The following is a 228,357-nucleotide window of genomic DNA, read 5'->3' as shown; positions in this document are numbered from 1 at the left end:
GTCGGCATCGTCGACGAGGTCGGCGACGCGGTCACCACGGTCAAGCCAGGCCAGTTCGTCGTCGGCTCGTTCTTCGCGTCGGACAACACTTGCGAGATCTGTCAGGCCGGCTACCAGACGTCGTGCGTCAACCGCGAGGTGCTCGGCACCACGGGTCGGGCTCAGGCACAGCGGATGCGAGTGCCGCTGGCCGACGGCACGCTCGTGGCCACGCCTGACGTTCCATCCGAAGATCTGGTGCCCAGCTTCCTGGCTGCCTCCGACGTGCTCGGTACCGGGTGGTTCGGTGCGGTCGCGGCCGCTGCCGGTCCGGGTAAGACGGTGGCGGTCGTCGGCGACGGTGCGGTCGGCCTGATGGCGGTGCTTGCCGCTAAACAACTTGGTGCAGAACGGATCATCGCGATGAGCCGGCACGAGCCGAGGCAGCGGCTCGCGGTGGAATTCGGGGCCACCGACATCGTCACAGAGCGTGGCGAAGAGGGTGTGGCCAAGGTCAAGGAGTTGACCAATGGACTGGGCGCGCATTCTGTCGTGGAAGCAGTCGGTACTCCACAGTCGATGGCGCAGGCGATGGGCACGGCCCGGCCTGGCGGTCATATCGGCTACGTCGGTGTGCTGCACGACGTCGAGATCAACGGCGACGACCTCTTCATGTCTCACGTCCACCTCCACGGTGGCCCAGCCCCGGTACGCCGCTTCCTCCCCGAGCTGATCGACCTGATCTGGAATCGAAAGATCAATCCAGGCAAGGTCTTTGACCTCGAACTACCCATTGACCAGGCAGCCGAGGGCTACCGGGCGATGGACGAACGTGAAGCCATCAAGGTGCTGCTGCGGCCTTGAGCCCCGCGCACCCAACTCATAGCAAGGAGTCTCGAGAATGAACACGACCACGCGACGCGACGTGATCCGCCGGTTCGGCGCCGGTGCCGCTTTGCTCGGTGTAATCACCGCTTCGGGCTGCGCTCCGTCCGACCGCAATGCCACCTCGGCGCCGTCGGCAACCCGGGCGACGCCGAGCCTGGCCGCGGGGGACCGGTCCAACGGTGCCGACAACTTCTATACGAGCGACCGCGTGGACGTTCAGAAGGTGTCTTTCAAGAACCAGTACGGCATGAAGGTGGCGGGAAACCTCTTCGTCCCGAAGGATCTGAACCGCAACGCGAAGAATGCAGCGATGGTCGTCGGACATCCGATGGGGGCCGTCAAAGAGCAGAGCGCGAACCTGTATGCCACCAAGTTGGCCGAGCGGGGGTTCGTGACGATGTCCCTTGATATGTCGTTCTGGGGCGAGAGCGATGGTCAGCCGCGCAACGCCGTGTCACCGGACATCTATGCCGAAGACTTCAGCGCCGCAGTCGATTTCCTGCGTACCCAGTCATTTGTCGATAGAGAGCGGATCGGTGCACTCGGAATCTGCGGCAGCGGCAGCTTCGTGGTCAGTGCCGCAAAGATCGATCCGCGTATCAAGGCCGTCGCCACCGTCAACATGTACGACATGGGCGCCGCCAACCGTGACGGGCTGCGACACTCGCAGACCGTCGAACAGCGCAAGCAAGCGATCGCAGCGGCCGCCGAGCAGCGCGACGTGGAATTTGCAGGCGGGGCAACGCAATACACGAGCGGCACCGTGCACGAACTGACACCCGAGTCGACACCGGTTGAACGCGAGTTCTACGACTTCTACCGCACCTCTCGCGGTGCGTACACCCCACCGGGCACGACGGATCAGTTCACCACGCACCCGACGCTCACCAGCAATGTGAAGTTCATGAACTTCTATCCGTTCGAAGACATCGAGACGATCTCGCCGCGGCCGATGCTCTTCATCGCAGGCGAGAACGCGCATTCCAGGGAGTTCAGCGAAGAGGCCTACCGCCGCGCCGGTCAGCCCAAGGAATTGGTGATCATCGCCGGCGCCGGTCACGTGGATCTGTACGACCGGGTCAATCTGATCCCGTTCGACAAGCTGACGACGTTCTTCAAGACCAGTCTGAGGTGACCTTCGCCGTCAACTCAGGTACTGGTCGTCGGTGACGTGCTCGAGCCAGTCGACGGGCTTGCCGTCGACGCTGTCCTGAATCGCGATGTGGGTCATCGTGTTTGAGTCGGTGGCGCCGTGCCAGTGTTTGACCCCGGGTGGTGTCCAGATCACGTCACCGGGTTTGATCGCCTGCTTCTCGCCGCCCCACTGCTGGATCCAGCCGGCCCCCGTTGTCACGATGAGCGTCTGTCCGGCGGGGTGGGTGTGCCAGGCGGTGCGAGCGCACGGCGTGAAGGTCACTTCTGCTGAGCTGAAGGTCCGCACGGCGTTTGGACCGAACAGCGGCTTGACGCTGACATCGCCCGTGAAGGTGTCGGCGGGTCCCGCAGTGGCGGGCCGTGATTCGTGGGACGAGATTTCCATGGTGTCGTCGGATTGCACGGTCATCCTTTCCAGCAGTCTCGATTGGAATCGGTTGTTCCCTGTCAGCGTGCGGTGTAACCGCCGTCGACGGGCAGCGCGACGCCGACGACAAAGCTGGCGCCGGCGCTACAGAGCCAGAGGACGGCGGCGGCAACCTCACTGGCTTCGCCGAGGCGGTTGATCGGCTGGTTGGCGATGGCTTCGGCTGGGTCCAGTTCCCCATTGTCGATCATCTCGGTGACCATCGGGGTCGCGATGGTGCCAGGGCATACCGCGTTGATCCGGATGCCGCGTGGCGCGTACTCCAGCGCCGCGCTGCTGGTCAGACCGAGTACGCCGTGCTTGGACGCGTGATAAGCCGCGCGACCGGGAAGGCCGACAAGCCCGCCGAGGGAGGAACAGTTGACGATTGCGCCGCTGCCTTGCACACGCATCTGTGCCAATTCGTGTTTCATACAGGCCCATACGCCACGAAGGTTGATGGCGTTGACTCGGTCGAACACCTCGGCTGCCTCGTCAGCGGCATCGCATGGCGGCACCTGAATTCCGGCGTTGTTGAACGCCATGTCGATTCGGCCGAACGTCTCGACGGCGGCGTGCACCGCACCGGCGACACTCGCCTCGTCGCGAACATCGCACTCGACAGCGAGCACTTCGTGCCCAGCCTCACTCAACGTGTCGGCGGCGGCTTTCAACGTCACGGGGTCGATATCGGCCATCACGACCGCTGCGCCGGCTTCGGCGAACGCTTGAGCGGTGGCCAGACCCATACCGGAGCCCGCGCCGGTGACCAAGGCCGCCTGACCGCTGAAGTCGTAGGAAGGGTTTGAAGTCATGCCATCGACGTAAGCCGCTTTCCTCCGGATGAGGGAGTCCCTACCGAAACGTGTACCGACAGTGCATCCCGCTAACGTCCTGCCAGCAACAGCAATGCCCAGGCGGCAATGGTCTGGGCGTCGGTGATCGCACCGTCGCGGATCATGCCCTCCAGCTGCGTTCGGGAGAACCACTCGCTGTGCATGTCCTGCTCTTCGTGCTCACGGTCGTGGTCACCTTCGGTCAAGCCGGTCGCGAGGAAGACCCGGCCGCGCTGGCTGCTCATCCCTGGCGCGACGTCGAGCACGCCGAGGAACTCCATCGACGTGGCCCGAAGCCCGGTCTCCTCGCGCAGCTCGCGGTAGGCCAGCTCGATCGGATCCGATTCCTCGTGGCCGGGCGCGGTGCCCTGGGGAAACTCCCATCGCCGCATGCCAAGCGGATACCGAAACTGCTCGACCAGGTGAAAACGGTCGCCGTCTTGGGGGATCACCAGTGCATAGGTCGGTTTTTCGATCACCGAATAGATGCCGGTCGTACCGTCGGGCCGCCGGATCTCGTCTTCGCGAAGCGTCAGCCAGTTGTTCCGGTACACCTCACGCGAGCCCACTCGATGGATCTGGTTCACGCGCTCAGTATCGCCGAGCGCCGAATGGGTAACCTCACCTCGTGCTCTTGGCCTCGCTGGACCCTTCTGCTGTCGCCGGCGGCGCCGATGTCGGCGACGCCGTGCGCATTGACGGCGCCACACTCAGCCGCAGCGATCTCGTCGGCGCCGCAACGTCGGTGGCTGAGCGGGTGGCCAATGCCGATCGCGTGGCCGTGCTGGCGACTCCGACAGCCGCGACGGTGTTGGCCGTCGCAGGCTGCCTCATCGCGGGTGTGCCCGTCATCCCGGTGCCCGCGGACGTCGGCGCGGTCGAACGTCGGCACATCCTCTCCGACTCCGGCGCACAGGCCTGGCTCGGCGAGAAGCCCGACGAGACCGACGGTCTGCCGCACATCCCGGTGCGCGTGCACGCGCGGTCGTGGCATCGCTACCCGGAGCCGCATCCGGACGCGACCGCGTTGATCATCTACACGTCGGGCACCACCGGTCCGCCCAAGGGCGTGGTGGTGAGCAGGCGCGCGGTCGCCGCCGACATCGACATGCTCGCCGAGGCGTGGCAGTGGACGCCGGATGACACGCTCGTGCATGGGCTGCCGCTGTACCACGTGCACGGCCTGGTACTCGGGTTGCTCGGATCGCTGCGGATCGGAAATCGCTTCGTGCACACGGGAAAACCATCGCCTTCGGCGTATGCGGCGGCGGGCGGTTCGATGTACTTCGGGGTGCCGACGGTATGGACGCGCGTCGTCGGCGATGAATCTGCCGCGCGCGCTCTGTCGTCGGCGCGACTGCTGGTGTCGGGCAGCGCGCCGCTTCCGGTGCCGGTCTTCGACAAGCTGGCCGGGCTGACCGGGCATCAGCCGGTGGAACGCTACGGTTCAACCGAGTCGCTGATCACGCTGTCCACCCGCGCCGACGGTGAGCGCAGGCCCGGTTCGGTGGGACTGCCGCTGGTCGGCGTGCAGACGCGGTTGGTGGACGATGACGGCGCCACCCTGGCACACGACGGCGAAAGCATTGGGCGACTACAGATTCAGAGCCCGACGTTATTCGATGGTTACCTCAACCGGCCGGACGCCACCGCCGAGGCGTTCGACGGTGACTGGTACCGCACCGGCGACGTCGCGGTGATCGATGACGCCGGCATGCACCGCATCGTCGGCCGCGAATCCGTCGACCTGATAAAGACCGGCGGCTTCCGCGTCGGTGCAGGCGAGATCGAAACCGTGTTGCTCGGCCACCCCGGCGTTTCCGAGGCGGCCGTCATCGGCGCACCCGACGACGATCTCGGCCAGCGCATCGTCGCGTTCGTCGTCGGCGACGCCGACCCGCAAGTCCTGACCGACTTTGTGGCCGAACAACTTTCGGTCCACAAGCGACCACGGGAGGTGCGGCGGGTGGAGAGTCTGCCGCGCAATGCGATGGGCAAGGTGCTGAAGAAGGAGTTGACCGGGTGGCCCGAAGACGAACGCGAGTGAGGATCGCAGCGAGGAACGAGCGAGGACCGGAGCGAGCGAGAGTCGAGAAATGAGTCTGACGTTCGACGAGATCTGCATCGACGCCCATGACGCCAACGCGCTGGGCGCGTGGTGGTCGGAGGTGCTGGGTTGGGAGCATCACGTCGACAAGGACGGCGATGTGGTTCTCGAGGCCCCGCCCGGCGCCGGACCGAACTGGCTGTTCATCGCGGTGCCCGACGACAAGGTGGTCAAGAATCGCATTCACCTCGACTTTCGACCCGACGATCAGCAGGCCGAGGTCGACCGCGTGATCGGTTTGGGCGCCAAGCATGTCGACATCGGTCAAGGCGAGCAGACGTGGGTGGTGCTCGCCGACCCGGAGGGCAACGAGTTCTGCATCCTCGCGGCCAAAGATTGATGGCGCCAGAACTACCGCTACCGCCGCTACTACCGCGAGTGTGCGCGTCTGCACGCCGACACGCCGCATTTCGCGTGCATGCTGCGCACGCTCGTCGGTTGTTGAGCGCGACAGCGTTGCTCATCAGCGGCTGCGCCACAGTCGTCTCCCTCGAGCCCGTGTCCACCACCGAACCGACCCCTGCTCCGGTACCGCTGACCATCGGTCCCGCGGCCACCGACACCTACGGCGGATGGATTCCCGACGGCCAGACTCTGAGCCCATTCGACCTGTCGAATCCGGCGGTGGCGCAACTCGACCCGGCTCTGCTCAAGGCGGTTCAGGACGCAGCGAACGCCGCCAAGCAGCAGGGCATCGACCTACGAATCAATTCGGGTTGGCGCTCGGTCGGCTTCCAACAGCGACTGTTCGACGACGCCGTGCGTAGCTACGGCAGCGTCGACATCGCAAGACAGTTCGTCGCATCGCCTGAAGTGTCGAAACATGTTGTGGGTCAAGCGGTTGACATCGCTCCCGTCGACGCCGACAAATGGCTGATCCGCTATGGCGCCCAGTTCGGCCTGTGCCAGATCTACGCCAACGAACTGTGGCACTTCGAGCTTGCGGTCGACCCGCAGGGCAACTGTCCGCCGTTGCGGCCCAACGCGGCAGGTTAAGCCCTAGCGGGAAATGCCTTGCGAGACAGCATGACTATCGCCAGGCCGACACCGATCAGCGCTGCACCGGCCCATGGCAACGACGACAGCCCGGCTACTTGCAGCAGACCCGCGCCGATGGCCGACCCGCCTGCGATACCCGCGTTGGCCGTCGCATTCACCCAGGCGCCCGCCAACTCCGGCGACACCGCGTGCGTGCGCACCGCACACGCCTGGTAGATCGAGGGCAACCCACCGAACGCACCGTTCCAGACGGCCGTCGCGACGATCACCGCGACCAGAGACGGCCATGTGCCGCCGAGGACGACGACGGCGCCGATCACTATCGTCAGCACGATCACGGCGGCTCGCCTGGGGCTGCGGTCGAGATGTCTGCCTACCCACCACAGCGAGATCAGCCCACATGCACCGCACGCCAACAGAATTGGGCCGACGAACGCAGGACTGACGCCGCTGGACAGCAACAGCACGCTGACGAAGGTGTACACCGTGAACTGCCCGAGGAACGAGAACATATTGGACACGGAGACCGCCGTGAGTGCGCGGCGACCCGCCCGGATGGAACCACCAGAGCCCGGCTCGTGAGTCACGCTCGGCAGCAATCTAGTCACGAGCACGAACGTCACGATCGATAGCGCAGCCAACAGGCCGAAGGACACCCGCCAACCCGCCGCGGTACCGACCGATGTCGTCAACGGCACGCCCAGCACCATGCCCGCCGACGCGCCGCCGCCCGCCAACGCGAGTGCGCGGCCGACGTGTCCGCGCGAAACCAATCGCGGTGCGTATCCGATCATCAACGAGAAGAACAGCGCGTGGGTCATGCCGCCGACCGCGCGCCCGACTGCGACAACGGTGAATTCCGGCGCGACGGCGACGAGCGCGTTGCTCAGCGCGTAGCCGAGTACCGTCGTCAGCAGCAGTGGCTTGCGGCCGAACCGGGAGGTGGCCAGGGTCAACGGCACCGCGAGCGTCGCGACCATCACCGCGTACAGGCTCACCAGCAGGCCCGTGACGGAATCGGACACCCTGAAACTGGCGCCGACGTCGGGTAACAGGCCCACCATCGATACCTCGGTCGTCACTGCCAGGAACGACGCCAATGCGAGCGACAGCAGCCCGGGCAGGCTGTCGCGAAGGCCACGTGCCGGAACGCGCTCGACTGCCAGGGTCATGTTCCCGAATATACTCGGCGTCCGAGCATATTCAAGTGGGATACTACCGGCGATGGCACACGAGCAGCGGCAAGCCGCACATGCGCGCTGGTTGAGCGCCGCTCAACTCATCGGGGTGGTGCGGTCCGAGCCGGGCATCACACGAGCTGCTGCTGCGCAGCGCCTCGGCATTGGGAGCGGCGGTGCCACCGAGTTGCTTGCGCGGATGCGGCAAGCTCGACTGCTCGACGAAAGTCCCGCCCCCGCGCGGGGCCGCGGCAGACCTACGACGGTGCTGGGCCCGCATGCCGATGGTCCGCTGGTCCTCGCGGTCGATCTGCGCGCCGCCGATTGGCGGCTGGCTGTTGCGGGTCTTGACGGCGTGCCACAGGTCGTCGGCCAGGCCGGCTATGTGAGCGGGAATTCTGACGACGTGCTCACGCCTATCGCAAGGGAGATCGCGGCGTTCTACCGGCGGAAGTCAAAGCGGCTGAGAGCAATAGCGGTGTCGGCCGCAGGCCCCATCAGCGGAGCCAGGCTGGGTCAGTTCACCCCGCGAGGCTGGAATGACGTCGACGTTTCGGTGCTGACCAAAAAGATCCCCGAGCGCGCCGGCATCCACCTGCTCCTGGGTAACGACGCCACGCTGGCGGGATTGGCCGAAGCCCGCACTGGCGCAGCCCGTTCGGCCGCGACCACGCTGTATTTGATGGTCGCCGAAGGTATCGGCGGCACGCTGGTGGTCAATGGCGAGCCGCTCACCGGCCTTCACGGCGCAGCGGGTGAATACGGCCACGTGCCGTTCGGAGATCACGCGCTCGTCTGTCCGTGCGGCGCCCGCGGCTGCTGGGATCTCACCGTCGACGGGCGCGCCCTTGCCAGGTACCTCGGCGATGCGCCACCCGATGATGCGGTCGTGTACGTACATGACGTGGTCGGCCGGCCCACTCGAGACAAGAAGACCCAGAAGGCTTTTGAAGCCGTCGCGGCATCACTGGGCGCGGGTATCGGTGCGTTCGTCAATGTGCACGACCCTGAGGTCGTCACCCTGGGTGGCGTTGCGGCGATGCTGCGAGCGGCCGCGCCGCAAGCCTTCGATGACGCGTACCGCGACGGACTGATGGCCTTCCGCAAGAGCTCTCCGCCGCCGGTGCGCGATGCGGAGCACGGCGAGGACGGTCCCCTTCACGGTGCCGTCGCCCTCGCGTTGGATCGCATCACCACGCCGGTAGGGTTAGCGGAATGGTTTGAGCGGCAACGCGATTAACCGCGGACTACGTTTTCGATCAGGTCCGCGGCGCGCACCCGGCCCGGTGAACCCTTCAACCGCTTGGCCGCCGCAGCCAGGCGCGCCGCCAATTGCCGATCGCCGCTGAGTCGGTCAATCGTGTCATGTAGCTCGCCATCGGTGAACTCGTACGTGGAAAGCCGTACGCCGTAACCGCATTCGTCGATTCGCTGTGCATTGTCGTATTGATCCCAGAACAGCGGCAGCACAATCGTCGGGACCCCGAACGTGAACGCCTCGCCGACAGTGTTGTTGCCGCCGTGGGTGATCATCACGTCACACTGCGGCACGATCGCGGTCTGTGGGACGAATTGCTCACCCCACATCCGGTCGCCGAGCCTGAGCTGGTCATGCAGCGGGCCCATCGAGACGATCACCCGGTGCGGCGTCCGGTCGAGCGAATCGATCACCCGTTGCATCAACGGCACATCCATGCAGCCGAGGCTGCCCAGCGACAGGTAAACGAGCTTGCCGTCATTGCCTACCTTTTCGGATACGTCGAAGGCGCCATCGGAGTTGCGGGTCGAGGTGTCGATGCGGTGCCACGTGGATCCCAGCGGGCGTGACCGCTGATAATCGAGTTCGGCCGGATACATGTAGAGGTTGAGATACGGTGACTGGTACTGGAATTCGCCGTCGGGCAACGGTGGTGCGCCGCACTGCTGATGAAACGCCGACGCCCGTTCGACAAGCGGATCGGTCAGCCTGCGGTACTCGACCCGGAATTCGTCCCACCCGCTGCGGTCGCGTGAGGAGTAGCCGGAGAACACCGGCGGGATGTCGGGGTCGGTGATCTCGAGCGGGTTGGCCGATACCACACGAATCCACGGGCAGCCGGCCAACGACACCGACGGGAAACTGGCCACGCAGTCGTGCACGATCGCATTCGGCCTCAGTTCGGCCCAGATCTCGGTGAGTCTGTCGTGTGAATACTCGGCGCCGTCGACGAATTCGGCCCAGATGGGCGCCGTGACGGTCTCCAGTTGTTCGATCGTCGGCCTGCGAAACTGCGGTGACGTCTCGCGAACGAACTCCGCCCACCCTCCGCCGACAATCTCCGAGCCCTCCGGCAGCGGGGGAGCCATCCGCATCAGCCGCTCTTCGAAGCCACGCTTGCTGAGCTCACCGTCGAATGACTCCTCTACGACGAAGACCGTCCGGATGCCCCGCTCCCGCAGGTGATTTCCGAGAGCGACGAGGTTGTTCGTCGGCCCCCACGCGCCGGGTTCCGGAAACAATGCGACCGTCGGCTGGTTCATGATCGCAACTTACGCCGTCATCGCACGCTCGGCGCGCGACGAACGTGCGCAAAATGCACGCAAATTGCGGCGTGTCGTTGTGCAGACACGCACGCTCGCGGTAGTTAGCGGGAGTTCGGGTGGTTAGTTCTGGTGCAGGGCTTCGTTGAGCGTGATGCCGGTACCGTCGCGCCTGACGACCTCGACCGCACCGGACAGCGAATTGCGCCGGAACAGCAGATTGCTGGCGCCGGACAGCTCGCGGGCCTTGACGGTCTCACCGTCGCCGGTGATCACCTTGGTCCCGGCGGTCACATAAAGCCCGGCCTCGACGACGCAGTCGTCGCCCAGCGATATGCCCAGCCCGGCGTTGGCGCCGAGCAGGCAGCGCTTGCCGACCGAGATGACCTCGGTGCCGCCGCCGGACAGCGTGCCCATGATCGACGCGCCGCCGCCGACGTCGGAGCCGTCGCCCACGACCACGCCCCCCGAAATACGGCCCTCGACCATCGAGCTGCCCAGCGTGCCGGCGTTGAAGTTGACGAAGCCCTCATGCATGACCGTCGTGCCGGACGCCAGGTGCGCACCCAGTCGCACGCGGTCGGCGTCGGCGATCCGCACGCCGGCGGGCACCACGTAATCGACCATTCGCGGGAACTTGTCGATGCCGTAGACGGTGACCGGTCCCCGACGACGCAGGCGCGCCCGCACCACTTCGAAGCCCGCCACCGCACACGGGCCGTAGTTGGTCCATACGACGTTGGTGAGCACGCCGAAGAAACCGTCGGCGTTCAGCCCGTGTGGTGCGACCAGCCGATGCGAAAGCAGATGCAACCGCAGGTAGGCGTCATACGCGTCGGTGGCCTTGTCGTCCAGCGACGCGATCGTGGTGCGCACCGCGACCGTCTCGACGTCACGGTCGTCGTCGCGGCCGGTCAACTCCGCCAGCTCGGGCGGCACTTCGGCGACTGACAGTCGCACGGTGCCCGTGGGGCCGTCGCCGCCGAGTTCGGGCGAAGGGAACCAGGTGTCGAGGACGGATCCGTCGGCGGCGATGGTCGCCAGGCCGACGCCTGCTGCAGATGTCACGGTCCAAAACCGTACTCGACTAACCTCAAGCGGTGTGGGCCTGGACTTACGCGGCGATCCGATCGCCCTGACCGCGGCGCTGGTCGACATTCCCAGCGAATCGCGGCAGGAACGGCGCATCGCCGACGAGATCGAGGCCGCGCTGCGCGAGCAAACCGAGAACTTCGAGGTCATCCGCAACGGTGACGCCGTGCTGGCCCGCACGAACCTGGGGTTGCCGTCGCGGGTGCTGCTCGCCGGCCACACCGACACCGTGCCTGCCGCGGACAACCTGCCAAGCAGGCTTGCCGGCGGCGAGCTGCACGGCTGCGGCACCTCGGACATGAAGTCCGGCGACGCGGTGTTCCTTCACCTGGCCGCGACCGTCGCCGACCCCGCACACGACATCACGCTGGTGATGTACGACTGCGAGGAGATCGAGTCGGCCGCCAACGGTCTCGGTCGTATCGAACGTGAGCTGCCCGACTGGCTGCACGCCGACGTCGCGATTCTCGGCGAGCCGTCGGGCGGCTTCATCGAAGCCGGCTGCCAGGGCACGCTGCGGGTGGTCGTCCGCGCCGCGGGCACCCGGGCCCATTCCGCGCGATCCTGGTTGGGCGACAACGCGATTCACAAACTCGGCGACGTGTTGGCCCGCTTGAAGGCCTATCAGGCCCGCGACGTCGACATCGACGGGTGCGTCTACCGCGAGGGGCTGTCAGCGGTGCGGATCGACGGCGGCATCGCAGGCAACGTCATCCCCGACGCGGCATCGGTGACCGTGAACTTCCGCTTCGCCCCCGACCGCAGCGTCGAGCAGGCGCTGCGGCACGTTCACGAAGTTCTCGACGGGCTCGATGTGGAGATCGAAATGACCGACTCCGCCGCAGGCGCACTTCCCGGGCTGACGAAACCCGCGGCCGCCGCACTCGTCGACGCGGCAGGCGGCCAGGTGCGCGCCAAGTACGGCTGGACCGACGTCGCACGCTTTGCAGCGCTTGGCATTCCGGCAGTCAACTACGGACCGGGCGATCCCAACCTTGCGCACCGCGCCGACGAGCGCGTCGAGGTGGCCGCGATCACCGCGGCCACCGACATGTTGCGCAGATACTTAACCGCTTGACGGGGTGGCTACCCTGGATCACATGCGGTGAGACCCGGACTTCGTTCCCAGTCGTCTATCCACGAGAGCTCTCTCGCATGTCTATTACCTGTTCGAATCTGTCATTTTCGTGGCCCGATGAAACGCCGCTGTTCACCGACCTGTCGTTCACCATCGGCGACGGCCGCACCGGGCTCGTCGCACCCAACGGCGCGGGAAAGAGCACGCTGCTCAAGCTGATTGCCGGCGAATACCGCCCCACCGCAGGCACGATCACCGTCGACGGTGCCATCGGATACCTGCCACAGACGCTGCCGTTCGTCGCGGACCGAAGCGTGGCCGACGTGCTCGGTGTGGCCGAGATCCTGGATGCGCTAGAGGCGTTGGAGGCGGGCGACGCCGGCGACGATGTCTTCGCCACCATTGGCGACGAGTGGGACATCGAAGAGCGCACGCGAGCCCAACTCGATCGTCTTGGCTTGGGCCACATCGGCTTTGACCGCCGGCTCGGGTCGCTGTCCGGGGGTGAGGTGGTTTCTCTTGGTCTGGCCGCACAGTTGCTCAACCGGCCAGAGGTGTTGCTGCTCGACGAGCCGACCAACAACCTTGACGTCGATGCGCGTCACCGACTCTACGACGCGCTCGACGACTACGCGGGCGCTCTGCTGCTCGTCAGCCACGACCGTGTGCTGCTCGACCGGATGGACCGCATCGCCGAGCTGTATCGCGGTGAAATGTTGTTCTACGGAGGCAATTTCACCTCCTACCGGCAGACCGTCGCTGAGACGCAACAGGCCGCCGAGGCCAACCTGCGCAACGCCGAGCAGCAACTGAAACGCGAAAAGCGTCAACGGCAGGAGGCCCGCGAGCGCGCAGCCCGCCGATCGAGCACCGCGGCCCGAAACATCAAGGACGCCGGCCTGCCGAAGATCGTCGCGGGAGCGATGAAGCGCAGCGCCCAGGAGTCGGCCGGTCGCTCCGATGACGTACACGAGAAACGGGTGAACCAGGCGCGGGCACAGCTCGACGACGCCGAGCGCGCTCTTCGCGACGACGACACCATCGTGCTCGATCTGCCGGGAACCAATGTGCCGGCGGGGCGCACCGTGTTTCGCGCGGAGGGGATTCGCCTCTGCCGTGGCGACCGAAAGCTGTTCGCCGACAACGGCATCGAGCTGAGCATCCGCGGCCCCGAACGCATCGCCTTGACGGGCGCCAACGGCGCGGGCAAGTCGACGCTACTGCGCGTCATCAGCGGCGACGTCCAGCCGGACGCGGGTACGGTGCAGCGCGCCGACGGCCGGGTCGCGTACCTCTCGCAGCGGCTGGATCTGCTCGACCCGAATGACACCGTCGCGCAGAGTCTGGCCGCGTACGCGCCAAGCCTGACCCACACCCGCCGCATGCATCTGCTGGCTCAGTTCCTGTTCACCGGCAGTCGAATTCATTTGCCGGTCGCGGCGCTGTCGGGCGGTGAACGGCTGCGTGCCACGTTGGCCTGCGTGCTGTATGCCGAGCCGGCGCCGCAGTTACTGCTGCTCGACGAGCCGACGAACAACCTGGACCTCGCCAGCGTCGCCCAGCTCGAGGCTGCGCTCAACGCCTATGAAGGTGCATTCCTTGTCGTCAGTCACGACGAACGGTTTCTCGCCGACATCGGAATCGAGCGTCGGCTCCGGCTCTCGGAGGGCCGGTTGGAGCCGATTTAGCGGACCGGCAGCTACCGCGGGCACGGTAAATTTGTGGTCATGCCGATCCCACCCGACCAGAGCCCCTACGGGTCGCAGACGGTGATGGGTCCTGGCTGGCCGAACGTCGACGAGGACATGCTGGCCGCCGCGGCCGCAAAGTTCGAGGCGCTGGCCGCCAAGATCACCGGCTCGATCGTGCCCCAGCAGCAGAGCCAGCTGATGAAGCTGTCCGACGTCTGGGAGGGCGCAGGATCGCTGGCCGCCACGGGTGAGGCCACGACGATCATCGGCGGCCACGAGGCCAACGCCGCTCACGCCGCAGCCGTCGCGGGCAAGCTGCGCGCCATGGAAGCCACCGTCGTCAAGGCGAAGATGTTGGCCAACGCGATCGCCCAAGAAGTCCAGCACGAATGCGAGGCGCTCTCGGCGATGCCCTTCAGCAACACTCAGGAGCTGGTGCAGGGCCGCATCAAGATGGGGCTGTCGCAGAACATCGCCAACATGACCGCCCACACGACCGAACTGGCCAACACGCTCGGCGTGCCCCCGAGCATTCCTCTCGCCGGCGTCGCTCCGTCCGTGCCTGGGGAAAAGCAAGCCAAGGACACCACTGAAGAGGCCGCGAAACAAGCCGGTGGCGGGTCCCAGCAGGCGATGCAGATGATGAGCCAGATGGGATCGATGGCGACTCAGCTCCCGATGCAACTCGGGCAGGCGGTCATGGCCGTGCCTCAGCAGATGGGCCAGCAGTTGCAACAGTTGGCGCAGCCGCTGCAACAGTTGACCTCGATGTTCGGCTCCGGCGGTAAGGCCGATTCGCTTGGCGCCGCGGGCATGCCGTTCTCCTCGTTCTCCAACCATCCGCTGGCAGGTGGCTCCGGTGCGGGCGGCGGGTCGGGCCTGACGAAGGCGGCGTCGCTGCCCGGTGCAGGCGGAAGTCCGCTGCAGACGCCGCAGATGGCCAATCTCGTCGGCACCAAGTCGGTGAGCACAGCACCGCAGGAGGGCGCGGCAGCGGGAACCACTGCCACCGGCGGCGTCGCCCCGGCGGCCGCCGGTGTCGGTATGGGCGGTATGGGCGGCATGGGCATGATGGGCCATCGCGGCGAAAGTGGCGGCACCGCAGCAAGTTTGGCGATGCCCCCGCCGCTCGAATACGACCTTGCCGAGGACGATGTCGACGATGATTGGTGAGGTAAATGACTGACCCGCTCCGAAAACCAGACGGCCTGAGTTGGGATCCGGCGGCGGTTGAGCTGCCCGACATCCCGATGATCCCCGCCGGGCAGGACGCGCTGAGCGCGACGATCTCGGCCGTGCTTCCGACACTGGCCGCCCCGCTGGCGGCGAATGTCGCGACGCTGCAGGCCAAAGAGGGCATGTTCGCCGGCAAGCTCGGCGTCGCGCAGGCGGCGTACCAAGGTTCCGACGACGCGGGCTCGCAATCCGTCGGCCAGGTGGTCGGCATGCTCGGGCAACTCGGCCAGCAAGCCGGCCAGATGGGACAGATGGCCGGCGCGCCCGGGCAGATGCTCGGCGGTCAGACCGGCATGTTCGGGCAGCTGATGCAGCAGGCCATGCAGGGTGCGAAAGCCGGTGGCGGCGGCGCTTTCGGAGGCTCGTTCGGCGGTCAGGAGGGCGGCGGGGCCGGCGGTGTAGCCGGCGGTGCGGCCCCGCCGACCCCGGCGGGTGCGGGCGGGCCAACGCCGACGCGCGACGATGCCGTCGACGCCAAAGACGACCGACCAACCCAGCACGAGCCTCAGCGCGAGGAACGCGAACCGTTGCACCGCGCCGAGACCAACGACCACGCCGCGGCCGGACCCTCAGAACACGGCCCGGCGCCGGTGAAGTCGCCCGAGCACCAAACTCACCGTGAGGATCTCGGCCGCAACCTCTAGCAGCGATCGGCCTGCGCTGCCGCCCCGGCGGCGGCGCGCTTCATCCCTATCGAGTCCAGGCGGGCTGATATCTCGTTGAGCGCCGCCGCGTCGCGTGCAGTCACCGCTCTGGCATAGTCGAGCGCCAAACCGCCTAGCACACAGTCGATTTCGCCGGTGATCCGTGCGATGGCGTCGGCCGCGCGCAGGTCGCCGAGCCGCGCGGCGTCGAAGTGGGCCCGCAGTGCGATCGCCCATTGGCCGCCGCGCTCGGCCGCTTTGGCAGCGTCGCGCGCGGCCGCGACCGCCCCGTGCTCGTCGCGTCGGGCGAACAACGTCCACGCCCGCGCCAACGCCAGCTCCGGCGCGAACAACATCGACTTCAAGCCATGTCGAGACTCGGCCCGCGACAAGATCTTTCCCGCCTCGACGGTCTCGCCGAGCTGACCGAGCGCCTGCGCCAACAACATCCACGCAAGCGGGCCCCACGAATACCCCGTCGGCGCCAAGGCAGCAGCGGCCTCCCGCAGCAGCGACACCGCCGACTCCAGTTCGCCCTTGGCGATCAGCACGTCGGCCACCAACACCTCACCGATCGCGCGGCCCGGCTGCTGCATCTGCGCGAAGTCGGTGAGCTGCTGGCTCAGTGCCTGCGCACGATCCAGTTCCCCGGCCATCACCAACGCCGTCGTCTGCCCGAACCCGCTGGTGAACCGCAGCAGACCCGGATGTCCGGCGGCGATCGCGCGCTCGGCCAGCGCGTCGACCTCACCGAAGCGGCCCATCCGCGCCGAGCTCAAAGCCGCTGCGGCCGCCGCCCATCCGACTGCGGTGTCGTCGGCGGCAGGCGAGGCCAGCACCTCGTCGGCGATCTGCTTGGCGCGGCTGGGACTGCCCGCGTTCATCGCGAACGTCGCCGACAGCGCGTCGAGAGTCGTCTGCGCCTCCGGCGTCGACACCCGGCCCCGGGTGGTCTGCAGAAATGCGGTCGCCCGCTCCGGTTCGCTCAGCATCCAGAACTGATTGGCCGCGCGGGGCAGCGCCCACGCCATCAGCTCGGTCTCCGACAGCGTCGCCGGGTCCACGTCGGCCAGCACGGCATCGGCGTCCATGCCGTTGCCCTGCCAGGCCAGCGCATAGGCCAACGTCAGCCGAACCGACAACTCCGGAGACCGGGCGACCGCTTCGCGGCCCAGGTGCTCGCTGAGCTCGAGGTCACCGAGCCGCAGCGCGTCCTCGGCCGCAGCGGCCAGGTCAGCGACCGGCTGCGGGCTGTCGCTGTCGAGCGCAAGCATCGCGAACCGCAGCCGATCAACGACACCTCTCGATGGCGTCAGCGCGTTCACCACCTCGGTGCGCACGCGACGCAGCTCGGGTCCGCCCATCGCATCGCGAACCGCGTCGACGAACAGCGGATGCGCCGGCCGCACGACTTCTCCCTCGATGACGATCGCGCCCGCCGCCTCCGCGGCGTCGAGATCGCCTGCAAGCGCCGAGATGTCCGCGACCGCCAGTGGGTCGGCGACGGCCAGATACTCCAGTACCCGGTGGGCCGGCTCCGGCAGCGCCGCGACGAATTGTTCGACAAGCGTGGCCTGTCTGCTGTCGTCGTGTCCGGGGGGCTCGATGTCTACCCTCGCGAGCAGGTCATCACGCCACAAGGCCGAGACCTCGTCAGCGACAGCACCATTCGGAGCGACGGTGACGATCAGCTTCACCGCGCCACTGACCGCCAACTGGTAGACGAGCGCGGCGGACAGCTTGTCCAGCAGATGCGCATCGTCGACGATCAGCAGCCTGCCGTCACTCAGCGACTGCCGTGCCGCCGACAGCACGGCCGCCGTCTTGCCCGTGTCGGGCACGTCGATCAGGTGGTTGAACGCGGCGAACGGGACAGCGGGCGCCGTGCCGATGATCCAGTCGATGCGGTCGAATTGCGACGCCGACCGGTCTGCCGCCGCGCGGGCCAACCACGTCTTGCCGACACCGGCGGAACCGATGAGCACCACGCCGGCCTGCTCACGAAGACCCGTCTCGATCGATTCCAGTGCCGGTTCGGTCGGCGTGGTCACCCACTCAACAGGCACCGCCGGAGACTATCGCTAGCGTTGTCCGCGTGTCCCAAGAACCCGATCGTCAATGGGCGGTCTGTGTGTACTGCGCGTCCGGTCCGACGCATCCCGACCTGTTGGCCTTGGCCGCCGAGGTAGGAGAAGCGGTCGCCGATCGCGGCTGGACGTTGGTGTCCGGCGGCGGCAACGTCTCGGCCATGGGTGCGCTGGCGAGCGCGGCGCGCGCCCGCGGCGGCCGAACCGTCGGCGTCATCCCGAAGGCGCTGGTCCACCGGGAGGTGGCCGACACCGAGGCCGACGAACTCGTCGTCACCGACACCATGCGTGAACGCAAGCAGATCATGGAGGACCGCGCCGACGCGTTCATCGCGCTGCCCGGCGGCATCGGCACCCTCGAGGAATTCTTCGAGGCCTGGACAGCGGGCTATTTGGGTATGCATGACAAGCCGGTGGTCATGCTCGATCCGATCGGGCATTACGACGGGCTGCTGGCCTGGCTGCACGGGCTGGTCGACAGCGGTTATGTCGCCGAAGGTGCGCTGGATCGGCTGGTTGTGGTGAACGACGTGGGCGCTGCGATGGCGGCGTGCGCGCCGACCCGGTGACAACGGTCACTAGGGTGTGCGACAACAAAACAGTGGAGGGGACGTATCGCCCATGAGCGACCAGAAGTCGGGGACTCGCAGCAGCGTCGGGCTGCTCGACATCGCCAGCCAAGTGCCGGGTCTGTTGATGGACCTACCGACCATCTTGAGCGGTGTGGTCACCGGCTTCGGGGCCCGCCCCACCGCCAAGACCTCGATCGGCCGAGTGTTCCAGGAACGTGCCGCCCGCTACGGCGACAAGGTGTTTCTGCGGTTCGAGGACCGCGACATCACCTACCGGGAGGCCAACGAGACGGCCAACCGATACGCCGCGGTGCTGGCCGCCCGCGGTGTCGGCCACGGCGACGTCGTCGGCATCATGCTGCGCAACTCGCCCGAACCTGTACTTCTGATGCTTGCCGCGGTCAAGTGCGGCGCGATCTCCGGCATGCTGAATTACCACCAGCGCGGTGACGTCCTCAAGCACAGCCTGGGGCTGCTGTCGGCCAAAGTGATCGTCGCCGACCCCGAATTCGCCGACCCGATTCACGAATGTGGCGCCGACACCGAAGGTCTCGTGACACTCGACGAGTTCGACCGTCTCGCCGAAACGGCGCCGACCGGGAACCCGGCCACGGCATCGGCCGTCCTCGCCAAGGACAAGGCGTTCTACATCTTCACGTCGGGCACCACCGGCATGCCGAAAGCCAGTGTGATGACCCACTATCGGTGGCTGCGCGCGCTCGCGGGTTTCGGTGGCCTGGGAATGCGGTTGAACAGCAACGACACCCTGTACTGCTGTCTGCCGCTCTACCACAACAACGCGCTGACGGTCGCGCTGTCGGCAGTCCTCAACGGCGGATCGACGCTGGCGCTGGGTAAGTCGTTCTCGGCGTCGAAGTTCTGGGACGACATCATCCGCTACAAGGCGACCGCGTTCGTCTACATCGGTGAGATCTGCGCCTATCTGCTCAACCAGCCGGAGAAGGACACCGACCGCAAGCACAAGGTTCGGGTCATCGCGGGAAACGGTCTGCGCCCGGCGATTTGGGACGAGTTCACCAACCGGTTCGGAATCGACCGGGTGTGTGAGTTCTACGCCGCCAGTGAGGGCAACACGGCGTTCGTCAACGTGCTCAACGTCGACAAGACCACAGGCATCTGCCCGACGCCGGTGGCGTTCGTCGAATACGACTCGGAGACAGGCGATCCGGTGCGCGACGACAAAGGCCGCGTCAAGAAGGTCCGCAATGGCGAACCCGGTCTGCTGCTGTCGAAGGTCAGCAGCTTCCAGCCGTTCGACGGCTACACCGACAAGGACGAGTCCGAGAAGAAGCTGGTGCGCAACGCCTTCAAGGAGGGCGATGTGTGGTTCAACACCGGCGATCTGATGCGCTCGCAGGGCTTCGGGCATGCGGCGTTCACCGACCGGCTCGGCGACACGTTCCGGTGGAAGGGGGAGAACGTCGCCACCACCGAGGTGGAGGCTGCGATCTCCACCGACCCGCAGGTCGAGGAGGCGACGGTGTTCGGCGTCGAGGTCGAGGGCGCAGGCGGGAAAGCGGGCATGGCGGCAATCCAGCTCAAGGAGGGCGAGGAGTTCGACGGCAAGGCGCTGGCGAAGGCGGCCTACGAGCGGCTGCCCGGCTATGCGGTGCCGTTGTTCGTCCGCGTCGTCAAGGAACTGGCGCACACGTCGACGTTCAAGAGCCAGAAGGTCGACCTCCGCAAGGAGGGATACGGCGGCAACACCGGCGAGGGCGACGAAGAGGCCGACAAGATCGAGGATCCGATCTACGTGCTGGCAGGCCGCGACGAGGGTTACGTCGAGTTCTACGACGAATACCCCAAAGAGGTCGCCGACGGAAAGAAGCCCAAGAACTAGCGATTTCGGTGCGCTAATCCACGCTGAGCGACGGTGAGCGCGCCGAAATCACAGGCCCGTAGCCTGGAAGGCGTGTTGTCGACGTTCCTGGGCCGTCCGGTGGCAGGCGATCGCGCCTTGATCATGGCGATCGTCAACCGCACCCCGGACTCGTTCTACGACCGCGGCGCCACGTTCACCGACGAGGCGGCCAAGGCTGCGGCGCACCGGGTGATCGAAGAAGGCGCCGACGTCGTCGATGTGGGCGGCGTCAAGGCAGGGCCAGGCGGGCCCGTCGAGATCGACGAGGAGATCGCCCGCGTCGTGCCGTTCATAGAGTGGCTGCGCGACACCTTCCCCAACCAGCTGATCAGCGTCGACACCTGGCGCTCCGAGGTGGCAAAGCAGGCCTGCGCGGCAGGTGCTGACCTGATCAACGACACTTGGGGCGGCCACGACCAGGCGCTGCCGGAGGTCGCAGCGGAGTTCAACGCCGGCCTGGTGTGCTCGCACACCGGCGGTGCGACGCCACGCACCCGGCCGTTCCGCGTCAACTACGGCATCACCGAACGCGGCGTCGTCGACGACGTGATCGCGGAGGTGACCGCTGCCGCCGAGCGCGCGGTGGCCGCCGGGGTGGCCAAAGACGCCGTGCTAATCGACCCGACCCACGATTTCGGCAAGAACACTTATCACGGTCTTAGTTTGTTGCGCCAGGTGAAAGAGCTTGTAAAAACTGGATGGCCGGTCCTGATGGCGCTGAGCAACAAGGATTTCGTCGGGGAAACTCTGGGTGTGGGTCTGACCGAACGCCTGGAGGGCACCCTGGCCGCGACCGCGCTGGCCGCGGCGGACGGGGCTGCCATGTTCCGCGTGCACGAAGTCGGTCCCACACGGCGCGTACTGGAAATGGTCGCGTCGATTCAGGGCGTGCGTCCGCCCACGCGCACGGTTAGGGGACTGGCATGACACTCACACCAGAACTGCCGGGAACGGATGTCGTCACCGGCAGATGGTTGACCGACCACAGTTGGAACCGGCCGTCGTGGACCATCGACGAACTGGTGGCCGCCAAGCGCGGACGCACCATCTCGGTGGTGCTGCCCGCCCTCAACGAGGAAGACACCGTCGGCAGCGTCGTCGAGACCATCACCCCGCTGCTGGGCGGGCTGGTCGACGAGCTGATAGTGCTCGATTCCGGCTCCACCGACGACACCGAGATCAGGGCCGTCGCGGCCGGTGCGCGGGTGGTCAGCCGCGAGGTCGCGCTGCCCGAAGTCGAGCCGCAGCCCGGCAAGGGTGAGGTGCTGTGGCGGTCGCTGGCCGCTACCACCGGCGACATCATCGTGTTCGTCGACTCCGATCTGATCGACCCCGACCCGATGTTCGTGCCCAAGCTGCTCGGCCCGCTGCTGACCACGGACGGCGTTCATCTGGTCAAGGGTTTCTACCGCAGGCCGCTGAAGGTGAGCGGCAGCGAGGACGCCAACGGCGGCGGCCGGGTCACCGAGCTTGTCGCGCGCCCGCTGCTGGCGTCGCTTCGGCCGGAGTTGAGCTGCCTGCTGCAGCCCCTTGGCGGTGAATACGCGGGCACTCGCGAGCTGCTGACGTCGGTGCCGTTCGCCCCTGGCTACGGCGTGGAGATCGGGCTGTTGATCGACACCTACGACCGCCTCGGCCTGGACGCGATCGCGCAGGTCAACTTGGGCGTACGTACCCATCGCAACCGGCCGCTGACCGAACTCGCGTCGATGAGTCGCCAGGTCATCGCCACCCTGCTGTCGCGCTGCGGCGTGCCGGACTCAGGCGTCGCGCTGACGCAGTTCTTCGCCGACGGCGACGACTACACGCCGCGGACTTCGTCGGTATCGCTGGCCGACCGCCCGCCGATGATCACGCTGCGCCCACGCGGCTAATTGACCTGACCGCCTCGGCGGCGGAGGATCAGCGTTTATGTGGGGGAAGCACAGGCGGTAGCGACGTGACGGTCGACGTCGAGTACGCCCGTCGGGGGGACATCTGCATCGCCTACCAGGCGATCGGTGATGGTCCCGTCGACATCATCTTTGGTGCGGGTCTGGTGTCGCACCTGGATCTCATGTGGGCCGATCCGTATGCGACCGACTTCCTTCGCCGGTTGTCGTCTATGGGGCGCCTGCTGCTTTTCGACAAGCCCGGCACCGGCCTTTCCGATCCGGTGGCGGGCGTTCCGACGGTGCAACAGCGCGCGGACGACTTTCTCGCGGTGCTCGATGCCGCCGATTCCAAGCGCGCTGTGGTCATCGGGAATTCAGAGGCAGCCACACCGGCGATGCTGCTCGCCGCGACGCACCCTGAGCGTGTCGAGGCGCTGATTTCGATGTGTGGTGTGCCTCGGGTCGTGCCGGGAAAGGATTACCTCCCAGGCAGTGAGGCCCGATTTGATCGGCTGTGGGCGAATATGCGCCATTGCAGCGAACATTGGGGCGACGGTGCTTTTTTCCACACGCTGTCCCCGTATGCGCGAGAGAGCGCCGTGTATCGCAGGTTGGCCCCGAATGTGGAGCGTGCCTGCGCGAGCCCCGGCATGGCGCGGGTGATCATCAATTCGTATTGGGACTACGACGTCACGGGCGCAACCGACGCCGTCGACGTGCCGACGCTGGTGATCCACCGAACCGACGACATCATGCCAATCGAGGGCGCGCGGTGGGCCGCTGATGCGATCGCCGGCGCGAAGATGCTTGAACTGCCGGGGGACGAGCACATGTGCTTCTTCAACGGCGACGACATCCTCGCCGGTATCGAAGAGTTCATCGGCGGCAGGGCACCCCGCGGGCCCATCTCACGCAAGCTCGTCACCGTGCTCTACACCGATATCGTGGGCTCAACCGCGCGGGCGGTGGCCATGGGTGACGAGACGTGGTCGACGCTTTTGGGCGTGCACCATGGCGCGGTGCGGGATGCAGTCGAACGTCACGACGGCACGCTCATCAAGACGATGGGCGACGGCGTACTCGCCACCTTCGATCGGCCGACACTCGCGGTCCGGTGCGCGCTGACGATCTCGCGGCATGCCAGCGATGAAGGTGTCGAAGTGCGGGCCGGCGTGCACGCGGGCGAATGCGAGGTCACCAACGATGACATCAGCGGCGTCGCCGCCCACATCGGGTCTCGCATCATGGCACTGGCCGGCCCGGGCGAGGTCTTGGTGTCTGCGACCGTGCGGGACCTGGTGTTCGGCTCGGGCGTCGAATTCGAAGAGCGCGGCGAGCACGAATTGAAGGGCGTGCCCGGCAGATGGGCGGTGCATTCCGTGGTCGCCGACCGCCGCGAGGATCAGCGGCCTGCCGCCCAGGCCACCCCCGAGCAGGCGGCGCTGACCCCGTCGCCGGTCGCGACGATGAAGCCGGCGGATCGGGCGTTGGTCCAGGTGGCGAACCGGGCGCCCAAGCTGAGTCGGCTCACGCTGCGCACGCTCAGCCGCCGTCCCCGCTCGAAACCGGCCTGATCCGGCGACCGGTTTGTCAGGCCCGTCGGGCAGTATCGATACGTGACCTTGGTTCTGCTGTATCTGGTTGTGCTGATCCTGGTGGCTGTCGTGCTGTTCGGCCTCGGCAGCGTGTTGTTCGGTCGTGGCGAGCCGTTGCCGCCGCTGCCCGCCGCCACCACCGCCACCGTGCTGCCCGCGTCGGGTGTCACCGGTTCCGACGTCGATGCCGTCAAGTTCACCCAGACCCTGCGCGGCTACAAAACCAGCGAGGTCGACTGGGTACTCGACCGGCTCGGCCAGGAACTCGACCTGCTGCGGGGTCAGCTCGCCGCGGTGCGTGCGGCCAACGGCCTCGACGATGAAACAGAGGATGCCGATGAACGCGCCGAGGGGCCGGCGCATGCGCTACCCAACGGCGAGGAAGACTCGTGACCGTTGTCGAAGACGGCCGCACCCGCTGCGGTTGGATCGACCAAAGTCGTTTGGCCCCAGACGATTTCGTCCTATATCGCGACTACCATGACACCGAGTGGGGGCAGCCGCTGCGGGATTCTGCGGCCCTGTTCGAGCGGATCAGTCTCGAAGCCTTCCAGAGTGGCCTGTCGTGGCTGATCATCTTGCGCAAGCGGGAGAACTTCCGTCGCGCGTTCCACGAGTTCGACGCCGAGCGCGTCGCCCGCTACACGAAGCGCGACATCGACCGGTTGATGGCCGATGCCGGCATCGTGCGCAACCGCGCGAAGATCGAAGCCACCATCGCCAACGCGCGCGCGGTAGCCGACCTCTCCGACGGCGGAGTGGATCTCGGCGAATTGCTGTGGTCGTTCGCACCACCGGCTCGGCCAAGACCGGCCGACCTTTCCGCCGTGCCCGCTGTGACACCGGAATCCACCGCGATGGCCAAGGAATTGAAGCGCCGCGGCTTCCGATTCGTCGGACCGACGACGGCCTACGCGTTGATGCAAGCCACCGGAATGGTCGACGACCACACCGTCGATTGCTGGGTTCCGGCCATCAAAGCCGCATCGTAATGACGGTCTTAGCCGGGTCTTTGCACACCGATCGCTGCCGATAGGGAACAATGGGAGAAGATCTGGACGCCCGACGACGGGCCGGCTCATGTGGAGGGAGCACTCGATGGCGGCGATGAAGCCCCGGACCGGAGACGGTCCACTGGAAGCAACCAAGGAGGGGCGCGGCATCGTGATGCGGGTACCACTGGAAGGCGGCGGGCGACTCGTCGTCGAACTGACCCCTGACGAAGCGGCCGCCCTCGGCGACGAACTCAAGGGCGTCACCAGCTCCTAAGAAGACACCTTCCGGTAGATCTCCAACGTCTGTTCGGCGATATGCGCCCAGGAGAATTCCTGGATACAGCGCTGCCGTCCAGCCTGGCCATACTGGCGGGCCCTCTCCGGGTCGGCCACCAGCGAGTTGACCGCCTCGGCCAGCCGCCGCTCGAAAGATGTCGGGTCACTCGCCTCGTAGTGCACCAGCAGACCGGTCTGACGATCGGCGACCACCTCCGGGATGCCGCCAACATCAGAGGCCACCACCGCCGTCGCGCAGGCCATTGCCTCCAGGTTCACGATGCCCAACGGTTCGTACACCGACGGACACACGAAAACCGTTGCTGCTGAGAGTATTTCGCGAATCTTGCCGATCGGCAACATTTCCCGGACCCAGAACACGCCGCTGCGGACGCGCGCCAGCTCCTGCACCGCGGTCGTCACCTCGGCCGCGATCTCAGGGGTGTCCGGCGCGCCCGCGCACAACACCAACTGAATCTCGGGTGCGAAGTGATGGACGGCCGCGATCAGATGCGCGACCCCCTTCTGCCGGGTGATCCGCCCGACGAACGCCACGATCGGACGGGTGCGGTCGACGCCCAGCTCCCGCAGCACCGAGTCGTCGGCCTCCGATTCGGCGGGGTACCAGACATCGGTGTCGATCCCGTTGCGCACCACGTGGACCCGGTTGGGGTCGAGCGCCGGATACGTGTGCAGCACGTCGTCACGCATGCCCGAACTGACCGCGATCACGGCGTCGGCGGCTTCGACCGCGGTCTTCTCCACCCACGACGACACCCGGTAGCCGCCGCCAAGCTGTTCGGCCTTCCACGGCCGCATCGGTTCAAGCGAATGCGCGGTCAGCACGTGCGGGATGCCGTGCAACAGGGCGGCCAGGTGTCCGGCCAGCCCGGTGTACCACGTGTGCGAATGCACGACAGTGGCGTTCGACGCGCCGTTGACCATGTTGAGGTCGGCCGACAGTGTCGACAGCGCAGCGTTCGCGCCCTTGAGAGCAGGGTCGGGTTGCGCGACGACGACCCCGGGCCGGGGCGCGCCCATGCAGTGCACGTCGACCTCACACAGGTGGCGCAATTGCGCGACGAGTTCGGTGACGTGCACCCCCGCACCGCCGTAGACCTCGGGCGGATACTCCCGAGTCATCATCGCCACCCGCATAGTCACGACCGTAATAGCTGTCGGAGGTTTATTCGACCGCCAAAACGCCAAATACCTTGACTGCCAGAACGGATGACTGCCAGAACCGATCAATAGCACGCAATGGCTGGCAGCCGCGTGCACCTGCGGATAGGTTTGAATCATGAGGGAGTTGCCACACGTCCTTGGCATCGTCCTGGCAGGCGGCGAAGGCAAGCGGCTGTACCCGTTGACGGCCGATCGGGCCAAGCCGGCGGTTCCCTTCGGCGGCGCGTACCGGCTGATCGATTTTGTGCTGTCGAATCTTGTGAACGCGCGGTACCTGCGGATCTGCGTGCTGACCCAGTACAAGTCGCATTCGCTGGACCGCCACATCTCGCAGAACTGGCGGCTGTCAGGGCTTGCCGGCGAATACATCACCCCGGTGCCAGCGCAGCAGCGGCTCGGCCCGCGGTGGTACACCGGCTCGGCCGACGCGATCTATCAGTCGCTGAACCTGATCTACGACGAGGATCCCGACTACATCATCATTTTCGGTGCGGACCACGTGTACCGGATGGATCCCGAGCAGATGCTCCAGTTCCACATCGAGAGCGGCGCGGGAGCGACGGTGGCCGGAATCCGGGTGCCGCGCGCCGAGGCAAGCGCGTTCGGCTGCATCGACAGCGACGAGTCCGGTCGCATCCGCGGATTCATCGAGAAGCCTGCCGACCCCCCTGGCACACCCGACGAGCCCGAGCAGACGTTCGTCTCGATGGGCAACTACATCTTCACCACCAAGGTGCTCATCGACGCCATCCGGGCCGATGCCGACGACGACGACTCCGACCACGACATGGGCGGCGACATCATCCCGCGTCTGGTCAGCGACGGCATGGCCGCGGTGTACGACTTCAACAACAACGAAGTGCCCGGAGCCACCGAACGCGACCACGGCTACTGGCGCGACGTCGGCACGCTCGACGCGTTCTACGACGCCCACATGGACCTGGTGTCCGTGCATCCGGTGTTCAACCTCTACAACAAGCGCTGGCCCATCCGCGGCGAGTCCGAGAACCTGGCGCCCGCAAAATTCGTCAACGGCGGCTCGGCGCAGGAGTCGGTCGTCGGCGCCGGCAGCATCATTTCGGCTGCGTCCGTACGCAATTCGGTCCTGTCGTCCAACGTGGTCGTCGACGACGGCGCGATCGTCGAGGGCAGCGTGATCATGCCGGGCACCCGCATCGGTCGGGGCGCAGTGGTGCGCCACGCGATCCTCGACAAGAACGTCGTGGTGGGCCCGGGTGAGATGGTCGGCGTCGATCTGGAGAAGGACCGCGAGCGATTTGCGATCAGCGCCGGGGGAGTGGTCGCGGTCGGTAAGGGCGTCTGGATCTAGCCCGCGTTTCGGCTCCTCGGCGCGGCCGAGCGCGGTGGCCGACCACGCATGTGGTCGCGGACGCGACTCATGATGTCGCCGAGGGTGTCCACATCCTGCTCGGTAAGTGAGCCGTAGAGGAGGTCACGTACGACCTCGATGTGGCCGGGTAAGACCTTGGCGACGCGCGCTCGGCCCGCCTTGGTGATGGCGACGACGGTGGAGCGCTTGTCGCGGGTGCTGACTTCGCGCGCGATGAGCCCCGCTTTTTCGAGTATCCCGGCCTGATGGGTCAGCCCGCTGCGGCTGTACACCACACCGTCGGCCAGTTCAGTCATCGTGAGCGGCCGGTCGGCGTCGACCAATTTGGCCAGTACCTCGAACTGCACGTAACTGAGCCCGCCCTCGGCCTGCAACTGCTCTTGAACGGCATACTGCAACAAGCTCGCCGCCTCGGTCAGGGCGAAGTAGGTGCGCATCTGGGCAGGCTTGAGGCCGTCAGCCATGTCGTCATCCTAATGCTTCAATATCGAAGCGTCTGGAACCGTTGCGGCATAGCCAATCTCAATTGGTGAACTGCGCGACGAGCGCTTGCAGACGCTGCGAGTCATGGTCAGCGCGTAGTCGGCCGGTCCGGCCGAGGGTGACCAGGCCATGCAGCGCGGCCCAGAACACTTCGGTGAGGGTGTCGGCGTCTTGTGTATCGGCGACGAGCGCGACCGCTTTGTGCAACTCGGCGAAGGCTGCGGACAGCTCGGGCGGTGTCGCGTCGGCGGCGAAGCGCAAGCTGGTCGCGCGGGTGAACATCGCGTCGTAGACGGCGGGGTTGTCGCGGGCGAAGTCGAGATACGCGCGCGCAATCCGGCTCAGCGCGCCGTCGGCCGACCCGCCGCCCGCACCCCGAATCGCCTCGGCGAGCTCGCCGAAACCCTCGATGGCGATGGCGTCGGCGATTTGGTCCATGCCTTGAAAGTGCTTGTACAGGACGGGCTGGCTGTACTCGATTTCGGTGGACAGCCGGCGGGTGGTGACGGCGTCCCACCCCTCAGCCTCGGCCAATGTGCGCGCCGTTGTGATGATCAGCTGCCGGCGAGCTTCGCGTTCCCGGACCCGGCGGTCCTCAATGGCCATGCCGCACGATAGCACCGCTAGGGGTGCTAGCGCTGCTATTGACGCGCCGACGAAACAGGGTTAGCGTTGCTAGCGCTAGCGCTGCTAGCACTTATCAGAGGAGATCCGGAATGGACATAGAGCTCATCACCCGGGCCGGCGCACTGATCGCGGTGCTCGCAACCGCAGTCGTGTACGGCACCGACGTCTTCTGCGCAGCCGTGCTGCGACCGGCCTTGGCGTCGATCGACGACAACGCCCTGGTCGCCGTCATGGGCAGCGTGCATCGATACGGCGACCGGCGCATGCCGGTTCCGGGCGTGCTCGGGGTCATCGCCGCCGCGACGAGCGTGGTGGCGGCCGCCGTCACCGCGCATTGGGCACAGACGATCGTGGCGGGCGCCGCCGTGGTCGCGTTGTTGGTCTGGCTTGTGCTCTACACACGTGTGAGCGCACCGATCAATCGTCAACTGACACAGGCTGCCGGCACCGGCATGGTGTTGCCGAACGGGCGTGCGCTGCAGGCGAAGTGGGACCGCGTCATCGACGCTCGCGCGGTGTTGCAAGGCCTCGCAGTGACTGCTCTTTGCCTGGTGCTCGTGATATGACAGGGGGAGAACAGCATCCGGTGTTTCAGCTCAGGACCTACACCCTGCGGTCACCGGAAGCTCTGCACCAGTACGCAACCGTTCACTGGGCCCGACACCTGGAAACGTTCATGGCATTCGGCGTCACCACCGTTGGGGTGTGGACCGAGCGCAGCGCCGCCGCACATCGACTCGTCGCGCTCATCCGTTTTCCATCGGGCGCCGACACTGAGCAGCTGACCCGGCGCATCATGACCAGCCCGGAGTTCGCCGCCGACATGGCCGGCTTCGACGTCGACGAAATCACCGACGTAGAAGCGGAACTGCTTGACCCGACAGCGTTTTCACCGATTCATTAGCGAAACCCCAGGAGTGCTCGACATGACCACCACCATCATCGGCTACGCGCTCGCCGGACTGATCGCTGCGGCCATCATCTTCATCGGCGCACGATTTCTCGTCGCACCGCGCGTTGCCGCAGCCGGCTACGGTGTTCTTCCAGATCTGCATGAGCCCGCCGCAGGCGCGTACTTGAGTGTCAAGGGTGTCCGCGACATTGCGTCGGGGCTGTTCGTCATCATCCTGATGGCTGCGGGCGCCACCCATCTGGTCGGCTTGGTGATACTGGCCGCCACCATCATCCCGCTCGCAGACGCGGCGATCGTGCTACGCAACGGCGGCTCCAAAGCCATCGCATGGGGAGTCCACGGCGTCACCGCCGCCGTCATGCTCATCACCGCTGCGCTACTGCTCACCTGACGCGACGGCACCTCCATCGCCGCACTGTGACGACCGTCACGCGCATTCGGGGATTGCTTCGACTTCGAAGCAAGTTGATGCAATCAGAAGTTGCTTCGACATCGAAGCAGTCGAACGAAGGAGGAAATCATGAAGGCGCTGCGATACCACCGTTACGGCGGCAGTGAGGTTCTGCAGTACGAGGAGGCCCCGCGTCCGGTGCCAGGCCCGCGAGAGGCGTTGGTGCAGGTGGCGGCCACCTCGTTCAACCCGGTCGATGCCGGCATCCGCGGCGGTTACCTGTCCGAGGTGTATCAGATCAGCTTCCCGCACATCCCCGGCGTGGACGTCGCGGGCACGATCGCCGAACTCGGTGAGGAAGTTCAGGGGTGGAACGTCGGCGACGCGGTCGTCGCGTTTCTGCCGCTGGATGCCGATGGCGCCGCCGCCGAGTATGCGGTCGTGCCTGCCGAGTTGCTGGCCGCCGCACCGCAGTCGGTGAATCTGGCCGACGCCGCCGCATTGCCGGTGGCCGCCTTGACGGCGTGGCAGGCCCTCTTCGAGATCGCGGGTTTGACGGCGGGACAGACGATTCTGATCAACGGTGCGTCAGGTGCGGTCGGCGGCTACGCGATTCAGTTGGCCAAGAGCGCCGGGGCCGTCGTGACCGCGACTGCCAAAGCGCGTGACGCCGAGCGTCTGCGCACATTGGGCGTCGACCGCATCGTCGACTACATCGACTACACGCACTCGCCGATCGATGTCGACGGTGCACCGTTCGACGTGGTGCTCAACCTGGTCAGCACCACCGACGAACAGACCGAAGCCCTCATCGGCGCGGTCGCCGACGGCGGTTTCCACGTGGGCACCATGGTCTTCGGGCCGCAGAACCCCGGCCGGGGCGTCCGCACGCAGCGGATCTTCGTCCGCAGCGACGCAGCGCAACTCGCGGAGTTGGTCAGCCGAGTCGACGCAGGCCAACTGCGAGTTGAGGTCGCCGACCGCCGCCCGCTCGAGCAGGCCGCAACAGTGCACGCCGACTCCGACGCCGGCCGCCTGCACGGCAAGACGATCCTGTTGCCTGCCGAGCACTAATCCAACACAGCCAAACTGAAACGACTCAGCCGTTGCGGGTCGGCGTCGATGTCGATCTCGGTGATCTTGTCGCCGCCGACTCCAAAGCGCAGCACCAATGCCAGCCTCCCGTCGGGGGCCACCACGATGCCGACGGCGCCATCCACCAAAGCGGGCTCGGCGAACCGGGCGTTGGCTGAGAAAGCGCGGGCGTTGGTGGCCACGGCATGCGCGCCGCGGATTGTCGTCGCGGTGCCCGCTGCGGCGGCGTCGACGCGCAGCTCGACGTCGGCGTCGAGCACGTTCAGCAGCGCATCGAAATCACCCTCGCGTGCTGCGGCCAGAAACGCGTCGACGAGTTCCCGTTGGCGTACCAAATCTGTTGCAGGATCGGGAGTTTTACCGCGAACTCGACGCCTGGCCCGCGCCGCGAGCTGGGCAGCGGTGTTCTCGGTGCGGCCGACGATCGGTGCTATCTCGGCGTATGGCAGGTCGAACATGTCGTGCAGCACGAAGGCCAACCGTTCGGCGGGACTCAGTGTCTGCAGGATGACAAGCAGCGCCACGCCGATGGAATCGGCAAGCACCGCTTCGGCTTCCGGGTCGACGCCCTCGCCGGCGATCGCGGCGGCATCGTCCAGCGGCTCCTGCGGGTGCGCGCTGCGGGCCCGCAGCATGTCCAGGCAGATTCGCGCGACGACGGTCGTCAACCAGCCGCGCATGTTGCGCACGTCGCTGATGTCGGCGCCCTGCATTCGCAGCCACGCCTCCTGCACCGCGTCCTCGGCCTCACCCACCGATCCCAGCATGCGGTAGGCGACCGCGCGCAGATGTGCTCGGTGGTCCTCGAATGACTCGGCGGGCACGGCTCACCTCCTATGTCATATTCCGCCCGTTTGGTCCGTCATGGTTATGACGGATGAGCGCCGATCGGCATGACACGGAGACTGACATGAAGACGCTGAGGGCGGTTTTCGCGCTGCACGGCCTGATCACGCTGGCCGGTGCGGTCGTATTGACGGCTTTCCCGCAAGCCATCCCGTCAATGGTGGGCATCACGCTCGCGAGACCCGATTATCTGCTTGTCTATCTGGTCGCCGCGGCAGAACTGGCCGTGGCGGTGCTGTCATTCGGAGCCATCCGCGTCACCGACTCGGCTGCGCTGGGATTGATCCTGACGACGCTCGTCGTGCTGCATGCGACGAGCGGTGTCCTCAACGTCGTCTACATGGCACTGACGCAACCGACCGCCACGATGATCTCGAACACTGTGTTGCGGTTCGCGGTCGTTGTCGTGTTGCTGGTCGTGTGGCGGGCGGCCCGTCGTCACCAGACGCCGGGCACCAGTCGGTAATGCACCTTGTGCGTGTACTCGTCGTACCCGTCGAGTTCCTGGCGCAGTGCCTTCTCCTCGTCGAGAATTCGGGTGGCGAGTACAGCCAGCCCCAGAATAACGAACAGCAATCCCCAATACGATCCAAGAGCCAACGGCACGCCGATCATCAGCACCACGTTTCCGAAGTACATCGGGTGGCGGACAACGGAGTACACACCCGTGGACACCACCTTCTGCCCGGACTCGACAGTGATGTTCGCGGCAGCGTAGCCGTTTTGGATCGTCGTGATCATCGCGATCGAAAGCCCCACCCCGACCAGCACATCGCCGACCACCGAGACGGCCGCGGGCACCGTTGACCAGCCGAAGCGGTAGTCCAATGCGCTCACCACGATCATCGCTGCCATCGAGACGAACGCGAACGTGATGATGACTTTCTGCAACGGCCGACTCTCCGCGGCGGGCCCTGCCTGCATACGTCGTTGCAGCGCAGCGGGATTCGTGGTCGCCAGGTACACACTCGGGATCATCGTGGCGAGCGCGAACACCACGATGAACGTCCAGCCTCGCCAGTAGTCGAACGTCCCGGCCGGAAGGAACACCAACAGCAGGAAGACGGCGAAGCCGACGACGGACGTCAACACTGCTCGAACGGCTGTCTTCATGACTCTCCCTCACCAGACACCGGGGACCAGCCGCGAATGCACCTTCTCGGTGTATTCGCGGTAGCCGGTCAGCCCTTCTGTCAACGCCTTCTCCTCGTCGACGATGCGGGCGGTGAACAGTATTGCGCTGAAGGGGACGACGACGAGGCCCCAATACGAGCCGAGTGCGAGAGGGAGGCCGATGAACATGAGGAGAGCACCGAAGTACATCGGATGTCGCACAAGGCCGTACAGCCCTGTGGACACCACCGTCTGCTCCGCGTCGACGGTGATGTTCGTAGCGGCGTAGTCGTTTTGAGTGATCACCACCAGCGCGATGCCAAGTCCGGTCCACGTCATCAGGTTCCCAACGACCACCCATGTGGTGGGCACGTGCGACCAGCCGAACCGATGGTCGAACGCCGAGACGACTAGTAGCGCAAAGAACGCCAGCGCGATGCCGGTGATGACGACCTTCTGCACCGGCCTGGTTTCGTGCTGAGGTCCGGCGTTCATCCGCCTGCGAAGCACGGCGGGGTTCGTCAGTCCGACATACACCATGTAGAGCACCGAGAGCCCGACGAAGATGCCGAAGAAGATCCACGCCTGCCAGTAGTCGAATGTGCCTGCGGGCCAGAACAATGCCACGGCCATCAGCGCCAGGGACAGAACGGATGACATCGTTGCTTGGAGTGCGGTTTTCATGATCCTTCCCTGTCGAGAGCGTTACACCGCATCGCGGATGCGATAGAGCCAGCAGGCGAGGACCGTCAGCGCCGCGGCACCGACGACCATCACCGTCAGTGCGCCTGCGGGAAGGTCCGTCGGCATCGTGGTCCGTCCCACCGGCGACAGGTCGATCAACCAGCGGGGCAGTCTCAGCAGCGCGCCGAGGTACAGCGATGTGACGACGAATGTGACTGCGAGCCAACCGATCCAGGTATGGCGCACTGCGACGGCCAAGGCCGCCACGCCCGCGATCACCGCCATCGCCGGCAGGTGAGCGAGACCGGTCAACGTCAACTTCGCGATGGTTGCGGGCTCGCCGAGCGTCAGGCCCGCCCCGAGCCCGTTGCCAAGACCCGCGAAGAACATCAACACCGCGGAGCCGACGAGCGCGGCCGCGACAGCGGTCAGCAACCAGCGCCACCTCGACACCGCGCCGGCCAACACGGCCTCGCCAAGGCCCGATTGTTCGTCGTTGTACACCCGCAGCACAGCGCTTACGACATACGCGCTGGCGGCGGCTGCGAGGAACTGCGTCATCGTCATGTAGACGCCGTCGGTGCCCTGGGCAGTCAGCACCCTGGCGAGCAGCGGGTTGTCCTTCGCCGCGTCCAGCAGCGACTTGGTCATGGAGCCAAAGGCCAAGCCGCCCAGGAACAGTCCGACGGTCCAGCCGATGATCTGGCCGCGCTGCAGCGTCATGTGCAGGGCGAACACGCCGGAGATCGGCCGCGCGTCCGGCTTCTCGCCGGTTGACGGGATCACCCCGGCGTCGTACTGCCTGCTGCCTTCCAGCCAGGCGGCCAGCGCCATCAGTGCGATCGTCAGCGCGACAAGCATCGTGAACGGCCACCAGCGCAAGTCGACGAACGCGCGCATCTGCTGGGCCCATGCGATGGGGGAGAACCAGCTCAGCGCGGACCCGGAGTTGTCGATGACGTCACCGATGCCGCGCACCAACGCCGCCACGGCAAGCACCGCCATCGCCGCACCGGTCGCAGTCCGCGCCTGGCGCCACAGTTGCGCCGTGACCGCGGCCACCGCACCGAAAACCATGGCCACCCCGGTGATGCCGAGGCACATTGCGGCAGTGTCTGCGAACGCGAAGCCCGTCGATGCCATCGCCACCGTCATGGTCACTGCGAGGACGGCGTGCACCCCTGCGACGAGGATCAACGCGGCCCAGGTTCGCGCGTAGCGTCCGACCACCGACGACGAAACCAGTTCCGCGATGCCGTTTTCTTCCTCGGCGCGGGTGTGCCGGATGACGGTGGTGATGGCGAGGATCGACGCCGCGATGATCAGCGTCAGCATCAGCTCGTTGGCCATCATCGCGCCGAGGTCGGTCTCGTTTCCGCCAAACATCGGTCCGCCCAACATCATTCCGGCGGGTGTCTTGAGCAGGTTCACCCGCGCGAGCCGCTGCGGCTCCTCGGGGTAGGCGAGCTTCACCGCGTTCGGCGCATACACCATCATCAGCGTCAGCGCCGCCACCCATACCGACAGCCGAACCCGGTCGCGCCGCAACGCGAGTCGCAGCAGGCTCGCTGCTCCGGTGAGCGACGACCCCTGCCGCGCCGCTTCGTGCCGGCCCGCACGGGTCGCGACAGTCGTGGTGGTCATCGGTTCACCCCCTGATACTCGCGCAGAAACAGGTCCTCCAGCGACGCCGGTGCCACCGTCAGCTCGGCGATGCCGAGATCGGTGAGGTGCTCCATGACGAAGTCGAGCTCATTGCGGTCAACGGAGAACCGGACGTGCGCGTCCTCGACTGCGAAGTCGTGCACATACGGAAGGTCTTGCAGCACACCGGCATCGCCGCGGGTGCGCACGGTGATCGTGGTGCGCATCAGGTGTCGCAGGTCGTCGAGCGTACCGGATTTCACCGCACGGCCCGCGCGGATGATCGTGACGTTGTCGCAGAGCTTCTCCACCTCGGCAAGGATGTGGCTGGACAGCAGCACGGCAGCGCCCTGCTTCGTGACCTCCTCCACGCAGGTCTGAAATGCCTTCTCCATCAACGGATCCAGGCCAGAAGTGGGCTCGTCGAGGATGTAGAGCTCGGCGTTGGTCGAGAACGCGGCGATGATCGCCACCTTCTGCCGGTTGCCCTTCGAGTAGGTGCGGGCCTTCTTGTGTGGGTCGAGCTCGAACCGCTCGATCAACTCGTCGCGGCGCCTGGTGTCGACGCCGTTACCGCGCAGGTGGACAAGGAAGTCGATGGCCTGAAGTCCGGTCAGGTTGGGCCACAACGTGACATCGCCCGGCACGTAAGCGATTCGCCGGTGCAGTCCCACCGCGTCCCGCCAGGGGTCGCCGCCGAGCAGTCGGACGGTGCCGCTGTCTGCGCGCAGCAGGCCCAGCAGCACCCGGATCGTGGTGGACTTGCCCGCACCGTTCGGGCCGAGGAATCCGGTGATGTCACCCGGCGCGACGGTCAGGTCGAGACCGTCGAGCGCCTTGGTGCGGCCGAACGACTTGGACAGGTCCCGGATTTCGACAGCGAGCTGCGACCGCGAAGTGTCAGCTCGTTGCAGAGATGCCGCCGTCATTGTGCTCTCCTTCATTGGATGTGAACGGAATACCTTTTTCACGCGCCTCGAGGAATGCGTCGTACATGGTTGAGTCCGTCATCAGGCCCTCGGTGTAGAGCTCGAGGGCGGGCAGGATCATCTCCTCGCCGTAATCGCGAAGGACGGCGCGCAGATCGGTTGGGGTTGGGTGCATTTGGATGTAGAGAAAGAATCCGCCGCCACCGGTCAGGCCGAGAAACTTGGCGCGGGCACTCGGATCGCGGCTGGGCTTGAGCAGGCCGGTTCGCACGCCCTCTTCGAGATACTCCTCGCCGTTGTCGATCATCCTCTGCCACAGCATCTTTGCCAGGTCGCTGCCCGACTGCATGCTGCGCACCAGGTAGGCCATCATCGGCGCGTACGACTCCATCTCGGCCATCTGCCGAAACCAGTCGGCCGGATCTCTGGTCTGCATCGACGCGGACTTGCCGGTGCGGATCTCCTCGGCGATGTAGTCGTCGCAGGCCTTGCGCAGGCCGTCTTTGGAGCCGAAGTGATGAATCACCAGCGCGGCGGACACACCAGCGGACTCGGCGATGCTGCGAAGCCCGACGTTGAAGCCGTGCTCACCCCACTGTTCGATCGCGGCGTCGCGGATCCGGGCGACGGCCGTGCGATCGTCTGACGCTGAACGCATGTTTAGTACGCTAAACACGCGTTCAGTGCACAGTCAAGGATCTACCCCGTCAGAAATCCGTAAAGATCGCGATTCGGGGTGCGGAAGAAAATTCAGTCACGCGCGGCGGCCAGCAGGCCGTCGCCAAGCGGGATGAGCACCGGCGTCAGCCGCTCATTCTCAGCGATCAGTCGCGCCGCCTCGCGCACAGCGCTGACCTCCGCATCCTTGGCGTTCGCGTCGCCGGCACGCCCGCCCAGTGCCGCGCGATGCACCACAATCGCGCCGCCGGGCCGCAGCAGTCGCACGCCCTCTTCGACGAACTGCGGCTGGTCGACCGGATCGCCGTCGATGAACACCAGGTCGTAGGACTCGTCGGCCAGCCGGGTCAGGACCTCCTGAGCGCGGCCCACGATCAACCGTGTCCGCGACGGGCCGACGCCCGCCTCGGTGAAGGCCTGCTTGGCCAGCCGCTGATGCTCGGGTTCGACGTCGATGGTGGTCAGCACGCCGTCTTCACGCATGCCTGAGAGCAACCACAGCCCGCTGACGCCCGCGCCCGTGCCCACTTCGACCACTGCCTTGGCGCCGGTCAGCTTCGCCAGCACGCAGAGCAGCGCACCGACCGCGGGGGTGACTGCGCCTGCGCCGATGTCCACGGCCCGCTCACGGGCGGCGGCGACGATCGCGTCCTCGGAGATCGAGCCCTCGGCGTGGCTGACGATCGACTCGGGCCGGCTCTGCGGTCCGCCCCCGATGACGTCGTCGATGCCGGCCATGCCCGCAGCGTAGAGCGAACCCAGGTGGGCCGCAGCCGCGACACGCCCGTCCCGATCGCCAGAATCACAGCCTGCGCGAACCCGTTTGTGCTGGTCGGAAAACGGGTAACGAATGTTCTCAGGAAAAGTTCAGTTTGCTCATATGCCAAGCACACCCCAGTCGGAGAGCGTATCTCGCATGGAACACGGCGGACGCTGGCGTTATGGGAATAAGCACGTGGACAAACGCGTTTCCGCCGACGTCGAGCCGTCGATGATCAGTGACGGCTGTGACAGCGATGATCGGCTCGCGCGAAGAGCCGAAACAACGGAGGATCCGACGACCACCACCAAGCTGGCCCCAGTCACGATGGCCCATCTCGAGCAGTACACCGACGGAAACTGGGTAGAGCCGTCCGACGAGTTGACCGGGACCGCGGTATTCGACGCCACCGGCGACGCGACCACGATGCCGTCCTGGGACGAGCTGGTCCGTCAGCACGCCGACCGGGTGTACCGGCTGGCATATCGGCTGTCGGGTAATCAGCACGACGCCGAGGATCTGACGCAGGAGACGTTCATCCGCGTCTTCCGGTCGGTGCAGAACTATCAGCCGGGCACCTTCGAGGGCTGGCTGCACCGCATCACCACGAACCTGTTCCTGGACATGGTCCGCCGCCGCGGCCGCATCCGGATGGAGGCGCTGCCCGAGGACTATGACCGGGTGCCTGCCGACGAGCCGAACCCCGAGCAGATCTACCACGATTCGCGGCTGGGCCCCGACCTGCAGGCCGCACTGGACTCGCTGCCGCCGGAGTTTCGCGCCGCCGTGGTCCTGTGCGACATCGAAGGCCTGTCCTACGAGGAAATCGGTGCCACGCTGGGCGTCAAGCTCGGCACTGTGCGCAGCCGAATCCACCGCGGACGCCAGGCGCTGCGCGACTACCTGGCCAGCCACTCGGACGACACGGCGAAATCGGCCTGAGGTTCGCGGGTGTGGCCCACAGGCTGCCGCGCTACATTCAAGTCAGGACCGTCGTCTGCGACGTGAACAAGAATGAGAGGAGCTGGGTGATGGTGGACCCGGGACATGTGTTCCGCCGTGCGTTCTCCTGGCTGCCCGCTCAGTTCGCCTCGCAGAGCGATGCGCCGGTCGGGCCCCGGCAATTCGGCTCCACCGAGCACCTGTCGATCGAGGCGGTCGCGGCGTTCGTCGACGGTGAACTGCGGATGACCGCGCACCTGCGCGCCGCACATCACCTGTCGTTGTGCCAGGAGTGCGCGGCCGAGGTCGAGGCTCAGCGTCAGGCCCGCGCCGCCTTGCGGGACTCCGGCTCCATCGCCATCCCGACATCTCTGCTGGGCATGTTGTCCCAGATCCCGCACGCTCCACCCGCACCGCCCGACGAAGCGGATCAGCCTCAGTTTGCTGACGGCACACCGCGGTATCGGCGCAGGCGCCGGTAGGGTGAATGCGAAATGACGCGCGCCGGGCGCCCACTTTTCGGGCGGGCGCTCCCATAACGAGGGTGATGAACGGGTGACCAATCTGGACCAGTCCGGGCGTGAGCGCCTAGAGCCGCGCCCTGTGTCGCGTCCACCTGTCGATCCTGCGGCGCGTCGCGCGTTCGGCAGGCCCGAGGGCGTCGACGGGTCGTTCGTGGGTCTGGACCGCTATCGCAACCAAGCCGAGTACACGCCGAAGGACAAAAAGCCCGACCCGGTGCTGGCCGAGGCGTTCGGCAGGCCCTACGCGGGTGGCGATTCGCTGCAGCGGCACCCTGCCGACGCCGGCGCGCTTGAGGCTGAACGCGACGGCGCCGGTCCTGACGACGCCGACGACCCTTGGCGCAATCCCGGGGCCGCGGCGGCCCTCGGCACTCCTGCGCTGCCGCAGACCGCGCCTGCAACGTCATATGCCGCGACGGGCAAGCTCGGCGTGCGCGATGTGCTGTTCGGCGGCCGGGTCTCCTACGTTGCGCTGGCGGTCCTGGCGATCCTGGCGCTGGTGGTCGGCATCGGCGGCGGCTGGGTGGGTCGCAAGACGGCTGAAGTCGTCGAGGCATTCACCACGTCGAAGGTCACGCTGGAAACCAGCAACAACGACGCGCCTCCGCCCGGACAGTTCGCGAAAGTGGCTGCCGCGATTGCTGATTCGGTGGTGACGGTCGAAGCCGTCAGCGATTCCGAGGGCTCACAGGGCTCGGGCGTCGTGGTCGACGGCCGCGGCTACATCGTCACCAACAACCACGTCATCTCCGAGGCTGCGGCCAACCCGAGCCAGTACAAGATCTCGGTGGTGTTCAACGACGGCAAGGAAGTACCCGCCAATCTCGTTGGCCGCGACCCGAAGACAGATCTGGCCGTGCTGAAGGTCGACAACGTCGACAACCTGTCGGTGGCCAAGCTCGGCGACTCCGAGAAGCTGGTCGTCGGCGATGAGGTGATTGCCGCCGGCGCACCGCTGGGTCTGCGCAGCACGGTCACCCACGGGATCATCAGCGCGCTGCACCGTCCGGTGCCGCTGTCCGGTGACGGCTCGGACACCGACACCGTGATCGACGGCGTGCAGACCGACGCATCGATCAACCACGGCAACTCCGGTGGCCCGCTGATCAACATGAACGCCGAAGTGATCGGTATCAACACCGCAGGAAAGTCGTTGTCCGACAGCGCAAGCGGCCTCGGCTTCGCGATCCCGGTCAACGAGGTCAAAAAGACCATCGACGCGCTGATCAAGGACGGCAAGATCGCCCACCCGACGCTGGGCCTGACCGCCCGCTCGGTGAGCAACGACATCGCGTCGGGCGCGCAGGTGGCCAACGTGAAGGCGGGCGGGCCCGCCGAGAAGGGCGGCATCCTCGAGAACGATGTCGTCGTCAAGGTCGGCAACCGCACGGTCGCAGATGCCGACGAATTCGTTGTTGCGGTGCGTCAGTTGACAATTGGTCAAGAGTCGCCGATCGAGGTGGTCCGCGACGGCCGTCACGTGACGCTGATGGTCACCCCGGGCGCTGACACTCCAACGACATAATGTTCGCGAACGTGGGCTGGGGCGAGATGCTGGTCCTGGTGATCGCCGGCCTGGTGATCCTCGGGCCAGAACGGCTGCCCGGCGCCATCCGATGGACCTCGGGTGCGCTGCGCCAGGCGCGCGACTACATCAGCGGCGCCACCAGTCAACTGCGCGACGACCTCGGCCCGGAATTCGAGGATCTGCGCGAGCCGCTGAGCGAGCTCAACAAGTTGCGTGGCATGACGCCGAGGGCCGCGCTGACGAAACACCTTCTCGACGGCGATGATTCGATCTTCACCGGAAAATTCGACAAGCCTGCGACCAGCGCGGAAAAGCCGGTGTCGGCGCCTGCGCCCGTCGCGCAGCCGGAGCCGCCGGCGTCGACGCCGTTCGACACCGACGCGACGTGAGCGCCTAGCGGCCCGCGGGGTCCAGGCCCAGCGACATGCCCGCCAGCCCACGCTTACGCGAGGACAGCGCGTCGGCGATCTTGCGCAGCTCCTTGCCCGCGGCCGAATCCGGGGCCGACAACACCAGCGGCACACCGTCATCGCCTGCCGCGACCAGTGCAGGGTCTAGGGGCACCTGGCCGAGCAACGGCACATCCGCGCCGACCGAACGCGACAGCGATTCGGCGACCTGCTTGCCGCCGCCTTCACCGAAGATCTGCATCGTGGTTCCGTCGGGCATCAGCAGCCCCGACATGTTCTCCACCACGCCGGCGATGCGCTGCTTGGTCTGCAGCGCGATCGCGCCGGCCCGCTCGGCGACCTCGGCGGCGGCCAGTTGCGGCGTCGTCACCACCAGAATGTCGGCGCCGGGGATCAGCTGCGCGACCGAGATCGCGATGTCGCCGGTGCCCGGCGGCAGGTCCAGCAGCAGTACGTCGAGATCACCCCAGTACACGTCGGCCAGGAATTGCTGTAGGGCGCGGTGCAGCATCGGCCCGCGCCACACCACGGGGGTGTTGCCCTGGGTGAACATCGCGATCGAGATGACCCGCACGTCGTGCGCGACCGGCGGCAGGATCATCGACTCCACCTGGGTGGGCCGGTCGGTGGTGCCCATCATCCGCGGCACCGAGTGGCCGTAGATATCGGCGTCGAGCACGCCGACGGACAACCCGCGCGCGGCCATCGCGGCAGCCAGATTGACCGTGACGCTCGACTTGCCGACGCCGCCCTTACCGGACGCGACGGCGTACACGCGGGTCAGTGAACCGGGTTGGGCGAACGGGATGACCGGTTCGCGGGCGTCGCCGCGCAGTTGCTTGCGAAGCTCGGTGCGCTGCTCGTCGTTCATCACATCGAGGCTGACCTTGACGGCGCCGGTGCCCGGCACGTCCGCCACAGCCAGGGTGACGCGCTCGGAGATCTCGGCCTTCTTCGGACAGGCCGAGGTGGTCAGGTACACCTCGACGTGTACGCCACCATCGGCCTCGACGGTGACGGCCTTGACCATGCCGAGTTCGGTGATCGGGCGCCGCAGCTCGGGGTCGATCACCTTGGCCAGCGCGGCGCGGATCGCCGATTCCAGGTCAGTGGGAGTTTGAGACATCGGCATCGAGTCTAGGCCGACCCCACGGTCCTCCTTAACCAGCAGGTCCCGGCGCAGGCCCCAGCGCCGGTGGCAGCACCGCCGGCTGCTCAGCCGGCGCGGTCTCGGTCGCGGGCTGCTCGGGTGCCATCGCAGGCACGGCCGGCTGCGGGGCCTGCGGCATCAGCATCTGCGCATCACCAGGCACCGCGGCCGCGCTCGGGGCGGGCGCGGTCGGGGTGATACAGAACACCGCGCACCCGGCAGGCCGCGACGGCGGTTCCTGGACGGTCTGCTGCGGTTGCATCCACGGCGGCAGCCACGGCGGTGGCGCCGACTGCTCGGGCTCCGGTTGCTGTGCGACGACCAGCGGCGCGGGTCCCGGCAGCGGGCCAGGCAGGGGCCCGAGGGCGAGCTGGCTGGCGAGGTCACCGCGACCCATCATCGGAATCAAGGCCAACGGGTCGTTGGCCGGCAGCCCGAGAGCATTCTCCGGCAGGCCGGGGCCGAGGCCTTGGTAGTTGTCCAAGTGGGCGTCGCCAAGCGGCGGCACCGGCCCGGTGATCGGCGGCAGGTCAACCGGCACCACGCCGGTTGCGTATGCCGCTGCCCAGCCCAGCACATTGCGGGCGTAGGCGATCGAATTGTTGTAGCGCAGGATCGCGGCCATCACTTGGCTCGGATCACGCAGATTCAACCCGCCGCTGCAAAGATAGCGAGCCGCCGCCAGCGAAGCGTCGTACACGTTTTGCACGTCGGCCTTGCCGTCGCCGTCGCCGTCACTGGCGTAGCGGGACCAGGTGCCGGGCAGGAACTGCATCGGGCCCATCGCCCTCGCATATGTCACTCGGTCTGCGGCGCGGCTCTGCACGATGACCTCGTTGCCGGGCAGCGTGCCATCGAGTGACGGCCCGTAGATCGGCCGCACCGACGTGCCTTGCGAATCGGTGGCGCCGCCGTTGGCGTGCAGCGATTCGATGCGACCGATGCCCGCCAAAAGGTTCCAACTCACACCGCAGGTTGGATACGCGGCAGCCATCATCCGCTCGGCGTTGCGGTACGCGGACAACACGATGGCCGGAATGCGAAGCGACCCAGGCGAATTCACCACTGCCGACGGCGGGGGAGCCGACACCGTCGACGCGGCGATGTGGAACGCGGTAGGCGTCTTGGTGACTGCTACCACCGAAGCCCCGGAGCGGTTGCCTGACGACTGAACCGAAGCCAGCGGCGTCACGGCTGCGTCGCGCACCGGTGTCGGCGCCGACGCACCGACGGCGCCGGCGAGGATGAACGGGGTGATGATGGCAACGCCGAAGACAGGCTTGCGTACGGCTCGCCCTGCTCCGCGCTGCGCTGCCTCGAGGGCGGCTCGTCCCCCTATGTGCACTCAACCGTCCTTGGTGTGCGGTGAATGGTGAACCAAGTCACCATAGGTGATTCTCGATTCGAGCGTTGTAGCAATGGCTTAAGCCGGTTAGCTCGGTCTTTTGGTGCGCCGCTCCGAACCGTCGGGCTTGGTCGTCGCCTCCCCGTCCGTCGGCGGTTGCTTCGGCTGCAGTGCAACCAGCAGTTCGCGCAATTCCTCGAGTTCGCGCCTCAGGTAGTCGCGGGTGGCGACCTCACCGACGGCCAGCCGCAGAGCTGCCAGCTCACGGGCCAGATACTCGGTGTCGGCTTTGGTCCGTTCGGCGCGGCGGCGGTCCTCTTCCAACGCAACCCGGTCGCGGTTTTCCTGGCGGTTCTGGGCCAGCAGGATCAGCGGCGCCGCGTAGGCGGCCTGGGTGGAGAACGCCAGGTTGAGCAGGATGAACGGATACGGATCCCACCGCAGCTTGACCGCGAACAGGTTCAGCGAGATCCAGACGATCACCACGATGGACTGCCACAGCAGGAAGCGGCCGGTGCCGAGGAAGCGCGCGATCGATTCGCTGAATCGCCCCACCGCCTCCGCATCGACGTTCAGCGAGAAGCGGCTACGCGACGTGCGCGGGGTGTCCAGCCGCTGGCGCGCCGACAAGTCGCTCATGGGAGCTCCCTTTCGGCGCCGGACAGCTCGGGTTCTTCGCGTTCACGCCAATCGTCGGGCAGCAGGTGGTCGAGGACGTCGTCGACGGACACCGCGCCCAGCAGGTGGTTCTCCTCGTCGACAACCGGGCCGCAGACCAGGTTGTACGCAGCGAAATAGCGGGTCACCGCCGCGAGCGGGTCCTGAGGGCTCAGGCTCGGCAGATCTTTGTCGAGGATGCCGCTGACCAGCTCGGCCGGCGGCTCGCGAAGCAGCCGCTGCAGGTGCACGCAACCCAGGTAGTGCCCGGTCGGGGTGGCCGTTGGCGCGCGGGTCACGAAGACCAGTGAAGCGACCGCTGGGGTGAGGTCGGGGTCGCGAACCCTGGCGAGCGCTTCGGCGACGGTGTTGTCGGGCGCGAGCACCACCGGTTCCGACGTCATCAAGCCGCCCGCCGTGTCCGGCGAGTGGCTCAGCAGCCGCCGCACGTCCTCGGAATCCTCGGGATCCATCCGCCTCAGGAACTGCTCGGCGTCTGCCGGCGTCATCGTGCCGAGCAGGTCGGCCGCGTCGTCGGGATCCATCGCTTCGAGCACGTCGGCCGCCCGCTCGGTCTCCAACCGCCGCAGCACCTCGGCCTGCTCGTCCTCGGGCAGCTCCTGCAGCACGTCGGCGAGCCGCTCGTCGTCCAGCGCCCTGACCACCTCGAGGCGCCGCTTCTCCGGCAGTTCGCGAATCGCTTCGGCGACCTCGATCGGCCGCTGGCCCGCGAATAGTTCGAGCAGTTGGCCGACGCCCTGGTCGGGCATCGCCAACCCGGACGGTGTCAGCCCCTGCACCCGATTCCAGTCGGCAATCGCGACATTGGAGCGTCGGCCGAGCCGACGTTGCGGCCGCACGGCGACCCTGGTGACGACCCAATCCCTGGTGCGGGTCTGTTCGATGCCGAGGTCGACCACGACGACGTCGATTCCGGCCAGCTCCGGCAGGTCGGGATCATCGACGCGGACACGGGTTTCGATCACTTCGCCGAGCACCAACACCTCGTTGGGCCGCTGCGAGAAGCGACGAAGCGAGACGTTGCCCGTCGCCAGTGTGACTGCGCTCGGCTCGATGGCGGTGACCCGCAGAATCGGAACGAAAATCCTTCGGCGGGTGAGCAATTCGACGACGAGGCCGAGCACGCGCGGCTGGTGGCGGGCCACACCGATGCTGATCACCACATCGCGGACACGGCCGATGGACTCGCCGTCGGGGCCCAGCACCACCATCCCCGCGAGCCGGGCCGCATAGACCCTGTTCACCGCTGCCATGTCTGTAGAGAGTAGAGAGTAGGGCTGTGGAAAATGCTTATCGGCCCCGTCGAACCTGCCTCTCGGTTCCTGGCAGCAACCCCAAGATGATCGAGAAGGCAAAGAATCTGCCGGCCGATGAGGTGTTCCTCGACCTCGAGGACGCCGTCGCACCCGACGCCAAGGCCGAGGCGCGCACGCAGGTCGCGCTCGCGCTCGCCGAACCGGGATGGGCGGGCCAACTGCGCGGGGTGCGGGTCAACGACTGGACGACGCCATGGACGTACGCCGACGTGATCGAGGTGGTTTCGACTGTCGCTTCTGCAAAGGACGCCGCGCTCGACATTGTCGTGCTGCCCAAGGTGACTGACGTCTCGCACATCCACGCGCTCGACCTGCTGCTGAGCCAGCTCGAGACCACGCACGGACTCCCGGTGGGCCGCATCGGAATTGAGGCGCAGATCGAAAACGCCAAGGGGCTGACCAACATTGACGCGATCGCGGCCGCGCCGAGAATGCAGGCGCTGGTCCTCGGGCCCGCGGATATGGCGGCAAGCCTCAACATGCGCACCCTGGAGGTGGGTGAGCAGCCGGAGGGTTACGACGTCGGCGACGCGCATCACCATGTGTTGATGCGAATCCTGGTCGCCGCCCGCACGCACGGGGTTCTCGCCATCGACGGGCCATATCTGAAAGTGCGTGACGTTGACGGTTTCCGGCGGGTGGCAGGACGGTCGGCCGCGCTGGGGTATGACGGCAAGTGGGTGTTGCATCCCGATCAGATCGAGGCTGGCAACGAGGTTTTCAGCCCGCGACAGTCCGATTACGACCACGCCGAGCTGATTCTCGAGGCCTACGAGTGGCATACGTCGCGGGCAGGCGGCGCGCGTGGCGCGGTGATGCTCGGCGACGAGATGATCGACGAGGCCAGCCGCAAAATGGCGTTGGTGATCGCGGCGAAGGGCCGGGCCGCGGGCATGGAGCGCACGACCGAGCCGTTCTCCCCGCCCAGTTAGCTCAGGGCGCCCACTGCCAGCCGCTGGCGTAGATGCTGATCGACAGCAGCAGGTAGACCACCCACCCGGCGACCGCGAGGCCGCCGATGATCGTGCCGACCAGCGCGAGCGCATAGCCATCCTGGCCGGTGCGCCTGGTCTCGCGCATGCCGATGATGCCGAGGACCAGACCCGCTATCGACGGCAGGCCGCAACACACCAGCCCCAGCAGCGACGTGACAAGCGCCGCGATCGCTTTGCCGTTCGTGCCAGGGGGTTTCATGGGCCGGTACGGGTCGTAGCCCGGGTAGCCGGTCGCGCCCGGATACGGCGGCGGATAGACCGGAGGCGGCAATCCGGCGTCGGCCGGATAGTCGACAGGCGGCTGCTCGGGCTGGCTCTCGGTCATCGTCAGCTGTTGAACGCCAAAACCATGAAGATGAAGCCGACGATCAGTGAAACCGCGCCGATGGCAATGCCCGCCACCGCCAAACCGTGCCCCTGTTCTCGAGACTGCTTGATCTGATTCATCGCAACGATGCCGAGGACGATCCCGGCGATCGAACCGAGCCAGCACACAAAGCCGACGAACGATGCGATGAGCGAGGCGATCGCCATCGTGTTCGTCTTCTGCGGGGGTGGTCCGTAGATCGAGTAATCGGGTGCCGGATAGCCGGTCGGCGGTGGGCCGTAGCCCGTCGGCGGCGGCGGATAGCCGGGCGTCGGCGCCCCATACGGCGGCGTGCCGTACTGAGGTGTCCCGTACTGAGGGGTCCCGTATTGCGGCGGCGGCGGATACGACGGCACGCCGTAGCCGGGCGCACCGGGGTACGGCGGGGGAGGGTAGCCCGGCTGGGCAGCGCCAGGCGCGGGATAGTCCGTCGGCGCCGAATAGTCGGGCGGCGGAAAGTTGGGGTAGCCCGGCTGTTGGGGATAGCTGGGCGCGTCGTACACCGGCGGAGGGGTGTAGGCCGGAGGCGGGGTGTAGCCGGGCTGCTGGATCTGTTGCGTCGCGTCGGACTGCGCGGAGCTGGCAGGGTTGTCCGCGGACTGCTCGATCGGGGGCGCCTCATAACCCCCGGACGCCGGCTCCGACGCCCCGTCGTTGGAGTCCGATGATGGCGTTTGGCCTGCGTCGTCGCCCGGATTTGTCATGCTGATCAACCTAGCGCACGTGCCGGGCACCATTGCGGGCGTCGCAGCGTTGGTCCGAGTGAGAGCAGCGACGAAACTCAGGTGCGCACAAAGGAGATGGAAGAGCGATGACCAGCCCGTTTCAGCCAGGACAGACCCCGGGCGTGACGCCGGGCACCGCGACTCCTGGACGCGGTGGTCCGGCCGCGCTGCCCACCCCGCCGAAGGGCTGGCCGATCGGCTCGTACCCGACGTATGCCGAGGCGCAGCGCGCCGTCGACTACCTGTCCGACCAAGAGTTCCCGGTGCAGCAGGTGACCATCGTCGGCGTCGACCTGATGCAGGTGGAACGGGTCACCGGCAGGTTGACCTGGCCCAAGGTGCTGGCCGGTGGGGTGGTGACGGGCGCGTGGCTTGGCCTGTTCATCGGCCTGATCCTCGGCTTTTTCAGCCCCAGTCCGTGGGGCGCGCTGATCACCGGTTTGGTGGCCGGGGTGTTCTTCGGCTTGATCACGTCGGCGATCCCGTATGCGATGGCGCGCGGCACAAGAGATTTCAGCTCGACCATGCAGCTGGTCGCGGGCCGCTACGACGTTCTGTGTGATCCACAGAGCGCAGAAAAGGGCCGGGATCTACTGGCGCGCTTGACGATCTAGCGCCTCCAGCCGCGAGCGTGCGTGTCCGCCCGCAGACACGCCGGAATTAGCTGGCAGTTTGCGCACCTCCCCAGCTTGCGCGTGGGCCCGCCGCAATTGCGTAACGGTGCGCGACGCGCGCGCCGAAAGTGTTGCGAATCACGCCTAACTGGCAATACGGTTTGCCCGCGGGAGAGTCCCGTCGGAGCCGCCCCGGCGGCGACATTTAGACGCAGGCGGGAGTTCAGTGGTGGGCCCACGGCGGCTAGGTGCTGCGGCATTGGCCGCGTTGACGACTGCGTCAGTGGTCTCCGCGTGCGGATCCGGCGGCGGGGGAATCGTCATCGACTACTACACCCCGGCTAACGAGATGGCCACGTTCACCGCAGTCGCCAAGCGGTGTAACGAGGAACTCGGCGGCCGCTTCAGAATCCAACAGGTCAGCTTGCCGAAGGGCGCCGACGATCAGCGCCTGCAGTTGGCTCGGCGCCTCAATGGAAACGACAAGACGCTCGACGTGATGGCGCTCGACGTGGTGTGGACCGCCGAGTTCGCCGAGGCTGGTTGGGCTTTGCCGCTTTCGGAAGACCCGGCAGGAAAGGCGGAATCGGACGCCAAGAGCAACACGCTGCCGGGTCCGCTGGAAACCGCCACTTGGCAGAACAAACTGTATGCCGCCCCGATTACGACCAACACCCAATTGCTTTGGTACCGGGCCGATTTGATGGACAAGCCGCCCGAGACCTGGGACGGCATGGTCGACGAGGCCACGCGCCTGCACGACGCAGGCAAGCCCAGCTGGATCGCGGTACAGGCCAAGCAGTACGAGGGTTTGGTCGTGTGGTTCAACACCTTGCTGGAAAGCGCTGGCGGTCAAGTGCTTTCCGACGACGGCAAGACCGTCACGCTGACCGATACCCCTGAGCACCGCGCCGCGACGGTCAAGGCGCTGCAGATCATGAAGGCCGTTGCCACCGCACCGGGTGCCGACCCGTCGATCACGCAGACCGACGAGGGCACCGCGCGACTCGCTCTCGAGCAGGGCAAAGCCGCGCTCGAGGTGAACTGGCCGTTCGTGTTGCCTTCGATGCTCGAGAACGCCGTCAAGGGCGGGGTGAGCTTCCTGCCGCTGGACAAGAAGCCCGATCTGGCGGGCAGCATCAACGACGCAGGCACGTTCTCGCCCACCGACGAGCAGTTCAAATCCGCCTATGACGCGAGCAAGGAAGTCTTCGGGTTCGCGAACTATCCGGGTGTGAAGGCGGGGGAGCCGGCCAAAGTGACGCTGGGCGGGCTGAACCTGGCGGTCGCCAAGACCACTCAGCACCGCGCGGAGGCCTTCGAGGCGATCCGGTGCCTGCGTAACGTCGAGAATCAGCGGTACACCTCCGTCGAGGGCGGCCTGCCTGCCGTGCGGACCTCGCTGTACGACGATCCGACGTTCCAGGCGAAGTACCCGCAGTACGCGATCATCAAAGAACAGTTGACCAACGCCGCCGTACGGCCCGCGACGCCCGTTTATCAAGCGGTGTCGACGCGCATCTCGGTCACGCTTGCGCCGATCACCAACATCGATCCCGACCGCACCGCCGACGAGCTCACGGTCCAGGTGCAAAAGGCCATCGACGGTAAGGGGCTGATCCCATGACCGCGGTTGCAGAGCCAGCCGCATCAACCACGCCAACCGGTGGCACCGACGACACGAAATCGGAGCGGCGCCTGGCGTATCTGTTGATCGCGCCCGCGGTGCTGTTGATGCTTGCGGTCACCGCCTACCCGATCGGTTACGCGGTGTGGCTGAGCCTGCAGCGCTACAACCTCGCGACACCGGACGACACGTCGTTCGTCGGCTTGCAGAACTACATCACCGTGCTGTCCGACCGGTATTGGTGGACGGCGTTTGTGGTGACGCTGGCGATCACGGTGGTATCGGTGGCCATCGAGTTCGTGCTCGGCATGGCGCTGGCGCTCGTCATGCATCGCACGATCTTCGGTAAGGGCGTGGTGCGCACCGCGATTCTGATCCCGTACGGGATCGTCACCGTCGCCGCTTCGTACAGCTGGTATTACGCGTGGACGCCGGGCACCGGCTATCTGGCCAACCTGCTGCCAGAAGGCAGCGCGCCGCTGACCGAACAGCTGCCGTCGCTTGCGATCGTGGTGCTGGCCGAGGTGTGGAAGACGACGCCGTTCATGGCGCTGTTGCTGCTCGCCGGATTGGCCCTGGTGCCACAGGATCTGCTGAACGCGGCCCAGGTCGACGGGGCGGGCGCGTGGAAGCGGTTGGTCAAAGTGATTCTGCCGCTGATCAAACCGGCGATTCTGGTGGCGCTGCTGTTCCGCACGCTGGATGCGTTCCGGATCTTCGACAACATCTATGTGCTGACCGGCGGCGCAAACCAGACGGGCTCGGTGTCGATCCTTGGCTACGACAACCTATTCAAGGCGTTCAACCTCGGACTGGGCTCGGCGATCAGCGTGTTGATCTTCCTGTCGGTGGCGATCATCGCGTTCATCTACATCAAGCTCTTCGGTGCTTCGGCGCCCGGGTCCGATGAGGAGAGGCGCTGATGACGCGCGAAAAGGTCGGCGCGGGACGGGCAACGGGTTGGACCGTCGTCAACATTCTCGTCGTCTTGTACGCGCTGTTTCCGGTGCTGTGGATCCTGAGCCTGTCATTGAAGCCGACGTCGAGCGTCAAGGACGGCAAGCTGATCCCCTCGCAGATCACCTTCGACAACTACAAGGGGATTTTCCACGGCGACATCTTCACCTCGGCACTGATCAATTCGATCGGCATCGGGTTGATCACCACCGTGATTGCGGTGGTGTTCGGCGGCATGGCGGCCTATGCCGTTGCGCGACTGGCGTTTCCGGGCAAGCGGCTGCTGATCGGCGTTGCGCTGCTGATCGCGATGTTCCCGCAGATCTCGCTGGTGACGCCGATCTTCAACATGTGGCGCACCATCGGGCTGTTCAACACCTGGCCGGGCCTGATCATCCCCTACATCACGTTCGCGCTGCCGCTGGCGATCTACACGCTGTCGGCCTTCTTCCGGGAGATCCCTTGGGATTTGGAGAAGGCGGCGAAGATGGACGGCGCCACACCGGCCCAGGCGTTCCGCAGGGTGATCGCCCCGCTGGCCGCGCCGGGCATCGTCACCGCCGCGATTCTGGTGTTCATCTTCGCGTGGAACGACCTGCTGCTGGCGTTGTCGTTGACGGCCACTCAGCGTGCCATCACGGCTCCGGTGGCGATCGCCAACTTCACCGGCAGTTCGCAATTCGAGGAACCGACGGGCTCCATCGCAGCGGGCGCGATGGTCATCACCATCCCGATCATTGTCTTTGTTCTAATCTTCCAACGACGGATCGTCGCCGGCCTGACGTCCGGTGCGGTGAAGGGATAGTTGCATGGCCGAAATCGTGTTGGACAGGGTGACCAAGAGTTACCCGAACGGCGCTACGGCCGTGAAGGATCTGTCGCTGACGATCGCCGACGGCGAGTTCATCATTCTGGTCGGACCGTCGGGCTGCGGAAAGTCAACGACGCTGAACATGATCGCCGGCCTCGAGGAGATCTCGTCAGGCGAGTTGCGTATCGGCGGAGAGCGGGTGAATGAGAAGGCACCCAAGGACCGCGACATCGCAATGGTGTTCCAGTCGTACGCGCTGTACCCGCACATGACCGTCCGGCAGAACATTGCGTTTCCGCTGACGTTGGCCAAGGTGAAGAAGGACGAGATCGCGCAGAAGGTCGAGGACACCGCGAAAATCCTTGGCCTGACCGAGCTTTTGGATCGCAAACCGGGACAGCTCTCGGGTGGTCAGCGGCAGCGAGTAGCCATGGGCCGTGCGATCGTGCGTGATCCCAAGGCCTTCCTGATGGACGAGCCGCTGTCCAACCTCGACGCCAAGTTGCGCGTCCAGATGCGATCGGAGATCGCGCGGCTGCAGACCCGGTTGCGCACCACGACCGTCTACGTCACCCACGATCAGACCGAGGCGATGACGCTGGGCGACCGGGTGGTGGTACTGCTGGGCGGCGTGGCCCAGCAGATCGGCACACCCGACGAGCTGTACAGCAGGCCGGCCAACCTGTTCGTCGCCGGGTTCATCGGGTCTCCCGCGATGAACTTCTTCCCCGCCACGCTGACCGACGTCGGCGTGCGCCTGCCGATGGGCGAGATCACGTTGACCCAAGAGGTCCACGACATGCTCGACAAGCACCCGAAACCCAACAACGTGATCGTCGGGATCCGGCCCGAACACCTCGAGGACGCCAGCCTGATCGACACCTATCAGCGGATCAGGGCGCTGGTCTTCGAGGTGAAGGTCGACGTGGTGGAATCGCTCGGCGCCGAGAAGTACGTGCACTTCAACTTGGAGGGGGCGAGCGCGCAGTCGGCCCAGCTGGCCGCGGCAGCCGAATCCGAAGGCGGTGAAAACGAGTTCGTCGCACGGGTTTCCACCGAGTCGAAGGTGACGCCTGGCCAGACCATGGAGCTGGCGTTCGACACCACCAAGATCGCGATCTTCGACGCCGACTCCGGAGTGAATCTGACTATCGAGCCCGCCGGTTCGCAGGCCCAGCCTGAAGCGCCGACCTCCGAGCCGCTCAGCGACCCGCCGCCGCCTGCCGAGTGATCGACGTCCTGGCGAAGGTCCGCTCGCATCTTGGCGAGCACTTCACCCGGGCCGGGATCATCGCCGAACCCGACGAAGCCAGCGTGACGTTTCTCGGCACTGAGCGCATTGACCTGTTGCGGTTCGGTCCCGACAGCGATGGCGTCAGTCACTATGTGTCGCTTGGATGTTCGCGCAACCCGATGTTCGACCCGACGGAGATGGTGACAGACGCGCTGCACGGTCCGCGGGCCGAGGTCGTTGTCGCATTGCGGGGCCCGTCACCCGCGGGCCTTACGCGCTCGGTGGCCATCGTGGCTGCCGCGCCCGCCGTCGAAGGCCTGGTTCTCGAGCCCGACGCGCTGATCGACCTCGAGACCCCGCTGTGGGAGTCGGCGCCTTTCACAGCATTCCTGTTGGACCGCAGCGACATTGACGACGTCCCGCTGACCGATCCGCTGCCGCCGGTCAAGCTGCTGTCTGCCACACCGATCACGGCCACCGAGGCCGCCTGGGTGCGGCTCAAGGGCGCCGACGCGATGCGAGAGGCGTGGGTGCAGGACGGCGTCGACGTGCTGGACCCGTCGCGCCCTGCGGCACAGCCGAATTAGAGCCAGTGGTTGCGGCGGAAGGTCCGGTACAGCAGTGAGCAGACGACCACCATGGTGAGAAGCACGGTCGGATAGCCCCAGACCCAGTGCAATTCGGGCATGTGGTCGAAGTTCATCCCGTAGATGCCTGCCAGCGCTGTCGGAATCGCCGCGATGGCCACCCACGCCGAGATCTTGCGCATGTCGACGTTCTGCTGCATCGCGACCTTGCCAAGCGCGGCCTGCACCAGCGAACTCAACATGTCGTCGTAGCTGGCGATCCGGTCGGAGGCCTGGATGTTGTGGTCGAGGACGTCGCGCAGGTAGCGGCGGACCTCGATCGAGATCAGGTCGTTGTGGTCGGTGCCCATGCGCTGCAGGGCGAGCGTCAACGGCGAGACAGCCCTGCGCAATTCGACCACCTCGCGCTTGAGCAGATAGATGCACTCGATGTTGGTCTGCTTTCCCGGCGAGAAGATGTCCTCTTCCATCGCATCGATGTCGGTTTCGATCGAATCGGTGATGTCGAGGTATTTGTCGACGACGTGGTCGGCGATCGCGTGCATGATCGCGTACGGCCCCAGCTTGAGAATCGCGGGTGAGGCGTCGAGCCGCCTTCGCACATCGGCCAGCCCACCGTGGTCGCCGTGGCGGACGGTGACCACGAAGTCGGGTCCGACGAAGATCATGATCTCGCCGGTCTCGACGATCTCGCGGGCGTTGATCATCGATTCGTGCTCGACGTACTTCACGGTCTTGAGCACCAGGAACAGCGTCTTGTCGTAGCGCTCCAACTTGGGCCGCTGGTGGGCGTGCACCGCGTCCTCGACGGCCAGCTCGTGCAGGCAGAACACGTCGGCGACGGCCTGCATCTGGTGTTCGTCGGGTTCGTGCAGGCCGATCCAGACGAACGCGTCCTTGCCTTCGCGTTCGAGCTCATGGACTTTGTTCAGCGCGGCGGCGTGGGTGTACTTGCCCGGCGCGCGCTGACCGTCGACATAGATGCCGCAGTCGACCATGGCCCGCGCCACCGGCACATGAATCGACTTCACATCCGGGTGGGTGTGCTTGGGTCGTGCCACCGGCCGTAGAGAGGGCGGTAGTCCGCGGAACGACGGCATCTCAAACTCCCCTCGTCGCGCAGGTCTGACCAGCGGATCAATGCTACGCGTCGCGATACACCCAGACACCAGCTGCGCAAGCCCGTGCGCTAGTTTCGTCCCGGACAGACCCTCGCCCGCGGTGCGGGCAATCGGACTTCGCCTAAGGAGCATCTGACGTGAGCACAACTCCCCTCAAGGTCGCCGTCACCGGTGCCGCAGGCCAGATCGGCTACAGCCTGTTGTTCCGCCTGGCCAGCGGATCGCTGCTCGGCCCCGACCGGCCGATCGAACTGCGGCTGCTGGAGATCGAGCCGGCGCTCAAGGCGCTCGAGGGTGTCGTGATGGAACTCGACGACTGCGCGTTCCCGCTGCTCGCGGGTGTGGAGATCGGCTCGGACGCCAACAAGATCTTCGACGGCACGAACCTGGCCCTGCTGGTCGGCGCCCGGCCGCGTGGCCCGGGCATGGAGCGCGGTGACCTGCTGGAGGCCAACGGCGCGATCTTCACTGCCCAGGGCAAGGCGCTCAACGAGGTCGCCGCCGAGGACATCCGGATCGGTGTCACCGGCAACCCGGCCAACACCAACGCGCTGATCGCGATGAGCAACGCGCCCGACATCCCCAAGGAGCGGTTCTCCGCGCTGACTCGCCTCGACCACAACCGGGCGATCTCGCAGCTGGCCAAGAAGACCGGGGCGGCCGTCACCGACATCAAGAAGGTGACGATCTGGGGCAACCACTCGGCCACCCAGTACCCCGACATCTTCCACGCGGAGGTCAGCGGCAAGAACGCCGCCGAGGTCGTCAACGACCAGGCCTGGATCGAGAACGACTTCATTCCGACCGTCGCCAAGCGCGGCGCGGCGATCATCGACGCCCGCGGCGCCTCCTCTGCCGCATCGGCTGCGTCGGCAACCACCGACGCCGCCCGTGACTGGCTGCTGGGCAGCGCCGAGGGCGACTGGGTGTCGATGGCGGTGCTCTCCGACGGCAGCTACGGCGTGCCCGAGGGACTGATCTCGTCGTTCCCGGTCACGACGAAGGACGGCAACTGGTCGATCGTCCAGGGCCTGGAGATCGACGAGTTCTCCCGTGCCCGCATCGACAAGTCGACCGCGGAACTCGACGACGAACGCAAGGCGGTCACCGAGCTCGGGCTGATTTGAGCCGAATATTCGCAAAATTCACAACCCCGTCGGCGGCCTCGTTAATTCGGGCAAGTAGCCTGACGCGGTGACTGAAACGGTGCCGCACGAAGTCCAAACCCCGCAGGTTGTCGTCACCGATGAGGAGATCTTCGAGGCTCACGTAGGCGGCAAGCTGTCGGCCGAGCTGAAGGCGCCGCTGGACACGCAGCGCGCCCTGTCGATCGCCTACACGCCCGGTGTGGCGCAGGTCAGCCGGGCGATCGCCGCCGACCGCACGCTGGCCGCCCGCTACACGTGGGCCAACAGGCTGGTGGCCGTGGTCAGCGACGGCACCGCGGTGCTCGGCCTCGGCGACATCGGGCCCGCGGCCGCGCTGCCGGTGATGGAAGGCAAGTGCGCGCTGTTCAAGGCGTTCGGCGAACTGGACTCGATCCCGATCGTGTTGGACACCAAGGATCCCGACGAGATCGTTGAAACCCTGGTGCGGCTGCGGCCGACGTTCGGGGCGGTCAATCTCGAGGACATCTCGGCGCCACGCTGCTTCGAGATCGAGCGTCGCCTGATCGAGGCGCTCGACTGCCCGGTGATGCACGACGACCAGCACGGCACCGCGATCGTCGTGCTCGCGGCGCTGATGGGCGCCACGAAGGTGCTGGACCGGGACATGGCTTCGCTTCGCGTGGTGATCTCCGGCGTCGGCGCCGCGGGCGTCGCATGCGCGAATATCCTTCTGGCAGCAGGTGTTTCGGATATCACCGTGGTCGACACCCGCGGCATCCTGCATTCCGGCCGTGACGGCTTGACTCCGGTGAAGGCCGAGTTGGCGGGGCGCACCAACCCCGACGGCCTGACCGGCGGCATGGCCGACGCGCTCAAGGGTGCCGACATGTTCCTCGGTGTCTCCGGCGGTGTGGTGCCAGAGGAGTTGGTCGCGACAATGGCCCCCGATGGCATCGTGATGGCGCTGTCGAATCCCGACCCGGAGATCCATCCCGATGTGGCCGCGAAGTACGCCTCGGTGGTGGCGACCGGGCGCAGTGACTTCCCGAACCAGATCAACAATGTGCTGGCGTTCCCTGGCATCTTCCGCGGTGCGCTGGATGCGGGCGCCCGGCGGATCACCGAGCGGATGAAAGTGGCTGCCGCAGAAGCGATCTTCGCGGTCGCCTGCGACGACCTCGCCGCGGACCGGATCGTGCCAAGCCCGCTCGATCCTCGGGTCGCTCCGGAGGTCGCAGCGGCGGTGGCCGCGGCCGCTGAGCTCTGACGGGCCCTATGCGCCGGTTCGCGGTCGCGCTCCTCGCGCTGATCCTCGTCGGATGTGGGGCGCCTGCCGGGCCGCCGTCGATCACAGTGGGCGCCAGGTCCGAGCCGGAATCGCAGTTGGTGGCGCACTTGTATGCCGCCGCGCTGCGGTTCTATGGCAGCCCGGCGCATGTGAAATCGGTGTCGGATCCGGTGGGGGAGTTGGATTCCGGCGACGTTCGGGTGACACCGGGCTTCACCGGCCAACTGCTGGCCAGATTCGACCCCGACGCCACCGCGCGAGCAGACGCGCAGGTGTACCGCGCGCTGCTGTCTGCGTTGCCGGAAGGTGTTGCGGCGGGCGACTATACAACCTCGGCTGAGGACAAGCCCGCAGTAGCGGTTACCGAGCAGACGGCAGGCGCGTGGGGTGGACGCGACGTCACCGCGGCGGTCAGCAATTGCGCCAAGATCGTCGCCGGCGCCTTGCCTGGCACGGCCACACCGGCGAAGGTCGGCCCGTGCTCGTTGCCGCGGCCACGCGAATTCAAGGACAGCACAACCCTTTTCGCCGCACTGAAAGCCGGGCAGATCAACGCGGCGTGGACGACGACCGCCACGCCGAACATCCCGGCCGAGTTGGTCGTGCTGTCCGACAAGACCGCACTGATCCGCGCCGAGAACCTGGTCCCGCTGTACCGCCGCAACGAGTTGAACGAGCAGCAGGTGCTTGCGCTCAACGAGGTGGCAGGCGTGCTCGACAGCGGCTCACTTGTCGACATGCGCAGGCAGGTCGCCGAGGGTAAGGAACCCGGGCAGGTGGCCGACGCATGGCTCGACGCGCACCCACTCGGCCGCTGACTACGCCGAGCGTGCGTGTCTGCACGTCGACACGCCGCAATCTGCGTACATTCCAAGCACTCTCGCGGCCGTAGAGCGCGACGATCGCGCTACTTGTCGGCGCCCTTACCGACGTGCGAAATCGCTCTGGTGGCCCGCGAATTGTTGGTGATGACGTCCGGCGGCGGGGTGGTCTGCTGCGGCGTGCCGGCTTCGGCCGCTGTCACCTTGGCGCACGCGACGTCATACTGCGACGGCGCCCCAGCATTTTCATATGCCTGATTGCCTTTGCCGCCATTGGTGCTGTTGACGCCGGGTTCGTTGAACACCGAACCGGGCGACGTCGCCGCATTACCCGGAGTGCTGGTGGCTCCCGGTGCGCCGCATTCGGCGTTGGGGGGACCGGCGTGTGCAGGTGCCGCGCCCATGACAGCGGCGGCGACCATGCAGCTTGCGCATATCAGTTTGTGCTTCATGTCTGCGTTCCTCTCGGGTTGTCAGATCCGGGTGCGTGCTGGCACGCCCCGTGGTTGACCCCCTCACATCACTCACGATCGCGAGGAACGGGTGGTTCAGTGCGCTTCGGGCACCATCCGCGACATCACCGTCGAGAACAGCCGCTGATAACCCGAGCCGGTGACGCGGACGATCAGGTCGAGCGCCGTGGCATCGGGGCCGACGAGCACGCGGGCTTTGTTCTTACGGACGCCGTCGAGGATGATCCGCGCTGCCTTCTCGGGAGTGGTGTTGGCGAGCTTCTTGTCGAAGGTGTTGGTCAGCTTTTCCTTATCGACGCCGTCGACGGCGGTCATGTTGCGCACGATGTTGGTCTTGATGCCGCCGGGGTGCACGGTCGTCACCTTCACCGGATGCCCGGCCAACGCCATCTCCTGGCGCAGTGCCTCGGTGAAGCCGCGGACGGCGAACTTCGCCGCGTTGTAGGCGGCCTGTCCGGGCACCGCGAACAACCCGAAGATGCTGGAGACGTTGATGACGTGGCCGTCGCCGGACTCGATCAGGTGCGGCAGGAATACCTTGGTGCCGTTGACGACGCCCCAGAAGTCGACGTCCATCACCTTCTCGATGTCCTTGAATTCGGTGACCTCGATGTCGCCTGCGAACGCGATGCCCGCGTTGTTGTAGATCTGGTTGACCTTGCCGAAGTGCTCCTTGACCGCGTCGGCGTACAACTCGAATGCCCCGCGCTCGGTGACGTCGAGCCGGTCGGCCTTCACCGCCGCGCCAATGGCCTTCAGTCGCTCTTCGGTCTCTGCCAGACCTTCGGTGTTGACGTCGCTGATCGCCAGGCTGGCGCCTGAACGCGCCAGCTCGACGGCCAGCGCCTGCCCAATACCCGACCCGGCGCCGGTCACCACCGCGACCTTTCCGGCGAAGCCCTGCATAACCAACTCCCTCGCGTCAGACGACTCGGGTCGAGGCTAGTCGGTACCGGCGGTCCCGCTTACAGCGGCCCTATGCCGGTTTCATCGCCGTGATGACGTGCGTGCCCATGCCCGGGCCCCACCACATCCGCCAGCCCAGATTGCGACGACGAACGTCGGTCCAGCCGAGTGCGCGCAGTTGGCTGGCGTAGTGGTTGGTGTAGAAGATGTCGACAAGCGCCAGCTTGCCGCGGGGACGCAACACCCGCGCCGCTTCACTGACGGCCTTCGCGCGCGCGTCTGCGTCCGGAATGTTGTGCACCACAAGGCTGCTGACGATGACGTCGAAGCTGTCGTCGTCGAACGGCAGGTCGGTGATGTCGGCGGTCCGCACCTCGACACGATCCGCGACGCCCTCGATCTCGGCGTTGCGCAGCGTATTCTGCTCGGCGTTGTGCGTCTGGTCGGCGCGCCAGATGTCGACGCCGATTGCCCGGCCGTTCGGTAGCAGCTTGGCCGCGGCGAGCAGCACCGCGCCACGTCCGCAGCCCATGTCGAGGAGGGTTTCGTCGCCGCGCAGGCGCAGGTCCTTCAGGATGTCGGCCCACGCCTCGAATTTGCCGACGCGGGTGGTGCGGATGAACAGCGCCGCGGTCGCGATGATGGACGCACCCGTGCCACCGGTCACCGCCGCCGCGAGCGGTTTACCCCGCCGCACACATCTGGCAGCCGACGCGAGCAGGGCGGCGCTGGTCGCCGCGGTGATGCCGGCGACTGCGGGTGCCGGTATGGCGCGGTAGTCCCCGTCGTACCCGTAGTCGGCCTCGTGCTGGCGAACGTCTACAGCAGTCATTCGTCCAAGGTAGATCGCCGCTACCGGCTATGGGGCGCTACGTCTTTCGCTGTCAACGGGCTGTGAATGAGCGACGGCCGGAAGCAGTCCTTCGGGACTGACTTCCGGCCGTCGGCGAGGGTTTGTCTCAGTTTCCGGGATCGGCCTCGCCGGCGGTTTGCACGACCGGCGCCACCGGTGCAGAGCCGCCGAGCTTGCCGGCCACGAAGTCGGCCGCCTGATCGGCCATGCCGTTTGACTTGTACGAGCTGTGTGCGGAGCGATCCAGGCCACCGGGAAAGCAGACCGGGTCGCCAGTGGCGCACAGCTGAATCGTCTTGCCGGCGTACAGGTCACCGATGGTTATCGGCGGTGCGTTGCGATCGGCCAGGCCAAGGAACCAGGGGTCCGGAGTGCCGAACAGGACCACAGCCGAGACGTGGGAGGCGACGGATGCGGGCATTGGTCCGGAGATGCCTGCCGGCAGTGTGTATCCAGCGGGCACAACACTGGATGTGGTGTAACCGGCGACAGCGGCGCCCTGCGAGTAACCGCCGAGCACGATCTTTGTCGATGGGCATTGTGCGGCGATCGACTGAATCTTGTTGACAGAGTCGGCAATTCCGGTGACGGCCTGCCCGAAATCCAGCGAAGCCGGATAGTCGACCCCGTACACCTCGACCGTCTTACCCGGCAACCGGGCTTGCAACGCGTCGACGAATGCTTGTCCGGTGGCACCGACGCCGGGCGCCTCGAAAGTGCCGCGGGCGAACACGACCTCGACGGCGGCGCACGCGTCGTCAGCGGCGTTGGCCGTTGTGGCGGGGCCTGCGAACAGCCCGGCGACGACAGCAACCAGCGTGAGTGCCGCGAAAGTGGCCGTTTGCGTCATCTTGGCGGAGCGAGCCAGTAGCGGTGTCGTCATGAGCGGTCCCGTCCTTCGGTCGGTCTGCCATCGCTTCTATGCAGAGGTGGCAACTGCCTGCTACAAGCGGGATCCGCTACCTGCGATTCCAGAAATGTCAAGTGATCTATCTCACGGGCGAAAAGCTCGTCGGCGGGGATGGTCGACGGTCCCCGCAGCGTTTGCTCGCCGACTAGGCGCTCAAAAATGCGTTCAGGGTCGTGAACCACCGAGGTCCACGACCCTGAACGCAAAAACGACCGGCTACTCGGCGAACGCCTCGTCGATGATCTCCTGCTGCTCGACGGCGTGCACCTTCGACGAGCCCGACGACGGCGCCGACATCGCGCGACGCGAAATCCGCTTGATGCCAGACAGCCTGTCCGAGCACACCTCAGGAAGCGTGAGCCCGAACGTCGGCCAGGCACCCTGGTTCGCAGGCTCCTCCTGCACCCAGAAGTACTGCTCGATGTTCGGATACCGGTCCAGCGTCTCGGACAGCCGCCGCCGGGGCAACGGAGCAAGCTGCTCGATACGGACGATCGCGACGTCGTCGCGGTTGTCCTTGTTCTTCCGCGCGACGAGCTCGTAGTAGATCTTGCCGCTGGTCAGCAGCATCCGCTTGACCTTGTTGCGGTCTCCGATGCCCTCGTCGTAGGTGGGCTCCTCGATGACCGACCGGAACTTGCCCTCGGTGAAGTCCTTGAGATCGCTGACCGCAGCCTTGTTGCGCAGCATGGACTTTGGCGTTGCCACGATCAGCGGCCGGTGAATTCCGTCCAGGCCGTGGCGGCGCAGCAGATGGAAGTAGTTCGCGGGTGTCGACGGCATCGCGATCGTCATCGAGCCCTCTGCCCACAGCAGCAGGAACCGCTCGATGCGCGCCGACGTGTGGTCAGGTCCCTGGCCCTCGTGGCCGTGCGGCAGCAGCAGCACCACGTCGGACAGCTGGCCCCATTTGGCCTCGCCGGACGAAATGAACTCGTCGATGATCGACTGCGCGCCGTTGACGAAGTCGCCGAACTGCGCCTCCCACAACACAAGTGCGTCGGGATTGCCGACCGAGTAGCCGTACTCGAAGCCGACCGCTGCGAACTCCGACAGCGCCGAGTCGTAGACCATGAACTTGCCGCCGGTCGGCGTGCCGTCGGTGTTGGTCGTCAGCAACTGCAGCGGGGTGAACTCCCGACCGGTTTTGCGGTCGATGATCACCGAATGCCGTTGCGTGAACGTGCCACGACGGGTGTCCTGGCCGGACAGCCGAATCGTCTTGCCCTCGGCCAGGAATGAGCCGAGCGCAAGAAGCTCGGCGAACGCCCAGTCGACCTTGCCCTCGTACGCCATCTCCCTGCGCTTCTCCAGGACGGGCATGACGCGCGGATGCACGTTGAAATCGTCGGGGAACGCCAAGTGCGCGTCACCGATGCGGGCGAGCAGAGACTTGTCCACCGCGGTGGTCATGCCTGCGGGCACCATCTGATCGGACTCCACCGAGGAACTCGGCGCGATCGGATGCTTCTCGAGGTCGCGCACCTCGTTGAACACCCGCTCCAGCTGGCCCTGGTAGTCGCGCAGGGCGTCCTCGGCCTCTTTCATCGAGATGTCGCCACGGCCGATCAGCGCTTCGGTGTAGGTCTTGCGCGAGCCGCGCTTGGTGTCGATGACGTCGTACATGTACGGCTGTGTCATCGACGGGTCGTCGCCCTCGTTGTGCCCGCGGCGGCGGTAGCACAGCATGTCGATGACGACGTCCTTCTTGAACTTCTGGCGGAAGTCCACGGCAAGCCGCGCCACCCACACACACGCCTCGGGGTCGTCGCCGTTGACGTGGAAGATCGGCGCGCCGATCATTTTCGCGACGTCGGTGCAGTACTCCGAGGACCGCGAGTCGTTCGGCGATGTGGTGAAGCCGATCTGGTTGTTGACGATGATGTGGATCGTGCCGCCGGTGCGGTAACCGCGCAGCAGCGCCAGGTTCAGCGTCTCGGCCACCACGCCCTGGCCCGCGAATGCAGCGTCGCCGTGCAGCATCATCGGCACGACGGAGAAGCCGTCCGGCGCGTCGCCCTTGTCCAGCAGGTCCTGCTTCGCGCGAACCAGGCCCTCCAGCACGGGGTCGACGGCCTCCAGATGCGACGGGTTGGCGACCAGCGACACCTGAATGTCGTTGTCGCCGAACATCTGAATGTAATTGCCGGTTGCGCCAAGGTGGTACTTCACGTCGCCGGAACCGTGCGCCTGCGACGGGTTGAGGTTGCCCTCGAACTCGGAGAAGATCTGCGAGTAGGGCTTGCCGACGATGTTGGCCAGCACATTGAGCCTGCCGCGGTGTGGCATACCGATGACGACCTCGTCGAGCGCATGCTCGGCCGCCCTGTCGATGGCCGCATCCATCATCGGGATGACGGTCTCCGCGCCTTCGAGCGAGAATCGTTTCTGCCCAACGTATTTGGTCTGCAGGAACGTCTCGAACGCCTCTGCTGCGTTCAGCTTCGACAGTATGTACTTCTGCTGCGCGACGGTCGGCTTGTCGTGCTTGACCTCGATCCGCTCCTGCAGCCACTTCTGCTGCTCGGGCTCGAGAATGTGGGTGTACTCGACGCCAACATGCCGGCAATACGCGTCGCGCAACAGCCCGAGCACGTCGCGCAGCTTCTTGTATTCCTTGCCCGCGAATCCGTCGACCTTGAACTCGCGGTCCAGATCCCACAGCGTCAGGCCGTGCGTGGCCACGTCGAGGTCCGGGTGACTGCGGAACCGGCTCTTGTCCAGGCGCAGCGGGTCGATGTCGGCCATCAGGTGGCCGCGGTTGCGGTAGGCCGCGATCAACTCGATGACACGGGCGTTCTTGTCGACGATCGAGTCGGGGTTGTCCGTGCGCCAGCGCACCGGCTCATACGGGATGCCGAGCTCACGGAAGATATCGTCGAAAAAGTCGTCGGACAGCAGTAATTCGTGAATGGTCCGCAGGAAGTCGCCCGACTCCGCGCCCTGAATGATCCGGTGGTCGTAGGTCGATGTGAACGTGACCAGTTTGCCGACGCCGAGTTCGGCGATGCGTTCCTCGCTGGCGCCCTGGAACTCCGCCGGGTACTCCATCGCGCCGACGCCGATGATCGCGCCCTGGCCGCGCATCAGCCGCGGCACCGAGTGCACGGTGCCGATGGTGCCCGGGTTGGTCAGCGAGATCGTGACGCCGGAAAAGTCCTCGGCGGTCAGCTTGCCGTCGCGGGCACGCCGGACGATGTCCTCATAGCCTGCGATGAACTGGCCGAATTGCATTGTCTCGCAACCCTTTATGGCCGCGACGACGAGTTGCCGAGCACCGTCTTTGCCCTGCAGGTCGATCGCGAGGCCGAGGTTGACGTGCTCGGGGGTGACCGAATTCGGCTTGCCGTCCACCTCGGCGAAGTGGCGGTTCATGTTCGGGAACTTCTTGACCGCCTGCACCAAGGCGTAGCCGATCAGGTGCGTGAACGAGATCTTGCCGCCGCGGGTTCGCTTGAGGTGGTTGTTGATGACGATCCGGTTGTCGATCAGCAGCTTGGCCGGGATGGCCCGCACGCTCGTCGCGGTCGGCACCTCGAGCGATGCTGACATGTTCTTCACGACCGCGGCCGCGGCACCGCGCAGCACCTGCGATTCGGAGCCCTCGGCAGGCGTGATGGGCGGGGCTGCCGGTTTGGCCGCAGGCTTCGGCGGTTCCGGCGCCTTCGCGGGCGCGGCGGCGACGCCGTTGCCCGCGTCGGCCTTCGGGGCAGGCGCGGGGGCGGGCGCCGGTTCCGGCGGTGCGACGGGCGCTTGCGCGGGTTGCCCGTTGCCGATGGTGGGATGCGTCTCCGTGGTTGGTTCTGGCGAGTAGTCGACTAGGAATTCATGCCAACTCGGGTCTACCGACGAGGGATCCTCGCGAAATTTGCGATACATCTCCTCGACCAACCACTCGTTCTGTCCGAATGGTGATGGTGAGTTCACGGCAGCTACTCGCCTCGATTCCTTCGCCTCAGGCAAGCGGTTCAACGCTCGCCACCCATATTCCTGCGGACCACGAGGGTTACCCGTGATTCCGCCGCCTAAAGGCTAACGCTTGTGCCGTCGGCCAAACCACGCGAACGGCAGTTATCGTCATCGCTCGCTTGGGCCGGGCAGCACGTGCAGCGATGAAGGCCACCGCGCCGGCGGGTTGCCGAACGCCCTGCGTGCGTTGGCGACGATCTTCTTGCCCATCAGTCGGTTTCCGACGCCGCCGACGACCGCGCCAATGCCTACTGGCAGCAACTTGCCGAATGCGATCGCGCCGCGCTTGAGTGTGTAGCGCTTCACGAAATAGCGCAGTAGCCGCGAATTCAGTTGGGACACCGCCGGCAGTGGCAATGTCGCCGCGCCGTCGGCCACCCAGGCGCCGCTCGTGCGGCCGGGACCGAGTAGCTCGGCGACCGCATGCTTGCTCTCTTCGCCGACCAGCACCGCCAGCACCAGTGCACGCCTGCGGTCGCGGTGGTCGGCGGGGATGCCGTACACCTCGGCCAGCGCCAGCGCGTAGACCGCGGTGGCCTCCAAGAACACCACGGTCTCACCGGCCACGGCCGACAGCGCGGCCAGCGTGCCGATGCCGGGAAATGCCGCCGCGGAGCCCACCGCCGCCCCGCTGGCCATCACGGCCGCGAGGTAGTGCTTCTCCAGCTTCTTGACGATGTCGGCGGGCAGCGCATCCGGACTGCCCTGGCGCATCCGGTCCACATAGGCCTTGATCGCAGGGCCCTGAACGCGGCTCCCGCGCTCGATGATCTGCGACAACACCTTGGCGGCGGCGCCGGGATTCTCATCCGTTGTTGCCGGCAGCTGACTCTTCGCGTTCGACCGAGCACTCATGTGGCTCCCCTTTGTCGACCCGGTTCGACCTGTCCGAACCTTCAGGCTAACGCTTGCTCAACGAACGGTAACGGCGCCGAGTGCCGCAAGGCGGCCAGGCATTGTCACACGCCAGGAAGCGCCAGAACCCCCGCCGCCGCGACGTGCGCGGGGCGGGGGCTCTTCGGGGTATTTACACGCGCGGGCCCGCGGTGCCGCCAGGTGTCGTGCCGGTGCCGGTGCCAGTGCCGACGCGACGGTCGACGTCGTTGCGGCGCTTCAGCCCAAGCAGGCCGAGGAGGCCCAACAGCCCTGCAAGACCCCACAGCCCGGTGTCGTCGCTGTCATCGCTGTTCATGTCATCGGCCGCAAGCGTCGTCACAGTGACGGCGGGCGCGGTCGGCAGCTCAGGCGCCGGTGTGGCGTTCGCCACTCCTGCGCCGGCGACGGACACCGCACCGGCAGCGATGAGCGCAGCGAGAAGATTTCGCATGGTTGAACTCCTTGATGATTGGGAGCGAATGCTCCAGAGACGCGAGCCAGGTGCTGTAGCTCGCACAACGGCGGCAATGAGAGGGTCCCCCCTGCCGCGAGCACAGATACCCCGGCGGGATTCAGCCAAACCACATTGCTTTGCTCGCGCTTCGAAACCGCTCCCCGGGGGCCCCTGGGAACAATTTACTGAGAAGCGGCGCTAACCATTCCCATGGCAGCATCAATCGACATGGACGTGGCCCCGGTCGAAACGACGCCAAGCCGCGCCAAGATGATCACAGTCCTTGGCGCCCTCGTCGCGCTGGGCCCGCTGACCATCGACATGTACCTGCCTGCGCTGCCCAAGATCGCTGACGACCTTTCGGTGTCTTCATCGGTCGCCCAACTCACGCTCACCGGCACGCTCGCCGGACTGGCGCTGGGCCAGCTGATCGTCGGCCCGCTGTCCGACTCGCTGGGCCGCCGCAGGCCGATGATGGCCGGCATCGTGCTGCACATGCTGGCATCGGTGGTGTGCCTGTTCGCGCCCAACATCGCCGTGCTCGGGCTGGCGCGCGGGCTGCAGGGCATGGGTGCCGCGGCCGCGATGGTCGTCGCGATCGCCGTGGTCGGTGACCTGTACGCCGAATCCGTGGCCGCCACTGTGATGTCGCGGCTGATGCTCGTGCTGGGCGTCGCGCCGGTGATCGCCCCCTCCCTGGGCGCGGCGGTGCTGTTGACGGCCTCATGGCACTGGGTGTTCGCCGCGCTGGTCGTGTTGGCGGGTGGTCTGCTGCTGCTCGCGGCGCTGGCGCTGCCGGAAACTCTGCCCGCCTCACATCGTCGGCCTCTGAACGTACGCAGCATCGGCGACACCTACGTCGAACTGCTGCGCGACGCCCGTTTCGTCATCCTCGTGCTCGTGGCCGCGCTTGGCATGTCGGGGCTGTTCGCGTACATCGCGGGCGCGTCGTTCGTGCTGCAGGGCCACTACGGCCTCGGCCAGCAGGCCTTCGCGCTGGTGTTCGGTGCCGGAGCGGTCGCGCTGATCGGCGCCACGCAGTTCAACGTGGTGCTGCTGCGGCGGTTCGCCCCGCAGACGATCGTGCTGTGGGCGTTGTCGGCGGCCGTCACGGCCGGGGTTGTCTTCGTCGGCGTGTCCTCCGCACACATCGGCGGTCTCCCGGGGTTCGTGGTGCCGGTGTGGTTCATCCTCGCCGCGATGGGTCTGGTCATTCCGAACGCGCCGGCCGTCGCGTTGTCCCGGCATCCCGACGCGGCAGGCACGGCGGCGGCATTGCTGGGTGCCGCGCAGTTCGGGCTCGGTGCCGCGGTGGCACCGCTGGTCGGCGTGCTCGGCAACAACGAGATCGCGTTAGCCTTGGTGATGACGGCCGGCATGGTGATCGCATTGCTGGCCCTCTTGGCGGTCGGCGTGCCGGCCACCGAAACCAAGGACGACGTCACCGGCGACGCCGTCGCCGAACCAGCCTGACGTTCGTCGCTGGCCGACCCCGGACTTGTCCGGGGGATATCCAGGTCCGTACCGTCGGCTGAATCGTTGCTTTTGTGGTCGACCCGAGATGTTCCAAACGCTAACTAACCGGCAGGATGGCCGCGCTCGAGGGGGAGTGCGGCTACGAGTCGACGCCGGAAATCCCTGGAACGCCCTGTGGGCCATGCTCGTCGGCTTCTTCATGATTCTGGTCGACGCGACCATCGTCGCGGTCGCCAACCCGTCGATCATGGACAAGCTCGGCGCCAGCTACGACTCCGTCATCTGGGTGACCAGTGCCTACCTGCTGGCCTACGCCGTGCCGTTGCTGGTGGCCGGCCGCCTCGGCGACCGGTTCGGGCCGAAGAACCTCTACCTGCTGGGTCTGACGGTGTTCACCGCCGCGTCGCTGTGGTGCGGGCTGGCAGGCAGCATCGAAATGCTGGTCGCGGCCCGCGTGGTGCAGGGCATCGGCGCCGCGCTGCTCACCCCGCAGACGCTGTCGACCATCACCCGGATCTTCCCGGCCGAGCGCCGCGGCGTGGCGATGAGCGTGTGGGGCGCGACGGCGGGGGTAGCGACGCTGGTGGGCCCGCTGGCCGGCGGCGTACTGGTCGACCGGCTCGGCTGGCAGTGGATCTTCTTCGTCAACGTGCCCATCGGCGTCATCGGCCTGGCGCTGGCCGTGTGGCTGATCCCGGTGCTGCCGACGTCGACGCACAAATTCGATCTGCTCGGTGTGCTGCTGTCCGGCATCGGCATGTTCATGATCGTGTTCGCACTGCAGGAAGGCCAGTCGCATCACTGGGCGCCGTGGATCTGGGGCACCATCGCGGGCGGCATCGGGTTCATGGCCGCATTCTTGATCTGGCAGTACGTCAACACCAGCGAACCGCTGATCCCGCTGAGCATCTTCCGCGACCGCGATTTCTCGTTGTCCAACGTCGGGGTCGCCACCATCGGCTTCGTCGTCACGGCGACGTTCTTGCCGCTGATGTTCTATGCCCAAGCGGTGTGCGGACTTTCGCCGACGCGCTCAGCGTTGCTGACGGCGCCGATGGCGATCTCCACCGGAGTGCTTGCGCCGTTCGTCGGCAAGATCGTCGACCGCTCGCACCCACGGCCGGTGATCGGCTTCGGCTTCTCGGTGCTGGCGATCGCGATGACCTGGTTGTCCGTCGAGATGACGCCGAGCACGCCGATCTGGCGGCTGGTATTGCCGATCACCGCGATGGGCGTCGGTTCGGCATTCATCTGGGCTCCGCTGGCGGCCACCGCAACTCGCAACCTGCCTCCGAAACTGGCGGGAGCCGGTTCCGGCGTCTACAACACCACGCGGCAGGTTGGCTCGGTGTTGGGCAGCGCGGGGATGGCCGCGTTCATGACGTCGCGGATCAGTGCCGAGATGCCGCCCATGCCTGCGCAGGCGACGCAGGGCGAAGGTGGGGTGACGCAGCTGCCCGCCTGGCTGCACGATCCGTTCGCGGCAGCGATGTCGCAATCGATGTTGCTGCCCGCGTTCTTCGCGTTGTTCGGCGTCGTCGCAGCGATTTTCCTGCTCGGGTTCGGCACCGCTGATCTCGATGAGGACGAAGACGATCTGGACGACGACCACCACGCGGGCCTGGCGGTCGACTACGGCGGCGACGAGACGTTCGTCGATGACGACGAGTACCTCGAGTACGAAATCCGTTGGGACGACGATCCCGAACCGGTGATCCAAGCCGAGCCCGTCGTACCCGCTGACGACAGCGTCACCGCGCCGATGCCGACGCGTGTCGACCACCCACTGCCCGCCCCCGCCGACGCCTGGCACTCCGCCCCGGTCGAGTCGTGGCGGCATGTGCCGGCCGATGACGAGCCCCCCGAACCCGAATCGTGGCGCGGCATCTTCGACCAGCTCTTGGCTGACGACGTTCCGCCCGCCAAGCCCCAATCCGAACCGATCGGCTTCGCGCACAACGGCTTTCACGTCGACGAGGAGCGATTTCAGCCGCTGGTCCCGCCCGCTCCGCGGCCGCGTCCATCACGCCATGAGCGGTCATCGCGCCACTACCTGCCCGAGAGCCAACCGCAGAAGCGGCCGTTCTGGTTCGAGTCCAACGGCAGACACTCCCGCGACGATCCCGACGACGCGCCGCGCTACGGCAGGCACTCGACTCCTGGCCACGACTAGCCGAAAAGCACTGCGGGGTTGAGATATCCGGTCGGATCGAACGCGGCCTTGACTGCGCGCATCGCCGCGATATCGGCTTGCGTGCGTGACATCGACACATAGTCGCGCTTGCGGGTGCCGACGCCGTGTTCGGAGCTGACGTTGCCGCCGCTGCGGGCGATCAACTCCATCATCTCGGAATACATCGCCCGCTCCGCCTCGCCTGCCGGAAACCGCAGCACGTTGAGGTGCAGATTGCCCTCGCCGATGTGACCGAAGAGCACGGGGATCGCCTCGGCCGCATGTTTGGCGATCAAGCCGGCGGATGCCGTGGCAAAATCCGCGATCGCCGAGAGTGGAAGGGACACATCGAATTTCAGCGGCGGCCCGTACACGCCGAGCACCTCGGCCACCGATTCGCGGATCTGCCACAGCCTCTGCTGCGCGCCGACGTCGACACCGACGGCGGGCTCGTCGGACATCCGCGCATCGTCGAGGGCATCGGCCAGTTGCTCGGTTTGGTCTGTGTCGCCTGCCAATTCGATGAGCAGCTGCCATGCCCCGTCGACGGGCGCGGCAACCCCGACATGCTCGGCGGTCAATGCGCTGGCGCGGGCGTCGATCAACTCCAGTGCCGCGATGCCGTCCATGTCGCGGAACACGCGCCCGGTTTCGACCAGCGCGTCGAGATCGTCGAATCCACAGATCGCGGTGACCCGTTGCTTCGGAGTCGGGTGCAGCCGCAAGTCGAGCGAGGTGATGACGCCGAGAGTGCCCTCGGCGCCGACGAACAGCGACGCCAAGTCGTAGCCGGTGTTGTCGCTGCGCACCTGAGAATGCCGGTGCACCAGCGACCCATCGGGCAGCGCCACGTCCAGGCCGATGACCTGCTCGCCCATGTTGCCGTAGCGGACCGTGCGCAGTCCGCCGGCATTCGTCGACGCCATTCCGCCGACCGTCGCGGAATCGCGCGCGGCCAGATCGACCCCGAACACCAGACCGGCGGCGGACGCGGCGCGCTGCACCTCGGCCAGCGTCGCGCCCGCGCCCGCGCGAATGCGCCGCTCGACGACGTCGACGTCACCGACCTCGCGCAGCCGTTCGGTCGACAGCAGCACGTCGTCATGCTCGGGCACCGTGCCGGCAACCAACGACGTCCGTCCGCCCTGCACCGTGACATATGCGCCGGCGTCGCGGCAGGCCCGCAGTACCGCGGCGACCTCGTCGGCCGAACCCGGTCGCACCAGCGCGCCTGCCTTCCCGCGATAGCGCCCGGTGTGGTCGACGCTGCGGCCGTCCAGCACATCGGGATCGGTGATGACGTGCGCGGTGCCCACGATCCCGGCCAGCGTTTCGATCAGCGTCATTCCGTCGGTGTATCACACGAAGCGAGCGACAAGAACGCCCCCAACTCCACCAAGCGGTCCGGCGTGGCAGGCAGGTAGTCGGTCAGCAGCGCCGACCGCACGATGATCGCGGTGTATTTCGCCCTGCTGACGGCGACGTTGAGCCGATTCCTGTTGAACAGGAACGAAACTCCGCGCGGTGCATCATCTGCAGACGACGCCGCCATGGAGACGAACACCACCGGAGCCTGCCTGCCCTGGAATTTGTCGACGGTGCCGACCTCGACCTTGTCGAGTCCGGCGGCGTCCAGCCTGCGCCGCAACGTGACCACCTGCGCGTTGTACGGCGTCACCACCAGGACGTGCTCCTGCGCCAACGGCGTTTCGCCGTTTTCGTCCGTCCACGTCCTGCCGAGCAGGTCGCAGATGTCCGCGACGATCGCGTCGGCCTCTTCGGGGCTGTCGGTGGAGTTGCCGTTGTGCTGCACGGTGAGCACCCGGACGCCGGGGGCGACGCCGTCGAGGCTGCGCGCGGCGCTCACGTGCTCATGTGAACGCAACCGGCCGTCATAGGAGAGCCGGGAAACCGGTTCGCAAACGGCGGGATGCATCCGATACGAATAGTCGAGGAAATAGCCGCGCTCTGGGGGCAGCGTGTGATGGCCGTCCACCAGCCAGCCCAGCGCGGATTCGTTCACCGGTTCGGGATGTGTGCCCTGGCTGACCTGTGGCAGCTGCTGCGGATCACCAAGCAGCATCAGGTTTCTGGCCGACGGTGCGACTGCGATGGTGTTGGCCAGGCTGTACTGACCGGCCTCCTCGACGACGAGCAGATCGAGGGCTTGACGCGGAATCTTGTTGGCATTGGCGAAATCCCAGGCCGTCCCGCCCACCACGCAGCCGTCATGGCCTTCGATGAAACCCGCGAACTCCGGACTGGTCAGGTCGGTCCAGCCCGCGTTGACGGTGTTGAGTTTCTTGCCGATCCGCTCGCCGTCGACGCCCGCCTTGAGCACATCGCAGAACAGGTTCTCGACCACCGCATGCGCCTGGGCGACGACGCCTATCCGCCATTGATGTCGGTTCACCAGGCGCGCGATCACCTGCGCGGAGGTGAACGTCTTGCCGGTGCCCGGCGGTCCGTGCACCGCGAGATACGACGAGTCGAGATCCAGCAACGCGGTCGTGATGTCGTCGGCGATGGCCCCGGTGCGGGGGAGTGCCGCACCGCTGAGCGTTCGCGGATTGCGCCGCAGCAGAACGTCTGTCACCGCGTCGACGGGCAGATTGGGAAGTCCGGCGGCGACGAGCGCGGCGGTCTCGGCGATGGAGTCCTGCAACGGTTTGGTGTTGATGGGCGGACCCGGCGTCAGCGCGAACGGCAACTGCTCGAAGACGTCGCCGTCCTTCGGCTGTTTCTCGACGACAACGGCCTCGGTGGGGGCTTCGGGGTTGTCGCACCCGACCACCGTCACCGACCCGAACCCGCGCCGGTCGGGATCGTCGGTGAGGCCCACGGGCGCGGGTGGGTCATAGAGCGCGTACATCTCTTTGCACAGTTCGCCGTTCGCGATGCCGCCGATCAGGCGGACATGGCGCTGGGGCTTGCGCGCTTTCGGCGGTTGGTGCCAGTCGGTGACGATCTCGACGCGCTCGGCAATGAAGACGTCGCTGTTGTCCGCCCACTCGTCAACCGGATTGTTCACCCGGTCGAAGTGGGCCCACCAGTACGGCTTGTCCTCACGCTTGTGGAATCCCCGCGCGGCGGCGACCATCGCCACGGCCTGCTGTTCGGCGGTGCGTTCCTCGACGCCGTCGCCTGCGAACTTGAGCAGTCTGCGGTCGATGTCGTCGGCGAGTTCGATTGCGCCGCCGTCGCTTACGGGTTGCGGACCACGAGGCGGTACACCGGACTCGATGGCGCGGGCCATCATCCAGTCGCGCAACCGCCGCGTCGACCGGCAGTCGTAGACGTTGTAGTCCTCGATCTCCTTGAGTACCGACGCCGCCTCGTCGGGCCGCCCTTCGTCGCGCAGCGCGCAGTAGCGCGCGTACTGCGTGATGGAGTCGGCTGCGGTGGTCACCTCACCGTCGCGAAGCTCGTTGCCCATGTAGAGCGGCTCGAGCGACTTGATGCTGTAGTTCTCGGTGCCCACGCGAATGCTCTTGCGCACCAACGGATACAGGTCGACGAGCACGCCGTTGCGCAGCAGGTCGTCGACATCGTTCTCGCCGACACCGTAGCGGCCTGCCAACCGCAGCAGGGTGCTTTTCTCGTAGGCCGCGTAGTGATAGATGTGCATGCCGGGATAGCGCCGCAGCCGCTTGCGCACCATCGCGAGGAAATCTTGCAGCGCCTGGCGCTCACTGGCCCGATCGTGTGCCCAGAACGGGTGGAACTCGTCGGTGACAGTGAGAACGCCCCATAGGTATTCGAGCCCCCACTCCCGGCCGTCGACGGTCCACAGCGGGTCGCCTTCGAAGTCGAAGAACAGGTCGCCCTTGTCCGCGTCGGGCAGCACCATCAGCGGTTGGGCGTCGACGACCTCGTACGGTGGCTTGCCGTCGACACGGTCGGCGACCTGTAGTCGGGCTTGGGCCGCGAGCGTCTTGACCGTGCGGGCAGGCAGCTCCTCGACCGCGCCGGTGTGCTCAGCCAGCTGGTGCAGGGTGGTGATACCTGCGTCGATCAGCCGGGCGCGTTGGGTTACCCGCATACCCGCGACCAGCAAGAGGTCGTCGGTGGCGCGCACCTGGATCTCGCATTCCGGGCAGCGGAAGCACGCCCGCACGTCGTCGTCAGTCCAGGCGACTGCCTTGCCGCCGGCCATGTGGTCGTCGAGCAGGCGCTGCAGTTCGGTGCGGCGAGGCAGATACACCGGCAGCAGCTCGTCGACGCGGTAGCTCGCGACGGCGCCGTCGCCGAGCACGAGTTCCACTTCGTCGGCGACGGGTACACCGCCCGCGGCGAGGGTGTCCGCGTAGGCGGCCAGCTGAAGCAGCGCCTCGACCTTGACGGAGCGGGCCAGTTTGGTGTCGCGCAGCCGGTAGCGGGCGCCAGCCTCAGAGTGCGACAAGACGAGGAAATCGGCGAAGCCGACGAACCGGCCGTCGAACATGGCGGCCTGATAGATGACGGGGGCGCGGCGCTCGACGGCGCGCATTGTCTGCTCCGCCGCGGCGGTCAGCCCGTCGACGGTGTAGTTGGGCCTGCCGATGACCGCGACGGTTTCGTCAGCATCCTCGCGCAGTTCGTCGAGGTGACGCTGCTCGTGCTCGCCGCCGAGTTTGGCTGTCCGCGCGAGCAGTTCATCCTCTTTGGCGACCGCAGGTCCCCAGCCGAGTTGCGCATCGAACGAACGCAGCAGCGCGTACTCGCAACGCGCTGCTGCGGCGAGATCGGATGCGCTGTAGATGACGCGATCGCCGGAGACGAACACGCTGTCAGCCTATGTGAGCCAACCGACACCTCACGTCAGGCGCGAACGTGGGTTACCCGCACGCTTCAGGGTTCCGCAGCGTGACACAAGCCCACACTCGTCGATCCCCAGTCGTGCCGCCGTCCACAGATAGACCAGTGAGCTGGCTGCGAGCGCCGATTGTGTGGGTCTGCGTCGCAACCGTGACGGCATGAATGACGAAGTGATGCCGTTCGTCGGCACCGAAGCATTGGCGGCAGGCAGGGTGACCCGGCGAACGTTGGTGAGCCGCCACGACATGGTCTACCGCAACGTGTATTTGGCGAAGGGCATGGAACTCACACCTGCCAGACGAGCGGTCGCTGCGTGGCTGTGGTCCGAGCGTAACGCCACGATTGCAGGAATGTCCGCCGCGGCACTGCACGGTTCGCAGTGGATAGCTTCTGACCTACCTGCCGAGTTGATCCGTCGTGACACCTGCGGCGTCGACGGCATCATCATTCACCGCAACCGGCTCCGCGATGACGAGACGTGCGTCGTGCGCGGAATGCCGGTCACTACGCCGGCGCGAACTGCATTCGACCTCGGCCGGCGCGATCGACTCGAAACCGCGATCATCCGGATCGACGCACTGGCGAACGCGACTGGGCTGAAGCCCGAAGATGTTGTGCTTGTCGCCCAAAGCCATCGCGGGGCCCGCGGCATGCTTCAACTGCGGCGTGCCTTGGATTTGATGGACGCCGGCGCAGAGTCACCGCAAGAGACCCGGACGCGCCTGCTGTTGATCGCCGCCGGGTTTCCGAAGCCCCACACGCAGATCGTCGTTCTCGACGAATTCGGCGAATTCGTTGGCCGCGTCGACATGGGATGGGAGGAGTGGAAGGTCGGCGTCGAATATGACGGTCCTCAACATTGGGATGACCCCGACCAGCATGCTCGCGATATCGACCGACTGGCCCGACTCGCCGCCCAGGGCTGGCTGATCATCCGGTTGAGCCGCGATCACTTGCGCTACCGGTCGCATGTTTTCCTGGCTCGCGTGCGTGACGCCGCCCGCGCGGCGGGTTGGCCCCGCTGGCAGGAAATCCGACTCGACGCGCGCATCTCTTGGCTCGATCCAGCCGGCCGAGTGTGGGCTTGATGCACGCATCCCGCAGGAAAAGCGTGCGGGTAACCCACGTTCGCGCCAGGGATCAGCCAGTGTTGCCGATCAACTCGACGCCGTTGCCGTTCCACCGGAACTTCACCACGCTCTCGAGCCCCTCGATGCCGCCGGAGTACTTCAGCGCGATCGTGTCGCCGGTGGTGGCCGAGTTCTCGATGGCGTTGAACCCATAAGTGTCGGGGACGCCGGTCGGGATGAACTTGCCGAGGTGGAACAGCACAGCGCGGGTGTTCGGGTGGTCTGCGTTGGTGTTGGCCTTGACGATCACCGCCGACAATTGCGCGCATTCGTTGTAGTTGCCTGCCAGCGGCTCGGGACTCCAGCCCTGGTTGCTGCGCGGGTCGCGGGGCAACTCCGAGACCGCCTTGGCGATCTCGGGCGCGGTGAGGTTGATCGCGCACGGATCGGCCGCCGCAGTCGCCGAAGGTGCGACGACGGGCGGCGGCGGGGGTAACGCCGGGGCAGGCGCAGCAGTCGCCGGTGTCGCCGTCGAGACGGTCGGCTCCGGCGTCTTGGACACCGTCGAGTCGCCCGATCCGCAGCCGGCAACGGCGACCGTCACCGCCGCGACGAGGACGGCCCATTTCACAACAGGGCACCCTAACGCCAATGCGACCAACCGGCAGACAGGCGCGCGGCGGGGAATCGGGCTCCCAACCACTAGACTTCCTGCGAGATGACGTCCTCTGAACCGGATCCGACCAGCGCTGATCTGACATTCGCCGACCTGCAGATTCACCCCTCGGTGCTGCAGGCCATCAGCGACGTCGGATACGAGTCGCCGTCGGCCATCCAAGCCGCGACCATTCCCGCGATGATGGCGGGCTCCGACGTCGTCGGCCTGGCCCAGACCGGCACCGGCAAGACCGCCGCGTTCGCCATCCCGATCCTGTCGAAGATCGACCCGACGAGTAAGACCACCCAGGCGCTTGTCCTCGCCCCGACCCGCGAGCTTGCGCTGCAGGTGGCCGAGGCGTTCAGCCGGTACGGCGCGCACCTTCATGTCAACGTTCTGCCGGTGTACGGCGGCTCCTCCTACGGCCCGCAACTGGCCGGCCTCAAGCGAGGCGCCCAGGTGGTCGTCGGCACGCCGGGGCGGGTGATCGACCATCTGGAAAAGGGCACCCTCGACGTCAGCCACCTCGACTACATGGTGCTCGACGAGGCCGACGAGATGCTCCAGATGGGGTTCGCCGAAGACGTCGAGCGCATTCTGGCGGACACCCCGGAGTACAAGCAGGTCGCGCTGTTCTCGGCGACCATGCCGCCCGCGATCCGCAAGATCACCAACAAATACCTGCACGATCCGGTCGAGGTGACGGTCAAGTCGAAAACGCAGACCGCCGAGAACATTTCGCAGCGCTACATCCAGGTGGCAGGCCCGCGCAAGATGGATGCGCTGACGCGACTGCTCGAGGTCGAGCCCTTCGAGGCGATGATCGTTTTCGTCCGCACCAAGCAGGCCACCGAGGAGGTCGCCGAGAAGCTTCGGGCCCGCGGGTTCTCCGCCGCCGCCATCAACGGCGACATCCCGCAGGCGGTCCGCGAGCGAACGATCAACTCGCTGAAGAACGGCTCGATCGACATCCTGATCGCCACCGACGTCGCGGCCCGTGGCCTTGACGTCGAACGCATCTCGCACGTGCTGAACTACGACATCCCCCACGATCCCGAGTCCTACGTGCACCGGATCGGACGCACCGGCCGGGCCGGGCGCTCGGGCACCGCCCTGTTGTTCGTCACGCCCCGCGAACGTCACCTGCTCAACTCGATCGAGCGGGTCACCAGGCAGAAGCTGGTCGAATCCCAGTTGCCCTCGGTCGACGACGTCAACGCTCAGCGGGTGGAGAAGTTCCGCGATTCGATCACCAAGGCGCTCAGCGCGCCGGGAATCGACCTGTTCCGCAAGCTGATCGAGGGCTACGAGCGCGACAACGACGTGCCGATGGCCGACATCGCCGCCGCGCTGGCGTTGCAGAGCCGCGACGGCGAAGAGTTCCTGATGACCGAACCGCCGCCGGAGAAACGGCGCGAACGGCCCGAGCGACCGCGCGATGACGGCCCGCGCAAGCCGCGCGAGCGGCGCAGCGACCTTGCCACCTACCGCATCTCGGTTGGCAAGCGGCACAAGGTGATGCCGGGCGCGATCGTCGGCGCGATCGCCAACGAGGGCGGGTTGCACCGCAGCGACTTCGGTCACATCACGATCCGGCCCGACCATTCGCTGGTCGAATTGCCCGCGAAGTTGTCCAAGGAGACGCTGAAAGCCCTTGAAAAAACCCGTATTCAGGGCAACCTGATCAATCTCCAGCCGGATCGCGCACCGAAGCGGCCACCAGGTAAGTCGAAGCGGAAGCACGAATGACATCGCCGAAAGGCGTGAAAGACCCAGTCGCGCAAGGCGGCCTGGAATCGGTAAGCAAGGCCGAGCGCGTAGCGTCGCTGACAGGCGTCCGCGCAATCGCGGCGCTGCTGGTGATGGGCACGCATGCGGCATACACCACCGGGAAGTACACGCACGGCTACATCGGGCTGGTGTATTCGCGGATGGAGATCGGCGTACCGATCTTCTTTGTGCTGTCGGGGTTTTTGTTGTTCGCGCCGTGGGTCAAGGCCGTCGCCACCGATGGTGCGTCTCCTTCGGTGCGCCGCTATGCGTGGCATCGGGTGCGTCGCATCATGCCGGCATACGTCGTCACGGTGCTGGTGGCCTTCGCGATCTACCACTGGCGCACCGCGGGCCCGAACCCCGGCCACAACATGATCGGGTTGTTGCGCAACTTGACGCTGACTCAGATCTACACCGACAACTATCTGTATTCGTATCTGCACCAAGGACTTACGCAGATGTGGAGTCTGGCGGTCGAGGTCGCGTTCTATGTGGTGCTGCCACTGTTGGCGTACCTGTTGTTGGTGGTGTTGTGCCGGCGTCGTTGGCGGCCGCTGCTGTTGCTCACCGGTCTCGCGGGGCTTGCGTTGATCACACCTGCGTGGCTGATCCTGGTGCACACCACTGACTTTCTGCCCGACGGTGCGCGGCTGTGGTTGCCGACGTATCTCGTGTGGTTCATCGGCGGCATGATGCTGGCGGTGCTGCAGCCGATGGGGGTGCGCGCGTACGCGTTTGCGTGCGTGCCGCTTGCGGTTGTGTGTTATCTCATCGCCTCGACGCCGATTGCGGGCGAACCCACCACGTCACCGCATGAGCTGCGTGAGGCCCTGATCAAGGCGGCGTTCTACGCGGTGATCGCCACGTTGGCTGTCGCCCCGCTGGCGCTGCACGACCGCGGCCTGTACGCGAAGTTCCTCGCCACCCGCCCGATGGTCTTTCTCGGCGAGATTTCCTACGAGATCTTCCTGATCCATCTGGTGACCATGGAATTGGTGATGGTGGAGATCCTGCGCTGGCACATCTACACCGGCAACGTCGCAATCCTGTTCCTGACGACGTTCGTGGTGACGGTGCCGGTGGCGTGGCTGCTGCACAGGTTCACGCGCGTACGCGCCGACTAGCGCGGCGCAAAGCGCGTATCAGCCGCCGGGGGTTTGAAGCCGACGCCATCGGGCATCCCGGGACCCAACCAACAGAACACGGATCGCCGGTTTGGTGACCCACGAAAAAGGACACATGGCCACTCCGGGATCGCAGGGCACACCCTCCGTCACGCCAGCAGCACGCCGCGTCGTCACGCAGCGCGCCCACCGTGGCAGACGCGACTCCGAACGCGATCGCCGCATTCGATGAGCGGCACCGACCAACGCCACCTCGGAGGTTCCGACAGCCCGATCGAGGATGAACTCGAACACGCCTTCACCAGGATGGTCGACGAGGGCACGCAACGGCTGCACCGCAGCTGGCGCGAAGTTCTGGTCACCGGATTCTTCGGTGGCACGGAGGTTGCGATGGGCGTACTCGCATACCTTTCCGTGCTGGCAGCCACGGACAACACATTGCTTGCGGGGCTGGCGTTTTCGATCGGCTTCCTCGCCCTGCTGTTGGGCCGCAGCGAGTTGTTCACCGAGGGCTTCCTGGTCCCTGTGACCACGGTGGCCGCCAAAAGGGCCAGCTTCGCCCAACTGCTCAAGCTGTGGGGCGGCACGCTGGCTGCCAACCTCGCGGGCGGCTGGCTGATCATGTGGCTGATCATCACCGCGTTCCCGAAACTGCACGACCAGACGGTCGAGTCGGCGACCCACTACGCCACCGCACCGATGTCCGCAGAGACGTTGGCGCTAGCCGTGCTCGGAGGCATGGCGATCACACTGATGACGCGCATGCAGCACGGCACCGATTCGGTAGTTGGCAAAATTGCGGCGGCCGTCGCCGGCGCGTTCCTGCTCGCCGGACTGCAGATGTTTCACTCGATTCTGGACTCGCTGTTGATCTTCGGAGCGATGTTCACCGGCCACGCACCGTTCGGCTATCTCGACTGGCTCACCTGGTTCGGTTACACGGTGGTCGGCAACATGGTCGGGGGGCTTGGCTTGGTAACACTGTTGCGCCTGCTCCGAAGCAAAGACCGACTGGAGGAAGAGCGAGACGACGCGGAGTCAGCGGAATGACTTGCGGCCCAAGCTTTCACTGACCGAGGGCTACGGCAATACACGGACAGCCGCCCACTCGCGCGAGTTAGGGTAACCTTTCCTAATAAAACGCTAGGAAGGGCTACTCATGTCGGACACGCCGTCGCGTGGATTCCAGGGCGCGGTGCTGAAGCTGCTGCGTGCCGGTGATTACCGGCTGACCGTGACCGGCCGTCGCGAGATCACACCGCATTACCTGCGCCTGAGCTTCGACGCCGGCGGCTTGCTGACCGACCGGCCGCTGCATCCGACGATGTGGATCCGGATGTGGTTCACCGACGGTGACAAGCAGCATCAGCGCGGCTACACGCTGGTCGACCCGGATCCGGCGACCGACACCGTCGACATCGAGTTCGCGCTGCACGACGGCGTGGCCTCGCGGTGGGCTCGAAACGCGCAACCCGGCGACACCATCGAGGTGACGGTGCTCGGCAGCAACTTCACGCTGCCCGAGCCCGCGCCCAAGGGCTACGTCATCGTCGGCGACACCGCCTCGCTGCCCGCCATCAACTCGTTGCTGACCGCGATCGGCAACGCCCCGGCGAAGGTGCTTCTCGAAGCAGGCCACGACGATGACAAGCAACTGCCGGTGGCGCGCAGCACGGACGTGGTGTGGGTTGACCGCAAGAACGGCGGTGAAGCGCTCACGCAGGCAGTCAGCTCATCGGCGTTCGACGCGGCCGACCACTTCGGCTGGGTCGCATGCGATAACCGAACCACCCGCGCGGTCGCCAAGGTCTTCCGCGAGGACTACAACATCCCCCGGAAATCCATCAAGGCACAAGCATATTGGGTCGCATGACGCATCGATCACTTGGCGAGCGGCTAGTCTGACCCTCTCGGACCCAAGCAGCGTGGTTCGAGCGGAGAGGACATCCATGCCCAACTCGTCAGCGGACACCGTCCGGCGTGACATCCTTCCCATCCCCGACATCGCGCACGTCGGACTCACCACGTACGACGCCAAGGACCCGGACACCAGCTATCCGCCTATCAAGGATGTGCGGCCGCCGAAGACGGCCCCGAACGTGCTCGTCGTCCTCATCGACGATGTGGGCTTCGGCGCGAGCGGCGCCTTCGGCGGTCCGTGTGAGACGCCGAATTTCGAACGGCTCGCCTCCGGCGGCTTGAAGTACACCCGGTTGCACACCACCGCGCTGTGCTCGCCGACGCGGCAGGCCCTGCTGACCGGCCGCAACCACCATTCGGTCGGCATGGGCAACATCACCGAGACCGCGACTGCGGCACCGGGATACACCTCGGTGCTGCCGAACACCAAGGCGCCATTGGCGTTGACGCTCAAGCTCAACGGCTATTCGACCGCTCAATTCGGCAAGTGCCACGAGGTACCTGTCTGGCAGACCAGCCCGGCGGGGCCGTTCACGGCATGGCCTACTGGCGGAGGCGGATTCGAGTACTTCTACGGCTTCATCGGCGGTGAGAACAACCAGTGGGACCCCGCCCTCTACGAGGGGACCACGCCCATCGAGCCCCCGAAGACGCCTGCCGAGGGCTATCACCTCACCGAGGACCTGGCGGACAAGGCGATCAGCTGGGTGCGCCAGCAGAAGGCGCTGCTGCCCGACAAACCGTTCTTCATGTACTTCGCACCGGGTGCCACCCACGCGCCGCACCATGTGCCGAAGGAGTGGATCGACAAGTACAAGGGAAAGTTCGCCCACGGCTGGGACCGGCAGCGCGAGATCACCTTCGAACGGCAGAAGGAGCTGGGCGTCATCGGCCCCGACGCGGTACTGACGCCGCGCCACGCGGAGATCCCGGCGTGGGACGAAATGGATCCTGCGCTCAAGCCCGCGCTGGAGCGCCAAATGGAGGTGTACGCCGCATTTTTGGAGCACACTGACTATCACGTCGGCCGGTTGCTCGACGCGCTCGAACCGGTAATGGACGACACGCTGGTCTACGTGATCATCGGCGACAACGGTGCTTCCGCAGAAGGCACGCTGCAGGGTGCGTTCAACGAGATGGCCAACTTCAACGGGATGGCCGACCTCGAGACGCCCGAGTTCCTGGCCTCCAAGCTCGACGAGTTCGGCAGTGAGACGTCCTACGGCCACTACGCGGTGGGTTGGGCGTGGGCGATGGACACGCCCTATCAGTGGACCAAGCAGGTGGCGTCGCACTGGGGCGGCACCCGCAACGGCACAATCGTGCACTGGCCCAAGGGAATCGACGACAAGGGCGGCATACGCAACCAGTTCACCCACGTCATCGACCTGGCGCCCACTGTGTTGGAGGCAGCCGGAATACCGGAGCCGACCATCGTCAACGGCGTCATGCAGAGCCCGTACGAGGGCACCAGCCTGCTGTACAGCTTCAACGACGCCGACGCCCCTGAGCGACACGAGACCCAGTACTTCGAGATGTTCTGCAACCGGGGCATCTACCACAAGGGCTGGAGCGCGGTGACCAAGCACCGCACACCGTGGGAGATGGGTGGGGCGGCCATGCCCGCCTTCGACGACGACGTCTGGGAACTCTACGACGGCAACACCGACTGGACGCAGTCCAGGGATCTTTCCAAGGAGAATCCCGACAAACTGCATGAGCTGCAACGGCTTTGGCTGATCGAGGCGGTCAAGTACAACGTGTTACCGCTCGATGACCGACAGATCGAACGCATCAACCCGACGTCGGCAGGCAGGCCGACACTGATCAAGGGCAATTCCCAGCTTCTCTTCGCCGGCATGGGGCGCTTGTCGGAGAACAGTGTTGTCGACATCAAGAACAAGTCCTTCGCGGTCACCTCCGAAGTGGAGGTTCCGCCAGAGGGCGTACAGGGCGTGATCATCGCCCAAGGTGGCCGATTCGGCGGGTGGAGCCTCTACGCCAAAGACGGTCGGGCCAAGTTCCACTACAACGTGTTGGGCATCAAGTCATTCGATATCGAAGCCGCAGAGCCCGTTCCGACCGGAACGACCCAAGTGCGCATGGAGTTCGCCTACGACGGCGGAGGCATGGGCAAGGGCGGTGACGTCACTCTGTACTACGACGGCAAGGAAGTCGGCAAGGGTCGCGTCGATCAAACCCAGGGATTCATCTTCTCCGCCGACGAAACCACCGACGTCGGCAACGAGACCGGCACCACCGTCAGTCCGGACTACACCGCCCACACCAGCAGATTCACCGGCAAGATCGGATGGGTGCGAATCGATCTCAGCGATGACGCCAAGGCCGCCGAGCACTACATCGAGCCGGACGAGCGCTTCCGCATCGCGATGGCGCGCCAGTAAACATCAGCCCGTCCGCTCGGGTTGGTTCGGCACCACCATCGGCACGACGAACTCCTCGAGCATCGCGCGCTCGTCGGCCTCATCGTGCCCGGGAAACAGGAACAGCGACGTCATCACCCGCACCAACCAGCGGGCCCGGTGCGCCACCACTTCGGGGTCGTCGGGTGCCAGCGAGATCACGAAGGCCTCCGTCAACGCCCTGATCACCTCGGACTGCTCGGCCATCTCCGCGCCGATCGGCCGTTGAGTGGTGGCGAACCACGATGCGAGCGCTGGGCTTTCGCGGACGTTGCGCATCGAGGCCATCATGCCCTCGATCAACCGCTCCCGCGGGTCCGCCAACGAGTTGATCTGTTCGGTCATCTCGCGATACAGCCGGTAGGCCTCGCGGTGTACATATGCGGTGTAGAGCGCTTCACGGTTCTCGAAGTACCGGTACAGGGTGGCGCGCGAGCATCCTGCGGCCGAAGCGATTTCGTGCATGCCGACGGTCGCGGCTTCTTGTTGTGCGAACAGCTCGCCCGCAGCGTCGAGGATTCGGTCGGCGGCCACCTCGGTGCGCTGCGCCGCGAGCCAGTCACCGGCCATCAGGAGCTCACCCGGAACGGCACCGACAGCGGGCGACGCACGTAACTGCCGCCGGCCCAGACGATTCCGGACTCGTCGACCTCGAAATCGGGGCAGCGCGCCAACAGCTCCGTCAGCGCGACTCGCGACTGCATGCGGGCCGCTGCGGCGCCGAGACAGAAGTGCGCGCCGTGGCTGAACGTCATGATGTTGCGCGGTCGCCGCCGCACGTCGAGTTCGGCTGCGTCGTCGCCGAATTCACGCTCGTCGCGGTTGGCCGACCCGTAGAGCAGCAGCACCTTGCGGTCGGCGGGGATCGTGGTGTCGCCGACAGTGACGTCGCGGGTGGTGGTGCGGGCCAGACCTTGAACCGGCGACGTCAGCCGCAGAAACTCGTCAATGGCGTCGGGGATCAGCTCCGGCTCAGCCACCAGCAGCTGCTGCTGGTCGGGTCGTTGGTGAAGCAATTGCACTGTGCCGCCGAGCATTCCGGTCGTGGTGTCGTTTCCGCCGGTGACCATCGTGAACGTGAACGCCAGGATCGACAGCACACCCGCGATGTCGCCGTCGGCCCCGATACCGGCGGCCACCAGATGCGACACGGTGTCGTCCTCGGGCTCAACGCGGCGCCGCTCGATCAACGCGGTGAAGTACGCCATCATCTCGCCGAGCGCGTCGCCGAGCCCGCCCAGCGCTCCGGCGACACCACCGGAGGTGGTGTTGGCGGCGACGATCGCCTCGGTCCAACCGTCGAACTGGTTGCGATCCTCCTCAGGAACCCCGAGATAGTGCGCGACCACCATCGAGGGCAGCGGCTTGAACAACTCGGCGACGATGTCGCCGCCGCCGTTGGCGCGTAGCCGTTCGATGCGTTCGACGACGAATTCACGAACCTTCGGTTCGACGGCCTCGACCTGCCGCGGGGTGAAACCGCGGGCCACCAGCTTGCGGAACTCGGTGTGGACCGGTGGGTCCTGCATCACGAACGGCGGATTGTCCTGCAGGCCGATCAGTTCGAGTTCGCCGTAATTGATCGTCAGGCCCTGCGCCGACGAGAAGGTCTCGTTGTCGCGTGCCGCCTCCCAAACGTCGGCATGCCGCGAGAGCACCCAGTAGTCGTGGTCGGGCTGGTCAGGGGGCACGACGTGGTGGACAGGGTCGTAATCGCGCAGGGCGTGGTACATCGGCCACGGGTTGGGCCAGGTATCGGCGTCAGCGAGCTCAAACCGGACGGGCGAGCCGTGAGACAGAGTGGCTGTCATGTCTCATTGGTACGACACGCACCCAGATCGTGTCAATAGCCGCGGTCAGATTGCCGCGCCAGGGTTGAGGATGCCGTCGGGATCGAGCGCCCGCTTGATCCGCTGGTTGAGCTCCATCGCCTCCGGCCCGAGCTGGCCCGCCAGCCATGGCCGCTTCAGCCGGCCGACGCCGTGTTCGCCGGTTATCGTCCCGCCCAGCCCGACCGCGAGATCCATGATCTCGCCGAACGCCTTCTGGGCCCGTTCGGCCATCGCCGTATCGGCGGGGTCGTAGACGATCAGCGGATGGGTGTTGCCGTCGCCGGCATGCGCGATCACCGAGATCATCAAGTCGTGGTTCGCGGCGATCTTGGCCACGCCGCCGACCAGGTCGGCCAGTGCGGGCAGCGGGACGCCGACGTCCTCGAGCAGCAGCGAGCCCTTGGCCTCGACCGCGGGGATCGCGAAGCGGCGGGCGGCGACGAACGCCTCACCCTCTTCCGGGTCGGACGTCGAAAACACCTCCTTCGCACCATGTTCGGTGAACACCGTTGCCATGAACTCGGCGTCCTCGACGCCGGACGGCCCGCGGTCGTCGGTGGCCGCCACCATCATCGCCGCCGCAGACCGGTCCAACCCCATGCGCAGTTTGTCCTCGACCGCGTTGATCGCCGCGGCATCCATGAACTCCAGCATCGAGGGCCGGATCTTGCCGGTGATCGACACGACAGCACCGGCCGCCGCTTCCACCGAGTCGAAGGTCGCTACGACAGTGGACGCCACCTGCTGTGGCGGCAGCAGCCGCAGTGTCACCTCGGTGATGATCCCAAGCGTGCCCTCGCTGCCGACGAACAGCTTGGTCAGCGACAGCCCCGCGACATCCTTCAGCCGTGGGCCGCCGAGGCGCACCGCGGTCCCGTCGGCCAGCACGACCTGAAGACCCAGCACGTAGTCGGTGGTGACTCCGTATTTCACGCAGCACAGCCCGCCCGCGTTGGTCGCGATGTTGCCGCCGATGCTGCAGATCTCGAACGACGACGGATCCGGCGGATACCACAGCCCGTAGGAGGCGACCGTCTTCTTCACCTCGGCGTTCAACAGCCCGGGCTGTGCGACGGCCGTGCGCGTCACGGGATCGACGGTGATGTCGCGCATCTTCTCGGTGCTCAGCACGATGCCGCCGGTCAGCGCCGTGGCGCCGCCGGAAAGCCCGGTGCCCATGCCACGGGGAACGACGGCGATCCGGTTCCGTGACGCCCAGCGCATCACGGTCTGGACTTCTTCGGTTCGTCGCGGCCGCACCACGGCAAGGGCCGTGCCTGCACTTGGGTCAAGGGCACGGTCCTGGCGGTAGGACGCCAGGATGTCGGGGTCGGTGACGACGACACCGTCGGGCAGTTCGGCGATCAGACTCGCCAGTGCCTCACTCATAAGTCGATGCTACGAGCCGCTTGGGCCGTCCCAGTCGGGGAACACCATTCTGATGAGCTCTTCCCGGGTCGCCGCCCCCGTCTTGGTCATCGCCCGGTAGACGTGGCCTTCCACGGTGCGCGCCGAAACACAGAGCCGCTCGGCAACCTCGCGCGTCGAATAGCCGTATCGGAGCAGACTGACGATCTCGCGCTCACGCCCGGTGAGCGGCAACGGTTCGCTGACCTCGCGCAGCGTCGGTGTGCTGACGCCGCATCGCTTCGCCAGCGACTCTGCACGCGACGAACACCGCAGTGCCGACCCCCTGAGATCGCCCTCGCGGAACGCCAGACATGCGTGGGCGGCCGCGTCGACGGCAGCGACGAGATCGCCCATGTTCTCGAATTCCTTTGACAACGCCTCCAATTCGGTCCCATCGACGGGGCAGAGCGCGGCCGCGAAGCGGGCCACCAGCGGCGCTCGCGGCCCCTCCACGATCGAGGCGAGCTCGTTCAGTCGCGACACGGCGGAGTGATCCCCGAACTGCGCGGCGGTCTGCAGACACAGCAACTCGGCGGCGAACTGTTCCTTGGCCGCGGCGGTTTCGGCAGCCGACAACATCGTGGCGATCGCTTCGGTGACCGCACCTTGCCCGGCCGCCAGCCATCCGCGGGCCAGGCTGCGCTCGTAGTCCAGGCCGCGGAATGGGCGACGCGTCTTCTCGAGCGACGCCAGCACCGCGGCGGCCTCATCTGTCGAACCCCGCATCGCAAGCGCGATCGCATAAGGGATGTGATAGCGGTAGCCCCAGCCCATTTCGTTGCCCGATGCGGACAACGCGGGCGCCGCGGTGCCCAACAATGCGCACGCCTCCTCGAGCCTGCCCGCGAAAAGCGCGGCCCGACCCGCGATCGCCGTGCCGACCAGCTGCATCGCCCCTGGCATCTCGGCGCCCTGCTCGCGCACACGCTGCGCCTCTGCGAGGCCGTCGTCGATTTCGCCTGCCAACAGCAAGGCGCTGACATGCGCGTCGGCGATGTTGAAGCGCATCTGCGGCGAGTCGAAGAAGCGGGACGCGATGGCGTATCCGGTGTTCGCCGCGGCTACTGCCTCGCCCGTCCGTCCGGCGTCTGCGAGTATCACTGCGAGCGCCCATGCCGTCTCGGTCCCCGCGACGGCCGGCAGCTCCTCCAGCACAAGGCTTTTCGCGGTCTTCAACGCTTCCTGCGGCTGATCCAGCGCAAACCAGTACACAGTGAGGAAGGCGTCGATCCACATCCGGGGCGAAGTGCCTTGTGCCGCTTCGTCGATGATGTCTTTCGCGCGTTCGGCATCGCCCGAAGCCCACAGCATGTTGAGCGCGCGCATGTAGGCGAGCCGGCCGCGGTCGTCGTCGTTCAGCTCCAAGCCGGCGAGCTCGGCCAGCACGGCCTCAGCCTCCTCGCCGGCGGGGAACCATGACAACGCATGTGCGCGAAGGAAATACGCGCGCGGTGAGCCGCCAGCGCGGATCGCTGCCTTGGCGAGTCGATCGGCTAGCCGGAGATCGCCTGCCCATACCGCGCCACCTGCCGCCTTGAGCAACAGATCGGCGTCGGGCGGCAGGTCGGAGTCGAGGATCAGCGAGGCCCGGCGCACCACGGTGCCCATCTCGTCGCTGCCAGGCGACGATGCGAGTTCGGCCGCGACCTGTCCGCGAAGTCGTCGCAGCCTGGTTTCCGGGGATCGAGATCGGCGCACCTCGCCGTAGAGCGGATGCGCCAGTCTGACTTCGAGTTCGCTGTCGAGTTCGTCGACGGTGATCAGCTCGCGAACCTGGGCTTCTTCGATGGCGTCAGGATCGGCGATCCGTCGCAGCGTCTTCATCTCGAGCGGCTCTCCGACCGCCAGCGCGTCGGCCACCTCGCCGACCGGTTGCGACAGGCCGCTGAACCGGGATTCGATCAGTTCGATCAATCCCCGCGGCATGGTCGGTTCACCGATCCACTGCCAAAAGCCGTTCTGCTGCTGGATTCGGCCGTCTGCGATTTCCTGCTCGACGATGTTGCGCAGATACAACGCGTTCCCGCGCGTGAGCTTCCACAGCCGCTTGGCCGCGTCGGGATCCACCGGCCCGTCCAACGCCGCCGTCAACAGCGCGCCGACGTCGTCGGCAGAAAGTGGTTGCAGGTCCAGCCGGTCGAACTGGCCGCCGCGCCATATCTCGTATATCTCGGTCGGGACGCGTTCGCCTTCGCGCACCGTGAGCACGACCTTGGCGGCCTCGCGCTGCACGATCTGATGCACCACGAATGTCGACAGTTCGTCGAGCAGATGCACGTCATCGACGCCGAGCACAACCGTGGTACCGGGCGGCGCTGCCGTCACCGAGTCGATAACGCCACGCACGAGCTGCAGGCGATCGCTGCTCGCCGACCCTGTCCACGGTGCGAACGCGCCGAGCGGAAGCTTGCGCGCCGACATCGTGCCGACCGCCCACCGCGCTTCGAAGCCCTGTTTGGCGACCGACGCCAGGGCTTCGCGCACGATCCGGCTCTTTCCGACGCCCGCGGGCCCGCTGACCAGGATTCCGGCCAAGCCTGGCTCGGTAATCGCGGCGACGATCGTTTGCATCTCTTCTGAGCGACCGATCAAGGGCCACGTCACACGCACAGAAAGTAGCCTAAAACGCCGAAACGGCTCGTCAGGGCAAACCCGCCCGATCCAACTCGCGCAACGCGGGCAAAAAGACCGCAACCAGGCCCAGCACCAGCATCGGCAGCGACAGCGCAAGGAACGTCGCATGCAGTCCGGCGGCGTCGGCGAGCGGTCCGGCCACGACCAGGCCCAGTGGTCCCGCGGCGTACGCCAACGACCCCATGACGCCGACGACACGGCCGCGCAGATGTTGGGGCGCGCGCGTCTGCATCACGTAGTTGTAGATCGGAGCGATCGGCCCGTAGACCAACCCCACGACCGCGCACAGCACCAGAATCAGCGGAAGCGGCGGCAGGAACGCGATGATCGTCATCGCCACGCCTAGGGTCAGCACCGCGGTCAGCATCACGGTCCGCTTCCGCGAATACTTCGACAGCACCGCATATCCGAGCGCGCCGATCAGGCCGCCAACACTCAACGCCATCAGCACCCACCCCAGTTGGGCCGGTTCGTTGCGGTCGGTGAAGTACTTCGGAAAGAGCACCGACTCCATCGGCATATACAGACCGGTGGCCGTCAGGTCGATGATCGCCAGCGTGCGCAGTACCTTGTTGTGCCACACGAACTTCAGGCCCTCGACGATGCCGGCCCAGACGCCTTGGGGCAGCGCAGCGCGGTCGGGTACGCCCGCGCCCTCCAACCGCAGCACCGAAATCGCGACGATCGAGAACCCGAATGCCGCTGCGGTCACCCACATGGTGTTGACGCCGCCCAGCGTCGCGATCAGCAGGCCGCCGATGCCAGGCCCGACGATGTAGGCCAGGTTGAAAATGGCCTCGTACACGCTGTTGGCGCGGTCGAGCGTCCAACCGGCGCGCGTGGCCGCCTCCGGCAGCATGGTCTCGCGGGCGGTCATTCCTGCCGGGTCGAAGAACGCGCCGAGCGCGGCCAGCCCTGCCAGCACCGCGACGTTGATGGCCTGCACCCCGAACATGAGCGCCAGCACAGGGACCGCGGCCACCGAGAGCGCCGACAACGCGTCGGAGATCATCGACACCCGCCTGCGGCCGAGATAGTCGACTGCGGCACCCGCGATCAGGGTAGCGGCAAGCAGCGGCAACGTGCCCGCCATCGCGACGATCGAGGCGTACAACGCAGAGCCGTTGCGCTGCAACACAAGCCAGGGAAAGGCGACGAGTGAGATGCCGTTGCCGGCGCCGGCCATCAGCGCGGCGGACAGAATCAGGAGTAGCGGACCGCGCTTGCCGTTCGTCATGGGGTATCGCGGCCGAATGTAACAGCGGCCAAGCCCGCTCGGCACGCGATTTTGCATGCCGTGCACAGTGGAGGGGTGAAGCTGGCCCATCCGCGAACCGGCGCGATGTTCGATTCGCCCGTGCCTCCCGGCACCGGCTGGCCGGGCGATCCGGCCACGTCGCGCACAGCGGTGGCGCAGACGCCCGCGCAGGTTGAGGCCATGGCCTCGGCGGTCAAGACCCTTGAAGAACTGGACGCGGAGGTGTCGGTGTGCCGCGCCTGCCCTCGGCTGGTCGAATGGCGCGAAGAAGTTGCCATCGTGAAGCGAAAGTCGTTCGCAGGCGAGCCGTACTGGGGTCGGCCGATTCCCGGCTGGGGGTCGACAACGCCGCGGATCGTCATCGTCGGCCTGGCACCGGCGGCGCACGGCGGCAACCGCACCGGCCGGGTGTTCACCGGTGACCGCTCCGGCGACTTTCTGTTCGCCGCGCTGCACCGCGCCGGTCTTGCCAATCAAGCCGAGTGTGTCGACGCGGCAGATGGCTTGGCGCTCAACGACACTCGGGTCGCCGCGGCTGTGCGCTGCGCTCCGCCGGGCAACGCGCCGACACCGGCAGAGCGCGCGACGTGTGCACCGTGGCTGGACGCCGAGTGGCGACTGATCAGTTCCCACGTTCGGGTGATCATTGCGCTCGGGGGGTTCGCGTGGCGGGCGGCGCTGCAGATGGTCGGCGGCGTCCGGTCGCCCGCGCCGAAGTTCGGGCACGGCGCGACGGCCACCCTGGGCGCTGTGACGTTGATCGGCTGCTATCACCCCAGCCAGCAGAACACGTTCACCGGCAAGCTGACCCCGCAGATGCTCGACGACGTGTTTCGGCAGGCCCGGGAACGCGCAGGCGCAAAGGGGCGTTGACGTAGCCATGCGACTTTCCGTTCTCGACCTGGTGCCGGTGCGCACCGACCAGACGACGTCTGATGCGCTGGCGGCGACGACGCACCTCGCGCAGACGGCCGATCGGCTCGGCTACACCCGCTACTGGCTGGCCGAACACCACAACATGCCCGCCGTGGCGGCCACCAGTCCGCCGGTGCTGATCGCGCATCTGGCCGCGCAGACGTCGCAGCTGCGGCTGGGTTCTGGCGGCGTGATGCTGCCCAATCACGCGCCGCTGGCCGTCGCTGAGCAGTTCGCGCTGCTGGAGGCCGCGCACCCCGGCCGCATCGACCTCGGCATCGGCCGCGCACCGGGCTCCGACCCGGTGACCTCGATGGCGCTGCGTGGCGCCGCAGGCCGCGACGACCGCGACATCGAGGCGTTCCCGGAGTACCTCGACGACGTGGTCGCGCTGATGAGCGCCCGCGGCGTGCGGGTGCCGCTGCCGCGGGATCTGATGCGGGAGAACTACGTCCTCAAGGCGACGCCGTCGGCGGTGACGGAGCCGAAACTGTGGCTGCTGGGCTCGTCGATGTACTCGGCCCACTTGGCCGCGGCCAAGGGCTTGCCGTATGTGTTCGCGCATCACTTCTCGGGCCAGGGCACAGCCGAAGCGCTTGAGGTGTACCGCTCCGAATTCCGGCCGAGCGACCTGGCGGCCGAGCCGGTGACGTTCTTGACAGTCAACGCGGTCGTTGCCGAAACCCGGGACGAGGCAATGGCTTTGCTGTTGCCGAACCTACAGATGATGGGACGGCTGCGGACGGGCCAGCCGCTTGCCGCGCTCGATCTTGTCGAGGACGCCGAACAGCAGGAGATGACCCCGCAGGCGCAACGCGTCATTGAGGGAGCGCTGCGGCGTGCGGTCGTCGGCTCACCAACAGAGGCGGCCGATCAAGTGCGCGCGCTGGCCGAGGAGTTCGGCGTCGACGAGGTGATGGTCAACCCGGTCGCTTCCGCGCGCCGCGGCACAGATCCCGCAACCGCACCCGCCCGGGACACCACGCTGGAACTGCTTGCCAAGGAACTGTTTTAGCCGCTGGCGCGGAGGACCACCACCGGAATCGGTCGCGACGTCCGTTTCTGGTAGTTCGCGTACCGGTTGGCGTTGTTCTTGTTGACGATCTCCCATAGTCGCGCGTAGTCGGCGTCGTCGGGCAGCACTGGCCGGGCTACCACGCCGAATCTCTTTGGCCCGACGTTGATCTCGACGTTCGGATTGGCCTTGAGGTTGTGATACCAGCCTGGCGCCTTGGGATCACCGCCCTTGGACGCGACGATCAGGTAGGAGTCTCCGTCTTTGGCGTAGGTCAGCGAATTCGTCCGTTGGATTCCGGTCTTCGCACCGACGGTGTGCAGCAGCAGGTTGGGCGGCGTGCCGGGCAGGATGCGGTGCCCGATCCGGCCGTTGGTGCCCTTGTAGATCTTGTCGTGCAGCATCAGCAACGGAAGGCCGATGTATTTCTCCCAGGCAGGCATACCACTCATGAGGGTCAGTCTTGCGCAGCCGAGTCCAGTTCCGCCAGGGCCTCGCGCAGCAACCGGCCGGACTCCTCGCGGTCAGGGTCTTTGCGCAGCAGCATGCCCTTGGCGAACGACAGCTTGTCACCGCTCTGCCGCGGCAGCACGTGCAGATGGATGTGGAAAACCGACTGGAAGGCGGCCTTGCCGTCGTTGATGACGACGTTGTTGCCGTCGGCATGCAGCCCCGACCGACGGGCCGCCCTGGCAACTCGCTGCCCGATGCGCACCATGTCGGCGACCGTCTCCGAAGGTGTATCCGTCAGGTCGACCGTGTGGCGCTTGGGGATGACCAGGGTGTGGCCGCGGGTGAACGGCCGGATGTCGAGAATGGCCAGGTAGTCGTCGTCCTCGTAGATCCGGATGGCCGGGGCCTCGCCGGCGACGACGGCGCAGAAAACACAGGACATTCCGCCACGTTAGCTACCCATGTTCTCCTTGGCCCAGTCGGCCATCCGGCGGTCGCGTTCCTCAGGTGAGACATCCTCGACGCGAGTCATCACGGTCCAGCGCTGGCCGAACGGGTCGAGGATCGAGGCGAAGCGGTCGCCGGTGACGAAGGTCTGGGCGGGTTCGCGGATGGTGGCGCCGGCCTGCTCGGCCTTGGCCACGACCGCGTCGACGTCCTCGCAGTAGAACCCCACGGAATGGGTGGCCGGCGCCTTCGGGTCGGGCGCGGCGATCTGATACGCCTCGGCGGGGTCGCCCAGTTGCAGGCGGCCGTTGCCGAAGTCCAGTTCGGCGTGCGCAACCGTCCCGCCGGGACCGTCCATTCGGTCGACGAGCTTGGCGCCGAACACCGAAACGTAGAAGTCGATCGCGGCGGCGGCGCCGTCGATGCACAGGAACGGGGTCAGGCTGGTGTAGCCCTCCGGAATTGGTTTCACGCTCATGCGAACCACTGTGGCCCGTCGCGGAAAGGGCGTATTGGAGAAACGCGTCAGCCGGGCACTACGGGTCCGGGCTTCGGTTTGAGGATCAGGCTGAAAACCAGGGCGACGATCCCGATGACGACGCAGGCCCACAGCGCTGTCTGAAAGCTCGCGACAGTGCCCGTGCCGACAACCGGTCCGGCCCAAGCGAATCCGGCCGCACCGCCGATCCCGAAAGCCACGCCGTTGATGCCGGGTAGCGCGCCTGGCTCGTCGTCGGCCGCCTGCACGACGCCCAGCGTGCTCACGGCCGTCAACAGCACACCCGTGCATGTGAATCCGAACACCACCATCAGGGCGACGATCATGGGCAGGCTCTCGACGAAGAGCGCGAGAAGCGCGGTGACCACGATGGAGGAGGCGACGCCGGCACGCAGCACCGTGACGAAGCCGATCCGCACTGCGAGCCTGCCTGCCAAAGGGGCGCTGATCAATTGGACGATCGCGGCGGGCGTCAGAAGCAGCAGTGCGGTCATGGTGCCGTCGAGGGCGAAGCCGGAGTCATCGTCCTCACCGATCGACGGGACGATGAACGTGAGGACGGTCATGAACGACGCGATGCACAGGATGGTCGCGACGATCAGCGGCCACGCCTGACGTGAGCGCAGATGCTCGACGGCCACCAACGGATGTGACAGCCTGCTGTCCACGACGATGAGCGCAATCAGGGCCACGGCTCCAATGCCGATCCAGCCGAGTGCGACGGGGGAGCCCCAGCCCTCGCGGGCGCCATAGCCGAGGAACAAGTTGGCTCCAATAGCGGTCAGCGACAACAGAACCGCACCCAGCCAGTCCATCCGATCGGCGCCCGAACGGGACGGATGATCGACGGGGACGGTCTTCCACGCGAACGCGAGAGCGGCGAGACCGACGATCAGACTCAGTCCGAAAATGGACCGGTATCCCAGCCGGTCGACCATGACGCCGCCGAGTAGCGAGTCGAACCCGGCGACGCCACCGTTGATCGCGGTGACAAGTCCGCAGCAGGTGCCGAACGCGGGACCGCTGAGGTGCTGGCGCATGATCAGGAACGCGATGCCGAAGGTAATTACGCTGCCGCCCTGCAGGATTCGGCCGACAACCATGAATTCGAGCGTCGTGCTCACCAGGCAGAGCACGGTGCCGATGCACATGACGACCATCACGCCGAGCAGAACGCGTTTGCGTCCGACGTAATCGCTCCACCGGATGAGCACGACGCTGGAAACCGCGCCCGCCAGCGAGAAGTACGTCGACATCGTCGCGAACGCGCCCCGGCCGAACTGCTCGTTGATGGTGTGGATCGCGGGGATCAGCATCGTCGTGTTGAGTTGGAACGCGACCACGGAGACGATCAGCGCCGACACCATCAGGACGGTCTGGTTCCTGGACATGGCATGGTCCACGATGCGCCCCCCGCCGTCACGCTGTCGGCATCGTATGTCGTCCGCCCGGATGGTTAGGCTGATCCGCGTGTCCGACTACCTAGACCTTGACGAAGACCTTGACGAGGAACTGACCGATGAGTCCGAAGATGGCGGGACAGTAGAGGACGAAAACGGCCACACGCTCTCCATTCGTCGTGCCACCGGGGAAGAGGTGCTCACGATCTTTTCGCCGGGCGAGGAGTGGAGCGTCTACCTGGCGCCCGGCGGCGCCATGACGAATGCGTTCGTCGGCACCCCGGGTGACCCACTGGTCTGGGTGAATGCGGCCGATCGGCCGATCGAGCGCGACGAAGATGGCACGTACATCATCCGCATCGACTAGCAGTTTCGTAGCCTGACTCTCATGGGCGCCCGCGACACCGCGACACAAGCCGCGCCCATCCGCGGCGTGGTCGGACGGGCAGGCAGCGCGTCGGCGTTCGACCTCGATCGGTGGGCGCCCTCGGATGCCACTGCACGGTTCGTCGAGCACTTCTGGTCGGTGTGCTGGGACCTTCGGGACCAGGCGCCGTTCGACAGCACGGTCATCACCTTCCCGTCGCTGCATCTCACGCACGAGTGGGGCGATGACGGTCCGCGCCACGGCTTTCCGTTGCCGAACACGTTGGTGCACGGCGTGGTGGAGCGCGTGTTCCACACGACGATCAGTGAGCGCGGTCGCGTGGTCGGGGCCCGGTTCCGGCCGGGTGGTTTCACCGCGCGGTTCGGCCGCGACGCTGCCGCCTTGACTGGGCGCATCCAACCGATGGACGACGAATTGTTCGGCCGGGCAATACATCTCGACGACGACGTCGATTCCGCTTCGGCTCGCATGGACGAGCTCATCGGTGACTACGCTGGCGAGCTCGACCCCACGTTCGTGGCATTGACGCATCTGGTCGACCGGATCCGCGAAGACGATCGGCTGCACCGGGTCGAGCAGGTGATGGCGCATTCGCCGTGGAGCGCGCGCACCACGCAGCGGGTGTTTCGCAGGTATGTCGGCGTTCCGGTCAAGTGGGTGCTGTGCCGCTACCGGCTGCAGCAGGCGGCGCTGGAGATCGAGAGCCGGCCAGGCGTCGATCATGCCGACCTTGCCGTCCGGCTCGGCTGGTACGACCAGGCGCACTTCATCAACGACTTCCGCGACATGCTTGGCACCACACCGGGCGAATACGCCTCGACCCACGGAAGTTAGGAGATGGCGTGGACACTCGTGAGCTCGTCTTCGCAGGCGCCGCCGAGCAGGCCCGCGCTCTTGCCGACGGCGTCATCGCAGCACCTGCGTTGCTGGACGTCTACCTGGAGCGCATCGGCCGCCTCGACCCGGAGCTGAGGTCGTATCGGGTGGTGCTGGCTGACAGCGCGCGGCAGGCGGCCGTCACCGCGCAGGCCAGGTTGGACGCGGGGGAGCGGCTGCCGCTGCTGGGCGTGCCCATCGCCATCAAGGACGACGTCGACGTCGCGGGCGAGGTCACGACGTATGGCAGTGCCGCGCACGGGCCTGCCCGCACGCAGGACGCGGAAGTGGTGCGTCGACTGCGTGACGCGGGAGCGGTCATCATCGGAAAGACCGCGGTGCCCGAGATGATGGTGTGGTCGTTCACCGAGACGCTCGCGTTCGGGGCGACGCGCAACCCATGGAACACCGACTACACGCCCGGTGGGAGCAGCGGGGGCAGCGGTGCGGCGGTGGCCGCGGGTTTGGCGGCCATGGCCCTGGGATCCGACGGCATGGGATCGATCCGGATTCCGTCGACGTGGTGCGGGTTGTTCGGCATCAAACCGCAGCGTGACCGGGTGCCGCTGGCGCCGCACGACGACGCATGGAACGGGTTGAGCGTGAACGGCCCGATGGCGCGGACGGTCGAGGACGCCGCACTGTTTCTGGATGTGACTGCGCCGGGCAACGGGTTCGTCGCCGCGGCCAAGCAGGCGCCGGCAAAGTTGCGGATTGCGTTGAGCACCAAGGTGCCTCCGCCGCTGACGGCGCGGGTCGGCAAGGCGCAGCGGGCGGCCGTCGAGCAGGCGGGAAAGCTGCTGCGCGAGTTGGGCCACGAGGTCATCGAGCGGGATCCCGACTATCCGCTTTCGGGGGTCTATGGGCATGCGCTGCCCCGCTACTTCCGCGGGGTGTATGACGACGTGAAGACGCTGCCGCACCCGGAGCGCCTCGAGCGTCGCACCCGTGCGTTCGCGCGGATCGGCGGACTGCTCTCTGATCGTCGGATGAACGCGATCAGGGGGTCGGAAAGCGAAGTGGCCGAACGTATCCAGTCGATCTACGACGATGTCGACGTGGTGATCACCCCTGGAACGGCGACCGGCCCGTCGAAGGTCGGGGCCTACCAGCGGCGCGGGGCGATCGCGACGTTATCGCTCGTGGCGATGCGGGTTCCGTTCCAGGCGATGTTCAACGTGACGGGGCAGCCCGCGGCGGTGGTGCCGTGGGACCTGGACGGCAATGGTCTTCCGACGTCGATTCAGTTGGTGGGCAAGCCATTCGACGAGGCGACGTTACTGTCGTTGGGAGCGCAGATCGAGCAGGCCCGGCCGTGGGCGCAGCGCCGCCCGCCGGTCTCATAAGTACCGCGAGCGTGCGTGTCTGCACACGACACGCCGCGCAATTCTGGCATTTTGCGCACGCTCGCGGCTCCCGACGGTGTCATGACTCGCCTATGACCCGCCAGGCGGCCAGCTTGTCCTGGTAGCGCATGGTTTGCGCGGGACTGGTCGACGGCAGCCGTCGATATTGAAAGTCGGGCGCGACGCGGACCAGGCGGTTGAAGTTCTTCTCAGCGGCAGCTCCGTTGAAGAACACCCGCGAGATATCCGGATACTGCTCGAACAGCTCGCCAAAGTCGTTGGGCACCATGCTGTCCGGCTCGACGGCCGAATCCAGGCTGCCGACGCGACGGCATGACCGCAGCACGTCCCACACCGCAACGCCATTCACGACCAGCGCCGCGGTCCGCACGTCATACGGCGCGTCCGCGTCGAACCCGAAGATCGCGCCGGTGATCCTCCAGAACGCGTTCCGCGGGTTCGCGTAATACTGTTGCGCGCCCAGCGAAATCACGCTCGGCATGTTGCCGAGGATCAGCGTCTTGGCGCCGTCGCCGACAATCGGCGGAAACCCGTGGAGCAGCTCGGAAGCCATGTATCCGAATATTGCCCCACCTCGGCGGTATACGTTGTGGCCGTGGCCGAAGACTTCGATCTCGAAGCGTCCGGGCTGCTCGACGGCCTCGAGGGCGAGGAACGTCAGGAGCGCGCCGAACTGATTCCGTGGCTGCTCGAGCGGGGAGTAACCGTTGAGCAGATCAGGGGCGGGTTCATGCCGGCGCTGCTCGCGTCGCGTCGGCTCCTGGGTGACGACGGCGTCTACGTCTCTGCCAGGGAGACCAGCGAAAAGACGGGCATCGACCTGGACCTGCTTCAGCGCCTGCAGCGCGCCATGGGGCTGCCGCGCGTCGACGATCCCGGTGCGGCCGTGTATCTGCGCGCCGACGCGGAGGCCGCGGCATATGCGAAGAAGTCGCTAGACCTTGGCATCGAGCCCGACCAGGTCGTGCAGATCACCAGGACGCTCGCTGAGGGGTTGTCGCGCGCCGCCGAGGTGATGCGCTACGCCGCCTTGGCGTCGATTCTGGACCCATCGGCTTCGGAGCTGCAGATCGCGAAGAACACCGAAGCGTTGATACGTGAGATCGCTCCCATGCTCGGCCCGATGATTCAGGAAATGCTGCGCCTGCAGTTGCGCCACCTGATGGAGACCGAGGCCGTCACGGCCAGCGAAAGGGCCGAGGGGCAACGCCTGCCAGGCGCTCGCCTGGTCACCATCGCGTTCGCCGATCTCGTCGGCTTCACCCGTCTCGGCGAGGTGGTGTCGCCCGAGGACCTCGAACGGCTGGCACACCGCCTCGGCGAACTCGCTCGTGAGGTCGCCGTCCCGCCGGTGCGCTTCATCAAAACCATTGGCGACGAGGTGATGTTGGTCAGCCCGGAACCGGTTCCGCTACTTGAGGCGGTGCTGGACCTGGTCGACGCGACCGAGGGCGATGATGACTTTCCTCGACTGCGCGCGGGCATCGCCACCGGGATGGCGGTGAGCCGGGCCGGCGACTGGTTCGGCAGTCCGGTGAACCTCGCCAGTCGTGTGACGAGCGCGGCGCGGCCCGGTTCGATACTGGTCTCGGAGCAGACCTACGAAGCGATCGCCGACGACGGCCGATTCACCTGGTCATTCGCGGGAGCGCGGCACCTGAAGGGCATCAAATCCGACGTCAAGCTGTTCCGTGCGCGAAGGGCGACAGCCGAGAGCGACTGAGTGCTGACCCCCTCCCACTCTCAATCTATAGCGCATAGGGGGGCTTGCGGCAAGACCCCGGTGGTGACGCAAAATCCTCCCCTACCTGCGGTGTGGGCCCAGGCCGAAGCCAAAACTCGTGGAAATGGGGCAGCGAAAATGCGTGTGTTGTTGTCGACGTGGGGGTCGCGTGGAGACGTCGAACCGGTGCTGGCGCTTGCGGTGCGACTGCAAGAACTCGGTGCGCAGGCTCGGGTGTGCGCGCCTCCGGACTTCGCCGAGCAATCGGCACGCCTCGGCGTCGAGATGGTCCCTGCCGGTCAGTCGGTGCGAGCGCTGGTGCACGGGAGCGGCGGAAAAAAGCCGTCGACACCGGCCGACGCACCACGCGTGGCAGCCGGGTTGGTCGCTGCGCATTTCGAGATTGTCGGAGCCGCGGTCGAGGATTGTGACGCGGTGGTGGCGACGGGCTTGATGCCTGCCGGTGTGCGGTCGGTGGCCGAGAGTCGAGGCATCCCGTATGTGCTTGCGGCCTTCCACTCGGGTTCGTTTCCTTCGCCCACTCAGCGGCCGCTGCCGCGGCCCGGCAAGCCGTTTCCGCCGGGCGAGACCGACAACCGGGTGCTGTGGGACATCGATGCCGAACGAGTAAACGCGTTGTACGCCAAGCCGCTCAACGAACATCGCGCCGCGATCGGGCTGCCGCCGGTCGACAATGTCCGCGACCACGTATTCACGAACCGTCCATGGCTTGCGACGGACCCGACGCTGTCACCATGGCCCGGTTCGCCGTACCTCGACGTCGTGCAGACCGGCGCGTGGATCCTGCGCGACGAACGCCCGCTGCCTGCCGACCTGGAGAGCTTCCTGGACGCTGGAGAGCCTCCGGTATTCGTCAGCATGGGCAGTGTGCGCGCCCCCGAAGACGTCGCCAGGGTGGCGATCGAAGCGGTTCGCGCGCAGGGCCGCCGCGTAGTCATCGGTCGCGGGTGGGCCGACCTCGCTCTGATTGACGATGAAGACGACTGCTTCGTCGTTGGCGAGGTCAATCATCAGGCGCTGTTCGGTCGGGTCGCCGCCGTCGTGCACCATGGCGGTGCGGGGACGACCACGACGACCGCTCTGGCGGGCGCGCCTCAGGTGGTGGTGCCTCAGATCGCGGATCAGCCGTACTGGGCCGAACGTGTGGCAGAGCTGGGAATCGGTGCGGCACATGATGGTTCGACACCGACGGTGGAGTCCTTGGCTGCGGGGCTCGCGGTCGCGCTGGCTCCGGAGACCTGGCTGCGAGCGAAGGATGTGGCGGGAATGATCCGCACCGACGGGACCACGGTGGCCGCGAACCTCTTGCTCGATGAGGTCTCACGCGTCTGACGCCAAACCTCTTGTGTCACTTTGATTTCACTGGCACCAACCCGGCCATTCTTGTCTGACCCCCGAACTAATGTTCGAAGTATGACGTCGGGTGCGGTTGCGGATCGCGAGGAGATTCTCGCGACTGTGGCGCGCTGGGAACAAGCCCAAGTCGACATGGCCGGGCTGTCGTTCGGCGCGTTGACGGGGCCCGAGGTGCTTGGAATTCAGCAGCGGCTCGAGGTCGGGTATCGCCGTCAGCCCGCCGTCGATCACCGGCTGATTCATCAGCTCAACTCGCAGTGCACGCCGACCGAACTCGGGGCCAAGTCCTGGGCCAAGGTGCTCTCCGAAGCGCTTCGGATCTCGGAGGCCGAAGCGAAGCGGCGCATCAAACAGGCCGCGATGTTGGGGCCGCGGACGGCGTTGGGCGGAGAAGTGTTGGCCCCGGTGTTGCCGAATGTGGCTGCGGCCCAGGCCCGCGGTGACATCGGGGCCGAGCATGTGCGGATCATCGAGAAGTTCTTCGATGAACTGCCCAGTCGCATCGACGGTGAGACCCGTGGATCGGCCGAGGCCGATTTGGCGCGCGTCGCTACCGGGTTGGGGCCGACGCAGTTTCGGGCGGCGACGGAACGCTTGGCGCTACTGCTGAACCAGGATGGTGAACTGCCCGACGACGCTGACCGGGCGCGGCGGCGATATCTGACCATCGGCAAGCAGGACGTCGACGGGATGAGCGAGGTCCGCGGTCTGCTCGACCCCGAAGCCCGCGCGACATTTGATGCGGTGTTCGCGAAGTTGGCGGCGCCGGGCATGTGCAACCCGGACGACGAATCGCCGTGTGTGGACGGCGAGCTCAGCGCGGAGGCGGTGCTAGCCGATACGCGGTCGGCGGGGCAGCGCAACCACGATGCGCTCAAGGCGATGGGCCGATCGGTGTTGGCCTCGGGAGAGTTGGGTAAACATAACGGGCTGCCTGCCACGATCATCGTGTCGACGACGCTGCAGGACCTGCAATCAGGCGCCGGAGTCGCGGTCACCGCGGGCGGCACGCTGCTGCCGATGCGCGACGTGATCCGGTTGGCATCACAGGCCAATCACTATCTGGTGGTCTATAACAAGCACACCCGCGAACCGCTCTACTGCGGCCGGGCGAAACGTTTCGCGACACCTGGGCAGCGCATTGTGTTGCATGCCATGGACCGTGGTTGTACGCGGCCGGGTTGCACCACGCCGGGCTACTGGTGTCAGGTTCACCACGTCGACGGCTGGGCCGCCGCGGGCGGTCAAACCAACATCACCAACGCGACGCTGGCTTGCGGCCCGGATAACCGCCTCGTCGAGGAGCAGGGGTGGACCACCCGAAAGCGCAAAGACGGCCGCACCGAATGGATTTCACCACCACATCTGGACACCGGGCAGGAACGCGTCAACGACTACCACCATCCCGAGAAATACCTGATACCCGAAGAGGGCGACCCGTAGCTACCGGGACGCGCTGAATCGGCGCAGCCTCAGGCTGTTGCTGACAACGAACACGGAGCTGAAAGCCATTGCAGCGCCGGCGATCATCGGGTTGAGCAAGCCGGCCGCGGCCAATGGCAATGCCGCGACGTTGTATGCGAACGCCCAGAACAGGTTGCCCTTGATGATCGACAAAGTCCTGCGCGACAACCGAATCGCAGTCGGCACAGCACGCAGGTCGTCGCGCACCAGCGTCAGGTCGCTCGCCTCGATTGCGACGTCGGTGCCGGTACCCATCGACAAGCCGAGATCCGCCTGGGCGAGCGCAGCGGCGTCGTTGACGCCGTCGCCGACCATCGCCACCACTCGACCGTTGGCCTGCAGCCCCTTCACCGCTGCCACCTTGTCCTCGGGCAGCGCCTCGGCGATCACTGCGTCGATTCCGACCTGCTTGGCAACGGTCCGTGCAGCGTCAGCGTTGTCACCCGTCAGCAAGATCGGCGTCAAGCCGAGATCGCGCAACTCCCGGATGGCATCGGCCGACGTCGGCTTGACGGCGTCGGCGACGACGAGCACTCCGCGCGCCCTGCCTTCCCAGCCGACAACCACCGGCGTCCGGCCATGAGATTCGGCCTCCTGTATGGCCTTTGCGAGATCATCGGGCAGGTCCAGCAGCCGGCGGCGACCGACCAACACCATGTGCCCCTCAACGAGGCCCTGGACACCCAGTCCATCGAGGCTTTTGAAGTCGTCCACGGTCGGTAGCTCGCCGAGCTTCTCGCGCGCGCCGCTCGCGATCGCTTTGGCGACCGGATGCGACGACGCATCCTCGAGCGCCCCGGCCAATCGCAATACGTCGTCCGGTTGCTCACCATCGGCGGCGATCACGTCGACCAGCGTCATCGTCCCGGTGGTCACCGTGCCTGTTTTGTCCAAGACGATGGTGTCGATGCGGCGCGTGGACTCGAGCACTTCCGGCCCTTTGATCAGGATGCCAAGCTGTGCGCCGCGACCAGTACCCACCATCAACGCGGTCGGTGTGGCCAAGCCGAGCGCACACGGGCACGCGATGATCAGCACCGCCACCGCAGCCGTGAACGCCGCTGCAACGGATCCGCCTGTGCCGAGCCAGAATCCCAAGGTCGCTACCGACAACGCGATGACGATCGGCACGAACACCCCGGAAATCTGATCCGCCAACCGCTGCGCCTGCGCCTTGCCGTTCTGCGCGTCTTCTACCAGGCGGGCCATCTGCGCCAGCTGAGTATCCGAGCCAATGCGACTGGCCCGAACCACAAGCCTGCCATCGACGTTGACCGTCGCACCGACTACGGCATCGCCGGGCCGGACATCCACCGGCACCGATTCCCCAGTGAGCATCGACGCGTCAACCGCTGAACTGCCCGAAACGACCACGCCGTCGGTGGCGAACTTCTCTCCCGGACGCACGACGAACTCGTCGCCGACCGACAAGCGTTCGATCGGAATGCGTTGCTCTGCACCGTCTTTGAGCACCGCGACGTCTTTGGCGCCGAGTTCCAGCAGCGCCTCCAGGGCCGCACCGGCTCTCCGCTTGGCGCGGGCCTCGAAATAGCGGCCTGCGAGGATGAACGTGGTCACTCCCGCCGCCGCTTCGAAGTAGACGTTGCCGGTTCCGTCGGTGCGCGCGATCGTCAGCTCGAACGCATGCTTCATTCCCGGCATGCCCGCATTGCCCCAGAACAACGCGTAGATCGACCAACCGAGCGCGGCGAGCGTGCCCATCGAGATCAGCGTGTCCATGGTGGCGGTGCCATGCCGCAGATTCGTCCACGCCGCCTGGTGAAACGGCCACGCACCCCAGATGACCACCGGCGCCGCCAGCGCCAGCGACAGCCACTGCCAGTTGCTGAACTGCAGCGCGGGCGCCATCGCCATCGCGATCACCGGAACCGTCAGCACTGCCGAGATCAGCAGTCGCTGCCGCAGCGATGCCGTCGGATCAGCTGTCGTTTCGATGGCTTCCTCGGGAAGGTGCGCCTGGTAGCCGGCGTCTTCGACCGTGGCCACCAGCTGACCTGCGGTCACGGCATCGCCGTATTCGACATGCGCCTTCTCGGTCGCGAAGTTCACCGTGGCGGTGACGCCCTCGAGCTTGTTGAGTTTCTTCTCGATTCGATGTGCACACGACGCGCACGTCATGCCGTCGATCGCGAGCTCGACCGACGTCATCGAGACTCCCTGTCGCCGACGGACACGGTGAACTCAGCGGTGCGCACCACACCAGCATGCTGGAAATCGAGGAACAGCCGGTAGTCGCCCCCGCTCGGAAAGACGGCGTGGAAGCCGATGTCGGGTCCTGAGGCAGTCACGCCATCGCCCGGCGTGCCCATCGGGTGGACGTGCAGGTAGGCCAGGTCCGCCGCGCGCAGCGCAACCAGATGGCCGTATGCACCCAGGTACGGCTGCAAATCGGTGACCGGCTTGCCGGCGCGGCTCACCGACATTGTCAACATAGCCGGCTCATCCGCTTTCGCCGTCCCGCTCAAAGTGACCGTGTACCCGCCGTCGACGACCGACGTCGCCGCGACTGGCGACAGCGGCTGCGGGGCGTATTCGCCGCCGACGTGCACGTTGGCCCCCAACGTCATCGCGGGGCCACCGGCCGGGGTGAAATCGGCGAACACGCGATAGTCGCCGCCAAGGCCGAGATCGACTGGTACATCCCATGTTCCATCGGAACCGAGCCTTGGGTGCACATGCTGGTAACGCGTCAAATCGTTGCGGACCACGATCAAATGCAACAGCTTTTCGTGGTTCTCGATGTACCGCATCACCGGCGCGCCGCTGGCGTCGAGGATCCGAAATCGCAGCGGCACCCGGCTGGCGGCCTCGTATCGATCTTCGGCCAGCGAGAGCGTGTAGCCGTCTTGCATCGACGACAGGCCACCGGGCAACTCGGTCGCGGCGCCGTGGTCTCCGTGACCGTCGTCGTGTCCGGTTGCCTGCTGCACGACCACACCGCCCTCGGGCCCGACGGCCCCGCCGAGGAAGACGGCGACGGTGAACACCACGGCCAGGCCGACCATGAACGCGACGATCTTCTGTGCGGCGTTCATCAGCCGGCCAACCGGTAGCCGGCTTCCTCGATGGCGGTCTTGATCGCCGCCGCCTCGACAGGTCGTCCGCTCTCGATGACGACCGTTCCGCTGCCGAGATCGACATTGACCGCGTGCACCCCGGGGATATCGGAGATTTCCTCACGCACCGTCGAGGCGCAGGAACCGCAGCTCATACCCGTGACGGTGACCGTCGTTGTGCTCATGCGTCATGTGTACCATACCCCCCTAGGGTATTAAAAGTGTGTAGAAAGGAACGATGACCATGTGGAAGCGAACGACCATGATCGGTGCCGGCGCCCTGGCGGTGCTGGCCATCTCGACAGGCTGTAGCAGCTCGACCCAATCCGAGCATCCCGCTGAACACTCCATGTCGGCCATGACCGCCGCACCGACCACGAGCGCAGCGGCGCAGGCCCACAACGACGCAGACGTGATGTTCGCCCAGCACATGATTCCGCACCACCAGCAGGCGGTCGAGATGAGCGACATGGTCCTCGGCAAGCAGGGCATCGATCCACGCGTCACCGAAGTTGCCAATCAGATCAAGGCCGCCCAGGGACCCGAAATCCAGTTGATGCAGGGCTGGCTCACTCAATGGGGCACGCCCGCCATGCCGCCCATGTCCGGTCACGAGATGCCTGGCATGAGCGGCATGATGTCCGACGCAGACATGACGGCGCTGACGTCCGCGCAGGGCGTCGACGCGAGCAAGCTGTTCCTGACGCAGATGATTGCGCATCACGAGGGCGCAATCACGATGGCGCAGAACGAAATCAAGGATGGCCAATTTCCAGCCGCGATCGAACTTGCCAACGCGATCGTCACCGCCCAGCAGAAAGAGATCGAAACCATGCGGGGCATCCTGGCGACGCTCTAGTTGTGGCGTTGGGTGCGCATGGCAGCATCTGCGGTCATGCGCATCCTCGTGCAACGGGTGACCTCGGCATCGGTGACTGTCGACGGTGAGATCGTCGGCGCCATCTCCCCGGACGGTCAGGGCCTGCTCGCGCTCGTCGGCGTCACGCACACCGACGATGCGGCGAAGGCGCAGCGGCTGGCCGAAAAGCTATGGCAGCTGAGGATTCTCGACGACGAGAAGGCCGCGGCAGATGTCGGCGCGCCGATTCTGGTGGTCAGCCAGTTCACGCTCTACGCCAACACCGCGAAGGGCAGGCGCCCGACGTGGAACGCCGCCGCTCCTGGCGCGGTGGCCGAACCGTTGGTGACGGCGTTCGCCGAAGCGCTCCGACGCCTCGGCGTGCACGTCGAAACCGGCGTGTTCGGCGCCGACATGCAGGTCGCGCTCGTCAACGACGGCCCGGTGACGGTGCTGCTGGAGGCTTAGTGAGTGTTAGCCCGTCGCGACCGGCGGAATGCCCTCCGACGGCTGGACGATGACAAAGCCCTGCCCGTAGAACGACACCTGAAGCGCCTCGCCGGAACCGCGACCGATCAGCGCGCCCGCCTTGAAGCTCGTCTTCAGCTGCGTCTGCAGATTCGCCGACCACGCCACGACGGCATTGGTGTCGGCGAATGTCGGCGCCTCGGCCGCGTTCAGCACGACGGGCGGCCCATCGGTGGTCAGCGCCACCCAACCGGTGCCGCGCAGCGTCGTGTTGAACAGACCGCCGGCGACCATGCTGCCGCCCTTCACCCGCTCGATGTTCCAGTCGAGGCTCGAGGAGAACGCCAGCACGTTCTTGCCGCTGATCGACAGTCCGGCGTTGTTCAGGTTCAGTAGATGTACGTCGTAGGCCCGCTCGGCGAGGAACACATCGCCCTGACCCTGGCAGCGCATCAGCGGCAGTCCCTCACCTGTCAACGCCTTCTTGATGAATTTCGTTGCGCCGCCGCCCTCGAACGAGAAATCCACGTTGCCTTGATAGGCGACCATGGCACCCTGTCGCGCCATGAACGGTTCGCCGAGGCGCACGCGCAGCAGCTTCGAGTTCTGGTTCGCGATCGGTTTGGCTTCCTTCTCGCTGAACCGGCCGTCGACGAGATCGCCGGTGATGCCCGAGAATCCGTCACCGACCGGAGCGGTCTGCGGTGGCGCCGGTGACGCAGGCGGCCCACCCAGCGGTGCACGGCTCACCTGCCCGCGATGGGACACCTGATCGGTCCATTGCCGGCCGTCGAACCACCGGTACTCGTAACGGCCTTCGGGGTCGGGGCGCCAGCTTCCAGGTCCAGTTCCTGTCATGCCGTCCAAACTAGGGCAACCGCTGGCATTCTTAGGTGATGGCAAAGGAAATCGACCGGGTTCGGGCGCAGAGCGCCCTTGCGGTCATCAAGCAGCACCCGGGCATGGTGCTGTTCGCCGTCTCGCCGGTCCTCATCGGGGTAGGGCTGGTGTGGTGGTTGGTCAGCCCGGCCCTGGCCGTGCTGCTGTTGATCGGGGCGGTCGTCGGCGGCGGCGCCGTCGTGCTCATGAAGCGGTAGACACCGGCTGACCCTGCCAGCGGCGATCACGGCCGTTCGCTTGCGGTGAAAGGCGTCCCATCAGCTTTGTAACGGTGTAATCATTTAATCATGCGACAACATCACCTCCATGGCCGACGGTCGGGCCGCTCCGGCGGCTGGCAGCAGGCCGAACAACCCGATGCAAGCGATGCTGCCGACTGGTTCGCCGGCCGGTTGCCCGACGGCTGGTTCGACGGCGACCCGACGGTCGTTGTCGACCGCGAAGAGATCACTGTGATCGGCCGACTGCCCGTGGCCGAAGGAGAAGAGAGCGAGGCGCGCGCCTCGGGCAGAGTCTCGCGCTTCCGCGAAGAGACCCGATCCGAGCGCATGCACATCGCCGACGAAGCCGAGGCCCGCTACGGCCGGAAAGTGGCTTGGGGGGTAGAGGTGGGCAGCGCCGAAAACCCAGAGCGAATTCTGTTCACCCACATCGCCGTTCCGGTGATGACCCGGCTCAAGCAGCCGGAACGTCAGGTGCTCGACACGCTGGTCGACGCGGGGGTGGCGCGGTCGCGCTCCGATGCGTTGGCCTGGTCGGTCCGCCTGGTTGGCGAGCACGCCGACGAATGGCTTGGCAAGCTGCGCGACGCTATGAAAAACGTCGACGACCTGCGCGCCGAGGGCCCGCAACTCTAGGCCAAGCGTTCTATCCCAACGTACGACGAGCTCAGCGGGGCGGTCTGCGACAGCGGGTCGACGGGTCCGCCGTCGATCAGCAGATTGCGGTTGGCGCCGTAGGACTCCGGCTGCGCGCCGCCGCGCGGGTCGAAAATCCTTGAGCCCCAGCCATGGTCGATGACGACCACGCCACGCCGAGGCCGCTCGTCGACCGACGCCGCCAGCTCGATCGCGCCGACAGGGGAGTAGACCCTCACCTTGTCGCCGTCTTGGACGCCAAGCGCGGCCGCGTCGTCGGGATGGATCACCACCTCGTTGTCCTTGCCGGACGGATGCAAACCGGGCAACTCGTTGAGCCATGAGTTCATCGAGTGACGGTTTCGCCGGTTCGCGAGCTGGAACGGATACTCCGCAGGCGCCTGCGGCGTATGTTCGGCGAGCAGCTCGCGCGCCCGCTGCACGAACTCCGGCGGCGCCGCGTGCACCTTCTTGTCGTCGGTGCGCAGCGCTTGCCGGAAGTGTCCGAACTCGCGAGGGCCGAGCACCCAGCCGTGCGGGTGGGCCATCACGTCACGCCATTTGATCCTGCGGCCGTTGACCTTTCGCCCGGTTGCGACCACCACCCTGTCGACCCAGTGCGGCCCGAACTCCAACGCCGGCTTGCGCGTCAGCCGCGCCAGTCGGCGCGTCGCCTTGATGAATCCATTGAACCCCCTGGCGCCGAACAGCGGCTTGCGCATGGCGATCGCCAGATCGACGAAGATGCGCCATTCCTGACGCGCGCCGGGCGGTGGTTCGACCGCTTTGCGTCCGTACTGCAGGTACGGCTCGTCGTGCATGTTGCTGGTGAACGCGAGCAGGTCGTCACGCTCCAGCCAATGGACGGCGGGCAGCAGCCAGTGCGCATGTCGGTGGCTTTCGCGCTGCACAAAGTCGATGGCCACCAACAGATCCAGCTGGGCCAGCGCCTCGTCGAGCTTGGCGCCGTCGGGTCCCGAGACCACCGGATTGCCGCAGTTGATCAGCATCGCCTTGATCTGGCCGGGACCCGGAGTTGTTATCTCATCGGGCAATTCGCTGAGCGCATGCGCGCCGGCAACCATGCCGCGCCCGGCAACGCGACTTCTATGGGGTGACTGCTTGATCATGCCGGACAGCCGGATGGCGTCCACGTACCCGGGCTCATACCTGCGACCGCCGGGACGATCCATCCTGCCGGTGATCACGTTCAGCACGTGCCCGAGCCACTCCGCGACGGTGCCTGCAAGATGCAGCGACACGCCGGTCCGTGTCACCACCATCGCGGCGCGCGCTGTGGCGAACTCGCGCGCCACCCGTTCGATCTGAGCGCGCGGAATGTCGCACCGCACTGCCAGATCGTCGAGGTCGGCATCGGCGACAAGCCGCCGCAGATCGTCGACACCCGTTGCCAGTTCCGTGCAGTCCTGCTGATGTTCGAGGCGCTCGTCGAGGATCACCTTGACCATCGCGAGCAGCAGTGCCCAGTCCTGCCCGGGCCGCACGGCGAGGTGGACGTCGGCCTTCTCTGCGGTCTCTGTCCGCAGTGGGTCGACGACGACGATCGTTGCGCCCCGCTTTTGTCGCTCCACCGCGCGCCGCCATCCACCAGGCACCGTCTCGAGCCAATTCCACGCGCTGACAGCGGGATTGGTGCCGACGAGCAGAAAGTAGTCGCAGTTGTCGATGTCGGACACCGGCGCCATCAGCATCGAACCGTACATCGCCGTTGCGACGACGTGCATCGCGTTCTGGTCCACCGAGCCGACGAAGTACCGGTTGTGCGTGCCGAGGCCGTCCAGCCATGCGTTCATGAAGATGATGTTCGACGACGAGAAGCCGGACGGATTGCCGTAATAGATGCCGACCGCATCGGGCCCGTCGGCGTCGATCAGCGCGTTCATCCGGGCGGCGATGTCACCGATCGCCTCCTCCCAACTGGCCTCCACGTATGTATCGCCCACCCGGCGCATGGGGTTGAGGATCCGGCGCGGATGCTCGACAAGCTGGTTGGCGGTGCGGCCCTTGGCGCAGAAGTCCTGCCACGTGTGGGGGTTCTGCTTGTCGGGCGCGATCTTGGTGACCCGGTTGTCCTCGACCGTCACTTCGAGTCCACAGCAGGCCAGGCAGTATCGGCAGAACGTGTGCACCGTGGCGGTCATGCACGCACCATAGCCCCGCTAGACCTGCGTCATCTCCCAATAAGCGCCATGCTTAGCCAACAGTTCCTGATGACTGCCTCGCTCGACGATCCGGCCCGCCTCCATCACCAGGATCACGTCGGCATCGCGGATCGTCGAAAGCCGGTGCGCGATGATGAAACTCGTGCGATCGCGGCGCAGTTCGCCCATCGCGTGCTGGATCAGCAGCTCCGTTCTGGTGTCCACCGAGCTGGTTGCTTCGTCGAGAACCAGCAGCTGGGGGCGGGCCAGGAAGGCGCGGGCGATGGTGATCAGCTGCTTCTCACCCGCACTGATGTTGCCGCCGTCGTCGCTGACGACCGTCTGGTAGCCGTCGGGCAGTGTGTGCACGAACCGGTCGACGTAGGCCGCCGTAGCGGCAGCGATCACGTCGTCCTCGCTGGCATCGGGTCTGCCGTAGGCGATGTTGTCGTAGATCGACCCGCCCAGCAGCCAGGTGTCCTGCAGCACCATGCCGATCCTTGACCGCAGTGACTGCCGGTCCACCGACGAGATGTCAACGCCGTCAACGAGAATGCGTCCCGAGTCCACGTCGTAAAACCGCATCAACAGGTTCACCAGCGTGGTCTTGCCCGCGCCGGTTGGCCCGACGATCGCCACTGTGCTGCCGGGCTCCGCCACCAGTGACAGGTCTTCGATCACCGGTGTGCCTGGCTGGTAGCTGAAGTCGACGTGCTGGAACTCGACCCGGCCGCGCGGGCCGCCGTCCACCGACGGCAGCACCACGCCCGGGTCCGGCGACTCTTCCTCGGCGTCCAGCAGATCGAAAACCCGCTCGGCACTTGCCACTCCGGACTGCAGGGTGTTGTACATCCCCGCGACCTGACTCAGCGGCTGATTGAACTGGCGGACATACTGGATGAACGCCTGGATGCTGCCCAGCGTGATCTGACCCGTCGCGACCTGCACACCGCCGACCACCGCGACCGCCACGTAGCTCAGGTTTCCGACGAATGTGGTGGCCGGGCCGACCAATCCCGAGAAGAACTGCGCGCCACGGCTGGCCTGGTAGACGTCGTCGTTGAACTGTTCGAACTGCTCCAGCGCCCTGGCCCGGTGGCCGAAGGTCTTGACCACCGTGAACCCGCTGTAGGTCTCCTCGATGTGGGCGTTGAGGCGGCCGGTGTTGCGCCATTGCGCGACGAACAAGCGCTGTGAGCGGCGGGCGATCGCGCGCGTCACCCACAGCGACAGCGGCACGGTGATGACCGTGAGCAACGTCAGCAGCGGCGAGATGGTCAGCATCATCACCAACACCGCCACCACGGTGAGCACCGAAGTCAGCAGCTGGCTGATCGTCATCGACAACGACTGCTGAAGGTTGTCGATGTCGTTGGTGACCCTGCTCAGCACCTCGCCGCGTTGCCGGGAGTCGAAGTAGCGCAACGGCAATCGATGCACCTTGTTCTCGACGTCCGAGCGCAGACCCACCATGGTGCGCTGCACCACGACGTTGAGGATGCGCGCCTGCAGCCAAACCATCAGCGCAGCAACCAGATACAGCCCCAAAGCCAAAAGCAGCGTGCGGCCGATCGCGCCGAAGTCCACGCCACGGCCAGGCACGACATTCATTCCCGACAGCAGATCGGCGAAGGTGTTGTCGCCGCGCGCCCGCGCTGCCGCGATGGCCTGCTCCTTCGTCAGACCAGCGGGCAGTTGGCGCCCGATCACGCCGTTGAACAGCAGATCGGTCGCGTGGCCGAGGACGCGCGGGCCTATCACCCCGATCGCGATCCCGCCGACGCCCAGCAGGATCACGACGGCGGTGAGCCCGCGCTGCGGCGTCAGCCGTTTGACCAATCGGACCGCCGACCCCTTGAAGTCGCGCGACCGCTCCGTCGGTGCCTGCACCACGCCGCGGATCGGCCGTGTCATCGGCCCTGCGGTCATCAGTGGCCTCCCGCCCCGGCGACCAGCGACTGCGAGTCGGCGAACTCGGCGTAGGTGGGGCAGGTGGCCAGCAGCGTCTCATGCGTGCCGATTCCCACCACCCGGCCGTCGTCGACGACCACGATCTGGTCAGCCTCGGCGACCGTCGAGATGCGTTGCGACACAATCACGACCGTCGAGGCCGCCGACACCTCGCGCAGCGACGCGCGGACGCGGGCGTCGGTGTGCACATCGAGTGCGGAGAACGCGTCGTCGAACAGATAGATCGCCGGACGGCGGATCACGGCGCGTGCGATCGCCAACCGTTGTCGTTGGCCGCCCGAAAAATTGATGCCGGCCTGCGCGACCGGCATCCCCAAACCGTCGGGGTGGGCGCGGACGAAATCGTCGGCGGCCGCGACCCGCAGCGCATCCCACATCTCCTCGTCGGTTGCGTCGGCCTTGCCGTATCGCAGGTTGTCTGCGACCGTGCCGGAAAACAGGTAGCCACGCTGCGGCACCAACCCGATGGCCGCCCACAGCTGTTCGGTGTCGTAGTCGCGCACGTCGACGCCGTCGACGCGTACCGCGCCTTCGGTGACGTCGTACAGCCGACAGATCAGCGAGATCAGCGTGGATTTACCCGACCCCGTCGACCCGACAATCGCGGTGGTGGCGCCGGGTAGCGCAGTGAACGAAACATCCTGCAGCACAGGGCGGTCGGCGCCGGGGTAGCTGAATGTCGCACCGTCCAACCGGGTTTCGCCGCGAACGGTGTGGGGTCGCACCGGCGACGGAGGGCTGGTGATGCCGGGCGTAGTGGACAGCACGCCGGTGATCCGTTCGGCGCATACCGACGCGCGCGGCAGCAGCACCAGCATGAACGTGGCCAGCAATACGGCCATCAGGATCTGCATGAAGTAAGAAAGGAACGCGATCAGCGAGCCCACCTGCATCTGCCCGGCGTCAATTCGCAAGCCGCCGAACCAGATCAGCGCGACGCTGGAGATGTTGATCACCAGCGTGGTGACCGGCAGCATCAGCGCCTGCAAGCGGCCTGCTTCGAGCGCGGAGTCCGATAGGCCCTGGTTGGCAACGCCGAATCGGTTGCGTTCGAACGCCTCCCGCGCGAAGGCTCGGATCACCCGTAGGCCGGAGAGCTGTTCGCGCATCACCCGGTTGATGCTGTCGATCTGACGCTGCACCCGACGGAAGATGGGCAGCAGTCGCGACACGATCAGATAATTGGCGACCGCCAGCACCGGCACACTGATCAACAGCAGCCACGACAGGCCCGCGTCCTGATGTATCGCCATGAAGATGCCGCCGATCGACATGATCGGCGCGGTGATCAGCATCGTGCAGGTCAGCTGCACGAACTGCTGGATCTGCTGGACGTCGTTGGTGGTCCGGGTCAGCAGCGACGGGGCGCCGAATCGAGCCGTCTCCTCTGCCGAGAAGCTGGTGACGTGGCTGAAGATCGACCTGCGCAGGTCACGCCCGACGCCCATGCCTGACCGCGACCCGAAGTACACCGCGCCGACCGCGCACACCACCTGCATTCCGGTGACGGCGAGCATCACGCCGCCGAGTTCGGCGATCCGCCGCAGATTCCCTTGGGCGACGCCGTCGTCGATGATCGCGGCGTTGACGGTGGGCAGGTACAGCGACGCGAGCGTGCTGATGAGCTGGAGACCCGCCACGGTCGCGAGCAGAGAGCGGTACGGACGCGTATACCGTCGCAGCAACGCCCAGAGCATCCCGCTACTGTCGCATACCCCGCCCACCGAAGTTGTGTTCGGCAGGGCCACCTGAGAATTCGCTTAATGAGCTGGTCAATCGGCATGTCGGTGGTTGAGGTGTTGGGGTGCCGCTACAGTGCATGGCGTGACCCCCAGCAAGTGCGCGACCGGGAAGCCGCGGTCCGCGAAGGCGCTGGCCGCAATGGCCGCGGCCATGATGCCGCTGTTTGCGGCGTGCTCGAGCGATTCGGGGGGCTCGACTTCGCCTAGCGTTCCGCAGTCGCCGGGCCCGTCGCAGAACGCCTCGCACGGCCCGATGTTTCCCGAATGCGGCGGCGTCACCGACCAGACGATCGCCGAACAGACCCGGGTCACCGGCCTGGTGAACACCGCGCGCAACTCGGTGGGCTGCCAGTGGCTGCAGGGCGGCGGCATCCTGGGCCCGCACTTCTCCTTCACGTGGTATCGCGGCAGCCCGATCGGGCGCGAACGCAAGACCGAGGAACTGTCGCGGGCCAGCGTCGAGGACATCAACATCGAGGGGCACAGCGGGTTCATCGCCTTGGGCACCGATCCGACGATCGGCAACAACCTGTGCGAGGTGGGCATCCAGTTCCAAGACGATTTCATCGAGTGGTCGATCAGCTTCAACGAACAGCCGTTCCCGGATCCCTGTGACGTGGCCAAGGAACTGACCCGACAATCGATTGTGAATGCGAAATGAGCCGCTTGCGCCGTCGCGCACTGGCCGGCGTGGTCGCCGCGATGTCGGTGCTGGTGCTGCTGACCGGCTGCACGTCAACGGTTCAGGGAACCGCGACGAAGTCGGGAACGGGCGACGTGCCCCGCAACGACGACTCGGCCAAGCAGTACCCCAACCTGCTCAAGGAATGTGAGGTGCTGACCGAGGACATCCTCGCCAAGACCGTCGGCGCCGATCCGCTGGACATTCAGAGCACGTTCGTCGGCGCGGTGTGCCGCTGGCAGGCGGCCAACCCGGCGGGCCTGATCGACATCACCCGGTTCTGGTACGAGCAGGGCAGCCTCGACAATGAGAAGAAGGTCGCCCAAAGCCTGAACTATCAGATCGAGAACCGCTCGATCGCGGGTGTGCCGTCGATAGTGATGAAGCCCAACGATCCCAACGGGGCGTGCGGAGTCGCCAGCGACGCCGGAGGTGTGGTCGGTTGGTGGGTGAACCCGCAGACGCCGGGCATCGACGCGTGCGGGATGGTCGTCAAGCTGATGGAACTGACGCTGGCCACCAGTTCCTGATCACCTGGGCACGTGGAAGCCGACAAGTGTGGCGCCGCTGAGCGTCAGCTTGTCCCATGGCTCACCGGTGCGCAGCACCGCGATCGCAGAGGTCGGGAACTTCGCCGAAATGCGTTCGGCCGCTGTGCTATTGCTTCCGTCAATGGAGGCCAGGCCGAGCGCCAACGACGACATCGTCGGCTCGTGTCCGATCACCAGCAGGGTTTCGACGTCGGGTGCGACCCGGTTGATCTCCTCGATCACCGTGCCAGGTGTTGCGTCGTATAGCCGGTCAAGGTAGTCAACCGGGGCGTCGATACGGGTCCGCGCCAGCGTCTCGCGGGTGCGGGTGGCCGTCGAGCACAGCACCGCGTCCACCGCGGGCGCGTTGGCCCGCAGCCAATCGCCTGCCAGCGTAGCCTCCCGTTCACCCCTCGGCGCCAGCGGGCGCTCATGGTCGGCCACACCGGTCGGATAGTCCGATTTGGCGTGCCGAAGCAATAGCAGAGTGCGGTAGCGGTCGGTCACACCAATAACGGTAGGGCATGCCGACGCACGTCCCGAGACTTGTCGGCGGGCGGACCTACACTCGCGGTGCCGAGGAGATACAGGACATGAAAGGAGAGCCGAGATGCGATTCGTGCACACCGCCGACTGGCAGCTCGGCATGACCCGATACTTCCTGAACGGCGAGGCCCAGCCGCGGTATTCAGCCGCCCGCCGCGACGTCGTCGCGGGCATCGGGCCGCTCGCGGTTGACGCGGGCGCCGAATTCGTGGTGGTGGCAGGCGATGTCTTCGAAGACAACCAACTCGCGCCGCGTGACGTCAGCCAGTCGCTGGAAGCCATGCGCGCCATCGGCATTCCGGTGTATCTGCTTCCCGGCAACCACGACCCACTCGACGCTTCGTCGGTGTACACCAGTGCGCTGTTCACCGCCGAATGTCCCGACAACGTCACGGTTCTCGACCGCGCGGGCGTACACCAGGTGCGTCCAGGCCTGGAAATCGTTGCCGCGCCGTGGCGCTCGAAGAAGCCGACCACCGATCTGGTGGCCGAGGTGCTGGGCGGACTGCAGCCCGACGGCGTCACGCGAATTGTGGTGGGGCACGGCGGTGTCGACATCTTCGAACCCGACAAGGACAAGCCGTCGCTGGTCCGGCTCGCTGTGCTGGAGGCGGCCATCGAGCGTGGCGCTGTGCACTATGTTGCGTTGGGGGACAAGCACTCCCGTACTCAGGTCGGCTCGACGGGCCGCATCTGGTACTCCGGCTCACCCGAGGTCACCAACTACGACGACATCGAGCCCGACCCTGGCCACGTGCTGCTGGTCGACATCGATGAAAACGACCCGCGACGGCCGGTGCAGGTGGACGCGCAACGCGTCGGACGGTGGCGCTTCGTCACGCTGTGCCGCACCGTGGACAGCAGTCGTGACATCGTCGACCTCGATATCAACCTCGACCTGATGCCGGACAAGGAGCGCACTGTCGTTCGGCTGGGGCTCAGCGGATCGCTGACCGTCACCGATAAGGCCGCGCTCGACGCGTGCCTCGACAAGTACGCCCGGCTGTTTGCCGCGCTGGTGCCGTGGGACAAGCAGACCGACATCGCGGTCATCCCCGCCGACGGCGAGTTCGACGACCTCGGCATCGGCGGGTTCGCTGCGGCCGCCGTCGACGAGCTGGTCGACACCGCACGCACTGACGGTGAGGATGCCGACGACGCCCGCGCGGCGTTGGCGCTGCTGCTGCGCCTGGTGGACCGGGGCGTCGCGTGAAACTGCATCGGCTCGTACTGACGAATTACCGCGGCATCACCCACCGCGAGATCGAGTTTCCCGACCACGGCGTGGTCGTCGTCAGCGGCGCCAACGAGATCGGCAAGTCGTCGATGATCGAGGCGCTCGATCTGCTGATCAACTCAAAGGACCGGTCGAACAAGAAGGACGTCAAGCAGGTCAAGCCGACCCATGCCGACGTCGGCGCCGAGATCACCGCCGAAATCTCAACCGGCCCTTATCGATTCGTCTATCACAAGCGGTTTCACAAACGTTGCGAGACGCAGCTGACGGTGCTCGCGCCGCGCCGCGAGCAGCTCACCGGCGACGAGGCGCACGAGCGGGTCCTCGCGCTGCTCGACGAGACGGTCGACATGGAGTTGTGGCAGGCGCAACGGGTGCTGCAGGCGACCTCCACCGCGGTGGTGGACCTGTCAGGGTGCGACGCACTCTCGCGCGCGCTGGATGCGGCCGCCGGCGAAACGCAGGCGCCGTCCGGCGCTACGGATGGACTGCTGATCGACCGCATCGACGCCGAATACCTGCGGTACTACACGCAGACCGGCCGGCCGACCGCCGAATGGGCCGCCGCCATCAAGCGGCTGCGCGACGCCGACGACGAGGTGGCCCGGTGCGCGGCCGCGGTGGCCGAGGTCGACGATGCGGTGCGCAAGCACGGCGCGCTGACCGAGAGCTTTTCGGTGCTGGCCGAGCAGCGGGCTGAGGCGGCGAAACGTCTCGCCGAGGCGCGTGCAGCGGCGGAGGCCGTCGCCGCGCTGACCCAGCAGCTCAAGCAGGCCCAGGTGGTCGCCGCAGCAGCCGATGCCACGATGACCGCGTCGGTCGCCGCGCTCACCGAACGGCGGCGGCTGCGCGCAGACATCGATCAGCGCACCGCCGCGACCACCGAACTGCAGGCCGCCGCGGCGGAGGCTGTCGAGGACCTCGCGACCGCTGCCGAAGTGCAGGAGGCCGCCGAGGCCGCAGCGGGGGAGGCGCGTGCCGCAGTCGAGGCGGCCCAGACGCGGGTCGACGTCGCCCGGCGTGCCGTCGAGCGCGTATCCGCCCGGGACGAGGCCGACCGCCTCGAAGGCCGCCTTGCCAAGCTCGATGCCGCACGCCGCGAGCTCGACCGCGTTGCCCGCGAGCTCGCGGACATTGCGCTGACAGACGACACGATGCGGGCGATCGAAGCCGCGGCCATTGCGGTCGAACGGGCTGCGGGTCAAGCCGAACTCGCGTCAGCCCACATCGAAATCGTCGCGATCGCCGACGTCGAGGTCCGCGTCGAGGGCGAGCCGGTTTCCCTCGAGGCCGGTGGCAGCTGGGCGGCAAACGTCGGCGCGCCGACCGACATCGAACTGCCCGGGTTGCTGCGTGCCCGCGTCGTGCCCGGAACTCCCGCGGCGGATTCACAGACGAAACTCGAAGCGGCACAAGAGGTTCTCGCTGGTGCATTGGCGAGGGCGCGGGTCGCGGATGTGGATGCCGCGCGCCTGCTGGATGAGCGCCGCCGCGAATTACTTGCTGCGCATACCAAACTGAGCGCCACGTGCGAAGGGCTGACAGGTGACGACGTCGTCGACCAATTGCGAACGCGGCTAGCCGAATTGCGCGCTGGTGAGCCCGCCGACCTCGGTTTGTGGGACGACCCGACGGCTGCCCGCGCCGACCTCGACGCCGCGGTCGTCGCGCACAAGCAGGCCATGGCGGACTGCGAAACGCATCGCAAGGTGGCCGAGGCCGCGGCGAAGCGATTGGGGGAGCAGACCACCCGTGCCAACGTCGCCCGCGAAAAACTCGCAGCGGCCCGAATCGAACTCAGCGCAGCGCAGGAGCGGTTGGTTCATCTGCGATCGCTCGCTACCGACGACGAGCTCGCGGTCAAGGCAGAGGCCGACGGTGAGGCGGCCCGGCGCGCAACAGGACTCGTCGCAGAACTGGGCGCCGAACTGGCGAAGAGCGCACCGGACACCGTCGGCGCCGCGCTCAGCGATGCGGTTCGCCGGGCCGACTCGCTGGACAGCAGGCACGAGGAAGTATCCGAGGCGCTACGCGAGGTGACCACGCAGCTCAAGGTTTACGGCACCGAGGGTCGCAAGGGTCACCTCGATGCCGCACAGACCGAACGCGAGCGCGCAGAGGCAGAGTATTTGCGTATGCATCGGCGTGCCCGTGCTGCGCAACTGCTGCGCTCGGTGATGGCGCGACACCGCGACGCCACCAGGCAGCGTTACGTCGACCCGTTCCGAAACCAGGTGGAGCGGTTGGGCCGCATCGTGTTTGGCGACAGCTTCGAAGTCGAGATCGACAGCGCGCTGCGCATCTGCAACCGGACACTGGCGGGCCGCACCGTGCCGTACGAGTCGTTGTCCGGCGGCGCCAAGGAACAGATGGGCATCGTCGCGCGACTGGCTGGCGCGGTGTTGGTGGCCAAGGAAGACAGCGTTCCGGTGGTCATCGACGACGCGCTCGGTTTCACCGACCCGCAGCGGCTGACCAAAATGGGCGCGGTGTTCGACGCCGTCGGCGGAGATGGTCAGGTGATCGTGTTGACCTGCAGTCCGGAGCGCTACGCCAGCGTGACGGGGGCCCATCACATCGAGCTCACGGCCTAGCCGGCAAATCCGCTACCCCGGCCCGCCAACGGTGCAATAGTTGGTACACGACGGCCGTGGGGGGCTGACTTGCGTGCGAGCGACGTTCGTGGGGTAGCGGGCAACCGCGACATCTGGTTGCAGGCTGGGCTGCTGATCCTCGCGGCACTCGGTTGGTGGTGGTCGGCCTACACCGCCGGTGAGATGGCCGGCGACGAGACGTCGATGGACGGCATGCCGATGGCGCAACAGCCGGCCATGTCATTCGTCGCGTTCCTGGTCGCATGGGTGGCGATGATGGCCGCGATGATGTTCCCGGCGGTGCTGCCGGTGGTCCGCCTCTACGCGAGGGCAGCCGCTAACGGACAGGCGGCGCCGGTGGCCGTCTTCGTCGGCGGATACATCGCGCTGTGGGGACTGGTCGGCGTTCCGGCGTACTTCGCGTGGAGTCGCTTGAATGAGCCGCTGATGACGGGCAGCTCATGGGCCGCACGCGTCGCGGGCGGAGTCGCGCTGGCCGCGGGTTTGTATCAGCTGACGCCACTGAAATCGGTGTGCCTGCGGCACTGCCGATCGCCGCTGTCGTTCTTCATGCGCCACGGCAAGCATCTGGATCGCCCGGTGGGCGCGTTCGTCGCAGGCGTGCGGCACGGCATGTTCTGCATCGGATGCTGCTGGATGCTGATGGCGCTGCTGATCGCTTTCGGCGCAATGCAATTGGTATGGATGGTGGTTTTCGCGGTGCTGATTCTGCTCGAGAAACTCGCGCCGTTCGGAGAACAGCTTGCCCGGGTGACGGGAGTGGTGCTGGTGATTCTGGGTGCCACGCTGTTGATGCGCCCCGACTTTGTTACTTACCTGCTCTGATCGAAAGGGTTGCCATGACAACGACCGAACAAAGCACTCGCTGGTACCTCAAGGGACACGGGTATGAGTTCTGCAACTGCGCGCCGGGGTGCGGGTGCAACTTTCACGGGTTCCCGACGTCGGCCGACGGCAGCTGCCGGGCGATGGTCGGTAACCACATCCTCGAGGGCTCTTGCGGTGACGTGGACCTCTCCGGTGTGAAAGCGATCGCGGTGATCGACTGGCCGAAGGCGATTCACGACGGCAACGGCAGGGCGGTGTTCATCGTCGCCCCGGAGACCACCGACGAGCAGATCGAGTGTCTGTCACAGATTTACACCGGCCAACTCGGTGGCGACCCATGGGGAATCCTCGGCACGACGTACGAGGTCGTCGGGCTTGCGAAGGCACCGATCAGTTTCGACGGTGAGGGCGTGACCGTGACGATGACGGCCGAGGGCCTCGGCCGGGCCACGGGTGACAGCTTCAAGAACCCCGTGACCGGTGAGCCGCATCAAGCACAGATCGTGCTGCCGGATGGGTTCATCTGGACGAAGGGTGAATGCGGCATCGGCTCGTTCCAGGTAGAGGCCGAAGGTGTTCGGCTGGACTTCACCGACACGAATTGGATCTTCTACGAGTTCGACTGGTCGAACGCCTAGTTGCCGTCCGCCGCCGAGTGGCCACTTGCGGCACAGGATCTCGCAAAAACTGTGTCATAACTGGCCGCTCGCGCCGAGAGCTAGGCCGCCTGTAGACCAGGGTCGCCGGATAGGCCGAACACGCGTCGCATGTCGCCGACGGCGTCCGCGTCCCCGTCGAACTTGATCCGCCGCAGAGCGGCCTTGCGCTCGGCCGCGGTCGCGCCCAGCCGAGCGGAGATCAGGTCAGCTGCCGTCGTCGTCACGGTGACGGCGGGCGAACCCTGTGGTGCGCTCAAGCCTGCGGGGTCGACGGCGAACTCGAACCTGCGTTTGTCGATGTCGACGCGATACGACGCGCGCACGTCTCCGATGCTGCCGGGATCAATGCCGAGCAGGATGCCTGCGAGAAATCCGTTGAGCGGCGTCAGCGCGGAGGCATCCGGCACGACCATGTCGAGGCCGAACATCGCGATCGCCTTGACCACCGGCAGCACCTTGCGCCAGCCCGTCTGGCTCAGCGTGTACACCGTCCGCGCGACCGGCGGTGGCAACTCCTCGCGATCGACCAGACCGGCCTCCTCCAGCTCGCGCAGTCGGTCGGCCAGCAGGTTGGTGGCGATCCCGGGCAGCTGTCCGCGCAGATCTCCATAGCGGCGAGGACCACCGATCAGCTCGCGCAGGATCAGCAGCGTCCAGCGCTCGCCGAGCACATCGAGGCCTTTGGCGATCGGGCAGTTCTGCTGGTAGCTCCGTGGCATGGGAATAACCTTACCACTTAGACAAGTAATAGGTCTTATCGCTTGAAAAACTTGTCTAAGAGGTTTACGGTTCTGGCCATGAGCACCCCAATTTTCAAAGACCGCCCGGTCGCCGCGCTCGTCTTCATCTGCCTCAGCGTCTTCGTCATCAGCGTGGACGCCACCATCGTCAACGTTGCGCTACCCACTCTGTCGCGGGACTTGGACGCCGACACAGCGCAGCTGCAATGGATCGTCGACGCCTACACGCTCGTGATGGCCGGACTCATGCTGTCGGCGGGCAGCCTGTCCGACCGTTTCGGTCGCCGCGGCTGGCTCAGTGCCGGCCTCGCGCTGTTCGCGGTCACCTCCGCCATTGCGGCACGAGTGAACTCGGCCGATGCGCTGATCGCCTCGCGGGCAGCCATGGGCGTCGGCGCCGCCGTCATCTTCCCAACCACATTGTCATTGATCACCAACATCTTCGCCGAACCGGTGAAGCGCGCGAAGGCGATCGGGCTGTGGGCCGCCATGGTCGGCGTCGGTGTGGCCGCGGGGCCGATCTCCGGTGGTTGGCTGCTCGAGCACTTCTCATGGGGTTCGGTATTCATGGTCAACGTGCCGCTGGCAGCGGTGGCGATCATCGGCGGCGTGCTGTTCATCCCGACCTCACGTGATCCCGCGGCACCGCCGGTCGATGTGCCGGGTCTGGTGCTGTCCTCGATCGGCATCACTGCGCTGGTCTACGCCGTCATCGAGGCGCCGAATTGGGGCTGGGGCAGCACGCACACCGTCGCGGGCTTCGTGAGTGCCGTGGCAGTGCTCGCGGTTTTCGCGCTGTGGGAGCGGCGCACCCCGCACCCGATGCTCGACGTGACGGTGTTCTTCAACAGGCGGTTCTCCGGTGGCAGCCTGGCGGTGACCGCAGGGTTTCTGACCTTGTTCGGGTTCATTTTCGTCATCACCCAGTACTTCCAATTCATCAAGGGCTACAGCGCATTTGAGGCCGGGGTCCGGCTACTGCCCGTCGCCGTCTCGATTGCGGTCGCCAGCATCATCGGTCCGCGCATTGTCGAAAGGACCGGCACCACTGCGGTGGTCGCAGGCGGGTTAGCCACCTTCGCGGCTGGACTGGCGTGGGCGTCGACAGCCGACGCCGCTACGCCGTACCTCGAAATCGCCTTGCAGATGGTGCTTCTCGGCGGTGGCCTCGGCCTGACCACCGCGCCGGGCACCGAGGCGATCATGGGCTCGCTGTCCCCGGACAAGGCCGGCGTCGGTTCGGCGGTCAACGACACCACCCGTGAACTCGGTGGAACGCTGGGCGTCGCGATCGTCGGCAGCGTGTTCGCCTCGATCTATTCGAGTCGGCTTTCCGCCAGCCCGGCGTTGGCCAACCTGCCCGCCGATGCCCGCGCGACAATGGAACGGTCGATGGCCGCCGCGCAACGAGTCATCGGTCAGCTTCCGCACTCGCTGATTCCCGACGCCCGCGCCGCTGTCAACACGGCGTTTCTCGACGGTCTGCAGGTCGGTTCGCTTGTCAGCGCGGGAATCGCGCTGGGCGCCGCGATCGTCGTCGCCTGGTTGCTTCCCGCCCGGGCACCGCACGCAGAGCTGCTCGAGGCCGAGGCGGTGCCGGCCTTGTCGGTCAGCAGAACTGAGTCAAGCCGCCCGTGCAATGACCCTTCCCCGGCAACGTCGTGAAGTTGCCGCTCAACGTGCCTGCGCCGAATTGAGAATCCGGCGCTGTGACGATGCGACCCGAGCTGGTGGGACCATTGGTGGCTACAGTGCCCGAGAAGGTGCCGCCACGCGGGCCAACCACCTGGCCGCCGTTGGCTTTACCGCCCGATTTGATACCGCCGTTGCCACCGGATGCACCGCCGACGCCGCACGACGCATCACACGGGGCGGCGAACGCGGTGGGGGCTGCGACCATGAGAGCCATCAGAGGGGCCCCGATGCAAACCGCGACGAACTTGTGGGTGGCATTCTTCATCGACTTCTCCCTTTCGGCTCGCGAGGGTAGGGTGAGACAGCCCGATCACGGTTGCCAAAATAGTCCCCTCGCCCCGTTATGCCAGCATTTCCGGTCAATTCGCCATCAGAAAGAGTTGCTGAATTGACGTCATCGGCAATACGCCACGGCCACACCTGTGCCGACGAATTGAGCGTGCAACGACTGGCGGACTCATAGACTCCGGCAGGTGGATGCCGACTACATCGTCGTGGGGACCGGCTCAGCCGGCTCAGTGGTGGCCAACAGGCTCAGCGCAGATCCGGCCGTGTCCGTGGTGGTGCTCGAGGCTGGCCCGCGGGACAAGGACAAGTTCATTCACATCCCTGCCGGTTTCGCGAAACTCTTTCGCAGCGCTATGGATTGGGATTACCTGACCGAACCGCAGAAGGAACTCGACGGCCGCGAAATCTATTGGCCGCGAGGCAAAGTGCTGGGCGGCTCATCATCGATGAACGCGATGATGTGGGTCAGGGGTTTTCCCGCGGACTACGACGAGTGGGCCGAGCACGCCGGCGAGCAGTGGAGCTACGGGTTTGTCGAGAAGTACTTCCAGCGCATCGAAAGCGGACCGCTCGTCATCTCGCCGCAGCGCAGCCCACGCAGCGCAACGGCGGCCTGGTTGGAAGCCGCGCGCGAGTGCGGTCACAGGGGTTTCATCGAAACCCGCGTCACACAGCGCAGGGGAGCGCGGTGGAGCACCGCCGACGCGTATCTCAAACCGGCGCTGCGGCGGCGAAACCTGACCTTGCACACCGAGGCCACCGTGACGCGTGTGCTCTTCGACGGAAAGCGCGCAGTCGGTGTGGAATTCGAGCAGCTGGGTGCTCGCCGCGTCGTGAAGGCCCGCCGCGAGGTGGTGCTGTGCGGCGGCGCGATCAACAGCCCGCAGTTGCTGATGCTGTCCGGCATCGGGCCTGGCGACCAGCTCACCGAGCACGGCATCGGCGTGGTGGCCGAGGCACCCGGTGTCGGCACGAACCTGTTGGACCATCTCGTGGTCCCGATTGGTTTCGACGTGCCCAACGACACTCTGTTCACGGCGGAGAAACCGCTGGAACTGGTGAACTACTTTGCGCGCAGACGCGGCATGCTCACGTCCAACGTCGGGGAGGCCTACGGCTTCGCCAAGAGCCGCGCGGACCTCGAACACCCAGATCTGGAGCTGATTTTCGCGCCCGCTCCGTACTTCGAGGAAGGGCTCGGCGATCCCTACGACCGCCATGCCGTTGTGATGGGTCCGATCCTGCTCAAGCCGCACAGCAGCGGCACCATCACCCTGCGGTCGGCGAATCCGAAAGACAAGCCGATCATCGACCCCCGGTACCTGACCGACGCCGACGGCGCCGACCGTGCAGCGCTGATGTCCGGGTTGCGGATGTGTGCCGATATCGCCAGGGCCGCCGCGCTCAAGGGCATCATCGGCAAGATCGCCAGGCCGCTGGGCGCGAGGGTACTCGACGACGAGACGCTCGAAACGGCACTGAACTCGTTGTCGCACACGCTTTATCACCCGGTTGGCACCTGCCGGATGGGCAGCGACGACGCCAGCGTCGTCGACCCTGAGCTACGCGTGCGCGGGGTGGACGGGCTGCGGGTCGCCGATGCGTCGGTGATGCCGACAATCATCCGCGGCCACACCCACGCGCCCAGCGTGCTCATCGGCGAGAAGGCCGCAGACCTGATCCGAGCGGATTAGCTCGTCGTTTCGGCGGGCACCAGTCGGCCGATCTCATCCAGCAGGGATTCCGCCAACGCGATATCCCCGCGGAGGTCGCGGTCGTCGGTGGCGCGGGGCAGCACGCCGGCAAGCTCGAGCGCCTCGCCAACCACACCGCCGACCTGATCGTCGAGTCCGCGGTGGCGCAGAAGTCGCACTGCGCCAACGAGTTCGCAGCACAGCAAGACCCGGTATGCGGCGATGGACCGCTCGAGTTGCTGTGCGCCCTGAGACGCGAAGGTGGCGTCCTCCTCTGCGCCCCGCGACAGCACGAGCGTGCCGGCAGACGCAGGTTGGGCGGCGTTGCGGATCTCCGCGATCGCACCTGCGGCCACGTACTCGACCATCATCAGCCCGGACGACCCCGGCGCATCAGCTGCGAGAAAAGCGTTGCCGCCGTTGGTGTCCGGGTCGTTGATCATTCTGATCCGGGAGTGCGTGATGGGAGCGGTGAGCGCGAGCGCCAACGTGGTGCCATCCAATTCGAGCGACAACGACGCCTGGTAGAACGCACCGTGATGGACGACTGCGCCCTTGTCAATATCGAACAGCGGATTCTCCTGCGCGGAGTTGAGCGTTCGCTCCAGTTGCCCCTCCAGCGTGTGCATGGACGCGAGCACCGTCGCCTGCGCAACCGGGTACACCCGTAGGCCGTAGGGATCCTGGATGCGGGCAGGTGGTCGATCCAGCCCGTCCGCCAGCAGTGAGCACAGCCGATCGGCGACGGTGGCGACATACGGGGCGGCCGACGCTTGCGCGGCGACGGAAGACAGCGCCTCGGGATTGCCGTCCAGTGCAATGAAACTGAGCGCGTAGATCATGCTCGACGCTCTTTCCAGACGTGAAAGCTCGTCCAGTGCAAGGCAACCCCGGCCGACGGTGAGCGCGCTGCTGCTCATGAACGGCAACGCGCTGTCGGCGCCCCACGGTGCCATCGGCGTCAGCGGCTTCGACGCCCGCCGCTCACCGATCAGAGTCAATGCGGTGCCTGCGAGCGGGGCGAGGTCCCCAGTCCCGATCGACGCGTACTGACGAAGCTCCGGCAGGGCGTCGTCGTTGAGCATCGTCGCGAGTCCGGACAAGATTTTCGGATCGAGTCCCGCGCCAGGCACGCACAACTGGGCCAGCCGCACAGCGAGCATCGCCCGCACCGTCCTGTCGTCCAGCGGGTCGCCCGCATCTACCGCGTGGCTGCGCAGCAGACGCATGCCGTATTCGGTGTCGGTCGGCGACACGGCCGTGTTTCGATTCGCGCCGACGCCGGTGGTTCTGCCGTAGATGGGGAAGCGGGTGCCCAGTTCCGCGGCCACCCGATGCGCGTGGTCGACGGCTTCGACAACGCGCGGCGAGACCGAAACCTGCTCGCGGCGGTCCGCGACTGCCACCACGTCGGCGATACTCGCGGATCCGTTAAGTACAAGCATGGAATTCTCCTCGTTACCTATCGCACGCGCGCGACGAGTCCTATCATCACCGAAACCGGGTATTGCCGCTAGATGGAATTTGAATTTTACTTAGTGGAAATCGACGAGGCGTTGCTCGCAACAAACCCCTCGTAGATTGCATGGCGGTGAGAGGAGGTCACGGTGGCCGAACCGTCCACGCGGACCGTGGAGCGCGCGCTCGCCCTGCTCGCCACGATCTGCGACCGCGGTGGCGCGAACCTCGCCGAAAGCGCGAGGGAGTGCGATCTCGCGCCGAGTACGGCGCTTCGGCTGCTCCGCACACTGGAGAACACCGGCTTCGTCACCAAGGAAGAAGTCGGCGGCACCTACCGGCCCGGCAGCCGCCTCATCCAGCTCGGGGCGCAGGCCCTTTCCAACGAGTCGTTGATCGACTTCGCCAAGCCCGTGATGGAGAAGCTGGTCGCCGAGGCGGGGGAATCGGCATACCTGAGCGTCGAGGGACACGGCGGCACTGCGCTCTACATCAGCATCGTCGAGGGCACTCATTCCGTGCGCCATGCCAGCTGGGTCGGTCGCACCGTTCCGTTGGACAAGTCAGCGGCCGGGCACGCGTTGCGCGGTCGGGTGCCCGACGAGGGGTACGTGATCGTTGAACGGGGTGTCGAGGCGGATGTCACCGCGATCGCATGCCCCGTGTATTCCGAGTCGCGCATCGTCGCCGCGCTGAGCCTGGTGATTCCCAGCTACCGGCTCAATTCCTCGCAATCCGCCGAATACGGGCGAATGCTCGGCGCGGCAGCGGCTTCGCTGTCTGCCGGCTTGAGTCGTCGCTCGAATTCCACTCCGCCAGAAGGACACTCATGATCACGTTCGACAACGTCTCCAAGGTCTATCCCGATGGCACCGTTGCCGTCGACAAGCTCACGATCACCGCACCCAACGGCAAGATCACCACCCTGGTCGGCCCGTCGGGATGCGGCAAGACGACGTCGATGCGGATGATCAACCGGCTCATCGAACCGACCTCGGGCAGCATCACGCTCGACGGGGTCGACACCCAGACGCTCGACAAGGTCGCGTTGCGCCGCAGGATCGGCTACGTCATCCAGAACGCAGGCCTGTTCCCGCACCGCACGGTGGTCGACAACGTCGCCGCGCTGCCGCGGTTGCTTGGCGGCGGAAAGCGGGAAAGCCGTTCCAAGGCAATCGAACTCCTGGAGCGCGTCGGGCTGGATGCGAAATTCGCCCGGCGCTACCCGTGGCAGTTGTCCGGTGGCCAGCAGCAGCGTGTCGGAGTGGCCCGCGCATTGGCGACAGATCCGCCGTTCCTGTTGATGGACGAGCCGTTCAGCGCCGTCGACCCGATCGTGCGCAACCAGTTGCAGGACGAATTTCTGCGGCTGCAGGCTGACATCTCCAAGACCATCGTGATGGTCACCCACGACATCGACGAGGCGCTCAAACTCGGTGACCAGGTGGTGGTGCTTCGGCAGGGCGGAACGCTGGCACAGGCAGCGACGCCTGCCGAGCTGCTCGCCGCGCCGAACGATGCGTTCGTCGCCGACTTCGTCGGCTCGGCACGCGGTTATCGCGCGCTGGGGTTCCACACTTCAGATGAGCTGCTGAAGCTCAGCGAGGAACCGACTATCACTGTGGGGCAACCTGTCTCGTCAATCGCGTCGCAGGGGCGGTGGGTTCTTGTCGTCGATGAGAAGCGGGCTCCGATTGGCTGGGTCGACACCGAAAATGTCCGCGGCGACCGCATCCAGGACAGTGACGTCAACCTCAGCGCCACGTCGGCGCCGCGCACTGCTCCGCTCCGTGACCTGCTCAACTCGGCGCTCTCCAGCCCGAGCAGCCGCTGCGTCGTCACCGATGAGAACGGCGCGCTGCTCGGCACCGCATCCGATCACGACGTGATCGACGCGATCCGCCGCGCGAAGGCCGCGAGGACGGCGGCATGAACTGGATATCGTCGAATATCGACCGGATCGTTTCGCTGACGATCAGCCACACCTGGCTGACGCTGGTGCCGACCATCCTGGGGCTCCTCATCGCGCTCCCGCTCGGTTGGTGGGCGCATCGATTCAAGAGGGGCCAGGCTGCGATCGTCGGCACCGCGGGGCTGCTCTATACGATTCCCTCGCTCGCGTTGTTCATCATCCTGCCGGTGATCCTCGGCACGAAGATCCTCGACCCGTTGAACATCGTTGTCGCACTGACGCTTTACACACTGGCACTGCTCGTGCGGGTGGTCGCCGATGGGCTGGACTCGGTGCCGCATGACACGGTTGCGGCCGCCGAGGCCATGGGCTATCGAGGGTGGCAGCGACTTGTTCTCGTCGAACTGCCGGTCGCGGTTCCGGTCATCGCCGCTGGACTGCGGGTGGCAGTGGTGTCCAACGTCAGCATCGTGACCATGGCGGCCCTGCTGGGGATCCCGCAGTTGGGTTCCCTGTTCACGCAGGGGTTCCAGTTGCGGCTGTACGTTCCGCTCGTGACGGGCATCGCGCTGTGCGTGGTGCTTGCGGTCGTCTTCGACGGCCTGATCATCTGGCTGAACAGACTCTTGACCCCTTGGCGGCAAAGGACGGTCACTTCATGAACATCGTTGCGTGGCTGACCGATCCGGTGAATTGGTCGGGGTCGGGCGGTATTCCGGCGCAGGTCGGCTACCACCTGCTGTACTCCGCGATCGCGTTGCTGGCCGCCCTGGTCATCGCGGTTCCGCTGGGAGTTCTCATCGGCTACACCGGACGCGGGGAGGCGTTGGTCGCCGGGTCGGCCAACGCGTTGCGCGCACTGCCCTCCTTGGGCCTGCTCGTGCTGCTGTTCCTGGTCATCTCGCCGGTCGTCGCCGGAAAGCTGGTCTATGTGCTGCCGACCATCATTGTGCTTGTGCTGCTTGCCGTGCCGCCGATCCTGACCGGAACGTATGCCGGCATCCAGACCGCCGATCCCGACGCCGTCGGCGCAGCAAGGGGAATGGGGTTCACCAAGCCCCAGATTCTGTTGCGTGTGCAGCTGCCCTGCGCCTTGCCGCTGATGGTCTCCGGCGTCAGAAGCGCGACGCTGCAGATCGTCTCGACGGCCACGATCGCCGCCTACCTGGGCCTGCAGGGGCTGGGTCGATTCATTCTCGATGGCAGGGCGCAGGCCAGCTTTGCCGAAATGGCCGGCGGGGCAATCCTTGTCGCGATCCTGGCGCTCGCTCTCGAGTTCACCTTCGCATGGCTCGGCCGTGTCATTGTGTCACCGGGCCTGCGCCGCACCACCGCCAAATCAAGCTCACCGATATCCACAACCGTCCTCGAGCCGGCCACCACCTAGGAGAATCACCATGAAGAAACGCACACTGCTATCGGCCATGGCCGCAGCCTCCGTCCTCGCGTTGTCCGCGTGCGGCGGCGGGGGCGGCGACCCGCTCTCAGGCGGCGGTAACAACAGCGGGTCGTCCGGCTCGCAGGTGATCGTGGGTTCGGCCGACTTCACCGAAAGCCAATTGATCGCAAGCATTTACTCACAGGCGTTGCAGGCGGACGGTGTGAGTGTGAAGGAACAGTTCAACATCGGTAGCCGCGAGGTCTATCTCCAGGCCCTCAAGGACGGCTCCATCGACCTGGTTCCCGAGTACACCGGGGCGCTGTTGAGCTACCTCGATCCGAAGTCGACTGCCGCCACCCCGCAAGCGGTGCAGAGCGAACTGTCGACGAAGCTGCCGGCAGGAACGTCCATGCTGACGCCGTCACCGGCAGAAGACAAGGACGTCGTGGCCGTGACACAGGCGACGGCCGACAAGTACAAGCTGAAGACCATCTCCGACCTCAAGCCGGTCGCAGGCGAACTCGTCCTCGGCGGACCGCCCGAATGGAAGACCCGAACCCAGGGCGTGGTAGGGCTGCGCGACCTGTACGGCCTCAACTTCAAGGACTTCGTCAGCCTCGACGCAGGCGGCACCTTGACGATGACCGCGCTGACGAACGGTCAGGTCCAGGCGGGCGATCTGTTCAGCACCGATCCCGGCCTGCACGCCAACCACCTTGTCGCGCTTGAGGATGACAAGAACCTGTTCGCCGCGGAGAACGTGGTCCCGCTGATCAAGTCCGGCAAGCAGAACGACAACATCACCAAGACATTGAACGCCGTGTCGGCCAAGCTCACCACCGATGACCTGATCTCGATGAATGCCGAGGCGGCCAAGGGCACCAACCTCGCCGACATCGCAAAGAAGTGGCTCGCAAACGCGGGGATATCCAAGAGCTAGAAGTAGGCGTTGGCCGGAACCGGCGTGCCGTGCAACAGGTTCTGGCCGATCACCCGCGCCTTGTACGCCACGGGGTTGTGCAGGGTGATGGTGCGGATGTTGCGCCAGTGCCGGTCGAGGTTGCGCTGCCTGCTGGCCGCGCTGGCCCCGCCCAACTCCAGCAGCCGGGTTGCGGCCTGCGGTGCCACGTCGTCGAGGTGCACCTTGACCTTGGCGACTTTCAGCTGGGCTTCCTCGGCGAGCCGCGTGTCGGGAACGCCGCCGGTCTCGGATGCCGTCGCGGCCTCAATGGCTGCAGCGGCATCGAGCACGACGGCCCGCGCGATGTAGGCGGTCGCGGCCAACTCGCCGAGCTGCCTTTGGTACAGCGGGTCGTCGGTCGGCCGCTCGGACAGCGCATGGCTGAAGCTGCGGTCGCGTGAACGCAGCAGCGCGACACCGTCATCCACGACCGCGGCCAGGATGCCGGCCACCACGGCGTGGATGTACAGCTGCAGCGACGCATACTGCACCGTCGGCGCCGGGTCCGCGTCATAGGGGGTGTCGGAGAGGACCTCATCCGCAGACACCGCGACGTCGTTGAACACCGTGGTGCCTGTGCCGGTGCGGCGCTGGCCGAAGCCATCCCAGTCGTCGATCAGTCGCACGCCCGCCCGGTCGGCGGGCACCACCACCGTCGCGACCGAGTCGTGGTCGGTGGTGGTAGCGACGGTGAGATAGTCGGAGAACAGCGTGCCGGTGCTGTAGAACTTCTCGCCGTTGAGCCGGTAACCACCGCCATCCGCGGGTAGCAGGCGGGTGTTGAAGACGAGGCTGCCGACGGCCAGTGAACCCTTCTCGCTGAACGCATTGCCGAAAATCTTGCCCTCGGAAACCTTGTGCAACCAGCGCGCGGAGCTGGGATCGTCGGCGGTGCGCAGTCTTTCCTCGACGAACCAGAAGTGCGTCCGAAAGATGTGGGCCACAATGGGATCGGCCTTGGCGACATCGATTACCGCTGAGAACAGTTGCGGGACAGTGAGTCCGGTACCGCCGAGATGCTCAGGCAACCGGAGGATGCCGAATCCGGCTCGCTTCAACGCAGACACTTGGTCAAAGGGGTTCTCGTCGTTGAGATCTCGATCTTTTGCGCCAGCACCGATCTGGTCGAGCAGGCTTGCCCATTCGGGCGAGCCTGGCAGTGTGCGAGCTGCGCGGTCTACTGAGGTCATGGCCTGGTTTTATCGAAACCGGGCCCTGACACGCACTGCTTTGGATCATCGGGAGCCTAAGAACGGCCGACGGGGCACAATGTGTGGTGATGACGATGAACGCCAAGCGTCGCCGGGCGCACGACAAGCTGGCCGCTTTGCCAGGCGTGCGCGCGGTGCGACGGCCGATCCGGCCGGATGGCACAGAGGACTTCGACCTGTTCTATGTGCGCACGGGGCGTAAATCGACGAATCCGCTGGTCGTCATCCCCGGCGGGCCCGGCGCCGCCTCGATCGCTCTGTACCGAGGGTTCCGTCGCCGCGCTGCCGCCGAGGGCCTCGACGTGATCATGATCGAGCACCGCGGCGTGGGCATGTCCCGTCATAACGACAGCGGCACGGATCTGCCGCCCGAGGCGCTGACCATCGACCAGGTGGTCGACGACGTTGCCGCTGTCCTTGACGACGCCCACGTCGCCAAGGCCACCATCTACGGCACCTCGTATGGCACCTACGTCGCAGCCGGAGTCGGTGTGCGACACCCGGATCGGGTGCACGCGATGATTCTCGACTCACCGGTGTTGTCGGCCGACGATATCGACGCCGTCCGCGAGGCGACCCGTCGGCTGTTGTGGGACGGCGACAGCGCCGAGACCGCTGACCTGGCCGCCAAGGTGCGCCAGCTCGTTGACCAGCAGAAGTTCAGCCCGCAGGCCACCCAGCTGGCCGCCGCGGTGTACGGCTTCGCCGGGCCCGCGGTGTTACGGCGTCAACTCGACCTGTTGCTGGCCGGGCGGCTGGCGCTGTGGTCGGCCCTCGACCGGGGCGCGCGCTTCCTGTTCGAACGCAAGGCGCCCTACCGGCACGAACCCGATTTGGTCGGCAGGATCGGCTACCGCGAGCTGAACTACGCGGCTGCTCCAGACGGAAAGCCGCTTGACCCCGCCGTCGCTTTTCTCGAGTTCGACGTGAGCACAACGGAATTCGAAGCTGAGCCGTTCGATCTCGTCGAGGCGATGCCGACGTTCAGTTGGCCGACGGTGGTCATCTCGGGTGGTCGCGACCTGATCACCCCGCCCGCCGTGGCCGACAGGATCGCCTCGCTGATCCCGGGCGCGGTGCTGGTCAGGCTGGCCACCGCCGGGCATTCGGCGATCGACCTTCGTGAGCGGGCAGCGCTGGACATCATCAAGGCCACCTACGACGGCGCGACGTCAGGTCTGCCGGCCCGTGCCAGGAAGCTGGACGCGGCGCCGGGCGGCCTCGGGGTTCGGCTGGCGATCTGGGCCATCGCAGGCGCCGCCGCCGTCGAAAAGGCCGTCCCTGCCGCAGTTCCCCGCACCGTGCATCGCGTTACTGCTTCATGAAGCCGATCTTGGTGTAGTCGGCATCGGCAAGTCCGAATGCGCCGAAATTCGCCAAAGTGTTTCGCACTGCCACGTTTCCCGGCGACTGCGTAAGAGGCAGGCTGAACCCTTCGGCCCAGATCAGCTTGTCGACTTCATTGGCGAGATCGCGTGCCTTGGCAGGGTCAAGTTCCTTGAGGGCATCCTCGATCTTCGCATCGATCTCGGGGCTGCCGATCTTGCCGAAGTTGCTTTCGCCATCCGATGCATAGATCTGCGGCAGTCCCGAAAGCGGGAAAGCGTCTCCCACCCAAGAGAATTGGGCGATATCGAAATCCCCGACGTTGATGTGGTTCGAGAAGAACCCCGCACCGCCCTTGGTGTCCAGGTCGAGCTTGACCCCGACCTGGGCCAGGTTGTTCTGCGCGATCTGCCCGAATTGACGCGTGGACAGCGAGTCGAACAGCACGTCGCGGATGACCAGCTGCTTGCCGTCTTTTTCACGGAACTGCCCGTTGAGTTTCCAGCCGAGAGCGTCGAGTTCCCGCTTGGCCTTCTCGGGGTCGAACGCGACGACGGCGCTGTTGTCCTGATAGCCCTCCTGGCCTGCGACATACACATGATTGTTCAGCGGGACCGGATTGTCAGCCAGCCCGCGCTGGGTGACGTTCGCGATCGTCTGGCGGTCGATGGCCTTGGCGATCGCCAGGCGCAAGTTCTTGTCCGCCAGGATCGAGCCGGGTGCGCCGTTGAATGTGAAGTGATACCAACTGTTTCCAGGCGCACGGCGGATCGCGACCCCGTTGGTACCCCGCGCGATTGTCAGCTCGTCCAGGGTGGCCAGACCGGTCGCGTCGATGGTGTTGTTCTGCAGAGCGGGGATGCGTGCTTCGTCAGAGAGGACCAGGTACGTGACGCTGTCCAACAGTGCCGGCGTGCCCCACCATTTCGGGTTGCGCGTCAACGTGATTCGCTGTGCGGTCCGGTCGAGTCCAGAGATGATGAAAGGCCCCGCCGACGGGCCGGGACCGTTGAGCTGACCCTTGTTGAACGCCTCAGGCGTCGCGGTCATGCTCTTCGGCAGCAGCATTGTGTTGCCGGACAACATGCCGCGCCACTCCGCGTAGGGCTTGGCGAATTTCATGATCGCCTGGCGGTCGTCGACGCCGCGCGTCACCGATTCAACCCGGTCGGACCCGTTGGGGCTGGCGCTCGCGAAGGCCTTGTCCTTGCCGCTGGTGGCGTGGATCTGCGAGGCGATGTCCTCCCAGGTGATCGGGGTGCCGTCGCTCCAAACGGCCTTTGGGTTGATGGTCCACGTCACGACCTGCGGATTGGTTCCGGTCAACTCCGCGCCGGTGAAGAAGTCGGTGTTCAGCGTCATCGACCCGTCGGCGGCGATCCGGAAGGCACGCGGCATGCTCGCCTTGAGCATGCCTGCCGAGTCGGCGGAGTTGCCGTCGATGTGCAACGGGTTGAAGTTCTCGGGGAAAGCGAGCAGCCCCAACCGAAGATTGCCGCCCTGCTGCAGCTTCGAGACATCCTGGGGGTTGATGTCGTTGGTCGTCCCGACCTCGGCGGATCCGCCGGCCTGCGGTGTTTGCTTGTTGCCGCCGGAGCATCCGGTGAGAATCAGACCTGCGGTAACGGCAATCACGGCGAAGCGTCGGAACTCCATAGCGAAAGACGTTACCTGCGATTCGCGTCAGGTTGAGGAACTGCGGCAAGCAATCGGCGGGTGTACTCCTGCTTCGGGTTGGTGAAAACCTGATCGCCGTCGCCCTGCTCGACGATCTTGCCTTTGTGCATCACCACGACTCGGTGGGCCAGGTGTCTGACTACCGACAAATCATGCGAGACGAACAGATACGACAGGCCGAACCGGCTCTGCAGGTCGAGCAGAAGGTTGATGATGCCGGCCTGTATCGACACGTCGAGCGCCGAAACGGGCTCGTCGAGCGCGAGGATCTTCGGCTGCAAGGCCAACGCCCTGGCGATGCCGATGCGCTGCTTTTGCCCGCCGGAGAACTCGGCAGGATAGCGACTGGCATCCTCGCGGCGCAGTCCAACAATGCCCAGCAGCTCGGCCACGCGTTCGTCCGTTCGGCTCTTGTCGAAGCCGTTGGCTTGCAACGGTTCTGCCAGCACATCGAAGACCGGTAACCGCGGATCGACCGCCGCGACCGGATCCTGGAACACCACCTGCAGATCGCCGCGCAGCGCCCGACGCGAATGTCGGTCGAGGGTGGCGACGTCGGCACCGAGCACCTCGATCGAACCGGACTGTGGCGCAGCGAGTTCGAGAATCTGATGCAGAGTCGTTGACTTGCCCGAGCCCGATTCGCCGACAATGCCCAGCGTCTTGCCTTGCTGCAATTCGAAGCTGACGCCGTCGACAGCACGCACCTCACCGACCTTCCGGCGCAGCACCACGCCGGTCGTCAATTTGTACGTCTTGGCGAGATCCGTCACCCGCAGCACCACAGGGGCGGCACGTTCGGCTTCCGCGGCGGGTGCCTCGGTGGATACCGCATAGACCTCCGCCGCACTTCGGCCCGCCACCTGGTCGGTGCGAATGCACGCGGCTCGATGGTCAGGAGTCAGCTCGATCAGGTCGGGTTCGGCCGCACGGCAGTCGTCGATCGCCAGGGGGCAGCGCGGGGCGAATGGGCAGCCGGGCGGCAGCGCTGCCATCGACGGCGGGGCGCCTGGGATCGGCACAAGCCGCGTGCCTTGCGGCGCATCCAACCGAGGGACCGATCCGAGTAGGCCGGCGGTGTAGGGCATTCGGCGGTCGCGGTAGAGCACATCGACGTCGGCCGTCTCGACTGCGCGACCGGCGTACATGACCAGTGCGCGGTCGGCGAATTCGGCGACCACACCGAGATCGTGCGTGATGATCAGCACGCCGGCCCCCGTGACGTCACGTGCGGTCCGCAGCACGTCGAGGATCTGCGCCTGCACCGTGACATCCAGCGCTGTGGTCGGCTCGTCGCAGATGAGCAGGTCGGGATCGTTGGCGATTGCGATCGCGATCACGACGCGTTGGCGTTCTCCTCCGGAGAGTTCGTGCGGGAACGCGCGGGCGCGGCGCTCGGCCTGGGCGATACCGACCAATTCGAGCAGTTCAATGGCCCGGCTGCGGGCCGCCCGCTTTCCGATATCGGGTTGATGGATTTCCAGTGCCTCGGCGATCTGGTCGCCCACCGTGTAGACGGGGGTCAGTGCGGACATCGGATCCTGGAACACCGTACCGATGGTTCTGCCGCGAATCTGCGACATTTCAGTGTCGGACAAGCCGAGCAGTTCGTCGCCGTGCAGTCGGATCGACCCGGACACGTCTGCGTACTCGGGCAGCAACCCGATGATTGACATCGCAGTCGCCGACTTGCCGGAGCCGGATTCACCGACGAGCGCGACGACCTCACCCGCTTCGACGTCAAAGTTCATGCCGCGCACCGCGTTTACCCGCTCCGCATCAGTTGGGAACGTCACGGTCAAATCGGTCACCTGCAGCAGGCTCATCGGCGACGCTTCCTCAGCGGGCGGGCACTGGGGTCCAGTGCGTCGCGCAAGCCGTCTCCGACCAGGTTGGAGCACAAGATGATCAACACCAGCACACCTGCCGGAAACAGGAACACCCACGGGAAAGTCGTCACCGATTTCGTGCCGTCGGCGATCAGGGTGCCCAGTGACACGTCGGGTGGCTGGATGCCGAATCCCAAGAAGCTCAACCCGGTTTCGGCAAGGACCGCGACGCCGACATTCAACGCGGTGTCGATGATGATAATCGACGCGACGTTCGGCAGGATGTGGCGGACGATTATCTGCCAACTGCTCACGCCCATATAGCGTGCGGCAGAGACGAATTCACGGTCTCGAAGACTCATCGTCATGCCCCGCACGATGCGTGAGCTGATCATCCAGCTGAAGACCGCGAGAAGCAGGATCAGCCAGACTATGTCGCCCTTGGTCCGCTGTACGACGATGGTGATCAACAGAAAACTGGGCACGACGAGCATGAGGTCGACAATCCACATCAGCGTGCGATCCCGCCACCCGCCGAAATAGCCGGAAATTGTTCCTACCGTCGCGGCGATGATCGTCGAGATGAACGCCACGCAGACCCCGATCAGCATGGATTTCTGCATGCCGCGCAGGGTTTGGGCGAGCAGGTCTTGGCCGAGCGCGTTGGTGCCGAACCAATGGTCGGTGGTCGGCGGCTGTTGCAGAGCATAGAAATCGAGATCGGTGTAGCTGTAGGGCAGCACGGACGGCAGTGCATAACAGGCGATGAACAGCGCCACGAGGAGCACCAGCGACACGACGGCAGTCTTGTTGCGCAGGAATCGACGCCACACCAGTTCGCGCCGGGACGCGAAGCGCGACACCTCGACGCCCGACTTCGCAGTGGTCGAGGTGTCTTTGGTCGCGGGCGACGAATCATGCCTGGTGACGGGTTCGCTCATTGCACCCGAACCCTTGGGTCGAGTGCGGCGTAGATGACATCAGAAAGCAAGCCCGCCAACAGAATCGTCACACCGGAGAACAACGTGATCGCCGCGACGATGTTGACGTCCTGGGTAGCGATTCCTTGGATGAACCACTCGCCGATGCCGTGCCACCCGAAGATCTTCTCGGTGAAGACCGCGCCAGTGAACAGGCCGGCGACGCTGTAGGCGAACAGCGTCGCCATCGGGATCAGCGCCGTGCGCAGCCCGTGTTTGAAGAGAGCGCGGCGCCGGGTCAATCCCTTCGCGCGAGCGGTGCGGATGAAGTCTTGGCCGAGCACATCGAGCATCGCGTTGCGTTGATACCGGCTGTAGCCCGCAATGGCCCCCAGGGCCAACGTGAACGTGGGCAGCACCAGATGCTGAACGCGATCGACGAATTGGTTCCACGCCCCACCGACGGCATCCGGCGACGTCTCGCCGGTGTACTCGAACAACTGCACACCGAGCACCGAGTTGACCCGCAACGCGGCGAGGATCAATACGTTGGCGATCACGAAAACCGGTGTGCTGATCACCAATAGCGACAACACCGTGATGATGCGGTCTGAGAGGCGGTACTGCCGGATCGCCCCCCACGCGCCGACCACAACGCCGATCACGGTGCCAACGACCGAGCCGATCACGAGCAGACGCAGACTGACGCCGATGCGTCGCCCCAGTTCATCCGAAACCGGCTGTCCGCCGATGGTGGTGCCGAAATCACCGTGCACAACGCCTGCCACCCAATGGCCGTAGCGCAGCGGTATCGGCTTGTCGAGACCCAGATCGGCGGCTCTCTGCTCGATGACGGCCTGCGCTGGGCGCGGGTTCCGCTGAATGAGGCTGTCCAACGGTCGAAACGTCAGCGAAGCCAGCGAGAAGGTAAGGAACGAGGCCACCGCCAGCAGCACGATGTAGTTCAGCAGTCGCCGCAGGAGAAATCGCGTCATGGGCGACATCCACGGGCGGCGTGCATGACGCACAGGGTAAGAGATGGTTCCTGCATAACCACCGGCAAGCGCCCCGCGCGCCCGACTCTTTCACTGTGAAAACAGTGACAGCGCGCATGTAGGTAGTTCGCACGCTCGATCCAGTGCCTTCACAGGATTTTCGCATTCACTGGCTCCGACCTGCACGTTTGCCTGTTCGTCGCGCTGAGGCGACGGCCCGGCTCACAGTCATAGAGGAGCGAACACCATGCAACCAACCAGGCAAACCAACGTAAAGATGCTGGCGGCCGTCATCGGCGGCAGCGCCGTAGTGGCGGCGGGGGCGCTGAGCATGGCGATCAGCCAGCAGGCGGCGCCGGCGACGATCACCAGCTCGGGTATGACGGTCGGCGCAACCAGCACCCAGGAAACGCCGCCGGCTGCCCCGGAAACCACGATCGCGGTGCCACTGGTCAAGGCGACCCCATTCGGCGGCGCCGGCTCCTAGCGCCTCTGACGTTTCACCCACGGTCCGTTCGGTTACCCGAAACAGCGGAGGGGTCGCTGGTAGACCCCTCATGAACTGTTCGAGGCCAGAGACCGAATGGAGTGGTCAGAGGTGAATCCGAGTCAGCTCAAACTCGTCGCGGCCGGTATCGGTGCCTGCGCCCTTGTTGGGATGGGCGCGTTCACCGTCGTGGTCAGCGGCGCACCGGGAAACATCAGCGAGGGCCCAGAGATCACGCTCGGCGGAACGACCACGTCGACGACGGCCCCCACGACCGTGGAAACCAGCGTCGCGACACCACCGGTGACCGCGACGACGCCGTCCGGGTTCGCCACCCCGTAGCGGCGTCAGTTCCGGTGAGTCGGCGCCGACCCGGATCCGCCGAGATCCGGTGGCGGATTGCCGATGCTGGTGACGATCGCCGTCTGAGCGTCGCGGGTGGCGCGCACGGCCACCTGGGCGTCAACGGCGAGCGGTGCGCCGGCATTGCGCGCCGCGGCGGGAATGACGTAGCTCTGTGTGTAGCCGTCAGCGCTGCGCACTGTGATTGAGGTGGGCGAGGCCGCGGTGACCGTGCCGGTCTGTGTCAGTTCGGTGCGGTAACCGCCGTTGCCGTCGGCCACGACGGATTCCGCGTGCAGTGAGTGCGGTGCGCTGTCACTCTGGCCCGGTGCGCCCATCGCGCCGTGCATTCCGATCTGCGGTCCTGGCTGGTGGGAGGCGCCGAACGGGTGGGACGTGCCCTCGGTCGCGGCGTAGATGGCGGCCCCGCCGACTGCGGCGATGACCGCTGCGACCGCGATGGCGCCAACGCTCCCGCGCCAGCCCCACGCCCGATGCTCGGCGATTTGAGGGGTGCTCATGTGACCAGAGTGCAAGCCGTTCATGTGAGTCCGCTGTGCGTGTTGCCGGAATCTCGTATACCTGGACGCCTTCACAGCCGACACATAGACAAGGCACAGTCGAGACCTATGGCCGCGACGAATAATGGGCGCGTGTCCACTCCCAGCGCTTTCAGCGTGAACGAGACCGAACCCGCGCGCGTGGTGATGCGGCGTGCGGACGGCAAGCCGATCCACGTGCTGGTCGTCGATGACGAGCCGGTGCTCGCCGAACTCGTGTCGATGGCCCTGCGGTACGAGGGATGGGAGATCGCGACGGCAGGCGACGGCGCCTCGGCGATCGCGTCGGCGAGGGAGACACCGCCCGATGTGGTGGTGCTCGACGTGATGCTGCCGGACATGAGCGGGCTCGACGTGCTGCACAAGCTGCGTGAGCAGATTCCCGGCCTGCCGTTGCTCCTGTTGACCGCGAAAGACTCGGTCGAGGACCGCATCGCCGGTTTGACCGCAGGCGGCGACGATTACGTCACCAAACCGTTCAGCCTCGAAGAGGTGGTGCTGCGGCTGCGCGCGCTGCTGCGGCGCACCGGCGTGACGAGCGAGACGGGCGGCGCCAAGGTGATCGTCGGCGATCTGGTCCTCGACGAGGACAGCCACGAAGTCACCCGCGGCGGCGAGCTGATCTCACTGACCGCGACCGAGTTCGAGCTGTTGCGATTCATGATGCGCAACGCCAAACGCGTGCTCAGCAAGGCGCAAATACTGGACCGGGTGTGGAGTTATGACTTCGGTGGTCGGTCCAACATCGTCGAGCTTTACGTGTCGTATCTGCGCAAGAAGATCGACAACGGGCGTGAGCCGATGATCCACACCTTGCGCGGCGCGGGTTATGTCCTCAAGCCCCCCCGCTGAGGTCCGGCGCGGCCGCTTCCGCTCGCCGCGCAGTTGGTCGCTGCGGGCCAGGCTGCTCGCCTCTCAGATCGTCCTGCTGGCCTTGGTGTGCGCGGCGATCGGGGTGGGCACCGAGCTTGCGCTGCAACGCTTTTTGATGAATCAACTCGACGACCGGCTGGCCGAAACCGGTCACCGTTCGGTCGGGCTGTTCGAGTTCGGGCCTCCGATGGGGCCACCCGGACGACCAGGGCCACCGGGACCGCCCGGCATGGAGCAGGTGCCTGGCTTCCCGCCGCCAGACTTCACGCGGCGCATTATCATTCGTAACGACTTCGGGCCTGGCCCCTACTTCCTCAACGCCCCAGGGCAAGCGGCCCGCACGGTCGGGGCGGTGGTAAGCCGCGGCGCCCCTGTCGATGCGGGCATCATCAACGCAGACGGCACACAGTCCGAAATCAGCAGCACCGCAGCCAAACAACTCGCCACTGTGCTGCCGAACGACAAACCGATCACGATGAGGCTCGACGGCCTTGGCCGCTACCGCGTCGTCGCTATGCACGCCCGCGGTCCCGGCGAGACGATCGTGACGGGGTTGCCCACCTCGGACGTCGACGACACCTTGTTGACGGTGATGGTCATCTTCGGCGTCGTCGGCGCGGTAGCACTTGTCGGCGGCACCACCGCGGGCATCATCATCATCCGTCGCCAACTGGCGCCGCTGTCAAGGGTTTCCGAGGCTGCCCGGCAGGTGGCCGACCTTGAACTCGACCGCGGCGAGGTGCGACTGCCGACACCGATCGTCAAGGTCGATCCCCTCAGCGCGGACACCGAGATCGGACAGCTCGGCTCGGCGCTGAACCGGATGTTGGATCGTATCGCCGGTGCGCTGTCTGCCCGCCACGCCAGCGAAACGCGCGTGCGTCAGTTCGTCGCCGACGCCAGTCACGAACTGCGTACGCCGCTGGCCGCGATTCGCGGCTATACCGAACTGGCGCAACGCAAAAGGGATGACCTGCCCGACGACGTCGCGCACGCGATGAGCCGCGTCGAATCCGAAACCGAGCGCATGACGCAACTCGTCGAGGACATGCTGCTGTTGGCTCGGCTGGACACCGGACGGCCGTTGGAGCGCGAACAGGTCGACTTGTCCCGACTCGTCGTCGACGCGGTCAGCGACGCCCATATCGCCGGACCCGACCATCAGTGGTCGCTGGATCTGCCCGACGAGCCCGTTGTCGTCACCGGCGACGAAGCCCGGCTGCACCAAGTGCTCGCCAATCTGCTCGCGAACGCCAGGACGCATACGCCTGCAGGCACCACCGTCACGACAGCGCTGTCCATCGACGATTCCGGTGGCGCCGCGCTCACGGTCGCCGACGACGGTCCTGGCATTCCGCCGTGGCTGCAGCCCGAGATATTCGAGCGCTTCGCCCGCGGCGATTCGTCGCGGTCGCGGCGTGGCGGCAGCACCGGCCTGGGACTGGCGATCGTCGCCGCAGTGGTGCGGGCCCACAGCGGCACCATCGGGGTGCACAGCGTGCCCGGCAAGACCGAGTTCGTCGTGCGCTTTCCTGGTGATCCACAGTCGACTCACAGCTCGCCCAAATCCGGCGCCTAGCGCGCTCAACGAAACTCGCCTTGATGACTGCCCTAGTTCTTGACGCCGAGCAGACGCAAATGGCCCCGACACGCCGCGGTTTTGGGGCCATCTGCGTCTGCTCGCGGGTCCGACTGGGCCTACTTCTGGTCGCGACGGCCGTGCTGTACCTGTGGAACCTCTCGGTGAGCGGTTGGGGCAACGCGTTCTACTCCGCCGCTGCACAGGCCGGCGCCAGCGACTGGACAGCGATGCTTTTCGGGTCGAGCGATGCCGCCAACGCGATCACCGTCGACAAGACGCCCGCCGCGCTGTGGATCATCGACATCTCGGTGCGACTGTTCGGGCTCAACCCGTGGAGCGTCCTGGTGCCACAGGCGCTCGAAGGTGTCGCGGCCGTGGCGTTGTTGTATGCCGCGGTGCGACGGGTCAGCGGTGAAGGCGCGGCGCTGCTGGCGGGCGCGGTGTTCGCGCTGACGCCCGTCGCCGCGCTGATATTTCGGTTCAACAATCCCGACGCGCTGCTGGTGCTGCTTCTCGTCGGCGCCGCTTATTGTGTGGCGCGAGCGTGCGAAAAAAACAGCAGCCCTTGGTGGTTGATCGGCGCGGGCGTCCTCGTCGGCTTCGGGTTTCTTGCCAAGATGCTGCAGGCATTCCTGGTGTTGCCGGGATTCGCCGCGGCGTATCTGATCGCGGGTCCGCACCGGATGCGACGGCGCGTCGTCGATCTGCTCGCGGCCCTCGCCGCCGTTGTCGTGTCGGCCGGCTGGTATCTGTTGCTCGTGGAGTTGTGGCCCGCGAATGCGCGGCCCTACATCGGCGGCTCGCAGCACAACAGCATCGTCGAGTTGGCGTTGGGCTACAACGGTTTGGGCCGGTTGACCGGTGACGAGCCCGGCGGGCTCGGAAACCTCAACTTCGACGTCGGATGGGGCCGACTCTTCGGCAACGGGATGGGGCTGGACATCGGGTGGCTCCTGCCTGCCGCGCTGATCTGCCTCGGTGCGGGGTTCCTCATCACCAGGCGGACACCGCGCACGGATCCGAGGCGGGCCGCGCTCATCCTGTGGGGTGGCTGGCTGACCGTCACCGCGCTGGTATTCAGCTTCGCCAACGGCATTCTGCACCCTTACTACACCGTCGCACTGGCGCCCGCGGTCGGCGCCTCGATCGGTATCGGGGCAATGCTGCTGTGGCGCAAGCGATCCGACCTGCGGGCCGCGACGGCATTGTCAGGGACGGTCCTGGTCACCACCATCCTCGCGGCAGTGCTGTTGTCGCGGGACAGCGAATGGCTGCCGTGGCTGCGGGCCGCGGTCGCAGTCGGGGGAGTGGGCGCGGCAGTGCTGCTGCTGGTCGCGGGCCGCCTACCCCTGCCGGTTGCTCGGTCGGCGGCCGCGCTGGCTGTTGCGGCGTGTCTGGCAGCGCCCGCGGTGTATTCGGTTGCGACCGCGGCCGTCCCGCACAGCGGCGCCATCCCGTCCGTCGGCCCCGCGAGGCACGGCTTCGGCGGATTCACCGGCCCGGGCGGCCTGCTCGACTCGCCGACACCGGGACAGGCATTGACGGCGAAGCTGTCCGCGAATGCGCGCGACTTCACCTGGGCCGCGGCGGCCGTCGGCTCGAACAACGCCGCCGGCTACCAATTGGCAACGGGCGCACCGATCATGGCGATCGGCGGATTCAACGGCACCGACCCGTCACCGACGCTGGAGCAGTTTCAGCGATACGTGACGGACGGACGGATCCACTACTTCGTCCGCGGCAAGATGATGATCGGCCACTGGGGCCGCGTGACAGGCAGCAGCGAGTCCACCGATATCGCCAACTGGGTCGAGACCCACTACACCCCGCTGACCGTCGACCGCGTGGTCATTTACGACCTCACGCAACCGCCCCGCGATTCATAGCCAGGGCATAGCTAAGGCCCACGACGGACACACGCTGCTACTCAACCATGGTTCTCATGACAGACATCGCCCTTGAACCGCTCACCGGACTGGCTCACCACTTCGAATCGCGGCCGAACGCCGCCGTGGCGGCCCGCGCCGCCGGCGTGCCAGTGCTCGACGTCGTGGTCCCGGTGTACAACGAACAAGCCGCGCTCGCCGACTCTGTGCACCGGTTACATCGCTATCTTCGGGAAAACCTGCCGTTCGAGGCGCGCATCACGATTGCCGACAACGCCAGCACCGACGACACCCCACGCATCGCGGCCGAACTCGCCGACGAGTTGCCCGATGTCCGCGTCGTCCGGCTCGAGCAGAAGGGACGCGGCCGCGCACTGCACGCGGTCTGGTCGGCCTCCGATGCTCCGGTGTTGGCCTACATGGACGTCGACCTGTCCACCGACCTGGCCGCGCTCGCCCCGCTGGTCGCGCCACTCATCTCGGGCCACTCGGACCTCGCTATCGGCACCCGGCTCGGCCGCGGCGCACGGGTTGTGCGCGGCCCGAAGCGCGAGATCATTTCGCGCTGCTACAACCTGATCCTGAAATCGACACTGGCCGCTGGCTTTTCCGATGCGCAGTGCGGGTTCAAGGCCATCCGCGCCGACGTCGCCGAGCGTCTTCTGCCGCACGTTTCCGACACCGGCTGGTTCTTCGACACCGAACTGCTGGTGCTCGCGGAACGCAGCGGACTGCGGATCCACGAAGTCCCGGTTGACTGGGTGGACGATCCGGACAGTCGCGTCGACATCGTCGCCACGGCGACGGCCGACCTCAAGGGCATCGGGCGGATGTTGCGAGGCTTCGCCGACGGTTCGATCCCGGTGAACACCATTGCCGCACAATTGGGTTCATCGCGGAAATCGGCCGCACCAGGATCGCTGTTTCGCCAGGTGGTTCGGTTCGGCGCCATCGGTGTCGCATCGACCGCGGCCTATGTGCTGCTGTTCATGCTGATGCAGGGCTGGGCAGGCGCCCAGGCGGCAAACCTGATCGCCTTGCTGCTCACGGCGATTGGCAACACCGCAGCGAATCGACGGTTCACGTTCGGGGTCGGCGGCCGAACCAACGCGACCCGCCATCACTTCGAGGGTCTCGTCGTATTCGGCATCGCGCTGACGATCACGAGCGGCTCGCTGGCCGTGCTGCACGCGGTGGTCGCGCAGCCACACCACCTGGTCGAACTCGCAGTACTGGTGCTGGCGAACCTGGTCGCCACGGCCGTGCGATTTGTCCTCCTGCGCGGCTGGGTCTTTCACCCACGCCGATCGCGCTGAACCCCCACCCACGACACAAAGGAAACTGCCTACATGACGATCACCGAAGTACCCCCGCAGACCGCGGCGGTACCAGAGGCGCGACGCAACGCGCGATGGGTCCGTCCCGCGGTGCTGACGCTGCTTGCGGCGACCGCCGTGCTGTATCTGTGGGGACTTGGATCCTCCGGATGGGCCAACGACTACTACGCCGCCGCGGCGCAGGCAGGCACGCAGGACTGGAAGGCGTGGCTGTTCGGCTCACTGGACGCGGGCAATGCGATCACCGTCGACAAGCCACCCGCCGCGCTGTGGGTGATGGGCTTGTTCGGCAGGCTGTTCGGGTTCAGCGCGTTCACGATGCTGCTGCCCGAGGCGTTGATGGGTGTCGGAGCGGTCGGACTGCTGTATCTGACGGTGCGGCGCACCAGCGGACCCGTCGCCGGTCTGATCGCGGGCGCAGCACTCGCGGTGACGCCGGTCGCCGCGCTGATGTTCCGGTACAACAACCCCGACGCCCTGCTCGTGTTGCTGCTCGTGGCCGCCGCGTACTTCATGGTGCGGGCCATCCAGACGGGCGGCACGCGCTGGATTGCGTTGGTGGGTCTCGTTGTTGGGTTTGCGTTCCTGACGAAGATGCTGCAGGCCTTCCTGATCGTGCCCGGTCTTGCGCTGGCGTTCCTCATCGCCGCGCCCGTGGGCATCTGGCAGCGCATCGGCAAGCTGCTCGTCGGCGCCGCCGTGATGGTGGTTTCGGGTGGTTGGTACGTCGCACTGGTCAGCCTCTGGCCCGCGGACTCGCGGCCGTACATCGGCGGGTCCACCGACAACAGCCTGTTAGAGCTTGCGTTGGGCTACAACGGAATCCAGCGCATCGCCGGTGGTGAGGGCGGTCCCGGCCGCGGTCCCGGCGGAGGAGGGCCGAAGGGGGCCAACCTGTTCTTCGGTGGCGAACCGGGTATCGGCAGGCTGTTCGGTCCGTCGATGGGTGTGGAAGCGTCCTGGCTGTTGCCCGCCGCGTTGATCGGGCTTGCCGCGGGTCTCTGGTTCACCCGCCGCACGGCGCGCACCGGATCCGTTCGGGCAGGACTGTTGTTGTGGGGCGGCTGGGTGCTGGTCACCGGCGCGGTGTTCAGTTTCATGGACGGCACGGTGCACCCGTATTACACAGTGGCTTTGGCGCCGGCCGTTGCGGCGCTGGTCGGGATCTCCGCGGTCGAGTTGTGGCGTGGCAGGGAGTTCCTGATGCCGCGGCTCTTGCTTGCGGTGATGGCCGCGTTCACCGGCGTCTGGGCGTTCATTCTGCTCGACCGCACGCCGGATTGGCTGCCCGCATTGCGCTGGATCGTGCTGGCCGGATGCGCGATCGTCGCGGCCGTCATCGCTGTCGGTGCCCACCGTCTCGGCCGCGCCGCGGTCGTACTCATAGCTGCTGCAGCACTTTTCGGCTTCGCCGCGCCCACCGCGTTCTCGCTCTACAACGTCACGCAAGCCCACAGTGGGCCTGGCACGATGTCAGGTCCCAGCCGCGACGCCGGCATCGGCGGCGGGCCAGGCGGGCCGTTCGGTGGACGCGGCCCCGGTGCCGCCAACCAGGACAACGAGGCGCTGGCGCAACTTCTCAAAGGTACCGACAGTCGTTGGGCCGCAGCCAGTATCGGTTCGATGGGGGTGAGCAGCCTCGAACTCAAGACGGGCACTTCCCTGATGGCGATCGGCGGCTTCACCGGATCGGACAACTCGCCGACGCTGGCGCAGTTCCAGGGCTACGTCGCCGACCACGAGGTCCGGTACTTCATCGGCAGCGACAACCACCGAGGTCCCGGTCGGGACCGCTCGGGCCCGGCGCAGGAGATCACGACGTGGGTGAAGCAGAACTTCACCCCGATCGAGGTCGGCGGGACGACCGTCTACGACCTGAGCCAACCGCGGTAGTCCGCCCTGATCAGACGGCCGCCCTGCTACCCCCGGCAGGGCGGCCGTCGCCGCCTGTTCACGATGATTTTTTGGCTGGCGCTGCGTCGCTGCGTTGCTATGGTCTCCTGCAGGTCTTCGAGGAGGTCCCAATGTCCGTGACCGACGAATATTTGAAGAACAACGAGGCGTACGCCAGCACGTTCAGTGGCCCACTGCCGCTGCCGCCGAGCAAGCACGTCGCGGTGGTGGCGTGCATGGACGCCAGGCTCGACGTCTACCGGATCCTCGGGCTTGGCGACGGCGAGGCACACGTCATCCGCAATGCGGGGGGCGTCATCACCGACGACGAGATCCGCTCGCTGGCGATCAGTCAGCGGTTGCTCGGCACCAAAGAGATCATCCTGATTCACCACACCGACTGCGGCATGCTGACTTTCACCGACGACGGATTCAAACAGCAGATTCAGGACGAGACCGGCATCAAGCCCGAGTGGGCGGCGGAGTCCTTCGTCGATCTCGAAGAGGATGTGCGTCAGTCGCTGCGCCGCATCGAGGCAAACCCGTTCGTCACCAAACACGAATCGCTGCGCGGATTCATCTTCGACGTCGCCACGGGTCGGCTGAACGAGGTCACGCTCTAACCCACTTTGTAGGTCGCGATCGCCTTCGCGACCGCCTCACCCTCCGGCGTCACGACGTCGACGTCGCAATTCACCAACGTCTTGCCGCGCCGCAGCACCCGCCCGATCGCGATCAGGTCGATCGCGCGCGCAGGCGCCAGAAACTGCATCGACATCGACGTCGTCCAGCAAACAAGACATAGGGAAACACCTGATTCAATTGCGCCGATTCGCGCGCAGACTTGGTGCTGTAGGCGGACGCGCTTCGGGGGCGGACCGCCGGATTTTCTAGATCAAAACAGGGACTCCAAACGGTCCGAACCCTTGTCGTGGCAGCGACAGCCATCGGGGTGGCTCCAGCGACAAGTGCAGCGCACCCCTTGGCGTGAACGACAGAAGGCAGGGCTTGACATGTTAAAACGATTTCTGATGATCGGGGTCGTCGCCGGCTCGATCAGCGTTGGCGGCTTTGTAGGTGTGGGTGTCGCCTCGGCCGATCCTGTGTGTGGAGTGCCCGGGACCCCGCCGTGTGCGCCATCGCTCAGTCCCGAGCAGCAGTGCGCGCTGATCGCGTGGCGAACCTGGACACCGTGCAACTGGGTGGGTCTGCAGGTTCCAATCGGAACACCGGGCAGCGTCGGCTGACGCCTCTACCGGTCACCTAATGGCGTTAGCCCACTTGTAGGTCAGCCCACTTTGTAGGTCGCGATCGCCTTCGCGACTGCCTCACCCTCCGGCGTCACGACGTCGACGTCGCAATTCACCAATGTCTTGCCGCGCCGCAGCACCCGCCCGATCGCAATCAGGTCGGTCGCGCGCGCAGGCGCCAAAAACTGCATCGACATCGACGTCGTCACCCCGCGCAGCGAGTCCGGCACTTCAGCACCCGCCCATGCCGCGGCCATCACCGCGACATCGGCCAGCGCCGCGATCGCGCCGCCGTGCACCATGTCGGCGACCGTGACGTTGGTCGGGTCCCACGGCAGGCGCAGTCGCACCTCGTCGGCATCGAGTGCATCGGCGACGATCCCGAGCTTGGCGACGAACGGCGACGACGGGATGAACTGGGCCATGACGTCGGCACCGGTCTGGGGCTGGGTGGGAGTAGACATGAACCCAGTATGTGCGCCTGATCAATTACCTCTGAAGTAAGCGAACCGAGGAGAGTCGATGACAGCGATCCGGTTGGCCACGATGGCTGTGTTGATCGTCTTGCTGACAAGCTGCGGGTCATCCGCTCCGCTGACCACGATGCAGACGGCAGGCGGTTTGCCGGGCATCGCACAGCGCGGCGCCGTGCGCGTTTGCAGCACCGGCGACTATCGCCCGTTCACTTACCGCGACCCGCAAGGGAATTGGAGCGGGCTCGACGTCGAGATGGCGCATGATATGGCCGCTCGGCTTGGCGTCAGGTTGGACGTGGTGCAGACCACGTGGGCCAATCTCATCACGGACTTGAACGACAAGTGTGACGTCGCGATGGGTGGAATCTCGATCACGCTCAATCGCGCCAAGCAAGCTCTCTACAGCGCCCCGTATCTACGCGATGGGAAAGCGGCCATCATCCGATGCGCCGACTCCCCGAAATTTCAGACGTTGGCCGATATCGACCACCCAGACGTACGGGTAGTGGTCAATCCGGGCGGGACCAACGCCGACTTCGACAAGGAGCATCTGCGGCAAGCGGAGGTTGTCACTTACCCCGACAACAACACGATCTTCGACCAACTCATCGACAACGCCGCGGACGTCATGATCACCGATGCGAGCGAGGTCCGATGGCAGGCCAACCAGAATCCGCAACTCTGCGGCGTGAGCCTCGATCACCCCTTCACGTTCGAGCAGAAGGGCTACCTGATCGCGCGGCAGGCGACCGACCTGCAGCAGTGGATCAACCAGTGGCTCAACATCGCGCAGAACGACGGCACTTATGAGGCGCTGAGTCGCAAGTATCTCGGCGCCGTCATCGGTCCGTGACGGCAGCGACCAGCGACTCCAATTGTGCGGCAATCTGATCCAGCGACTCGGTGCTGCGCTGGGCGCGACACATCGCCACGCTGCCCTCGACGGCTGCCACGATCAGAACGGCCAGGCTCTCGGCGTCGGATGCGCCATGGTCACGCAGTGATTGCGCAAGCAGCGATGTCCAGTTGCCGAAGGCCACCGCTGCGGCATCACGCGGCGCTGTTCCGTCGTCCGGAAGGTCCTCGACGGATGCGGCAAGCACCGGGCAGCCGGCGCGAAAGTCACTGTCGACCACGATCTTTCGCCACATCTTCAGGAATGCTCTGAGGCCGGCCAACGGTCCGGCCTGCAACTCCTTGACCAATGCGCGCGTGGTCAAATCGTCGGCCCACCGCACCGCCTCGGCGGCCAACTCGTACTTGCCGCCGGGGAAGTAGTGATACGTCGAGCCGAGCGGTGCCTGCGCGTGCTTGGCCAACTCGCGAACGCTTGTCGCGTTCAATCCGCGGCGGCGCATCATGTCGGCCGCCCCGGCCACGAGGCGCTGTCGAGACTCCGTATCGGCCACCGCCGACCTCCTTGCTATGACGACTGTTATAGCCTACGGTACATCATTTATAGCAGTCGTTATAGGAGGCTTCTCATGCCGATGATCGGATTGACGGTGCCCGCCGGCGTACTCAGCGCGGAAAAGCGTCGTGACCTGCAGAAAACCCTGGCGGCCACGCTGCTCAAGTGGGAAGGCGCGCCCGAAACGGCGTTCTTCCGCGCGCAGGCGTGGAGCCGGGTTGACGAAGTGACTCCAGGCGCTTTCGCCGCACTCGAGGACGACGCGCCGCGGTTCCGCGTGGATGTGACGGTGCCGCAGGGTGCATTGTCTGACCGCCGCAAGGAGGGACTGGTCAAGGAGGCGACCGCCAATGTGCTCGATGCGGCAGGCCTGTCCGAGGCGGACGCGCTGCGGGTGTGGGTGCTCGTCCACGAGCAACCCGAAGGCACCTGGGGCGCCGGAGGCGCGATCGTCCGATTCGCCGAACTCGCCGCGCTGGCGAAGGCGGAGCGCGAAAATGCGTGAGCTGCAACTGATTCGCACGGGTCATCTCGAGTGGCGAGAACGCGATGCGCCGCGGCTGCAGGATCCTGGCGACGCGTTGGTGCGCCCATTCGTTGCGGGGCGCTGCGACGGTGACGCGCTGCCGGTGCATCGGCATGTCTCGCGTGCGATGCAGGTCGGGATGCGCGTCGGGCTGGTGGATCCGATCGTCGCCAGCGTGTGTGGACCGATCCCGTTTGTGGGCCCGTTCGCGATCGGGCACGAATGCGTTGCGGAGGTGATCGAGACGGGCCCGTCGGTTAGTGCTTTGCAACGCGGCGACGTCGTGATCGTGCCGTGGGCAGTGTCGTGTGGCAGTTGCCGTGAATGCGAACGCGGGATCACCGCGAAATGCGCCACCACCCGCACCAACACGTTGGCGGCCTTCGGTTTCGGGCCGGCGAGCGGGCCGTGGGGCGGCATGGTGGCCGATGTGCTGCGCATCCCGTTCGCAGATCACATGCTGGTGAAGGTGCCCGGCGAGGTGGATCCCCTGCGGGTGGCGTCGGCCAGCGACAACCTCGCCGACGCCTGGCGATGTGTGGTGCCGATGCTGCGCGAACGACCGGGTGGTCGGGTGTTGATTCTCGGCGGCGCGGCGCAAAGCATCGGCCTGTATGCGGCGGGGCTGGCCGTGCGCCACGGCGCCGAGACCGTCGACTACGTCGACGACCGGCCCGAGAGGCTGGCGATCGCAGAGAAGTTCGGTGCCCGCGTGCACCAGGTGAAGAACGCCAAGCGCACCACCGCCGACATCCCGCGCCGCGACTACGACGTCGCGGTGGAGGGCACGGCCACCGCCGCGGGTGTCGACGCGGCGCTGCGGTCACTGGCGCCAGGGGGAGTGTGCCAACCGGTCGGGTTCTACCTACCGCCGGGCACGAAGGTGCCGCTGATGCACATGTACGTCAACGACGCCTCGCTCAAGATCGCAGTGTCCAGTGTCCGTCCGGTCTTGCCGGAGTTGCTGGATTTCGTTGCCGCCGAAGACTTCCCGGCAGAAATCGTCACCACGTTGACCGCGGACTGGGACGACGCCCCGGAGGCCTACAAGGCGCATACCACGAAGCTGGTCCTCCACCGCTCCCGGCTGACCTGATCGCGAGCAGACGCAAAATGGCCCGACACGCCGCCGCGACACGCCACTTTGCGTCTGCTCGCCGGGGAACGCCGTTGACAGCGCAGCCCCTGGCTGGTTTCATATCGGGTTATGCAGATAATTCTGGTCATCTCTACCAACTTTACGAGGATGACATGACTGCCACCCAGGAATTGAACGCTGGCCGTTACGAGCTGAGCCATCTGCGCTCGCTGGAGGCCGAGGCCATCCACATCATTCGGGAGGTGGCCGCGGAGTTCGAGCGGCCGGTGCTGCTGTTCTCCGGCGGTAAGGACTCCATCGTGATGCTGCACCTGGCCATCAAGGCGTTCCGGCCGGGCCGGCTGCCGTTCCCGGTGATGCACGTCGACACCGGGCACAACTTCGACGAGGTGCTGGCGGCACGCGACGAACTCGTCGCGGAGTCCGGAGTACGCCTTGTGGTGGCCAAGGTGCAGGACGACATCGACGCGGGCCGGGTGGTCGAGACGATCCCGTCGCGCAACCCGATGCAGACCTTCACGCTGTTGCGCGCCATCCGCGAGAACAAGTTCGACGCCGCATTCGGCGGCGCACGCCGCGACGAGGAGAAGGCCCGCGCCAAGGAGCGGGTGTTCTCCTTCCGTGACGAGTTCGGCCAGTGGGATCCCAAGGCGCAGCGGCCCGAGCTGTGGAACATCTACAACGGCCGGCATCACAAGGGCGAGCACATCCGCGTGTTCCCGCTGTCCAACTGGACCGAGTTCGACATCTGGTCCTACATCGGCGCCGAGAAGATCAAGCTGCCGTCGATCTATTACGCACACGAGCGCAAGGTGTTCGAGCGCGACGGCATGCTGCTGGCGGTGCACAAGTACATGCAGCCGCGCAAGGAAGAGGAGGTCGTCACCAAGACCGTGCGGTTCCGCACCGTCGGCGACGTCACCTGCACGGGCTGCGTCGAGTCGTTGGCGGGCACGGTGTCCGAGGTGATCGCCGAAACCGCCGTCTCGCGGCTGACCGAGCGCGGCGCTACCCGCGCCGACGACCGAATCTCTGAAGCTGGAATGGAAGATCGCAAGCGCGAGGGGTATTTCTGACATGGCAACACTTCTCCGCATCGCCACCGCAGGCTCGGTGGACGACGGCAAGTCCACGCTCATCGGCAGGCTGTTGTTCGATTCCAAGGCCGTGATGGAGGACCAGCTCGCCGCGGTCGAGCGCACGTCCAAGGAACGCGGACATGACTACACCGATCTGGCACTGGTCACCGACGGCCTGCGCGCCGAGCGTGAGCAGGGCATTACGATCGACGTCGCGTACCGCTACTTCGCCACGGCCAAGCGGAAATTCATCATCGCCGACACCCCGGGCCACATCCAGTACACGCGCAACATGGTCACGGGCACGTCGACGGCTCAGCTGGCGATCGTGTTGGTCGACGCCAGGCACGGGTTGCTCGAGCAGTCGCGCAGGCATGCGTTCCTCGCCTCGCTGCTCGGCATCCGGCACATCGTGCTCGCAGTCAACAAGATGGACCTCGTCGACTGGGACCGTGAACGCTTCGAGAAGATCCGCGACGACTTTCACGAGTTCGCCGCCCGGCTCGACATCCATGACGTGACCACGATTCCGTTGTCGGCGCTCAAGGGCGACAACGTCGTCACCAAGTCGGAGAAGACCCCGTGGTACGACGGGCCCTCGCTGCTGTCGCATCTGGAAGACGTGTACATCGCGGGTGACCGCAACCTGGTCGACGTGCGGTTCCCTGTGCAGTACGTGATCCGTCCGCAAAGCCTTGATCATCACGACCACCGCAGTTACGCGGGCACCGTGGCCAGCGGTGTGATGCGGCCCGGTGACGAGATCGTCGTGCTGCCCAGCGGAAAATCCAGCCGCATCACCGAAATCAATGGCCCGAGCGGCCCTGTGCAGGAAGCCTTTCCGCCGATGGCGGTGTCGATCAGCCTCGCCGACGACATCGACATCTCCAGGGGCGACCTGATCGCGCGGCCGAACAACCAGCCGCGGGTTGCGCAGGAGTTCGATGCCACGGTGTGCTGGATGGCCGACGAAAGCTCACTGGAGCCGGGCCGCGACTACATCATCAAGCACACCACCCGCAGCACTCGCGTGAAGGTGACCGCGCTCGACTACCGGCTCGATGTCAACACGCTGCACCGGGACAAGTCGGCGACCGCACTGAAACTCAATGAGCTGGGCCGCATCTCGCTGCGCACGCAGGTGCCGCTGCTGCTCGACGAGTACAGCCGCAACGCCGCGACGGGTTCGTTCATCCTGATCGACCCGAACACCAACGGCACCGTCGCCGCGGGCATGATCCTGCCGTACGTGACGGCGCGCACGTCGAGCCCGAACACGGTGCGCCACCAGTCGCTGTGCACCTCCGAGGACCGGCTGTCGAAGGGCCGCACGGTGTGGTTCACCGGCCTGTCCGGCTCGGGCAAGTCGTCGGTGGCCATGCTGGTCGAGCAGAAATTGCTCGAAAAGGGAACGCCCGCCTATGTTCTCGACGGTGACAACCTGCGGCACGGCCTGAACGCCGACCTCGGTTTCTCGATGGCCGACCGCGCCGAGAACCAGCGCAGGCTGGCTCACATCGCGGCGATTCTCGCCGACTCCGGCCAGGTCGTGCTCGTTCCGGCGATCAGCCCGCTCGAAGAGCACCGCGCGCTGGCACGCAAGGTGACCACCGATGCGGGCCTCGACTTCTTCGAGGTGTTCTGTGACACCCCGCTGGAGGACTGCGAACGCCGTGACCCGAAGGGGTTGTACGCCAAGGCGCGCGCGGGCGAGATCACCCACTTCACCGGAATCGACAGCCCGTATCAGAAGCCGAAGAACCCGGACATCAGGCTAACGCCGGACCGCTCCACGGAGGAGCTCGCCGATCTGGTGATCGAGCTACTGGAATCGAAGCGGTGACCGACCACGACGTCGCCGCACGGTTGGCGACCGAGGCAGGGAAACTGCTGCTCGATGTGCGCAGCGAGCTTGCCGACGCCACCGAGGCCGAGCGGAAAGCCGCGGGGGACAAGCGATCCCACGACTTCCTGATGGAGGCGCTGGCCGTCGAGCGGCCCGGCGATGCCGTGCTGTCGGAGGAAGGTGCCGATGACCCGGTGCGGCTGAGCTCGGAGCGGGTGTGGATTGTCGACCCCCTCGACGGCACCAGGGAGTTCTCCGAACTGGGCCGCGAGGACTGGGCTGTGCATGTTGCGCTGTGGCAGGCAGGTGAATTGGTGGCCGGTGCCGTTGCCCTTCCCGCACAGGGCATCACGCTTGCCACGCCGACGGTCAACCCGCCGCCGGCCACCGCGGACAGGCCGCGAATCGTGGTGTCGCGCACCAGGCCACCGGCGATCGCGCTCGCGGTGCGTGAAGCGCTGGACGGCACGCTGGTCGAAATGGGTTCGGCAGGAGCGAAGGTCGCATCCGTCGTGCAGGGCATCTCCGACATCTACGTGCACGCCGGCGGCCAGTACGAGTGGGACTCCGCGGCACCCGTCGCAGTGGCCCGCGCGGCCGGTCTGTACACGTCGCGCATCGACGGCACGCCGCTGGTCTACAACCAGGCCGACCCACGACTGCCCGACCTCATCGTGTGTCGCCCCGAATTCGCCGACGCCGTGCTGGCCGTCACCAAATGAGTGCGCACAGTACGCTCTGCGCGTGAGCAACCCGACCCTGCGCGTCCTCGCCGATCTGCCCCAACGGCCCGTCAGTCTGGCCGAATCGACCCTGATCCTGATCGACTGCCAGAACACCTACACGCGGGGAATCATGGAACTCGAGGGCGTGCAGGCGGCGCTCGACGAGGCCGCCGCTCTGCTGGAGCGGGCCCGCTCGGCGGGCATCCCGATCATCCACATCCAGCACGACGACGGCCCCGGTTCGCTGTACGACATCGAGGGGGAGAGCGGCGCGATCGTCTCGCAGGTCGCACCGCACAACGGCGAGCCCGTCGTGGTGAAGAACTATCCGAACTCGTTCGTGCAGACCGACCTCGATGAGGTGTTGAAGACCTCCAATGCCACCAACCTCGTACTGGCCGGCTTCATGACGCACATGTGCGTGAACTCGACAGCCCGCGGCGCGTTCAATCTCGGCTATGCGCCGACGGTGGTCGCATCGGCGACGGCCACCCGTGCGCTGCCCGGACTGGGTGACGAGACGGTGTCCGCGGAGGCCATGCAGGCGGCCAGCCTCGCCGCGATGGCCGACCTGTTCGCCGTCGTGGTTCCCAGCGCTCACGACATTCCCGACTAACCTGACCAACATGCGGATGTCGGCCAAGGCGGAGTATGCCGTCAGGGCCATGGTGCAGCTGGCCACCATCGACGAGGGCGTCCTTGCGAAGACCGACGACCTGGCCAAGGCCCAGGGCATTCCGCCGCAATTTCTCGTCGACATCCTGTCTGACCTGCGCACCGACCGGCTGGTGCGCAGCCATCGCGGCCGGGACGGCGGCTATGCGCTGGCCCGTCCGGCCCGAGAAATCAGCATCGCCGACGTCCTGCGCTGTATCGACGGCCCGCTGGCCAGCGTGCGCGACATCGGGCTCGGCGATCTGCCGTACTCGGGGCCGACGGCGGCGCTGACCGACGTTTGGCGCGCGCTGCGGGCCAGCATGCGGTCGGTGCTCGAGAAGACCAGTCTCGCCGACGTCGCGTCCGGTGCGCTGCCTAAACACGTCGCGAAGATGGCCGACGACTATCGCGGCCAGGAGGAGCAGCGGGGTCACTCGATCGGGTAGCGACGCCGTCGAGCAGCATGTGCAGCCCGCGGTCGAAGTCCTCGTCAACCGACATCTTCGTCGCGACCTTCGCGAGCGCCTCGATATTCGGATACGTCCGGCCGGCCACTGAGCCGATTCGCGCGGCGGCGTCGGCGGCATCGCGGCCGCGGGTCAGTGGGCCTGCGAGTTCGGTCTGCGCGGCGCCTACGACGAATCCGAGCACGGCGTGAAATGCGGCCAGCCGATCGCGGTCCGCTAAACCGGCGCGTGCAAGCGTGGCAATCAAGGCATCGGCGGCGGCAAAACCGGTCGCCGACAGTGTCCGGCGAGTCAGCACCAGCGGAATCGCGGCGGGGTGCGCACGGATGCCCCGCCACATCGCATCGGCGATCGCGTACGCGTCGTGCCGCCAATCGTCGGTCGGGTCGGGCAGTCGAACCTGCGCGACAACCGCGGCGACCACGAGTTCCTCGAGGCCTTCCTTGTCGGCGACGTAGTTGTAGACGGTCATCGGGCCGGTGCCCAGCGCGGCGGCCAGCGACCGCATGCTGAGCGCGCTCAGTCCTTCTGCGTCGACGATGCCCAGCGCCGCCGCGGCGATCTCTTCCGTCGTGAACCGTGCGCGCATTCTTTGACTCCTTGACAAGTACATCGTACGTAAGCCAGTGTAGCCAACACGTACAGCGTACTTATGAAGGAGTGCACATGCCCGCGACCATTCCGACCGAGCGCGTCGATTTCTCGTCCGGTGGCGTCCGATGCGCGGCGTGGCTGACGCTGCCCGCTGGGTCTGGCCCGCATCCGGCCGTCGTCCTGGTGCACGGCCTCGGCGCGACGCACGACATGATGCTGGCGCAGTACGAACAGCACTTCGCCGCGGCAGGAATCGCGACACTCGCGTTCGACTATCGGAACACCGGAGCATCCGACGGCCAACCGCGCCAACACATTTCGATACGCAAACAATGCGATGACGTGGTCGCGGCGCTCGACTGTTTGAAGTCCACGCCCGAAATCGACCCCCGGCGTATCGGTCTGTGGGGTACCAGTCTCGGCGGCATGAACGTGGTCCGGGTCGCCGCCGCGCGTGACGACGTCGCGGTCGCGGTGGTGCAGTGCCCGATCGTGCACGGGCCCGGCGCCGCCCGCATGCTGGGGCTGTTGTCCGCGTTGCGGCTGACGCCCGCCATCGCGGAGGACCTGCTGCGCATGGCCACCAAGCGGGGCCGGCGCTACGTGCCGATCGTCGGCCCGCCGGGCGGGTTCGCGATGGTCACCGTCGACGGCGCCGAATCCGGTTGGAATTCCACGGTTCCGCAGGATGGCCAGTTCGACAACCGCATCGCCGCCGCCGATGCGGTGGCGATGGTGACGACGTCGGTCCTTCGCCATGCCCGCCGCGTCGATGCGCCCTTGCTGGTGTGTGTCTGCGACAGGGAAAACCTGATGGACCCCGCGTACGCCACATTGGTCGCCCGCCGCGCACCCAAGGGCGTCGAGCGGCACTACGACTCCGACCACTTCGCGATCTACCACCCGCCGTTGGTGGCCCAGGTGCTCGCCGACCAAACCGCCTTCCTCAAGGAGCACCTCGATGTCCGCGCGTGATCGGTTGCAGATCAACGATGCTCGCTTCTGTGCAGTGGCCGACGCGTTCAGCGCCGAGGACTGGGCGCGGCCAAGCCTGTGCGACAGCTGGTCCAACCACGACGTGCTCGCGCATCTGGTCGTTGGGTACAGCGCAGGCGCAGTCGCGCTGACGGCCGAAATGCGCCGGCACAGTTGGTCGTTCGACCGCGCGAACGCCGCGATGGCGCGATCGCTTGCGGTGTCGCGAACTCCGCTGCAACTGCTCGACGACTTCGACAGGCTGACCCAGCGGCCGCAGGGGCTCGGCCGATACTTCCCGCCGCAGCTACTGCTTGGTGACCACATCACCCACGAACTCGACATGCTGTTCGCGTTGGGCCGCCAACCGGCGATTCCCGCCGACGCGCTCGTCGCGGTGCTCAACACCCAAGTTCGTGTGCCGAACCCCTTCGTGCCCGCCTACCGCAACAGTCGGGGGCTGCGACTGGTCGCCACCGACGCCGACTGGACGCACGGTCACGGGCCGTTGGTCCGTGGCCTTGCCGCCGACTTGGTGTCGGTGCTTGCCAACCGAGAAGCGATGTTGGGCCGCCTCGACGGCGACGGTGTCGACAGCCTGGCGTCGAGGGTCACCCGGCACCTGATCCGTAGGGCCGGGTGAGGATTTCCAGATAGTGCCCGCTGGGGTCCTGGAAGTAGACGCCACGGCCGCCGTCGTTGGTGTTGATCTCGCCGGGCCTGGCGCCCCGCGGATCGGCCCAGTGCTGCAGGCCGCGGGCCTTGATGCGTGCATATATCTCCGTGAACTCGTCCTCGGACACCAGGAACGCGTAATGCTGCGGGCGGATGTCCTCACCCTCGGCCACCTGCGCGTAGTCAAGGCTGGCGTCGTGGTTGAGCCCCACCGCCAGGAACGGGCCGAATTCCTTGGCGGCCGGCAGCCCGAACAGCTCGGTGAAGAAGCGGGCCGATTCCTCGCGGTCCTTCGCAGCGACGATGGTGTGGTTGAACGTGATTGCCATATCGATTCAGGATAGAGCGGTGTCCGACAACATCGGCGTCCCCGAGCTCACCGGTCCACGGGTCACGCTGCGCGCGCCAACCGTCGACGACGCCGAGCAGCTCTTCGAGCGTGTCGCGTCCGATCCGGAGGTGACGCGCTATCTGTCGTGGAGTCCGCATCCGGACGTGGCCGAGACACGGCGGGTGATCACCGAGTTCTTCAACGTCGGCGGCGAGACGACGTGGCTGATCGAATTGCACGACGGCACCGGTGCCGTCGGCTTGTGCGGCTGGCGGCGACATCCGCCGCACACCGTCGAGTTGGGCTACTGCCTTGGCAGGCCGTGGTGGCGCAAGGGCATCATGTCGGAGGTGCTGGCGCTGCTGATCGACAGGGCCAAGGCCGACCCTCACATCTACCGGGTGACGGCTCATTGTCACGTCGACAACACCGGCTCGGCGGCGCTGCTAGAGCGCAGTGGGCTGGCCTTCGAGGGTCGGATGTCGCAATTCGCCGTATTGCCGAACATCTCCACCGATCCGCAGGACTGCCTGATGTTCGGCAAGGCTCTCAGATAGCGGCCGTGACCGAAGTGGTACGAAGGTTCGATGGCGTTGGACTTTCGCGAACTTTCAGTACCGATCATCGTCGCGCCCATGGCCGGTGGGCCGTCGACGCCGGAACTCGCGGCCGCCGGGACCAACGCAGGCGGGCTCGGTTTCGTCGCCGCGGGCTACCTCACGGCCGAGGCGTTCGCCGAGCGGCTCGCCGCGGCGCGTAGCCTCACGTCAGGTCCGATCGGCGCGAATCTGTTTGTGCCACAACCGAGTGCCGGTACCCGCGAGGACATCGAGCTCTACGCCAAGGCGCTCGCACCCGAGGCGCAGCGCTACGGCGCCAAGCTGGGTGAGCCGCGGTTCGACGACGACCATTGGTCGACCAAGATCGAGGTGCTACTCGATGTGCGACCCGATGTCGCCTCCTTCACGTTCGGCGTGCCGAGTGCGGAGGAGTGCCGCCGATTGCGAGAAGCCGGCGTCACGGTCGTCGGGACTGTGACCACGTTGGCCGAGGCGCGGACGGCGGTTTCGCGCGGTGTTGACGCGGTAGCGGTGCAGGGACCGTCGGCCGGCGGTCACCGCGGCACGTTCGATCCTGCCGCGCAGCCTGCCACGCAGCCCCTCGACGAACTGCTTGCCGACGTCAAGGGCGCCGTCGACGTGCCGGTCGTGGCAGCGGGCGGGTTGATGACGGCCGAGGATGTCGGGCGGGTGTTGGCGGCAGGCGCGGTCGCGGCGCAACTCGGCACGGCGTTCCTGCTGTCGGCCGAGTCGGGCAGCAGCCCGGTGCACCGCGCCGCGCTGCAGGACCCGCAGTTCACGGAAACCGTTGTGACAAGGGCATTCTCCGGCCGCTACGCGCGCGGGCTGCGCAACCGGTTCATCGACGAACATGAAGCCGAGGCGACTTTTGGTTATCCCGAGATCCACTGGCTGACCAGCCCGCTTCGGCAGGCCTCGGTGCGGGCGGGCGATCCGCAAGCCGTCAACATCTGGGCGGGCACCGGCTATCGGCAGGCCAGGGCGGGCACGGTCGCCGAGATCGTCAGCAGCCTCACCTAGCCGACCGATTCCTTTTCGCGCCTCCGCGTGTCTATACCGGCATGGACATAACACTCAACGAGCTCGCGCGCGAAGTGCTCGACGGACCACACATCGCGGCGATCGCCACGTCGAACGCCGACGGACGCCCGCAGTCGTCGGTGATATTCGTCAAACGCGAGGGTGACACGGTGGTGTTCAGCACCATCAAGGGTCGCCTGAAGACGCGCAATATGGCTCGCGATCCCCGGGTCAGCCTGCTGGTCGCGGACAAGCGGCAGCCGCGCTATCTGGAGATCCGAGGCACGGTGGAGATCGTCGAAGACCCGGAGAAGCGACTGCTGTACGAGATGTACGACAGGTACATGGGTGGCACGCAGCCGCCGCCCGAGCCCGAGGCCGAACGGCTGATCGTGCGCATCACACCGGAGAAGGTCTACCAGTTTCCCCCGGCGGCCGCATGAGCGAATTCGTCCGCGACACGGAACCGTACCGGCGCGAACTGATCGCGCACTGTTACCGCATGCTGGGGTCGGCACACGACGCCGAAGACGTCGTGCAGGAAACCTATCTGCGGGCGTGGCGCGCATACCAGGACTTCGAGAACCGGTCTTCGGTGCGGACGTGGTTGTACCGCATCGCGACGAACACCTGTTTGACCGCGCTGGCCCACAGCAGCAGGCGGGTGTTGCCTTCGGGTCTGGCGGGCCCTGCCGACGACCCGCATGCGGAAGCCGCACCAGCACCGAATGTGATGTGGGTGGAGGTCATTCCGGACTCCCGGGTCGCCGACCCCGCCGCGGTCGTCACGTCGCGGGAGAGTCTTCGGCTGGCGCTGATCGCGAGCCTGCAGCACCTTCCCGCGCAGCAGCGGGCTGTGCTTCTGCTTCGCGACGTGCTGGCCTTCCCTGCCGCAGACGTCGCCGCGATGCTCGACATCAGCGTCGTGGCCGTCAAGAGTGCGCTACAACGGGCCCGCGCGCGTATGCAGGACATCGCGCCGAACGCCGACGAGGTCATCGAACCGACCGAGCCACGGGCCCGCGAGTTGCTCGAGAAGTACATGACCGCGTTCGAGACGGCCGACACCACCTTGCTCGCCGACGCGCTGCGGCACGATGCCGCACTGGAGATGGTCGGCTCGCGGACCTGGTTCGCGGGCCGGGCGACGTGTCTGCCCTATCTCACGACAGTGGTTGGCGTGCAGGGTGATTGGCGGATGGTGGAGATCGGCGCCAATGGCCAGCCCGCGGCGGCGGCGTATCGCCGAGACGGCGACGGCGTGCTGCGCGCATTCGGGATCGCGCTGCTCGACGTCACCGCGTCCGGGATCGCCCGCATCGTGGTGTACGGGGATTCCAGGCTGGTCACACTGTTCGGGCTACCGCTGATCGCTGAAGCCGCTACCGCAGACCGTCGATGACGACGTCGCCGTTCTGTGAGCGCGCCGTGACAACGGCCGCGGCCTTCTCCCGATCGGTTGCCTGCGGCACGCGTATCGCCGTGTTGCCGTTGTCGGTGCTCGCGTTCACAGCGTAGGGACCACGGGCAGGAAGTGCGACGATGACATCGCCGTTGTCACTGGTGACATTGACCGTGCGCGGCGCTGTTTCGGCAAGTTCCACTCTGATCTCGCCGTTGTCGGCAGTGGCGCTGAACGATTCAGACACCGAGATCGGATGGCGGGTGAACACATCGCCGTTGTCGGTGTAGATCTCGATGCGTCGAGCAGATCCGCTCAACACCACCTCGCCGTTGTCGGTCCGAGCGATCAGCTGATCGAGGTCGGCCTGCGCCAGCACCACGCCGGTGTCCTGTTGGGTGGTAACCGACAGCCTGCGAGCGACTTCCGGCGGCAGGACGAGCGTGATCTCGCCGGCCCGGCCCCAGTTCAAGAATGACGTCGACTCGCCATTGATCGTTATCCGTGTATCGCCTGACTCGGTACTGACGGCCAGCGGATTTGCCCCTGCCCGAGTGGAATTCACCATCCGCAGATCGGCCCGCGGCTCCCGCGCCTCACGATCGGCGGTGATGCGGACCGCGACCGGAACCGAGCCCGTATCGACAACCACCGACCGCATCCCAGCGGGCAGTGGCTTGCTGTCCGTGATGACCCGGAAACTGGCGATGCCCCACGCCACCGTGCCGAGCGAGGCGAGGGTCCCCACCACCAGCACCGCCGCGGCGGCGATGAGCGCTATCCGGAACGCGGTCCGCCCGCCGGGGGAGAGCGGAGGCGGCGGGTTCACCGGTGCCGGTGGTGGGGGAGCGATGGTTGTCACAATCAAAACCCTTTCGGTGCTTCAGGATTCGAGGTAGCGCAGCACCGCCAGCACGCGGCGGTTCTCGCTTTCGTCAGGAGCCAGGCCCAGCTTGGTGAAGATCGAGGCGATGTGTTTTTCCGCCGAACCGACGGAGATGAACAGTGCTGCGGCTATCGCCGAGTTCGTCTTGCCCTCGGCCATCAGTTGCAACACCTCGCGCTCACGCGGCGTCAGTTCGTCGAGCGCGCTGCGGCGATGCGAACGCACCAGGATCTGCGACACCACCTCCGGATCGAGCACAGTGCCGCCGCCGCCGACCACCTCGACGGCGTCAAGGAACGCGGGGACGTCAGCCACCCGATCCTTGAGCAGATAGCCGAATCCCTTTGTGTCCGAGGCGATCAGGTCCGCGGCATAGCGCTCCTCGACGTAGTGCGACAGGACCAGCACCGGCGACTCCGGATTCTGGCTGCGCAGCAGCGCCGCGGCGCGGATGCCCTCGTCGGTGAACGTCGGCGGCATCCGGACATCGAGGATCGCAAGGTCGGGCCGCTTCTCGTTGACCAGCCGGAGCAGATTCGTCGCATCCGGAACGCCGGCCACCACCTCGTGACCGGCGTCGGTGAGGATCCGCTCGATGCCCGCCCGCAGCAGCGCCGAATCCTCGGCGATCACTACGCGCATGGCAGCACCGCGGTGACGATCGTCGGGCCCGTGGCCGGGCTGGACACCGTGAACGTGCCGTGCGCGGCCCGCACCCGTTCTTCGAGCCCGCGCAGGCCGGTGGCGTTCTCGTCGGTGGTGATCGATGCTCCGCCGCGGCCGTCGTCGAACACGGTGACGTGCAACTGGTTGGCCGCTTCGTCGAGGCGCACGGTGACAACGGCCTGGCTGGCCGCTGCGTGTTTGGCGATGTTGGTGACCGTCTCGGCGACGACGAAGTAGGCCACTGATTCGACTTCGTCGGGCAGTCGGCGCGGCAGGTACACGTTGAGCGTGGTGGGTACTGCCGAACGTTGCACCACCGCCGACAACGCGGCGTCTAGGCCTCGGTCGGACAGGATCGTCGGTGCGATGCCGCGCACCACGTTTCGCAACTCGACAAGCGCGCTCTTCGCGTCGTCGTGCGCTTCGGCGATCAGTTGCTTGGCCGCGGGCAGGTCGGTGTCGAGTTTGGTCTGCGCCAGTCCGATGGTCATCGCAAGCGAAACCAGTCGCGGTTGCACGCTGTCGTGCAGATCGCGTTCGATGCGGTGACGCTCGGTCTGCGCCGACGACACCGCGCCCTGACGAGCATCGGCGAGCGCGCTGACCTGGTACTGCAGCGCCGCGGTCGGCGACGGCGACAGCAGCCAGCGGTCGATGATCGCGTCGACAGCGGGTGCGAAGACCAGGATCACCACCGCCCCGACCACCGCAACGACGGCGGTCAAGAACGCCAGCGGCGGCGATATGAAAGACAGACCGGCATCGGGATCGCTCTGCCGGATCGCGATCGCGGCGGCCGGACCCAGGATCGCCCAGGCCAGCAGTGCAAGCGCAGTGCCCGCGGCCAGCATGTCGTAGAGCATGCGCAGGTAGTGATGGGCGGTGGCCTTCCAGAACCGGGCGCTGCTGATGTCCAGCCAGAGTTGATGCAGCCAGCGCTGGAAGCCGGCATACCGCGACATTTGCCGTGGCGGAACGGCGATGCCCAGGCCGAACACCGCCTCGCTACGTACGCGTTCGACGTGTTCGACGCCGCGCATCAGATAGATGAACACGATGGCGCAGAGCACGAAGCCGACGCCGCTTGGGATCGACGAGACGCCAATGATGAAGATTGTCAACGGGATCCAGAACCACACGGTTGCGATCGCGGCTCCGGTCAGCAACGACGCGGTCGGCACCACGCCGATGTTGCGCGGGGCCGCCGAGACGGGCTCGTCGGCGGAAGCGGGTGCCGGAGCAGTGTCGGGACTGGTGTCGGTGACTGCGACCATGCCTTCAACCTATGGACCGCAGCGCAGGTGCGACACAGCGTTTTCCCGAGAACCTGCCGGGGGATAACCCCCGTAGGCGCGATGATGGCCCGATGACGACGACCGACAGGCAGCACCGGCTGGGTTTTCTTGGGCCGAACTGGTTCGCCTCGGTCATGGGAACCGGCATCGTGGCGACAGCGGGAGCGACGTTGCCGCTGCATATCCCCGGTCTGCGGGCGTTCGCCGAGGCGGTCTGGGTGGCAAGCACGGTATGGCTGGTGATTCTCATCGTCGCCGTGGCCGCCCATTGGGTACGCCACCCGACCGTTGCCCGCAGTCATGCCTACAACCCCCAGATGGGTCATTTTTACGGCGCAGCGCCGATGGCCCTGCTCACCGTCGGCGCCGGAGCGGCCCTCGTCGGCAGGGACCTGATCGGTGAGCGGGCGGCGATCGATCTCGATTGGGTGCTGTGGACTGCGGGCACGCTCGGCGGCTTGTTCACCGCGATCAGCATCCCGTATCTGATGTTCACTCAGTACCGCGTCGAGCCCGATGCCGCATTCGGCGGTTGGCTGATGCCGGTGGTGCCGCCGATGGTGTCCGCGGCGACGGGTGCGCTGCTGATCCCGCACATCGCGCCGGGCACCGGCAGGCAAACCATGCTCTACGGCTGCTATGCGATGTTCGGGCTCTCGCTCGTCGCGTCGCTGATCATCATTTCGATGGTGTGGAGTCGGCTTGCGCACTTCGGCACCTCGGGCACCGCGCGCGTGCCGACGCTGTGGATAGTGCTCGGTCCGCTCGGCCAATCCATCACGGCCGCAGGGCTTCTCGGCACGAACGCGGTGATGGCCGTTGAACCACGGCTCGCCGACGGCATGGGCGTCTTCGCGATCTTGTACGGCGTTCCGGTGTGGGGATTCGCGGTGTTGTGGATCGGATTGGCAACGGCATTGACCATCCGCACCCTGCGGCGCGGTATGCCGTTCGCGCTGACGTGGTGGAGCCTGACGTTCCCGGTGGGCACCTTCGTCACCGGCACCACGCAGCTGGCCGTCCACACCGGGCTGCCTGCATTCCGCTTCGCCGCGGCCATCGCCTACGTGGGCCTGCTGAGCACCTGGTGTCTGGTCGCGGTGCGCACATTCCGAGGAGGGTTGCGCGGCAACATCTTCGCGCCACCGTCGGCCGATCCGATCAAGGCCAAGAAGGACTCGCCCGCTTAGCCACTACTTCGGTGCGGTCAGCTCCAGCGCGATGTTGTCCGGGTCGCGGAATTCCAGGATGTACGACGGACCGATGTCCTTGATGGGCTCGTGATCGACCCCGACCTCGTCGAGATGCGCTGCTGCGTCGTCCAATTCGGCCTTGCTGCCGACACGGAAAGCCAAGTGGTCCAGCCCGCAGCGGTCTTCGTGGAACGTGTCGGACGCTACAGGCCGAAGGCCGACCAGCGTGCCACCGAGGTCGTAGATCACCCCGCCGAACAGGAAGCCCAGCGCCTCTTGCGTGGCCGCGTCGGCACTCTCGGGCGCCTCGATCAACACCGGCCAGCCGAACACGCTTTCGTAGAACTGCCGCGACCGCTCGATATCGGTGACCGTGAGTCGCACGTGCGCGATGGAGCCGGTGGTGATCGTCATGGGTTCATGCTGCCAGTAGCGATGAGTTCTCGGCGCAGCCCCGGTCTGTCTTGTCATCAATGCCTCGACAACAGCAGGGAGCACCACCATGAGCGTCATCGCCGACGAAAACCTCAGCATCGAGCCCGCTCGCCGGTCATCGAAGCTTCGCAAGGCCGGCATCGCCATCAGCGTCCTGGTCGCCGCGTTTCTCGCCTTCGACGCCGTGGGCAAGCTCGCCTCGGTGCCCCAGGTCAAGGAGGGCACCGAGGCCCTCGGCTTTCCTCCAGGTCAGGCGCTGATCATGGGCATCGTGCTGGCCGTGTGCGTCGTCGTCTACGTGATCCCTCGCACCGCCGTACTGGGTGCACTCGGGATCACGGCGTATCTGGGTGGTGCGGTCACGGCCAACATGCGCGTGGAGTCGCCGCTGGTTTCGCACACGCTGTTCGCGGTGTACGTGGGCGTGCTGATGTGGGTCGGGCTCGCCATGCGGCGCCCCGATCTGCTGCGTGTCGTTGGACTTGCGCGGACCACCGACTGAGCCGTGTCAGAATCGCCGACGTGCGGATCGGGATGACCATGCCGATTATGGAGCCGGCGTTGGACGCCGCGACGCTGCGGGCGTGGGCCGAACTCATCGACAGCGGCCCGTTCTCGTCGCTGTGCTGGGGTGAGCGCGTCGCCTTCGACAATCCCGAATGCCTGACGCTGATGGGTGCCCTCTGCGCGTGGACTGACCGGGTGCGGTTGGTGACGACAGTCGTGGTGCCCCAGTTGCACGACCCCGTGATGTTGGCCAAACAACTGTCGACCGGTGACATGCTCAGCGGTGGCCGGCTGACGGTCGGGCTTGGAGTCGGGGGCAGACACGAGGACTATCACGGCGTCGGCGCCGACCCCGCGACGCAGACGATGCGCGGGCTCGCCGAACGCGTCGCGGTGATGAAGCGCGTCTGGGCAGGCGAGAAGATCACGGACTCCGTCGTCCCCGTCGGGCCGCCGCCGGTGCAAGACGGGGGTCCGCAGCTGCTGGTCGGCACAATGGGGCCGAAAACCGTTCGCAGCGCTGCGGTTTGGGCCGATGGGTTGGCAGCCACCACGCTTGATTTGGACATCGGCAGTCAGAACGAGCTGTTCGACGTCGCGCGCCAGGCATGGGCGAAGGCGGGTAAACCCAAGCCTCATCTGGCGACGTCGTTCTGGTTCGCCATCGGTGACGACCCACAGCTCACCCGCGCGCAGATTCACCGGCATCTGCTGCACTACATGAACTGGATTCCGGCGCAGGTCGTCGATGCGATGGCACCCTCCACCGGATGGTCAGGCGACAGCGACGATCTGCTCGCGGTGCTGCAGAGGTTCTCCGACATCGGTACCGACGAGGTTCACCTCATCCCGACAAGCTCCGACATCGACCAGTTGCGTCGTGTCGCCGAGGTGGTCGCAGAATTCACCTAGGCGTGCACACAGACTGGACCCCTCTCCGAAGGGCGAAGAGGGGTCCAGGTGTGGGGATGTATCAGTTCTTGTCTGAACCGCCGCCGGATCCGTTGTCGGAACCGGAATCGTGGTCCGAACCGCCGCCACCGGCGCTCGCACCGGCCTTGGCCGAGTCGTCCGACTTCGAGGTATCAGGCGAGGTCTTGTTGCCCGCCTTCGTGTCCGTCGTGTCGGTCGAGTCCTTGGTCTCGGTCGAACCCTTGGTGTCCGTCGAACCCTTGGTGTCGTCCGTCCCGGTCGTGGTGCCGCCACTGGTCGTGGTGGAACCGTTGTTGGATCCGGACTTGTCGTCGTTGGTTCCGGACTTCTCGTCCTTCACCGAGGATCCGTCGTTCCCGGTCGCAGATCCGCCGCCGGAGGACGACTGGTGCTCGTCGGCGGCCGCGGTGGTGCCGGCTCCGGTTCCCGACGATTGCGACTCGTCCTTGTTCTTGACCGTCGTCTGCGTTGACGACTGTCCGCCGTTGGAGCCGGCCGCACCGCTGTCGACGTTTACCGCCACCATCCGGGAAGCGGCCAACGGCACCACTTCTGGTCCGGCGGCCTTGGCGGTGGCAGCTGTCGCTGCGAACGGGATCGCGCTGCCGATCCCGTTGATGATGTTCACCAAGGCATCGGCGACCGCAGTGCTGACGAAGACACCGACGCCCGCAGCCGCGGTGACGAGGTTGGAGAACACCTGCGCGCCTGCGGCGGTCAGGCCGGCGATGCCTTGTGCGGCAAAGGAAATCGCGGCCGAGGTTTGCGTGATGCCGAAGTCGACCAGAGCCGCGCCCTCGTTCACCGCGAACGAGGCGAGGCCGGCCAGTGCCGTGGTCGCGAACGTCCCAACGGTCGCCGCGGTTGTGGCGAGCCCCGTGGCGAACGTGGCGCCGGCGGCGACCAGACCCGCGAACGTTTCTGCGCCGAAGGTAAGCCCGGCCGCCGTCTGGCCGATCCCGAAGTTGATCAGGCCGGTGAGCCCTGCCACGAAGGGTGTCAGGACTCCCGCGATGGGTGCGGGAAGCACCGAATTGATCGCGAAGGTCAGTAGCCCACCGATGGAGGTGTTGACGAACACCCCGGCCTGGGCTGCGGCGGCCACCAGACCCGAGAACGCCGTCGCGCCCGCTGCCGCCAGGCCCGCGACGCCCTGGGCCGCAAAGGCGATGGCTCCCGCAGTCTGAGCCAAGCCGAAGTTGACCAGCGTCGCGGTCTGGTTGATGCCGAACACGATGAGCTGGGCGAGGGAGTCGGTGATGAAGACACCCATCGAAGCGGCAGCAGCAGTCAACGCGCTGACGCCGTTGGCGCCGAACGCGATGAGGTTGGCGAACTGCTGAGCCCCGAACGTCGCCCCGTCAGCGACGGTGATCAGGCCGAAGTTGATGAGGTCCGAGGTCTGCGTGACCAGGAATGACAACGCCGCTGCAATGTCGGAGGCGATGCCCGTGAGCTGGGGATCGGCCGTGACCGACGGTGGCGCAGGCACTTGGATATCGGGCGGGGCCGGCGCGATCGGGCTTGCGATGAGTGCGGTGGCTCCAACGACCGCGATCCCAGCGGTGACGTATGGGCGAAGTGCAAGTTCCATTTGGACCCCCTTGTCCGGTTGAGTAGACAGCAAAGAATTTACGCCGCCGTTAACCGTTTAGAGGGCAAATTTGTGCAGAATCTGTTTCGTGTCGCCATGGCGGCCATATGAATTGGTCGGTTCCACTAAATGCGCTAATTAACTTGGGTAGAAATGAAATTGTTCCGTGGGTCGGTGGGCGGTTGGCGTAATCACATCGAGCTGGGTCACTCGGCCCTGGGGAGTAGCTGAACCCGCGCGCTGACCCGCTAATTGCTGTAAGAACTGACGGTCAAGTCAATATGGGGATTTGCCCAATTCACCGCAGGCGGCGCAGTGTTCGCGCTGACCAGCGACCGTGCGCCTGCAGACAGGCAGATGTTGCCGCAGGATGTGCTGTCGGGACGGCCCGAGTTATCACCCGATTCGACATTTGCTGAATTGTGGGGTAACGCGGTGCATCGCTGGAGTGGCGGTCGCGGGTCGCGCGCGCCGGGTGGACCGGCCAGTTGGCCCGCTGCATTGCTCGCCGGCCTTCGAAGGGGGGCCCAAGCAATTTGATGAAACGTCTATGCGGTGCCAGCGGCGTCTCGACACGCAAAGCTGATTGTGCGGTATTCGGGTTTTGTGAGCAAACATCGATGGGCGGTTACGACGGCTGCCGTCTCACAGGTCGCGAACCGGAGCCCAACTGTCGTTGATTGCGCAATCAAACCGCCTTCACGTGTCATGCCCAGGCGGTCGTCCACAGCGACGGAGCCAGTCGGCCTGCGACGGCGTTCAACATCGGCCAACCCCAATTCGGTGCTACTGCAGCTAACTAGATCATTTAGCGGAACTGTTTTCCTGCTCCAGCACCCGTTCATAAATTTTCGCGAAAGTCAATAATTCTGACCTGCGAAGATCTACCTTGTGAATAGCCCCGGAGGCGTGGGGCGGAAAGCAAGTCGGGGTGTTTTGCGTGCCGGCCTGGGCCTCTTCGTGATAGCTGAGCGAAGAGAGTTGGGCCCGAAATGGGATACAGCAATTATGTGGGGCGCGTAGGCGCCTTGGCCGTAGCTCTTGGTGTCGGAATCGTGATCGCATCGCCGGGCGGAATCGCCTCGGCATCGCCCACCGACTCCAGCGTTGCGAGCACATCGACCGATGCCGACGGCACCGCAACCGCTTCGACCGACGCCGCCGACACGGGAGGCAAAACCACCGCCGATGTCAAGGACGCAAGCGGGGGCACCGAGGGCAGCGGGACCGCCGGCGGGGCCACCAACGAGGCGACGGGCCAGCAGTCCGATGACAAGTCGGCCACTTCGTCCACAGTCGAGGTCGCGCCCGGTGTGACTCTGTCGAGTTCGGGTGGTGCACACAAGACTGCGAAACCGCAGGGTGCCACGCGCGCGTCGACCGGTAAGAAGGCCGCCGTGCCCGCAGCGCGGACGACGGCGCAAACCAACACCGCGCGGACCGATGACGACAGCGCGACGGCTCAGGAAACGGGAGCGCCGACCGCCACCGCGTCGGTCTCTGCCTACGCAGCTCCGGCGGCACTGGTTGGCGCACAGCCTGTTCCGGCGAAGGCGCCGCTGGCTCAAATCACCGTTGCCGTGAACAGGATCGTGACACCCATCTTGTCGTCGATCCTCGGAGCGATCCCGCGAATTCCAGCGCAGTCACCGCTGGCCTGGATATTCGCCGCCGTCGCGCGCCGCCAGTTCGGCGTGACAGAGCCCGAAACCGGCCAGGTGACAACGCTTGCCACGACGACTGCGCTGGTGGTGAACCAACCCCCGACGATCAGCACCGTCTTCAACACCCCGAACGCCACGACGGGTGTGATCACGGGTCAGGTCGTCGGCACTGATCCAGAGGGTCTGCCGGTGACGTACGCCCTCACGACGGCGCCGGCTAGCGGAACCCTGGTATTTGATAGCACCACAGCGAAATTCACCTATACGCCGACGACGGCACAGCGAATCAGCGCCGGCGTCACATCCACCGTCGACACCATCGCCATGACCGTCACGGTGTCGGATGGGACGACGAGCGTGCCTACGGTCGTCAACATCCCCATCAGCCCGACCGCGCTCACCAAATCGGGTGAGATTTCTTCCGTAGACGACGCCCACGCTGTGGTCGCGACCGCGACCCGCGCCTATATCACCAACCGGACCGCCGGCACGGTCACCGTGGTCGACACCACCACCAACAGCGTGATCGGCACGATCGCCGTTGGGCCGACACCAGATGCCTTGGTGATCAAGCCCGATGGCACGAAGCTCTATGTGACGAGCCTTGCCAACAACACGGTGACGGTCGTCGACACCGCCACCAAGACCATCACCGCGACGATCGCGATTGCCAAACCCAGTGCGATCGCGATCAATTCAAGCGGTAGCACGCTGTACGTCACCAGCCGAGACGCCGGCACGGTGACGAAGATTTCGACCTCGACGAACACCAGCGCAGGTACCGTCACCCTGCCCGCCGGGTCGCTGCCCACCGGAATCGTCGTCAGCCCCGACAAGACCAAGATCTACGTGATCAGCAACAAGGCCAGCGGCGGCGGCACGGTCGCGGTGTTCGGGTATACCTCGAGCACCGTCACCACGATCGCCAACTTCGCCAGCGCCCCGACCAGTTTGGCAGTCAGTCCGGACAACAAGAAGTTGTACGTGAGCTCCGCGGACGGCAAGGTCACGGTTTTCGACACGACCACGCGCGCCGCCCTCGCCGCCAACACCGTCGCTGCAGTCCCCGCTGCGCTTGCCGTGAGCAAGGATGGCAGCACCCTGTTCATGACTGACACCGTCGGACGAGTGTGGACTCTGAACACCGCGACGGCCACCGTTCTCAGCTCGTACCCGACGCGGACATCGACCTCTGCTATGTCGGTCGCACCGGCGATGGTCGCAAGCCCGGACGGCTTGAAGCTGTACGTCACCGATTACGACGCCGACAAGGTCTACGTGGCAACGCTGATTCCGCCCAACAACCCGCCGATTGTGGGCACTCCTGTCCTCAATCCGCCCAACGCCACAAGCGGATCCGTCACCGGAAACGTCGGCGTCACCGACCCGGACGGCGATACGTTGAAGTACACGGTGACGTCGGCGACGACGAAGGGCACTCTGTCGCTGAAGACCGACGGCACATTCACCTACACGCCAACCGCAACGGCACGACACGCCGCCTCGGCAGTCAATGCACCGGCGTCGGCGGTGACCGACTCGTTCACGGTGTCTGTCTCCGATGGCCGCGGTGGTGTGGTCGCGTCCACCGTGATCGTCAACATCCTGCCCGCCAACAAAGTGCCGACATACACGTTGACGGTCGGAACACCCAGCACGACAACGGGCGTCGTGACCGGCAAGGTCACGGCCTCTGACGCTGACTTTGACGTGAGGACCTTCAGCTCGACCACGCCCGCGAAGGGCACCGTGGTGGTCACGTCGACAGGTGCGTTCACATACACGCCTACAGCAGCGGCGCGCCACGCCGCCGCCAAACTCGATGCAACCACGGCGGACAAGACGGACACGTTCACCGTCACGATCAACGACGGGCATGGCGGTGTCGTCCCGGTGTCGGTCACAGTGGCGATCAGCCCGACCAATTCTGCGCCAACCGGAGCCAAAGTCAGCAACGTCGTCACCAACGTCAACAACGGCGTGGTGACCGGCACCGTCACTGCCGTCGATGCCAACAACGATCCGTTGTCCTTCTCGTCAACGACACCGACAAAGGGCACACTCGTCTTCGGCGCGAACGGAACGTTCACCTACACGCCGACTCTCGCGGCTCGCCAGGCCGCTGCGGTGCCGGGCGCCGACCCTGCCACGAAGGTCGACTCCGTGACAGTCACAGTGGCGGACGGCTACGGCGGATCCACAACGGTTGCGCTGAATCTTCAAGTGGTTCCCTACGGCAACACAGCTCCCACGAACGCCCACGCGGTGGTCGGAACCCCGAACACTGCTATCGGCGAAATCAAGGGCACCGTCGTTGCCAACGATGCAGAAGGCGACACCCTGACCTACGTCGTCACGACGGGGCCGAGCAAGGGCGTCGTCAACCTCGATCCGAACGGAACGTTCCGGTACGTACCGAATGTCGAAGCCCGATGGGGCGCATTGACGACCCCAGGCGTCGACACCGACACGTTCACCGTCACCGTCAGCGACGGCAACGGCGGCACAACAACATTCAACGTCGGCGTCACGATCGCGCCCGCGTCTACCGCTCCGTCGGCCATCGACCAGCGCGGCACCACAGTGGCGATGAACGTACAAGAGATGTACTTCTATACCCAAGCCCAAACGGATAAGGCGCTCGACCTGTTGCAGGCCGATGGGGTCGACTCGATCCGGATCCTGATCCCGTGGAAGGGCGTCGAGGCGTCGAACGATGTCTGGACATGGTCGGCGGTGGACCGGATGGTCAACTCCGCCAACGCACGTGGCATGTCGGTGATCGGCATACTGAACTCCCCGCCGGATTGGGCGATGGTGCCGGGGACGCCCTCGCTTGGTGGTCCGCCCGCTGATCCGGCGGAATACGCGGAGTACGCCGGCATGGTCGCCACGCGCTACGCGGGCAAGGTCGCGGCCTACGAGGTGTGGAACGAGCCCAACTACTACGTGTTCTGGCAACCCACTCCGAACGCGGCGGCCTACACTGAGATCCTCAAGGCCGCTTACACGGCGATCAAGGCGGCAGACCCGAACGCCGTTGTCGTAGCGGGCGGTATCGCCGCCACCCCCGACAGCGGAACTCAGATGGTCGACGCCGTCCGGTTCGTCACCGAAATGTATGCGGCCGGAGCGGGCGGTTATTTCGACGCGTTGTCCTTCCACCCGTACAACTACTTCGTGAAGTTCTCCCAGGGCGGTGGCATGCCGTCGTCGCCCTTGACACTGGTCAATGGGATTCACGACGTGATGGTCGCGAATGGCGATGGCAACAAGAAGATCTGGGCAACCGAATACGGCGAACCGTCGTCACTGGGTGGAGACGCGGTTCAGGCTGCATACATCGACGACTTCCTGCGCACGTGGCGAGATCTCGACTACGCCGGGCCCGCGTATATCCACACCGTCCGTGATTACTTCTCGTTGGATCCCATTGCTGCGTCATTCGGGGTTTACAACTCGGACTGGACGCCGAAGCCCGCGGCAGACGTCATCGAGTGGATCATCGACGAGAACGAGGCGTTCCTGGCCGGCGGCGGCGGAATCGAACTCTAGCGTCGGTAGACAGCTGGACCAAGTTTCAGCAAATTCTGATCAAAGTCAGTTCTGGATGCATTTGAGCCACTAGAGTTGGTGCGGCCACCAGAGAAAAGGGGACCGGGTGACCGGTCGGGCGTTTGCCGTCTGACCTGTGCCCGATGAGATCTCTGGGGTATTAGGGGAGGTCGGGGGAATGGGCTATGCCAAGTATGTCGGACGCATCGGTGCGCTGGCGGTTGTGCTGGGAGTAGGGACTGCCGTCGCGGAGCCGGTCGGAATCGCTTGGGCGGCTCCCGTCGAATCCGGTACCGAAGTTAATGATTCCGCAAATAATAACGCTGACGACAACACAGTCGGTGGTGGGGCCACGCCTGCGGCTGACGGCGAGCAGGACCAGAACGACCAGGACGCCTCCGGAGGGCTGGAATCCGCCGCGCCAGATGGCGCCGGGGCCGGCGAGCAGTCCGAGCAGAAACCGACATCGTCGGCGACCGACGAGGTCGCACCTGGCGTAACAGTGTCGAGTTCCGGCGGAGCGCACACCTCCAAACCGGATAACTTGCGGACGGGTCACAAGACGGCGAAGCCTCGGCCTGTCGCCCGGTCACTGAGCGGCAAGAAGGTCGTCGCCGCAGCGGCGACCGCGCAAACCAACACGACGAAGGCCGACGACGCCACACCGAAGGCGACGGCTGCGCCCGTTGCTCCGGTCGCCGTGACCGCGGCAACTGTCGATCTCAAGCCGATGACAGCCGTTGCCACACAGCCTGTTCCGCCGAAAACCACCGTGTCTCCTGTCACTGCCGTGCTCAGCAGGGTGGTGGCGCCGATACTGTCATCGATCCTCGGGGCGATTCCGCGCATTCCGGTGGAGTCACCGCTGGCGTGGATCTTCGCTGCGGCGGCGCGGCGTCAGATCGGTGTGGCAGAGCCGCTGACGACGCAGGCGACCACCTTTGCCCTCACCACCGCCCAGGTCGAGAACCAGGCTCCGACGGTCGATGTCGTTTTCGACACGCCCGTTTCGTCGACCGGCGCAATCAGCGGTCAAGTCGTCGGCACCGATCCCGAGGGGCAGCCCGTGACTTATGCGCTCACGGCAGCGCCGACGAGCGGAACATTGGTATTCGACAGCAGCACAGCGAAATTCACCTACACGCCGACCACTTCGCAGCGGATAGGCGCCGGCGCCACGTCCACTGCGGACACCATCCCGATGACGGTCACGGTGTCCGACGGCACGAACAGCGTGCCCGCAGTCGTCGACATCCCTGTCACCCCGCTGCCAGTCGCGAAGCTGGCCGAGATCGGCGTAGTGAACGACGCTCACGCGGTGGTCGCCACGGCCACCCGCGCCTACGTGACCAACCGGTCTGCCGGCACGGTGACGGTGATCGACACCACTACCAACAACGTGATCGGCACCATCGCGGTCGGACCGACGCCGGATGCATTGGCGATCAAACCCGACGGCACGAAGCTCTACGTCTCGAGCCTCGACAACAACACCGTCACCGTCGTCGACCCGAACACCAAGGCCATAGTCAAGACCATCACAGTTGCCAAACCGACTGCGATGGCGATCAATTCGAGCGGGAGCGTCTTGTACGTCACCAGCCGCGACACCGGCACGGTAACGAAGATAACCACGTCGACAAATACCGTCTCCGGCACCGTGTCGCTTCCCGCCGGATCGCTGCCCACCGGCATCGTCGTCAGCCCCGACAAGACGAAGATCTATGTCATCAGCAACAAGGCCAGCGGCGGCGGCACGGTCGCGGTGTTCGGGTACACCTCTTCCACCGTCACCACGATCGCCAACTTGCCCACTGCTCCAACCAGTTTGGCGGTCAGCCCGGACAACAAGAAGTTGTACGTCAGCTCCGCCGATGGCAAGGTCACCATCTTCGACACGACCACACGCGCCGTCCTGGCCACGCAAACCGTCGCAGGCGTGCCCGCCGGAGTGAACGTGAGCAACGACGGCACTACGCTCTTCGTCACCGACACCGTCGGTCGGGTGGCTGCTCTCGACGCTTCGACAGGATCGCTGCTGACCACCGTCGCCACCCGCACCTCCACCACTGCCATGTCGGTCGCGCCGGGAACGACGCTGAGCCCGGACGGCAGGAAGTTGTACATCACCGATTACGACGCCGACAAGGTCTACGTGGTCGCGATGGTGCCACCCAACACTCCGCCGACGGTCGGCACCCCGATCATCAACGCGCCAAGTGCTACGACAGGCACGCTCACCGGCAAGGTCGTGGTGACCGATCAGGACGGCGATCCGTTGACGTATACGGTGACCGCCAAGCCGACGAAGGGCACACTGACACTCAAAGCCGACGGAACGTTCACCTACACCCCGACCGCAACTGCACGACATGCCGCCGCGGCAGACAATGCGCCGACGTCCGCGCTGTCCGACTCCTTCACGGTGTCGGTGTCCGACGGCCGAGGTGGTGTTGTCACGCCGACCACCACCGTCAGCATCCTGCCTGCCAACAAGGTGCCGACCTATACCCTGTCCACCGGAACACCCAGCAGCGCAACAGGAGTCGTGACAGGCAAGGTCACCGCCTCTGACGGAGACTATGACGTGCGGACCTTCACCGCGAGCACTCCCGCCAAGGGCACCGTCGTGCTCAAGTCGACAACGTCATCGACGACGTTCACCTACACGCCGACGGCCGAAGCGCGCCACGCCGCCGCCAAACTCGGTGCGAGCGCTGCCGACAAGACGGACACGTTCACGGTCACAATCAGCGACGGCCACGGCGGCGTCGTCCCGGTGTCGGTGACGGTCGGGATCAGCCCAACCAACTATGCACCTACCGGAGCCACGGTCAGCGGCTTGTTCACCGACCTCAACGATGGCCGTGTCACCGGCACGGTGGCCGCCACCGACGTGAACAACGACCCGTTGTCTTACAGCTCGACGACACCGACCAAGGGGACGCTGGTCTTCGGCGCCAACGGATCGTTCACCTACACGCCGACGGACGCGGCTCGCGAGGCGGCATCGGCCCCGAATGCCACCACCGCCACGAAGACCGACCCGGTTACCGTCACAATCGCCGACGGATACGGCGGAACCACCACCGTCGCATTGAAACTTGCGGTCGCCCCGTACGGCCACGTGAACTCGGCGCCGACGAATGGTAGCGCGACGGTGGGCGACCCGAACATCGCCATCGGACAGGTGAACGGCACCTTGCTCGCCGACGACCCCGAGCGGGACCTGCTGACCTATTCGTTGGCTACCGGGCCCAGCAAGGGCGTCGTGACCATCGATCCGACAGGGACATTCACATATGTGCCGAATGTCGAAGCAAGGTGGGGCGCAAAGACCACCGAGGGCGTGGACACCGACCAGTTCTCGGTGACAGCCGACGACGGTTACGGCGGGACAACAACATTCACCGTCGCAGTCACCGTTGCGCCACCGTCGACGTCGGCTCTGGCCATCGACCAGCGCGGCACCACAGTGGGGATGAACGCCCAAGAGATGTATGGGTATACGCAATCCCAGACCGACAAGGCGCTCGACCTGTTGAAGGCCGATGGCGTCGACACCATTCGGGTCCTGATTCCGTGGACGGGTGTCGAGGCGTCGAACGATGTCTGGACGTGGTCGGCGGTGGACCGGATGGTCAACTCCGCCAACGCACGTGGCATGTCGGTGATCGGCATACTGAACTCGCCGCCGGATTGGGCGATGGTGCCCGGATCGCCGACGCTTGGTGGTCCGCCCGCCGATCCCGCGGAATACGCCGAGTTCGCCAGCATGGTCGCGACACGTTACGCGGGAAAGGTCGCGGCCTACGAGGTGTGGAACGAGCCGAATTATTACCGGTTCTGGGAACCCACACCGGATCCGGCGGCCTACACCGTGATCCTCAAGGCTGCGTATACCGCGATCAAGGCGGCAGACCCGAATGCCGTTGTGGTAGCCGGTGGTATTGCGGCGGCGCCCGACTCCGGTACCCAGGCCATGGATTCCGTGCGGTTCGTCACCGGGATGTATGAGGCCGGCGCCGCAGGCTATTTCGACGCGCTGTCCTTCCACCCCTACTCCATGACTCTGTTCTCCCAAGGCGGCTCGGTGTCCGGTTCGCCGCTACTGTTGGCCAATCAGATCCACGACGTGATGGTCGCCTACGGCGATGGAAGCAAGAAGATCTGGGCCACGGAGTACGGTCAGTCGTCCCAGCTGGTGACAGAAGCCGGGCAGGCCGCCTACATCGACGACTTCCTGAGCACGTGGCGGAATCTCGACTATGCCGGCCCGGCATACATCCACACCATTCGTGATCTCGCCACATTCGATCTCGCCCAGGGCACCATGGGCGTCTACCACCAGGACTGGACGGAGAAGCCGGCAGTGGACGTCATCGAGTCGATCATCGATGAGAACCAGGCGTTCCTGGCCGGGGGCGGGGGCATCGAACTCTAGGCCGGGCGAGGCTGATTCGGGAGCAGAACGGTCCGGTCAAAGGCGCCCGCGTGTGCCGCCGCGTGAGCGACCGCTTCGTTGGCATCGTCGAGAGAGAACGTCGTCACGCGTTCGTGGTCGAGGTCGAGCACACCGCTGCGGAGCAGCCGAATCATCTGCGCATTGGCCGTTCTCGGGTACATCCACTGACCGCGGACGGTCACCGAGTTCAGCATCAGCCACGGGTAGGGCAGCGCCAGGTCATCGGCGCCGGCCATGCCCACCCCACCCATCAGCACGACCCGTCCGTACTCGCGAACCGTCATTGCCGCTGCCCGAACCGCTGATGCAGGCGCGTTCGGCGGAAGAAGGTCGAGCACGACGTCGATGGGTTCGGGTGAGGCAGCCTGCATCGCGCTTCGGTCGGCCTCCACGTCGCCGGTCAGTTTGACCGTCCGGATCCGGTCGCCGAACCGGGACTCCAAGTCGGCGAGGACCGCTTCGTTTCGCCCGGGGCAGATGACCGTCGCGGCGCCCATCGCCAAGCCGACGGCGACTCCAGCGCTGCCGAAGTTCCCGGTAGCCCCGCTGGCAAGAAGCGTCTCGCCCGGTTGAAAGCCTGCGGCAAGCAGGCCGCCGTAGGGTACAAGCACGATGCCGATCGCGCTCAAGCGCGGGAGATCCGCGATGTCGGCGTCGCCAAGAGGGACAGCGTTTTCGGTCGGGACCACCATCTGCTCGGCGAATGGCCCATCGTGGAAGTAACGCGACAACCGTAATCCGCCTTCGCCGCGCGAAGCCCAGCCCTGCAGCGTGATATCCGGCGTGTGGGCGTCGTCGCGAGACCTCACAGTGGAGTCGCACCAGACTAGGTCGCCCGCGCGCAGGGCGGTTGCATCGGGGCCCGCCGTAACCACCCGACCGATCGCGCCGACACCCGAAATCACTGGTGGCTCAAGGGGATTATTGCGTCCTCCGCTGAATATCTCGGCGGCATAAGGCGGAATGCACGTAGCCAACACGTCCACAAGCACCTCGCCAGTGCCGACCTTCGGGTCAGGTACATCACCGATCACCAGGGGCTTTCCGAATGCCTCGAGTACAGCTGCTTTCATGTCGTTCTCCTTCCCTCGTCATGGCTCAACAGCGACGCTACGAATATTCATGCCATGCGGCGAACGAAACATCGTCATACGTGCTATGACAAAACGTCATGGAGCCTTCACTGACAGGTCTGCGCATTCTTCGTGCGGTCGCGGACAGGGGCAGCTTCACCGCTGCTGCGCGAGAGCTTGGATACACCCAGTCGGCGGTCTCGCGGCAGGTCGCCACCCTGGAACGTGAGGTAGGTGCAATGCTCTTCGAGCGGGCAGGCGGTGTGCGGCTTACCGCTGAGGGCCTGGTCCTCCTCCGGCACGCTCGGGTGATCCTCGACGAAATCGCCACGGCCAAGCGCGAACTGGAAGGAGAGGATGCCAGTGTCCAGGAAGTCCGGCTGGGCGCTTATGTGAGCGCAGGCGCCGTCCTGCTGCCGCGAACTCTGCGCGTCCTGCGTGACGCCCGGCCGGATATCCGGGTGATCACGCGCGAGGGTACGACGCCCGCGCTCGTGCGTGCCCTGCGGGCAGGCACCATCGATCTCGCCGTCGTGGCATCGCGCCCGCCCTATCGGCCTCCCGACTATGAACTGCCGGCACTGGCGACCGTTGTCCTCGACGAGACCACACTCGCCATTGCCGCACCGGCGACCGGTCGGTTCGCCGGTCGCACCACGGTTACGACGGCTGAACTCGAAGGCGTCGACTGGATCGCAAGCCCGACCACTGGAGGCGAGTCACTACTGGGTGTGTGGCCGGGCCTGGCCGGACGGCCGAGAATCAGGCACACCGCCAGGGATTGGCTGACAAAACTCCAGCTGGTCGCCGCTGGTTGCGGGCTGACGACGGTGCCGCCGAACCTGACCGCGGTGCTGCCTGAGGGGATCCGGATACTTCACGTTGAAGACGCCTCGCAGGCCGAGCGACGGAGGACGCTGGTGGCGCGACTGCCGAGCCGGCCGACACCGGCCGTCGCCGCTGTAGTCGACGCCCTACGCACTCGATAGTCCGTCGTAGACCTTCTTGTAGTACGACGACAAGATCCGTGGGCCGACGAACCGCATCATGGTCACCCCGATCGCGGAGGTCAGGCTCTTCGAGGTCTGCTCCCACTCGCCGTGCACTGCGCTGCCGCCCCCGGTTCGGGGTGTCGCGGCCAACTTCATGTATCCGCCCGGCTGGAGCGAGTCGCTGTCGATGATCGTCAATGTGACCGATCCGGGAGTCGACCAGTCGTAGTGCCATGTCGCCCACACCTTCGGGAAGTCCTGCCCCTCACGGATATCGGCGTCGGTCTCACCGAGGCGATACACCTCGAACGCCTTCGCCGACGACGCAGGCCAGCGGTCGATCCGGCGGGCCGAGAAGTCGGTCATCAGTTCGATGACCTGTTCGGGGGTCGCGGTGGTCACGAAGTCGAATTCGAACTTGGCGTGCACGGGCCGAAGGTATCAGCGGTGTCACACGCGCATGGCAAGCTCGCCGGACGATCGGCCGCAGAGGCCGCCGTACGGATGCTGCTGGCCGACTCTTACTGAAGGTGTTTGTGGGGCTGGTGTGACATAACGCCGCGCTACTGCGCCGCCCGGGCCACTTTGATAACCCCTGTAGTGCCCTTTGCGTGTTGAAGTAGGGAAACACCTGATTCCTTGGAGCCCGCTGTTAGCCAAACTGGTTGTTGTGGGACCGGGCCCCGCGCGGGGGAGGCGGGAGCCTGGTTTCACATTCACAGGGATGCGGCCATCGGCCTCTCGACCCGTAAGCGATCTGCGTCCTGCCCTGGCGGTGCGCCGAAGAGGCGCCGATACTCGCGATTGAACTGTGAGGGACTGTCGTAGCCGACGCGATGCCCGACTCCTGCGATGTCTCCTGGGTGCGCGAGCAGTAATGAACGCGCTTGCTGCAGACGGATGCGTTTTTGAAATTGCAAGGGGCTCATGGCTGTTACCGCACGAAAGTGCCGATGAAACGCCGAGACGCTCATCCCGGACAGGCGAGCGAGGTTATCGACTCGCATTGGCTCCGCGTAGTTGTCGCGGATCCAGCCGATCGCGCGGTTGACATGTGACAGGTCGCTGTCGGCCAGGCCGATTTGGCGAACGGTGCCTCCCAGCGGCCCGCCGAGCACCCGCCAGAGGATCTCCTGGGCTATCAGGGGCGCGAGCACTGGCGCGTCCGCGGGTTGATCGAGCAACCGCAGCATCCGCGCCGCGGCGTCGAGCAGTTCAGCGTCCGCCTTGCCCGTCGCGATCGCGGGCGCGGTTGGGCCGCCGCGCGGCCACCGGCTGGACGCCGCTTGCAGCAGCAACGCGGCGATGGCGGCCGGCCGCAGGACCAGAGCCATTCCCAATGCGTGGCCGCTGTCCTCGGTGTCGATCCAGTGGCCGGTAACCGGAAGGTTCGCCGTCACGACAAGGCAATCACCTGCACGGTATTCGTGCATTTGGTCGCCGAGAAGCAGCTGCTTGCCGCCGTGCGCCATGATGACCAGCAGCGGCTCGGTGAGCGAATACTCCGGTGCCGCAACGGTGATCCGCGTCTTTGACAGCAGCAGCCCGTCGATTGGCGTCGTCATGTCCGGCCGGGCATGGGCCGCGATGCGGTCGCGGATCTCGACCAGGCGCATGTCGGACACACCTCACCCAATCATGCGGACCAATCGGCTTGCAACACGATCCGGGCAAGTCAAATAGGATTGTGCAAGGCCTTGCAACTATTGGCCTACCGTCAAGCTGGGGGTCTGCGATGTGATCGATGCGTCCATTTCAACAATCAGGAGCACGATCATGCCACTCGATCACTACGTCACCCTCGGCCGGTCTGGGTTGCGCGTCAGCCCGTTTGCACTCGGCGCGATGACCTTCGGCGAGGATCCTGGCGCCGCCGGCACCAGTGTCGAGGAGTCCGAGAAGATCCTGGAGACCTACCTCGATCGCGGCGGAAACTTCATCGACACCGCGAACTTCTATACCAATGGCCACTCGGAAAAGATCCTTGGCGACTGGTTCGCGGCGCATCCGGGTCGGCGCGAGCACGTCGTCGTCGCATCGAAGTTCTTCGGCAACATGTTTCCCGGCGACCCGAACGGTGGCGGGGCGGGCCGCGGCTCGATCATCGCCCAGTTGCATGAGTCATTGCGCCGCCTCAACACCGACTACGTGGACCTGTATTGGTTGCACAACTGGGACCGGCACACGCCGATCGAGGAGACGATGCGTACTCTCGACGACTTGGTGCGGGCAGGCAAGATCCGCTACATCGGGTTCTCCAACACGCCGGCATGGGTGACTGCGCAAGCGCAAACCACCGCGATGCTGCGGGGTTGGACTTCTCTCATCGCCCTGCAGGTCGAATATTCGCTGCTGGCCCGCACAGTCGAGGGTGAGATCGCGCCGCTGGCCCAACAACAAGGCATGGCGCTGGTTCCGTGGAGCCCGCTGAAAAACGGCTTCCTGTCGGGCAAGTATCGGCGGGGTGCCGACGTGGTCGACTCGGCGCGCGCCGCCTTCGTCGGTGGGCCAACCGACGAAGAGTTCGACGTGATCGACACCGTCAGCGCGATTGCCGACGCCCTCGAAACACCTTCAGCCGCAGTAGCTTTAGCGTGGCTTCTTTCACGGTCGCAGACCGTGGTGCCGATCGTCGGAGCCCGCCGGTTGCACCACCTTGAGAGCAATCTCGCCGCGCTCGACGTGACACTGACTGCCGAGCACCTTCGTGCGCTCGACGCCGTCTCGGCGCCGACGCTCAACTATCCGGCAGAAGTAAACGGGACGATCCGGTCCATGCTGCAGTTCGCGGGGACAACGGTCGACGGTGAACCTTCCACCGTGTATCCGCCCCTCCTCGCAAGCGATATGCGCTACTGACCGTCAGAACGGCGGCGGCGGCAACGGAATCGACGGCGCGGGCGGCAGCGGCACCTCGGGCGGGGGCGGCAGCTGCGGCGGAGGCGGCAGCGGGAGCCCCAGCGGGATCGCGGGCAGACCGAGCGATACCCCGACCGGGACCGTCACCTGCACCGGCGACGGAATGTCGATCGGCGGCGGAGGCGGAACGTCGAACGGTGCCGGAGGCAGATCCAAGTTGTTCAGCGGCCACGGCAGCCCGTTGTCGTGGATGGGTTCGGCCTGTTGTTCGTCGCGCTGGCTCTCGCCTTCGTGGTTGGCGGGATCGGACGCCGCGGTCTGTTCGGTGGCTAGTTCCGGACCGGCCGGATCAGCGCCCGCGATACCGGCGCCGTGGAGCAGTGCGCTCAAGCTCATCGCGCTTCCGACAGTTGCTCCAGCCACGATGAGCCTCAAGTTCAAGATCACTCCTAGGTGTCGACCCGCTCACAATAGGCGTAGAAATGCCGAATGTCGCTGCGACCAAGCCGATTTCGACTTCGGGCGGCGGCGTCAATTATCGCCGGAGTCAACGCGGGCAATGTCCTTCGGGGGCAGCCAACGGGTAGAGACCTTGCTGTCGGCACACCGCCCGTGCACGGTGGCAAAGTAAGCAGTCGTTAGCGACGAACTTCCAAACTGCTGCGCGATCATCGGAATTCTGCAGTCCACCCCTGAGCCTGCCCCCAACGAGGCAGGCTCAGGGCGGAGGCTATGCACAGCGCAGGGGGTGCAACAGGTCGAAAAGTGGTCCGGCACAAGGCCCGACCCAGCTTGGCGGCGGTGCCCAGCCTGGCGGTGGATACCAGCCTGCAGGTGGGGTCCAGTCCGGAGGTGGCGCCCAGCCGATCGGCGGCACCCAACCGGGTGCCGGGTAGCCGTCGTTCCAGCCCGGGCCCCATTCCGGGTGATGCCAGTCGCCCGGGTGCGGTCGACCCGGCCCGTACGGTCCCCAGTCGGTCGCGAAGCCGCCCGCTGCTGCAACGGGAACTGCCGCTGATGCGACGCCAGGTGCGACCAGGGTGGCTGCGATCGACACTCCTGCTGCCGCCACCGCAAGCGCATGTAGCGATGGTCTTCTCAACACGGATCTACTCCCTTCATTACCCAGTGGTGCAATGCATCTCGACGCTAAGTCGATTGGTTGGGAACGCGAACAATGTGCGCTTGAGGAGTGCTGTGACGGGCTGACCACGCTGTGCGAACCTCTGATGTCGTTGAGAATCCCCTGCCAACGCCGTCGTCACCGAGCTTGCTGACAGACGGCGCCGCGACAGCGGGCCCATCGATTACGTTGCGTCTCAACTCGACTAATCGTGTTGCTCAGCAAATCCAGCAAACACGGTACGTTAGTTGGTACAGCAAATTCAGTATGCGTGCGGCGTCGGGAATCAGCATTCCACGGCGCGTTCGCTCGCGCACGGGCCCCACAGCAATTTCATAGCTTCGAGCTGGAGTGTTGACGGTTTCGTTGAATTTTGAGAGATTACTGTCAGGATTTATCGAGCCGTTACGCACAGCTTTGCCCGAACCGAATAGCTTGCGCAGCAAACAGTAGTTTGCCGTGTAGCGGACTCGCGTCCTGACGACTAGCGACGAAAAGGGGCGGTGGCCATGGCTTGCAGCAGGGCGGGGCACAGTAGATACATCGGACGCGTCGGAGCGTTGGCTGTCGCGCTAGGCATCGGGACCGCCATCGCGGCGCCTGCGGGATCGGCGTGGGCAACGCCGACCGAGTCCGACACCTCGACCGCAACGTCGGATTCCAGTGCGGCGACCGCGGATCAACCGTCGAACGCCGAAACTGATTCGAAAACAGCCGAATCCACATCGACCGCCAAGACCACCACCGCGTCGAGCACCGGTGAAGGTGAAGCACATAAGTCCGACACCGCCGAACAGAGCGTGAAAAAGAAGAAGCCGCCGACTGCACGCAAGACCACTCGTGAAACCAGCGGCGCCACCACGCACGTCGACAACCGCAGGGTGAAGCCCGCGAAGGACGCGGAGTCCAAGGCGCCAGCGTCGACCGCTACTTCTGCTGCTGTCCAACAGGATTCGGTGGCCGTCGCCACCACCGCCGCCGCGACGACGTCCCCGGCGACGACGACCACACTCCAGGAGTCCGTGCAGAAGACGGTTGCGTCCCCGGTCGCCGCCGTCGTGCGCAATCTGGTGTCGTCGTTCCTCGGAGCAGTGTCCGGCGGTGTATCGGAGTCACCATTGGCATGGGTGTTCCTGGCCGCGGCGCGACGACAGATAGGCGAAACCGAAGAGACAACCACGACGACGTTGAGCGCGACGACGACGTCCGCCGTCGTGGCGGCTGCTGCGACGAATCAACCGCCCACGGTGTCACCGACGTTCGGCACGCCAGATCCCACGACGGGCACGGTCACCGGTCAGCTGGGAGCGACCGATCCCGAGGGCCAGCCGCTGTCGTACACCGTGAGCAGTGCGCCGAGTTCGGGCACTCTGTCATTAGACAGTGCGACAGGGAATTTCACGTACACCCCGACAACGGCCCAGCGGATAAGCGCGGGACTGACCACCGCCGACGACACCATCGCGATGACAGTCACGGTGTCCGACGGGACCAATGCCGTGGCCTCCGTGATCAACATTCCGGTCGGCGCAGCCGCCATCACCAAGACCGGCGACCTGACCGTAACCGGTGGCGGCGCGGTCGCCACCACCAACAACCGGGCCTACGTCACCAACAAGAGCACCGGCACCGTGACCGTGATCGACACGACGACCAACACCGTCGTCGGCACCATCAACGTCGGCGCGACACCGGACGGCCTGGTGGTGAAACCCGACGGCACTCGGCTCTACGTGTCGAGCACCGACGGCAACACGGTGACCGTGGTGAATACCACGACCAACACGGTGGTGACCACCATCGCCGTGGCCAAACCCACTGCGATGGCGATCAATTCGAGTGGCAGCGTGTTGTACGTCGCCAACTACGACGCCGGTACCGTGACCAAGATCAGCACGACCACCAATGCGGTGTCCGGCGCGGCCGTCACGTTGCCTTCGGGCTCGCATCCGACCGAGATCACGGTCAGCCCCGACAAGACCAAGATCTATGTGCTGAGCGTCATGGCTGACGGTTCGACCGGGCTGTCCGCGTTCGCCTTGTCGTCCTCGTCGGCAACGGCATGGACAAACCTGAGCGGTACGGCGACGGGTGCCGTTGTCAGTCCGGACAACTCGCGGCTGTACATCACCACCAACAACGGAACCAACAGCACGGTTACCGTCGTCAACACCACGACAAAGGCCACAGTCGGCAGTTTCGCGGTCAGCGGTGTGCTCTCGGGCGTCACCGTCAGCAACGACGGCAGCACACTGATCGTCGCAGACACCAAAGGCAAGATCACCACGCTCAATTCGGCAACGGGCGCAACGCTTTCCACGCTGTCGACGCGCTCGGTGACAACAACAATGTCGCAACTGCCCGGCCTCGCGATGAGCCCGGACGGGACGAAATTCGTCCTGACCGATTACGACCTCAATCGAGTCCGCGTGGTGTCATTGACCGCCGTTGCGGGCGGCGGCACCGTCAACCAACCTCCGGTGGCGGCGCCGACGGTTGGCAGTGCAGATCCCACGACGGGTGCGGTGTCGGGAGCGATCAACGGCAGCGACCCGAACGGAGACTCGCTGACCTACACCGTCGCAGGTGCGCCCACGAAGGGCTCGCTGGTCCTCAACGCCGACGGCACGTTCACCTACACGCCGACCGCCACGGCACGCCACGCCGCGGCCACCACCGGCGCGACCACGTCGCTGACCACCGACACCTTCACGGTCACCGTGTCCGACGGCCGACAAGGGACGACGACCGCGACCGTGACGATCAACATCTCGCCGACCAACACCGTCCCGACGGTTCGGTCCACCACCCCGATCGCGAGCAGCACGACCGGCCAGTCGAAGGGCCAGGCGGTCGGCAGCGACGCCGACGGGGACAAGCTGACGTACACGTCGAGCACGCCTGCCAAGGGCACCGTGACGTTCTCGGGCAGCATCTACACCTATACGCCCACCGCCGCGGCGCGGCACGCAGCGGCCAAGGTCGGGGCGACCGCGGCCGACAAGACCGACACGTTCACCATCACCGCCGATGACGGCCACGGCGGCACCGCGACCGTGACGGTCACAGTGTCGATCCCCGGCGCCAACGCCGCACCCACCAGCGGGTCGGCCGCCGTCACCAGCACCAACACCACCACGGGCACGGTCACCGGAAAGGTCACCGCGGTAGACACCGACGGCGACGCATTGACCGTCACCTCCTCGGCGCCCGGCAAGGGAGCGCTGACCATCAACTCCGACGGCACCTTCAGCTACACGCCGACGGCCGCGGCGCGCCTGGCCGCGTCGGCCGCGACCGCCCCGGACTCGGCCAAGGTCGATCCGGTCACCTTCACCATCTCCGATGGCTACGGTGGCACGACGACGGTCGCGTTCTCGCTGCCGGTGACTCCGTACAGCACCGTCAACCAGGCGCCCACCAACGTGCAGACGTCGGTGAACAACCCGACGGTGGCAATCGGTGAGGTGGACGGCACCGTGTCTGCGACCGACCCCGAGGGCGGCGCCCTGAGCTACACCGTCAAGACTGGACCGAATCTGGGCAGCGTGGCCCTGAATGCGACGACAGGCAAGTTCAGTTACACCCCCGACGTTGCGGCCCGGTATCTCGCGGCGGCGACCACAGGCGCGGACACCGATTCGTTCACGGTGAACATCACCGACAACGCGGGCAACACCGTCCAGACGACCGTGACCGTGACCGTGGCACCGCCGGATTCGTCGGCTTCGTCGATCGATCAGCGCGGCACCACCGTCGCGATGAACGTCCAAGAGATGTACTTCTATTCGCAGGCCGACACCGACAAGGCGTTCGACCTGTTGAAGGCCGACGGCGTCACCAGCGTGCGCATGCTGATCCCGTGGGCGGGCGTCGAGGCGACCAACAACACCTACAACTGGACGGCCATCGACAGGATGGTGAATTCCGCTGTCGCACACGATATAACGATCCTCGGTGTGGTGGATTCGACGCCGACGTGGGCCGGCGTCTCCGGCGGAGCACCGTTGTCCGCCGCGCCCGCCGATCCGGCCGAGTTCGCCTCGTTCATGGGAGCGCTCGCCACGCGGTACAAGGGGAAGATCGGTGCCTACGAGATCTGGAACGAGCCGAACGGTTACCAGTTCTGGTCGCCTGCGCCCGACGCCGCGGCGTATACGGCACTGCTGAAGGCGGCCTATCCGGTGATCAAGGCCGCGGACCCGAACGCGGTCGTCATCGCCGCCGGCCTCGGCTCGGTGATCTCCTTCGGCACCCTGACCATCGACCCGGTCACCTACCTTCAGGAGATGTACGACGCTGGGGCACAAGGGTATTTCGACGCAGTCGCCTACCACCCGTACCTGTATTCCAAACTGTTCTCGACGCCCAGCCCCTATGCGAGTGCGCCGATCAATCAGGTCGAAGCGATGCACGCGATCATGGTCGAGTACGGGGACGGCGCCAAGCAGATCTGGGCCACCGAGTACGGCCAGCCCTCCGACTACGTCTCGGAGCAGAACCAGGCCGACTACATCGCCGACTTCCTGCGGACATGGCGCAATTTGTCGTATGCCGGACCCGCGTTCATCGACACCATCAAAGACACCGGCAGCGCCGACGACAATTCGTCGACTCTCGGTGTGTACCACCTGGATTGGACTCCGAAGCTGGCGGTGGCCGTGATCGAGCAGATCATCGAGGAGAACCAAGCCATCATCGCCGAGGAGGAAGCCCAGTCCGCGACCAACCTCTAGAACGCGTTGGGGTCTGCCTGGATCGCGGCCGGAACCGGGTGCTGGTAGAGCCGAGACGCGTTCTCCCAGGTGACCTTTCGGATGATGTCGGCGGGCAGTCCGTTGATCTGCTCGTGGATCGTGCGCTGGGTGTGCGGCCAGGTGGAGTCGCAATGCGGGTAGTCGGCCTCGAGCAGGATGTTGTCCGAACCGATCCGGTCGTGCTGGATGAACGATGACTGATCCTCGACCGCGCAGAACCAGAAGTTGCGCTTCAGCACCTCAGCGGGTGTCAGCGTTTCACCGAGCGCCCGCCACGTGCCGTACATCTCGTGGTAGCTGAGCATGTGGTCGAGTCGATCGAGAAGTCCTGCCACCCAACCGATCCCACCCTCGGAGAGGCAGATCTTGAGGTCGGGATACCGGGTGCAGACGCCCGAATACAGCCAGTCGACGGCTGCCGAGATGGCGTAGGCGAAGAACAGCACACCGACGACGTCGGGTGGGGCGTCGTCGGTCGTCGACGGCGAGGTGCCTGACGAACCGATGTGCAGGTTCACCACTGTCCCGGTGTCGGCGCATGCCGCCAGCATCGGCTCCCAGTATCCGGAGTGGATGGTCGGCAGGCCGAGCAACGCCGGGTTCTCGCTGAATGTGACCGCGTGGTAGCCGCGTTCGGCGTTCTCGTAGATCATCTTCGCGCTGACCTCGGGGTCGAGCAGCCACGGGAGCTGGCAGGGGATGATCCGGTCCGGATAGGAGCCTGCCCACGCTTCGATGTGCCAGTCGTTCCAGGCGCGCACGCATGCCATCGCGAGGTCACGGTCGTTGGTGACCTGCTGCAGTCGCTGCCCTGCGAAGCCGGGCAGGAACGACGGGAAGTTCAGCGACGCGTAGACGCCGTTGAGGTCCATGTCCTTCACGCGTTCGTGGATATCCCAAGCGCCGCGGCGCATTTCGTCGAAGCGGGCCGGTTCGAACCCGTATTCCTCGACCGGGCGGCCCACTACCGCGTTGAAGCCGACGTTCGGCAGCGACTGTCCGTCGTACATCCAGGTCTGTCCGCCGTCGTCGGTGTCGACGACCCGTGGGGCGCGGTCGGCGAACTTCTGCGGCACCCGACCCTCGAAGGTGTCGGGGGGTTCGACGATGTGGTCGTCGACGGAGATCACGGTGTAGAGGCGGTCGGCCCGCTCGGGTTCGGCCAGGAAGGTGACGCTGCGGTCGCCTCCGGTCTTGGCGGTGGTGAAGTTCAGATTCGCCGACATCTCGTCGATCGAGGCCATGGCTGATCCTCTCTACGTCAGAACGCTGCGGTCTGCCTTGATGGTCATGCGTGCCGCGCCCGCCCAATACACGTCGGCGGCGCGTTCGATGAGCGATGCCTGCATGCCGACCATGTCGCCGCGGCTCATCTTCGTCGGGGTCCGCCCGGTCACCATCACGTCGTACGCGAGATGACAGACCCGTTCGATGGACACGGCGCGATAGACGGCCTCAGCGAGGTTGCGGCCAGTGGCGATGACACCGTGGTTGGCCAGGATGATGAGGTTGGCCGAACCGACCTGTTGCGCGAGTTCGGCTGCGCGCCAAGGGGCGTCGATCTCGCCGTCATACTTCTCGACCAGATACATGTCGTCGAGGAACAGCGCGCCGGTCTGATGAACCAGTTCGGGAAGGCTGCCGAGGGCCGCGATCAGGCTGACGTAGTAGGGATGGTTGTGGATGACCACGCGGGCGTCGGGCCGGAGCCGGTGGAGCTCGGTGTGGATGTGGATGGCGGGTGTGACGTCCCAGCGGCCGCGGACTACCCGCGCGTCTTCGTCGACGACGCAGATGTCCGAAGCGGTCAGCTCTTGCCACCACAGCCCCCACGGGTTGACGTACATGTCGGTCTGGCCGTCGGGCTGCCAGGTGATGTGCCCGGCCATGTTTTCGGCGAAGCCGATTTCGGCGAGATGGCGGAACGCGACCGCCATCTGTTGTTCGTCGGTCAGGTCGACCCCGATGGGCGGCGTCTTGGCCGGCGCCCAGACCTCGAGGCCGCCCTGTCGCACTTCGCTGCTCATTTCACCTGCTCCTGCTGAATTTCGAGGCTCTCCTCGAGTGTTGACCGGATCCTGTCGCGAAGTTGGCCTTTGGCGATCTTGCCGCCCGACGAGCGCGGCAGTTCGTCGAGAACTTCCAGGCGTTCTGGCAGCAGCTCCTTGGAAACGCCCTGTTGCAGAAGGTGTTCGACGAGGGTGGGCAGATCCAGGGCGGCGGCGTCCGTGAGCTCGACGAATACGCAGACACGCTCGCCGAAGACCGCGTCGGGCATCGCGACCGCCGCGGCCACGGCGACCGCGGGATGGGTGGCGACGGCCTCCTCGACCTGCACCGCGCTGATGTTCTTGCCGCCCCGCAGGATGAAGTCCGAGGTTCGGCCGGTCAGGGTGAGATAGCCGTCGGCGTCGAGTTCGCAGATGTCGCCCATCCGCATCCAGCCGTCCCTGGTGAACAACTTGTCGTGATCGGTGCCGCCGAGATAGCCCAGGCTCAGGGCCGGACCGCGGCACGCGGGTTGTCCGCGCCCCGACTGTGTGACGTCGCGGTCGCCGTCGAACAGGCGGACTTGCATCTCGGGCACTATCCGGCCTGCGGTGCGCAACCGTCGGTGGAGTGGGTCCGCGACGGTGGTGGCGCTGAGGATCCCGGTCTCGTTGGAGCCGTAGAACTGCAGGATCGTGGCGCCGGTCAACTCCTCGAACCGGGCGGCCTGGCTGTAGGGGAGTGGCTCACCGCCGGTGAACACCACGCGCAGGCTGGTCAGGTCGTACTCGCGCGAGGCTTGGTTCGCCAGCATCATCGCCAATTGCGTACTGACGCAGCACAATACGGTTGCCTGGTGCTTGGCGATCGCGGCACATGCCGCCGCGGCGTCGAACTTCTCGATTCTGATCGCGGTGGCGCCCAGGTAGATCGGCGTGGTGTGCGAGGTCCAGATGCCGAAGCCGAACGGCATGGGCAGGACCGAGAGGAAGACGTCGTCGGGAGTGAGTTCGCCGTTGGCCACCGCTTTCTGATGAAAGTAATGCCACCGATTCTGAGTGTGCACAACGCATTTCGGCAGTCCTGTAGTGCCGGACGTCGAGTTGATCAGGAAGACGTCGTCGGGGCCGATGGGCGTCAGGCCGTTCGTTCCGTCGGCTTCGGGTGTGGTGTCGAGGTCGTGGGCGATGGCCGCGACCCGCAGCCTCGCGTCAGCCTCGGCGGCGGCCTGCTGCGCGGGTGCGAGGCGTTCTTGGTCGGTGACGACGAGAGTCGGCTGAGCGGTGCGCATAATCGCGGTGGCTTCGCGGACGCCGGATCGGGCGCCGAGGCCAACCGCGGTCGCGCCGCAGCGTTCGATGGCGACCAGCAGGACGTGGACGGCCGATGTGTCCTTGTGCCAAACGGCAACGCCGTCACCGGGTGCGACGCCGAACGTCAACAGGCGCTTGGCGAGGTTGGTGGCGGCGTGGTCGAACTCGGACCAGGTGAGCACCGTCTCGGGGGAGTGGAGTGAGAAGTCGATGTAGGCGGGTTTGTCCGGTGTCTGATTGGCATTGCGCCTGACGCAGTCGGACAGCGTGGTGTCGGTCCACCAACCGGCAGCCCGGTAGTGCGCCGCCTCTTCACTCGTAACGGCGGCCGCGTCGACGCCCATTCGCAAGATCATATGGATTGGAGACGCGGGTCAGACTGGTATCGGGCCGCTTCTCTGACCCTGAACTGCAGAGACACGCGCGCAAGCGGAATTCGATCAGCAAACCGGCTGGTTAACCGTGGCGATGCCAAACCTTTTTCGTCGATTTTTCAGTGGACTTCCGGTCGCCAACACAAGACTGTCGCCTGAGCGACCGCAGATACTCAGCCAATATGGCGATCTAGCTGGTAATAGGTACATCTCTTACCGATTACGGCAAATTCTTGAAGACCATTCCGGCGGGTATGTGCAAGCCGCTACACTGGCCAGCGATTCATGACGTTTCGCCGAGCTAAGCCGCCGCCCATGCTCAGCAACCTACGTTTACTGGGCAATTAGGGGAAACAATGCAATTGCGATACGGCAGATATGTCGGACGCGTCGGCGCCCTGGCCGTTGCGCTTGGGATCGGATCCGCTGTCGCGGCCCCGGCCGGTATCGCGTGGGCCGCTCCTGAGGATTCGACTGCCACCACGACTGCTGGGACCGACGGGACTACCCAGGAGCCCGGCGCGAGCACCGAAACCGCCGGCGGCGCCGCAGTCACGCCGCCGACTGCCGAATCGACAACCACCCAACCCGCCGGCGCGACACCGGGCTCCTCGAGTTCCGAAGAGGTGGCACCTGGGGTCACCGTGTCGAGTTCCGGCGGTGCGCATTCCGACGAGACAGCCAAGCCGAAGCCGAAGCCGAAGAAGAAGTCGACTTTCAAACCTCACGCCCGAGTTTCCGAATCCGCAACGGCGACAAGCGAGCCCGCTCAGCAGGCGCAGGCCCAGACGACGACCGGTACCACGGCGTCCGAGGACGTTTCGGGCCCGACTGCGCAGGCCACCGTCTCGGTCGCCGCGACGCAGCGGTCGGTCGCCGAGGTGCCCGTTGCGCTCTCGGCGGTGCAGCCGACTGTGCCGAACCCGGTTCAGACATGGATGAGCAGCCTGCTCGACGGCGTCGTGCGGCCCGTGTTGTCGACGTTCCTCGGCATGCTTCCCGGCGGTTCGACGGAGTCACCGCTGTCGTGGGTGTTGCTTGCCGCGGCCCGTCGTCAAGTGGGCCAGACCGAGGACGTCACCAACCTGTCCGCTCAGCAGATGGCGGTCAGCCAAACCCTTGCGGCGGCGGCCGCGAACCAACCGCCGACCGCGTCGGTGGCCTGGGGCAGGCCCGATGCGACGACGGGCAAGGTGTTAGGGCAGCTGAGCACCAGTGATCCCGAAGGGCAGGCGGTCACGGTCGGGCTGAAGAGCGGTCCGAGCGCGGGCACATTTGCCTACGACGCCACGACAAAGGTCATCACGTACACCCCGACGAGCGCACAACGTTTCGTCGCCGCGACGACTTCCAATCCCAATGACACGATCGCGATGACGATCACGCTGTCCGACGGGACGAACACCGTCGACGTGCCGATCAACATCCCGGTGAGCCCGTCGCCGTTCTACAAGAGCACCGACTTCACCAACGTCAGCGACCCGAGCGCCGTTGCGGTCACGAGCAACCGCGCGTACATCACCAATCGCAGCGCAGGCACCGTCACCGTCTACGACACGGTCAAGAACACCGTCGTCGGCACGTATCAAGTAGGCGCATCGCCCGACGGCATCGCGGTCAAGAAGGATGGCACGCGGCTGTACGTGTCGAGTTCGACCAACAACACGGTCACCGTGATCGATACCGCGACCGGCGCCACGAAGAAGACGCTGACGATCGCCAATCCGACTGCGATCGCGATCAATCCGGCAGGCACCACCGTGTACGTCGCCAGCGGCAGCGCTGGGACGATCAGCAAGATCAGTACGGCCTACAACACGATCTCCAGCAGCGTGGTCAAACTCCCAACGGGTCTGAAGCCGACGGAGCTCGTGGTGAGCCCCGACGGCACCAAGATCTACGTCGCGAGCACGAAGTCGACCGGCGGGGGCAACGTCTCGGTGTTCGCGTCCTCGGCGACCACGGCGACGTCGATCACCGACATCGGCGGTGCGCCAACGGGTATCGCGATCAGTCAGACTTATCCTCGGTTGTTCGTCGCCGACACCGCAGGTGCGGTCACCGTCATCGACACTGCGGCGGGCACCGCGATCACCAGAAACCTCGGTGTTCCGCTTGCCGGTCTCGCGGTCACCAACGACAGCAGCGCGGTGATGGTGACGAGCAACACCGGTCTCGTCGCCGCACTGAGTTCCACCGACGGCTCGACGTTGGGAGCGATCAGTATTCGGAACACCGCGACGCCGATGTCGGTCCAACCCGGCGTCGTACTGAGCCCCGACGGCACGCTGATGTTCGTCACCGATTACGACACCGACAGTGTCCACGTGGTCTCGCTCGTCCCGCCGAATACGTCGCCGTTCTCCAGCGATCCGTACTACAGCGTGTCCAACCCGTCGACGGGCGTGCTGAGCGGCAAGGTGGGAGTCGTCGACTACGACGGTGATCCGCTGACATATGTGGTGAACACCAAGCCGACGAAGGGCACCTTGGTGCTCAAGGCCGACGGAACATACACGTACACACCGACTTCCACTGCCCGGCACGCGGCGGCCGTACCGACCGCGCCCGATTCGGTGAAGACGGACTCGTTCACGATCACGGTCTCCGACGGTCGCAACGGCTCGTTGACCGAGACGATCACCGTCGCGATTCCGCCTGCGAACAAAGTGCCGGTCGTGACGACGACCATCGGGACTCCCAACAGCTCGACAGGAGTCGTCACGGGCAGTGTCAAGGGCACCGACGGTGACTACGACACCCGGAAATACACCGTGACCGGGTCGCCGACGAAGGGCACGGTCACCCTCACGTCGACCGGCTCCTTCACCTACACGCCAACGGCGGCGGCGCGTGCTGCCGCGACGGCACCCGGTGCACCGTACGACGCCACGAAGGACACGTTCGTCGTCACAGTGGACGACGGCCACGGCGGTGTGGTGCCGGTGACGGTGAACGTCAGGATCGGCGCAGCCAACGCCAAACCCACGGGGGCGACGTCGACGGTGTCGAACCCGAACCCGCGCACTGGCGTCGTCACCGGTGCCATCAGCGCGACGGACGCGAACGGTGATCCGCTGTCGTACAAGGCAAGCGCGACGACCAAGGGAACGATCGTCATCAATCCCAACGGCACGTTCACCTATACGCCGACGGCCGCGGCCCGCACGGCGGCCTCGGCGGCAGGGGCATCGTCGACCACCAAGTCGGAAACCATCACCGTCACCGTCAGCGATGGATTCGGCGGCACCACAACAACATCGGTCAAGGTCTCCATCGCGCCGAACCCGACAACCAACACGGCGCCGACGAATGGCCATGGGACAGTCACGGGTACGTCGACGGCGATCGGAACGGTCACCGGTACGGTGACGGCCACCGATCCAGACGGCGACAATCTGTCGTACAGCCTCGGTTCAGGTCCGGCTTTCGGCACGGTGAAGGTGACGCCCACCGGACAGTTCACCTACACGCCCGACGTGGACGCCAGATATCGGGCGCTGGTGACGCCGGGCGTCGACACGGACAGCTTCGTCGTCAAGATCAGCGATCCGTGGGGTGGAACGACCACGACGACGGTGAATGTCAACATCGCGCCGCCGTCGGCGTCCGCGATTGACCAGCGGCCAACGGAGATTGCCGTCACCGCCCAGCAGATGTACTTCTACTCGCAGACCGACACCGATAAGGCGATGGGTCTGCTGAAGGATGCCGGCATCGACACGATCCGGATCCTGATGCCTTGGGCCGGAGTCGAACCCGCAGACAATACATTCGACTGGGCCGCGACGGACCGAATGATCAACAGCGCCAACGCCAAAGGCATCAAGGTGCTCGCCGTGCTGAACTCGACACCTGACTGGGCGGCGGTTCCCGACCAGCCGACGTGGGCTGGACACCCGGCGGACCTGAACGCGTTCGGTGACTTCGTCACTGCGGTGGCGACGCGGTACAAGGGCAAGGTCGCTGACTACGAGATCTGGAATGAGCCCAACGCCAACATCTTCTGGGCTCCCACTCCGTCTGCGCAGCAGTACACCGAACTACTGAAGGTGGCGTACACGAAGATCAAGGCCGCGGATCCGAATGCGACGGTGATTGCGGCGTCGGTCGCTTCGGCAGCTGAGACGCCGGGCGGTCCGACGATCAACCCGGTGACGTACTTGTCGGAGATGTACGCGGCGGGCGCCGGCGGATACTTCGATGCGATCTCGTATCACCCGTACTTTTACTCGGTTCCGTTCTCGGCGGGGGAGGGCCATGCGGGTGTGCCGATCACGCAGGCGGAGCAGTTGTATGCGGTGATGGTCGCCAATGGCGATGGGAACAAGAAGATCTGGGCGACGGAGTATGGTCAGCCGTCGTCGGTGGTTTCCGAAGCGAATCAGGCGGCGTTCGTCGGTGACTTCCTGCGGACGTGGCGCACTCTCGAATTCGCCGGTCCCGCGTTCATCCACACGCTGGCCGACTATCCGTCGAGTGACCCGATTCAGGCGTCGATGGGGTTGTTCCATCAGGACTGGACGCCGAAGCCGGCGCTCACCACGGTCGAGCAGGTGATTGCGGAAAACAACGCGATCGAGGCCGCTGCGAACAACAACGTGCTGTAGGGGTGACCGCAGCACATCCGGGCTCGACGTTCGGCGCCAACGAGAATCGACGCGGCGGGTACCGCGAGCAGCTAAGCTTCGGCAAACCGCACAACTTTGCAGGCCTGACCTGGAGGTATGTTTCGTGGGGCTCACCATCGGCATCATCGTCGTCGTCGTAATACTGCTGCTGCTCGCCGTTTTCGTCATCGCCGGTTACAACGGTCTGGTCCGCGCGCGCAACGCATACAAGAACGCCTTCGCGCAGATCGACGTCCAGTTGCGGCGGCGATTCGACCTGATTCCCAACCTGATCGAGACCGCCAAGGGATACATGGCACACGAGCGCCAGACGCTGGAGGCTGTGGTGGCGGCACGCGGCGCCGCAATGAACGGCCTCGCGGCCGCGCAGGCCAATCCGGGCGACCCGGCAGCGATGCAGCAGTTGGCGTCCGGGCAGCAGGCGCTGGAGGGCGCCCTGAGCAGACTCAACGTGGTCGTCGAGCAGTATCCCGACTTGAAGGCCAGCCAGACCATGATGCAGCTGTCGGAGGAGCTGACCTCCACGGAGAACAAGGTCGCGTTCGCTCGGCAGGCATACAACGACTCGGTGATGAACTACAACAACAAGCGGGAGACCTTCCCGGGCAGCGTCTATGCGGGCATGTTCAACTTCACCCCCGCAGCGCTTTTGGAGATCCCGCCCGATCGCCCAGAGATGCGGGACGCCCCGAAGGTACAGTTCTGACCGATCGGCGGTCATGAACTTCTTCGATCACCAGCGGGCGGCCAAGGGCACCACGCTGAAGCTGGTGTTCCTCTTCGCCGCAGCTGTGTTGGCGTTGGTCGCAGGCGTCGACGCCGCCGCCGCGCTCGCGATGGGATACGAGAATGCCGATGCCTCATCGATTGTCGCCGTGGTCATCGTCGTCACGGTGGTCACGCTGTTGGTGATCGCCGGAGGCATGCTCTTCAAGACGATCGCGCTGCGTCAAGGGGGAGCGGCCGTCGCCGCGTCGGTCGGAGCGGTGCCCGTCGACCCCACTAGCACCGATCCCCAGCTGCGCAGGTTCGTCAACATCGTCGAGGAGATGTCGATTGCCTCGGGCGTTCCCGCGCCGCGATTGTTCGTCATGCCGCGCGAGACCGGCATCAACGCATTCGCGGCGGGGTTCACACCGGCGGACGCCGCCATCGCGGTCACCGCAGGAGCGCTGGCCCAACTCAACCGCGACGAGTTGCAGGGCGTGATCGGGCACGAGTTCAGCCACATCCTCAACGGCGACATGCGGCTGAACATCCGCCTGATCGGGCTGCTGTCCGGAATCTTGCTGATCGGCATGATCGGATTGCGGGTCCTGCAGTTCGGAGGCCGCGGAAGCGACAGTAAAGGCGCCGCACCGATCGTGATCGTCGCGTTCGCCATGATGGTGCTGGGATTCATCGGCGTGTTCTTTGCGAACCTGATCAAGGCGGCGGTGTCGCGACAGCGCGAGTGGCTCGCGGATGCGTCCGCTGTGCAGTTCACGCGTCAGACCGACGGGCTCGAGGGCGCACTGAAAAAGATCGGCGGCATCCCGACCGGCTCGCGGCTGCGCGACGCCCGCGGTGCGAACGAGGTCAGCCACATGCTGTTCGGGGAGGGCGTGCGAAAGTCGTTCGCCTCGCTGCTCGCGACGCATCCGCCGCTGACGTCTCGGATAAAGGCGCTCAACCCGAGCTTCGACCCGGGCGAGATCACCGAGCTGCAACAGCGTTATGCGCAGCAGCCGCCTGACGGGTTGGCTGAGGACTTCGCCGCCGGATTCGCCCCCGCCGGAACGGCATTGGGCCGTCCGACCCAGGCCCCGGCACCTGATCCCGCAGCCGGCAGGCACGTCCTCAGCCCCGAGCAGGTCGTCGCCCGGGCAGGCACTTTCACCCCGGCCGACTTGAAATACGGTGCCGCCCTTCAGGCGCGACTGCCGGACGACGTCCGACAGCTCGCCACCCAGCCGACCACGGCGCCCGTGGCCGTCATCGCCATGCTCCTTGCTCCGCCCGGTGAACCGCTGCAGGCTCGCCAGCTCACGTCGATCGCTCAGCGACTGGGACCCGCGCAGGCCCGGGAGGCGGCAGTCCTTGCCGGCCGGATGGCGAAGCTGCCGCACGAGTTGCGCCTGCCGTTCGTCGCTTTGGCCCTGCCGCAGTTGGCGGATCATCCCCGCGACTACCACGACCGGCTGGTTGCGGTGTTGAACGATCTCGCGGTCGCCGACGGCACGGTCACCATGTTCGAGTACTGCGTCACCCGCCTCGTTTGGAACTACCTGCTGGACACGGCCGACCCTTCGCGTCGCAGCAAGGTCGGCAACGGCTCGCTGAATGACGTGCGCCCAGTGGTCAGGACCCTCTTGGCGACGCTTGCGGTCGCGAGCGGCGGCGACCAAGACACCGGAGAGCGAGCATTTCACGGCGCGATGCGACGCCTCTACGGCGATAAGGCCACGGCCACGGCCGACAGTCCGCGTCGACTCAGCTGGCAGCAGACACTCGACGGCGGCTGGCCCGCACTGGACGCATTGGAGCCGAAGGCCAAGCAGGCGCTGGTCGAGGCGATGGTGGTGTCGGTGCTCGACGATGGCACCGTGACCGCAGCGGAAGCGGAACTGTTGCGCGCGGCGTGCGGGTTGATGCACGTGCCACTGCCTGCATTGCTGTCGTGACAGCGGAATAGCGTGGGCTGTCGCCGCGTTCGCCGCTCTGTGAGCACGCAACCGGAACTGAGCCCGACGGACTGGGTACGCGAACAGACAGAGCGCATCTTGGCGCAAGGCACGACGGATGGCGTCGAGATCTTGGACCGCGCGGTCGTCCTCTTCACGACGATCGGCGCGCAGTCCGGCAAGGCCCGCTATGTACCGCTCATGCGGGTCGAAGAGGGCGGTAAGTACGCGATGGTGGCGTCCAAGGGCGGCGATCCCAAGCACCCGAGTTGGTATTTCAACGTGCGGGCCAACCCCGCGGTCACCGTGCAGGATGGCGACAAGGTCACTTCCGGGACCGCGCGCGAGCTCGAAGGCGCCGAGCGCGAACACTGGTGGAAGCTGGCCGTGGCTGCCTACCCGCCGTATGCCGAGTACCAGGCCAAGACCTCGCGACAGATTCCCGTCTTCGTCGTCGAATAACCCGGCACAACGGCGGTATTGCGAGCCGCGAGTACGACTTACATTCAGCAGGCCGACGATTCGTTGCTGCGATACGTACGCGTGTCGTGCCGTGACGGCCAATAAGGCACTGTGAGCTGCGGCGAAGTAAGTGCCCCCGGCAGGATTCGAACCTGCGGCCTTCTGCTCCGGAGGCAGACGCTCTATCCCCTGAGCTACGGGGGCGCATATAGAAGTCACTGCGCCGATGGGCAGGGGACAGCCTAACGCATCCGAGCGACCGGAAACGGATTCGGGGCCTGACCACCTCAGACCATAGGATGGACCCTCGTGACGCCCGCCGACCTTGCCGAACTGCTCAAGGCCACCGCCGCCGCGGTGCTGGCCGAGCATGGCCTCGACACCTCAGCACTTCCGGCGACGGTCACCGTCGAGCGCCCGCGCAATCCCGAGCACGGCGACTACGCCACCAATATTGCCCTTCAGCTCGGCAAAAAGGTCGGCGCCAACCCTCGTGAGCTGGCCGGCTGGCTCGCGGCCGCCCTCGCCGCGCAGGACGGCATCGCCGCCGCCGACGTCGCCGGACCCGGCTTCGTCAACCTCCGCCTGGACGCATCCGCCCAGAACGTCATCGTCGGCAACGTCATCGAGGCCGGCCCCGGCTACGGCAACTCCGACGCGTTCACGGGCCACAACATCAACCTCGAGTTCGTCTCCGCCAACCCAACCGGCCCCATTCACATCGGCGGCACCCGCTGGGCCGCGGTCGGCGACGCGCTCGGCCGCCTGCTCGCCACCCAAGGTGCGCACGTCGTGCGCGAGTACTACTTCAACGACCACGGCGCCCAGATCGACCGGTTCACCAACTCGCTGATCGCCGCCGCCAAGGGGGAGCCCACCCCCGACGACGGTTACGCGGGCGACTACATCAAAGACATCGCCGCCCAGGTGCTCGCCAAGGACCCTGACGCGCTGAGCCTGCCCGACGCCGAGATGCGCGAGACCTTCCGCGCCATCGGCGTCGACCTGATGTTCACCCACATCAAGCAGTCGCTGCACGATTTCGGCACCGACTTCGACATCTTCACCCACGAAGACTCGATGCATACGTCCGGGCGTGTAGAGCAGGCCATCGCCAAGCTGCGCGAGGCCGGCAGCATCTATGAGAAGGACGGCGCAGTTTGGCTGCGCACCACCGACTTTGGCGACGACAAGGACCGCGTCGTTATCAAGAGCGACGGCAACCCGGCATACGTGGCCGCTGACATCGCCTACTACCTCGACAAGCGGCAGCGCGGATTCGACCTGTGCATCTACATGCTCGGCGCTGACCACCACGGCTACATCGCCCGACTCAAGGCGGTCGCCGCCTCGCTCGGTGAGGATCCCGCCACGGTCGAGGTCCTCATCGGGCAGATGGTCAACCTCGTTCGCGACGGGCAACCCGTCCGGATGAGCAAACGCGCAGGCACCGTCATCACCCTCGACGACCTTGTGGAGGCCATCGGCGTCGACGCCGCGCGCTACTCGTTGATCCGGTCCTCGGTCGACAGCCCGATCGACATCGATCTGGCGCTGTGGTCCTCGGCCTCCAACGAAAACCCGGTTTATTACGTGCAATACGCGCACGCCCGGCTGTCAGCGCTGGCCCGCAACGCGGCCGAACTCGGCTTGAGCCCCAGCACCGAGCACCTCGACCTCCTGACGCACGACAAGGAGGGCACGCTGATCCGCAACCTCGGCGAGTTCCCCCGCGTCCTGAAAACCGCTGCGGCACTTCGTGAACCGCACCGCGTCTCCCGTTACCTGGAGGATCTGGCCGGCGACTACCACCGGTTCTACGACTCCTGCCGGGTGCTGCCGCAAGGTGACGAGGTACCCAACGATCTGCACGCCGCCCGCCTCGCTTTGTGCCAGGCCACCCGCCAGGTCATCGCGAACGGCCTTGGCATCCTTGGCGTTACCGCTCCGGAGCGGATGTGATCGCTCATCCCGCCGGGCCCCGGCACGCTGAGGAGATACACCACGGCGGTGCCCCACCCCGGCCGCAGTCCTCAGCGGATGTGCTGATGCTCGCCCCGAACGTCTGGCCGCGCAGCACCGTTCGCGGTGACGACGGTGTCGTGACGATCGCAGGCGTTCCCCTCACCGACATCGCCGCCGAATTCGGCACTCCCGTCTTCGTGATCGACGAGGACGACTTCCGCGCCCGCTGCCGCGAAATCGCGGCGGCGTTCGGCGGCGGCGACAACGTGCACTACGCCGCCAAGGCGTTCCTGTGCAGCGAGGTGGCGGGCTGGGTGGCCGAGGAGGGGCTTTCCCTCGACGTAGCGACCGGCGGTGAGCTCGCAGTCGCATTGCACGCCGACTTCCCTCCTGAGCGAATCACGTTGCACGGCAACAACAAATCTGTTGATGAGCTGACGACCGCCGTGAAGGCCGGGATCGGTCACGTCGTGCTCGATTCGATGATCGAGATCGAGCGTCTCGACGAGATCGCCGGCGCGGCCGGTGTGGTTCAGGACGTCCTGGTGCGTGTCACCGTCGGTGTCGAGGCGCATACCCACGAGTTCATCTCGACTGCCCACGAGGACCAGAAGTTCGGTCTGTCGCTGGCCAGCGGCGCCGCGATGGACGCCGTTCGCCGCGTGTTCGCCACCGACAACCTGCGCCTGGTCGGCCTGCACAGCCACATCGGCTCACAGATCTTCGACGTCGACGGCTTCGAACTGGCCGCCCATCGGGTGATCGGCCTGCTGCGCGATGTCGTGGCCGAGTTCGGCGTCGACAAGACGAGTCAACTGGAGACCGTCGACCTCGGCGGTGGTCTCGGCATTTCGTATCTGCCACAGGACGATCCGCCGCCGATCACTGATCTCGCCGCCAAACTCGGTGCCATCGTGCGCAACGAATCCGCCGCGGTCGGCCTGCCTTCGCCGCGACTCGTGGTCGAACCCGGCCGCGCCATCGCCGGTCCCGGCACCATCACCCTGTACCAGGTCGGCACGGTCAAAGACGTCGATATCGCATCTGACAAGCACCGCCGCTACATCAGCGTCGACGGTGGCATGAGCGACAATATCCGCACGTCGCTGTACGGCGCCGAATACGACGTGCGCCTGGTTTCGCGCGTGAGCGAAATGCCCGCCACCCTGTCCCGCGTCGTCGGAAAGCATTGCGAAACCGGCGATATCGTCGTCAAAGACGCCTGGCTGTCCGATGACGTCGCGCCCGGTGACCTGCTCGGTGTCGCGGCAACGGGCGCCTACTGCTATTCCATGTCGAGCCGTTACAACCTGATCGGCCGCCCCGCTGTGGTGGCTGTGCGCAATGGGCAGGCCCGCCTGATTCTGCGCCGGGAGACGGTCGACGATCTGCTGAGTCTGGAGGTAACGAAATGACCAACCACGAAAAGCCCATCGGCGTAGCCGTATTGGGCCTCGGCAACGTCGGCAGTGAAGTGGTCCGCATCATCAAGGAGGATGCGAAAGATCTGGCTGCCCGCATCGGTGCGCCGCTCGAGTTGCGCGGTATCGGGGTGCGCAGGGTTGCCGACGATCGCGGGGTGCCCGTCGACCTGCTCACCGACAACATCGAAGAGTTGGTCTCGCGCGACGACGTCGACATCGTCGTCGAACTGATGGGGCCCGTCGAGCCCGCCCGCAAGGCCATTCTCAGTGCGCTGGAACAGGGCAAGTCGGTTGTGACAGCGAACAAGGCGCTGATGTCAATCTCCACCGGCGAACTCGCCCAGGCCGCCGAGCACGCTCACGTCGACCTCTACTTCGAGGCCGCCGTCGCCGGTGCCATCCCCGTCATCCGCCCGCTGACCCAGTCGCTGGCAGGCGATCGGGTGCTGCGCGTTGCCGGAATCGTCAACGGCACCACCAACTACATCCTTTCGGAGATGGACAGCACCGGAGCCGACTACGCGAGCGCGCTCGCCGACGCCAGCGCGCTCGGCTACGCGGAAGCCGACCCGACGGCCGATGTCGAGGGCTACGACGCTGCCGCCAAGGCCGCGATCCTCGCCTCGATCGCGTTCCACACCCGGGTGACCGCCGACGACGTCTACCGCGAGGGCATCACCAACGTGACGGCCGCCGACTTCGAGTCGGCGCGCGCACTCGGCTGCACCATCAAGTTGTTGGCGATTTGCGAGCGGCTCACCACCGACGAAGGGCAGGAACGGGTTTCGGCCCGCGTCTACCCGGCGCTGGTGCCACTCGAGCACCCGTTGGCCACCGTCAACGGTGCGTTCAACGCGGTCGTCGTGGAGGCCGAGGCCGCGGGTCGACTGATGTTCTACGGCCAGGGCGCAGGTGGTGCGCCCACGGCGTCGGCAGTGATGGGCGATGTTGTGATGGCGGCCCGCAACCGCGTACAGGGCGGCCGCGGACCGCGCGAGTCGAAATACGCCAAGCTGCCGATCTCGCCGATCGGCTTCATCCCGACCCGTTACTACGTCAGCATGAACGTGGCCGACCGGCCCGGCGTGTTGTCCGCTGTGGCAGCTGAATTCAGCAAGCGTGAAGTCAGCATCGCCGAAGTGCGGCAGGAAGGCATGGTCGACGAAGGCGGTCAGCGGTGCGGGGCGCGCATCGTGGTCGTCACGCACCGGGCCACGGATGCAGCACAGTCGGAAACCGTTGCAGCGCTGGCCGATCTCGATGTTGTGCAGAGCGTCAACAGCGTGCTGCGCATGGAAGGAACGACGGAATGAGCGCACCCAGGACCGCGGTGCACCAGCCCTGGCCGGGCCTGATCGCCGCCTACCGCGACCGCCTGCCCGTTGAGGACAGCTGGACCGCGATCACTCTTCTCGAGGGCGGCACCCCGTTGGTGTCCGCGCCGCGGCTATCCGAATACACCGGCTGCACAGTGCATCTCAAGGTCGAAGGCCTCAACCCGACAGGCTCGTTCAAGGACCGCGGCATGACCATGGCCGTCACCGAGGCGGTGGCCCGCGGTCAGAAGGCCGTGCTGTGCGCGTCGACGGGCAACACGTCGGCGTCCGCGGCGGCCTACGCCGCGCGGGCCGGCATCACGTGTGCAGTGCTGATTCCGCAGGGCAAGATCGCGATGGGCAAGCTCGCGCAGGCAGTCATGCACGGCGCGAAGATCATTCAGGTCGACGGCAACTTCGACGACTGCCTCGAGCTTGCCCGCAAGCTCACCGCCGACTATCCCACCGTCTCGCTGGTCAACTCCGTCAACCCGTATCGCATCGAGGGCCAGAAGACCGCCGCGTTCGAGATCGTCGACGCGCTCGGCACCGCACCCGACGTGCACTCCCTGCCTGTCGGCAACGCAGGCAACATCACTGCGTATTGGAAGGGCTACACCGAGTACCACCGCGACGGGGTATCGGACCGGCTGCCGCGCATGCTCGGCACCCAGGCCGCAGGCGCCGCCCCGCTGGTGCTGGGGGAGCCTGTCAGCCACCCCGAGACCATCGCCACCGCGATCCGCATCGGCTCGCCCGCATCGTGGGCCACCGCCGTCGAGGCGCAGCAGCAGTCCAACGGCCGCTTCCTTGCCGCCACCGACGAGGAGATCCTCGCCGCGTACCACCTGGTGGCGCGCACTGAAGGCGTGTTCGTCGAGCCGGCGTCGGCGGCCAGCATCGCCGGCCTGCTCAAGTCGATCGAGGATGGCTGGGTCGCGAAGGGCTCGACGGTGGTGTGCACAGTGACCGGAAACGGGCTGAAGGATCCCGACACCGCGCTCAAGGGCATGCCGTCCGTCACGCCCGTGCCCGTCGATCCCTCGGTCGTCGTCGAGAAACTGGGTTTGGTCTGAACGTGCCAAGGACCCTGCCGGCCGGGCTGACGGCCAGCTCCGTCGTGGCGGCCTCGAGCGCCAACCTCGGACCCGGTTTCGACAGCCTGGGTCTTGCGCTGAGCCTTTACGACGAAATCGTCGTTGAGACAACCGAATCCGGCCTCGCGATCGAGGTCGAAGGCGAGGGCGCCGGCCAGGTTCCACTCGATGCCACGCACTTGGTGGTGCGCGCCATCGAACACGGCCTGCAGGCAGCCGGCGTCACCGCCAAGGGCCTCAAGGTCCTCTGCCGCAACGAGATTCCGCACTCGCGCGGGTTGGGCTCATCGGCCGCGGCCGTGGTCGGCGGCCTCGCTGTGGTCAATGGGCTTGTTGCGCAAGCGGATTCGACTCCACTGAGCGAGTCCGAGTTGATCCAGCTGTCGTCGGAGTTCGAGGGGCATCCGGACAACGCGTCGGCGGCAGTCCTCGGCGGCGCGGTGGTGTCGTGGACCGAGCACGAGGGTGTGTTGCCGCGATATGCGGCCGCCTCGCTGCGGCTGCACCCCGACATCCACCTGTTTCCAGCGATCCCCGAGGTGCGCTCGTCGACGGCGGAGACCCGTGTGCTGCTTCCCGACCACGTCAGCCACACCGACGCCAGGTTCAACCTCAGCCGTGCGGCGCTGCTCGTCCTGGCGCTGACCGAGCGTCCGGATCTGCTGATGGAAGCGACTGAGGACGTGCTGCACCAGCCGCAGCGAGCAGCAGCCATGCCTGCCTCTGCGGAATACTTGCGGATCCTCCGGCGTTGTGGGATTGCAGCGGTGCTATCCGGGGCCGGTCCTGCGGTATTAGCGCTGAGTTCCCAGCCAGAATTGCCTGCAGAGGCCCTGGAGTATGGCGCCGCGAACGGGTTCACCGTCAACAAGATGGCAGTGGGCGAGGGCGTCCGGTGGACGTCCGGCGTGGCCGCCAGGAGCTGACTTTGCGGATCACACGAGTCACATGCGAATCAGCGTGTTTCTTGCTTCCGGCTCCAATGCGGGTTATTCTCGCAGCTGTCCAGCAATCGCAGCGTCTCTGCCTGCGCCGACACTAGGACGACCACTTCCCTTTTAGGTGTTCAATCTTGTGGACTGACGGTTCGCCGCATACCGGCGAATCCCGGCGATCACCGTTGCAGAGGCAATGGTGGGACCTCCGCATTCAGCGCATCAGCTGAATGCCCCGGACCCTCGCGTCGGCTTGACCAGCGGGGGATCAGAAAGGAAATCCGTGACAGAAACGGACCTCTTCACGGCTGGTGGCAGCAGCGAAAGCACTGAGCTGCCGCAAAACCAATCCGTGACTTCAGACATTTCAACCGCCCCGGACACCTCCGGTGCGGACGCGACGAACGGCACCGCGGAAACCGCGCCGACCGCCGACGTCGCGTCGGGCGACCGCCGTGCGGCGCTGTCGACCATGGTGCTGCCCGAACTGCGTGCGCTCGCCAAGGAGATCGGCGTCGAGGGCGCGTCCGGCATGCGCAAGAGCGAGCTCGTCGCCGCCATCAAGGAGCGTCGCGGCGATTCCAACGGTCGCCCGAAGGCCGAAGCTGCCAGCGAGGCCAATGGCACTGCGGCAGCCGACACCGCTACCGAGAGCGCAGCACCTGAGCAGCCCGCCGAGCAGCAGGCCCCGCCGCGGCGCGAGCGTCGTGGCGCCTCGCGTGGCCCGGGTTCACCCGGCGGCGCCGACGACAAAGACGACAAGAAAGACGACAACAAGCAGGAGTCCGCGCAGCAGGACAAGCCCGCCACCGAGGGTGAGAGGGCCCCGAAGCAGGATTCCAAGCCCGACAAGTCCGACAAGTCAGATAAGGCCGACGGGGATCAGCAAGGCGATCAGGGCGGCCAGAACCGCGGCGGCAACGCCGATGACGACGGCGAGGGCCGTGGCGGCCGTCGTGGCCGTCGGTTCCGCGACCGCAGGCGCCGCGAGCGCGGCGGTGAGGGCGGCGGCGGTGGCGACCGCGACACCGAACTGCGTGAGGACGACGTCGTTCAGCCCGTCGCCGGCATCCTCGACGTCCTCGACAACTACGCCTTCGTTCGCACGTCCGGCTACCTGGCAGGGCCGAACGACGTCTACGTGTCGATGAACATGGTGCGCAAGAACGGCCTGCGCCGCGGCGACGCGGTGACCGGTGCCGTGCGCGTGCCGAAGGACGGCGAGCAGCCCAACCAGCGCCAGAAGTTCAACCCGCTGGTTCGGCTCGACACCATCAACGGCAAGCCCATCGAAGAGGCCAAGAAGCGGCCCGACTTCACCAAGCTCACGCCGTTGTATCCCAACGAGCGGCTGCGCCTGGAGACCACCACCGAGAAGCTGACCACCCGCGTGATCGACCTGATCATGCCGGTCGGCAAGGGGCAGCGTGCGTTGATCGTGTCGCCGCCCAAGGCCGGTAAGACCACCATCCTTCAGGACATCGCGAACGCGATCACGAAGAACAACCCGGAATGCCACCTGATGGTGGTGCTCGTCGACGAGCGTCCGGAAGAGGTCACCGACATGCAGCGCTCGGTCAAGGGTGAGGTCATCGCCTCGACCTTCGACCGGCCGCCGTCAGACCACACCCAGGCCGCCGAGCTCGCAATCGAGCGCGCCAAGCGGCTCGTGGAGCAGGGCAAGGACGTCGTCGTGCTGCTCGACTCGATCACCCGCCTCGGCCGCGCGTACAACAACGCGTCGCCTGCGTCCGGCCGGATCCTGTCCGGTGGTGTCGACTCGACGGCGCTGTACCCGCCGAAGCGTTTCCTCGGCGCGGCCCGCAACATCGAAGAGGGCGGCTCGCTGACGATCATCGCCACCGCGATGGTGGAAACCGGTTCGACCGGTGACACGGTGATCTTCGAGGAGTTCAAGGGCACGGGTAACGCCGAGCTCAAGCTCGACCGCAAGATCTCCGAGCGCCGGGTCTTCCCGGCCGTCGACGTCAACCCGTCCGGCACCCGTAAGGACGAGCTGCTGCTGTCGCCGGATGAGTTCGCGATCGTGCACAAGCTGCGTCGCGTGCTCTCAGGTCTCGATCCGCATCAGGCCATCGACCTGCTGATGAGCCAGCTGCGCAAGACCAAGAACAACTACGAGTTCCTGGTGCAGGTCTCCAAGACCGCGCCGGGCTCGATGGACGCCGACTAACTCGAAGTCACACCGCCGGCTCGGCCTGCAAGCCCGGCATGACGTAGCGGCGCATATGTGCCGCCACCGCGTCGGCGTCGCTGGGGTCGAGTTTGTCGCCGGGCACCGTCGCGAGCGAAAGCACAACGCGCGCAATCCATTCCGATGCTTCGGCGATGTCGGTGCGCTCGTGGATCTCACCGCGGTCGCGAGCGGCGATCAGATAGCGCGACCAGAAGTCGGCCAGGTCGGGCACCAACCCCTGCACGCCTGCGCCTGCACACGCCGCGAACTCCTCGGGCTCTTCCATCCGCAGCTTCATCAGCAGCGTGCCGGGATCGTCGTAGGCGCCGCGGGCGCGAGCAATGCCCAAGCCCATCTGGCGATCGAGGCCCTCGATCTGCTCCAGCACCGCATGCGCCTCGGACCAATAGGCGTCGTTGAGGCGCACGATCGCAGCGCCGAGCAGCGTCACCTTGTCGGGAAAATGCCGGTACAGCCAGCCGCGGGAAACCCCGGCGACCTCGGCCACCTCGGACACCGTCGTCGCCCGGATACCCTTCGCGCGAAGACAGACTTCCGCGGCGTCGATCAGCCGATCGCGGACGTTGCGGGCTGCGGTAGCGGTCGTCACCTCAGCATTGTGCCACCGTAGACACTTTTCGGGATGTGTTCACCGCGCAATACCCCCTGCGGCGCGAACGTGGGTTACCGTCACGCTTCAGGGCGCGAAAGCGTGCGGGTAACCCACGTTCGCGCGGAATACCAGGGGCTCGGCAGGCGTTTAGGCTGCTGGTGGTTGAACTGGCATAATGGACCGCCGACCCCTCGGTTCCGGTTCACGCCAAAACCTCCCAATCGGGGAGGGGCGACCCGGGCCACGATTGCAGAGGAAAACCATGAAGACGGGTATTCACCCTGACTACGTCGAGACGACGGTGCACTGTGGCTGCGGCGCGACGTTCACCACGCGCAGCACCAAGAAGAGCGGACAGATCCACGTCGAGGTCTGCTCGCAGTGCCATCCCTTCTACACCGGCAAGCAGAAGATCCTCGACAGCGGCGGCCGCGTGGCCCGCTTCGAGAAGCGCTACGGCAAGCGCAAGGCTGCTGCCGATAAGGCCGACGACAAATAGCTACCTTTCCGACGCCCGATCTGACGCGCATGCGCAGGCCGGGCGTCGGTTTGCGTTTGGCGAAAGGATTCTCCGAAGGAGGGCGACATGACGGACACTGCGCCGGCAATTGAGGCGTTGCTGACCGAGCATGCCGACCTGGAGAAGCAGCTCTCCGATCCGAACCTGCACGCCGACCCCGCGGCCGCCCGCAAGGTGGGCAGGCGCTTCGCGCAGCTCTCGCCGATCGTTTCGACCTATCGCAAGCTGGAAACCGCCCGCGGCGACCTCGAAGCTGCCAAAGAACTCGGCGCCGACGACGAATCGTTCGCCGCCGAGATTCCCGGCCTCGAGTCGACCGTCGAAGAGCTGGACCGACACCTGACCGACCTGCTGGCCCCCCGCGATCCGCACGACTCCGATGACATCGTGCTCGAGGTGAAGTCGGGGGAGGGCGGCGAGGAGTCCGCGTTGTTCGCCGCCGACCTCGCCCGTATGTACATCCGTTATGCCGAGCGGCACAACTGGACCGTCACCGTGCTCGACGAGACCACCTCGGACCTCGGCGGCTACAAGGACGCGACGCTGTCGATCCGAAGCAAGGGCGATTCCGCCGACGGTGTCTGGTCGCGGCTGAAGTTCGAAGGCGGTGTGCACCGCGTGCAGCGGGTACCGGTCACCGAGTCGCAAGGCCGTGTGCACACGTCTGCCGCGGGCGTGCTGGTCTACCCCGAACCCGAAGAGGTCGAGGAAGTTCAGATCGACGAGTCCGATCTGCGCATCGACGTCTACCGGTCCTCGGGCAAGGGTGGTCAGGGCGTCAATACCACAGACTCTGCGGTTCGCATCACGCACCTACCCACCGGCATCGTCGTCACCTGCCAGAACGAACGCAGCCAGCTGCAGAACAAGGCCCGCGCCATGCAGGTGCTCGCCGCGCGGCTGCAGGCGCTGGCCGAGGAGCAGGCGCAGGCCGACGCGTCCGCCGACCGCGCCAGCCAGATCCGCACCGTCGACCGCAGCGAGCGCATCCGCACGTACAACTTCCCGGAGAACCGGATCGCCGATCACCGCATCAATTTCAAGGCGCACAACCTCGATCAGGTTCTCGACGGTGACCTCGACCCGTTGTTCGACGCGCTGGCCGCCGCCGACAAGCAAGCCAGGCTGCAACAGGCATGACCCTGCGCCAGGTGATCGACGCCGCCGAAGCGGCGCTGACCGAGGCGGGCGTCGGCTCACCCCGCACCGATGCCGAACTGCTGGCTGCATACGTGGCAGGCATCGACCGAGGCCGGCTGGCATTCACCGACGCCGGACCTGACTTTCAAGAGCGCTACGACGGGCTGGTCGCCCAGCGTGCCAAGCGAATTCCGCTGCAACACCTCATCGGCACCGCGGCGTTCGGACCGGTCACGGTGCATGTCGGCCCCGGGGTGTTCATCCCGCGGCCCGAGACGGAATCACTGCTGGAATGGGCTGCCGGGCAACAGCTTTCGGCTTCACCGATGGTCGTCGACCTCTGCACCGGCTCGGGTGCGCTGGCGCTGGCACTGTCAAGGGCATGGCCCGACGCCCGCGTCATCGCCGTCGACGACTCCGACGACGCGCTCGCGTATGCGCGACGCAACACCACCGGGACGGCGGTTGAACTGATCCTCGCCGACGTCACCGCGCCGGGCCTGCTCGCAGACCTCGACGGCCAAGCGGACCTGATCGTTGCCAATCCGCCCTACATTCCCGACCATGCGGACCTGGAACCCGAAGTGGCCGAACACGATCCGGCGCACGCACTGTTCGGCGGTCCCGACGGCATGGCTGTCATCAACAGCATCGTCGACCACGCCGCGCGCCTGTTGCGCGACGGCGGGGTCTGCGCGGTCGAACACGACGACACCACCTCGGTCCGCACCGTCGAAGCGTTCACCCGGACAGGCCAATTCGCCGATGTCACCGCGCGACACGACTTGACCGGCCGGCCGCGGTTCGTCACCGCTAGACGCGTGAGAGGCTGACAACGTGACCGACCGAAGGCGACCGCGAGTGAGGATCGCAGCGAGGTACGAGCGAGGACCGGAGCGAGCGGGGAGTCGAGCATGACCGAACTGTTCGACTGCAGCGACCCCGCCCAGCGTGCGACCGGCATCGCCTCGGCGATCAGCGCGCTCAAGGGCGGTCGACTCGTCGTCATGCCCACCGACACCGTCTACGGCATCGGTGCGGACGCCTTCGACAACGACGCCGTCGCCGCCTTGCTCTCGGCGAAGGGACGCGGCCGCGATATGCCGGTCCCGGTGCTGGTCGGTTCGTGGCACACAATCGACGGCTTGGTCTACTCGGTGCCCAACAGTGCGCGCGAACTCATTCAGGCGTTCTGGCCGGGCGCGCTGAGTCTGGTGGTGCGCCAGGCCCCGTCGCTGCAGTGGGATCTCGGCGATGCGCACGGCACGGTGATGCTGCGCATGCCGAACCATCCCATCGCGATCGAACTGCTGCGTGAGGTCGGGCCGATGGCCGTGTCGAGTGCGAACATCTCCGGGCGCCCCGCGGCGGTCACCGCCAAGCAGGCGCGCGATCAACTCGGCGAACTCGTCGAGGTGTATCTCGACGGTGGAGTCGCCGAAGAGCAGGCAGCGTCGACGATCGTCGACCTCACCGGCGCGCATCCACGCGTGCTGAGACAAGGCCCCGTCACGCTCGAGGCCATCGCGAAGGTGCTCGGCGTGGAACCCGAGTCGCTCACGGATTGATCTCAGCGTGCAGCAGTACGGTGCGACGGTGGTCTATGCCGCGGAAAGCTTGCTCGCGCTCAACGATCGCGGCGCCGGTGTGCCGCTGCGTGAGCTCGCCCTCGTCGGGCTGACTGCCGCGATCATCACCTACTTCGCGACGGGGTGGGTGCGGGTGTTGGCACGTCGGCTGGGCGCAGTCGCCTATCCACGCGAACGCGACGTGCATCTGCAACCGATCCCGCGGATGGGCGGGCTGGCGATGTACATCGGCGTGGTCGCAGCGGTGTTGTTGGCCTCGCAACTTCCGGCGCTCACTCGCGGTTTCGTCTACTCGTCCGGCATGCCCGCGGTCGTGGTGGCCGGGGGACTGATCATGTTCATCGGGCTGATCGACGACCGCTGGGGTCTGGACGCGTTGACCAAGTTCGCCGGCCAGATAACCGCGGCCAGCGTGCTCGTCACGATGGGCGTCGCGTGGAGCGTGCTGTACATCCCGATCGGCGGCGTCGGCACCATCGTGTTGGACCAGGTGTCGTCGATCCTGCTGACGCTGGCCCTGACCGTCGCGATCGTCAACGCGATGAACTTCGTCGACGGCCTCGACGGGTTGGCCGCGGGTCTCGGGCTGATCACCGCGTCGGCGATCTGCATCTTCTCGGTGGGCCTGCTGCGTGATCACGGCGGCGACGTCCTGTTCTACCCGCCTGCGGTCATCTCGGTCGTGCTGGCCGGCGCGTGCCTCGGCTTCCTGCCGCACAACTTTCACCCGGCAAAGATCTTCATGGGCGACTCCGGCTCGATGCTGATCGGGCTGATGCTTGCCGCGGCCTCCACGACCGCGGCGGGGCCGATCTCGCAGACCGCATACGGCGCCCGCGACGTGTTCGCTCTGCTGTCGCCGTTCCTGTTGGTGGTTGCGGTGATGTTCGTGCCCGCGCTCGACATGCTGCTGGCCGTCATCCGCCGGACGCGCGCCGGTGTGCACTTCTCGACGCCGGACAAGATGCATCTGCACCACAGGTTGCTGCAGATCGGTCACTCGCACCGGCGAGTGGTGCTGCTCGTCTATCTGTGGGTCGGCATCATCGCGCTGGGCGCGGCGAGCACGATCTTCTTCGATCCCCGCTACACCGGAGCCGTCATGCTGGCAGCGATTCTGGTCGCGATCGTGGTGACCCTGATTCCGCTTCTGCGGCGTCGCGAAGACCCCGTCGGGGAAATGTACGACGAAAAGTAGTAGGCCCTCTTATCTGCCCTTAACCATGTGTTAGGGTTCGATTAGAACCCGAAAAAACCTCGCGGGTTGCCGGCCTCCAGACCAACGGTTTGCCGCCGATTGGAACGGAACAACGACCGACAAAGGGAGCTGCCCCGTGGGTGATTCCAGCGAGCCCGTCGCCCTCCGATACGCTCGTGGCGCGAATCACAGGATCATCGGGACAGCAACTCGTGACCGCGGGATTGAGGTGAAGCAGTGACGACGCCAGCGCAAGACGCGCCGTTGGTGTTTCCGTCCGTTGCTTTCAGGCCGCTGCGCCTGTTTGCAGTGTGTGTCGCGCTGACCGGTCTGGTGATGCTCGCCGCCGGACTTCTCGGCCACGTCATGGTCGGTGTCTTCTTCGGCATCGGCCTCGGACTGGGTTTGCTCAATGCGGTGCTCGTGCAGCGGTCGGTGGAATCGATCACCGCCGAGGCGCACCCGCTCAAACGCAAGATGGCGTTGAACTCCGCCACCCGGCTGTTGGTGATGACGGTGATCGGCCTGACGATCGCCTTCCTCTTCCGGCCGCAGGGGCTTGGCGTCGTATTCGGAATGGCCCTCTTCCAGGTGGTGCTGGTCCTCGCGACCGCGCTGCCCGTGATGAAGAAGATCAAGGCCGGTGCCGCTGATGAAGGACTCGAAGGGGAGGCCACGCAGCAATGACCCAGACGTACCAAGCCGAGGGCGCGATCGAGGTCGGCCACCACACGGAGGCCAACTGGTTCGGGCTGACGGTCAACACGGACACCGTGCTGGCGACGGCCATCGCCGCGGTGATCGTGCTCGCGCTGGCATTTTTCTTGAAGGCCAAGGTCACATCGACCGGCGTTCCTGGTGGCGTGCAGCTGTTCTGGGAAGCCATCACGGTTCAGGTGCGCGACCAGATCGAGGGTGCGATCGGCATGAAGATCGCGCCGTTCGTGCTACCGCTCGCGGTGACGCTGTTCGTGTTCATCCTGATCGCCAACTGGCTCTCGGTGATCCCGGTGCAGTACACCGACGAGCATGGCGCCATTCACGAGCTACTGAAGCCGCCGGCATCGGACATCAACTTCGTGCTGGCGCTCGCGCTGTTCGTCTTCATCTGCTACCACGCGGCGGGCATCTGGCGCCGCGGCATCATCGGCCACCCGGTCAAGCTGCTCAAGGGACACGTCACGCTGCTGGCGCCGATCAACCTCGTCGAGGAGCTGGCCAAGCCGATCTCGTTGTCGCTGCGACTGTTTGGCAACATCTTCGCGGGCGGCATCCTGGTCGCGCTGATCGCGCTGTTCCCGCCGTACATCCTGTGGCTGCCGAACGCGATCTGGAAGAGCTTCGACCTGTTCGTCGGTGCGATCCAGGCGTTCATCTTCGCGCTGCTGACCATCTTGTACTTCAGCCAATCGATGGAACTCGAAGAGGACCATCACTAGCCGACCCGAATATGCAGGACCCACAACCTGGTAGGACCACTGCCAGTTATCAAGGAGGATAAGGAATGGATCCCACAATCGCTGCCGGCGCGCTTATCGGCGGTGGACTGATCATGGCGGGCGGCGCAATCGGCGCCGGTATCGGTGACGGTATTGCGGGTAACGCGCTGATCGCCGGTATCGCCCGTCAGCCGGAGGCCCAAGGCCGACTGTTCACGCCGTTCTTCATCACGGTTGGTCTGGTCGAGGCGGCCTACTTCATCAACTTGGCGTTCATGGCCCTGTTCGTGTTCGCCACGCCGGTCAAGTAGTTCTGCGGCATGGCTGACCCGAACGTCGTCCTTTTGGCGGCTGAGGAAGGCGGGGGAGGTACCAGCAACTTCCTCATCCCCAACGGCACTTTCTTCGTCGTGCTGTTCATCTTCTTGATCGTGCTCGGCGTGATCGGCAAGTGGGTAGTCCCGCCTGTCTCCAAGGTGCTGAACGAACGCGACGCGATGGTGAAGAAGACCGTTGAGGACAGCCGCAAGGCAGCAGACCAGTTCACCGCGGCCGACGACGACTATCGGTCCGAGATGGGCAAGGCGCGCGGCGAGGCCTCGAAACTTCGTGACGGGGCGCGCGCCGAAGGTCGAAAGGTCTTGGAGGACATGCGGAGCCGGGCCTCGGATGAGGTGTCGTCGACGCTGCAGGAGGCTGACTCGGAGCTGAAGGATCAAGCCCTCGCGATCCAGGCGGACCTCCGGTCGTCGGTCGACACGTTGTCCACGACCTTGGCCAGCCGGGTGCTCGGCGTCGAAATCAACGCGGCCACAACGGCCTCGGGACGGTAAGGCAAATGTCGACATTCATCGGTCAGCTCGTCGGGTTCGCGGTCATCGTGTTCCTGGTGGTGCGCTACGTCGTCCCGCCGGTGCGTCGAATGATGACCAACCAGCAGGAGACCGTGCGCAAGCAGCTCGAGGACAGCGCTGAGGCCAAGAAGCGGTTGGGCGAGGCCGAGAAGGCGCACGAGAAGGCGCTCGAACGGGCCAAGGCAGAGGCCAAGCAGGTGACCGAGGAGGCGCGGGTCGACGCCGAACGCATCGTCGAGCAGCTGCACGCCCAGGCCGACGCCGAGGTTGAGCGGATCAAAGTGCAAGGCGCGCAGCAGGTTCAGCTGTTGCGTGCCCAGCTGGTTCGTCAGCTTCGTGGTGACCTCGGAGCCGAGGCGGTTCGTCGCGCAACCGAGTTGGTCAAGGACCACGTCTCGGATGCCGATGCCCAGTCGGCCACCGTCGACCGATTCATCGACGAACTCGATGCGATGGCGCCGTCCGACACGGTGATCGAAGACCGCGCGACGGCACGGCTGCGCTCGGCGAGCAGGGAGTCGCTGGCGGCACTGGTCAACAAGTTCGACGAGTTGACGGCCGACCTTGGCGCCGATCAATTGTCCTCGGTGGCCGACGATTTGGCGTCCGTCGCCAAGCTGCTGGCGAGCGAGCCGATCCTGACTCGTCATCTCGCGGACCCGGCCGACAACCCGTCGGCCAAGCTCGGCCTCGTCGACACGTTGCTCGACGGCAAGATCGGCGACACGGCGCTGGAGATCTTCAAGGCCGCGGTGTCCGGACGCTGGTCGTCGGACGCGAACCTGGTCGACGCTGTCGAGCACGTCGCGCGGTTGGCACTGCTGGTGCGTGCCGAGCGTGAAGACGTTGCCGGCGACGTCGAAGAGCAACTCTTCCGGTTCAACCGGATTCTCGACGGGCAGCCACAGCTGAGCACGCTGCTCAGCGACTACAGCGCGCCTGCCGAGGGTCGTATCAAGCTGCTGAAAGACGTGCTGCCCCGCGGCTCCAGCGTGAACAAGACGACTGCTCAACTGCTTTCGCAGACCATCGAGTTGCTCCGTGGCGAACGCGCCGACGAGGCGGTCCTCGATCTCGCCGAGCTTGCGGTGGCCCGTCGAGGCGAGGTGGTGGCTCACGTCAGCGCCGCGGCGAGCCTCAGCGACGACCAGCGCACGCGCCTGACAGAGGTACTGACCCGCATCTACGGGCATCCGGTTTCGGTGCAGCTGCACATCAACCCCGACCTGTTGGGCGGGCTGAACATCACCGTCGGCGACGAGGTGATCGACGGCACGCTCTCATCGAAACTGGCGGCCGCCCAGACCAAGCTGCCCGACTGACAGACAACGACCGACAAGACCCCACACCGTAAGAGCAGGAAGACGAAAACCCATGGCAGAGTTGACCATCTCCGCTGACGACATTCAGGGTGCGATCGAGGACTACGTCTCGAGTTTCACCGCCGACACCGCGCGCGAGGAGATCGGTACGGTCATCGATGCGGGCGACGGTATTGCCCACGTCGAGGGTCTGCCCTCCGTGATGACGCAGGAGCTGCTGGAGTTCCCCGGCGGCGTGCTTGGCGTGGCGCTCAACCTCGACGAGCACAGCGTCGGCGCCGTTATCCTCGGCGACTTCGAGAAGATCGAAGAGGGCCAGCAGGTCAAGCGCACCGGCGAGGTGCTCTCGGTGCCCGTGGGTGACGAGTTCCTCGGTCGCGTGGTCAACCCGCTCGGCCAGCCGATCGACGGTAAGGGAGACATCGAGCCCGAAACCCGTCGCGCGCTTGAGATTCAGGCACCGTCGGTGGTGCAGCGCCAGGGCGTGAGCGAGCCGCTGCAGACCGGTATCAAGGCCATCGACGCGATGACCCCGATCGGTCGCGGCCAGCGCCAGCTGATCATCGGTGACCGCAAGACCGGTAAGACCGCGGTCTGCGTGGACACCATCCTCAACCAGCGGCAGAACTGGGAGTCGGGCGACGAGAAGAAGCAGGTGCGCTGCGTCTACGTCGCGATCGGCCAGAAGGGCACCACGATCGCCTCGGTCGCCCGCGCCCTGGAAGAGGGCGGCGCGATGGAGTACACCACCATCGTCGCGGCGCCCGCATCGGACTCCGCCGGCTTCAAATGGCTTGCGCCGTATACCGGTTCGGCCATCGCCCAGCACTGGATGTACAACGGCAAGCACGTGCTGATCGTGTTCGACGACCTGTCCAAGCAGGCCGAGGCGTACCGCGCGATCTCGCTGCTGCTGCGCCGCCCGCCGGGCCGCGAGGCCTACCCGGGTGACGTGTTCTACCTGCACTCGCGGCTGCTCGAGCGTTGCGCGAAGCTCTCCGATGAGCTGGGCGGCGGCTCGCTGACCGGACTGCCGATCATCGAGACCAAGGCCAACGACATCTCGGCCTACATCCCGACGAACGTCATCTCGATCACCGACGGCCAGTGCTTCCTGGAGTCCGACCTGTTCAACCAGGGTGTGCGGCCGGCCATCAACGTCGGCGTCTCGGTGTCCCGCGTCGGTGGCGCCGCACAGATCAAGGCGATGAAAGAGGTAGCGGGAAGTCTCCGCCTCGACCTGTCGCAGTACCGCGAACTGGAATCGTTCGCCGCGTTCGCCTCGGACCTCGACGCCACGTCGAAGGCTCAGCTGGAGCGAGGCGCCCGGCTGGTGGAGCTGCTCAAGCAGCCGCAGTACCAACCGCTGGCCGTCGAGGAGCAGGTCGTGTCGATCTTCCTCGGTACCGAGGGCCATCTCGACTCGGTCCCGGTCGAAGACGTCGGCCGGTTCGAGGCCGAGCTCCTCGACCACGTGCGGGCCTCGGAGGGCGAGATCCTCACGCAGATTCGGGAATCGGGCAAGCTCGGTGATGAACTCAGCGAGAAGCTCGTCGAGGTCATCAACCAGTTCAAGAAGGGCTTCGCCGCCTCCGACGGCAGCTCGGTCGTTCCCGATGAGCACGTCGAGGCACTGGACGAAGCCGACCTCGAAAAGGAATCGGTGAAGGTCCGCAAGCCGGCGCCGAAGAAGAAGTAAGCAACCATGGCAGCCACACTTCGCGAATTGCGCGGGCGCATCCGCTCGGCCGGGTCGATCAAGAAGATCACCAAGGCTCAGGAGCTGATTGCTACCTCGCGTATCGGTAGGGCGCAGAACCGCCTTCAGGCGGCGCGGCCGTACGCTTTCGAGATCACCGCGATGCTGACCAACCTTGGCAATGAGGCGGCGCTCGATCATCCGTTGCTGGTCGAGCGGGAAGATCCGAAACGGGCAGGCGTGCTGGTGGTTTCGTCGGACCGCGGGCTCTGTGGCGGGTACAACTCGAACGTGTTCCGGCGCGCCGAGGAGCTGTTCTCGCTGATCCGGCAGGAGGGCAAGACGCCGATCGTCTACACCGTCGGGCGAAAGGCGTTGAACTACTACACGTTCCGCAACTGGAAGATCACCGACTCGTGGAACGGGTTCTCCGAGCAGCCCACGTATGAGAACGCTCAGGAGATCGCTTCGACGTTGGTCGACGCGTTCATGGCGGGCGCCGACGACCACGGCGACGACCCGGGGCCCGACGGCATCCTGGGACTCGACGAGCTGCACATCGTCTCCACCGAGTTCAAGTCGATGATGTCGCAGAACGCGGTCGCGCATCGCATCGCGCCGATGGTGGTGGAGTACGTCGAAGAGGACTCGGGCCCTCGCACGCTGTACTCGTTCGAGCCGGACGCGACAACGCTTTTCGACGCGTTGCTGCCGCGGTACCTGGCCACGCGCGTGTACGCCGCGCTGCTCGAGTCGGCGGCGTCGGAGCTGGCGTCGCGTCAGCGGGCGATGAAGTCGGCGACGGACAACGCCGACGACCTCATCAAAGAGTTGACCTTGATGGCCAACCGGGAGCGCCAAGCCAACATCACCCAAGAAATCAGCGAGATCGTCGGTGGTGCTAACGCGCTGGCCGACGCCGCCGGACGTTAGCCCATTAGAGAGAAGAAGAGATGACTGCTACCGCCGAAAAGCCAGCCAAGGCAAAGAAAAAGGACAGCAACGGACGCGTGGTGCGGGTGACCGGCCCCGTGGTGGACGTCGAGTTCCCGCGCGGCTCGGTGCCTGAACTGTTCAACGCGCTGCACGCCGAGGTCACCTTCGAGGAGCTCGCCAAGACGTTGACCCTCGAGGTGGCACAGCACCTCGGTGACAACCTGGTGCGTTGCATTTCGCTGCAGCCGACCGACGGCCTGGTCCGCGGTGTCGACGTCGTCGACACCGGCGCTTCTATCTCGGTGCCCGTCGGTGACGGCGTGAAGGGCCACGTGTGGAACGCGCTTGGCGCCTGCCTTGACGACACGGAGTACGGAAAAGACTTCGATCGCTGGGAGATTCACCGCAAGCCTCCGGCCTTCAGTGAGCTCGAGCCCCGCACCGAGATGTTGGAGACCGGCCTCAAGGTCGTCGACCTGCTGACGCCGTATGTGCGTGGCGGCAAGATCGCCCTGTTCGGCGGCGCCGGCGTGGGTAAGACCGTGTTGATCCAGGAGATGATCAACCGTATTGCCCGCAACTTCGGCGGCACTTCGGTTTTCGCCGGTGTGGGTGAGCGCACCCGTGAGGGCAACGACCTGTGGGTCGAGCTCGCTGACGCCGACGTGCTTAAGGACACCGCGCTGGTGTTCGGTCAGATGGACGAGCCGCCCGGCACGCGTATGCGCGTCGCGCTGTCCGCGCTGACCATGGCGGAGTTCTTCCGTGATGAACAGCAACAGGACGTGCTGCTGTTCATCGACAACATCTTCCGGTTCACCCAGGCCGGTTCGGAGGTGTCCACGCTGCTCGGCCGTATGCCGTCCGCCGTGGGTTACCAGCCGACGCTGGCCGACGAGATGGGCGAGCTGCAGGAGCGCATCACCTCGACGCGTGGTCGCTCCATCACCTCGATGCAGGCCGTGTACGTGCCCGCCGACGACTACACCGACCCGGCGCCGGCGACCACGTTCGCGCACCTGGATGCCACGACGGAGTTGTCCCGCGCGGTGTTCTCGAAGGGCATCTTCCCGGCGGTGGACCCGCTGGCGTCCAGCTCGACGATCCTCGACCCCTCGGTCGTCGGCGACGAGCACTACCGCGTGGCGCAGGAAGTCATCCGAATCCTGCAGCGCTACAAGGACCTCCAGGACATCATCGCGATCCTCGGTATCGACGAGCTGTCCGAAGAGGACAAGCAGCTGGTGCAGCGCGCCCGTCGCATCGAGCGCTTCCTGAGCCAGAACATGATGGCGGCCGAGCAGTTCACCGGCCAGCCCGGCTCGACGGTTCCGGTCAAGGAGACCATCGAGGCGTTCGACCGACTCACCAAGGGTGAATTCGACCACGTCCCCGAGCAGGCGTTCTTCCTGATCGGTGGTCTGGACGACTTGGCGAAGAAGGCCAAGGGCTTTGGTGTGGAGCTCGAGGGTGGCGGCAACGGCTCCTCGAAGTCGGACGAGGACGAGAAGAAGGATGCCTAGCTCCTGCCCACACCGAAAGGTGATGTGAGATGGCCGAACTGAACATCGACATCGTCGCGGTCGATCGCAAGATCTGGTCGGGCCAGGGCACCTTCCTGTTCACTCGCACCACCTCGGGAGAGATCGGCATTCTGCCCAACCACATCCCGTTGGTCGCGCAGTTGGTCGACGACGCGATGGTGCGGGTCGAGCGTGAAGGCGAAGACGACTTGCGCATCGCTGTCGACGGGGGCTTCCTGTCTGTCACCGAGCAGGCCGTGACCGTTCTCGCCGAGAGCGCTGAATTCGATTCGGAGATCGACGAAGCCGCCGCGCAGCGTGATGCCGAATCCGACGATCCCGCAACTGCTGCCAAGGGCCGCGCGAGACTTCGCGCCCTGGGCCAGATCGACTAGAGGTCCCGCCGATGAGCGCGTCCATGCTGTTGATGGTCGCGCTGATCGGTGTACTGCTCTGCGTCTCGATCGCACTCAGTTACCGGTTGTGGAAGCTGCGCCAGGTGGGCGGGACGGCCGCGATCCTGCGTGACGTTCCGGCCGTCGGCGGTCATGGCTGGCGGCACGGTGTAATGCGTTACCGGGGTGGGGAAGCCGGCTTCTATCGGCTGTCCAGCCTGCGGTGGTGGCCCGATCGAACACTCAGTCGTCGCGGGCTGGAGATCGTGTCGCGCCGATCGCCTCGCGGCGACGAATTCGACATCATGACCGAAGAGATCGTCGTACTGGAACTGCGCGACACGGATCCCGAACGTCGCCGCGGCTACGAAGTGGCGCTGGATCGCGGTGCGCTGACCGCGTTCCTGTCGTGGCTGGAGTCGCGTCCGTCACCACGGGCACGGCGCCGTACGTTCTAATCTGTTGCGGGACCGCCCGGTTGCCAAAGCACGTCACCGTCCGGATTGGCGACCCGCGACAGAATGAACAGCAGATCCGACAGCCGGTTGAGGTACTTGGCGGGCAGCACACTGATCGAGTCTGTATGCGTGTCGACCGCCTGCCAGGCCGACCGCTCGGCGCGGCGGGCCACCGTGCGTGCCACATGCAGCAACGCCGAAAGCGGTGTACCGCCCGGCAGCACAAACGAATTCAACGCCGGCAGCGGTTCGTTGAACTCGTCGCACCACGATTCCAGTCGGTCGATGTAGCTCTGCGAGATTCGCAGCGGCGGGTGTTCGGGGTTCTCCACCACCGGAGTCGATAGGTCAGCGCCCGCATCGAAGAGGTCGTTCTGAATCTGCCGCAGCACCTTGCGAATTTGCTCACTGGGGTTACCCAACGCAACCGCCACGCCGATCGCGGCATTGGTCTCGTCGCAATCTGCGTACGCGGCCAGTCGCGCGTCATTCTTTGAGACCCTGCTGAAGTCACTCAGGCCGGTGGTGCCGTCATCGCCGGTCCGGGTATATATGCGGGTCAGGTGAACTGCCATGGTCAAACCGTACCGGGCACGGTGGCTCGCACAATGGTCGGGAATCTGACACCGTCGGGTGCCGCTGTTTACACTAAGCCGCGTGAGCGAGCGATTCGTGGTGACCGGTGGAAACCGGTTATCGGGCGAAGTTGCTGTCGGGGGCGCCAAGAACAGTGTCCTGAAACTGATGGCCGCAACGCTGCTTGCCGAGGGAACAAGCACCATCACCAATTGCCCGGACATCTTGGACGTGCCGCTGATGGCGGAGGTGCTGCGCGGTCTGGGTGCGACAGTCGAGCTTGACGGTGACACCGTTCGGATCACCTCGCCCGACGAACCCAAATATGACGCGGACTTCGCGGCGGTCCGGCAGTTCCGCGCGTCGGTCTGTGTTCTCGGCCCCTTGGTCGGACGGTGCAAGCGGGCCAAAGTCGCGCTGCCGGGCGGCGACGCCATCGGGTCGCGGCCGTTGGATATGCACCAGGCCGGTCTGCGGCAGCTGGGTGCGCGGTGCAATATCGAGCACGGCTGTGTCGTGGCCGAGGCGGAGCACCTGCGAGGCGCGGAGATTCAGCTGGAGTTCCCCTCGGTGGGTGCGACGGAGAACATTCTGATGGCGGCGGTCGTCGCCGAGGGCGTCACGACGATCCACAACGCCGCGCGCGAGCCAGACGTCGTCGACCTGTGCACGATGCTCAACCAGATGGGCGCCCAGATCTCGGGTGCGGGAACGCCGACGATGACCATCACCGGAGTCGAGCGGCTGTATCCCACCGAGCACCGGGTCATCGGCGACCGCATCGTGGCCGCCACGTGGGGTATCGCCGCCGCGATGACTCGTGGGGACATCTCGGTGACGGGCGTCGACCCGCAGCACCTTCAATTGGTGCTGCACAAGTTGCACGACGCCGGCGCCACCGTGACGCAGACCGACGACGGGTTTCGCGTGGTGCAGTACGAGCGGCCGAAGGCGGTCAACGTCGCAACGCTGCCGTTCCCTGGTTTCCCGACGGATCTGCAGCCGATGGCGATCGGCCTGGCCTCGATCGCCGATGGCACGTCGATGATCACCGAGAACGTGTTCGAGGCGCGGTTCCGTTTCGTCGAGGAGATGATCCGGTTGGGCGCCGATGCCCGGACCGATGGCCACCACGCGGTGGTCCGGGGCATCCCGCAGTTGTCCAGCGCACCGGTCTGGTCGTCCGATATTCGGGCCGGTGCCGGCCTGGTGCTCGCGGGGCTGGTCGCCGATGGTGACACCGAGGTCCACGACGTCTTCCACATCGATCGCGGCTACCCGCTGTTCGTCGAGCAACTGGTGAGTCTCGGCGCGGAAATCGACCGAGTGGTCTGAATCTCGCTCCCTGAGACGGCCGGTAGGCCCGTTTTGGGGTTGGTGGGACAAAGGCGTATTGTTTATCGAGAAGCCAACGGCCCCAGGGCATTAGGACTGGAGGACGGGGTTTGACGTCTCTGTCCACGTGGAGTACAGTGGCAGGGTTGCCTGCAGCGCGGGTGTGTTGTTTGAGAACTCAATAGTGTGTTTGGTGGTTTTTGTTTGTTGTTGTTTTTGCCGCCCTTCTTTTCCCGTTTGGGGGGTGGTTTT

The 228,357-nt window shown here is 66.0% G+C and carries 208 protein-coding genes, 1 tRNA gene and 1 pseudogene (1 of these 210 only partly in view); 128 read left to right on the top strand and 82 right to left on the bottom strand.

Going from position 1 to position 228,357, the window contains the following annotated elements; all coding sequences use genetic code 11:
* On the top strand, nt 1–843 hold the 3' portion of the coding sequence (locus tag J3E61_RS01050; RefSeq protein ID WP_210082289.1) for a zinc-dependent alcohol dehydrogenase family protein. Its footprint begins 183 nt before the window's first position; only the last 843 of its 1,026 coding nucleotides appear in the window; its start codon lies off the left edge, out of view; its stop codon occupies nt 841–843.
* A 37-nt stretch (nt 844–880) separates the two neighbouring features.
* Nucleotides 881–2,002: an alpha/beta hydrolase gene (locus J3E61_RS01045; protein WP_210082288.1), complete on the top strand. Its 1,122-nt coding sequence runs from the start codon at nt 881–883 to the stop codon at nt 2,000–2,002.
* Nucleotides 2,003–2,011: 9 nt separating this feature from the next.
* On the opposite strand, the gene J3E61_RS01040 is transcribed toward J3E61_RS01045, so the two are convergent.
* From J3E61_RS01040 to J3E61_RS01030, 3 genes are all read right to left on the bottom strand, one after another.
* The gene (locus J3E61_RS01040) at nt 2,012–2,431 is read right to left on the bottom strand and encodes a cupin domain-containing protein (protein ID WP_210082287.1); all 420 of its coding nucleotides are present in this window, start codon (nt 2,429–2,431) and stop codon (nt 2,012–2,014) included.
* A 38-nt stretch (nt 2,432–2,469) separates the two neighbouring features.
* Complete coding sequence (locus J3E61_RS01035) at nt 2,470–3,243, bottom strand: glucose 1-dehydrogenase (RefSeq protein WP_192726697.1); 774 nt, start codon at nt 3,241–3,243, stop codon at nt 2,470–2,472.
* Between the two features lie 71 nt (nt 3,244–3,314).
* Nucleotides 3,315–3,851: an NUDIX hydrolase gene (locus J3E61_RS01030; RefSeq protein ID WP_210082286.1), complete on the bottom strand. Its 537-nt coding sequence runs from the start codon at nt 3,849–3,851 to the stop codon at nt 3,315–3,317.
* A 41-nt stretch (nt 3,852–3,892) separates the two neighbouring features.
* On the opposite strand from J3E61_RS01030, the gene J3E61_RS01025 reads away from it, so the two are divergent.
* From J3E61_RS01025 to J3E61_RS01015, 3 genes are all read left to right on the top strand, one after another.
* Nucleotides 3,893–5,311 carry an acyl-CoA synthetase gene (locus J3E61_RS01025; protein ID WP_210082285.1) on the top strand — a complete coding sequence of 473 codons (1,419 nt, stop codon included), beginning with the start codon at nt 3,893–3,895 and terminating at the stop codon, nt 5,309–5,311.
* Between the two features lie 49 nt (nt 5,312–5,360).
* The gene (locus tag J3E61_RS01020; protein WP_210082284.1) at nt 5,361–5,711 is read left to right on the top strand and encodes a VOC family protein; all 351 of its coding nucleotides are present in this window, start codon (nt 5,361–5,363) and stop codon (nt 5,709–5,711) included.
* A gap of 98 nt (nt 5,712–5,809) precedes the next feature.
* Entirely contained in the window at nt 5,810–6,367 is a 558-nt protein-coding gene (locus tag J3E61_RS01015) for a M15 family metallopeptidase (protein WP_210082283.1), read from the top strand.
* On the opposite strand, the gene J3E61_RS01010 is transcribed toward J3E61_RS01015, so the two are convergent.
* Entirely contained in the window at nt 6,364–7,542 is a 1,179-nt protein-coding gene (locus tag J3E61_RS01010; RefSeq protein ID WP_210082282.1) for an MFS transporter, read from the bottom strand. The two genes, J3E61_RS01015 and J3E61_RS01010, sit on opposite strands and share 4 nt — an antisense overlap.
* Nucleotides 7,543–7,594: 52 nt before the next feature.
* On the opposite strand from J3E61_RS01010, the gene J3E61_RS01005 reads away from it, so the two are divergent.
* A complete protein-coding gene (locus J3E61_RS01005; RefSeq protein ID WP_210082281.1) occupies nt 7,595–8,788 on the top strand; it encodes an ROK family transcriptional regulator in 1,194 nt (397 codons plus the stop codon).
* On the opposite strand, the gene J3E61_RS01000 is transcribed toward J3E61_RS01005, so the two are convergent.
* Nucleotides 8,785–10,068 (bottom strand): glycosyl transferase, encoded by a 1,284-nt coding sequence (locus J3E61_RS01000; RefSeq protein ID WP_210082280.1) that lies wholly within the window; start codon nt 10,066–10,068, stop codon nt 8,785–8,787. The genes J3E61_RS01005 and J3E61_RS01000 overlap by 4 nt on opposite strands.
* 123 nt (nt 10,069–10,191) lie before the next feature.
* Entirely contained in the window at nt 10,192–11,136 is a 945-nt protein-coding gene (dapD, locus tag J3E61_RS00995; RefSeq protein ID WP_192726689.1) for a 2,3,4,5-tetrahydropyridine-2,6-dicarboxylate N-succinyltransferase, read from the bottom strand.
* Between the two features lie 34 nt (nt 11,137–11,170).
* Between dapD and J3E61_RS00990 the strand changes: the two genes are divergently transcribed.
* The 4 genes from J3E61_RS00990 (at nt 11,171) to J3E61_RS00975 (ending at nt 15,809) form a co-directional block, all read left to right on the top strand.
* The gene (locus tag J3E61_RS00990; RefSeq protein WP_210082279.1) at nt 11,171–12,238 is read left to right on the top strand and encodes a succinyl-diaminopimelate desuccinylase; all 1,068 of its coding nucleotides are present in this window, start codon (nt 11,171–11,173) and stop codon (nt 12,236–12,238) included.
* Between the two features lie 77 nt (nt 12,239–12,315).
* Entirely contained in the window at nt 12,316–13,926 is a 1,611-nt protein-coding gene (locus J3E61_RS00985; protein ID WP_210082278.1) for an ABC-F family ATP-binding cassette domain-containing protein, read from the top strand.
* A 39-nt stretch (nt 13,927–13,965) separates the two neighbouring features.
* Nucleotides 13,966–15,102: a hypothetical protein gene (locus J3E61_RS00980; RefSeq protein ID WP_210082277.1), complete on the top strand. Its 1,137-nt coding sequence runs from the start codon at nt 13,966–13,968 to the stop codon at nt 15,100–15,102.
* A gap of 5 nt (nt 15,103–15,107) precedes the next feature.
* The gene (locus tag J3E61_RS00975) at nt 15,108–15,809 is read left to right on the top strand and encodes a hypothetical protein (RefSeq protein ID WP_210082276.1); all 702 of its coding nucleotides are present in this window, start codon (nt 15,108–15,110) and stop codon (nt 15,807–15,809) included.
* Here the strand turns inward: J3E61_RS00975 and J3E61_RS00970 are convergent.
* Complete coding sequence (locus tag J3E61_RS00970) at nt 15,806–17,875, bottom strand: AAA family ATPase (RefSeq protein WP_210082275.1); 2,070 nt, start codon at nt 17,873–17,875, stop codon at nt 15,806–15,808. The two genes, J3E61_RS00975 and J3E61_RS00970, sit on opposite strands and share 4 nt — an antisense overlap.
* Nucleotides 17,876–17,904: 29 nt before the next feature.
* On the opposite strand from J3E61_RS00970, the gene J3E61_RS00965 reads away from it, so the two are divergent.
* From J3E61_RS00965 to J3E61_RS00930, 8 genes are all read left to right on the top strand, one after another.
* Nucleotides 17,905–18,465 carry a TIGR00730 family Rossman fold protein gene (locus tag J3E61_RS00965; RefSeq protein ID WP_192726683.1) on the top strand — a complete coding sequence of 187 codons (561 nt, stop codon included), beginning with the start codon at nt 17,905–17,907 and terminating at the stop codon, nt 18,463–18,465.
* Between the two features lie 52 nt (nt 18,466–18,517).
* On the top strand, nt 18,518–20,329 hold the full coding sequence (gene fadD6 / locus J3E61_RS00960) for a long-chain-acyl-CoA synthetase FadD6 (RefSeq protein ID WP_210082274.1): 1,812 nt from the start codon (nt 18,518–18,520) through the stop codon (nt 20,327–20,329).
* Nucleotides 20,330–20,401: 72 nt separating this feature from the next.
* Nucleotides 20,402–21,277, top strand: coding sequence for a dihydropteroate synthase (gene folP, locus J3E61_RS00955; RefSeq protein ID WP_192726999.1), 876 nt, complete (start codon nt 20,402–20,404; stop codon nt 21,275–21,277).
* The gene (locus J3E61_RS00950; RefSeq protein ID WP_192726681.1) at nt 21,274–22,224 is read left to right on the top strand and encodes a glucosyl-3-phosphoglycerate synthase; all 951 of its coding nucleotides are present in this window, start codon (nt 21,274–21,276) and stop codon (nt 22,222–22,224) included. Before folP ends, J3E61_RS00950 begins: the two co-directional genes overlap by 4 nt.
* A gap of 65 nt (nt 22,225–22,289) precedes the next feature.
* Nucleotides 22,290–23,798, top strand: coding sequence for an adenylate/guanylate cyclase domain-containing protein (locus tag J3E61_RS00945; protein WP_210082273.1), 1,509 nt, complete (start codon nt 22,290–22,292; stop codon nt 23,796–23,798).
* Between the two features lie 42 nt (nt 23,799–23,840).
* The gene (locus tag J3E61_RS00940; RefSeq protein ID WP_192726679.1) at nt 23,841–24,212 is read left to right on the top strand and encodes a DivIVA domain-containing protein; all 372 of its coding nucleotides are present in this window, start codon (nt 23,841–23,843) and stop codon (nt 24,210–24,212) included.
* Nucleotides 24,213–24,247: 35 nt separating this feature from the next.
* Nucleotides 24,248–24,811 carry a DNA-3-methyladenine glycosylase I gene (locus J3E61_RS00935; protein ID WP_192726998.1) on the top strand — a complete coding sequence of 188 codons (564 nt, stop codon included), beginning with the start codon at nt 24,248–24,250 and terminating at the stop codon, nt 24,809–24,811.
* A 106-nt stretch (nt 24,812–24,917) separates the two neighbouring features.
* The gene (locus J3E61_RS00930; protein WP_018598966.1) at nt 24,918–25,088 is read left to right on the top strand and encodes a DUF3117 domain-containing protein; all 171 of its coding nucleotides are present in this window, start codon (nt 24,918–24,920) and stop codon (nt 25,086–25,088) included.
* Here J3E61_RS00930 and glgA read toward each other — a convergent pair.
* Nucleotides 25,085–26,248 (bottom strand): glycogen synthase, encoded by a 1,164-nt coding sequence (glgA, locus tag J3E61_RS00925; protein WP_210082272.1) that lies wholly within the window; start codon nt 26,246–26,248, stop codon nt 25,085–25,087. The two genes, J3E61_RS00930 and glgA, sit on opposite strands and share 4 nt — an antisense overlap.
* 142 nt (nt 26,249–26,390) lie before the next feature.
* Here glgA and glgC point away from each other — a divergent pair, with 142 nt between their 5' ends.
* On the top strand, nt 26,391–27,605 hold the full coding sequence (gene glgC / locus J3E61_RS00920) for a glucose-1-phosphate adenylyltransferase (protein WP_192726677.1): 1,215 nt from the start codon (nt 26,391–26,393) through the stop codon (nt 27,603–27,605).
* Here the strand turns inward: glgC and J3E61_RS00915 are convergent.
* Nucleotides 27,602–28,090 carry a MarR family transcriptional regulator gene (locus J3E61_RS00915; RefSeq protein ID WP_210082271.1) on the bottom strand — a complete coding sequence of 163 codons (489 nt, stop codon included), beginning with the start codon at nt 28,088–28,090 and terminating at the stop codon, nt 27,602–27,604. The two genes, glgC and J3E61_RS00915, sit on opposite strands and share 4 nt — an antisense overlap.
* 58 nt (nt 28,091–28,148) lie before the next feature.
* Nucleotides 28,149–28,715 (bottom strand): TetR/AcrR family transcriptional regulator, encoded by a 567-nt coding sequence (locus J3E61_RS00910; RefSeq protein ID WP_210082270.1) that lies wholly within the window; start codon nt 28,713–28,715, stop codon nt 28,149–28,151.
* Nucleotides 28,716–28,825: 110 nt separating this feature from the next.
* On the opposite strand from J3E61_RS00910, the gene J3E61_RS00905 reads away from it, so the two are divergent.
* From J3E61_RS00905 to J3E61_RS00890, 4 genes are all read left to right on the top strand, one after another.
* A complete protein-coding gene (locus J3E61_RS00905) occupies nt 28,826–29,302 on the top strand; it encodes a DUF1772 domain-containing protein (protein ID WP_210082269.1) in 477 nt (158 codons plus the stop codon).
* 20 nt (nt 29,303–29,322) lie between these two features.
* Nucleotides 29,323–29,640: an NIPSNAP family protein gene (locus tag J3E61_RS00900; RefSeq protein ID WP_210085376.1), complete on the top strand. Its 318-nt coding sequence runs from the start codon at nt 29,323–29,325 to the stop codon at nt 29,638–29,640.
* Nucleotides 29,641–29,662: 22 nt separating this feature from the next.
* Complete coding sequence (locus J3E61_RS00895; protein ID WP_210082268.1) at nt 29,663–30,040, top strand: DUF4267 domain-containing protein; 378 nt, start codon at nt 29,663–29,665, stop codon at nt 30,038–30,040.
* 129 nt (nt 30,041–30,169) lie between these two features.
* Nucleotides 30,170–31,114 carry an NADP-dependent oxidoreductase gene (locus J3E61_RS00890; RefSeq protein ID WP_210082267.1) on the top strand — a complete coding sequence of 315 codons (945 nt, stop codon included), beginning with the start codon at nt 30,170–30,172 and terminating at the stop codon, nt 31,112–31,114.
* On the opposite strand, the gene J3E61_RS00885 is transcribed toward J3E61_RS00890, so the two are convergent.
* Complete coding sequence (locus J3E61_RS00885) at nt 31,111–31,959, bottom strand: sigma-70 family RNA polymerase sigma factor (RefSeq protein WP_210082266.1); 849 nt, start codon at nt 31,957–31,959, stop codon at nt 31,111–31,113. The two genes, J3E61_RS00890 and J3E61_RS00885, sit on opposite strands and share 4 nt — an antisense overlap.
* 86 nt (nt 31,960–32,045) lie before the next feature.
* Here J3E61_RS00885 and J3E61_RS00880 point away from each other — a divergent pair, with 86 nt between their 5' ends.
* Entirely contained in the window at nt 32,046–32,447 is a 402-nt protein-coding gene (locus J3E61_RS00880; protein ID WP_210082265.1) for a hypothetical protein, read from the top strand.
* On the opposite strand, the gene J3E61_RS00875 is transcribed toward J3E61_RS00880, so the two are convergent.
* The 6 genes from J3E61_RS00875 to J3E61_RS00850 form a co-directional block, all read right to left on the bottom strand.
* Nucleotides 32,420–33,094 (bottom strand): isoprenylcysteine carboxylmethyltransferase family protein, encoded by a 675-nt coding sequence (locus J3E61_RS00875; protein ID WP_210082264.1) that lies wholly within the window; start codon nt 33,092–33,094, stop codon nt 32,420–32,422. The genes J3E61_RS00880 and J3E61_RS00875 overlap by 28 nt on opposite strands.
* Nucleotides 33,095–33,103: 9 nt before the next feature.
* Nucleotides 33,104–33,778 (bottom strand): isoprenylcysteine carboxylmethyltransferase family protein, encoded by a 675-nt coding sequence (locus J3E61_RS00870; protein WP_210082263.1) that lies wholly within the window; start codon nt 33,776–33,778, stop codon nt 33,104–33,106.
* Nucleotides 33,779–33,799: 21 nt separating this feature from the next.
* Nucleotides 33,800–35,422, bottom strand: coding sequence for an ABC transporter (locus J3E61_RS00865; RefSeq protein WP_210082262.1), 1,623 nt, complete (start codon nt 35,420–35,422; stop codon nt 33,800–33,802).
* Nucleotides 35,419–36,351 (bottom strand): ABC transporter ATP-binding protein, encoded by a 933-nt coding sequence (locus J3E61_RS00860; RefSeq protein WP_210082261.1) that lies wholly within the window; start codon nt 36,349–36,351, stop codon nt 35,419–35,421. The genes J3E61_RS00865 and J3E61_RS00860 overlap by 4 nt, the downstream gene beginning before the upstream one ends.
* A complete protein-coding gene (locus J3E61_RS00855) occupies nt 36,323–37,009 on the bottom strand; it encodes a TetR family transcriptional regulator (protein ID WP_210082260.1) in 687 nt (228 codons plus the stop codon). The genes J3E61_RS00860 and J3E61_RS00855 overlap by 29 nt, the downstream gene beginning before the upstream one ends.
* A 92-nt stretch (nt 37,010–37,101) precedes the next feature.
* The gene (locus J3E61_RS00850) at nt 37,102–37,767 is read right to left on the bottom strand and encodes a class I SAM-dependent methyltransferase (RefSeq protein WP_192726663.1); all 666 of its coding nucleotides are present in this window, start codon (nt 37,765–37,767) and stop codon (nt 37,102–37,104) included.
* A 178-nt stretch (nt 37,768–37,945) separates the two neighbouring features.
* On the opposite strand from J3E61_RS00850, the gene sigE reads away from it, so the two are divergent.
* From sigE to tatB, 4 genes are all read left to right on the top strand, one after another.
* Nucleotides 37,946–38,731 carry an RNA polymerase sigma factor SigE gene (sigE, locus tag J3E61_RS00845; RefSeq protein ID WP_210082259.1) on the top strand — a complete coding sequence of 262 codons (786 nt, stop codon included), beginning with the start codon at nt 37,946–37,948 and terminating at the stop codon, nt 38,729–38,731.
* 89 nt (nt 38,732–38,820) lie between these two features.
* Nucleotides 38,821–39,213, top strand: a complete 393-nt coding sequence (locus J3E61_RS00840; protein ID WP_192726997.1) for an RNA polymerase subunit sigma-70 — start codon at nt 38,821–38,823, stop codon at nt 39,211–39,213.
* A gap of 73 nt (nt 39,214–39,286) precedes the next feature.
* Complete coding sequence (locus tag J3E61_RS00835; protein ID WP_192726661.1) at nt 39,287–40,780, top strand: trypsin-like peptidase domain-containing protein; 1,494 nt, start codon at nt 39,287–39,289, stop codon at nt 40,778–40,780.
* On the top strand, nt 40,780–41,172 hold the full coding sequence (gene tatB, locus J3E61_RS00830) for a Sec-independent protein translocase subunit TatB (protein WP_192726660.1): 393 nt from the start codon (nt 40,780–40,782) through the stop codon (nt 41,170–41,172). Before J3E61_RS00835 ends, tatB begins: the two co-directional genes overlap by 1 nt.
* Nucleotides 41,173–41,176: 4 nt before the next feature.
* Here tatB and J3E61_RS00825 read toward each other — a convergent pair whose 3' ends face one another.
* The 4 genes from J3E61_RS00825 to J3E61_RS00810 form a co-directional block, all read right to left on the bottom strand.
* Nucleotides 41,177–42,319: an Mrp/NBP35 family ATP-binding protein gene (locus J3E61_RS00825; RefSeq protein WP_210082258.1), complete on the bottom strand. Its 1,143-nt coding sequence runs from the start codon at nt 42,317–42,319 to the stop codon at nt 41,177–41,179.
* A 34-nt stretch (nt 42,320–42,353) separates the two neighbouring features.
* On the bottom strand, nt 42,354–43,688 hold the full coding sequence (locus tag J3E61_RS00820; RefSeq protein WP_210082257.1) for a lytic murein transglycosylase: 1,335 nt from the start codon (nt 43,686–43,688) through the stop codon (nt 42,354–42,356).
* An 87-nt stretch (nt 43,689–43,775) separates the two neighbouring features.
* On the bottom strand, nt 43,776–44,327 hold the full coding sequence (locus J3E61_RS00815) for a DUF1003 domain-containing protein (RefSeq protein WP_192726657.1): 552 nt from the start codon (nt 44,325–44,327) through the stop codon (nt 43,776–43,778).
* Nucleotides 44,324–45,619, bottom strand: a complete 1,296-nt coding sequence (locus J3E61_RS00810) for a CBS domain-containing protein (protein WP_192726656.1) — start codon at nt 45,617–45,619, stop codon at nt 44,324–44,326. Before J3E61_RS00810 ends, J3E61_RS00815 begins: the two co-directional genes overlap by 4 nt.
* 26 nt (nt 45,620–45,645) lie before the next feature.
* Here J3E61_RS00810 and J3E61_RS00805 point away from each other — a divergent pair, with 26 nt between their 5' ends.
* Entirely contained in the window at nt 45,646–46,614 is a 969-nt protein-coding gene (locus J3E61_RS00805; protein WP_210082256.1) for a CoA ester lyase, read from the top strand.
* Nucleotide 46,615: 1 nt separating this feature from the next.
* On the opposite strand, the gene J3E61_RS00800 is transcribed toward J3E61_RS00805, so the two are convergent.
* Both J3E61_RS00800 and J3E61_RS00795 read right to left on the bottom strand, forming a co-directional pair.
* Nucleotides 46,616–47,002, bottom strand: coding sequence for a DUF4190 domain-containing protein (locus J3E61_RS00800; protein WP_210082255.1), 387 nt, complete (start codon nt 47,000–47,002; stop codon nt 46,616–46,618).
* Between the two features lie 2 nt (nt 47,003–47,004).
* Nucleotides 47,005–47,748, bottom strand: a complete 744-nt coding sequence (locus J3E61_RS00795; RefSeq protein ID WP_210082254.1) for a DUF4190 domain-containing protein — start codon at nt 47,746–47,748, stop codon at nt 47,005–47,007.
* 107 nt (nt 47,749–47,855) lie between these two features.
* Between J3E61_RS00795 and J3E61_RS00790 the strand changes: the two genes are divergently transcribed.
* The 6 genes from J3E61_RS00790 to J3E61_RS00765 all read left to right on the top strand — a co-directional run bounded on the left by J3E61_RS00790 (nt 47,856) and on the right by J3E61_RS00765 (nt 53,599).
* The gene (locus J3E61_RS00790; RefSeq protein ID WP_192726652.1) at nt 47,856–48,383 is read left to right on the top strand and encodes a magnesium transporter; all 528 of its coding nucleotides are present in this window, start codon (nt 47,856–47,858) and stop codon (nt 48,381–48,383) included.
* Between the two features lie 229 nt (nt 48,384–48,612).
* Nucleotides 48,613–50,010, top strand: a complete 1,398-nt coding sequence (locus tag J3E61_RS00785) for an ABC transporter substrate-binding protein (protein WP_210082253.1) — start codon at nt 48,613–48,615, stop codon at nt 50,008–50,010.
* Nucleotides 50,007–50,933 carry a sugar ABC transporter permease gene (locus J3E61_RS00780; protein ID WP_210082252.1) on the top strand — a complete coding sequence of 309 codons (927 nt, stop codon included), beginning with the start codon at nt 50,007–50,009 and terminating at the stop codon, nt 50,931–50,933. Before J3E61_RS00785 ends, J3E61_RS00780 begins: the two co-directional genes overlap by 4 nt.
* Nucleotides 50,933–51,772, top strand: a complete 840-nt coding sequence (locus J3E61_RS00775) for a carbohydrate ABC transporter permease (protein WP_210082251.1) — start codon at nt 50,933–50,935, stop codon at nt 51,770–51,772. The genes J3E61_RS00780 and J3E61_RS00775 overlap by 1 nt, the downstream gene beginning before the upstream one ends.
* Before the next feature lie 4 nt (nt 51,773–51,776).
* Nucleotides 51,777–53,009, top strand: a complete 1,233-nt coding sequence (gene ugpC / locus J3E61_RS00770; RefSeq protein WP_192726648.1) for a sn-glycerol-3-phosphate ABC transporter ATP-binding protein UgpC — start codon at nt 51,777–51,779, stop codon at nt 53,007–53,009.
* A complete protein-coding gene (locus J3E61_RS00765) occupies nt 53,006–53,599 on the top strand; it encodes a suppressor of fused domain protein (RefSeq protein ID WP_192726647.1) in 594 nt (197 codons plus the stop codon). Before ugpC ends, J3E61_RS00765 begins: the two co-directional genes overlap by 4 nt.
* On the opposite strand, the gene corA is transcribed toward J3E61_RS00765, so the two are convergent.
* On the bottom strand, nt 53,596–54,699 hold the full coding sequence (corA, locus tag J3E61_RS00760) for a magnesium/cobalt transporter CorA (protein WP_192726646.1): 1,104 nt from the start codon (nt 54,697–54,699) through the stop codon (nt 53,596–53,598). The two genes, J3E61_RS00765 and corA, sit on opposite strands and share 4 nt — an antisense overlap.
* A gap of 158 nt (nt 54,700–54,857) precedes the next feature.
* Here corA and J3E61_RS00755 point away from each other — a divergent pair, with 158 nt between their 5' ends.
* The 3 genes from J3E61_RS00755 to J3E61_RS00745 all read left to right on the top strand — a co-directional run bounded on the left by J3E61_RS00755 (nt 54,858) and on the right by J3E61_RS00745 (nt 57,935).
* Nucleotides 54,858–55,847: a malate dehydrogenase gene (locus J3E61_RS00755; protein WP_210082250.1), complete on the top strand. Its 990-nt coding sequence runs from the start codon at nt 54,858–54,860 to the stop codon at nt 55,845–55,847.
* A 67-nt stretch (nt 55,848–55,914) separates the two neighbouring features.
* A complete protein-coding gene (locus J3E61_RS00750) occupies nt 55,915–57,096 on the top strand; it encodes an NADP-dependent malic enzyme (RefSeq protein ID WP_210082249.1) in 1,182 nt (393 codons plus the stop codon).
* A gap of 8 nt (nt 57,097–57,104) precedes the next feature.
* The gene (locus tag J3E61_RS00745) at nt 57,105–57,935 is read left to right on the top strand and encodes a hypothetical protein (protein ID WP_210082248.1); all 831 of its coding nucleotides are present in this window, start codon (nt 57,105–57,107) and stop codon (nt 57,933–57,935) included.
* A gap of 89 nt (nt 57,936–58,024) precedes the next feature.
* On the opposite strand, the gene J3E61_RS00740 is transcribed toward J3E61_RS00745, so the two are convergent.
* The 7 genes from J3E61_RS00740 to J3E61_RS00710 form a co-directional block, all read right to left on the bottom strand.
* Complete coding sequence (locus J3E61_RS00740; protein WP_210082247.1) at nt 58,025–58,390, bottom strand: hypothetical protein; 366 nt, start codon at nt 58,388–58,390, stop codon at nt 58,025–58,027.
* Between the two features lie 96 nt (nt 58,391–58,486).
* On the bottom strand, nt 58,487–59,317 hold the full coding sequence (locus tag J3E61_RS00735; protein WP_210082246.1) for an SDR family NAD(P)-dependent oxidoreductase: 831 nt from the start codon (nt 59,315–59,317) through the stop codon (nt 58,487–58,489).
* Nucleotides 59,318–59,387: 70 nt separating this feature from the next.
* Nucleotides 59,388–60,149 (bottom strand): class I SAM-dependent methyltransferase, encoded by a 762-nt coding sequence (locus tag J3E61_RS00730; RefSeq protein WP_210082245.1) that lies wholly within the window; start codon nt 60,147–60,149, stop codon nt 59,388–59,390.
* A gap of 127 nt (nt 60,150–60,276) precedes the next feature.
* Nucleotides 60,277–61,053: a cutinase family protein gene (locus J3E61_RS00725; RefSeq protein WP_192726639.1), complete on the bottom strand. Its 777-nt coding sequence runs from the start codon at nt 61,051–61,053 to the stop codon at nt 60,277–60,279.
* A 243-nt stretch (nt 61,054–61,296) separates the two neighbouring features.
* Nucleotides 61,297–65,007, bottom strand: a complete 3,711-nt coding sequence (locus J3E61_RS00720) for a multifunctional oxoglutarate decarboxylase/oxoglutarate dehydrogenase thiamine pyrophosphate-binding subunit/dihydrolipoyllysine-residue succinyltransferase subunit (RefSeq protein WP_210082244.1) — start codon at nt 65,005–65,007, stop codon at nt 61,297–61,299.
* A 150-nt stretch (nt 65,008–65,157) separates the two neighbouring features.
* Complete coding sequence (locus J3E61_RS00715) at nt 65,158–65,904, bottom strand: hypothetical protein (RefSeq protein WP_210082243.1); 747 nt, start codon at nt 65,902–65,904, stop codon at nt 65,158–65,160.
* 172 nt (nt 65,905–66,076) lie between these two features.
* Nucleotides 66,077–66,376: an LPXTG cell wall anchor domain-containing protein gene (locus J3E61_RS00710; protein ID WP_210082242.1), complete on the bottom strand. Its 300-nt coding sequence runs from the start codon at nt 66,374–66,376 to the stop codon at nt 66,077–66,079.
* A gap of 213 nt (nt 66,377–66,589) precedes the next feature.
* Here J3E61_RS00710 and J3E61_RS00705 point away from each other — a divergent pair, with 213 nt between their 5' ends.
* Both J3E61_RS00705 and J3E61_RS00700 read left to right on the top strand, forming a co-directional pair.
* Nucleotides 66,590–67,852, top strand: a complete 1,263-nt coding sequence (locus tag J3E61_RS00705; protein ID WP_210082241.1) for a multidrug effflux MFS transporter — start codon at nt 66,590–66,592, stop codon at nt 67,850–67,852.
* An 88-nt stretch (nt 67,853–67,940) separates the two neighbouring features.
* On the top strand, nt 67,941–70,028 hold the full coding sequence (locus J3E61_RS00700; protein ID WP_210082240.1) for an MFS transporter: 2,088 nt from the start codon (nt 67,941–67,943) through the stop codon (nt 70,026–70,028).
* Here J3E61_RS00700 and J3E61_RS00695 read toward each other — a convergent pair.
* Both J3E61_RS00695 and J3E61_RS00690 read right to left on the bottom strand, forming a co-directional pair.
* Nucleotides 70,025–71,368, bottom strand: coding sequence for an FAD-binding oxidoreductase (locus J3E61_RS00695; RefSeq protein ID WP_210085375.1), 1,344 nt, complete (start codon nt 71,366–71,368; stop codon nt 70,025–70,027). The genes J3E61_RS00700 and J3E61_RS00695 overlap by 4 nt on opposite strands.
* Before the next feature lie 2 nt (nt 71,369–71,370).
* Nucleotides 71,371–74,793 (bottom strand): TM0106 family RecB-like putative nuclease, encoded by a 3,423-nt coding sequence (locus tag J3E61_RS00690; RefSeq protein ID WP_210082239.1) that lies wholly within the window; start codon nt 74,791–74,793, stop codon nt 71,371–71,373.
* Between the two features lie 190 nt (nt 74,794–74,983).
* On the opposite strand from J3E61_RS00690, the gene J3E61_RS00685 reads away from it, so the two are divergent.
* Complete coding sequence (locus tag J3E61_RS00685) at nt 74,984–75,913, top strand: DUF559 domain-containing protein (RefSeq protein WP_210082238.1); 930 nt, start codon at nt 74,984–74,986, stop codon at nt 75,911–75,913.
* 52 nt (nt 75,914–75,965) lie between these two features.
* Here the strand turns inward: J3E61_RS00685 and J3E61_RS00680 are convergent, their stop codons facing one another.
* The gene (locus J3E61_RS00680) at nt 75,966–76,526 is read right to left on the bottom strand and encodes an LppP/LprE family lipoprotein (protein WP_210082237.1); all 561 of its coding nucleotides are present in this window, start codon (nt 76,524–76,526) and stop codon (nt 75,966–75,968) included.
* An 87-nt stretch (nt 76,527–76,613) separates the two neighbouring features.
* Here J3E61_RS00680 and J3E61_RS00675 point away from each other — a divergent pair, with 87 nt between their 5' ends.
* The 5 genes from J3E61_RS00675 (at nt 76,614) to J3E61_RS00655 (ending at nt 83,775) form a co-directional block, all read left to right on the top strand.
* Complete coding sequence (locus tag J3E61_RS00675; protein WP_192726629.1) at nt 76,614–78,302, top strand: DEAD/DEAH box helicase; 1,689 nt, start codon at nt 76,614–76,616, stop codon at nt 78,300–78,302.
* Nucleotides 78,299–79,450: an acyltransferase gene (locus J3E61_RS00670; protein WP_210082236.1), complete on the top strand. Its 1,152-nt coding sequence runs from the start codon at nt 78,299–78,301 to the stop codon at nt 79,448–79,450. Before J3E61_RS00675 ends, J3E61_RS00670 begins: the two co-directional genes overlap by 4 nt.
* A 228-nt stretch (nt 79,451–79,678) precedes the next feature.
* Entirely contained in the window at nt 79,679–80,500 is an 822-nt protein-coding gene (locus J3E61_RS00665) for a formate/nitrite transporter family protein (RefSeq protein ID WP_210082235.1), read from the top strand.
* A gap of 109 nt (nt 80,501–80,609) precedes the next feature.
* Nucleotides 80,610–81,323, top strand: a complete 714-nt coding sequence (locus tag J3E61_RS00660; protein WP_210082234.1) for a siderophore-interacting protein — start codon at nt 80,610–80,612, stop codon at nt 81,321–81,323.
* Between the two features lie 76 nt (nt 81,324–81,399).
* Nucleotides 81,400–83,775 carry an arylsulfatase gene (locus J3E61_RS00655; protein ID WP_210082233.1) on the top strand — a complete coding sequence of 792 codons (2,376 nt, stop codon included), beginning with the start codon at nt 81,400–81,402 and terminating at the stop codon, nt 83,773–83,775.
* Nucleotides 83,776–83,778: 3 nt separating this feature from the next.
* Here the strand turns inward: J3E61_RS00655 and J3E61_RS00650 are convergent, their stop codons facing one another.
* The 5 genes from J3E61_RS00650 to J3E61_RS00630 form a co-directional block, all read right to left on the bottom strand.
* Nucleotides 83,779–84,363: a TetR family transcriptional regulator gene (locus J3E61_RS00650; RefSeq protein ID WP_192726624.1), complete on the bottom strand. Its 585-nt coding sequence runs from the start codon at nt 84,361–84,363 to the stop codon at nt 83,779–83,781.
* Complete coding sequence (locus tag J3E61_RS00645) at nt 84,363–85,604, bottom strand: cytochrome P450 (protein ID WP_210082232.1); 1,242 nt, start codon at nt 85,602–85,604, stop codon at nt 84,363–84,365. The genes J3E61_RS00650 and J3E61_RS00645 overlap by 1 nt, the downstream gene beginning before the upstream one ends.
* 45 nt (nt 85,605–85,649) lie before the next feature.
* Nucleotides 85,650–87,014 (bottom strand): FAD-binding protein, encoded by a 1,365-nt coding sequence (locus J3E61_RS00640; protein WP_210082231.1) that lies wholly within the window; start codon nt 87,012–87,014, stop codon nt 85,650–85,652.
* A 9-nt stretch (nt 87,015–87,023) separates the two neighbouring features.
* On the bottom strand, nt 87,024–89,606 hold the full coding sequence (locus J3E61_RS00635; protein ID WP_210085374.1) for a helix-turn-helix transcriptional regulator: 2,583 nt from the start codon (nt 89,604–89,606) through the stop codon (nt 87,024–87,026).
* A 70-nt stretch (nt 89,607–89,676) separates the two neighbouring features.
* The gene (locus tag J3E61_RS00630) at nt 89,677–90,906 is read right to left on the bottom strand and encodes an MFS transporter (protein ID WP_192726621.1); all 1,230 of its coding nucleotides are present in this window, start codon (nt 90,904–90,906) and stop codon (nt 89,677–89,679) included.
* 75 nt (nt 90,907–90,981) lie between these two features.
* Between J3E61_RS00630 and J3E61_RS00625 the strand changes: the two genes are divergently transcribed.
* Both J3E61_RS00625 and J3E61_RS00620 read left to right on the top strand, forming a co-directional pair.
* The gene (locus J3E61_RS00625) at nt 90,982–91,800 is read left to right on the top strand and encodes a uracil-DNA glycosylase (RefSeq protein ID WP_210082230.1); all 819 of its coding nucleotides are present in this window, start codon (nt 90,982–90,984) and stop codon (nt 91,798–91,800) included.
* A gap of 7 nt (nt 91,801–91,807) precedes the next feature.
* Nucleotides 91,808–92,857, top strand: a complete 1,050-nt coding sequence (locus J3E61_RS00620) for an MsnO8 family LLM class oxidoreductase (RefSeq protein WP_192726619.1) — start codon at nt 91,808–91,810, stop codon at nt 92,855–92,857.
* Here the strand turns inward: J3E61_RS00620 and J3E61_RS00615 are convergent.
* The 4 genes from J3E61_RS00615 to J3E61_RS00600 are packed head-to-tail and all read right to left on the bottom strand — an operon-like array spanning nt 92,854 to nt 95,659.
* Nucleotides 92,854–93,300 (bottom strand): nitroreductase family deazaflavin-dependent oxidoreductase, encoded by a 447-nt coding sequence (locus J3E61_RS00615; RefSeq protein WP_192726995.1) that lies wholly within the window; start codon nt 93,298–93,300, stop codon nt 92,854–92,856. The genes J3E61_RS00620 and J3E61_RS00615 overlap by 4 nt on opposite strands.
* Before the next feature lie 14 nt (nt 93,301–93,314).
* Nucleotides 93,315–93,752 (bottom strand): HIT family protein, encoded by a 438-nt coding sequence (locus tag J3E61_RS00610; protein WP_210082229.1) that lies wholly within the window; start codon nt 93,750–93,752, stop codon nt 93,315–93,317.
* 9 nt (nt 93,753–93,761) lie between these two features.
* Complete coding sequence (locus tag J3E61_RS00605; protein WP_210082228.1) at nt 93,762–94,235, bottom strand: VOC family protein; 474 nt, start codon at nt 94,233–94,235, stop codon at nt 93,762–93,764.
* 47 nt (nt 94,236–94,282) lie between these two features.
* Nucleotides 94,283–95,659, bottom strand: a complete 1,377-nt coding sequence (locus J3E61_RS00600; protein WP_210082227.1) for an MFS transporter — start codon at nt 95,657–95,659, stop codon at nt 94,283–94,285.
* A gap of 67 nt (nt 95,660–95,726) precedes the next feature.
* Between J3E61_RS00600 and J3E61_RS00595 the strand changes: the two genes are divergently transcribed.
* Genes J3E61_RS00595 through J3E61_RS00585 form a run of 3 tightly spaced genes read left to right on the top strand, consistent with a single transcriptional unit; the run spans nt 95,727 to nt 98,266 of the window.
* Nucleotides 95,727–96,023, top strand: coding sequence for a hypothetical protein (locus tag J3E61_RS00595; RefSeq protein WP_192726615.1), 297 nt, complete (start codon nt 95,727–95,729; stop codon nt 96,021–96,023).
* A 21-nt stretch (nt 96,024–96,044) separates the two neighbouring features.
* Nucleotides 96,045–96,878: an AraC family transcriptional regulator gene (locus tag J3E61_RS00590; protein WP_210082226.1), complete on the top strand. Its 834-nt coding sequence runs from the start codon at nt 96,045–96,047 to the stop codon at nt 96,876–96,878.
* 8 nt (nt 96,879–96,886) lie between these two features.
* The gene (locus J3E61_RS00585; RefSeq protein WP_210082225.1) at nt 96,887–98,266 is read left to right on the top strand and encodes an amidase; all 1,380 of its coding nucleotides are present in this window, start codon (nt 96,887–96,889) and stop codon (nt 98,264–98,266) included.
* Nucleotides 98,267–98,345: 79 nt separating this feature from the next.
* Here the strand turns inward: J3E61_RS00585 and J3E61_RS00580 are convergent, their stop codons facing one another.
* Nucleotides 98,346–98,840, bottom strand: coding sequence for a DNA-deoxyinosine glycosylase (locus J3E61_RS00580; RefSeq protein ID WP_210082224.1), 495 nt, complete (start codon nt 98,838–98,840; stop codon nt 98,346–98,348).
* A gap of 42 nt (nt 98,841–98,882) precedes the next feature.
* On the opposite strand from J3E61_RS00580, the gene J3E61_RS00575 reads away from it, so the two are divergent.
* The 3 genes from J3E61_RS00575 (at nt 98,883) to J3E61_RS00565 (ending at nt 102,830) form a co-directional block, all read left to right on the top strand.
* Nucleotides 98,883–100,010 (top strand): adenylate/guanylate cyclase domain-containing protein, encoded by a 1,128-nt coding sequence (locus J3E61_RS00575; protein ID WP_210082223.1) that lies wholly within the window; start codon nt 98,883–98,885, stop codon nt 100,008–100,010.
* A gap of 138 nt (nt 100,011–100,148) precedes the next feature.
* Entirely contained in the window at nt 100,149–101,363 is a 1,215-nt protein-coding gene (locus J3E61_RS00570; protein WP_210082222.1) for a glycosyltransferase family 1 protein, read from the top strand.
* Nucleotides 101,364–101,444: 81 nt separating this feature from the next.
* On the top strand, nt 101,445–102,830 hold the full coding sequence (locus tag J3E61_RS00565; RefSeq protein ID WP_210082221.1) for an HNH endonuclease: 1,386 nt from the start codon (nt 101,445–101,447) through the stop codon (nt 102,828–102,830).
* On the opposite strand, the gene cadA is transcribed toward J3E61_RS00565, so the two are convergent.
* From cadA to J3E61_RS00550, 3 genes are read right to left on the bottom strand one after another with little or no spacing between them, the layout of a single operon-like run.
* Complete coding sequence (gene cadA / locus J3E61_RS00560) at nt 102,831–105,020, bottom strand: cadmium-translocating P-type ATPase (protein ID WP_210082220.1); 2,190 nt, start codon at nt 105,018–105,020, stop codon at nt 102,831–102,833.
* Complete coding sequence (locus J3E61_RS00555) at nt 105,017–105,907, bottom strand: hypothetical protein (RefSeq protein WP_210082219.1); 891 nt, start codon at nt 105,905–105,907, stop codon at nt 105,017–105,019. The genes cadA and J3E61_RS00555 overlap by 4 nt, the downstream gene beginning before the upstream one ends.
* A complete protein-coding gene (locus J3E61_RS00550) occupies nt 105,907–106,113 on the bottom strand; it encodes a cation transporter (protein ID WP_192726607.1) in 207 nt (68 codons plus the stop codon). The genes J3E61_RS00555 and J3E61_RS00550 overlap by 1 nt, the downstream gene beginning before the upstream one ends.
* Before the next feature lie 59 nt (nt 106,114–106,172).
* On the opposite strand from J3E61_RS00550, the gene J3E61_RS00545 reads away from it, so the two are divergent.
* Together J3E61_RS00545 and dtd are read left to right on the top strand one after the other, a co-directional pair.
* Nucleotides 106,173–106,787, top strand: coding sequence for a DUF305 domain-containing protein (locus J3E61_RS00545; protein ID WP_210085373.1), 615 nt, complete (start codon nt 106,173–106,175; stop codon nt 106,785–106,787).
* A gap of 36 nt (nt 106,788–106,823) precedes the next feature.
* Nucleotides 106,824–107,255 (top strand): D-tyrosyl-tRNA(Tyr) deacylase, encoded by a 432-nt coding sequence (dtd, locus tag J3E61_RS00540; protein WP_210085372.1) that lies wholly within the window; start codon nt 106,824–106,826, stop codon nt 107,253–107,255.
* A 6-nt stretch (nt 107,256–107,261) separates the two neighbouring features.
* Here dtd and J3E61_RS00535 read toward each other — a convergent pair whose 3' ends face one another.
* Nucleotides 107,262–108,113, bottom strand: a complete 852-nt coding sequence (locus J3E61_RS00535; protein ID WP_210082218.1) for an AIM24 family protein — start codon at nt 108,111–108,113, stop codon at nt 107,262–107,264.
* A 38-nt stretch (nt 108,114–108,151) separates the two neighbouring features.
* Between J3E61_RS00535 and J3E61_RS00530 the strand changes: the two genes are divergently transcribed.
* Together J3E61_RS00530 and J3E61_RS00525 are read left to right on the top strand one after the other, a co-directional pair.
* On the top strand, nt 108,152–108,352 hold the full coding sequence (locus J3E61_RS00530; RefSeq protein ID WP_192726603.1) for a hypothetical protein: 201 nt from the start codon (nt 108,152–108,154) through the stop codon (nt 108,350–108,352).
* A gap of 90 nt (nt 108,353–108,442) precedes the next feature.
* Nucleotides 108,443–109,012 carry a hypothetical protein gene (locus J3E61_RS00525; protein ID WP_210082217.1) on the top strand — a complete coding sequence of 190 codons (570 nt, stop codon included), beginning with the start codon at nt 108,443–108,445 and terminating at the stop codon, nt 109,010–109,012.
* Here the strand turns inward: J3E61_RS00525 and J3E61_RS00520 are convergent.
* From J3E61_RS00520 to J3E61_RS00510, 3 genes are read right to left on the bottom strand one after another with little or no spacing between them, the layout of a single operon-like run.
* Nucleotides 109,009–111,174, bottom strand: coding sequence for a molybdopterin-dependent oxidoreductase (locus J3E61_RS00520; protein WP_210082216.1), 2,166 nt, complete (start codon nt 111,172–111,174; stop codon nt 109,009–109,011). The genes J3E61_RS00525 and J3E61_RS00520 overlap by 4 nt on opposite strands.
* A gap of 18 nt (nt 111,175–111,192) precedes the next feature.
* Nucleotides 111,193–113,103 carry an ABC transporter ATP-binding protein gene (locus tag J3E61_RS00515; protein WP_210082215.1) on the bottom strand — a complete coding sequence of 637 codons (1,911 nt, stop codon included), beginning with the start codon at nt 113,101–113,103 and terminating at the stop codon, nt 111,193–111,195.
* Nucleotides 113,103–114,842, bottom strand: a complete 1,740-nt coding sequence (locus J3E61_RS00510; RefSeq protein ID WP_210082214.1) for an ABC transporter ATP-binding protein — start codon at nt 114,840–114,842, stop codon at nt 113,103–113,105. Before J3E61_RS00510 ends, J3E61_RS00515 begins: the two co-directional genes overlap by 1 nt.
* Nucleotides 114,843–115,026: 184 nt before the next feature.
* Between J3E61_RS00510 and J3E61_RS00505 the strand changes: the two genes are divergently transcribed.
* Both J3E61_RS00505 and J3E61_RS00500 read left to right on the top strand, forming a co-directional pair.
* Nucleotides 115,027–115,548: a DUF3558 family protein gene (locus tag J3E61_RS00505; protein WP_192726994.1), complete on the top strand. Its 522-nt coding sequence runs from the start codon at nt 115,027–115,029 to the stop codon at nt 115,546–115,548.
* Complete coding sequence (locus J3E61_RS00500) at nt 115,545–116,099, top strand: DUF3558 family protein (protein WP_192726598.1); 555 nt, start codon at nt 115,545–115,547, stop codon at nt 116,097–116,099. Before J3E61_RS00505 ends, J3E61_RS00500 begins: the two co-directional genes overlap by 4 nt.
* Here the strand turns inward: J3E61_RS00500 and J3E61_RS00495 are convergent, their stop codons facing one another.
* Entirely contained in the window at nt 116,100–116,606 is a 507-nt protein-coding gene (locus J3E61_RS00495) for a histidine phosphatase family protein (RefSeq protein WP_210082213.1), read from the bottom strand.
* Nucleotides 116,607–116,709: 103 nt separating this feature from the next.
* Here J3E61_RS00495 and J3E61_RS00490 point away from each other — a divergent pair, with 103 nt between their 5' ends.
* The 4 genes from J3E61_RS00490 to J3E61_RS00475 all read left to right on the top strand — a co-directional run bounded on the left by J3E61_RS00490 (nt 116,710) and on the right by J3E61_RS00475 (nt 121,963).
* The gene (locus tag J3E61_RS00490) at nt 116,710–117,858 is read left to right on the top strand and encodes an exonuclease SbcCD subunit D (protein ID WP_210082212.1); all 1,149 of its coding nucleotides are present in this window, start codon (nt 116,710–116,712) and stop codon (nt 117,856–117,858) included.
* Nucleotides 117,855–120,476, top strand: a complete 2,622-nt coding sequence (locus tag J3E61_RS00485) for an AAA family ATPase (RefSeq protein WP_210082211.1) — start codon at nt 117,855–117,857, stop codon at nt 120,474–120,476. The genes J3E61_RS00490 and J3E61_RS00485 overlap by 4 nt, the downstream gene beginning before the upstream one ends.
* Before the next feature lie 69 nt (nt 120,477–120,545).
* The gene (locus J3E61_RS00480; protein WP_210082210.1) at nt 120,546–121,322 is read left to right on the top strand and encodes a DUF2182 domain-containing protein; all 777 of its coding nucleotides are present in this window, start codon (nt 120,546–120,548) and stop codon (nt 121,320–121,322) included.
* Nucleotides 121,323–121,336: 14 nt separating this feature from the next.
* The gene (locus tag J3E61_RS00475) at nt 121,337–121,963 is read left to right on the top strand and encodes a DUF1326 domain-containing protein (protein ID WP_192726593.1); all 627 of its coding nucleotides are present in this window, start codon (nt 121,337–121,339) and stop codon (nt 121,961–121,963) included.
* A gap of 80 nt (nt 121,964–122,043) precedes the next feature.
* Here the strand turns inward: J3E61_RS00475 and J3E61_RS00470 are convergent, their stop codons facing one another.
* On the bottom strand, nt 122,044–122,703 hold the full coding sequence (locus tag J3E61_RS00470) for a helix-turn-helix transcriptional regulator (RefSeq protein WP_210082209.1): 660 nt from the start codon (nt 122,701–122,703) through the stop codon (nt 122,044–122,046).
* 78 nt (nt 122,704–122,781) lie between these two features.
* On the opposite strand from J3E61_RS00470, the gene J3E61_RS00465 reads away from it, so the two are divergent.
* Entirely contained in the window at nt 122,782–124,389 is a 1,608-nt protein-coding gene (locus J3E61_RS00465; protein ID WP_210082208.1) for a DHA2 family efflux MFS transporter permease subunit, read from the top strand.
* On the opposite strand, the gene J3E61_RS00460 is transcribed toward J3E61_RS00465, so the two are convergent.
* On the bottom strand, nt 124,334–124,684 hold the full coding sequence (locus tag J3E61_RS00460; RefSeq protein WP_192726591.1) for a hypothetical protein: 351 nt from the start codon (nt 124,682–124,684) through the stop codon (nt 124,334–124,336). The genes J3E61_RS00465 and J3E61_RS00460 overlap by 56 nt on opposite strands.
* A gap of 208 nt (nt 124,685–124,892) precedes the next feature.
* On the opposite strand from J3E61_RS00460, the gene J3E61_RS00455 reads away from it, so the two are divergent.
* Nucleotides 124,893–126,401 (top strand): GMC family oxidoreductase N-terminal domain-containing protein, encoded by a 1,509-nt coding sequence (locus J3E61_RS00455; RefSeq protein ID WP_210082207.1) that lies wholly within the window; start codon nt 124,893–124,895, stop codon nt 126,399–126,401.
* On the opposite strand, the gene J3E61_RS00450 is transcribed toward J3E61_RS00455, so the two are convergent.
* A complete protein-coding gene (locus J3E61_RS00450; RefSeq protein WP_210082206.1) occupies nt 126,398–127,846 on the bottom strand; it encodes an aromatic amino acid lyase in 1,449 nt (482 codons plus the stop codon). The genes J3E61_RS00455 and J3E61_RS00450 overlap by 4 nt on opposite strands.
* A 162-nt stretch (nt 127,847–128,008) precedes the next feature.
* Here J3E61_RS00450 and J3E61_RS00445 point away from each other — a divergent pair, with 162 nt between their 5' ends.
* The 5 genes from J3E61_RS00445 to J3E61_RS00425 are packed head-to-tail and all read left to right on the top strand — an operon-like array spanning nt 128,009 to nt 132,092.
* Nucleotides 128,009–128,692: an IclR family transcriptional regulator gene (locus J3E61_RS00445; protein ID WP_210082205.1), complete on the top strand. Its 684-nt coding sequence runs from the start codon at nt 128,009–128,011 to the stop codon at nt 128,690–128,692.
* Nucleotides 128,689–129,792: an ATP-binding cassette domain-containing protein gene (locus J3E61_RS00440; protein ID WP_210082204.1), complete on the top strand. Its 1,104-nt coding sequence runs from the start codon at nt 128,689–128,691 to the stop codon at nt 129,790–129,792. The genes J3E61_RS00445 and J3E61_RS00440 overlap by 4 nt, the downstream gene beginning before the upstream one ends.
* The gene (locus J3E61_RS00435) at nt 129,789–130,433 is read left to right on the top strand and encodes an ABC transporter permease subunit (protein WP_192726586.1); all 645 of its coding nucleotides are present in this window, start codon (nt 129,789–129,791) and stop codon (nt 130,431–130,433) included. Before J3E61_RS00440 ends, J3E61_RS00435 begins: the two co-directional genes overlap by 4 nt.
* Nucleotides 130,430–131,158 (top strand): ABC transporter permease subunit, encoded by a 729-nt coding sequence (locus J3E61_RS00430; protein WP_192726585.1) that lies wholly within the window; start codon nt 130,430–130,432, stop codon nt 131,156–131,158. The genes J3E61_RS00435 and J3E61_RS00430 overlap by 4 nt, the downstream gene beginning before the upstream one ends.
* 10 nt (nt 131,159–131,168) lie before the next feature.
* Nucleotides 131,169–132,092 (top strand): ABC transporter substrate-binding protein, encoded by a 924-nt coding sequence (locus J3E61_RS00425; protein WP_192726584.1) that lies wholly within the window; start codon nt 131,169–131,171, stop codon nt 132,090–132,092.
* On the opposite strand, the gene J3E61_RS00420 is transcribed toward J3E61_RS00425, so the two are convergent.
* A complete protein-coding gene (locus J3E61_RS00420) occupies nt 132,089–133,303 on the bottom strand; it encodes an acyl-CoA dehydrogenase family protein (RefSeq protein WP_210082203.1) in 1,215 nt (404 codons plus the stop codon). The genes J3E61_RS00425 and J3E61_RS00420 overlap by 4 nt on opposite strands.
* 89 nt (nt 133,304–133,392) lie before the next feature.
* Between J3E61_RS00420 and J3E61_RS00415 the strand changes: the two genes are divergently transcribed.
* Nucleotides 133,393–134,649, top strand: a complete 1,257-nt coding sequence (locus tag J3E61_RS00415) for an alpha/beta fold hydrolase (RefSeq protein ID WP_210082202.1) — start codon at nt 133,393–133,395, stop codon at nt 134,647–134,649.
* Here J3E61_RS00415 and J3E61_RS00410 read toward each other — a convergent pair.
* The 4 genes from J3E61_RS00410 to J3E61_RS00395 form a co-directional block, all read right to left on the bottom strand.
* Nucleotides 134,636–136,306, bottom strand: a complete 1,671-nt coding sequence (locus J3E61_RS00410) for an ABC transporter family substrate-binding protein (protein WP_210082201.1) — start codon at nt 136,304–136,306, stop codon at nt 134,636–134,638. The genes J3E61_RS00415 and J3E61_RS00410 overlap by 14 nt on opposite strands.
* 11 nt (nt 136,307–136,317) lie before the next feature.
* The gene (locus tag J3E61_RS00405; RefSeq protein WP_210082200.1) at nt 136,318–138,153 is read right to left on the bottom strand and encodes an ABC transporter ATP-binding protein; all 1,836 of its coding nucleotides are present in this window, start codon (nt 138,151–138,153) and stop codon (nt 136,318–136,320) included.
* Nucleotides 138,150–139,019 (bottom strand): ABC transporter permease, encoded by an 870-nt coding sequence (locus tag J3E61_RS00400; RefSeq protein WP_210085371.1) that lies wholly within the window; start codon nt 139,017–139,019, stop codon nt 138,150–138,152. Before J3E61_RS00400 ends, J3E61_RS00405 begins: the two co-directional genes overlap by 4 nt.
* A gap of 74 nt (nt 139,020–139,093) precedes the next feature.
* On the bottom strand, nt 139,094–140,071 hold the full coding sequence (locus J3E61_RS00395; RefSeq protein WP_210082199.1) for an ABC transporter permease: 978 nt from the start codon (nt 140,069–140,071) through the stop codon (nt 139,094–139,096).
* A gap of 277 nt (nt 140,072–140,348) precedes the next feature.
* Here J3E61_RS00395 and J3E61_RS00390 point away from each other — a divergent pair, with 277 nt between their 5' ends.
* The gene (locus J3E61_RS00390; RefSeq protein WP_210085370.1) at nt 140,349–140,558 is read left to right on the top strand and encodes a hypothetical protein; all 210 of its coding nucleotides are present in this window, start codon (nt 140,349–140,351) and stop codon (nt 140,556–140,558) included.
* Nucleotides 140,559–140,654: 96 nt separating this feature from the next.
* On the top strand, nt 140,655–140,900 hold the full coding sequence (locus tag J3E61_RS00385; RefSeq protein WP_192726577.1) for a hypothetical protein: 246 nt from the start codon (nt 140,655–140,657) through the stop codon (nt 140,898–140,900).
* Between the two features lie 5 nt (nt 140,901–140,905).
* Here the strand turns inward: J3E61_RS00385 and J3E61_RS00380 are convergent, their stop codons facing one another.
* Nucleotides 140,906–141,421 carry a hypothetical protein gene (locus J3E61_RS00380; RefSeq protein ID WP_210085689.1) on the bottom strand — a complete coding sequence of 172 codons (516 nt, stop codon included), beginning with the start codon at nt 141,419–141,421 and terminating at the stop codon, nt 140,906–140,908.
* 186 nt (nt 141,422–141,607) lie between these two features.
* Here J3E61_RS00380 and J3E61_RS00375 point away from each other — a divergent pair, with 186 nt between their 5' ends.
* The 6 genes from J3E61_RS00375 to J3E61_RS00350 all read left to right on the top strand — a co-directional run bounded on the left by J3E61_RS00375 (nt 141,608) and on the right by J3E61_RS00350 (nt 149,654).
* The gene (locus tag J3E61_RS00375) at nt 141,608–142,312 is read left to right on the top strand and encodes a response regulator (protein ID WP_192726991.1); all 705 of its coding nucleotides are present in this window, start codon (nt 141,608–141,610) and stop codon (nt 142,310–142,312) included.
* A complete protein-coding gene (locus J3E61_RS00370) occupies nt 142,290–143,912 on the top strand; it encodes a HAMP domain-containing protein (RefSeq protein WP_210082198.1) in 1,623 nt (540 codons plus the stop codon). The genes J3E61_RS00375 and J3E61_RS00370 overlap by 23 nt, the downstream gene beginning before the upstream one ends.
* A gap of 23 nt (nt 143,913–143,935) precedes the next feature.
* Nucleotides 143,936–145,801, top strand: coding sequence for a glycosyltransferase family 39 protein (locus J3E61_RS00365; protein WP_210082197.1), 1,866 nt, complete (start codon nt 143,936–143,938; stop codon nt 145,799–145,801).
* Between the two features lie 47 nt (nt 145,802–145,848).
* On the top strand, nt 145,849–147,117 hold the full coding sequence (locus J3E61_RS00360) for a bifunctional glycosyltransferase family 2/GtrA family protein (RefSeq protein ID WP_210082196.1): 1,269 nt from the start codon (nt 145,849–145,851) through the stop codon (nt 147,115–147,117).
* 33 nt (nt 147,118–147,150) lie between these two features.
* A complete protein-coding gene (locus tag J3E61_RS00355; RefSeq protein ID WP_210082195.1) occupies nt 147,151–149,031 on the top strand; it encodes a glycosyltransferase family 39 protein in 1,881 nt (626 codons plus the stop codon).
* A gap of 131 nt (nt 149,032–149,162) precedes the next feature.
* Nucleotides 149,163–149,654 (top strand): carbonic anhydrase, encoded by a 492-nt coding sequence (locus J3E61_RS00350; protein WP_192726572.1) that lies wholly within the window; start codon nt 149,163–149,165, stop codon nt 149,652–149,654.
* Here J3E61_RS00350 and J3E61_RS00345 read toward each other — a convergent pair.
* Together J3E61_RS00345 and J3E61_RS00340 are read right to left on the bottom strand one after the other, a co-directional pair.
* Nucleotides 149,651–149,812, bottom strand: a pseudogene (locus tag J3E61_RS00345) (PaaI family thioesterase); the annotation flags it as partial. The gene J3E61_RS00350 and the pseudogene J3E61_RS00345 overlap by 4 nt on opposite strands.
* A gap of 507 nt (nt 149,813–150,319) precedes the next feature.
* On the bottom strand, nt 150,320–150,745 hold the full coding sequence (locus J3E61_RS00340) for a hotdog fold thioesterase (protein WP_192726571.1): 426 nt from the start codon (nt 150,743–150,745) through the stop codon (nt 150,320–150,322).
* Between the two features lie 58 nt (nt 150,746–150,803).
* On the opposite strand from J3E61_RS00340, the gene J3E61_RS00335 reads away from it, so the two are divergent.
* Nucleotides 150,804–151,610, top strand: a complete 807-nt coding sequence (locus tag J3E61_RS00335) for a transporter substrate-binding domain-containing protein (RefSeq protein ID WP_210082194.1) — start codon at nt 150,804–150,806, stop codon at nt 151,608–151,610.
* On the opposite strand, the gene J3E61_RS00330 is transcribed toward J3E61_RS00335, so the two are convergent.
* Nucleotides 151,597–152,166, bottom strand: a complete 570-nt coding sequence (locus tag J3E61_RS00330; RefSeq protein ID WP_192726569.1) for a TetR family transcriptional regulator — start codon at nt 152,164–152,166, stop codon at nt 151,597–151,599. The two genes, J3E61_RS00335 and J3E61_RS00330, sit on opposite strands and share 14 nt — an antisense overlap.
* Nucleotides 152,167–152,241: 75 nt before the next feature.
* Between J3E61_RS00330 and J3E61_RS00325 the strand changes: the two genes are divergently transcribed.
* The 7 genes from J3E61_RS00325 to J3E61_RS00295 all read left to right on the top strand — a co-directional run bounded on the left by J3E61_RS00325 (nt 152,242) and on the right by J3E61_RS00295 (nt 158,546).
* Nucleotides 152,242–152,673: a tautomerase family protein gene (locus J3E61_RS00325; RefSeq protein ID WP_192726568.1), complete on the top strand. Its 432-nt coding sequence runs from the start codon at nt 152,242–152,244 to the stop codon at nt 152,671–152,673.
* A complete protein-coding gene (locus tag J3E61_RS00320) occupies nt 152,666–153,790 on the top strand; it encodes an alcohol dehydrogenase catalytic domain-containing protein (protein WP_210082193.1) in 1,125 nt (374 codons plus the stop codon). Before J3E61_RS00325 ends, J3E61_RS00320 begins: the two co-directional genes overlap by 8 nt.
* 155 nt (nt 153,791–153,945) lie before the next feature.
* Entirely contained in the window at nt 153,946–154,869 is a 924-nt protein-coding gene (cysD, locus tag J3E61_RS00315) for a sulfate adenylyltransferase subunit CysD (protein ID WP_192726566.1), read from the top strand.
* Nucleotides 154,826–156,715 (top strand): sulfate adenylyltransferase subunit CysN, encoded by a 1,890-nt coding sequence (cysN, locus tag J3E61_RS00310; RefSeq protein WP_210085369.1) that lies wholly within the window; start codon nt 154,826–154,828, stop codon nt 156,713–156,715. The genes cysD and cysN overlap by 44 nt, the downstream gene beginning before the upstream one ends.
* Nucleotides 156,712–157,440 carry a 3'(2'),5'-bisphosphate nucleotidase CysQ gene (locus J3E61_RS00305; protein WP_210082192.1) on the top strand — a complete coding sequence of 243 codons (729 nt, stop codon included), beginning with the start codon at nt 156,712–156,714 and terminating at the stop codon, nt 157,438–157,440. The genes cysN and J3E61_RS00305 overlap by 4 nt, the downstream gene beginning before the upstream one ends.
* Before the next feature lie 22 nt (nt 157,441–157,462).
* Nucleotides 157,463–158,059, top strand: coding sequence for an isochorismatase family protein (locus J3E61_RS00300; RefSeq protein WP_192726564.1), 597 nt, complete (start codon nt 157,463–157,465; stop codon nt 158,057–158,059).
* A gap of 10 nt (nt 158,060–158,069) precedes the next feature.
* On the top strand, nt 158,070–158,546 hold the full coding sequence (locus tag J3E61_RS00295) for an RrF2 family transcriptional regulator (RefSeq protein WP_210082191.1): 477 nt from the start codon (nt 158,070–158,072) through the stop codon (nt 158,544–158,546).
* On the opposite strand, the gene J3E61_RS00290 is transcribed toward J3E61_RS00295, so the two are convergent.
* Complete coding sequence (locus J3E61_RS00290) at nt 158,476–159,156, bottom strand: TetR/AcrR family transcriptional regulator C-terminal domain-containing protein (RefSeq protein ID WP_210082190.1); 681 nt, start codon at nt 159,154–159,156, stop codon at nt 158,476–158,478. The two genes, J3E61_RS00295 and J3E61_RS00290, sit on opposite strands and share 71 nt — an antisense overlap.
* Nucleotides 159,157–159,233: 77 nt before the next feature.
* On the opposite strand from J3E61_RS00290, the gene J3E61_RS00285 reads away from it, so the two are divergent.
* Both J3E61_RS00285 and J3E61_RS00280 read left to right on the top strand, forming a co-directional pair.
* Nucleotides 159,234–160,136: an alpha/beta fold hydrolase gene (locus J3E61_RS00285; protein ID WP_210082189.1), complete on the top strand. Its 903-nt coding sequence runs from the start codon at nt 159,234–159,236 to the stop codon at nt 160,134–160,136.
* Entirely contained in the window at nt 160,123–160,779 is a 657-nt protein-coding gene (locus tag J3E61_RS00280) for a maleylpyruvate isomerase family mycothiol-dependent enzyme (RefSeq protein ID WP_210082188.1), read from the top strand. Before J3E61_RS00285 ends, J3E61_RS00280 begins: the two co-directional genes overlap by 14 nt.
* On the opposite strand, the gene J3E61_RS00275 is transcribed toward J3E61_RS00280, so the two are convergent.
* Nucleotides 160,748–161,140 (bottom strand): VOC family protein, encoded by a 393-nt coding sequence (locus J3E61_RS00275; protein ID WP_210082187.1) that lies wholly within the window; start codon nt 161,138–161,140, stop codon nt 160,748–160,750. The genes J3E61_RS00280 and J3E61_RS00275 overlap by 32 nt on opposite strands.
* Between J3E61_RS00275 and J3E61_RS00270 the strand changes: the two genes are divergently transcribed.
* The 4 genes from J3E61_RS00270 to J3E61_RS00255 are packed head-to-tail and all read left to right on the top strand — an operon-like array spanning nt 161,115 to nt 164,145.
* Complete coding sequence (locus J3E61_RS00270) at nt 161,115–161,699, top strand: GNAT family N-acetyltransferase (RefSeq protein ID WP_210082186.1); 585 nt, start codon at nt 161,115–161,117, stop codon at nt 161,697–161,699. The two genes, J3E61_RS00275 and J3E61_RS00270, sit on opposite strands and share 26 nt — an antisense overlap.
* A 30-nt stretch (nt 161,700–161,729) precedes the next feature.
* Nucleotides 161,730–162,743 carry a nitronate monooxygenase gene (locus tag J3E61_RS00265; RefSeq protein ID WP_192726557.1) on the top strand — a complete coding sequence of 338 codons (1,014 nt, stop codon included), beginning with the start codon at nt 161,730–161,732 and terminating at the stop codon, nt 162,741–162,743.
* A gap of 41 nt (nt 162,744–162,784) precedes the next feature.
* Nucleotides 162,785–163,186, top strand: coding sequence for a TIGR03618 family F420-dependent PPOX class oxidoreductase (locus J3E61_RS00260; protein WP_192726556.1), 402 nt, complete (start codon nt 162,785–162,787; stop codon nt 163,184–163,186).
* Nucleotides 163,183–164,145 (top strand): RNA polymerase subunit sigma-70, encoded by a 963-nt coding sequence (locus tag J3E61_RS00255; protein WP_210082185.1) that lies wholly within the window; start codon nt 163,183–163,185, stop codon nt 164,143–164,145. The genes J3E61_RS00260 and J3E61_RS00255 overlap by 4 nt, the downstream gene beginning before the upstream one ends.
* Here J3E61_RS00255 and J3E61_RS00250 read toward each other — a convergent pair.
* Genes J3E61_RS00250 through J3E61_RS00240 form a run of 3 tightly spaced genes read right to left on the bottom strand, consistent with a single transcriptional unit; the run spans nt 164,126 to nt 166,971 of the window.
* Nucleotides 164,126–165,007, bottom strand: coding sequence for a DUF4097 family beta strand repeat protein (locus tag J3E61_RS00250; protein WP_210082184.1), 882 nt, complete (start codon nt 165,005–165,007; stop codon nt 164,126–164,128). The genes J3E61_RS00255 and J3E61_RS00250 overlap by 20 nt on opposite strands.
* Nucleotides 165,008–165,028: 21 nt before the next feature.
* Nucleotides 165,029–165,673 (bottom strand): response regulator, encoded by a 645-nt coding sequence (locus J3E61_RS00245; protein WP_192726553.1) that lies wholly within the window; start codon nt 165,671–165,673, stop codon nt 165,029–165,031.
* A complete protein-coding gene (locus tag J3E61_RS00240) occupies nt 165,664–166,971 on the bottom strand; it encodes a sensor histidine kinase (RefSeq protein ID WP_210082183.1) in 1,308 nt (435 codons plus the stop codon). Before J3E61_RS00240 ends, J3E61_RS00245 begins: the two co-directional genes overlap by 10 nt.
* A 92-nt stretch (nt 166,972–167,063) precedes the next feature.
* Between J3E61_RS00240 and J3E61_RS00235 the strand changes: the two genes are divergently transcribed.
* Nucleotides 167,064–168,182, top strand: coding sequence for a TDT family transporter (locus J3E61_RS00235; protein WP_210082182.1), 1,119 nt, complete (start codon nt 167,064–167,066; stop codon nt 168,180–168,182).
* Between the two features lie 3 nt (nt 168,183–168,185).
* On the opposite strand, the gene J3E61_RS00230 is transcribed toward J3E61_RS00235, so the two are convergent.
* Nucleotides 168,186–168,599, bottom strand: a complete 414-nt coding sequence (locus tag J3E61_RS00230) for a VOC family protein (RefSeq protein ID WP_210082181.1) — start codon at nt 168,597–168,599, stop codon at nt 168,186–168,188.
* A gap of 88 nt (nt 168,600–168,687) precedes the next feature.
* Here J3E61_RS00230 and J3E61_RS00225 point away from each other — a divergent pair, with 88 nt between their 5' ends.
* Nucleotides 168,688–169,122, top strand: a complete 435-nt coding sequence (locus tag J3E61_RS00225; protein ID WP_210082180.1) for a DoxX family protein — start codon at nt 168,688–168,690, stop codon at nt 169,120–169,122.
* Between the two features lie 32 nt (nt 169,123–169,154).
* Nucleotides 169,155–170,039, top strand: a complete 885-nt coding sequence (locus J3E61_RS00220; protein ID WP_210082179.1) for an LLM class flavin-dependent oxidoreductase — start codon at nt 169,155–169,157, stop codon at nt 170,037–170,039.
* A gap of 61 nt (nt 170,040–170,100) precedes the next feature.
* On the opposite strand, the gene J3E61_RS00215 is transcribed toward J3E61_RS00220, so the two are convergent.
* Nucleotides 170,101–171,654, bottom strand: a complete 1,554-nt coding sequence (locus J3E61_RS00215; RefSeq protein ID WP_210082178.1) for a hypothetical protein — start codon at nt 171,652–171,654, stop codon at nt 170,101–170,103.
* A gap of 1,055 nt (nt 171,655–172,709) precedes the next feature.
* Here J3E61_RS00215 and J3E61_RS00210 point away from each other — a divergent pair.
* Together J3E61_RS00210 and J3E61_RS00205 are read left to right on the top strand one after the other, a co-directional pair.
* Complete coding sequence (locus J3E61_RS00210; RefSeq protein WP_210082177.1) at nt 172,710–176,873, top strand: VCBS domain-containing protein; 4,164 nt, start codon at nt 172,710–172,712, stop codon at nt 176,871–176,873.
* Between the two features lie 178 nt (nt 176,874–177,051).
* Entirely contained in the window at nt 177,052–181,317 is a 4,266-nt protein-coding gene (locus tag J3E61_RS00205; RefSeq protein ID WP_210082176.1) for a VCBS domain-containing protein, read from the top strand.
* Here the strand turns inward: J3E61_RS00205 and J3E61_RS00200 are convergent.
* Nucleotides 181,314–182,411 carry an alcohol dehydrogenase catalytic domain-containing protein gene (locus J3E61_RS00200; protein WP_192726544.1) on the bottom strand — a complete coding sequence of 366 codons (1,098 nt, stop codon included), beginning with the start codon at nt 182,409–182,411 and terminating at the stop codon, nt 181,314–181,316. The genes J3E61_RS00205 and J3E61_RS00200 overlap by 4 nt on opposite strands.
* A gap of 98 nt (nt 182,412–182,509) precedes the next feature.
* Here J3E61_RS00200 and J3E61_RS00195 point away from each other — a divergent pair, with 98 nt between their 5' ends.
* Nucleotides 182,510–183,400, top strand: a complete 891-nt coding sequence (locus J3E61_RS00195; protein WP_210082175.1) for a LysR family transcriptional regulator — start codon at nt 182,510–182,512, stop codon at nt 183,398–183,400.
* On the opposite strand, the gene J3E61_RS00190 is transcribed toward J3E61_RS00195, so the two are convergent.
* Entirely contained in the window at nt 183,386–183,832 is a 447-nt protein-coding gene (locus tag J3E61_RS00190) for a hypothetical protein (protein ID WP_192726542.1), read from the bottom strand. The genes J3E61_RS00195 and J3E61_RS00190 overlap by 15 nt on opposite strands.
* A gap of 287 nt (nt 183,833–184,119) precedes the next feature.
* On the bottom strand, nt 184,120–185,019 hold the full coding sequence (locus J3E61_RS00185) for an AraC family transcriptional regulator (RefSeq protein WP_210082174.1): 900 nt from the start codon (nt 185,017–185,019) through the stop codon (nt 184,120–184,122).
* A 160-nt stretch (nt 185,020–185,179) separates the two neighbouring features.
* On the opposite strand from J3E61_RS00185, the gene J3E61_RS00180 reads away from it, so the two are divergent.
* Nucleotides 185,180–186,262 carry an aldo/keto reductase gene (locus J3E61_RS00180; protein WP_210082173.1) on the top strand — a complete coding sequence of 361 codons (1,083 nt, stop codon included), beginning with the start codon at nt 185,180–185,182 and terminating at the stop codon, nt 186,260–186,262.
* A 3-nt stretch (nt 186,263–186,265) separates the two neighbouring features.
* Here J3E61_RS00180 and J3E61_RS00175 read toward each other — a convergent pair whose 3' ends face one another.
* Nucleotides 186,266–186,658, bottom strand: coding sequence for a hypothetical protein (locus J3E61_RS00175; protein WP_192726539.1), 393 nt, complete (start codon nt 186,656–186,658; stop codon nt 186,266–186,268).
* 334 nt (nt 186,659–186,992) lie between these two features.
* On the bottom strand, nt 186,993–187,367 hold the full coding sequence (locus tag J3E61_RS00170; RefSeq protein ID WP_192726538.1) for a hypothetical protein: 375 nt from the start codon (nt 187,365–187,367) through the stop codon (nt 186,993–186,995).
* 527 nt (nt 187,368–187,894) lie between these two features.
* Between J3E61_RS00170 and J3E61_RS00165 the strand changes: the two genes are divergently transcribed.
* Nucleotides 187,895–192,121, top strand: a complete 4,227-nt coding sequence (locus J3E61_RS00165) for a VCBS domain-containing protein (RefSeq protein WP_210082172.1) — start codon at nt 187,895–187,897, stop codon at nt 192,119–192,121.
* Here J3E61_RS00165 and J3E61_RS00160 read toward each other — a convergent pair.
* Genes J3E61_RS00160 through J3E61_RS00150 form a run of 3 tightly spaced genes read right to left on the bottom strand, consistent with a single transcriptional unit; the run spans nt 192,118 to nt 195,788 of the window.
* Nucleotides 192,118–193,386: an amidohydrolase gene (locus J3E61_RS00160; protein WP_210082171.1), complete on the bottom strand. Its 1,269-nt coding sequence runs from the start codon at nt 193,384–193,386 to the stop codon at nt 192,118–192,120. The two genes, J3E61_RS00165 and J3E61_RS00160, sit on opposite strands and share 4 nt — an antisense overlap.
* Before the next feature lie 12 nt (nt 193,387–193,398).
* Nucleotides 193,399–194,169, bottom strand: coding sequence for a class II aldolase/adducin family protein (locus J3E61_RS00155; RefSeq protein WP_210082170.1), 771 nt, complete (start codon nt 194,167–194,169; stop codon nt 193,399–193,401).
* Nucleotides 194,166–195,788, bottom strand: coding sequence for an acyl--CoA ligase (locus J3E61_RS00150; RefSeq protein ID WP_210082169.1), 1,623 nt, complete (start codon nt 195,786–195,788; stop codon nt 194,166–194,168). Before J3E61_RS00150 ends, J3E61_RS00155 begins: the two co-directional genes overlap by 4 nt.
* A gap of 386 nt (nt 195,789–196,174) precedes the next feature.
* Here J3E61_RS00150 and J3E61_RS00145 point away from each other — a divergent pair, with 386 nt between their 5' ends.
* The 4 genes from J3E61_RS00145 to J3E61_RS00130 all read left to right on the top strand — a co-directional run bounded on the left by J3E61_RS00145 (nt 196,175) and on the right by J3E61_RS00130 (nt 203,574).
* Complete coding sequence (locus J3E61_RS00145; RefSeq protein ID WP_210082168.1) at nt 196,175–200,428, top strand: VCBS domain-containing protein; 4,254 nt, start codon at nt 196,175–196,177, stop codon at nt 200,426–200,428.
* A 124-nt stretch (nt 200,429–200,552) separates the two neighbouring features.
* Nucleotides 200,553–201,155: a LemA family protein gene (locus tag J3E61_RS00140; protein ID WP_192726532.1), complete on the top strand. Its 603-nt coding sequence runs from the start codon at nt 200,553–200,555 to the stop codon at nt 201,153–201,155.
* Between the two features lie 13 nt (nt 201,156–201,168).
* A complete protein-coding gene (locus tag J3E61_RS00135; RefSeq protein WP_210082167.1) occupies nt 201,169–203,112 on the top strand; it encodes a M48 family metallopeptidase in 1,944 nt (647 codons plus the stop codon).
* A 39-nt stretch (nt 203,113–203,151) separates the two neighbouring features.
* Nucleotides 203,152–203,574 (top strand): nitroreductase family deazaflavin-dependent oxidoreductase, encoded by a 423-nt coding sequence (locus tag J3E61_RS00130; RefSeq protein WP_192726530.1) that lies wholly within the window; start codon nt 203,152–203,154, stop codon nt 203,572–203,574.
* Nucleotides 203,575–203,705: 131 nt separating this feature from the next.
* On the opposite strand, the gene J3E61_RS00125 is transcribed toward J3E61_RS00130, so the two are convergent.
* Nucleotides 203,706–203,778: transfer RNA gene (locus J3E61_RS00125), tRNA-Arg, on the bottom strand.
* Nucleotides 203,779–203,883: 105 nt separating this feature from the next.
* Here J3E61_RS00125 and J3E61_RS00120 point away from each other — a divergent pair.
* The 6 genes from J3E61_RS00120 to rho all read left to right on the top strand — a co-directional run bounded on the left by J3E61_RS00120 (nt 203,884) and on the right by rho (nt 212,505).
* The gene (locus J3E61_RS00120) at nt 203,884–205,536 is read left to right on the top strand and encodes an arginine--tRNA ligase (RefSeq protein WP_210082166.1); all 1,653 of its coding nucleotides are present in this window, start codon (nt 203,884–203,886) and stop codon (nt 205,534–205,536) included.
* A gap of 86 nt (nt 205,537–205,622) precedes the next feature.
* On the top strand, nt 205,623–206,954 hold the full coding sequence (lysA, locus tag J3E61_RS00115; RefSeq protein WP_210085368.1) for a diaminopimelate decarboxylase: 1,332 nt from the start codon (nt 205,623–205,625) through the stop codon (nt 206,952–206,954).
* Complete coding sequence (locus J3E61_RS00110) at nt 206,951–208,276, top strand: homoserine dehydrogenase (RefSeq protein ID WP_192726528.1); 1,326 nt, start codon at nt 206,951–206,953, stop codon at nt 208,274–208,276. Before lysA ends, J3E61_RS00110 begins: the two co-directional genes overlap by 4 nt.
* Nucleotides 208,273–209,355: a threonine synthase gene (locus J3E61_RS00105; RefSeq protein WP_210082165.1), complete on the top strand. Its 1,083-nt coding sequence runs from the start codon at nt 208,273–208,275 to the stop codon at nt 209,353–209,355. Before J3E61_RS00110 ends, J3E61_RS00105 begins: the two co-directional genes overlap by 4 nt.
* A 2-nt stretch (nt 209,356–209,357) precedes the next feature.
* On the top strand, nt 209,358–210,302 hold the full coding sequence (locus tag J3E61_RS00100) for a homoserine kinase (RefSeq protein WP_210082164.1): 945 nt from the start codon (nt 209,358–209,360) through the stop codon (nt 210,300–210,302).
* 292 nt (nt 210,303–210,594) lie between these two features.
* Nucleotides 210,595–212,505, top strand: a complete 1,911-nt coding sequence (gene rho, locus J3E61_RS00095; protein ID WP_210082163.1) for a transcription termination factor Rho — start codon at nt 210,595–210,597, stop codon at nt 212,503–212,505.
* A 7-nt stretch (nt 212,506–212,512) separates the two neighbouring features.
* Here rho and J3E61_RS00090 read toward each other — a convergent pair whose 3' ends face one another.
* Nucleotides 212,513–213,118, bottom strand: coding sequence for a TetR family transcriptional regulator (locus J3E61_RS00090; protein WP_192726524.1), 606 nt, complete (start codon nt 213,116–213,118; stop codon nt 212,513–212,515).
* A gap of 265 nt (nt 213,119–213,383) precedes the next feature.
* On the opposite strand from J3E61_RS00090, the gene rpmE reads away from it, so the two are divergent.
* The 15 genes from rpmE (at nt 213,384) to J3E61_RS00015 (ending at nt 226,194) form a co-directional block, all read left to right on the top strand.
* Nucleotides 213,384–213,620, top strand: a complete 237-nt coding sequence (rpmE, locus tag J3E61_RS00085; protein ID WP_192726523.1) for a 50S ribosomal protein L31 — start codon at nt 213,384–213,386, stop codon at nt 213,618–213,620.
* A gap of 87 nt (nt 213,621–213,707) precedes the next feature.
* Complete coding sequence (prfA, locus tag J3E61_RS00080; protein ID WP_210082162.1) at nt 213,708–214,781, top strand: peptide chain release factor 1; 1,074 nt, start codon at nt 213,708–213,710, stop codon at nt 214,779–214,781.
* Nucleotides 214,778–215,614, top strand: a complete 837-nt coding sequence (gene prmC, locus J3E61_RS00075) for a peptide chain release factor N(5)-glutamine methyltransferase (RefSeq protein WP_210082161.1) — start codon at nt 214,778–214,780, stop codon at nt 215,612–215,614. The genes prfA and prmC overlap by 4 nt, the downstream gene beginning before the upstream one ends.
* Nucleotides 215,615–215,695: 81 nt before the next feature.
* Nucleotides 215,696–216,349, top strand: a complete 654-nt coding sequence (locus J3E61_RS00070; RefSeq protein WP_210082160.1) for a threonylcarbamoyl-AMP synthase — start codon at nt 215,696–215,698, stop codon at nt 216,347–216,349.
* A gap of 7 nt (nt 216,350–216,356) precedes the next feature.
* Nucleotides 216,357–217,568, top strand: coding sequence for an undecaprenyl/decaprenyl-phosphate alpha-N-acetylglucosaminyl 1-phosphate transferase (locus J3E61_RS00065; RefSeq protein WP_192726519.1), 1,212 nt, complete (start codon nt 216,357–216,359; stop codon nt 217,566–217,568).
* Nucleotides 217,569–217,805: 237 nt separating this feature from the next.
* Nucleotides 217,806–218,255 (top strand): ATP synthase subunit I, encoded by a 450-nt coding sequence (locus tag J3E61_RS00060; RefSeq protein ID WP_192726518.1) that lies wholly within the window; start codon nt 217,806–217,808, stop codon nt 218,253–218,255.
* The gene (locus J3E61_RS00055; protein WP_192726517.1) at nt 218,252–219,007 is read left to right on the top strand and encodes a F0F1 ATP synthase subunit A; all 756 of its coding nucleotides are present in this window, start codon (nt 218,252–218,254) and stop codon (nt 219,005–219,007) included. Before J3E61_RS00060 ends, J3E61_RS00055 begins: the two co-directional genes overlap by 4 nt.
* A gap of 65 nt (nt 219,008–219,072) precedes the next feature.
* The gene (locus tag J3E61_RS00050) at nt 219,073–219,318 is read left to right on the top strand and encodes a F0F1 ATP synthase subunit C (protein WP_059158422.1); all 246 of its coding nucleotides are present in this window, start codon (nt 219,073–219,075) and stop codon (nt 219,316–219,318) included.
* Between the two features lie 9 nt (nt 219,319–219,327).
* Entirely contained in the window at nt 219,328–219,840 is a 513-nt protein-coding gene (locus J3E61_RS00045) for a F0F1 ATP synthase subunit B (RefSeq protein ID WP_210082159.1), read from the top strand.
* 5 nt (nt 219,841–219,845) lie between these two features.
* Nucleotides 219,846–221,183 carry a F0F1 ATP synthase subunit B/delta gene (locus tag J3E61_RS00040; protein ID WP_192726515.1) on the top strand — a complete coding sequence of 446 codons (1,338 nt, stop codon included), beginning with the start codon at nt 219,846–219,848 and terminating at the stop codon, nt 221,181–221,183.
* A 52-nt stretch (nt 221,184–221,235) separates the two neighbouring features.
* Nucleotides 221,236–222,882, top strand: a complete 1,647-nt coding sequence (gene atpA, locus J3E61_RS00035; RefSeq protein ID WP_192726514.1) for a F0F1 ATP synthase subunit alpha — start codon at nt 221,236–221,238, stop codon at nt 222,880–222,882.
* A 6-nt stretch (nt 222,883–222,888) separates the two neighbouring features.
* Entirely contained in the window at nt 222,889–223,815 is a 927-nt protein-coding gene (locus J3E61_RS00030; RefSeq protein WP_192726513.1) for a F0F1 ATP synthase subunit gamma, read from the top strand.
* Nucleotides 223,816–223,835: 20 nt separating this feature from the next.
* Nucleotides 223,836–225,341, top strand: coding sequence for a F0F1 ATP synthase subunit beta (atpD, locus tag J3E61_RS00025; RefSeq protein ID WP_192726512.1), 1,506 nt, complete (start codon nt 223,836–223,838; stop codon nt 225,339–225,341).
* Between the two features lie 29 nt (nt 225,342–225,370).
* Nucleotides 225,371–225,736: a F0F1 ATP synthase subunit epsilon gene (locus J3E61_RS00020; RefSeq protein WP_192726511.1), complete on the top strand. Its 366-nt coding sequence runs from the start codon at nt 225,371–225,373 to the stop codon at nt 225,734–225,736.
* A gap of 11 nt (nt 225,737–225,747) precedes the next feature.
* Complete coding sequence (locus J3E61_RS00015; RefSeq protein ID WP_192726510.1) at nt 225,748–226,194, top strand: DUF2550 family protein; 447 nt, start codon at nt 225,748–225,750, stop codon at nt 226,192–226,194.
* On the opposite strand, the gene J3E61_RS00010 is transcribed toward J3E61_RS00015, so the two are convergent.
* Nucleotides 226,191–226,769 (bottom strand): cob(I)yrinic acid a,c-diamide adenosyltransferase, encoded by a 579-nt coding sequence (locus tag J3E61_RS00010; RefSeq protein ID WP_192726509.1) that lies wholly within the window; start codon nt 226,767–226,769, stop codon nt 226,191–226,193. The genes J3E61_RS00015 and J3E61_RS00010 overlap by 4 nt on opposite strands.
* Nucleotides 226,770–226,851: 82 nt before the next feature.
* Here J3E61_RS00010 and murA point away from each other — a divergent pair, with 82 nt between their 5' ends.
* Nucleotides 226,852–228,105 (top strand): UDP-N-acetylglucosamine 1-carboxyvinyltransferase, encoded by a 1,254-nt coding sequence (gene murA / locus J3E61_RS00005; protein ID WP_210082158.1) that lies wholly within the window; start codon nt 226,852–226,854, stop codon nt 228,103–228,105.
* Nucleotides 228,106–228,357 lie beyond the last annotated feature (252 nt).

It is taken from the genome of Mycobacterium sp. OAE908 (assembly GCF_017872775.1).
In the GTDB taxonomy this organism is placed as follows: Bacteria; Actinomycetota; Actinomycetes; order Mycobacteriales; family Mycobacteriaceae; genus Mycobacterium.
Note: the sequence above shows the minus strand (reverse complement) of the source record. Positions and strands in the feature narration are given on the sequence as shown.

Excerpts from the sequence above, each read along its gene's own strand:
- glgC (WP_192726677.1), top strand. The coding sequence starts at position 26,391 with ATGAGGGAGTTGCCACACGTCCTTGGCATCGTCCTGGCAGGCGGCGAA.
- J3E61_RS01040 (WP_210082287.1), bottom strand. The coding sequence starts at position 2,431 with ATGACCGTGCAATCCGACGACACCATGGAAATCTCGTCCCACGAATCA.
- J3E61_RS00915 (WP_210082271.1), bottom strand. The coding sequence starts at position 28,090 with ATGGCTGACGGCCTCAAGCCTGCCCAGATGCGCACCTACTTCGCCCTG.
- lysA (WP_210085368.1), top strand. The coding sequence starts at position 205,623 with ATGCTCGCCCCGAACGTCTGGCCGCGCAGCACCGTTCGCGGTGACGAC.
- J3E61_RS00510 (WP_210082214.1), bottom strand. The coding sequence starts at position 114,842 with ATGCTCTGGGCGTTGCTGCGACGGTATACGCGTCCGTACCGCTCTCTG.
- J3E61_RS00735 (WP_210082246.1), bottom strand. The coding sequence starts at position 59,317 with ATGCAGGGCTTCGCCGGAAAGGTCGCGGTGGTGACCGGCGCCGGGTCG.
- J3E61_RS00280 (WP_210082188.1), top strand. The coding sequence starts at position 160,123 with ATGTCCGCGCGTGATCGGTTGCAGATCAACGATGCTCGCTTCTGTGCA.
- J3E61_RS00050 (WP_059158422.1), top strand. The coding sequence starts at position 219,073 with ATGGATCCCACAATCGCTGCCGGCGCGCTTATCGGCGGTGGACTGATC.
- ugpC (WP_192726648.1), top strand. The coding sequence starts at position 51,777 with ATGGCCGAAATCGTGTTGGACAGGGTGACCAAGAGTTACCCGAACGGC.
- fadD6 (WP_210082274.1), top strand. The coding sequence starts at position 18,518 with ATGAGCGACCAGAAGTCGGGGACTCGCAGCAGCGTCGGGCTGCTCGAC.
- J3E61_RS00640 (WP_210082231.1), bottom strand. The coding sequence starts at position 87,014 with ATGAGTGAGGCACTGGCGAGTCTGATCGCCGAACTGCCCGACGGTGTC.
- J3E61_RS00220 (WP_210082179.1), top strand. The coding sequence starts at position 169,155 with ATGACCATGCCGATTATGGAGCCGGCGTTGGACGCCGCGACGCTGCGG.
- J3E61_RS00340 (WP_192726571.1), bottom strand. The coding sequence starts at position 150,745 with ATGTCTACTCCCACCCAGCCCCAGACCGGTGCCGACGTCATGGCCCAG.
- J3E61_RS00535 (WP_210082218.1), bottom strand. The coding sequence starts at position 108,113 with ATGACAGGAACTGGACCTGGAAGCTGGCGCCCCGACCCCGAAGGCCGT.
- J3E61_RS00350 (WP_192726572.1), top strand. The coding sequence starts at position 149,163 with ATGTCCGTGACCGACGAATATTTGAAGAACAACGAGGCGTACGCCAGC.
- J3E61_RS00665 (WP_210082235.1), top strand. The coding sequence starts at position 79,679 with ATGAGCGGCACCGACCAACGCCACCTCGGAGGTTCCGACAGCCCGATC.
- J3E61_RS00355 (WP_210082195.1), top strand. The coding sequence starts at position 147,151 with ATGACGATCACCGAAGTACCCCCGCAGACCGCGGCGGTACCAGAGGCG.
- J3E61_RS00775 (WP_210082251.1), top strand. The coding sequence starts at position 50,933 with ATGACGCGCGAAAAGGTCGGCGCGGGACGGGCAACGGGTTGGACCGTC.
- J3E61_RS00135 (WP_210082167.1), top strand. The coding sequence starts at position 201,169 with ATGAACTTCTTCGATCACCAGCGGGCGGCCAAGGGCACCACGCTGAAG.
- J3E61_RS00605 (WP_210082228.1), bottom strand. The coding sequence starts at position 94,235 with ATGAGCGTGAAACCAATTCCGGAGGGCTACACCAGCCTGACCCCGTTC.
- J3E61_RS00020 (WP_192726511.1), top strand. The coding sequence starts at position 225,371 with ATGGCCGAACTGAACATCGACATCGTCGCGGTCGATCGCAAGATCTGG.
- J3E61_RS00185 (WP_210082174.1), bottom strand. The coding sequence starts at position 185,019 with ATGCGCCTGGTCGAGATCCGCGACCGCATCGCGGCCCATGCCCGGCCG.
- J3E61_RS00415 (WP_210082202.1), top strand. The coding sequence starts at position 133,393 with ATGACGATGAACGCCAAGCGTCGCCGGGCGCACGACAAGCTGGCCGCT.
- J3E61_RS00725 (WP_192726639.1), bottom strand. The coding sequence starts at position 61,053 with ATGACGACACCGCTACTGGCTCGCTCCGCCAAGATGACGCAAACGGCC.
- J3E61_RS00565 (WP_210082221.1), top strand. The coding sequence starts at position 101,445 with ATGACGTCGGGTGCGGTTGCGGATCGCGAGGAGATTCTCGCGACTGTG.
- J3E61_RS00545 (WP_210085373.1), top strand. The coding sequence starts at position 106,173 with ATGTGGAAGCGAACGACCATGATCGGTGCCGGCGCCCTGGCGGTGCTG.
- J3E61_RS00520 (WP_210082216.1), bottom strand. The coding sequence starts at position 111,174 with ATGACCGCCACGGTGCACACGTTCTGCCGATACTGCCTGGCCTGCTGT.
- corA (WP_192726646.1), bottom strand. The coding sequence starts at position 54,699 with ATGCCGTCGTTCCGCGGACTACCGCCCTCTCTACGGCCGGTGGCACGA.
- J3E61_RS00425 (WP_192726584.1), top strand. The coding sequence starts at position 131,169 with ATGAAGAAACGCACACTGCTATCGGCCATGGCCGCAGCCTCCGTCCTC.
- J3E61_RS00635 (WP_210085374.1), bottom strand. The coding sequence starts at position 89,606 with ATGCAAACGATCGTCGCCGCGATTACCGAGCCAGGCTTGGCCGGAATC.
- J3E61_RS00850 (WP_192726663.1), bottom strand. The coding sequence starts at position 37,767 with ATGGCCGGCATCGACGACGTCATCGGGGGCGGACCGCAGAGCCGGCCC.
- J3E61_RS01005 (WP_210082281.1), top strand. The coding sequence starts at position 7,595 with ATGGCACACGAGCAGCGGCAAGCCGCACATGCGCGCTGGTTGAGCGCC.
- J3E61_RS01020 (WP_210082284.1), top strand. The coding sequence starts at position 5,361 with ATGAGTCTGACGTTCGACGAGATCTGCATCGACGCCCATGACGCCAAC.
- J3E61_RS00275 (WP_210082187.1), bottom strand. The coding sequence starts at position 161,140 with ATGGCAATCACGTTCAACCACACCATCGTCGCTGCGAAGGACCGCGAG.
- J3E61_RS00950 (WP_192726681.1), top strand. The coding sequence starts at position 21,274 with ATGACACTCACACCAGAACTGCCGGGAACGGATGTCGTCACCGGCAGA.
- J3E61_RS00875 (WP_210082264.1), bottom strand. The coding sequence starts at position 33,094 with ATGAAGACAGCCGTTCGAGCAGTGTTGACGTCCGTCGTCGGCTTCGCC.
- J3E61_RS00865 (WP_210082262.1), bottom strand. The coding sequence starts at position 35,422 with ATGACCACCACGACTGTCGCGACCCGTGCGGGCCGGCACGAAGCGGCG.
- glgA (WP_210082272.1), bottom strand. The coding sequence starts at position 26,248 with ATGCGGGTGGCGATGATGACTCGGGAGTATCCGCCCGAGGTCTACGGC.
- J3E61_RS00235 (WP_210082182.1), top strand. The coding sequence starts at position 167,064 with ATGACGACGACCGACAGGCAGCACCGGCTGGGTTTTCTTGGGCCGAAC.
- J3E61_RS00465 (WP_210082208.1), top strand. The coding sequence starts at position 122,782 with ATGAGCACCCCAATTTTCAAAGACCGCCCGGTCGCCGCGCTCGTCTTC.
- J3E61_RS00870 (WP_210082263.1), bottom strand. The coding sequence starts at position 33,778 with ATGAAAACCGCACTCCAAGCAACGATGTCATCCGTTCTGTCCCTGGCG.
- J3E61_RS00670 (WP_210082236.1), top strand. The coding sequence starts at position 78,299 with ATGACATCGCCGAAAGGCGTGAAAGACCCAGTCGCGCAAGGCGGCCTG.
- J3E61_RS01000 (WP_210082280.1), bottom strand. The coding sequence starts at position 10,068 with ATGAACCAGCCGACGGTCGCATTGTTTCCGGAACCCGGCGCGTGGGGG.
- J3E61_RS00320 (WP_210082193.1), top strand. The coding sequence starts at position 152,666 with ATGCGTGAGCTGCAACTGATTCGCACGGGTCATCTCGAGTGGCGAGAA.
- atpA (WP_192726514.1), top strand. The coding sequence starts at position 221,236 with ATGGCAGAGTTGACCATCTCCGCTGACGACATTCAGGGTGCGATCGAG.
- J3E61_RS00265 (WP_192726557.1), top strand. The coding sequence starts at position 161,730 with ATGGCGTTGGACTTTCGCGAACTTTCAGTACCGATCATCGTCGCGCCC.
- J3E61_RS00515 (WP_210082215.1), bottom strand. The coding sequence starts at position 113,103 with ATGACCGCAGGGCCGATGACACGGCCGATCCGCGGCGTGGTGCAGGCA.
- rpmE (WP_192726523.1), top strand. The coding sequence starts at position 213,384 with ATGAAGACGGGTATTCACCCTGACTACGTCGAGACGACGGTGCACTGT.
- J3E61_RS00055 (WP_192726517.1), top strand. The coding sequence starts at position 218,252 with ATGACCCAGACGTACCAAGCCGAGGGCGCGATCGAGGTCGGCCACCAC.
- J3E61_RS00795 (WP_210082254.1), bottom strand. The coding sequence starts at position 47,748 with ATGACAAATCCGGGCGACGACGCAGGCCAAACGCCATCATCGGACTCC.
- J3E61_RS00420 (WP_210082203.1), bottom strand. The coding sequence starts at position 133,303 with ATGACCTCAGTAGACCGCGCAGCTCGCACACTGCCAGGCTCGCCCGAA.
- J3E61_RS00500 (WP_192726598.1), top strand. The coding sequence starts at position 115,545 with ATGAGCCGCTTGCGCCGTCGCGCACTGGCCGGCGTGGTCGCCGCGATG.
- tatB (WP_192726660.1), top strand. The coding sequence starts at position 40,780 with ATGTTCGCGAACGTGGGCTGGGGCGAGATGCTGGTCCTGGTGATCGCC.
- J3E61_RS00780 (WP_210082252.1), top strand. The coding sequence starts at position 50,007 with ATGACCGCGGTTGCAGAGCCAGCCGCATCAACCACGCCAACCGGTGGC.
- J3E61_RS00290 (WP_210082190.1), bottom strand. The coding sequence starts at position 159,156 with ATGCGCGCACGGTTCACGACGGAAGAGATCGCCGCGGCGGCGCTGGGC.
- J3E61_RS00205 (WP_210082176.1), top strand. The coding sequence starts at position 177,052 with ATGGGCTATGCCAAGTATGTCGGACGCATCGGTGCGCTGGCGGTTGTG.
- J3E61_RS00610 (WP_210082229.1), bottom strand. The coding sequence starts at position 93,752 with ATGTCCTGTGTTTTCTGCGCCGTCGTCGCCGGCGAGGCCCCGGCCATC.
- J3E61_RS00180 (WP_210082173.1), top strand. The coding sequence starts at position 185,180 with ATGCCACTCGATCACTACGTCACCCTCGGCCGGTCTGGGTTGCGCGTC.
- J3E61_RS01035 (WP_192726697.1), bottom strand. The coding sequence starts at position 3,243 with ATGACTTCAAACCCTTCCTACGACTTCAGCGGTCAGGCGGCCTTGGTC.
- J3E61_RS00460 (WP_192726591.1), bottom strand. The coding sequence starts at position 124,684 with ATGAAGAATGCCACCCACAAGTTCGTCGCGGTTTGCATCGGGGCCCCT.
- J3E61_RS01010 (WP_210082282.1), bottom strand. The coding sequence starts at position 7,542 with ATGACCCTGGCAGTCGAGCGCGTTCCGGCACGTGGCCTTCGCGACAGC.
- J3E61_RS00705 (WP_210082241.1), top strand. The coding sequence starts at position 66,590 with ATGGCAGCATCAATCGACATGGACGTGGCCCCGGTCGAAACGACGCCA.
- J3E61_RS00745 (WP_210082248.1), top strand. The coding sequence starts at position 57,105 with ATGCGCCGGTTCGCGGTCGCGCTCCTCGCGCTGATCCTCGTCGGATGT.
- J3E61_RS00245 (WP_192726553.1), bottom strand. The coding sequence starts at position 165,673 with ATGCGCGTAGTGATCGCCGAGGATTCGGCGCTGCTGCGGGCGGGCATC.
- J3E61_RS00475 (WP_192726593.1), top strand. The coding sequence starts at position 121,337 with ATGACAACGACCGAACAAAGCACTCGCTGGTACCTCAAGGGACACGGG.
- J3E61_RS00375 (WP_192726991.1), top strand. The coding sequence starts at position 141,608 with ATGCGGCGTGCGGACGGCAAGCCGATCCACGTGCTGGTCGTCGATGAC.
- J3E61_RS00105 (WP_210082165.1), top strand. The coding sequence starts at position 208,273 with ATGAGCGCACCCAGGACCGCGGTGCACCAGCCCTGGCCGGGCCTGATC.
- J3E61_RS00975 (WP_210082276.1), top strand. The coding sequence starts at position 15,108 with ATGACTGACCCGCTCCGAAAACCAGACGGCCTGAGTTGGGATCCGGCG.
- sigE (WP_210082259.1), top strand. The coding sequence starts at position 37,946 with ATGGAACACGGCGGACGCTGGCGTTATGGGAATAAGCACGTGGACAAA.
- J3E61_RS00240 (WP_210082183.1), bottom strand. The coding sequence starts at position 166,971 with ATGGTCGCAGTCACCGACACCAGTCCCGACACTGCTCCGGCACCCGCT.
- J3E61_RS00580 (WP_210082224.1), bottom strand. The coding sequence starts at position 98,840 with ATGGCTTCCGAGCTGCTCCACGGGTTTCCGCCGATTGTCGGCGACGGC.
- J3E61_RS00895 (WP_210082268.1), top strand. The coding sequence starts at position 29,663 with ATGACCACCACCATCATCGGCTACGCGCTCGCCGGACTGATCGCTGCG.
- J3E61_RS00200 (WP_192726544.1), bottom strand. The coding sequence starts at position 182,411 with ATGAAAGCAGCTGTACTCGAGGCATTCGGAAAGCCCCTGGTGATCGGT.
- J3E61_RS00860 (WP_210082261.1), bottom strand. The coding sequence starts at position 36,351 with ATGACGGCGGCATCTCTGCAACGAGCTGACACTTCGCGGTCGCAGCTC.
- J3E61_RS00930 (WP_018598966.1), top strand. The coding sequence starts at position 24,918 with ATGGCGGCGATGAAGCCCCGGACCGGAGACGGTCCACTGGAAGCAACC.
- J3E61_RS00525 (WP_210082217.1), top strand. The coding sequence starts at position 108,443 with ATGCGACAACATCACCTCCATGGCCGACGGTCGGGCCGCTCCGGCGGC.
- J3E61_RS00285 (WP_210082189.1), top strand. The coding sequence starts at position 159,234 with ATGCCCGCGACCATTCCGACCGAGCGCGTCGATTTCTCGTCCGGTGGC.
- J3E61_RS00230 (WP_210082181.1), bottom strand. The coding sequence starts at position 168,599 with ATGACGATCACCACCGGCTCCATCGCGCACGTGCGACTCACGGTCACC.
- J3E61_RS00790 (WP_192726652.1), top strand. The coding sequence starts at position 47,856 with ATGACCAGCCCGTTTCAGCCAGGACAGACCCCGGGCGTGACGCCGGGC.
- J3E61_RS00630 (WP_192726621.1), bottom strand. The coding sequence starts at position 90,906 with ATGACGAACGGCAAGCGCGGTCCGCTACTCCTGATTCTGTCCGCCGCG.
- J3E61_RS00685 (WP_210082238.1), top strand. The coding sequence starts at position 74,984 with ATGAATGACGAAGTGATGCCGTTCGTCGGCACCGAAGCATTGGCGGCA.
- J3E61_RS00470 (WP_210082209.1), bottom strand. The coding sequence starts at position 122,703 with ATGCCACGGAGCTACCAGCAGAACTGCCCGATCGCCAAAGGCCTCGAT.
- J3E61_RS00430 (WP_192726585.1), top strand. The coding sequence starts at position 130,430 with ATGAACATCGTTGCGTGGCTGACCGATCCGGTGAATTGGTCGGGGTCG.
- J3E61_RS00985 (WP_210082278.1), top strand. The coding sequence starts at position 12,316 with ATGTCTATTACCTGTTCGAATCTGTCATTTTCGTGGCCCGATGAAACG.
- J3E61_RS00825 (WP_210082258.1), bottom strand. The coding sequence starts at position 42,319 with ATGTCTCAAACTCCCACTGACCTGGAATCGGCGATCCGCGCCGCGCTG.
- J3E61_RS00110 (WP_192726528.1), top strand. The coding sequence starts at position 206,951 with ATGACCAACCACGAAAAGCCCATCGGCGTAGCCGTATTGGGCCTCGGC.
- prfA (WP_210082162.1), top strand. The coding sequence starts at position 213,708 with ATGACGGACACTGCGCCGGCAATTGAGGCGTTGCTGACCGAGCATGCC.
- J3E61_RS00155 (WP_210082170.1), bottom strand. The coding sequence starts at position 194,169 with ATGAGCAGCGAAGTGCGACAGGGCGGCCTCGAGGTCTGGGCGCCGGCC.
- J3E61_RS00195 (WP_210082175.1), top strand. The coding sequence starts at position 182,510 with ATGGAGCCTTCACTGACAGGTCTGCGCATTCTTCGTGCGGTCGCGGAC.
- J3E61_RS00550 (WP_192726607.1), bottom strand. The coding sequence starts at position 106,113 with ATGAGCACAACGACGGTCACCGTCACGGGTATGAGCTGCGGTTCCTGC.
- J3E61_RS00910 (WP_210082270.1), bottom strand. The coding sequence starts at position 28,715 with ATGGCCATTGAGGACCGCCGGGTCCGGGAACGCGAAGCTCGCCGGCAG.
- J3E61_RS00370 (WP_210082198.1), top strand. The coding sequence starts at position 142,290 with ATGTCCTCAAGCCCCCCCGCTGAGGTCCGGCGCGGCCGCTTCCGCTCG.
- J3E61_RS00325 (WP_192726568.1), top strand. The coding sequence starts at position 152,242 with ATGCCGATGATCGGATTGACGGTGCCCGCCGGCGTACTCAGCGCGGAA.
- J3E61_RS00675 (WP_192726629.1), top strand. The coding sequence starts at position 76,614 with ATGACGTCCTCTGAACCGGATCCGACCAGCGCTGATCTGACATTCGCC.
- J3E61_RS00650 (WP_192726624.1), bottom strand. The coding sequence starts at position 84,363 with ATGGCCGGTGACTGGCTCGCGGCGCAGCGCACCGAGGTGGCCGCCGAC.
- J3E61_RS00165 (WP_210082172.1), top strand. The coding sequence starts at position 187,895 with ATGGCTTGCAGCAGGGCGGGGCACAGTAGATACATCGGACGCGTCGGA.
- cysD (WP_192726566.1), top strand. The coding sequence starts at position 153,946 with ATGACTGCCACCCAGGAATTGAACGCTGGCCGTTACGAGCTGAGCCAT.
- J3E61_RS00450 (WP_210082206.1), bottom strand. The coding sequence starts at position 127,846 with ATGCTTGTACTTAACGGATCCGCGAGTATCGCCGACGTGGTGGCAGTC.
- J3E61_RS00385 (WP_192726577.1), top strand. The coding sequence starts at position 140,655 with ATGGAGTGGTCAGAGGTGAATCCGAGTCAGCTCAAACTCGTCGCGGCC.
- J3E61_RS00270 (WP_210082186.1), top strand. The coding sequence starts at position 161,115 with ATGGTGTGGTTGAACGTGATTGCCATATCGATTCAGGATAGAGCGGTG.
- J3E61_RS00615 (WP_192726995.1), bottom strand. The coding sequence starts at position 93,300 with ATGCCTGCCTGGGAGAAATACATCGGCCTTCCGTTGCTGATGCTGCAC.
- J3E61_RS00145 (WP_210082168.1), top strand. The coding sequence starts at position 196,175 with ATGCAATTGCGATACGGCAGATATGTCGGACGCGTCGGCGCCCTGGCC.
- J3E61_RS00555 (WP_210082219.1), bottom strand. The coding sequence starts at position 105,907 with ATGAACGCCGCACAGAAGATCGTCGCGTTCATGGTCGGCCTGGCCGTG.
- J3E61_RS00390 (WP_210085370.1), top strand. The coding sequence starts at position 140,349 with ATGCTGGCGGCCGTCATCGGCGGCAGCGCCGTAGTGGCGGCGGGGGCG.
- dtd (WP_210085372.1), top strand. The coding sequence starts at position 106,824 with ATGCGCATCCTCGTGCAACGGGTGACCTCGGCATCGGTGACTGTCGAC.
- J3E61_RS00880 (WP_210082265.1), top strand. The coding sequence starts at position 32,046 with ATGAAGACGCTGAGGGCGGTTTTCGCGCTGCACGGCCTGATCACGCTG.
- J3E61_RS00905 (WP_210082269.1), top strand. The coding sequence starts at position 28,826 with ATGGACATAGAGCTCATCACCCGGGCCGGCGCACTGATCGCGGTGCTC.
- J3E61_RS00590 (WP_210082226.1), top strand. The coding sequence starts at position 96,045 with ATGGGCGCCCGCGACACCGCGACACAAGCCGCGCCCATCCGCGGCGTG.
- J3E61_RS00150 (WP_210082169.1), bottom strand. The coding sequence starts at position 195,788 with ATGGGCGTCGACGCGGCCGCCGTTACGAGTGAAGAGGCGGCGCACTAC.
- J3E61_RS00530 (WP_192726603.1), top strand. The coding sequence starts at position 108,152 with ATGGCAAAGGAAATCGACCGGGTTCGGGCGCAGAGCGCCCTTGCGGTC.
- J3E61_RS00570 (WP_210082222.1), top strand. The coding sequence starts at position 100,149 with ATGCGTGTGTTGTTGTCGACGTGGGGGTCGCGTGGAGACGTCGAACCG.
- J3E61_RS00740 (WP_210082247.1), bottom strand. The coding sequence starts at position 58,390 with ATGAAGCACAAACTGATATGCGCAAGCTGCATGGTCGCCGCCGCTGTC.
- J3E61_RS00225 (WP_210082180.1), top strand. The coding sequence starts at position 168,688 with ATGAGCGTCATCGCCGACGAAAACCTCAGCATCGAGCCCGCTCGCCGG.
- J3E61_RS00295 (WP_210082191.1), top strand. The coding sequence starts at position 158,070 with ATGCGGATGTCGGCCAAGGCGGAGTATGCCGTCAGGGCCATGGTGCAG.
- J3E61_RS00655 (WP_210082233.1), top strand. The coding sequence starts at position 81,400 with ATGCCCAACTCGTCAGCGGACACCGTCCGGCGTGACATCCTTCCCATC.
- J3E61_RS00645 (WP_210082232.1), bottom strand. The coding sequence starts at position 85,604 with ATGACAGCCACTCTGTCTCACGGCTCGCCCGTCCGGTTTGAGCTCGCT.
- J3E61_RS00070 (WP_210082160.1), top strand. The coding sequence starts at position 215,696 with ATGACCGAACTGTTCGACTGCAGCGACCCCGCCCAGCGTGCGACCGGC.
- J3E61_RS00980 (WP_210082277.1), top strand. The coding sequence starts at position 13,966 with ATGCCGATCCCACCCGACCAGAGCCCCTACGGGTCGCAGACGGTGATG.
- J3E61_RS00890 (WP_210082267.1), top strand. The coding sequence starts at position 30,170 with ATGAAGGCGCTGCGATACCACCGTTACGGCGGCAGTGAGGTTCTGCAG.
- J3E61_RS00255 (WP_210082185.1), top strand. The coding sequence starts at position 163,183 with ATGAGCGAATTCGTCCGCGACACGGAACCGTACCGGCGCGAACTGATC.
- J3E61_RS00660 (WP_210082234.1), top strand. The coding sequence starts at position 80,610 with ATGTCGGACACGCCGTCGCGTGGATTCCAGGGCGCGGTGCTGAAGCTG.
- J3E61_RS00010 (WP_192726509.1), bottom strand. The coding sequence starts at position 226,769 with ATGGCAGTTCACCTGACCCGCATATATACCCGGACCGGCGATGACGGC.
- prmC (WP_210082161.1), top strand. The coding sequence starts at position 214,778 with ATGACCCTGCGCCAGGTGATCGACGCCGCCGAAGCGGCGCTGACCGAG.
- J3E61_RS01045 (WP_210082288.1), top strand. The coding sequence starts at position 881 with ATGAACACGACCACGCGACGCGACGTGATCCGCCGGTTCGGCGCCGGT.
- J3E61_RS00715 (WP_210082243.1), bottom strand. The coding sequence starts at position 65,904 with ATGAGTGCTCGGTCGAACGCGAAGAGTCAGCTGCCGGCAACAACGGAT.
- J3E61_RS00620 (WP_192726619.1), top strand. The coding sequence starts at position 91,808 with ATGCGACTTTCCGTTCTCGACCTGGTGCCGGTGCGCACCGACCAGACG.
- J3E61_RS00380 (WP_210085689.1), bottom strand. The coding sequence starts at position 141,421 with ATGAGCACCCCTCAAATCGCCGAGCATCGGGCGTGGGGCTGGCGCGGG.
- J3E61_RS00360 (WP_210082196.1), top strand. The coding sequence starts at position 145,849 with ATGGTTCTCATGACAGACATCGCCCTTGAACCGCTCACCGGACTGGCT.
- J3E61_RS00800 (WP_210082255.1), bottom strand. The coding sequence starts at position 47,002 with ATGACCGAGAGCCAGCCCGAGCAGCCGCCTGTCGACTATCCGGCCGAC.
- J3E61_RS00505 (WP_192726994.1), top strand. The coding sequence starts at position 115,027 with ATGGCCGCGGCCATGATGCCGCTGTTTGCGGCGTGCTCGAGCGATTCG.
- J3E61_RS00815 (WP_192726657.1), bottom strand. The coding sequence starts at position 44,327 with ATGAGCGACTTGTCGGCGCGCCAGCGGCTGGACACCCCGCGCACGTCG.
- J3E61_RS00395 (WP_210082199.1), bottom strand. The coding sequence starts at position 140,071 with ATGACGCGATTTCTCCTGCGGCGACTGCTGAACTACATCGTGCTGCTG.
- J3E61_RS00730 (WP_210082245.1), bottom strand. The coding sequence starts at position 60,149 with ATGACTGCTGTAGACGTTCGCCAGCACGAGGCCGACTACGGGTACGAC.
- J3E61_RS00405 (WP_210082200.1), bottom strand. The coding sequence starts at position 138,153 with ATGAGCCTGCTGCAGGTGACCGATTTGACCGTGACGTTCCCAACTGAT.
- J3E61_RS00015 (WP_192726510.1), top strand. The coding sequence starts at position 225,748 with ATGAGCGCGTCCATGCTGTTGATGGTCGCGCTGATCGGTGTACTGCTC.
- cadA (WP_210082220.1), bottom strand. The coding sequence starts at position 105,020 with ATGACGTCGGTCGAGCTCGCGATCGACGGCATGACGTGCGCGTCGTGT.
- J3E61_RS00435 (WP_192726586.1), top strand. The coding sequence starts at position 129,789 with ATGAACTGGATATCGTCGAATATCGACCGGATCGTTTCGCTGACGATC.
- J3E61_RS00855 (WP_210082260.1), bottom strand. The coding sequence starts at position 37,009 with ATGCGTTCAGCGTCAGACGATCGCACGGCCGTCGCCCGGATCCGCGAC.
- J3E61_RS00040 (WP_192726515.1), top strand. The coding sequence starts at position 219,846 with ATGTCGACATTCATCGGTCAGCTCGTCGGGTTCGCGGTCATCGTGTTC.
- J3E61_RS00490 (WP_210082212.1), top strand. The coding sequence starts at position 116,710 with ATGCGATTCGTGCACACCGCCGACTGGCAGCTCGGCATGACCCGATAC.
- atpD (WP_192726512.1), top strand. The coding sequence starts at position 223,836 with ATGACTGCTACCGCCGAAAAGCCAGCCAAGGCAAAGAAAAAGGACAGC.
- J3E61_RS00030 (WP_192726513.1), top strand. The coding sequence starts at position 222,889 with ATGGCAGCCACACTTCGCGAATTGCGCGGGCGCATCCGCTCGGCCGGG.
- J3E61_RS00260 (WP_192726556.1), top strand. The coding sequence starts at position 162,785 with ATGGACATAACACTCAACGAGCTCGCGCGCGAAGTGCTCGACGGACCA.
- J3E61_RS00810 (WP_192726656.1), bottom strand. The coding sequence starts at position 45,619 with ATGGCAGCGGTGAACAGGGTCTATGCGGCCCGGCTCGCGGGGATGGTG.
- J3E61_RS00840 (WP_192726997.1), top strand. The coding sequence starts at position 38,821 with ATGGTGGACCCGGGACATGTGTTCCGCCGTGCGTTCTCCTGGCTGCCC.
- J3E61_RS00335 (WP_210082194.1), top strand. The coding sequence starts at position 150,804 with ATGACAGCGATCCGGTTGGCCACGATGGCTGTGTTGATCGTCTTGCTG.
- J3E61_RS00410 (WP_210082201.1), bottom strand. The coding sequence starts at position 136,306 with ATGGAGTTCCGACGCTTCGCCGTGATTGCCGTTACCGCAGGTCTGATT.
- J3E61_RS00045 (WP_210082159.1), top strand. The coding sequence starts at position 219,328 with ATGGCTGACCCGAACGTCGTCCTTTTGGCGGCTGAGGAAGGCGGGGGA.
- J3E61_RS00440 (WP_210082204.1), top strand. The coding sequence starts at position 128,689 with ATGATCACGTTCGACAACGTCTCCAAGGTCTATCCCGATGGCACCGTT.
- J3E61_RS00365 (WP_210082197.1), top strand. The coding sequence starts at position 143,936 with ATGACTGCCCTAGTTCTTGACGCCGAGCAGACGCAAATGGCCCCGACA.
- J3E61_RS00215 (WP_210082178.1), bottom strand. The coding sequence starts at position 171,654 with ATGGAACTTGCACTTCGCCCATACGTCACCGCTGGGATCGCGGTCGTT.
- J3E61_RS00160 (WP_210082171.1), bottom strand. The coding sequence starts at position 193,386 with ATGGCCTCGATCGACGAGATGTCGGCGAATCTGAACTTCACCACCGCC.
- J3E61_RS00710 (WP_210082242.1), bottom strand. The coding sequence starts at position 66,376 with ATGCGAAATCTTCTCGCTGCGCTCATCGCTGCCGGTGCGGTGTCCGTC.
- J3E61_RS00700 (WP_210082240.1), top strand. The coding sequence starts at position 67,941 with ATGTTCCAAACGCTAACTAACCGGCAGGATGGCCGCGCTCGAGGGGGA.
- J3E61_RS00175 (WP_192726539.1), bottom strand. The coding sequence starts at position 186,658 with ATGAGCTTGAGCGCACTGCTCCACGGCGCCGGTATCGCGGGCGCTGAT.